This window comes from Cellulosilyticum sp. WCF-2 (assembly GCF_003990395.1).
Taxonomy (GTDB): domain Bacteria; phylum Bacillota; class Clostridia; order Lachnospirales; family Cellulosilyticaceae; genus Cellulosilyticum; species Cellulosilyticum lentocellum.
The window spans coordinates 732501-963186 of sequence record NZ_CP034675.1 but is presented as its reverse complement, the minus strand read 5'-3'; the positions used below and the strand labels follow the sequence as shown (position 1 = coordinate 963186).

Sequence of the window (230686 nt, the reverse complement as noted above, 5' to 3'; positions counted from 1 at the left end):
TCATATAAGTGATAATCACTGAAGTTAATATGCTGAAAGAAATTATGAGCATCATATGCTGATACATGGGTATAACTTTCTAATATTTCCTGCTTACTAATATACTGCTTTAATTTTTTATAATGCCCACCTATTTCTGAGTCAATAAAGTTATTGAGTGTTCCAAGATTAATTGCAATAATGACTCTTTCATTTCGTCCGTTCTCTATATTCTCATCTCTAAAGCCAGTAAGTACTTGGTCTAATGTCTCAATAGAAGTCATATCGGGAGATAAACTCTCTGTGGCATCATTATGCAAGTAAAAATCATCTAACACCTTTTTCTCATGCTTTAAATATGATAACAAGTGTGATTTACCATCTCCTACACTACCACAAACTAAAACAAGTTGTTTATGCTCAGATTTTCTTGCTTGCTCAATGATGCCTATTAATTCATCTTCTAAATTTCTCTTAATATGCATGTATTTCTTAAAAGGATTAAAGGCATTGATATTTTCAACAGCCTCTTTAGAAGACCCTCTTAATACTTTAAATGATTCTACTAGACAGCTCATTTTTTACTTTTCCCCTCTATTTTTATTCTTCTCGCTTTATTTATACAGCCTTTTACTTAATTTATTTTTATTATATAGTATATTTCATGGTAATTGTAGTTAAGTAGTTTACTAATTTCTACATACCTTCTTGTAATATTTGATTCTGTAAGGATGTATGCACCTAAACCACTATTTCTACAATTGCTTAATCACTCCCACTAATTTTCCCATGATACTCAAATCCCCTTCTTCTATATGAATAGGTTCATATTTAGGATTAGCGCTAATGAGCAACACACTATCTCCCATATGCATGACTTGTTTAAGTGTGGTCGCACCATTATAGTACACGGCAGCTATGTCTTGGTCATTGACGGCGGCTGATGAGTCTATCACCACGTAGTCCCCATTTAGAATATCCTTTTCTATCATGCTATCACCCTTAACTTGCAGGATATAGACACTCTCCTTGCCTCTAAGGAGTTCTCTTGGCAAATCAAAGGTACCTCTTATTTCATCTACGATTTCTATAGGGATACCAGCAGCTATATCTGAGTACACCTTAATGCGCTTTAGTTCTTCTGGCTTTTGGCGAACTTCGGCTACGTAGACTTCTAGGGCGCTTAAGTCTCTTTCAAATACCGTTTCTCTAAGGGTTATACGGTCTACGTATTTATACGTTTCTATTGAGCTTGGTAAAATGCTTGCATTGCAAATAGGAATATCGCTAATTCTTTCAAACTTGTCATTAAGGAATGCTATATTCTTTCCATTAGTCGCAACACCGTAATTCACCTTGCTCACATTCATATAGGATTTTAACTGGTCAATGGCTTCTTCGATGCTAACGGTTTCTTTTTTAGTTTCTATGAAAATATAAGGTGTATTGGTCTTGGCATTCATCACCGCCACATCTACTTTTCCTGTTTGAGAAAAGTTTCTTACAGGAAACTCTAGCTGTATAAGGCTTTTCGGATAACCGTAATTACTCATAAGCTCACAGATCACCCATTGTCTAACGGATTCCTCTTCTTGGTTAGCCTGGGCAATGCTTTCTGTAAACAAATAATCCCCATAGGGCAACCGGTAAAAAGCATTCATGCGGCTACCTGTTTGCATACTTAAATAACGAGCATTAATATCTGCTATAAACTTAGAGGCTGTGCCATAGGAACACATAAAAAGTTTTTCTTGAGCTCTTGTCATACCTACATATAGTAGCTTTCGCTCCAGCATTTCCTCATCTTTTAATTCTTCTGCTTCTAAACCTTTTTGAGGATAAGGAATTACATCACTATTAAGGTCTGCCAAAATGACCACCTTAAACTCTAGCCCTTTGATAGAATGCATGGTCAGTAGTTTGACTTTAACTGCTCCAAAGCTTTCTTCTTGATTGTTTTTAAAGACAAAGCTTTCTACACCCTTTTCCTTTAAATGATCCTGCAAAAGTTCTAGATTTTTATTAAGCTTAGATACAACGGCAATATCCTTCAATGAATAACCTTGCTTAAGTAGTGCCCTAATCAACCTTACTATATAAAGATTTTGCTCCTCACTGGTTGCAAAATGCCTGTAAACAGGATACTCACCATGCCTTTCTAAAAGAGATGGTTTTACGAAATCATAATCAGATACTAAGGTTTCTTCTTTGGCCAATAAACTATAAGCACATTCTGAGATTTCTGTGGTAGTACGATAGTTTTTAGTGAGCTTATAGCCTTTTCCCTTCATATCATAACCAATACTTTTAAAGGATCTCCCCTTGGTAAGCCACGCCTGAGGATAAATGCTTTGGGCCACATCCATTAAAAATAAAATGGAGCTTTCCGGTGAATCTTCTTTTAATTCACTTATAAATTCTAGCTGCACCTTGGTTAGGTCCTGAGCTTCATCTATAATAATGTGCTTATAACACTCGTGCCTACTTTGAGTCTTGATATACTCTAAAGCTAAGCTATTTGCCCTAGAGCCATCTACTTTTCCTTGTTTGAGTAGTAGTCGCTCTACTTCTTCTAGTAGGCTAAATACAGCTTCACGACTCATGCTATTTTTGAAAAGTTTGCTTGGCCCTTCTGCATTGCTTACAGTCCGTCCAATACGTTCTGCTTCTTGATAAGCTCCTAGACTTGTATAATTACTTCCTTGTATCCAGTTCATCTCATCTTGAAGAAACTTCAAATTTTGCATGTTTAATAGCTTCACTTTTGGATAACGGTCTTTGATATTATTAATCGCTTCCTTTACTATTTCATTGGGAATCTTCCATATATTCTCTAGTTCCTTTTGTTTCTCTGCCTTCCACTTGCAAAAATATTTCATGGTGATGGAATCTATATTTTTAACTTCTACATGCTTCTCTTTATTAGCTTCATCAAATAAACTAATGGTTTGTATCTTCTCCATCTTTTCATATAAATACTCAATGTATTTGGTAAGGGATTTATTATAGGTAACAAATAATATTTTATCTTGACCGTTGCAATACTTTTCTAAAAGGTACGGTATTCTAGCAACACCTACTGAGGTTTTCCCTGAACCTGCTACTCCCCTAATAACAGCATACCCCATAGCACCATTCTCGGCTAATTTTAGCTGTTCCTTGTTAAGCTTCATGATATTCCCCCTTGCTTATTTGAATTTATTATACCGTAAACATTTATACTTTTGTTAATTTTCAATTAATTTTAAGTTTATTTGTAGGGTTATCCAAAATCAAGTTTTATTTTGCTACAAGCTTTACAAAGTCCTTATAAAATGCAACAAAGCATATCGCCACTTTAAACGATATGCTTGTTCTATATCTTGGTATTCTATTATCTCTTGAATTAGCCAATTCCCTATTTCTTACTGTTACTATACAGTAATCTAACTATAACACTATAGTTTTTTTAAATTAAATTCATTTAAACTTTTGTAATATTCCATTCAAGAATTTCACTTGTTCTTCAATGCATTTGGTCAAATCACTTTCTTTCCTTAAATACCTATGCTCCTTTAGTCAGATAAATAGCCCTTAAAATCCCTGCTCCTATATTGCTTGGTAACACCATAAAAATAAATACTATAAAGGGCACCCAGCCATATGCTTGAGTCGTGTAATCACTAACTATGTAAGAGGATTTTATACATGTGTAAATAAATAGCACAGTGGTTAAAAATACTATACTATCCACTACAAGCCATATTCCTCTAAAAATTTTATATGCCTTTTGATCTGCATATTCTCCTAACTTGATTTGCTTGATGAATTTAGTAAGTGCCCAAACCTGTGTAACAATCATGATAATAATGATGCCAAGTATCATTACCAAAATGTTCATCTCTTTTATTAAGCTTTAATAAGCTATCTTTTTAGCATCTAAAGCTCATCCTCCATCCTTTAATGTTGTTAAATCTCATTCTATATTTGCACAATATTTTATTCAATAGTTGGATTATCTAGATTTTATACTGTTCATCTACTAAAAAGGTACTTGGCACCATCACTAAATTCTCTAATTGACTTCCGTTACTTACAGCTTGATGGATAGCATTAAAAGTTGCACTACAATGAAGAATGCGCATAAGCTCCTCTTTACTAAACTTTCCTCTTAAAATCATTTGTGCCACTTGCTCTTCAATCCAACCATAATATAGTACTTGGTTTTTATATAACTCTATTTTTTCCTCTTGTTTAATAAGTATCATTTGAGAAGAGGGTGTGATTTCCTGAAAGAAATTTTCGCAGCATATTTCTGGAATAAATGCAAATAAGCTACTTGCCAAAGTTACGTCTTTACATAGTTTATAGCATTTATCATAAATTTGATTATAATCTTCTTCTGAATAACATTGCTTAAACAAGTCTACGGCTTGCTGGGTATAACCCTCTACTTCATCAAACATAAATTTTACCGGTACATAGGTCTCTTCATCTTGCATTAAGACAAATATTTGTTTTTCCGAATAAAGTGCACTCTTAACATGCCAATTTCTTGCCGCTTCTTTTAAAATAGCGCTAAGGTCTTGATGGATTATCCCATTAATTCTGCATTCACAGTGTATTGATTCATCCGTTTTACATATGTATATCTTGATATATTGCATCTTTCTATTGCCTAATCGCTTAAGAATTTCTGAGCCTAATAGCTCCCAATATTTGACCTGATGCCCGTTTTTGCTTTCTCCCTGAACCATAAGCATCGTTTCATAAAGCTTATAACGATGTACATTGCCCATGAATTGTAATTCTACCAGTTTGCCTTCTTCATCCTTTAAAGCCATAGTAATGCCACATAAAGCTGAGAGAGAGAAATTCGCAGCCGCTTGCTCAATAGCCGTATCTATATCCTTCCCTATACCAGTTACTGATTCTATAATGTCCTCATCAAACCTAGCATGCTTCATTACACAAATAGCTTGAATAAAATTTGTTTTGATATGAGGAATATGAACTTCTATACTCAATTTCAAAGGTTTAATAAAAAGGTTTCCATTTTGAATCTCACTATCTTGAATCACTTGGTTTAATACTTGAAGTAACTTTTGTTCTGGCGTAAGTAATGCTTTTTCTTCTTTTTTATTGCTTTGAAATAAACGATTGAAAATCCCCATTTTTTGCTATCCCCTTTCATTTTCAAACCTATCGCTTTTTAGCAATAAATTACTATCTTACCTTGCTTTAAAACGCCATACCCTTCTTACATTTTCCAATTTTGAAGACCCTCTTTATGAAGCCTTTTACTATTTATTGAAATTCTTACCTCTTGTAATTTTACTTATATGTAACCCTTTCTTCTTGTTTTTCATTTATTTTATCATATACCTAATATCATTTTAACATAATTCTATTTATTCAGATATTTTCTCCTCCTCTTTTATCTACTCTTTGTTTTATTTTTGCTTATACTCGCCCAAACGTTTGTGGAAATGAGAGGTGCTGCCTGTCCGTAAGGGTGACTTCGTAGTATTTTTTAGAGGCACTTGGCGAACTTTTTTAATGGGTTTTAGCCTGAGTGTCTGAGCAAGGCGAGTTTTCAGGCGTTCATTAAAAAAGTGAGCCTTAGTGCCTCAAAAAATACGGAGCGGAACCCTGGAGGATAGGCAGCACCTCTCATTTCCCTTCCCAAACGCTTCCCCCCCATAAGCAAAAATTCTTTTCACTTTTTATTAGGGATTCCACTTCTTGCCCACATATATAAAGGTGTAAAGATAAAACAAATAACTTCCCACAGCAGAATCACCACAGCTTCAATCTGAGGAACTGACCGGGTCGACCAAGTCTCAATCTATTGTTATAGGTACCTCTGGCTCTAAGGAAAATGTTCACTGATGCGCTGCAAGGGAGGCGCTCCTTATAAGTTATTTCATAATGCTTTACACTTAGCACTACCAAATAAAGTTTTCTAACCAGAGTCTTAAGGTCATGGTCTCCTAGGTAGGACAGTCCAGGCCGAGACTTTAAGGAGCTCCTCACTCATGGGTTAAACTTTCATAGCTGTCTTCGTAAGCACCGTTCTATCCGTATACAAGTGCTGAGGAGCTATTGTCATGCCTTAGAGCACCGTTTGCTTAGGCAGCCATGGAGGTTAAACTAGAGTCTGGGGCAAAAGAGAAGGCGATTACCATGTATTCATTACTTGGTGACCGCCTTTTGTTGTGCTTATTTTTCTAGATAAGCTAGCTGTATTTTACAATAAGTTGTATAATACGTTGTATAATATGCTTATACTAAATTATCTTTATATTTATGAGGAGTCATTATGAAAATCATTATTATTGGCGCTGGTAAAGTTGGCTACGCATTAGCTACTCACCTGTCTGCCCAGGGAAATGACATTACAATTATCGACAACAATCCCAAAGCACTCGAAAAAGTTGAGAACAACTTAGACGTACTTCCTGTTAAAGGAACAGGCATAAGCACAAGTACCTTACTTGAGAATGGGTGCCAAAGTATCGATCTCATCATTGCTGTAACAGGAAGCGACGAAGTCAATATGCTCTGTTGTTTGACAGCTAAAAAATTAGGTGCACACCGTACTATTGCACGTATCCGCGATCCACAATATGCCAAGGAACTCCTTCTTATCAAAGAAGATCTAGGCCTGGATATGGTTATTAATCCTGAAGAAGCTGCTGCTGATGAAATCGCTAGAGTCCTTACTGTTCCTGGAGCAATCCGCCTTGAAAATTTTGCAAAAGGTCGTGTGCGTATGGTAGAAGTTCTTCTTAAAGAGGGCTCTCCTCTAATTGGAACTAAAATGAAACACTTTGGTGATAAATTTGGAGTTTCCGTTTTAATTGGTGCTATTATCAGGGAGGATAAACTGATTATCCCTACAGGTGATACAGCACTAGAAACAAATGACACCATTTATGCTATTGGAAAATCTGCTGCTATTTATACGTTTTGCAAACGTATTCATGATAAGCCTTCAAAGGTTAAAAACATTATGATTGTGGGTGGGGGGAAAATCGCCTATTACTTAGCACGTCTTCTTAATGAAATGCATATCAAGGTTAAAATTATAGAAAATGATAGTGCCGTTTGTGAAGCACTTTCTGAAGAATTACCTAATACCCTTATTATTCATGGGGACGGCACAGATAGTGAACTTTTAGCGCAGGAACATCTTGAGGCTGTAGATAGCTTCATTACTCTTACAGGACGTGATGAAGAAAATATCATCTCTTCTTTAATTGCTAAACAAAGTGAGGTTCCTCGTGTTGTTACTAAAATAAGCCGTCATTATAGTAATGCTGTTATAGGGGGGTTAGGATTAGATACGATCATTACACCTCATGACATTATCACCAATCGTATCCTTAAATATGTACGTGGGGAAGCTGTAGAGGCACTCCACCGCATTGTAGGTGGCAAAGGTGAGATTATTGAATTTATTGCATCAGCTAATGATCCTCTGATTCATATACCTCTTTATAAACTCCGTCTTATTCCTGATGTACTCATTGCCACTATTGTGAAGAAAAATGAGATTGTTGTACCAAACGGTCAAACAATGATTAATCCAGGAGATAGGGTGCTTGTCATTACGAATAAAAATATCTCTCACTTAAAAGATATTATGGATACTACATCAGGAGGAATCACCGGTGAACTTAAAAATAGTATTAAGAAGCTTGGGAATATTATTAATCTGTGAGGCTATTGCTTTACTACCGCCTACGCTAGTGGCTTTCTTATACCAAGATGGGGACCTACCTGCTTTCCTCATCACAATAAGTATCGTTCTAGCAGTAGGGGCTGTGCTCTCTTTCATTAAACCAACTTCTAAAAATATTTATGCTAGAGATGGGTTTGCTATTGTAGCTATGGGTTGGCTCCTTATGTCTTTTTTTGGAGCTTTCCCTTTTTACATAAGCGGTGCTTTTCCATCTTTTATAGATAGCTTCTTTGAATCAAGCTCTGGTCTTACAACGACAGGCTCTTCTGTTTTAACCGCTGTTGAAGGACTACCACATGGTATTCTCTTTTGGCGAAGCTTTACTCACTGGATAGGAGGAATGGGGATCTTAGTACTTACTATTGCTATTTTACCTTCCCTAGGGGCAGGTTCTATGCAAATTATGAAAGCTGAAAGCCCTGGACCTATCGTTGGCCGCATCGTGCCTAAACTGGGAAAGACAGCTAAAATTCTCTATAGTATTTATCTAGGTATTACCCTAGTAGAGGTTCTTCTTCTGTACCTAGCTGGTATGAATGTGTTTGATGCTTTCATTCATGCCCTAGGAACAGTAGGTACAGGTGGTTTTTCTAATATGAATGCCAGTGTAGGCTATTATAATAGCGCACTGATTGACTGGATTATCACTATCTTCATGATCGTGTGTGGTGTGAACTTCTCCCTTTATTATTTGATTTTTAAGGGGAATATGAAGACTTTCTTTAAGAATAATGAGCTAAGAGTTTATCTTTGCATTTTATTAGGAGCTATCTTACTTATTACCTTTGATTTACTGGCACGTAATACTTATGGTTCCTTTGGTGAAGCTCTTAGATTTTCTTCTTTCCAGGCAGCTTCCGTTATGACAACCACAGGTTATGCTACAACAGACTTTAATGAGTGGTCTATGTTTAGTAAAATGATTCTCCTCATTTTAATGTTTGTGGGTGGATGTGCTGGCTCTACAGCAGGTGGTCTTAAAGTGTCCCGTGCTATTATTTGCTTTAAAAGCATCAAGCATTCCTTAAAACAAATTGTCCATCCTAATGGTTATTACTCTGTACGTATGGATGGCAAAAAGATAGACGACAAAACGGTACTTAGTGTCCTTAACTACTTCTTCATCTACATGATTATCTTTACAATAGGGATCATCATTATTTCTTTAGATGGGTTTGACTTTACTACCACCCTTACTTCGGTCATTACTACTCTTAATAATATCGGACCTGGTCTTGGCCTTGTAGGACCTACGGGTAATTTCTCTGCCTTTAGTGATGTCAGTAAACTCGTTTTCTCTATCTTGATGATTATAGGACGTCTGGAAATTTACCCTATTCTCTTGCTACTTACACCAGACCTTTGGAAAAAGAATTAAAGAGGTATGCTCTATACGAAAAGAAATAAATTGACAACGGATAATAAATAAAGAGCTATAAAACGCAAGATTTCATAAGCGTTTTATAGCTCTTTTGCTACTGTTAATAGATAAGTCTCAATTGATTACAAATGCATATACTGTTTTACGACTTCAAGAGGGAACATAGTGCGCTCCGCCACTTCTTCTACCGACATACCTTGCCCAATGAAACGCTTGATAACTACCCCCATATCCTCTGCAATTTCCACGATATGCTTGTCCGGATCATACACCCGAACATCACGCTGTCCCCAAGGATATTCTCTTATCTCATGTACCCACAGTATACCGGGTGTACGTTTTAACCCGGTGTACACCGTATCCAAATCTTCTACCTCAAAGTAAACTTGAAAATTATTTGATTCTTCTTGGACGCTATCTGATGGAACGCCAATTAACTCGGCATACCCCTGTTGTAGAGAAAACCCCTCAAAAGTAACATGTACACCAATGTCCATCAAAATCTTTTGCTGAAGAACCTTTTCATAGAAATTTTTTGATATCTCCATATCCTTAACTGCTAATAAACATCCTTGATATTTCATAGATTATCCCCTCCTTGATGATAGTATAGTGGATACCTCTGTGGCATCATAGTAAAAATCAGACATGTATTTCAAATAGTTCTGAGGGGTAACGCCGCTAATGGCCTTAAAATCTTTATCAAAATGAGCTTGGTCGAAATATCCAGTTTGTTGCGACAACGCTGCAAAGAAACATGGCGATTTTTGTATATGCCTTAATACATCATTAAAACGAACAAGACGGGTATAGCTTTTGACGTTCATTCCAATCTGCATTAAGAAAAGACGGTTTAAATGCCTTTGGCTATAACCGACCTTTTTAGCCAGTTCCGCAACAAGTATTTGACCCTGATGATCTGAAATGGTTTTTGTCGCAAAGAACAACGCGTCTGAAACAACACAGTACGCCATATAGTTATATAAAATCTTATCACACATACTAAATAATTCTGTTACATTGTTTGCGGTTTCAAAAGCACGGCAGAGGGAATTAAAAAGCTCCTTATCCACATCTTTGAGCGGCATACGCTTATCCGCAAATTCAGCTTGGTGGCAGTGTGTTATTTGATATAGTCCACAAGGTGAAAGTTGTATCAATAGCATAACTTGATATTGGTTGGGTTCAGCTCCAAGCAAAGTAGGGGTTACAGAAGCCCCCCATAACTCGGCTAAAATATCTTTTCCATTATAGGCAAGAGACAATGTGCCACATGCGTCAGGCATAAGCGTATACTGTTCTACGAACATATTTTGCTTTGGGAAAACTATATTATAGAAGAGGACATATTGATCAAGTAGACTATGTGGTGGGCTGATATTAAAGGCTTTATCACTATGAATACGCATGCTGCATTTCCTCCTCTCTATTTAATGAAATCATAAGAGCTTTTAGCAGTTGATATTCGCTTTTTTTGCCTGGGAACATAAATCCCGAACTGACAATTTATAATATTTACCATCCTTGATAAAATGAGTGCCACATTGCCTAAATTCAAAATGAATGCTATGTCGTATACATTGCTCTCTTATATCAAGTACCCAATCATAATGAAATGGCCTGGCATCTTTATCAGACTCGCCGCCGACTACCACCAGTTCTATATCTTTTAAATACTTCTCAATATTCACTTTTTCAATTAGAGGTTGGCAAATAATATTTTTGTGTTTGATAGGTAGGGTAGAAAAAATGGAAAGGCGGTAGTCGGCAGTCTCTTGATTTTCTACTGTACAGCCAACAGTTACGTTATCATATCCATCATTCCAATCTACGGGAATACAGTTCATAAATCGATCAATTCTTTTTGTGAGAAAAATAAAATGCAAGTCTGAACGCTCTTTGATCATCTCCCAACATTCTTGCCTCCATATATCGGCATCTTCAATTAAAAAATCAGTTGAAAAGCCAAGATAAACGGTTTGCCCTGCTTTAATTTTGTATTCCCCTGATTTATTTTTCTCAATAGGAACATTAAATTTGTCTGTGCGGACAATGACATTTGTATCTATGCCCCGCTTATCATCGCCTTTATGAATATAACAGTATTTACAGCCTTCACTATATCTATGACAGCCACGCCATGGGTTCCACATAGCCATAAAAACACCCCTTTTTTATAATTGATATGCCTATAGTTTACCAATAAATTCTATCATTTTATATACTAAAAAAGGCAATAACCTTGCATTACTTATGCTATCTACATCTCTTGGATTCATCTGATGCGCTTTTCGATAATAATTTATTGCTAAGTCATATTCTTGTAACCGCATGCAACACTCTACCATAAGCCTTAGTAGTTCTGGGTCTTTATTATAGCATATATTATTATGAATAATAAAAATTATTTTACTAACATATTATATCCTTGACCAAAAACACCGTTGTAACTTACTACTATCTTTACTACCTACCTTTCTTTAAAGTTTATGACGCACTAAAAAGACGAGCACCTATAGGATTGGTGTTCGTCTTTTTAGTGTTTATATTTATAGATTGTTATCTACTTTAGATTGGGTATGTTCTACTTTTTCTTTAGAAAGCTGAGTAAATTTTGCCTTCTCCTCTAATTACACTGTTTTTATAGATTTCCACTGCGTTTTATTATTCGCCTTTTCAAAAAAGAATAGTCTGTCTCCTAGTACATGTAAATTACAAATATAACCTTCATCGGATAGGTAGACTTCCTTTTTATTTGATGGTGTATCTGGAGAAAATCTTTTTATTTGGTTTGTATAAAGACAATAAGCATAGGTATCATCTAGATTATCGTAGCGGATTATATCTAGTGCTACATCAGAACTTTTAGGTATTATATCACTTACTATATGGTTACTTAAATCGTTCTTCTCTATCTTGTCATAGTGCATATCCTTAAATAAGAATTTCTCTATGTAATAACATCTATAGTAAAGCTTATTATTAATAAAAAGGATATCCTCATTACTACAGCTTGCACCACTGGTCTGGGCAATTTGCTCGGTGCTTTCAGTTGCTATACTATACTTGTAGAATTTCTTATAATCATTAAAGTAATAAATATTATTTTCATCAACATTGACTACCCCTTGGCATGTAAAGCACTTTGTAACTTCGCCGCTTTGTTCATCTACAGTATAAACATCTACACCTTGTAATCCCAATATAGTTACATTTTCCGCTATCACAAATAGATGGCTACCCACTACCATCATAAAAAGCTTTGATTCTTTATTACGGTGTATAGGTAAACTTTTTTCTTTAGCTATTGGAATATCCTTTAAGGAGCATACTTTAGTTCTAGAATCTCCATCTAAATCAACCTTATAAATCACATTAGCAACAATGTAATAGATGGCATTCCCTACTACATTTATGGATTTGGCTTCCTCTTCACAGATGCACTTTTTATCTTCTCCATTTATTTTGGATCTATATAAGAAGTAATCATTTTCTGGTTCCGCAAAGAATAAATATTCTCCTTGCCTTGCCATATATCCCCCATTTGATAGGTTATGTAGTGTATTGCCCAGCTTATTGACTGGACCAGTATAGTGGAATTTGTGACTTGCTCCATTCCCACCCATTGCTGTGTCAGCTGGTGGTACATAGCCATAGTTTTCTGCTATCCCTTGTAAGCCTGTTAATCTATAAATATTATCAATCTTATCTTTGATTTCCTGGACACCTTTTCTATTGACACTAAAATACTCGAAAACATCTTCGTATTCGTCCATATAATCATGGTTTGCATGATCAAGGAATAGATACTCCATAATGGTCTGTAATATTGCTTTTTGGGAATTAATACTTTCAATATTCTCTATACTAGCTAGATCCACTTCGGCTTGTACATTCATTACACCTAAATAGTTTTTTACGGAACGGATAAATTGTTGTTGGTATGATGTAATCTGCTCACCCATATTGGCAATTGTATAAAGAAGCGCTACCAAGAATTCTTTTTCTGTCTCATCAAGCTCTGAAATATTCACGACAGTATTTAGATCATAAAGTCTTTTTTTCTCCATCGCAGATAAATCGTCTAATATAGCATCCGTTACTTCATCAATCGCATCTAATCTCTCATTAAGCTTACGACTTACTCTATCTATGGCTTCGCCTTGTCTTCTAAACTTTTCCTCAAAAGGCTTCGCTCCTGCTACCATGCCTTTTTGAAAATCTTTTCTTCCCATATGTAATTCCTCCTTAGATGTTAAAACTCATAGTCTGTTCCCATAACAATAGTATGGAATTCCTTTTCCAAAAACTCCTCTTTAACTTGGTTTATAAATTTGGTATCTGTAATTAATCGATAAATGGTTACCAGTATCCCACCTACATCCAACTGTTTTAATGCGCTTTCATTTCCAAGAGAAACACTTATAGCTACATAAATCACATTACTTGCACTGGCAATACTATTAGAATAGCTTAAGATTTTTCGTGTTTTAACTTCATATATTTCTCTGCTACTATACTGGGCTGGATTATAGAACAATCCATGTATAGCCGCAATGAGCATATTAATGAAGCTAGAAACAGCAATCCCTCTAGTCACACTATAAACATCAATACCATTCTTTAAAAGCTTAGAGGATAAATCTGGAGATAAGCTATTAATGATAGGAATGGGTAAGCCCATTGTTGTAAATGCATCTGATGCTAGATGTACGGCATGTTTCATCACTGCTAAGATAAGGTCTTTATAGTCTTTCTGCACTCTATCTACACTTTCTAAGAAAATATGCCCAATGTTGGTTGCTTCACAAATCTTGTACTCATTCCCCACAAGCACTGTATTATAGGATTCTAGTAGGAAATTATTCTTCGTAACTGTGTCTGTTAGAATATTAGCAGTACCAAAAATCCAACCTAATAATGGATCATGCCCTAGAGTTGTATATCTATGGTTGGCTCCACTTATGCCAGTGTTGCCTATAAACCCTTCTTTTTTGAAAGCGTCATATGGCACGGGTCCTGCCAGAGATATTGGCACATATTTTTTCACAAACTTACTGGCTTCTTGGTCACCAACCCTTAAACTATCATTAGTTAGCCAGTATTGTCTAATGCACTGCAAAGCTGTTGCGAAGAACAAGAATTTAACATCTACACTATCTAATTTCGTTACGCTAGCAAACTTTTTATCTATATCATTCATTATATTTTGAGCATTCGCGGCAACATTTGCTACTCTATAAGATTCACTTGCAACAGTCTGCATATTGCTAATATCCTGTTTTGCTCCCTCTAGTGCTTGATTTTTCTTTGCTCTTAACTTTTCATACTTATTCATTTTATCTTTCTCTTCTCCACATCTTTTTCAAAATCGTTTCAAGCTCCATGCCTTTTATAAAGTGTTTTTAATTTGCAAAAAAATATTTAGTTCATTATATCAAACTATATTATTTATTGCCATACTTCTCCTAATTAAGACTCTTATGTTTTTTAAATATTTATTACTAATAAATCAAATTATCTCGCTTTTTACTAGTGTTATAGTGTTTTATTATGACTCTATCACTTGTAATTCAAGACCACACTTTGGACATTTGTCAGCTCCTGGTAATATGTAATGACCACATTTAGGGCAGTATGTAAATGGAATAAAAAATCTATTAGCTTTCATCTCTTTTTCTCCTTATCATCATTCTTTAAGTTATTTATGCTATAGGATCATTATAAAGAAAAGGGTGGACATCTTCTGTCCACCCTTTTCTTTATCTACTATTTAGTTGTATAGTTTAAACATCTGCTCTATGGTTTGCTTCATTTCTTCTCTAAAGTTCAGCGGCTCTAGTACTTCTATGTAATTTGCCTGACTTAAAAGCCACATCTTAACGCCTTTACCATATACCTCTGCTTGTATGATATAAGCTTCTCCCTCTTTCTCAACTATTTTAGCTGTTGGAAGTCTGTCTAATAGTGCTTCCAAAGATGGTCCCCAGAATCTTAGCTTAATAGTCATTAACTCTCCTGGATACATAAACTGAATACGCTTTCTTATCTCTCCTTCTTCAAAGCGATTCTGCTCACTTAAACTAAAACCCTCTTCTAGTATCTCATAAGCTAATATCCGATCTATACGATACATGATAGGCTTTGTTTCATCCTTTAAATAGGCAATAAGGTAAAAATAGTACTCTGAAAACATAATGCTAATAGGTTTAACAAACCGTTCTACTATCTCTTCATTTTGTTTAATGTATTCAAGCTTAACTTTCCGTCTACCACTAATAGCCTGTGCTAGATTTACCAGGGGTTCTATGCGTTTACTATTATTTTGAAGTTCTGTATAGTGATACTTCTCACTCAGAATATATTGCTCTATAGACTCCTGACCTTGCCTTTTACTGTACCTAACAAGTTTTTGAATAATATGATCTAGTTCTTCTTTTTCTAAGGCTCTACTTTCTAATAAAATTTTAGCTAGTACAAGTATTTCCCCACTATTAAGATTTTCCTCTTGTCTTCCTATCATTTCGTAATGATAGTCTATGGGATTATTCCTAATATACACCCCACTATGAGGGTCAATATCTTCTAGATATGTATTAAGGATTCCAATATCTCGTTGTACTGTTCTTTCATCTATGTCCATTTCAGTGGCTAATTCGGCCTTGGTATATCTTTTGCCACCTTGTAAATGGTTGTAAAGTTTAAGTAGTCGTTCTACTTTGCTCATTTTCTTGTTTTCTTCAGTCATTAGTATTTCTTACTCCCTTTTCTTATAAAAGCTACAAAAAGTATATCCAAAGAGGTAGACAGCTTTTATCCACTATTTATACCATATGTCAAATTTATTATATCATCTAGTATCTCTAGTTTTAACTATCCCCAATTTAATATGGACTAGTTGAAGATATCCACATTTTTAGTCACATATCCCACCCCAAAAGAATTAGGTTGTTTCTAATATTATACCTTTTAGCAATAGAATAAGTCATCATTTACATGCTATTTGAACAGGTTAGTCTTCCCATGTTATACTATAATTAATAAATGGCAAGACTAAAATATTCTGGTTACTAAACTACCGTCAAGGAGGATGAACAATGGCACTTAATGATGATTATCATAAAGAAGAATGTATCCAAGGTGTAATTTATACTATGTCCCCCTCTGCACCTTTTGAGCATGCCACTGTAAATGGGAATATTTATGGTGAGCTATATGCTCAACTTAAACACTCTCTATGCAGCGTATTTATGGAAAATGCAGATTTGCACTTTGATGAGCAAAGCAAAGATTATGTTGTTCCAGATATTATGATTGTTTGTGATACTAAGGCCTTTAAGAAGGGAACTAAAAAGTACTATGGTATACCTAAATTCATAGTAGAAACATTAAGCCCTTCTACGGTTAAAAAGGATAGAACTGTCAAAAAAGACTTATATGCTAAAAAGGGCGTAAGTGAATATTGGATTGTAGACTATAAATCAAAATCTGTAGAGGTACATTATCTAAAGAATGGTACTTATGAACTGGTTAACGTCCTTATGCTACAAGATGATTCTGAAGAGGATGATTATAATGCAAAAGAAGTTCTTGAACTTAGAGAATTTCCAGGTGTGAAACTTGTTTTAGAAGATATATTCCATCATGTAGATTGGGTATAAATATAAATTAAAGAAAAAGGTGACCACCCTGTATCTGTTATACATAGTGGTCACCTTTTTATTGTACTTAGAAAATCTCATCTATATCTATGGTAAGTTCAGAAAAAATGCTTGTTTTAAATTGTTTTACAAACCCTTGCTTTTCATAAAGTCTCTCTTTTTCTGCTTCATCTAGCTGAGTATAAACACCATTAAGTTTATATTTCCCCTCATATAAAACAAACTGCTCTATAGATTTATTAAGAGGATCTACGATCCAATATTCCCCCACACCATAAGCTTCGTATTTATGAAATTTGGTTTCTCTATCCCTTTTGATACTAGTAGGTGAAATCACCTCTACGATTAAGCTGGGTACGCCATTATACCCTTTATCTGTAAACTTATCTGGGTCACACAAAACAGATACATCAGGTATAACTTTATCTGTGCCTTCTTCATTCAAGAATACGTCAATGGTATCTGTAAACACTTCACAAGTTTTTCCTTTTAAATAACTTTTAAATATAAAATAAATGTTGCCTATAATTCTCCCATGTCTAGGATTGGCTGATGGCGACATATAGTACACCTTGCCATCTATGATTTCTTCTTTAAATTCATTTAGGTTGTCTGTTGGACTCATCATCTTCCTCCTAACATCCTTTTCTTTAGTATACCTTATCTCAGCACTGGCTAACAATCTCTAAAATAATTATCAAAACCTAATCGTTCATAAGCCTCAATATCCTGTATCAGCGTATTTCTTGATTATTCTTTATTGATGGGGCTCCCTCTTCCTAATTTTCTTTTTATATCTATCCCCAATTTAGCGTTTAGTGATTAAAGTTATTCACATTTTTAATCACATATACAGATTAATTCTTACTCGTACTACTTACTTTTTTAGCGCCTAAAATCAGTTTAATGAGCTGAATAACTACTAAAGGCACCAATGATAGCATACCAATACTGATAAATTGTTCCTTACTCAAGCTTGCAATCTCAAATATACTCATGAGTGGTTTAATGGTCATGATCATTGCCCATAACACTACCCCTAATAAAGTAGCCAGCCAGCTTGCTTTATTACTAAATACACCTAATTGAAAGAGAGATGCTTTGCCTCTACAATTTAAGCCGTGGAAAAGCCTTGCTAAACATAGGGTGGAAAATGCCATGGTGCTTGCTGTTAGATGATTCACTTGTTTTCCCATATAAAAGGCTACTAGGGTAACACAGCTAATTAATATTCCTTCAAATAATACCTCTAAAGCAAAACTTCTTGATAAAAGAGGTTCATCCATTTTCCTTGGCTTTTCCTTCATAATATCTTTTCTATAAGGTTCTACACCAATTGCAATAGCTGGCAGGCTATCTGTTACTAGGTTAATAAATAATAAGTGAAGTGGTACAAAAGGATTAGGAAGTGCTAGTAATGAGCAGTATAAAACGGCTAAAATACCGGCTGTATTCCCAGAGAGTAAAAACTTAATGGCATTCTTAATATTTGCATAGATATTTCTACCATTTGATATTGCCTTTACAATGGTTGAGAAGTTATCATCTGTTAAAATCATAGAAGCTGCATCTTTGGCTACTTCTGTACCTGTAATCCCCATAGCTACCCCTATATCTGCTTGTTTAAGAGCAGGCGCATCATTTACACCATCCCCTGTCATCGCTACTACGTTACCATTATCTTGCCACGCTTTTACAATACGGATTTTATGTTCAGGAGAGACACGAGCGTAAACACTAATTTGATCTACCTTGTTTCTAAGTTCTTCATCTGATAAAGCATCTAATTCTTTTCCTTCAATGGCTTCATCCATACTATTAAGGATCCCGATTTGCTTTGCAATAGCTGATGCAGTGATTTTATGGTCACCTGTAATCATAACAGGTTTAATGCCTGCCTTAATACAGTCTGCTACCGCCTGTGCACTTTCTAATCTAGGAGGGTCCATCATAGCAATTAAACCTAAGAAAGTAAGGTGATTTTCGTCTTCAAGGGTTAATTCCTTAGTACTGTCATAAGGCCTATAGGCAAATGCCAATACCCTTAAAGATTGCTCGGAAAAGACTCTATTGATTTGCTTAATCTGCGCCTTATCTTCTTCTGTAATAGGCCTAATACCTGCTGCTGTTTGAATATGGTCACATCTACCTAGTATGACATCAAAAGCACCTTTTGTAATAGCTACTTGCTCTCCTTTAAGCTCATGGGCTGTAGTCATTAACTTTCTATCCGAGTCAAAAGCTAGCTCTGCTAATCTAGGGTATGTTTCTCTTACTACCAATTCATCTAAACCATAGAGCTCTCCTAAATCAACCAAAGCCACTTCTGTAGGGTCTCCTATTTCTTTAGCTTCCCTGGTAATCGCATCATTACATAGTAAGCTCATTAAAGTTAAGGTATGTTCTAATTCATTTTCTTTATTCACAGCACTAGTCTCTATGACCTCTCCATTTACAAAGAGCTTTTGTACAGTCATTTTATTTTGAGTGAGTGTCCCCGTCTTATCTGAACAGATAACAGAGATGCCTCCTAGGCTTTCTACTGCATGTAATTTACGCACAATAGCATTTTCTTTTGCCATCTTTTGTGTACCAAGTGCAAGTACAATGGTAACAATAGAGCTTAAAGCTTCTGGAATAGCTGCTACTGCAAGAGAAATAGCAAACATAAAGGCCTCTGCTGGGCTAGCTCCTTTTACTATATTGAGGGTTAAAATAATCCCACAAATAATGAGTATAATAACTGCTAATTTCTTTCCAAATTGATCTAGGCTTACTTGAAGCGGTGTTTTCTTTTCTTGGGCATTTTCCAATAAGTTGGCAATCTTACCAATCTCTGTAGACATCCCAATATTGGTGACAATAACCTCTGCTCTGCCGTAGGTGACAAAGCTTCCAGAGAACACCATATTCTTTCTATCTCCTAAGCTTATATCAGCTGTAGAAATAGTCTCAGCACTTTTGAGGACACTTTCCGCTTCACCTGTAAGAGAGCTTTCATTAACCTGCAGATTGTAGTTTTCTATAATCCTGCCATCTGCACTTATAAAGTCCCCTGCATCTAGGAGCATCAAATCTCCTACCATTAAATCTTTAGAAGGAATCTCAGTAGCATTCCCATCTCGCTTTACTTTTGCCATAGGGGATGCTAAGGCCTTGAGAGCATCTAGAGATTTTTGCGCCTTTACATGCTGCACTGTACCTAGTATGGCATTGAGCATAATAACAACGATAATAACAATAGCACTTTCTAGTTTACCTAGAACCCCAGATACTATAGCAGCTACAATTAAAATCATTACTAAAAAATCCTTGAACTGCTCCATGAAAACACGAAATATACTTTTTCTAGCACCTTCTACTAATTCATTGTTTCCATACTTCTCCTTTAAAGCACCCAATTCCTCGGACTTTAGTCCTTCTCTTGTTGTTTGTAATAAAGAGAGAACCTCCTCTGATGATTTGTTGTAATACCTATCCATTTGATTGAACCTCCTTGTATATTGTCTTAGCGGGCTTGCAACTAACTACCTATATCAAAAAAGACTCTATAGCTGAATAAATAATCCCAGCTATAGAGTCTCACAAAACAAATTACGTTATCATTGCCGGGAAAGTCTCCGAATTGACGACAATGAATCTAGATATACTAGCAGTTACTCCCTCTATATATATGTATATGATTGTAACTGAGTATAAATTTATTTTTTGCAATTGTCAATTATTTTTTATTATATTTTTATTAGTTCAACCATCTGCTATTCTCATTTCTTTAAGAAATGCCTTCATTACTTTGCTTTTCAATATGATACTAGGATCTATTCCATCATGTAGATTTGGTATAAACATTACATTAAATCAAAAGGTGGCCACCGTGTATCTATTATACATAGTGGTCACCTTTTAAGTTAAAACATCCAAAATATATTATTATCCCTTTGATTGTACTACTTTCATCTTTCTTCTATTACTCCTCATCTTTCTTCTTCTACTTTCTTTTGCTGCTCTAGCCTTTGATTAAATACCTCTTCAGTAATAGGGGTAAGGGTGTAGGTTGTAGAACCATCCACATTTACTTCGCAGCTACCATTCATTGATAAGGTTATCTTGGTTCCTACTGTCATCACTGTGGTTATTTCATACGAATTATAAGGATTAAGATGAGCTATAATCCCCCCTTCTTCTACCATTAAGCTAGCTCTACTGTAGCCCTCATAAGTTTGCATACAAGAAACCTGCTCTATCCCATCACGATATAACCTAAATGTGCCATCTGATTCCATTTTCACTAAGCAGTTATAGTCAGCACAAGCATAGGCTCCTACAACTTCATCATATTTTAATTTTCTGATGTATGTTAACTGATTAAGTAGTACTTTATCGTAAGTATTGGCATCATCTAGTACATCCACGATACCAGTAGCCTTATTATATGCTTTTATAGCGACTTTTTGCTCATTTCCTTCTCCTTCTAGACAAGCATAGGTAAGATATTTTCCATATAAAGAAGTAGTATAATTCCCCTGTGCTTGATCTGTTAGTAAAATAGGCTGTTCTAATGCTTCAAGTTCTTTATTATTAATGTCTTGCTGAACAAAAATTTCATTTTTAGCAGTCCTATAAACCACATAGTCATTAAATATATCTTCTTGCAGTGAGCCACTGGCTAATTTGAATTTTATGTTGTTTCTACATAAATAAAGTGTTCCATCTTGTGTACGTGCCATAATATTGCCATGGTTAGGGCTGGACTTGAAGTAACTGCAATTTTTTAATATTGCAGCTACTTTGCACTCTTCTAAGGCCCTTATAAAGTAAGTTCTATTCCCTAAATACTTTTTATTAACTTTAGGTACTGCTAACTGATAAAGTATCTGCTCAGAATTCAAATAATATAAACTATTATCTTCTTCACAATAACTATAGCTTGTTACGTTTTCTGCCACTTTTATAGCTTCTTGCCCCTTTAATTTGACATATAGATGACTCACATTAGGTTTTGAAGAGCTATGTCCTATAAAGCATAATAGCTTTTGTTTATTTGAGCTTTCTAGCCGCGTTAAATCTATGTCATCTATATTTTCTATACGTTCTTCTTGTATTTTCTGTCCTCTAGCATGATAAATGACATAAGCTGGGTTACCACTATTTAATCTGCACAGCACTTCATTTTTCCCAATCACACTATACTCTTCAACATTGGCTGCAATTTGTTTTTTATCGCCGCTCTTACTTTTCTTGTACAAATGATTGCTTGCATCTAGATAATAAATGTCTTCACTGTCTTCATCGATGTACACATTATTTTGCTCAGCATCAGTATATATTCCTTTAGAATTATTTCTAATATCATAAAAATACCATTGACTAGAGTCTAGACTACTGTTAAAAAATAAGTACTTACCACTTTTGCTAAAGCTAAGCCCATCGCCACTTACATTCTCACTTATTTGAGTAGCTGCTACCCCTTGTTTAGCAATATATAGATTATTCGTATGATCTACGTAGGCTAAAGTTCCACTAATAGCTGAGTATACATATTGTTCACTGCCTATCTGTTTAGCTATTAATTGCTTTTCTTCCCCTATGTTCTTTATGTATAAATTTCCAACCCCTGGCGTGTTCCAGTTTGTATACTCGAATCCAACCATTGCATTTAATTCATAGTTTTCCTCAAACGCTGTACCTACTGTGGCATCCATTCCCTTATAGAAAATAATTCCTACGCTTAAACCTAGGCCTATGAGAACAAGCAAAGTCATAAAAACATAAAACCTATTTCCTCCATCCTTTTCCTTGCTACTAGCTTTACACTGCATTTTATTCCTCCTCACTTCTGACTTAGCTCATCATTCTCAATAGGAATTTAACCTAATAAAACCCCTTTTATGATAAATTTTAAGCGATTACTAAGTAGCTTCTGATACAAAGTAATCGCTGTTTTTGTTTTTTAATTTGTTCTAGTGATAGTTGCTTCTTTTTTATTATTATCCCAATCTACAGTTACCCCTTTAGATTTAAAGGCTTTAGCAATTTGAGAAACAGGAAGCAAAATACGATTGTTTTGTGAAACAGCTGTGCCATCCATTACAATTGTTTCACTACCTATAGTCATATGGTTAGAGTTTAATTTCACCTTAATTACATCACTACCGTCAATAATGATTGCTACCTTATTTTTTGAGTCCCAAGTAATTTGATTCTCGTTGATGCCTAAAGCATAAGCTGTTTGACGAAGAGGTAAATACGTTCTTTGACCAATTACAGCTGGCGGTGTATCCATTGGAGATTGTATAATTCCATCCTTAGTCCAGTTTCTATTATTAAGCTTAAACTTAACCACTTGTTTTACTTTGTTATCTATAGCAATATAAATTGACTTTTCCTCTTTATTTCCAGCTCTATCTTTGACAACTACTAAGTAATTACCTGTTTGTGTAACCGGATAGTTTACAGTACCTCCACCTGCTGCTATACTTACCACCTTGCCATTAACAGTAAGCTCTGCAATCTGGTCATTATCCTTAGCTGTAATTATAATAACCACACCACTAGCTGTTTTGCTTTGTGAAAGTACTAAAGTTGGCTTTTCCTTATCAATTATTTCATTAACATCTACATAAATACTCTCTGTACTTTCCATATTAAGGTCATCCTTTAAGACAACCTTATAGGTTCCTGACTTGCTAACCTCATATGTTACTTCTCCACCTTTAGAAGCAATGGTAACATTGGTGTTATTCACAGTTAATGTGCTAAGTCTATTACTATTGGTAGGCTCTCCATTAATGATGAGATACCACTTCTTATCCTTATATTCTTTAGTCACCTTTAAGGTAGGTTTATTGGCATTGATACTTACTTTATACTTCTTAGTGGTTTCATTCCCAGCATCATCTGTTACAACCACTGTATATTCCCCTGCTTTAGTTACTTCATATTCTCTGGTATCCCCATTTTCATTAAAGCTAATACGTGTACCATTTACGGTTACTTTGGTAATCTTGCCATCATCGGATGCTCTTATCACCAAATAGTATTTGCTATTTTTAGTCGTCTGCCAGACCTCTAATGTAGGACTTGTTTTATCCTTAACTGTTACTTTATAAGATGTACTTCCATAGTTCCCTAACTTATCTTGGAAGCTAATGGTATAAGTCCCACTTGATGTCATCTCACACTTATATGTACCTGATATGGCATCCCCACTAACTAATGTGGCATATTTACTACCTACTTTTACATAGCTCACGCCACTAGGATCATAAAGTGAAATCATGAGATAAGTCTTTCCATCTTTTTCTTCAGTCCATGCACCGTTAAATTGAGGTGCCACTTTATCCACTACCTCTATAGCCCCAGGCGTTGTGCTATTTACTTCGGCACTTGCCAGCGCTAAAACTGTATAGTTTGCAGGACTATATGTCCTAGCATATAAACAAGATAATTGTCCAGTAAACACTATACTCGTTGCTAAAACACTTGCTACTCTTTTATTTAATTTCATATCTATTATCTCTCCTCTTATAGGTTATGTAATTACTATAAACCCATTTTATTACAAGAGCATCATATTTGCACTAATTTTCTAATTATTTATTATTTTATAATCAAATAAAGCACTCCGAAAGAAAACTTTTCCTTCCAGAGTGCCTATTTGAAGTGCATTAAGCAATTTTGAATTCTCCTATAGCACTATCTAATTGCTCTGCTATTGCTGCTAGTTGTTTTGAAGATCTCTCCATTTTTTCTATGCCTTTGAGTTGGTCTTGTCCTGCCGCTGCTACTTCTTGCATACTTGCTGCCGATTCTTCAGCTACCTTTGCCATATTTCGTGTGCGATTAGAAATGCTTTGAGAATTTTCATTTACCTTTTGCATCCCATTAGCGGTTTTTTTAAGGCCTAAGACCATGTCCTCATAACAAGCTTTGATATCACTAAAGGCTCTATCTGTAATCATTACACAATCCTCTTGCTCTTTCACAAGTGCATGAGATAAGCCTATGTTTTCTACTACCTGACTAGCCTTATCCGTTGTCTTTTCTATCACTTCAACAATATTTTTCGAAGCTTCTTCTGACTCTTCTGCCAGGCTTCTAATCTCTGCTGCTACCACTGCAAAGCCTTTTCCTGCTTCTCCTGCTCTAGCTGCTTCGATAGCAGCATTTAGTGCAAGTAAATTGGTTTGATTAGCAATAGCTGTAATAACCTCCATGGTGCTTGCTACTTCTTCTATCATACTTTTTAATGCTTCCATGGACTCATTTAGTTCACCTGATAAAGCTACATGTTCTTTCATCTTATCTTCTTGCTTCTTAACAGCCATTTCTCCTTCTTCTATAATCTTTAAGGATTGACCTGCACCCTCTGCTGAGCTTGAGGTTTCTTTTGTGACCTGATTAATCAAGGCTGCCACCTCTAGAAGGGTTTGATTGATATCTTGAATAATCTGAGCTTGAGTGCTATTTCCTGATGCTACCTCATTAATGGCAGCAGACATTTGTGTAATAGTTGTAGCATTTTCCTGTGCCCTCTCTCCTATATCATGAGCCTGGGTATTGAGGACTCCTGCTGTATGTTGTAGTTTTTGAATAATATTTTTAAAGGCCTCAGTAGTATTTCCTAATGCTTTAGCTAAGATACCATTTTCATCTTGGCGCTTTGCAAGCGCTTCTAAAATCTCTTGTTTAGTTAAATCAAGCTGTGCCATTTGCTTAGATACCTCGGTAATTTGCGTAATAGGTTTAGCAATGGAGCGGCCTAATATGTACGCTACCACAGCTCCTATGATTAGAGATACGATTAGACCTATTAAAATAGGAGTTGGCATCAAAGAAGTTAATTTTTTCATTCCCTGTCCTATATTTTCTCCAGCTTGTCCTGGTGGATTCGATGTCATCATATCCATGGTGTTATTTCTATTATTATTCATATAGATAGAAACACCTACATTAATCACTGCAATCACCACGGTATTAAGTAACGATAGACTCATAATCTTAGTTGCTATTTTCTTCATATATGTCCCCTTCATTTAAGTGTATTATTAATGCAATAGAATTATATTTCGGAAACCTTAAAACAATCTTAAATCAAAGATTAATATTGTTTTTTAAAATAGTTCACCATAAATACTAAATAAGCAAGGGGTTTTTAGCAAAAAGGCGGCACCTAGTATCACATATACTTGGTTGCCGCTTTCTTTCGTACCTATCTAACTAGCTGAATATTATTTATTTTTTTCTAACTGGATAACACACTTCTGTTACTAACTCATCTGGATTTTGTGTTTCATATGGGCTTACATGATAAATACAAAATGATACACCATCAAAGGCATAGTCATTATCCCTCACCCAATTAGCTACGGCTTCATTGACCTCATTTATCTGGTCATAGCTTCCTTTATAGGTGGCTGATGCCATTAAAATAGGCTCTACTGTTTTAAAGATGACATGTTCAGTATTAGGGTAAGTTCCTTTTACTGATTTTTGTATCTCTACATCTACATTACTTTCCTTATGCTCAGCATCATGGAAGATTGCAAGGGTATAACAAGGGTCATCTGCTTGCAAATTAAGAGGTCCACATTCCTCCATCAGGATTCCCCAAAGCATACCTTCTGCCTTATAAGATGGAATCACTTGTCTTACACTTGCTACTGTTCGTTTTGGTAACTCTTTTAAAGTCACATTATATTTCATAACTGCTTCATCCTTTCCTAATCGGTTGATAGTCGTTTCAAGGAGTCTTAGCATTCTACCCACTTCTTCCTGCTTCTCACACACTTCACGCTGTTTAATGATGAGATACTTTTTAAGTGCTTCTTGATCTGTGTAGCTTTCTAATATCTCAGCAATCATAGCTAGACTAAAGCCCATATCTTTCAGCGCTGTAATACGGTTCACTACGGGCAGCTGCGCCTCACTATAATAACGATAGCCTGTGAAATCATCTATCATCTCAGGCATCAAAAGTCCTATCTCATCATAGTGCCTAAGCATACGAATACTAATCCTTGATAACTTTGAAAACTCCCCTATTTTTAACATTTATTTTTACCTCACATATATGTGTTTTTGAGCTCAATTTGAGTATAAAGTATACCACAGTGTAAGAGTCAATTGCCATTTTAATTTTTATTTAAAATTTTTAAATTATTATTGACATTCCGTCGTCAAAGTCATACCATATGACTATAATTATATTTTTAGTCATACAGTGAGGAGGGCTTTTATGTTTTTAGAAGTAACTGATTTAGTGAAAACTTATGAAACCGGAGCTGGTAACTTTAACGCAATGGAGCATGTCTCTTTTCATATTCACCAAGGTGAAATAGCTGTTATCTTAGGGCCTTCTGGTTCTGGCAAGTCTACTTTAATGAATATTGTAGGTGGACTAGAATCCGCCACCTCTGGAAGTCTCAAAGTAGAAGGTAAGGAAATTTCTACACTCTCACCTAAGGCGCTTGGCCTTTACCGCAGGGATACTGTAGGATTTGTCTTTCAGTTTTACAATCTTATTCCCAATCTAACAGTGAGAGAAAACGTAGAAATCTGCTCTCACTTGGGAAAAGAGCCTCTAGACATAGATGAATTACTTACTAAAGTAGGCCTTACTGAACAAACACACAAATTTCCTTCTCAGCTTTCTGGTGGTCAGCAGCAACGTGTGGCTATTGCTAGAGCTTTGGTGAAGAATCCAAAGCTGCTCTTATGTGATGAACCAACTGGTGCCCTTGATTACAAAACCTCCAAAGAGGTTTTAGCACTTTTTGAAGAAATCAATCGTAATTATCATACAACGATCTTGATGATTACCCATAATGATGCCTTTCAGGCTATGTCCCATCGAACCATTCGTATCAAGGATGGGAAGATTTTAAGTAATGAGCTGAATAAAACGAGAAAAACCATAGCGGAAATTGACTGGTAAGGAGGTACTAGCCTTGAATTTTAAAAGAATGCTACGCGATTTTAAAGCAAATAAAATCAAAAATCTAAGCTTTATTTTACTTATTATATTAAGCAGCATGGTCATTATAGGCTTTAATCGTTCATCTACCAGCTATATCCTGGCAGTAGATAAGTTCTATACGGACTACCATGCTGAAGATGGAGAATTCACCTTAGAAAGTCCACTCTCAGCTAAACAAATACGTACCTTAGAAAACCGTTTTCAGCTTACCTTAGAAGAGGTCCTATTGACAGATGTCAAGATAAAAACCCTTCCTAATGAACCTATTCTTCGGGTCTTTTCTATGGACCGTTCTATTAATCAAGTGGCACTATTAGATGGTATCTTTCCTTCTTCTTCAGAGGAAATTCTCCTAGACTCTAAATTTGCTGAAGCCTTAGGGTATCAAATAGGTGACTCTATTACCTTATCAGGTGCCTCCTTTAAAATCAGTGGCTATGGTATATCTCCCGATTATGTCTATACCTTAAAAAATCCCGGGGACTTTATGGGGATGGCAAATAGTTTTGGCATAGCTTACTTAGCGCCTGATGGCTATGAACGCGTCAAACAAAAGAATGCAGAAGCAACCTTATACAGTTATCAAACTACCTCCAAAGATACGACATCATTTAAAAATTACCTTCAAAAAAATCTTTCTTTAGTTTCTTTTCTAGAACGCAAAGATAATAGCCGTATGACTACTGTTTATAATGATGCCAGTGCACCTAGCCTTATCTCACTGATTATAGGCGTTTTACTGCTTTGTATCATTGGTTTTATTATTTCTATTTCCATACGTAATACCATCCAAAGTGAAAGTCAAATCATTGGTATTCTCTATGCTCAAGGCATCAATGCCAGGGAACTTTTAAGCTACTATTTAATGCTTCCTACCCTCTTGGTTGTAATAGGTGCTGTTATTGGTTATTTACTAGGCCTTGTTATATCTAATCCTTTACTTATCCTTCAATCAATTCAGTATACAGTTCCTCATGTGATCCTGGTTACACCCTGGTATTTGGTGGTAATAGGCATTATCTTACCTATTGCTCTTACTTTGGGTATCACCTTTATCTATGTTAGAAAAGCCCTGCAGCAAACACCTCTTTCACTTCTGAGAGGCAGTCATTCCAATATGAAAGTGTCACGGGTCGAAAAGCTTTTCTCCTTTGGGAGTCTCCCCTTCTTTAAACGCTTTCGCCTAAAATCTATGATGAGAGAGTTTGGAAGTATCTTAGCTTTATTCTTAGGCGCTACTCTCTCTATGTTTATCCTATTTACAGGGTTATACATGAAGGATTCTTGCGTGGATTATATGAATGAACTCCCCAACTCTATTCCCTATGACAATCTTTATACTTTTTATAGTCCAAAGGATTTACACAAATACAGTCAGCAAGGTGAGCTTACTGCGCTATACAATGTGAAATTCGATTATAAGGGAGTAAACAAAAACCTTACTTTGCAAGGCATTAACCCTCAAAGTGCTTTCTTCAACATGCCTGAGTTACAGACTTTAGGCCAGCACGAGATACTGATTTCCCCTAGCGTTTACTACAAATTTGGTATTCAAGTAGGCGATACCCTCACCCTTTATGATGACCAAGATAGTGATAAAACCTATCAGGTCTGTGTAAAGGGACTGGCTCCTTATGATTATGGTCTATACTTATATACATCGCTGCCTAATTATCACCATATCTTAGGCCTACATCAAAATAGCTCCAATGCTCTCATGACTTATAGTCCTCTAAACATAAAGGATACTAAAGTACTAAGCGAAACCAATAAGCAGAAAATGGTAGATGGGATGAAAAATTTCACCATGCTTATTACCGTCTTTACTAGCATTATCATCGTAGTTGCCAGTATCATCCTCATTGTGGTGATCTACATGCTAATGAAGATGATGATCGATAAAGGTAAGGTAAATATCTCTATGGTGAAAATATTCGGTTATCATCCCAAGGAAGTATCCGCTCTTTATCTAAGAGGTAATTACTGCTTCTTATTAATAGGCTATCTACTTGCTATCCCTGCTAGCTACAATCTCACCAAACTATTCTTTGATAGTATCTTTGAGTCCATGGACCAATATATCTTGCCTAGCTTAAATCCTTTTTCTTATGTATTAGGTTTTGTCATGATGACACTTAGCTACGCCTTTACCACCCTACTACTTAAAAATAATCTTAATCAAATCAGCCTCACTGAGGCGCTTAAAAATAGAGAATAGGAGGCTTTAACTATGAAACTTAATAAACTTTTTCTTTTAGCACTTAGTAGCTTGCTACTTCTTTCCGGTTGCAATACTGCTGAACCCACCTCTGTAGAAGTAGCTGCTCCCCCTGCTTCACTTGTCCTATATGGAGATGTTACTGCTGATAATCCTCAGCTTATCACCTTAGATTTTCCGGCTAAGGTAACTGCTGTCCATGTGAAAAATGGTGACATCCTTCAAAAGGATGATATCCTATTTACCTTGGATTTCTCTGATTACCTCCTTCAAATGAGTTCTAAGGAAAAAGAACTAGAGGAAGCACAAATTCAATTAAAAAATCTAGAGCAAAGCCTAAACCCTCAGCTGGCCCAGTATGATGCTACTTCCGAAAATCTAGCTTTAAAGAAGAAATATCTCCAGCAAGGTAGTGACCCTGAAATTATTCCTCTGGAAAGTGAATTAGAGCTTTTGGAAAAAGAGGCTACTACCGCTAAAAGCTTATATGAGACTAATCAAGAGCTTTTTACAAATGGGCTTCTTGCTCAGCAGGAATTAGAGGCCAGTGAGCAAGCTTATAAGGCTATCCTGCAAAAAATAGAAGCTACTTCTTCTGCCATAAAACAAATAAAAGATGCACGCACATTAGAAGTAAACACCTTATCTAATGAGCTTAAGAGTCTTAAATCTCAAATAAGTAATACTGACCAAGAAAAATCTACTAGTCTTGAAAAGCTTCGTGTTCAAATAGCACTTCTTGAAGAAACCATCAGTAACATGAAAAGTAAGCTAGATAAACCTTATCTAATGGAAAATACCATCATTGCCCCTGTTAATGATATGGTGGTTTATGACATTGCCGTTATGAATGGCAGCGACCTATCTAGTACTAATGGCATCCTTGGTAAGCTACTTTCTCAAGATTCTCTTTATATTTTAGCTGATATTCCTGAGGAATCTTTAAGCTTAGTCAAAGAAGGTCAACCTGTTTCCATTTCTCTAGCTGGACATACGGATTCACAGCCTGTACTTGCTGGCACTATTTCTCAAATAGCAGGCTGCGCTACACTAAAAGATGGTGATACTGTTGTAGAAGCCCATATTCAAGTAACAGAGGGTTCTAAACACCTCAAAGCAGGCCTTTCTGCTGATATTATTGTCAGTTATTGACACTTGTTTTCATATGGTGTTACTATTTATATTAAGATTCAGAAAAAATTTTCACTATTTTATATTAGGAAAAGAGGAGTTCATATGGCCACAGCTTTTTCAGAAAATGAAATACAGATTATCCATAAGCAACTTAAAGCTTGTGCTAAAGAATGCCTTACTAAATATGGAGTCAAAAAAACCACTGTAGATCAACTGGTTGCAGGTGCTTCTATTTCCAAAGGTGCCTTTTATAAATTCTACGAAAGCAAAGAAATGCTCTTTTTCGAAGCGATTCATGAAATCGAAACGGAAATTTATGATCATGCCATAACTATCCTAAAAACGAGAATGGATCTTAGTCCCTCTGAACGTTTAGAAGAAGCTCTATTTTATGCTTGTCAGGTTCTAGAATCCTCCAACTTACTTCATTTTATGAAGCATGAACTTGATTATCTGATACGAAAACTACCTCCAGATTTTATAAAACAGCATCTTGATGAAGAAGCCTCTTTAATCAACCAAATTATTAAAGACTCCGGTATTCAATTTAACTTAGACCCTAATCTCATTCTTTCCGTTGTACATTCTATTATTTATTTAGCTCCTAGAAGATCTATAATAGATGAAGCATATTATGAGCCAGCTCTAAGATTTATTATTAAAGGTGCTTGCGAGCAGCTTTGCAAAAATGCCCTATGATAAACATAAGGCGTTTTTGTAACTTCTTCTATCTAATCAATAAGATTATTGTCCACTAAAAATTGTCTTGCAACTACCTCTGGTTCTAGTTACAAAAGTCTATGCACCATCTACTTGGTATCTTCTCTTCAATAATAGACGCATTGAGATTGATCCAGCTTTCACACTTATTTAAAATAATAGCATCACTACTCACAACTCCTTTTAACCCGGAAAGCACTGCATCTACTTCATTAATCACTTCTACCTTTACTTCTAGCGGATATGCCTCACTCATTTCTAAAATTAGCTGCTTAAGTCTCCCTGAATTAGATACTGGCGCATCTAAGAAAATATGAGCTTTCTTAATCCCTTTCTCCTCCAATGTCTCCAATAAATACTGAATGGCTATCCTGGTTTTATCAATAAGCTTATAGGTTCCCCTTAAGCCTGCTAAATCTCTAATGGTCCCATCCATCCCCTTTACTAAAAGTGAGCCTGACAAAGCTACTTCTAAGGTAATAATGGTGTTAAAGCCATCTATATTCACTTCTTCTATAGGACTCTGGCATTCCTTCATCTTTCTTATCTCTAAATCTACCTGCGAGGATATAGCTCTCACAAGAGCTAAACGCTGCCTTTCACTCAGCATATAATGATTGCCTATAAAAGTAGAAGCTCCCTTAATCTTATAATTTCTATTTAGCAAGTAATATAAATCTTCCCCTGCATTATTTAATATTTGAAGTGCTGCTTCATTAAACTCTTTGCTATCACTTGGTACATAGCCTCGTCTTACTACTTCACCCATGTTACAGCCTCTTTCCATTTTTGATTGACTCATACTAAAACATTGATGTCACTTTCATTGTCTTAACATCTACATCATACCCTACAACAGTTGCCATATGTCCATCCTCTTTAATACCTTACTCTATTTCAGCTTATTCTCTCTTTTTATATTTTACATAGGTATTGTTATTCTATGTATGTTATAATATTTTTATAATTTTCTGAATAAATCTATTATAACACTCGAAAGGATGTATGCTATGCATCATTTATTAAAATTTCCTTTATTAATAGCTTGTTGTCTCTTTGCTACAGCTTGCAAAAGAGACTATAATGATGATACTTATTACGAAACTGCACCTTATATAGATCCAGAGAAGGAGTCTTGGAAAGCCCTTAACGACTATACCGGGGACTTTGCTGATGGTTCTAAACTAGCTGTGGGCTATAGTGAATTAGAAGGTACTAATGATGAATATCCCGTGGGGACAGGTCTTATACGTGCTGACTTTATGGTAGTAGATACAGAAAACAACTATATTTCTGGCTTTCAGTGTCACTTAGAAAAATTAATTAATAATGAGTGGTGTGTAGTAGAGCCCTTGGGACCTCTTGTACAAGCTAACAATGGCTTTGGTGAATTTTATAAAGAGACTCAGACTGGCAGAGAATCTATTAATCTAGACCTAGCTTGGTATCCCCTTCAAGAAGCAGGTACTTATCGCATTGTTAAACCTTTCTTTAACCGTGCTACTAAAGAAGCTTATGAAACCTACTATGAGTTTAAACTAGTAGACAAAGAACCTAGTAGGCAGCCTATTAAAGGGGAACTTACCTTAGAAAAAAATACATATGAACCTGACCCTATCTTAACTATTAAATACTTCTACGAAGATCCTTTTGGTGTAAGTAATGTTTTTGATATCGAATATAATGACAATGGCAACTGGGTTTCAACCTTTAATGGTGACATAGAAGCCAATTCTACTCGTCATCCTTACACTCTCTATCTAAAGGATACCATGAATCTAAATACCCTTCGCTATAATCTCATCAAAGAGGGAAACTATCGTATTAGATTCTCAGTATGCCTTCTCAATCTTGATAATGACTCCGGTCTTATGACAGATTATTTTGAAACATGGTATGTCCCTTTTACTATAAAAGAAAAGCGGCAACCCCTACCTACTAGGTTACCGCGTCCTTAGCTATTCCTATTAATGCTTCGACTTTAAGCAGCTCAATTACACTGTAAATTTAGAGATTTCTTCTTGTAATACAAGGCTACTTTTCATAGAATCTTGAACACCTGCAACTACTTCACTAGATGTAGTCATAATATTGGTATTCTTCTCAGCTATATTCGTTGTACCCATTGCACCTTCTGTAGCTGCTTTTGCTACTTCATCAATAGCCAGCATGATGTTATCAATAGAAGCTAATAGCTCCTCTGCTGTAGCGCTGAAATCAGTTACTAGATCATCTACATAATTAGCATCTGCACTATAAGTATCTGCTACCTCTAGGAATGTTTCATAGTCCTTAGAAACATCTGTAGCTACATATTCTAGTAATTCTTTTGAGTTATTAGCTAGATTATTAACCGCATTCATTACCTGCCCCGTAATCTCTTGAATCTGAATAACCGTACTTTTAGACTGATTTGCTAGATTAGTAATCTCAGAAGCTACTACAGAGAATCCTTTTCCTGCTTCACCTGCTCTAGCCGCTTCTATAGATGCATTAAGTGCTAAAAGGTTCGTCTGCGCGGTAATATTCATAATAGAATCCGAAAGTGTTTGAATCTGTTCTACAACTTGCGCATTCTTTAACGCCTCATTAAGCTTATCTCGTATTTCATGATGAATCATTGTAGATTTTTCTTTTGCTTTTTGTGTTTCTAGCTTAATAGTTGCTGCACGTTCACTGATTTTTTCTGCTTGTTCAGCACCTTCCTGCGATTTTTCGGAAATACTCTTAACTGCATGCTGAATCTCACGAGAGGTAGCAGCCATTTCTTCTGAGGAAGCTGATGTTTCTTCCATCCCTGCTGCTAATTCCTCAGTAGTAGAAGCAATTTCTTCAATCTCACTATTCAGTACGACTACTTTTTGATTCACCTCTTGAACTACTTCTCCTATACCTATAGCTTCACCTTTAACTCTACCAACGAGTAATTTTATTGCATTTCTCATTTCCTCCATAGCCGTAGCTAATTCACCAAAATCATCTTTTCTTTTAAGTAAATGCTGAGGTAATTCAGCTGTAAAATCACCCTTGCCCCATTTACTTAGTTGCTCTTTAGTAATCTTTAATACATTTAAAATACCTGTAGTGATACTCATAGTAATGCTTCCTACAAGGATGATCATAAGGAGTGCACCCGCAAATAGCATATTTCTTGTTTGCCTCTCCTTATGATGGATTTCATCAGCATACTTTTGAACTAACTGGTCAATGTCATCAGTGTAATCACCTGTTCCTACCACCCAGTTAAAAGGTTCAAATAAAATGCTATAAGAACGTTTTGGACTGGGCTCAGTCTCTCCTTCTCTAGGGAAATGGTAATTTGCATAACCACCATCCTCCTGTAAGCCCGCATTAATGATGGCTTTCATATATTCAAAGCCATTAACATCCTTTAAATCATAACGATTAGTACCCTCAGTCTCAGACCCGAGTAACACGACATTCACACCTTCAACAGTATCAATCCAGAAATACCCACCATTGCCATATCTCATGTCTCTAACTAAATCTGCTCCTAAAGTCTTAGCTTCTTCTAAGGTATATTCTCCTGCCTCATATTGCTTGTAAATATGATCTAATAAAGTCACTACTCCTGTCACTTGCTTTTGAATATTATCATCATACTTTTCTCTAATGGATTTCTCTAATACATCTAAGGAAACCCTATTACTTATATGTAACTCTAAAAGTGAGTAGCCTGCTGTCAAAATAATCGTAATTAATACTAAAACATTCAAGATAATCATTTTAGTTTTTACTTTAATATTCTTTATCATCACCTTTTCCTCCATTTCCACTGCAGTTAGTAATTATTATCCGATAAATTATACTATTATTTGCTAGTTTTTTCAATATAATATTTACAATATTTTAAACCATCAATTAATTCCATAATAAAAGACATAGCCACTATATGAGGCCACTTTCCTCCTATAATAACCATGTCTCTTATTATTTCATCCATTACCTGGAGCATTCACTATGTTTTCGGAAATAACCTAAACTTGCTAGTAGCACCATGGCACATAAAACTAGGGACGGTTCTGCCATAGTAGAAAAAGCACCACTTTCCAAATGCTTCTTGCCAGATAAGTATTCCTCTTGTAACCTCATTAACTCTTCTTCTTGCTCATTTGTTTCTACCACGATAAAAGCTGTTTGCTGAGTTAAAAGTCTAGTAGTGAAACTCCCTTTAACAACTTGCAATAATTCTTCTTGACTTAGACTTTCTTCATGATGGCTCATGGCTTCTAGTAAACACCCATCTTTATAGGTATTTTGAGTAGACTGAAAAGTCTTTAATGGGCTTGTGTAAATGAATTGCTTTCGCCCCGTATTTAATACTGCTTGGCCTTCATAGCTTCTCACATCTGCTAGAAGCGGTGTCCTAGTCATTTCTGTATAAACTCTAGCCCCCTTATAAAGCACATGAGGCCTTAAACTCAAATCCTCATTTAACTCATAGTAGTAGCTGCTTTGAGGATATTTTTGTGCTAGACCTCCTAACTGATAAGGCTCTAATGCCTTTGAAAAATCTGAAGTTACGGCTATTACTACAGGGTAATAACCTGCTTTTTCTTCTCTTAAAATCTGTTGAAGGGCACCATTAAAATTGTAGCCTCCATCACCAAACTGAGCCGCTGCTATATTCTCTATACCTTTGCTTAAAATACCTTCTTCAACCACCCATACCTCTGTTTCCTGCAAGCCTTGTTCTTCTATATAGCTCTCTGCTCTTTGAACTAATGTTTTTCTATCAGAATCCTTTGACCCATCTATTAAAAAGTAATAGAGTGGTACTAAATTATCTGCTTGAGGCAATGTCTTAATATAATCACCTGATAAAATAGTAAGCCCTTCTGTTTTTATAACCGAATAGTCTTCTTTTATAGGTTCAGAGGTGCCTTTAAGTTCAAGCTGGTAATCACCTATAGCAAGAGTAGCCGCTCCTGTATGGATGACTTCAAAGCCTGTTTGCCTCATTTCTTCACTACTAAAAGGAAATACTCTTAATTCAAGAGTCTCATCATTAAAATATTTTAATATCCCTGGATCAAGACTTCGACTTACAATACTTTGATATAAGCTGGTAGCTGCTCTTTCATCTGCTAATATACCTTTCTTTTTCTCTTCTCCCACCACTAAGTAGTAATCACTGACGTAAGCATTGTCTGGCATACTAATGGTAGTCGCATACTCACGTTGGTCATCCATAGAAATATTTTCTAAGGTCAAATCAATCCAAGAGCGATAAATGTCTTGCTTTTCATCATAAGTAGTGGAAACAGCTACATCCTTTAGCTTAATTTCTGAGTCCCCTACAGGAAGGGTATCTTCTTCTTCATTAACCAAGCCTTCTTCTTCCCCTAGGAAAAGTGCCTTCATTTTATTAAGGGTATTCTCATCAATATGATTCTCTTTTGTAAGACCTTGAAGGTAAAGATAGGATAAAATAGGTGTGGTGCTTCCATCTATAATATTTCCCCATCCCTCTACACTAATAGCATTTTCTATTATATCCAAACTTCCTGCTAGCCGCTCTTTATGGACAGTAGCTTCCATTTCTTCTCCACTTATATAGCGAATGGCTGTATTGAAATTTTCGCGATCTAGTCCTATTTTCCCTACAAAAAGTAGTGGCAAAGTAAGTAGACCTGCTATGAGAAGAGCTATGCTACTTCTTTTATGCCCTGTGCCAAATAAGCTTTTTGCTTCTCTTGCTATATAGCATACTTCCCATAAACTCGCCAAGGTTGGAATAAAGGCAAATAATCCTAGTCCATAAACTATAATCCCAATAAACCCAATCGGCATAAGTGGAATGAAGCTCACAAAGAAGTATAAAATGAAAGTACAGCCCACGCACTTGATATAAAATAATATTTTCCTTAATACCAAAGATTGAGAGGGAATCACCATAAAAGCTAAGCCATTAATAAGGGGCATCAACCAGAAAATAGGGTGACTAAAATTGCCAACAATGCTCCCATTATTAAACATCCCTATATTATTAACGGCTAGCCCTAGATAAGGTAGCACAATAAGTACTAAAAAGGTACACACCCAATACTGTATTTTTACTTTTCTTGATTCCATCTCCCTTGGGAAGAAATAAACGCTCCTATCTCTTTTTAAAATAAATAAGACTTGAAGAATGAGTAAAAGTAAACTGTAGAATCCCCCAATCACAAATATAATTGCTAATAGTTCACCACCTATTTGGTTAGCAATACTTACCCCAATATATATAAAAAAGGGCAATCCTACTATAGCTTCAATATATTTACCCAGCTGACGCTCCCTTTTAATAGAATAAGAAAAGGCTATGCAGCTTATTAGATTAATAATGGCTACCACCGCTATATTTATACATGCAGCAGTAAAGACTTGACTATCTCCAACAGTTGACGCACCCCAACCCATCAACACCCCCATCATGCCCATCCCCAATACTAGACTCAGGCCCATTAATATTACAAATTCTATTTTACTTAATTCCTCTTCTTTCCTCCTCATATATCCCCACAGTGCTATACCACCTGAAATAGACATTAATACAATTCCTGTAGTAGTAAAGGTAGTTTCACCCTCCAAGTTCTTCACACCCATAAGCCAATAAAGGCCCAGTAATAAAATCGGTATTGCAATCCCTAAACATACTGATAGTGGTTTAAATAACCGTTTCATTTCATCCCCTCTTTCTTAAATACCATTCGCCTATACCATTGATTACAATAAGTCCCCCTAAATAAAGCACAATGCCTATGGTCCCATGAATTAGTCCAAAAAAATGACTTCCTGCAAAAGGTACAGAAGCTAAAATACGCACACTCCCCACTATATACCCTATCCCTATAGCCAGTACTACTACCATGCCAAGCCATTTGCCTTGATTTATCACGAGAGCTTTAAATCTAAAAAATAAAAGGACAAATACCATAGCCATAAATGTATTTCCTAAACATTCCTTGTTAATAGCAAAAGTAGCTGTATTGCATACGTAACCATATGTACTGTCATAAATAAAATAGACATTATAAAAAAGCTTACATAGCCCTACATAAGGAAGAAGTAAAACTTTTACTATTCCTTTTGGTAAAAAATGATCCCCTCCTAACAAAAGAAAAGTGAATATAATCCCTAACACTTCTAATATCCTCTTTTTTATCTGTGCGTTAATCATAGCTCCCCTTCGTTTTTCCTCTAGCTTTTAAGCTATTTGATGTTTTTGCTTTTTCTATTTTGCTAGACTACTCCTTTATATTTTATTTGATTATTTAGAATTTATTTTACCATTTCTCTTTCTGTTTTTCAATATTTTTTTATCGTTTATCAATATATACATTAACATCCAAATGTTCTATAAATCATGGTATACCATCAATCAAACAAATTTCTATTTATAAGTCTAGAGATAAAACACATTAAAAGAGCTAGCCAAGTATTATTCTTGGCTAGCTCTTTTAATGGTCTTTATATATAGGCCTGTTCTCCTCTTAGTGATACTTCTCCCATACATAAACTTTGTTTTCCAGTTGCTCCTTCTATCTCAAGGTTGCCATTTTCTTTTATGCCTAGGGATTTGCATACTTCCTTTTGTTCTCCGCGAAGTACCCATATCTTTTTGTCGTAATGAAAGAGGTATTTATTGTAGGAGGCAATAAAACTCTTTAAACTACCTTCCTTACAAAATTGCTGATAATCCTTACAAAATCTAATCATAAAATCTACAAGCAACTGTTCTCTTTGAAAAATTTTTTTGGTTTCTAGAAATAAGGAGGTGGCTTTTTGGGCGATTGCGCCTGGCATTTGTTGCATATTTACATTGATGCCAACACCTACTGTAACGTACTTGATATGAAGCCCGTCCGTTTCTATTTCCGTTAGAATGCCTGCTAGCTTTTTCCCATTTATGATGACATCATTAGGCCATTTGATAGCTACTGGCAAGTGATAGTCTTCTTTTAGGGTAGCTACTAAACTGTAGGCTACTAGAGGCGCCAAGGCCGTTGTAATACCTGGTTCTAGATTAGGTCTTAGTAAAAACGAGAACCAAAGACCTGTCCCTGTTGGTGACTCCCAGCTCCTGCCATGACTGCCTCTACCAGCTGTTTGCTGATCTGCTACTAATAAAGTACCTTCTAACTTTCCTAATTGTCCTTGCTTCTTAATCCAATCATTAGTGGAGGTAACTTCAGCTAAATAGAACAGCTGCTTATTAAACCATTTTTCCGTTGTCATTGCTTTCACCTTTTGTATATCCAAGCCTTGTACCACGACCACTCCCCCTTTCTTTCTACTTCTCTTTTATTGTTTGCTTTATATTATTCAGTCTTTTTTTTGCTTAATGAAGAAAGCTTGATACTCATCCAGCCAAATAATACGCCAATAAAGTTGGCACCTACAATCCAGATAATGGCATTGAGCAATGCTGGCATTCCTTGGATTGGTAAGAAAGTACCTGCTGCATATCCTACAAAGAAGCAAGAATAAGCATTAAATGAAACTAATGAATTGTTTAATTGCGGTATTTTTAAAGATAGCATTAATAAAAATACAGTAATGACAACAGCAATGATGGTTGAAGTTAATGAAAAAGTACTATCAATACCTGTTTTTGATAAAATATCGATTAAAACAAAGGCAAGCACTGCTAATAATGCACCTGTAATTAATGGCGGGATGCACTTTTTAATAGTATCTGGTGTACAGCCCAATACGAAATACCAAGTCCAGCCTACAAACAATGCCCAAACTGGTACATTAATAAGCATGAATAAACAGGAAACACCTGCTAGTATTGCAACCGCAAAATCTAAAGCTCCTACTTTCATAACATTCCTCCCTTTCTTAACTCAACTTTCTTAACCTAGCTTTCTAAACAATTAATGACATTAGTAAGAACTATTCCACTAGCTTTCATAGCTCCACTTACTGCTCTAGCAACCTCCACAGCGTTTGGAGAGTCACCATGAATACATACTGTACAGCCTTTTACATCAACGAGTTTGCCATCAATGGTATCTATTTTACCTTCTTTTGCAACTCTTACTGCACGAGCTGCTACCTCTTCAGGCGACCTTGCCTTTTTAACACGTTCTAGCACCCAGTTACCTTGCTCATCATAGCCTAGGTCAACTAATACTTCTGGTGCTACTTTTAAGCCTCTTGCTTCTGCTCTTTTCAAAGCTTCGCAGCCAGTATGAAGCATGATATATAAATCCTTGTTGTACTCCTCAATGGTATCAAGAAAGGTATCTATATATTTTTCTTGTTCTCCTACCATACGGTATAAAATCCCGTGCGGCTTAACATGCTGCATCTTCATGTCATGTAGTTTTAGAAAGGCATCCATTGCACCTAGCTGATATAAAATATCTGATCTTAGTTCTTCTGGTGAGATATCCATTTGTCTACGTCCAAAGCCCTGACGATCTGGAAGACCAATATGTGCACCTACTGCTACATGATACTCTTTTGCCCATTTTATGGTTCTCTCAAGTACAAGAGGATCCCCTGCATGAAAGCCTGTGGCAATATTGGCACTTGTAACATAAGGCATCAGGGCTTCATCATCGCCTAGGGTATAACGCCCAAAGCTTTCTCCCATATCCACATTAATATCGATTTTCATAGTCCCATCTCTTTTCCTTCATTATTCTGCATCTAAGACAATCATCGGTGAGCCAACATCCATTTCATCCCATTCTGCTACAAGGATTTCCTTAACTGTACCAGCTTTTTCTGTTACACAGCTCATTTCTGTTTTCATACAGTTAATAACAGCTAACTCTTGTCCTGCTTCAACCTTTTCTCCAATCTCACAAACTACTCTTGCAACTAATCCTGGCATATGTGCTTTTAATATATATTCCATAGCTTTTTCCTCCCAACATTTTTATACTAATAAGTCACTTGCTTCAAACATTGCTTCTCTTTCTTTTCTGGCTTCAATAGCTTCTTCAATGGTTGCTAATTTAAGCTTAATGTAATCCCTGGCTGGAATACCTTGTCCGATCTTCCATAGGTCTGCATTAATGACATTGGCAACACATACAAAGCCTCCTAAAGTAGGACCATCTGCAATTAAAAGGGATGGTGTATTCCCTGTCACGTTAATAGCACCTCTCATATTATAGCCATGGTCTACGATATTAGATGGATGGCTACCACCTTTACCACCGTCTTTCCTTGCCCAGAAGTATTCTGGTACTTCTGTCAGTCTGTAAGCAGAACGATTGGCATTATGTGAAATCTTCATATTGGTACTAAAGAGATAGTCCATCCCTTCTTCTGTTACATAATCAGGTACTGAGTTAGGCCCTGGGATTGCACGAAGCTCCCACTCATTGGTGTATTCAGGAATGTATTTGTCATTAATTTTCTTTCCTGGTGCACAGGCGTTCTTTTCTCCTACTGGAATCACATCTTCATCTTTTAATTTTCGACCTTCAAAGCCACCATAGTTTCCAAATAAACAAGTAGATTTACTATCTAAGTAAACAGGTACATCGATGCCACCTGAAACACAGATGTAAGCTCTAAAGCCAGCTTTTCCAAAATGAGAGAAAGCTAAGATGTCTCCTGTTTTTACTTCTACAGCCTCCCACATCCCTACTTTTTCTCCGTTTAAGGTAGGCTCCATATCTGCTCCAGTAATAGCAATCACACCATCTTGTGTCATTTCAAACTGGCAGTAGCCTCCTGCGATTTCTAGTCCAGCTTCACCGCGTTCATTGCCTACTAGTACATTTCCTAACTGAAGCGCTAGATTATCTAATGCACCAGCCGCAGCCATTCCAAGTCCCATATAGCCTAGTCTTCCGGGCCAGTCTTCTACTAAAACTTCAATACCACTTTTTAATACTTTTATCATATGCTTTGCCTCCTATTACTCTATATTATAGTTTTGGTGCTGTTTTAGAGCCCATAGCTTGACGTTCTTCGAATTCTTTTGCGCCTTTAACTACTTCAGGTTGTGCAAGGAAATCAATATAGTCTTTTACTACGATTTGACTTTCCTCAATGTTATAAACATAGTCTGTTTTCTCATGAACGTGGTCATAAATATCTAGGATTTCCTTTTCTGAAACCTCTACGAACTTGATACGGTCACCTGATGGGCGATATAAGAAAGGACTATCTTTAAACTGCGGATGCTTCATAGCAAATTGGAAAGTAGGAATCGTACGTCCAAAGAGCTGATAGCCACCACCTGTAGCTGTTGTATAGGTAAATAAGCAGGCACCACCAATACCAACAGCTCCTTCTGGTGTCCAAATACGAGGTGGATTGTATTTAGGAACAATCATTTTGCACCTAGGGTCCATAGGCCAGAAGAAACCTCCACCTGGCCAGAAACCACAGCCGCTATTGTACCAGTACGTATCAAGTAGCATATGCTTAATATCATCTACCCCGCAGCCATTACACTGTGCCATATACTCTAAGTTGTAGCCATCTTGGCAGTTAGGTGCATCAGGACGAACTTGCTTTAGATACATCTCAACTGCTTTTTTAGTCTGACTATCTTCAAAAGCAATAGGAAGTGTAATAATTCGAGAATCTATTACCATGTCTTCTACACCAGTAATGGATTCTTCTGCTTCTTTGATTTTGTCAATTAAAGCTTGTGGTGAAATGACGATTGGATTGAAGTGAATCATATTAGCTCTTAAGCTTGGCAACGTTTCAATCAATCCTTTGATATTCATTTTCTTAAGCTTTGCATCTACTGCTAGAATTCTAAAGGAATCTAACAATTCTACTCGTTGTTCATACCCATATTCAACTTGAATAAAACCGTCCCCAGCTTGACGAAATAAAACCTCAATGCGATCTTCTTTTGCTGGAAGAGTATCTAAAATTACTTCATATTTACTCATTTGGCTTCCTCCTTATTTTTAATTATTTTATTTTTACTGCAGCAGAGTGTGCAGAAAAAACGCTTAAGATGCGAGTCTAAATTTCTTACGAATCATCTCCACAATGATTTCAGCTGTTTCATCAATATCTCCAAACAAGCTACTATCAATTAAAATATCCTTGTTTTTAACATCCTCACTATATTCTTTGGCATAATGCATACTGTAAGATTTTCTAGCTTCATCTACTTCTTCTATCATTTTATCTACTTCCTCTGGGCTAATGTGTAGGGTCTTAATACAGTTCTCGCGCCTTACTTCATAAGGTGCATAGATGAATATACTGAAGTGATTCGTGTGATTTCTTAAAATGTAATCAGAACACCTTCCTACTATGACGCAAGAGCCTTGATCTGCTAGATCACAGATAATCTTTTCCTGTGCTTCAAAGATTTTCTCTTGTTCTTCTTCTGAACTCCTACCCAATGGATATTTCATATGTTTAAGCTCTGCATTTTCTAATTCTTCTCCATCATCGATTTCAGAGACGGGCAAATTCATCTTCTTAGCAAGTTCATCTACAACTGTTCTGTCATAGTAATCAATGCTTAGTAACTTAGCGATTTTCTTAGCAATTGGTCTTCCTAAGCTTCCAAACTGTCTAGAAATGGTAACAACATAGTTTTCAAGACCGATATTTACTTTTTCATTTTCGAGAAAAGCTGTAGTAAAGTTACCGCTTACGAAGCTTTGGTTTCTCATGATGGCAATATCCGTCACGATATTGGTAGATACGCCCTCTATCTTAAAGCCCTTTAACGCTTCAAGCATATTATTAATACAGGTCTTTCTATCTTCTCCCCATACCACAAGTTTACAAAGCATCGGATCATAGAAAGGTGACACCCGATAGCCTTCTTCTATAGCCTGCTCTACCCTGACTTTGCCAGCTTCTCTTTCTGGGAAAGCAAGCTTCGAAATAATACCTGGAGCCGGCTGAAAGGTCTTTGGATTCTCAGCATAAATCCTGCATTCAATAGCATGGCCCTTTAAGCTAATATCCTCTTGTTCATAAGGGAGCTTCTCTCCACTCGCAACACGAATTTGTTGCTCGATGAGGTCAATGCCTGTTACCATTTCTGAAACAGGGTGTTCTACTTGAAGTCTGGCGTTAATCTCCATGAAATAATAGTCACCATTATGATTTCTTAAATATTCCACAGTTCCAGCACCTGAATATTTCATTTCCTTAACCAGTTTCTTAGTATAAGAATAAAGCTTTCTTCTATCGTCTTCTGTCACCACAGCAGAAGGTGATTCCTCAATGATTTTCTGATAACGGCGTTGAATGGAACATTCTCTTTCACCGAAGCATACTACATTGCCATAATTATCAGCCATGAACTGGACTTCAATATGCCTTGGATTAATAACTGCTTTTTCTACATAGATGTCACCAGAGGCAAAAGCCATAGTTCCTATGCGTTTCATACTATCGAAAACAGCTTGTGTTACCTTTTCTGACTCTAAAATGGAGATTTTCTCAATTCCTTTTCCTCCGCCACCTTTATCTAGCTTAAGAAGAATAGGAAGCCCTACACGTTTTGCTGTATCGTAAATTTCCTGAATGCCTTCAATAGGACGAATAGTTCCTGGCGTTACAGGTACGCCTAGCTTATCTGCTATAATACGGCAGTAGCACTTAGACTCGATGCTTTCTAGAATCTCTGGATCAGGTCCAATCCATTTAGCCCCTGCCTCTGCTACACTACTTGCAAAAGCAGCTGCTTCTGAAAGAAAACCATAGCCTGGATGCACAGCATCTGCTCCTGACTTTTTTAAGACTTCAATAATGGCCTCTTTATTTAAATAGCTTTTAACAGGTGCAGAAGCGCCTATATGATAGCTTTCTGTAGCTCTTTTAATATAATTCGCATTTTGATCTGCATCTGAGTAAACTACTACTGTGGCAATCCCCATTTTTTCACAGGTATTAATGATTCTATTTACAATTTCTCCTCTGTTTGCTATCAATATTTTCTTAATCATAAGACCTTCTTCCCTTCCATCTTAAAATTATTAAAGGAGAATCCTCCTAAGCAAAAAGGCGCCATGAAAAATGATTTTTCATAGACGCCTTTGTCTTTTCTTATTATGTATTTGCATTATATAGGCATGCACTTTACAATAGCTGCTTCAAAAATCTTTAGCCCTGCTTCTAACTGCTCATCTGTAATCACTAGTGGAGCTAAGAAACGAATAACATTGTTATAGGTACCTGCACCTTCAATTAATAACCCATTTCTCGCTGCTTCTAGAATAACTTCTGTGGTAAACTGAGTTGCTGGTTCTTTGGTTGCTTTATCTTTTACAAACTCTATACCTACCATTGCCCCAAGTCCTCTTACGTCGCCTATGACTGGATACTTTTTCATCCATTCTTTGTAACGTGTCGTAACCTTTTCACCAATGGTTGCTGAACGCTCTGCTAAGTGCTCTTTCTCCATGATTTCAATGGTTTTAAGAGATGCTGCACAAGCTAGTGGATTACCGCAATATGTACCTCCAATGGTTCCTGGTGCTGGCGCTTCCATAATCTCGTCTCTAGCAATGATTGCCGAAAGTGGAACCCCTGCGGCAATGGATTTGGCTGTTGCAATAATGTCAGGCTCTGCTCCTGCCTCTTTCCAATATTGCGAAGCAAACATCTTGCCTGTTCTGCAAAAGCCAGACTGTACTTCATCTGCTATTAATAGGATTCCCTGTTCATCACAAAGCTTACGAACCGCTGTAATCCATTCAATAGGAGCTGGAATAAAACCTCCTTCACCTTGTAAAGGTTCTACTACTATTGCTGCAATAGTATTAGCTGGTGCACACTGCTCAAATACTGCTTTAATGGAATCCATATAGTAACCTACTGCTTTTTCTTGTGGCATTCCTTCTGGATTCCTATAGTAATAAGGGAATTGTGCACGGTACACACCCTCCGGGAAAGGTCCCATCCCTACTGCATAAGCTTTTTTAGATGTCATGGACATGGTAAGTAATGTTCTTCCATGAAAAGCTCCTGAAAAGACAATGATATTAGGCCTTTTGGTATAAGCTTTTGCAATTTTAACTGCATTTTCATCAGCCTCTGCACCACTGTTAGCAAAAAATACTTTTTTGTGACTGCCTTTCACCGGTGCAATACTTCCTAGCTTCTCTGCTAAAGTAACATAACCTTCATGGGTGACTACATTAAACATGCCATGAAAATAGTGGTCTGCTTGTTGTTTCACGGCTTCTACTACTTCCGGTCTTGTAAACCCAATATTGAGAACGCCAACACCACCAATCCAGTCTAAAAATTTATTGCCATCTACATCCTGAATCATTGCCCCTTCACCTTTCTCAATGACTACAGGATACATGCAACGAATAGCTGTAGGTACTGCTGCTGCTCTTCTTTCAATAATAGCTTTTGCCTTTGGTCCTGGTAATGTCTTTGTAATGATCTCTGGTAAGTCTGTTCTTAACACCGTTTACTCCCCCTCTATTTTCATATTCCTTATCTTTTTACTCCAAATTTTTATAAAACAAAAAGCACAACAAAGGGTTCTTTGCATAACGCCTTTGTCGTGCTTCATAGTCATATTATGTCTAAATAAGGGGGGTAATACAATAGATACGAAGCACAAGATTCATTTTTTTATTTGTGCTGTCTGCACAAACTCTGTGGTCTTTTCCTAAGTCCTTCCTTTTACATCATCAAATAACTGTGCTACACTGACTTTATTATTTAAATCTTACTTTCCTACTCTCATAAAGAAGGTGAACATTATGGCACTCACACTAAATAAAATCTTTCACGCTACACAAACCAAGTATCATCTTGATTTAATCTGTGGTGAAGCTGGACTCAATCGCATTATGAACTGGGTCTATATCTCAGAGGATATTAATACAGCAGACTTTTTAAGAGGTGGCGAGTTAATTATCACTACCGGTGTCAGCTGCAAATCATCAGACTGGCTTTTCCATTTTGTTTTAAATCTTATTGAACATCACACCTGTGGCTTAATCATTAATTTTGGTGATTACCTCTCTAGGAAAGATATCACAGAAGATATCATTGAAATTTGCGAAAAAAATGATTTCCCTCTGCTTTCAATGCCTTGGGAAATCCATATTTATGATATCACGAGAGATTATTACAATCGTATTTTTCTTGAAGCTCAAACAGATACTACTATAGTCCAATCTTTATTAAGCATTATGAAGCATGACAGTCATATGACCGACAGCTTAGATAGATTAGAAGAACATGGCTATGTTATAGAAGCACCTTATTGTACTTGCTGTCTGGACTTTCCTACTCTTGACGTTTCTTCTGGCAATGTAGAATCCAATATTCCTCTCCTTTTCATAATCGAGAGCTTTTTTAAAATGTCACCTATGCCTTGTCATATTACTACCTCTAAGAATTTACTTTTACTAATTATATGTGAGAGTGATTCTTCCAAGATTCTTGGCTTAATCGAAGATTTAGCGACAAAACTACGTTTTTATTGTAAAAATGAAGCATTTTATATAGGCATCGGCGGCATTGTAAATTCTCTTATGCTTCTATCTAAGAGTTATGAACAGGCCATTGCTGCCCTTACTATGAGCAAATATCAGAAGGCCGAAATATATAGTTATGAACAACTAGGCTTCTTCAAGCTATTACTCGCTGTTAATGATAGGGATTTATTAACTCAATATATGAATACTTATCTCGGTAATATAATAACGTATGATGCCATTCATCATAGTAATTATCTAGAAACTCTTGATCGCTATTTAACCTTAGACGGCAGCATCCAAGCTGTAGCTGCTGCTCTCTTTTGTCACCGTAATACCATTAGCTATAGGATTAATATTCTTAGAGATATTTTAGGGCATGATCTAGATTCTCCTGAGGTGCGCTTTAATCTTAAGGTAGCTTTCTTAATTAAAGAGTATCTGCGAATCTTAGGTTAATTCATAACCAAATCATATAATGTTCTCCCTTATATAATAGTTGTTTTAATGTCGTAGCTAGTATAGGCCTTTATAAATCGTTAATACATAGTTACTATCTAGTGGCACATAGTTATTGGCCATTAGTCTGCCTTGTTTGGTCATGACTGTTTCTGTGAATACTTCTAACTCCTCTTCTTTTACGCCGTATTCACGAAGTGACTTTTTAGGAATGATATGATTAAGGAGCTTTTCTATTTCTTCATAAACTTCTTCTGGCTGACAAGCTAGAATTTCTGCTAGGTAGTGATTGAGTCCTACAATGCTACCATTAGGATTGAGTATCTGATAAGTCTTATAAACACCTGTAAATATAGCATAGTTAGCTTCTCCATGAGGTACATGATATGCTGCTCCTAAAGGATAGCTCATGGCATGTACTGCCGCACAGCCAGCATTACCAAAAGCAATTCCTGCAAAGGTACTAGCTATTAATAAGTCACCTAATAAAGTCTTTCTTGCATCTTCTCCCTCTTTAGCTATGATTTTATAGGCTTCTAAAATGATTTTCATAGCCTTCAAAGAAAACATTTTGGTAAATTCATTGGCCTTTGGTGATGTGAAAGACTCAATGGCATGAATGAGTGCATCTATAGAACTAGTCGCAAAGAATTTAAAAGGTAAACCTTCTAATAATTCAGGTATCAAAACAGCCGTGTCCGCATAAAGTTCTTCTACTGCCAATCCCATCTTTGTATGCTTAGTGGTAAGTTCTAAAATAGATATATTGGTTACTTCACTTCCTGTGCCACAAGTAGTTGGCACTAGAATAAGCTGTTTAGTTTTAACAATCTCTAATTTTCCCTCATACAAATCTACTACAGGGGACACATTTTCAAGGGCAAATAGCTTTGCTATATCTAAAATAGTCCCTCCACCTATAGCAATTACTCGATTATAGCTTAGATCTTTAATATCTTTATAAATACCTTCTACCATTAGGTCTGTAGGCTCTCCACTCCCATATTTTCTGTAATTGATGACAGAAGCTCCTTCTACTTCTCCTGCAAAATAGTTTTCATAAGTGGCATTACTTACAAAAATCAAATCCCCTTTTCCTATCTTAAATGCTTCACAAAATCCTTTCACCTTTTCAAATTCACAAATCTTTGTTTTTAAATAGAACTGTTTCATCTTCCTCCATCCCCTTTGCTTATTAAATGTGTTTATAACCTAATACAAGGTAGTAAAAAAGTGACAATAACACATGGCTTTTATTGTCACTTAATCATTATTACTTATTTAATTTATTATAGCTTTATCAGCTAGTAATAGGATTAGTCTCTATAAACAAAATATAATTAATCCCTATGTGCTCAGCGCACAATCAAAGACTGTCAAAGGTGAAAGCTTATTTATTCTTCTCTATTTCCATAAGACACGTAGTATCTTACAAATACTTCTTCACACGGTCTGGATAATTACTAATAATCATATCCGCCCCTACTTCTACCATGTTTTGAATATCCTCTTCCTCATTTACTGTATACACATTTACCTTCATATACCTTTCATGGGCCGCCTCCACCATCTCTTTATTTACTGTACGATAATGTGGATGAAGTGCATCTGCCCCTACATATTTGCAATATTTTTCTGGCTGGACAAGGTTTTCTATATAAAGTAAACCGGTCATAATAGATGCCTCTATCTGCTTGCATTTCACCATGGATTGATGATTAAAGCTTGATAAGATGACACTCTGCTCCATACGATATTTTTTAATAATATCAATGACCTTTTCTTCTAGCTCCTTATATAAAACAATCCCATTTTTAAGCTCTAAATTAAGTACAATATGATTTAGCTTAGCTAAAATCATAAGTTGTTCTAAAGAAGGAATCCCCATATCCCGAAGCTCACTGCAAGTAAAATCCTTTACAAAACCAGAATTAGTTGTGGTTCTATCAACTGTTTCATCATGGATAAGTATAGGAATACCATCCTTTGAAAGCTGTACATCCGTCTCAATCCCATCACAGCCTAACTCAATAGCTCTTTCAAAAGCTCCCATTGTATTTTCTGGTTCATGCCCACTAGCACCCCTATGTGCCATATTAAAAATCATAACCATCTCTCCCTCTCATTTCTTTCCAGTAGGAGATTATATTCTACTGTTATTTCGTCTTATTATACTTCTCTATAGCTTTATTAATGGTACCTGCGCTATTTTCTACTGCTTGCTCAGCACTTATTTCATTATTGAGGAGTTTTTCAAGATTCTCTTCAATACAAGCTCTTGCTTCTGGGAATACAGCTAAAAGTGCTCCTGTAGAACCTGTACTAGCATGTAATTGATCAATAGCTGTTTTGAACTGTGGTTTTTCGTTTAAATGCTCTTCCATGGCTGGTAAATTATATGCTTCTGTAGTAATAGGGAAGTAGCCTGTTGCTTTAGACCATTCTACTTGTGCTTCTGGAGAAACCATATATTTGATAAACTCCCAGCTTGCTTTTGCCTTAGCATCGTCCTTTTTATCTAACATCCAAAGAGAACCACCACCTATGGACACGCCGCCTTTGTCACTAGCATTAATGCTTGGGAAGTAAGCTGTACCTAATTCAAATTTACCATCTATGCTACTTAATATGCCTGAAAGAGATGCTGTAGAACCTAAGAACATGCAAGAGTTACCAGAAGTAAAGGCTTCCTTATTCACGTCTCCATCACGGCCTAAATTAGCAATAACGCCTGAGTCTACTGCTTCCTTCCACTTGTTCATAATAGCAAGTCCACCGCTATTACTATCAAAGCTTACTGCTGTTGCACCATCTGTTCTACCATTACCATTATTAGCATACTCTAGCTGCTCTTTTACTAAGAATTGTTCAAAAAACCAACCATATACTTGAATATTGGCACCATATCTAGTTACCTTATCCCCATCTTTTTTAACAAGTGCCTTGGAAACTTCAATCATTTCATCAAGGTTAGTAGGGGCTTTCTCCGGATCGAGCCCTACTTCCTTGAAAGCATCTTTATTATAGTAAAGAATAGGGGTAGAACTATTAAATGGCATAGAGTAAAGTTCATTATTAATAGAGTAGTATGCTAAGATGTTTTGCTCTAATTTGCTCACATCATAGTTATCCTCATTAATCATATCTTGAATCTTATAAGCATAGCCACTATCAATCATCCATCTCGTTCCAATGTCATAAAGCTGCATAATATCAGGAGAAGCATCACCTATAGTAGCACTTTTAAGCTTATTAATGGCTTCATCATAAGAGCCTTGAAACTGTGCTTCTACCACAATTTCATTCTGAGAGGCATTGAACTGCTCAGTGAGTTTATTAATAGCTTCACCACCAGCACCTCCCATAGAGTGCCAGAATATTAGCTTAGTGGCATTAGCTGAAGCCACTGAAGCTGGCTGCGTAGTGGTTTGAGAAGAAGGACCAGCTTCATTAGCAGGTTTGCTGCCTGCATTATTAGCTCCTGTTTCTTCTGCTTCAATTGGACTGCAACCTACTGTGTTTGTTAATGCCCACATACATGCTATAGAGATCCCTACTATCTTCTTGAAATTCTTCTTTAAAATCTTCATTTCTTTCCTCCCCGTTTTGTTTAATCAAACTATATTTACTACCCTTTTATAGCTCCTGAAATCATGCCATCTACTAATCTCTTCTGGCCGATTACAAAAACAATAATAGAAGGGATAATAATCATTAAGGCTCCTGCCAAAATAACACCGTAGTTATTACCTTCTGAAAACTGCAACATACTAATGCCAATTTGAACTGTACGCCTATTGGGATTATTAATGGTTAAAAGTGGCCACATATATTGATTCCATGTATTAATGAACACATAAATCCCTAAGGATGCCATAACAGGCTTCGAAATAGGCACTAAAATAGTAGTTAAAAACTGAAAATGCCCACAGCCATCAATGACCGCTGCTTCATGTAAGTCTTTAGGAACAGTCAAGAAAAACTGCCTCACCATAAAGATGCCCATGCCAGAAGTCAAAAAAGGAATGATAAGTGCCTTTAAACTGTCGTTCCATCCTAATTGACTGACCGTTAAATAATTGGACACAATAATAACTTCACCCGGTATCATCACAGTTGCAAGCACAGCAATAAATAGAAGCTTTTTTCCCTTAAATTCAAAGAAAGAAAAGGCATAAGCAGCTAAACTACAAGTTAAGAGCTGCCCAAAGGTAACACAGATACCTACAAAAAGGCTGTTGGTCAAAAATCTACCAAAAGGCACCATGCTTAAGGCTAGTTGATAGTTATCCAGCCTTAACTGACTAGGTAACAGCCTTGGGGGAAACATAGAGATTTCTGCTGGTGTCATTAAGCTTAAAGAAAGTGCATACAAAATCGGTGCTATAATCAAAAGGCCTATAATGATACTTAAAAGGTTAAGTTGCCATTTCGTTTTTCTCATCATTTATAATGCACCCCTTTTTTCTCACAGGCGAACTGAGCCATGGTAATGACAAAAACAATAACAAATAAAATCATAGATTGTGCGCTAGCCATTTCGAATCTACCATTAAAGAAGGCATCACGGTAAATAGAATGCACCAGTACATTAGTAGAATCCCCAGGTCCACCTTGCGTCAGCAATTTAATTTGCCCAAAGGCTTGAAATGCACCTACTAGGTTCATAAAGAGTACAAAAAAGAGCTGTGGGGTAAGGAGCGGTAAGATAATATATCTTACTTTCTTTCTATAGCTAGCACCATCTATATTGGCACTTTCTATTAGCTCTTCCGGAATGGACTTAAGCCCTGTAAATAAGAAGATAAAATTAATACCAATACTTAACCAAACGGTTACCATTGCCACTGCGTAAATAGCATACTTAGGATCTGCTAGCCATTTAATATCTGAGTGAAGTACTGCATTCGCAATCCCATTAGTAGGATGAAAGATCATAATCCAGATTATTGCAGCTGGTGCTGAAGCAATGGCCATAGGCATAGAAAACATTAGTTCATAAGCTCTGCTGTATTTCAATTTATTGTGTGCCAAAAGGGCTAACCCAAGGCCAATGAGCATAGATGGAATAATAATAAGAAGTGCAAATTTAAAGGTGATGAGTAAACTATTAAAGAAGCTAGGTGAAGTAAATAATTCTAGAAAGTTCTCCATTCCTACGAACTCTACGGCCTCTCCTCTTCTATTAGTAAGGGTAAAGCTTAAATAAATCGTTTTAGCAAATGGGAAATACACAAAGACAGAAAATAAAATAAAACAAGGTAATAAGTACATATAGGGGACTACTCGATTATTTTTGAGCTTAGTATGCTTGACTTTCTCCTTAATGTCCTCTACGTTAACAACTGGTTCTGCCAAAGAAGGTTTTAATGCTTGTTCCACAATCAATAAGCTCCTTTCAGAAATAGTTTATAAAGTAAGATAGATATATAACTTATCTTTATTTTTCAAATTAAATGATAAACCTTTCATATTAAAGAGATATTGATTTTAGATTAAAATTAGTGTGCAAGTGTAAAATACTTGTTAAATAAAAAAACGAAATTATTAGTCGAATGGTTCCTATATAAAAGAAATACGGCGGCTTTGATTGTTATTTCAAAACCGCCGTTAGGCTATCTATATTCTGTTTGCACATGAAAATCCTGCCGCCAACGCAACGTCTTTTATTTACGTTGGGTAGCACGTATGTGCTTGCTTCATGTTCTATTTGATTGCTTGATTAGCGTCTGTATAGTGGATAGGCAATCGATTTTATTTACCTTCGTACAGGTCTGATATACTTAAAAAACCGTTCAGGATTATGATAAAAGTAAATTATCCTACCAGGGGAAGTATCAAAGCAATAACCAGTGTCTGTAAAATCAAAAGTTGCCATTGCCTTTTCAATCTTTTCTTCCACACTACAATTTTCCTGCTCATAATCGAATGGGCCATGTTCAAAAACAATATACTCAGCTTCGGGAACATCAATCATAAGCATTTGTGGCGGTATTTCGCCTTTATAATCAAGAGGAAGTCGTACACCATAACACTCTGTACGTGGAATACCCCAATCGCAGAGTCTGCCTTCCGGATCATTAATATATGCCATAATCTGACCACTGCTGCTATTAGGCTCACTCCCACCATCATCATCCAACTTACCTTTGATACTATCAAGTAAGCCGCAAATTGTTTCGCAGTCCTGTCCTGGAATAAGACTTTGCTTTTGCCAAAAATCCCAATACCCATTACTCTCATAATTTTTAATGTGCAAAAATTTGTGTGCGGGAATGGTTACAAAATAAATTTTAATACCATCTGCAGATTTCATCATACCAATCTCTCCCAATCCTAAAAAGTAGCGGTCGAAAGGGTTTATTTTTGTACGAAGAACGACAGGTTTAGGCTTTTTTCGGTATTCACTTGGAGTTACACCATATGTTGCCTTAAAGGCTCTGGTAAAAGCTTCATGTGATGAAAAACCATAATCAAAAGCAATATCTAAGAGGCTTTTTTCACTATCCCGAACCTCTTTTAATGCAAAGGCTAATTTTCTATGCCGTAGATAATCCCTAAATTGCATACCCGATATTTCTTTGAATTTTCTCGTTGTATAAAATTCAGAATAACCCAGCCTACGAGAAAGAAAGCGTAGTGTCAAGGCTTCGTCATTATAATTTTTAATACATTTGTCAATTTCATCAACGATTATTTGAATTTGCTTCTGCCACTCGTACATTCGTCTATTCACCTCGTTTCAATCACCCTACATTTATTATAAAGAAATCGAGAGATTACTACTTGACTTTACTTGCTATTATTTCATTTTCTCTTTTAAGTACTGCATCTTTGTAAACTGCATAGTACCACTCGATCATATTATATCTCATAAATATGACAGCATAAAGTCTAAATCTTTGAAAATGCCAGATTATACTCAGACCGTTAAACGACAAAGAAAAAGCAAGACAGCTTAGCTTTCGCTACATTGCCTTGCAATTATCTTTTTACTTTTCTTATCAGCCCCCCAGCTTTAAGTGTCATCGCTTAACCATTTTAGATTTTTTCTTATGATTTCTTCTTATTCTGCTGTTGCTGCTGCTCTTCTTGTTCTATCTCCTCTTCTTGCTCTTGTTGTATCTCCTGCTGTTGTATCTCCTGTTGCTGCTGTTCTTGTTGCTGCTCTTGTTGTTCCTGTTGTTGTATCTCCTGCTCTTGCTGCTGTTCTTGTTGCTGTATTTCCTGTTGTTGTTGCTGCTGCTGTTGTATCTCCTGTTGTTGCTGTTCCTGCTGCTGTATTTCCTGTTGTTGCTGTTCCTGCTGCTGTATTTCCTGTTGCTGCTGCTGCAGTTGTATCTCCTCTTCTTGCCGCTTCTGCTGTTGTATCTTCTTCAGTTGTTTCTGTTGGTGTTTATCCTGGTGTTGTATCTGCTGCTCTTTTATCTTATCTTGTTGTTCCTGTTGGTGTTTCTCCTGCTCTTGTGTCTGCTCTGGTATCTTATCTTGTTGGCCCTGCTGATGTATCTCCTGCTCCTGTATTTGTTCTTGTAGCTGTTCTTGTATTTGTTGATGTATCTGTTGTATCTGCTTTTGTATCTGTTTTTGTAGCTCCTGTTGTTGCACTTCAACTTCTATCGTTGCTGAACAATTAGCTATTTCTCTGCTGCTTGAACAGCCTACTAATGGCACTATCAGTAATGCTGCGATTATCCTACTCTTTTTCATTCACACGTCTTCCTTCCTTTATTGATCTAAGACTAGAATTAACTCTTCTCTCAGTTTAACCATCTCATCGCTACTATATCCTACTAATCAATCATATATCTCTTGATACCCTTGCTTTTTATGTAATTGAACTTCTTTTAACAAGTCATTTTGTACCCAGTATACTGTCCTTAATAAATAAAGCTGCCCCTATAGATTTGGCATAACTAAAAGAGCCTTGAAAATATCATAAGAGTGATATTTTCAAGGCTTTTCTTTGACCTATTAACTATTTCCATGTGATAGTAGCAGGTTTTCTAGGAACAGTTCGTGCATATTTCACTTTTGGATAACCTATAACCATACACGTTACAATTTGATCTGTCCCAGTAATACCCAAGAACTGAGGAATTGCTTTATTAGCTTCAGCTGCACGTGTGAAGAAACCACTGAAGAATGTACCTAGTCCTAAAGCATTTGTCATAAGTTCCATATTAGAAGACGCCAAAGAGGCATTAATCGGCGAGGAAGACACTGTTAAAATAATAGCAGGCGCGTTGAAGAAGAGGCTGTCATTTTGTTTAGGATCTTGTTTATAACTTTCAGACATATTAATCCACATCTGAGCATATCGCTTAATCAGTGGCGAAGCGCTTTCATCTGCAAGAGCATGTTGACCCATAGCCGATAAAGTATCAAAAGTCATAGCTTTTAAAGCATCTAAGTTGTCTTTAACTACAACATAAGAAACATTTTGTGCATTACCACCTGTTTGAGTAAATCTACCAGCTTCAATGATTTTTAGAAGTTTATCTGCTTCTACATCTTGTTTCTTGAACTGGCGAATAGTTCGTCTAAATTTAATAAAGTTAAGAAGGTGATCTGCATTAATGTTAAAGCTTTCCGCATCATAGTCTTTGACTTCATTCATATTGTATTCAGTAGTTGAAACAGCCTTTTGAGGGCAAATGGCAATACAATGACCGCATTTGAAACAAGTCTTGTTACTAGCTACAGCTTTTCCATCTACTAATGAGATATCTCTAGCAAAACAGTCCTTAATGCAAAGGCTACACCCTATACATTTTTCGGTATTTATGGTAATCATAATAAAATACTCCTTCTATTTTATAACTAGTTGTTATACTATTTTAAGTGGGATAAGTAGAGAGTACAAGTACGTTTATATATAATAGATACTATGCTCAAAGATAGTATGCTATCTATATAGGAGGAATCAATGAGTAAGTTAAAGAAAGACTATGTATATCCTTTAGATTTAGGGTTAGATTTAATAGGTGGAAAGTGGAAATTACGTATACTTTATCATCTAACCAGTGGAACAAAGAGATTTAGTGAGTTAAGGAAACTGTTAGAGGGCATTACAGAAGCAACACTTACCGTGCAGTTAAGAGAACTAGAAAGAGCTCACCTCATCGAACGTAAGATTTATCCAGAGGTGCCTCTAAAAGTAGAATATTCCTTATCCGAATATGGAATGGAATTGAAATCAGTATTAGCAGATTTATGTAAATGGTCTAAGAAATATGCCCGTGAGAATGAAATTAATATCCACTAATAAACTCATAAAGCAAAGGAACTATTACATGTGCAGATTAAAATCTGCTAGTGATAGCTCCTTTACCTTTCTAAGTCTACTTTCCTATAAATACTTTATGTATGTCTTATCAAATATCAACTTTATTCATCTTTCTTTGCTAAAATCAAATGCTTAACTCTTTTAGGCACAACAAAAAAGCAGAACTTTAGTTCTGCTTTCTAGATAATCCATTATGAATTATGCTTTTGTAACGTTCTCTGCTTGAGCGCCACGTGGACCTTTTGTAATCTCGAAGTTTACTGTTTGTCCTTCTTCTAGAGATTTAAATCCATCTCCTTGGATTGCTGAGAAATGTACGAATACGTCATCTCCATCTGCTCTTTCAATAAATCCGAATCCTTTTTCTGCGTTAAACCATTTAACTGTACCTGTCATGTGCGGTACCTCCTAATTAATTTGAATTTCTGTAATGGTTGCAAACAAAAAAATTCACATACTATTACAGATTACATTGAGTGGTGCATATAATCTCTAATAACATGTGAATTTCACTATTTTTAAAAGCTATAAACGACTACTTAATACTCTCTTAGTATATACCGAATTTCATAACTTGTCAACATAATATTTGAAAATATGTCTTTAAATACTACTTTTATTTTTATTCTTACAAATTCACTCATCATAGAACCCATTTCCATCCTTCACATAAAATAATCTCAAAGAAAAACGATATCATCCTCATATTCGTACGGTTAATATCGTTTTTCTTAGTTTCTGTAATTCTTCTAATAAGCTACATTAATTAAATTTTCTATTTCTTGCTTTAAAAGCCCTTCTGTTGCAGTGATGGAATAGGTCATTTGTCCTTTTTGCCAAGTAGCCACATATACCTTGTCATTATTTCCTTTTAATGTAACATTACTTCCACTTATAGTATCCACCACTACGCTATCATACACTGTGTAATCGCCACTAATATCCTCTGTACCCTGAGCTGCTCTATAAGAAATTTCAGCATCTCCTTTCTTCCATCTTATATCTACCGTATCATTACTAATATCAAATAGCTTACTTAGTTCATATCCTTCTGGTAACTTTTCTGGAATATTAAACTGAAATCCTACTGCATTTGCAAGCTCTTTTAATGAGTTATGTTCAGTATATGGGTTAGTTATCTGCTGAGTTCCTACTTCCTCTGCTGTCCTTTTGATAAATGTTGCTGTTCCTTCTGCTATTGAAACAGCGTTTTCAGCATTTCCTAAAAGAGCACGAAACATCTCAGCTGGAACATAAGTCTGTCCATTAACCATTGTAGGACCAACACCAAAGCGTTCAGGTGCAGTCGTACCTATTGCTACTGAACTACTTGCGTAATAGAGATCTAGACCTAATGTTAGTGTCGTATTCATCTTACCATCATCTAAAGTAATTGTATGATCTTTGCCATTCCACTCCAGCTCAAAACCTAATTTTTCAGCCACCTCACGCAAAGGTATCATTTCACATCCTTCTATCGTTTTTGTCTTCATAGAAATAGTGTTGTTAGTTTGTCCTAACCCAGTCTTGTCAGAAATAGCTTCGCCTAGAACCGCCCCTGTCATAATAAATCCCATTATACATGCTATAAATGCCTTTTTCATAACTTATTACATCCTTTCTTTTATAAATGTCTTCTCATACTAAATACAATTGATTTCATCCTAATGTTGCATTGTTATTAAAATTAATTTTTATTATATAGCTCTACACTTGTAGCTATTTGAAGCAGTTCATCACTACTTAGCGGCTTAGAGCTTTGAAGCGCAAAGCTATACTCATCCTCTACCCAAGTAATTAAACTATATTCTCCACTTTCTCCTTTTAGGGTATACTCTGTATGTCCTATAGTGCTATTTTTTATATCACTATACACCGTGTACACGCCGCTAATATCTTGCCCATTATTTATTCCTATTCGGTAATTTAATTCCTCTACTCCATCTGAGTAAACTATTTCTGCTACACTTTCAAATAAGTCATTGCATTCTACCACTTTAAACTCTGGAGAGACATTAGGCACTTTAAGCTGAAATTTCATTTTTTCCGAAAGTTCCTCTACTGTTTTAACACTCGTGATTGAGTAATTTTCTTCAAGTGGAGGGGTATCGATTTTAGATAATTTCAAGTGAAGTCCTAATATACAAACAGTAAAACAAGCAACCATAGTTCCTATCTGTAGGTATTTTCTTAGAGATGTTTTTGAATGTGAAAAAGCTTCTTCTTCAATGGACAACTGCTGTAAATTACTTTCTAAACGTTGCTCCAATTCTTCCGAAACCTTGATTTTATCCATAATTTCCTTATATTTAGTCCTCAAAGTCATAGTCCTCCTTTAAAATTTCCTTTAGACGCTTTCTTGCACGATATAACATCGAACGAACTGTGACTTCTTTCTTCTCTAATAACTTGGATATTTCAGCTGTTGTATAATCTTCCTCATAAAACAAATGAATCACCTCTCTATACTGAATAGGCAATTGACTAACCGCTTCCCATACATAACTTAATTCTTCACTTAATGGCGCTGGAAATTCTTCTTTCGTAAGAGGCTGTGTCTTCTTAAACCAAGCAGACTTCAACTTATTTTTACTCAAATTAATAGCCACCTTTAAAAGCCATGCCTTCTCATGTTCCGTACTTACAAAAGCTGGTTTATATCTGAGCAGCTGAATAAGGGTGTCTTGTAAAATGTCTTCTGCATCACTCATACTTCGTAAATAAGAGTAACTTACACGTAGAATACTATCCCCATATGATTTGATTATCCTGGAAAGTTCAGGTGTTTCTTGATTCTGAGACCCCAAAGTAGCCTCTCTATGCTCTGTATAACTCGAATCTGACTCCATCAAAGACTTTTCTTTAATGAACTTCGTTCCCATACTCAATACTTTATAAATCCATAGTTTGATATCTTGCAAATAAATTAATCCTTCTTCGACTATATCCACTCTTCCTATCATATGTTTATCTCCTATTAAGTCGTTTATGTTCTTTCCAACAGCCACATCTATTATACAAGTTAGCCAGTTAAATTGTTGCATACCTATAAAAATAAATCCTTTTTTAGCTGATTTTATTGATATGAAAAGAACCTCCACATAAATGGAGGTTCTTTTCATATCAATCTTTTCTTAAGAGAAACGCTAAGGCGATTCTATGTCTATTTAATAAATTCTCATGATGATCATACTCATCCCATACGAGCTCTACATTTTCTTCTCCAATACGCTCCCTCATGATCTCATAGGACATAACAGAAAACTTTGGTGTATCCTTCTGAATAGTAATCTTTCCATTGCCTTCCTTTTTCCCCGCAATCATCATCAGTTTAAAGTTCTCATTAATTAAATCCTCTTCTCTAATAAACTGAATCCAATTATGATACCATTGAGAAGCACATATGCTTGCTATTTTACCATAATGATTATTTTTGAAAACGGAATAGATAGAAATCAAAGCCCCAAGTGAATGGCCCATGATTTTCCTACCCTCTTTACGACTACTTACTCTAAATTCTCTTTCTATGTAATCTTGTAAATCACCACTTAGAAACTCTAAATAATCATCCCCTTGTCCCTCAAAATCATGAAATCTCTCATGATTAGACTTTGCAGCCCATGGGGTGTACTCATTTAGTCTGTCAAAAGGTGTAATGCCAACTATTATATGTTCTTCTAAATTTCCGCTGGTGAAACCTTCTTCTATTTCATCAATGATTCCTTTTAAAAACCTAATCAATTTATCACCATCATGGGCATAAACTACAGGATATGTTTTATCTGATGTATCATATCCCTCTGGTAAATAAATATAAATTTCTCTATTATCAACTGTTCTTGTTAAAATACTTCCTTTCATCTCTCCTATCCTTTCTTCAATTTACTTGGAGTAACACCAAAGCTTTTTTTAAATAGCCTACTAAAATAAAACTCATCATTATAACCAATTTTTTTAGAAACTTCTTTCACTGAAAAACCTTCATTTAATAATCTGCTTGCCGCAGCCATTCTACACTTAATTAAATAATCTATTGGACGTATATTTAAATATTTATTGAATAAATAGGATATTCTATTAGATTTCTCCGCATATCTTTCTGAAAGTGTACTTAATGTAATTGGCTGCATATAGTTTTCCGCAATAAATTTACTCACCTCTAAAGTAAACTCTTTTTCACTTAATTCCTTTTTGTAATTGTAATCTGTAAAAAGTTCTCTTAAAAATAAAGAGGTTTGTATCTGAAGATTTACTTTTGACATTAATTGATGCCTTGAAGATATCTCCATAAGCTCATCTAAAGATTTTAGTATCTCACCATAATTACCTATCTTAAACTCGAAGGTTGAATTCATATATGAAGCAGGAGCTAGATATTCATCTGCTATATAATAGATATTGATATGTTCAAACTCTTCATCGCCCATGACCTTAAAGGATAATTGTTTATTCTTACAGCCATGAATGACCTTACCTGGCTCTGCCATAAAAACTTCATTATCAAACTCGACTTTAGCCTTTCCTTTAATAGGAAAAATAAACGCAGAAAGATTGGTCATGTAACTATTTTTAGTATATGTAGACCCCTTCGTAAATCTTTCTATTCTAAAAACTTCAAAGGTATTTTTTCTAAACTCCTCTATCAACTCACTTTTCTTAACATTCTTCAAATAAACAAGCTCCTTTCAACTACATTTAATGGTATTTAAATAATTGTCCATGTTTTTGTTTTAGTATATTCTACTGCTATTTTTTCTGTGCTATAATTTCCTTTGAAATTGATAATGATTATCAAAATATCCGTAATATAAGCTTACATTATTTTTAGTAATTGTTCAAGAAAGGATCTAAATATGCAAGACATTTTAAATACTTCTTATGAGAAAAGTCAGAAGCTCCAAAAATCCTTTAATTTATTTATATTGGGTCTGATTATACTACTGATTGTTTCTGTGATTTTATCAGTATCTTTTGGCTCACTCAGACTAAAACCTTCTGTATCCTATAGCATCATATTAAATAAGTTATTTGGCTTATCCTTAGGGGATCCTTCCCAGGTCAATAATCTATCAACTTATAATGTTGTTTGGTTAATTAGAATGCCTAGAGTTCTACTTGCCATTGCTGTTGGAGCTGGACTGGCTATATGTGGAACCATCATGCAGGCAACCGTTCAAAATCCCCTGGCTGAACCCTATATTTTAGGAATTTCTTCCGGTGCATCCCTAGGGGCAACCTTCTCTATCATGTTAGGATTAGGCTCTTTTAGCCTCTTTTCAGTTAGTAGTGTATCCTTTTGGGCATTTCTAGGTGCTTTAGGTGCTTCTGTTCTAGTTCTATTGTTATCCTCAATGGGAAGTAAGATATCCTCTGCTAAATTGGTCCTATCTGGAACTGTAGTTAGTGCTTTATGTACCTCTTTATCCAATTTCATCATGTCTATTGCTAGTAACGCTGAGGGCATGCAAAGCGTAAAATTTTGGACAATGGGTTCTTTAGCAGCAGCTAAATGGCAGAATATAGGCTTTGTCTTTTTAGTTGTAACTTTATTTTGTGTATTCTTCTTAACTCAGGGAAGGACATTAAATTTAATGTTAATGGGTGATGAAGCCTCTATGACTTTAGGCCTTAATTTAAGTCTTTACAGAAGAATCTACATGATTATTACTTCCTTATTAACAGGTATCTTGGTTGCTAACTGCGGTATTATCGGCTTTGTGGGATTAATAATCCCTCATATTTCAAGATCTATAGTTGGATCTGATCATAAAAGACTTGTACCAACTTCGATACTTTTAGGGGCTATATTCTTAATTTGGGCTGATGTTTTTGCCAGAATAGCTATACCTAATGCAGAATTATCTATTGGTATTATCACTGGTTTAGTTGGCGCTCCATTCTTTGTTTATATTCTATTAAGAAAGGGCTTCGGATATGGAGACAAGTAGGTGAGTTTAATGGATTTAAAAGTTAAAAAATTAAAGGTTACTTTATCTCAAAAAGAAATTGTTAAAGGTATTGATTTAGCCATTACTAATAACAAATTTATCGGGCTAATAGGCCCAAATGGAAGTGGTAAATCTACATTATTAAAGGCTATATACGGCGTTATAAAACCAAGCTTTGGAGAGGTCTTTATATCTGATAAAAATATGAAGGATTATAATAAGAAATCTCTTGCCAAAACCCTTGGCGTCGTTAGCCAATTTAATCATATTAACTTTGATTTTAAAGTGATAGATATCGTATTAATGGGGAGAGCTCCTTATAAGGGATTGTTAGAGCAAGATAACAAAAATGATTACGATCTAGCACTTAAAGTCTTAGCTCAAGTTGGCATGCTAGACTTTGCTCAAAAAAGCTTTAGTTTACTATCTGGTGGTGAGAAGCAAAGAGTGATATTGGCTAGAGCCATAACCCAAAATCCTAAAATATTGATTTTAGATGAACCTACTAATCACCTAGATATAAAGTATCAACTAGAGGTTATGTCCATTGTTAAAAACTTAAACATATGCGTTTTAGCAGCTTTACATGACCTAACATTAGCTGCTCAGTTTTGTGATGAGCTCTATGTCTTAAAAGAGGGCAGCATTGTATACCAAGGTGCTCCAAATGAAATTATAACCGAAGAAATGATTAAAAAAGTTTATGATGTTGACTCTCATATTTATATCAATCCGATCACTAATAAACTTTCAATTGAGTACTTACCACCAACTTTGTAATGAAGAAAAATGAATAACCATACTATAAATTCAAAATTAAAAGGAGAACGATTATGAATAAAAAATTTATGCTTTTACTTACAGCCTTAACACTAGCTACAACAGCCCTTGTAGGATGTGGCACTCAAGCTCAAGCTCAAACTGAAACTTCAACTGAAACTCAAGCTCAGGCCGAAACTCCAAGTACATCATCAAAGCAAGAGCCATCACCTACCGTGGCAGAAGTATCGGATAATCAAACAGCTTATCCAGTGACCTTTGAGGCTTTTGATTCTGAAGGCAATGTATACCCACAAACATTTAATGAAGCACCAAAGAAGGTCATTACTAATAACCAAACTTCAACTGAATTACTTTTAACCTTAGGCTTAAAGGATTCTATCATTGGAACTGGTGATTTAGACACGCCTATCCCAGAAGAGCTAAAAGCTGATTATGAAGCTATACCTGCAATTGCTAACAAAGGTGATGTGGCTAAAGAAGTGGTTGTTGGTTCTGGTGCAGATTTAGTAATCGGCAGGGCTGCTTCATTTAAAGATGATAGATATGGCTTAATCCCTAGCTTAAATGAAGTTGGCATTAATACTTATGTTCAATTAGCAAGTAAAATGAATACTGATATCTCCCTAGATACGATTATTCAAGATGTTAGAAATGTAGGCGTTATATTCGATGTTCAAGATAAAGCTAATACATTAGCTGACTCCTTGAAGGCTTCCTTCGAGGATATTAAATCAAAGGTTCCAACTACTGGTGAAAGAAAAAAAGTGATGTTAATAGTTAATTATAACGGTGAATCCTTTACTGCTTATGGTGCTAATGCTTCATTACAATCAGAAATGTTAAATGTATTAAATGCAGATAATGTTATTGAAAAAGGTGGCTCTATCTCTCTAGAAAATATCATTTCTACTAATCCTGATCACATTGTTTATGTAACAGCGAACAAAAATGCCTCTGTAGATGGTGATGCCGTAGATAGAATATTAGCAGAACCTACTCTTCAAGATGTTGAAGCTATTAAAAATAAAAACATTACCTCTGTTGAGTATACTGAACTTATGGGCTATGGCTATAGAACCTTCGATTGTCTAGAAAAATTAGCTGAAGCTTTTTATCCAGAAGTATTTAAGAACTAATAAAAAAGCAAATGAGCTATCACTAGCAGATTTTAATCTGCACATGTGATAGCTCATTTACCTTTCTAAGTCTACTTGCCTATAAATACTTTATGTATGTATTATCAAATATCAACTTTGTTCATCTTTCTTTGCTAGAAGTCGAATGATTTTCTCTTTTAAACATAACAAAAAAAGCAGAACCTTAGTTCTGCTTTCTAGATAATCCATTATGAATTATGCTCTTGTAACGTTCTCTGCTTGAGCGCCACGAGGACCTTTTGTAATATCGAAGTTTACTGCTTGTCCTTCTTCGAGAGATTTAAATCCATCTCCTTGGATTGCTGAGAAATGTACGAATACATCATCTCCACCTTCTCTTGAAATAAATCCAAATCCTTTTTCTGCATTAAACCATTTAACTGTACCTGTCATGTGAGGTACCTCCTAATTAATATAAATTTCTGTAATGGTTGCAAACAAAAATTCACATACTATTACAGATTACATTGAGTGGTGCATATAATCTCTAATAACATGTGAATTTCACTATCTTTTAAAGGTATAAACAACAACTTAATTCTTTTTCAGTATACATCACATTTCACAACTTGTCAATATAATATTAAAAAATGTATTTATAAACATTATTTTTTAAAAAGTATTATCATTCTAACACTCTGACTCATCATGCACTCTCATGGGCACCATAGGATTTCAAAAAATGATGTTTTATAAAACGTTTGCTACTTCGTGGATTTAGTATAGCTGCAAAAGCCTTGAAAATGTCTATAAGATCGATATTTTCAAGGCTCTCTCTTTATTTATTAGTCATTATAACTGAGCTAAACTTTGCTCAATGTCTTCAATACTATCAAGTGCGTTCTCAAACCCTACTGAGAATTTAGTTTTTATAACTATTATAAATGTATAGGTAACCTAATACTCACCCGTGTTCCCTCATTTACTCTACTTTCCACTCTAATTTCTCCTCCATGAATAGCAACTGTAGACTGAGTTAAGGATAATCCTAGCCCTAATCCACTGTTTGTATCTACATTAAACTTATCCATTCTATAAAAAGGCTCAAAGATACGATTCATCTCTTCTTCTCTCATCCCCTTACCTGTGTCTTGAATCTGAATTTCTATGATATCCTTAGTCTCAATACTTTGAATATCAACTTGTCCACATGGAAAATTATATTTTATCCCATTTTCTACAACATTATAAATAGCTCTGTAAAGCAGTATCTCATTCCCCTTAATCAAAGAGTGCCTGCCTGAGGTATGGTAATCTAATGTAATATCTTTTTCCTTAGCAATGACCATCAGATCCTCTAATACATCTTCTATAATTTGATTAATATCCACTTCATCATCTAAAGGTGCATTTTCTTGTCTTACCAAATCTAACATAGTTTCAATCATACTATTTAGCTTATATACTGACTCCCGTACAATCTCTATAGTTTCCTGATACATTTCTACAGTTTTTTCTTCATACTCATTTAATACATCTATGTTGGTCTTCATAACAGTAAGTGGCGTTTTAAGTTCATGCGCTATACTGGCATTAAATCGTTTTTGAGAAGTAAACGCATGATTTAGTTTTGCTAGCATTTGATTGAAAGAAATCGTCAACTCCTTGATTTCATCTTGTGGTCCCTCTACTTCAAGATGGGATAGTAAGTTATTTTCATTAATACTTTTTACATTATCACTTAGGTCTTTGATAGGACTTAATGCTCTATCAGCAACAAAGTATGCACTTATCCCTCCTAAGAAAATGATGATGATTAATGTTATAATTGAGGTAGTATAAATGTTAGAAACAGCTGTTGTCATAGCTATTTCAAACTGCCCTGGAGATATAACTTTAGCTTCATTACTATGAATAGAACTAGACTGATTTTGTATCTCAGTCAGTGCTTCATCAAAAATACTTATAGCGAAGTCACCACTCTCTCCTGCAATTGTAGAAGGTGCCATGGGAATATTTCTTCCAATATCTATATTTATAGCAAGGGTAATAGCTACACTCGATAGAACAATGAGAAAAATGGTTAAAAGAGTAAATCGCCACTTTAGTGTAATTTTTATCTTATTCATCTCCACCACCTACAAATAAATATCCCACACCTTTTAGGGTGGTAATGATATTATCTTTACCTGTCGCATTGACTAATTTTTTTCTAAGTGAATAAATATGTACTCTAATCACTTTTGAAAAGGGATCTGAATGCTCATCCCAAACATGTTCAAAAAGCTCCTCGCTACTCACAGCTCTTCCTTTATTTTCAATTAGGTATTTTAAGATCCCATATTCTTTTAAAGTGAGGGGAATATCTCTTTCTTTATAAGTCACTTTAAGCGTAGATAAATTAATTTCAATCCCCGACTCTTGAAGAATATTGGGTTGACTAACAAATTTCCTACGTAATAAGCTGCGTATTCTAGCCTTGAGTTCTTGAAAATCAAAAGGTTTAACCAAATAATCGTTGGCTCCTAAATCCAATCCCTTAATACGGTCTTCAATCTCTCTATTAGCTGATATAATAATCACTCTTGTATCTATATCCTCTTTTCTCAAATTCCTTAATATAGAAAGTCCATCTATCCCAGGTAAATTAATATCTAGTACCACCAAATCATAACTGTTAAGCTCTAGATATTCCATAGCTTCATTACCATCTGATACAATATCCACAGCATAACCTTCTTTTTTAAGTCCTTTTTGGAGGGCTTCTAATATACTTATTTCATCTTCTATAATTAATAGCCTCATAGCAACCTCCTTATTCTTTACTTTATAAAAAATGCTAGTTATATTAATTATTATACTTTCTCACAATTAATATAACTAGCATTTGAATGTCATACCTATCTTCTATCCTATTATTCAACTTCTTGAGCTGGTACACTCTCAGTAGCGACTATTATCTCAATCTCTCCATTTGCTATTGCTTTTAAAAGCTCCTCATCTTCACTCTCAATTTCCACTTCGCCGACTTTTTGAACTGGTACACTCTTAGTAGTGTCTACACTGATCTCAACTTCTCCATTCTCTATTGCTTTTAAAAGTTCCTTATCTTGACTCTCGATTTCCACTCCGTCAACTATAACACTTTTATAATCTGCCGCTTTCTCTGATGCAAATACAGAACCTCCACCAATTGCTAAAACTGCTGCTATTGCTAATGTACCTATTTGAATTTTCTTCATTTTATTTTCTCCTTTATATTATGTATTTGATGTACTTCCTAAGCACATGCTTATAATAGCATGGTCAATGTAAAATAAATGTTAAGTTAAAGCACAGCATTTTTGTATTTATTATATTACTTATGATGCTTTGGATTACAACAAAAGAGGCAGAACCTAAGTTCTGCCGTGTAGATTGGGAACAAAAGAGAAAGCCATAAAAATACCCCTGAGGTGATATTTTTATGGCTTTCTTTCCTATCCTTATAACTGAGCTAAGCTTTGCTCAATATCTTCAATAATGTCTTCCACGTTCTCAAGTCCTACTGAGAAACGAATCATTCCTGGATTGATGCCAGCTGCTACTAATTGCTCATCTGTTAATTGGCGGTGTGTTTCACTAGCTGGATGAAGTACACAAGTACGGATATCTGCTACATGTACTTCATTAGAAGCTAATTTTAAGCTGTCCATAAACTGAATAGCTTTTTCTTTACCACCTTTAATGACCATAGAAATAACACCACTTGAACCTTTTAAGTATTTCTTAGCAAGTTCATGGTACTCATCCCCTTCAAGTCCTGGATACATCACTTTCTCAATCTTATCAGAAGCTGCAAAATACTCAGCTACCTTAAGGGCATTTTGGCAATATCTTTCCATTCTAATAGCTAATGTCTCAAGACCTAAATTTAATAAGAAAGCTGAGTTAGCTGCTGGATACATACCATAGTCTCTCATGAGCTGCATTCTTGCTTTAATAATATAAGCTGCTTTACCATAAGTTTCAGTATAAGTAATACCATGGTAAGTTTCATCTGGCTCTGTGAACTCTGGGAAATTACCATTAGTCCAGTCGAAGTTACCACTATCAACGATTACCCCACCTACTTGCACAGCATGTCCATCCATATATTTAGAAGTAGAATGAACGACGATATCTGCACCATATTCAAATGGTTTACAGAGAATAGGTGTTGCAAAGGTATTATCAATAATAAGTGGCACATCATGGGCATGCGCAATTTTAGCGAATTTCTCAATGTCTAATACACAAAGTGCTGGATTAGCTAGTGTTTCCCCAAACACTGCTTTAGTATTAGGTTTAAAAGCTGCATGGATGGTTTCCTCATCAGCATTTTGATCAACAAAGATACATTCGATGCCTTGCTTTTTCAAAGTTGCTGCAAAGAGATTAATTGTACCACCATAAATCGTAGAGGTACTTATAAAGCTATCTCCTGCTTTACAAATGTTTAAGATAGATAAAAGAGAAGCACCTTGTCCTGATGTGGTACACATTGCCCCAATACCACCTTCAAGAGCAGCAATTTTTTCTTCCACTGCCATTACTGTTGGGTTAGCAAAACGTGAATAAATAAGCGCCTTAGTAGGTTCATCAAATACGTCCCCTATTTCTTTTGTAGAATCAAATACATAAGTCGTGCTTTGATAAATAGGTACTACTCTTGGCTCACTATTCTTAGGTGTATAGCCCGCGTGCAAACATTTGGTTTCGTCTCTCATATCTAAATCCTCCTGAAATAAAAAGCTTTGTTCATCCCATAGCCTAAACACTCTTTTTGAGCGTTATCGGTAATTGAGACTCTATTTAATGATTTTCCTGTTTATAACCATATGTTACCATAAAACTTTTGTTATTCTGTAATCTCAAAAAACTATAGTCTGATATAGTTATAAGCTATATCTATTGTTACACATTGATATATAGCAAGACTAATTACTTACCTCTAAGTAACGTTAATCCTAACTTCCTCCCCCTATAAATCTTAAGCAAAACCCTTTCATTGACTTTGTCGAAAAAATGAACTATTATACAAAATATAAAAATTTCAATTAATTATCTGCCCACATTATCAATAAAACGCTCTACTTTATTATCTATATAATAATATCTATAAATTAAATTCTTGCCTGGCTCTCTATATAGCATTTAATTTTTATCCACTAATAGTAATTTTAAAGATACAAAAAATATTTTATAATTTTAGGAGTTAATAAATGACAATTCAACTTAATATGATTCAATCTATAGGATTAGCAGTCATCTTTCTGTTATTGGGAAAGGCAATCAAAAATGCTATCCCCGTATTTTCAAGATACGCCATTCCTTCGCCAGTAATTGGGGGACTTATATTTTCAATTATACATATGATTTTTAGACAAAATAATATTGCTTCATTTGAATTCGATACAACCCTACAGACTTTCTTCCAGATTATGTTCTTCTGTACTGTCGGATTTAATGCCAGCTTTAAAATGCTTAAGATCGGTGGTAAGCAAGTACTCTTATTCCTTCTTATATCAACAGTTTTTGCTGTGCTTCAAAATGCATTGGCCGTTGGCCTTGCAGGTATTGTAGGAATTGATCCACTGCTAGCACTCCTTACAGCTTCACCTGCTTTAACTGGTGGACATGGTACTTCAGCCGCTGTAGCACCTAGCATTGAAGCTCTTGGTTATCCTCAGGCTCTAACAGTAGCTTTAACAGCTGCAACCTTTGGACTTGTTGCAGGTTCACTCCTAGGTAGCCCTATGGCAAATCGCCTCATTATAAAGGATAATCTCTTACATAAGAAAAAACTTCCATCTTCTAATGAAACTGAGTTCGACTTATCTATTACCCAAAAGAATACATCCCTATTAGATACTAATAAAATAAGTATGGCTTTCTTTCAAATACTAATAGCTATGTTCCTAGGAACTTATTTAACTGATGCTTTAAATGCATTCGTTAGTCAGTGGTCTACCGACATTAATTTTCCTGCCTACATAGGTGCTATGATTACTGCTGCTGTTATAAGAAATATTTCTGATGCTACAAGTTTTATTAAAACACCTTTAGAAGAAATTAAGGTAGTTGAAGAAGTATCCTTAAATCTATTCCTTGGTATGGCACTTATCACATTAAAACTTTGGCAGCTCATAGACCTAGCACTTCCAATGTTACTTTTACTTTTAGCCCAGTGCGTAATGATGTACCTTTATGGCATCTTTGTATCTTATCCATTAATGGGCAAAAATTATGACTCAGCTGTAATGGTGGCAGGACTAACTGGATTTGCAATGGGGTCTACATCAAATGCCATGGCAAATATGAATTCTATTACTGAAAAGTATGTATACTCTAGAACTGCATTCTTCATCGTTCCAATAGTAGGCTCATTATTTATAGACTTTATAAACATTGGCATTATCCAAGGATTTATCAGTTTTCTTTCTTAGAAATACTGTTATCTCCAATTGATAGATTCATTTAACGTAAGTTCTATTAACTTACTCATTGGTACTGATACACTTTTATTTTTATGATATGTAAGTTGAGTTCTAAACTGGCCTAGCGGCTCCGTTACTCCTATCATCTTAAGTCTTCCTTCTCTTATTTCATCCCTAACAGTGTAATAAGGTACTAAAGAAATTCCTAACCCATTCATTACACATTTTTTAATAGCTTCTATACTTGAGAATTCTAAGGGGTTGACATACCTTATTTTCTTCTGCCTTAAGTAATTCTCAAATGCTGCTCTAGCAATACATCCTCTTTCACTAAATATAATACTTTCTCTTGCTACTTCACCTTCACAATTGGCTACTAAAAATTCCAAATCTGCATCTGGTGCACTAACAATGACCATATCTTCATCTTTTAAATTTTTAACGACTAGATCTATATCCCTAATTTCTGGCTCAATGGTAAACGCTATGTCTATCTCCCCACTATGTAATTTACTTCTTAAATCACTACACTTGGCGGCCTTTAAAATGATATTTACATTTGGATAATTCTTTTTATATTCCTTTAAAATTTTTCCTAAACGGTAGATGGTTAATGATTCTGATGCTCCGATAATTAAATCACCCGATACGTTATTAGAATGAGAAGTTATATTCTTAATTTCCTTATATACATCTAACATTTGTTTAGCATAAGGCACTAATTTCTTACCAACATGAGTCAAAATAACCTTTTTGCCTAAACGATCAAATAAAACTTCTCCCATCTCATCTTCTAAGATTCGAATATGAGATGTTATTGTAGACTGAGCATACCCCAAATGCTCTGCTGCTTTTGTAAATCCTTGAAGCTCAACTATGGTTATAAATGTTTGCAAATGCCTAATTTCCATTAATCCCATTCCTTTATACTTTGAATATATAGTATCACAGTATCATAGATTTCGATTATTTACTTCATTTATTTCAATTTTATTTATCAAATACTTTGTTCTATAATTAAAAATCATTTGGTATTCAATATAACTAATCAAAGGAGTTGCTGTATATGAAAAAAGTTTTATTGCTTCTTGCCAATGGTTTTGAAGCTGTAGAAGCAAGCGTTTTTACTGATGTTATAGGTTGGAATAAGTTAGAAGGGGATGGCAGCACAGATTTAGTCACTGTTGGCATAAGAGAAAAATTAAAATGTACCTTTAACTTCACTGTGATTCCAGAAATATCTATCAGTGAAGTGAACATTGATGAATTCCATGCACTTGCAATACCTGGGGGGTTTGAAGAAGCGGGATTTTATGAAGATGCTTTTAGTGAGGATTTTTTAAATTTAATCAGAGAATTTGACAAAGCAGGAAAAATAATAGCTTCCATTTGCGTTGGTGCACTTCCTATTGGAAAAAGCGGCGTACTAGCGGGTAGAAATGCCACAACCTATCATTTAGGAAATGGCCAAAGACAAAAACAACTCGCTGACTTTGGTGCAAATGTTCTTGGTGATGAGCCTATTGTTATAGATAAAAATATAATTACTTCTTATAATCCCTCAACTGCTTTTGATGTAGCTTTTACCCTTTTAGAGCTACTTACATCTAAAGAAAATTGTAACCATGTTAAGAAGTTGATGGGATTTTAGAAAAATAACGGCATAAAGTAGAGGCGCTAAGGAGTTCGAAAATATTATGCCTCTTCTACACTCCTCATTTAGGGTCTTGAACGTTTATAAGGTCAATAATGCTTATAAGAAATGAGAGGAGAGAGCCCTCTCCTCTCGTTTCCGCCTAGCGGCTATCAAGCTCATGTAAATTTAGGTAGTATCTACCTAGATTTCACCCCACTTTATTTTTTAAGTTCTCAGCAATTCTCTTTAATGCTTCTAGGTAAATCTCACCCAAATGAGTGAGGGTTGTATCCTTATGTATAATCGTTCCTACGCAGATTTTCTCATCTGCTTCCAAGGGAATAGATACAATATCTTCCCCATGAAGATATTCAGGGAATACCCCTGTTGAAAAGGTATAAGCATTAACACCTATCATCATATTAACTACTGCTGCTCGGTCGCTTACTTTAATGCTTTTTTTTACACTTCGAGTGCTTAATACCTCTTCTGAAAAGTAAAAAGAGTTTTGATCACCTTGTTCAAAGGATACACAAGGATAATCTTCTAATTCCTCTAGAGTAATCGTTTTATTTTGAGCTAGCGGATGATGCTTATATAAAAACACATGAGGTCTTGCTGTAAAAAGTTCGGTAAAAACTAAGTTACTTTCCTTTAAAAGCTTTCCAATGACTGGCGCATTGAAATCTGACAAATAAATAAGTCCAATCTCACTTCTAAGATTTTTTACATCATCAATAACTTCATACGTCTTGGTTTCTCTAAAGGTGAATTCATACTCCTCACCTCCAAATTCCTTGATTAAGTCTACAAAGGCATTGGCTGCAAAAAGGTAATGATGAGTAGATACTGAAAAGCGCTGCTTCGCTGGCATTCCACTTAAATACTTTTGTTCTAATAGTTCCGATTGCTGAAGAACTTGTCTAGCATAGCCTAAGAATTCTGCTCCTTCAGAAGAAATTTGAATACCTCTATTGGTTCTAGTAAAAATTGTGATTTTAATTTCCTTCTCTAAATCTTTAATGGCATTAGATAAGCTGGGCTGTGAAATAAATAAATATTTAGCCGCTTCATTAATAGAGCCTTTATCGGCTATGGCCACTGCATATTTTAACTGTTGTAATGTCAAGAATCGTCCCTCCTCCTATTTTCTCTTTGTCATTATTCTTATTTCATTATAAAAAATACCTCACTATTTAGCCACTATTAAAAGGCGTTTAATACATTTATTCTTATTATACTTATCATTACTACAAAAGGGATTCTTTTATATTTAAATATAAAAGCCATACTACTCCACTGAGACAAACCTAGAATGATGAATCGTAAAAAGAAAAGAGGAGCTGCCCATTTCTCATACACCGCAAACTCCTCTTTTACGTCACTATTTTCTATTTATACTAGCTTACAATTGCTGTATGGTTATCATCATGTTGCTCTACATAACCTTGCTCTTTATTAGCTATTACTTTTTCATATAGTGCTTCAATCTTTTTACCAAAGATCTCACTACTATAAGCTTTCACACTTTCAGCCGTATGTGCTTTTATTTCATTATATTTATCTGGATGATCCAATAAATCATTGATAATATGGATGAATTCCTCACTAGTCTCATAAGTATACCCATTATAGCCTTCTTTTAGGAGTGCCTTTAAGCAATCATCTTTTCTACAAACAATAGGCACTTCATTGATTAAAGCTTCAATATAAGTAAGACCTTGTGTTTCACTAGTAGAACCACTTACAAAAATATCACCTAGTTTGTAGTATTTATAGATTTCCATTTGATCAATCATACCTGCAAATACAACTGAGTCTTGAATCCCTAGTTGCTCTGCCATCTTTTCTAACTCTAGCCTGTATGGACCATTCCCTACAATCACCAAAGATATATTTTTTCTTTGTTCTATTAATGCTTTCATATTTAGCATGACTTCATCTAGATTTTTTTCTTTACCTACTCTACCCACAGTTACTATGACCTTATGACCCAGTGGTATGTTTAAAGTTTCTTTGAGAGCATGTTTTTCTTCCTGAGTAAGTGTTTTCATAAATCTAGTAAAATCAATACCATTTGGAATAACCTCTATGGGTGGTTCAATATGATAGGCTTCTAATATTCCTTTGGTTTTATTGGTAGGCACAACAACTGTGTCTACTGTCTTTAATATACGTCTTGAAAAAATAATAACTGCTTTTTTACCTAAGTTTTCATGTTTAGTAAAATAACTTGTATAATCTTGATATAACGTATGATAAGTATGGATAATTGGAATATCTAATTTCTTTGCTATCTTTCTAGCAAATAAAAAGGAACAAAATTCTGTTTGAGAGTGAATAATATCTGGTCCCCACTTGATAATTTCACTCACCATTCTACTCTTATAATTTACAGTTGCCCTTGCATCAGGATAGATATTGACACTAAAAGAACGAATCATATAAACATCGCCCTCTTGCCTAGAACAGCCCTCATGTGCTAATGCTAAGATTCTCACATCATGTCCCCTTAACTTTAACTGAGTATATAATGTCATTACTGATGTTACTACCCCATTCACAATAGGTGCAAAAGCATCTGTCGTCAGTAGTATCTTCATAAGAAACTCCTCCTTAATATAACCCTTAACTCTTTATACTATTGTATAATAAACCATTTATATCCCTTAGTGCGTCATTTTTATTTCTTTTTAATCTCTCTTATGTTTTTTTAATCTTTCTTACATTTTTTTAATCCTTACTGAATCCCTATATGTATTGCTTTAAAGCCGTCTTCATCCTATTTAAATACTTCTTCTAACCTTAATAAAATATTAAGCTGCGATTTCCAGATAGCATCACTAAACATTTTACTAATCTCATTAACAGCTTCAGGGTTAATGGTAAGTACAATAACGAGTGCTACTATGATAATCAGGCTTATCCACACAAAATAATTCCATCTCGCTTCTGGAATTTTACCTAAGGTATCTACTAGCTTTGGTAATAATTGATTAAGTGCCCATCCCAGTAAAAAAAGCAAGAAGGTTACAGTAAATACCTTGGTTGCTACTTCCCAGAAATTTGTAGCGCCTATGTCAGCTACTAAGTGATTGAAATTTACACTTCTGTTAGTCGTATCACAATCTAAACTAAAGGAGAATGCTCCAAGCCTTGAAAATAGCCCTGCACTTAAACTTAAAATGGTGGCCACTACAAGTGTTTCTGCAAAACCTTGATTAAAACGAACACCTCGCCCTCTCCAATGCCTAAAGCTACTTAGAAGAATAACGCCTAAAACTAAAAGCATCAGCACAAGAAAATAACTCCCTATTGGATTATCTAAATAAGAGACATTTTTCTTAAACCATGCCTCCATTGTAAAAAGCTCCATCTTTAGCTCCAGCAAGCTATTGGCATCTACCAAATAATCTATAAACGATACATGACCCGTTAATAAAGCACATAACAGCATTCCCATCAAAAAACAAAAAGTCTCTAAGAAAAGATGTAGCTGCGTAAAACTCATGGGCATATAAGCACCACTAAATACAATCTTTCCTGAAATCACTAAGGCTAAAATCACTACCGCTATAAAGATCATTCTTGCTATATAAATTAAAGTAGGCACTATTTGGTCGTATTTTTTAAATACCAGCTGCTTCCTTGCGAAAAAGGTTAGTGTAAAGAGCGTCAAAGTAAAACTCATTCCCCATAACCTTAAAAGGTCTACAGTAGAAATTATTTTTAAAGAAGGTCTAATTGCAGATGCCACATACTGTTCATATAATAAATTCAATCTAGAATCCTGCATAAGACCAGTAATTCCTTCTCCTCTTATGGTTAACTGCTTACTAAGCAAAAAAGCAACACCTGTCACTACTAGCCCATTGATCATCGCTATGGCAATATTACTATACATATCTCTGGTTCTTTTAGTAATGGCATAACGAAGCTTCTCCGAAAGCCATAGCAGAAAAATAGTTATTCCTATAAAGAAAAGAGGTAACATGACTGTAAAACGGTATTCATCCATCTTATTAAAAACAAAATAAACCTGATTTTCTCCACCATACAACATGCTATACGCCATTAGCATAGGATTTGCTATAGTTTCTCTCATCTTATCATCAGCGCCAGATTTTTCAAACCAACTTAGGATGCGCTGAATAATCCCTAAATTTTTTAAATACATGGCTAATATACCACTTGCACCCATGCTTAACACAAGTGCTATACTTGAAAAAAGGCAAGCCTCCTTGCACCAAGACCTTCTTCCTTGTTTAATTCTAGCAACAACGCTCTCCTTTGTTTGATGGAGTTCTTCTGCTATTTCTACTAGTTCTGGCTTTTTTTCCTCCACCCTTAACTGTTCCTCTTGCATAACCATGTCACTTTTCTTTTGAAACATCCAATCCCCCCATAATACTCTCTTTTATGTTGCACCCTTATCTCTCTATTCATAATAAATTCTATCAGTCTCTTTTTCTTCTTAGCAATCTACTATGCTTTACTTTAAAACTGAATATTTGAAATTCAACTCAGAATAACATCATTATATAACATACTGTCTTGTATTTATAGCATAAGCGTTAATTTTTATCACCTATATAATAAAAGTGGGGCATGAGACTAACTTAATTAGCTCCATGCCCCACTTTCTTATTGATTACTGCAAAACTTCACATATTGGTTAAGTGCCTTATGTAAAACATTCCCGCTTTCATTGTTCATATTAATATACACATGACTCTTTTTAATCGCTGAAATAGCACCTTCTAACTCACCGCTTTGATTCATACTATAAAGCCTCTTATCAATAACACCATTCTCATACATAGCATCTGACAGGTGACTTACCCCTTTAATATAGCTCTCAATCGTCTTTGCCGGAATAGATTTTCCTGTTTTTGCTACCGTCTCATTTTGTAGCCATCTTCTAAAAGCCTCTTTTCTATTCATAAGAACCTCCCATCAAAGTAATATACTACTTACTTTAATGTATTCGGTCCAAGCTATTTCTAGCACTTTTTTCTAAATAGACTTTGATTTTTTCCCAAGACCTCTATAGGCTTTAACCGCTAGCTTAAGCTCCTCACGACTAGGAGGTTGATGGCCAAAGGTACTTTTTTCAAACAAACTTACTACTAACTCTATAGAAAAACCTTCATCTGCCATACGTTTTTGGTACTGGCTAATAGTTTCCTTTTCCTCCTTTGGATAGCCCTTCTTTTCTAGGAGAAATAAGGTCCTTCTCATTAAGCTTTCTATTCCCCACTTAGTAGGTTTTAAATGCAGTAGCAGGAGCCAATAGATAGTCTTTACTCCGTGAACAAACTTAAAGCTTAAGAAAATACAAAGAACAAAAATTAAACTTCCTAGACCTAGCTGCATATAATCCGCTGCTATCATTTGTTTGGTTTTCTCAGGCTCTAGGTTCTCCTGTACGATTGGGGGAGTAGGGTCAAATAACATCCAACCATAGGCCGGAATATAAACTTCTGCAAAAGCATGGGCATCCTTTTCTCTGACCACATAGGTATTGGTTGTTCCGGGCTTCTTTTCTGTAACTAAATACCCAGTTACATACCTTGTCGGCAAGCCTACAGATCGGCACATGAGTACCATACTACTTGCAAACTCTTGACAAACGCCTTGCTTTTGATTAAAAAGAAAGTCATAAACATCGTCGCCTTGTTGGGCTGGTTTACTTTGAAGATTATAAATATAATTCTCTTTTAAATAGTTACAAATGGCTTCAGCTTGTCCCCAGTCAGATACTTCTCCTTTAATAACTTCTTTGGTTAACTCGTAAATTGGATATTCTATCTCTTCTGGTATCTGTAAATAGCTTTGTTGTACTTTTTGATACTGTACTAGGGGCGTATAGGTTCTAAGAAGCTTTGGAATAAGTTCTATGTTATAGAGGCCATCTTCTCTGTAAGCTTGTAATTCTTTGTATAGGTTAATAAAACGATTATGACTTAAGCCCTTTAAAAAAGCATATTCTCTACTTCCTTGCTTTGGCGTACGATCGTAATAGCTGACTTGATACCAAGTAGGCTCAACGAGGCGGTCACTATGAAAATAAATATTTTCTAGATTACCATAATAATAGATTCTAGAAGCTAAGCTATCCTGAATGCCAGTAAAACCATTAATGGTAAAATAATTGACTTTATTAATAGGGTTTTGATTAATGGTATATCGCTTTTTCATAGTAATGGAGCTTTCTCTATTTAGAATTTGCTTATACTCTGAAAAAAGCTCCGGCTTTTGAGTCCTAAGCCATGCCATTTCATTTAAAATAGTAGCAGTCTGACTGTATTCTGCCTCTATATATGCCGGCCTAAACTCAATGTAGCTTTCATAGGAACTATCTCCTACTTCAAGCTCCCAAGCATTATTAATATATTTTTTATAAGCTACTTCTCTAAGGTAAATAGGTTCACTGGCATCCACTTCAAATAAAATAACATCCGATAAAACTAAATCCTTAGTAAGCTCAGAGCTAGCTGGCAAATTATTATCTAAATTTGCTTGTGTTCCAAAGTTACTTCTTAAGTTCTTTAGCCATCTAGTCCCCGGCAACTCTTGTACTTTGGGCATATTTGTTCCTAATCCCCAGAGCACTAAAACCATTATGGTAAAGGTAATGAAATAATGTCCTGGCTCAAATATATAGCGCGTGTGGTGCATTTTCCCTTCTGCTTTTCTCATAAATAGCACTAGAATAAGAACTCCTGAACCTATCATCAGACTACTAATTCTTGTAAAATGGTTAAACCCTTCTCTTGTATACACAATTAATATAATAGAAAAGATTAGAATCCAACTTGGTGGTAACCAACGATCTATTTTATCACCAAGCATCTTACTAAGAGGTTTTCCGTATAACACAACAGTCACAAAAAAATAGTTAACAAAGATATAGGTAGCTACTTCAAACTCTATAATAGATAGATTCTTATCAAAAAGATGAGAAAGCCAATATAAATAACTAATCTTCTCCGTATAAGCAGCCTGACTCATTAAATAGATAGCTATAGTAAATAAGCAAACGGTGACGATCTGAAAAAGAGGAAAAATGTAGCTTTTCTGCTCGCTATCTAGCTGAGCTATAGCTAATAGCTTTTTACAAAGACTAATAAGTAAGCCTTGTATTAACACTAAGAGAGTCAATCCAATAAGCAAATGAAAACCCCCGTATAAACTCATACTTAAAACTAGTAATATACTTACTAAGCTTGTACCTATAAACTTAGTTGTTGTAGGTTTACCCATCTTTATCCTCCTTTCTATAGCTTCTTCAGCTCATAATCCTTTGTTACTTGCCAGGCTTCTATGTCTACGGTGCTGGTTTTATTAATGGCTTTTCCAACACAAAGCAATTTAATATCCTCCGGCTTCTTACGCCATGCATCCAAATAATAAAGCACTGCTTGGTCTATATCTTGGGCAACTACTATTTTCAGACCTTGCTCCTTCTCTATTCCCTTTAGAAAGGCTCTTAAAGCCCCTCTATAAGTCCTATCCTTTGAAGATTCCAGTTGCTCATAGCTGGCTAACTTTTCTCTTAGGTATTGAATTTCCCTGGCATACTTTAAAGAAGCCTTAATCCAATTTCCTTTTTGATAATACATAAAAGCTACTTGATGCCCCTTGGCTACTAATTGATAACTTAAAGATAAACTAGCTGTTAAGCTTCTATCTTGTAATTCATAGCGTAGCTTTTCTTCCTCAATATGACTCCCTATTGGGCTTAAAATGAGGAGTACACTTTCTCCATCTTGCTTTCCTGTTTCTCTTTGTCTCACTAAAAGCTGATTCTTCTGTGCAAAGATTTTCCAGTGCAGGAGCTTTGGTGAATCGCCTTCTTTATAAGCTGTAAGATCCTCTGCTACTTCTCCTTCTCCGCCTAGCTTAGCACGATTCTGGCTTCCTCTACTATATCCTATTTCTGTGCCTGCACCTAAAAATTCATCTACTTCTAACCCTTCCCTAACTTCTGGTAATACCTTTATTTTCGGGTTATCAGGTAAAGTTATAGTTCTTCGATACAGACCTAAGTAATCTTTTAAAAATACATCTTCAAAACCCACTGTTTGTTTACCACTTAGCTGTGCTTCATAAACTAAAGCCAGCTCTTTAACAGATCCACTTCCAAGAAAAAGGCAGTAATTTTGTTTTTCCTTAAGACTTAGTCTATATCCATCTCGAGGAAAAATATGTAAATAAGGCGTAGGCCAAAAGCTATTATTTTTTACCTTAATAATAACTTCTAGCTGCTGCGCCTTTTGAACTTTGCTAGGAACAGGTTCTATAACCATCTCTATCTTTTTACTAACCAAGAAGAAATGAAATGTATCGAGTACGATGCTAATAAGAAGTAAACAAAAAAGGTCTATGGTGATATGATCAGGCTTTGTATAAGCTAGTACCCCAGACACTAATACGATTAAGATAAAGGGGACGTTAGTCGTATCATCTTGGGGTAATTTGAACTTCTTAAACATGGAAAACAGGTGGTGTTATCTGCTCAAGTACCTCTTTTAAAATATCGCTAATTTGTGTACTTTTCCACTGAGCTTGAGTTTTTAACACTAATCGATGCCCAACAACAGCCTTTAATACTTGTTGCACATCATCCGGTGTAGCATAGGAGCGTCCCCCTACCATAGCTGCACCTCTTGTCGCTTTTAATAAAGCAATAGTTCCTCTGGGACTTATGCCCACTTCTACCATTTCATGATGACTAATAGCTTCTGCTAAATCTAATAGATAAGCTTTAACTTCCTTACTTACTACAACTTCCCTTAGTTTTTTCTTGGTAGCCTCTAACTCTCCCAGGCTAACCACTTGCTTTAAAGCTTTAAGTGGTTCCACCCCTTCTGATTGCTCTAATATTTCCTCCCACTCTCCTCTAGAAGGATATTCTAGATGAAGCTTCATAAAGAAACGGTCCATTTGAGCTTCTGGAAGTGGATATGTACCTTGACTTTCAATAGTATTTTGAGTGGCAATAACCATAAAGGGACTAGGTAGTTCCCTTGTAACACCTTCTACGGTCACTTGTCTTTCCTCCATGGCTTCAAGTAAGCTTGACTGCACTCTTGGCGAAGCTCTATTAATCTCATCAGCTAATAAGAAATTACATAAAGCCGCCCCTTCTTTATATTCTAGCTCTCCAGTTTCTTTGTTATAAAGGCAAAAACCTGTTACATCTGACGGAAGCACATCTGGTGTAAATTGCACCCTCTTAAAGCTACCTTCTACACTACGGGATAAAGCTATAGCCAGCTTAGTTTTCCCAAGGCCTGGTGCGCCCTCTAATAAAATATGTCCTTCGCTTAAAAGACAAATCATCATTTGTTCAATGATATCATCTTTCCCTATAATTACTTTCTTGACATTGCTTATCATTCGTTCGATGATACCTTCCATCCGTACCTCCTGCGTCACTTTCATTAATTTATTTACAGATCATTTACAAAATTGCTCTTACACAAAAATCTCTCATATCAATAACCAAGGCTTCAAAAACACCCTGCTCACTTCTCAATAATTGGGGTATGTTCAATAATTAAGTTTATTATAGCATATAGTTTACACATATTTATTATTTTATAAATTACTATCACAAATTCTACTCTGGCTGTTTCAATACCGTATCAACCTAATACTGAGCATTCTTGGGCATAACGTAAAAATGAGAGAGAACAACTACCTTACGGTGTTTCCCTCCCATTTCTATTACCCCTCATAATTGGTTCCTCTATTCTTTTAATAAGCTTAAAACTATATGGGGTATATACATTAATAAAAAAGAAATCCTTTGCCAGAATCCGTTATAGATTAATAATTTCTTAAATCCACTGGCTGTTTGTGCCACATCATCTCCAGTTACAAATAATCCAAATGTTAAAATAGCCATTAACCAACAAATAAGTAACCACCTAGCAGCTAAAGGATGATTTTTCCATAATAACATAGTGGCGAATAAACCTCCTAGAACAAACAATGTACACCCTATAGCTGATCCATAACCATGTAGTTTTTCAGCAAGGGTTAGCATCTCTTTTGAATCTCCTACCGAAAATATACTTGATACCAAGCAATCCAATATGGCATAGCTAATTGTAACCATTAGTAATAACATACTAGGGATGTACCATGTGCTTTTGTAGCTTGCAAACAATTTAAAGCCAATAATGATAAATCCTATCCCCAAACAAGCCATCCAAAAGTTATAAACCAGTCTTACAGGAGACTTCTTTGCACCCAGTACACTAAGTACCATCTTCATATGACTATACTTAGGATAAAATGCACCTAATATAAAAGGTATTACTAGGCAGTCTAATAAAACAAGTGTTATTACAAACTGTGTCATTTTATTGATAGTCATCCTAGTCACCTTCCTTTATACTTAAAAGCATTCTATTAGCGCTGACTATTTCAGCTTCTACTATATCTTTCATACGTTCAATATTATCTATTATTAGTGGTGAAAGATTGGATTGCCTCAATTGACTAATATTTTCTTGTATCCCCCTTTTATATTCATCTAACATTTGTAATCTTTTATTTAGCAACTCTATTATCTCATTTTTAGGTAAAATACTTAAATAGCTTGCCGCTATTGAGAATGTCGTCGTATCATAATCCATATTAAGAAAAGCCCCATGGATGGAAGTCTCTAGAATCTCTTTTCCTTTTGATGATATAGTGTACACTGTTCTTTCTGGCATATTCCCATTTTTCTCTGTGCTACCAGTAATATATCTCTTCCTTTCTAAGACCTTAATGGTGCTATATACTGTAGAATCAGATATATTAAACCACCATTTTACTTGCATCATTTCTAACATTTTTGTTATTTCATAAGCTCCTTTAGATGATTCATTAATCATGCCTAAAAGCAGCATCCCTGGTTTTGATAACACAATCTTTCTCCTTTTTATCTATAGTACTTTATATATAAAGTACTATAGATAAAAATAATTATCAATATTTTTAATATATTTTAACTATTTTTTACTAAATCATCACTCAGTTATTCTTTAACTTCTAACGACCCGAAAATATCCAGTTTGGCCCTAATCTAAAAGAACTATCCAAAAACAATTAGTCTTTGGATAGCTCTTTTGAGTTAATTTTATTTATTTGATATTCTAATATGACCTTACTTTTTCTATATCTCCAGAACAGTATCTTCCTCTACTAAATACATAACATCTTTAACTTTAATTTGAATACTTTGAGTAGTAAACACCTCTAAAATTGTCTTATCTTTTTGCACCTTCACCTTAATCTTAGCTCCTTTGTGAAGGAAGGTGAAGCTTAAGCCATCCCACTTAGCTGGCAGTTTAGGTTCTAAACTAATATGGTCTTTTTTAATTCTAAGGCCTGCAAAACCATAGACGATAGCCATCCAAGTCCCCCCCATGTTAGCAATATGCACACCATCTTTAGTATTATTGTGGGTATTATCAAGGTCTAATCTAGCTGTTTCAATGAAGTATTTATAAGCTTTATCTTCATAACCTATTTTAGAAGCAACAATACTATAAATCGCACAAGATAAAGAAGAGTCATGGGTTGTAATTTTTTCATAGTAGTCATAAGACTTTTTAATAGCCTCTAAATCTACATCGTCTTCTAATAAGAAGTGTGACAACACCACATCTGCTTGCTTAAGTACTTGATAGCGGTAAATAGTAAGTGGGTGATAGTGAAGTAATAACGGATAGTTTTCTTTTGGTGTGTTTTCAAAATCCCACACAGCTTTTGATAAGAAACTATCATCTTGGGCACAAATACCTCTTTCTTCATCATAAGGCAAGTACATATTTTCACTGGCTCTTTCAAAGCCATCTAGTTCTTCTTGTGTTAAGCTGATTTTTTCACAGATTGCCTTTAATGCCTCTGGGTCTGTTTCTTCTAATTCTTTAACCCATTTACCAACTGTACTTAAATTATACTTAGCTAATTGATTGGTATAGTAGTTATTATTTACAATAGCTGTGTATTCATCTGGACCTGTTACGGCATCTATTCTGAATAGACCATTTTGGAAATGTCCAATTTCTAACCAGATTCTTGCTGTTTCACAAATAACTTCTAGGCCAAAGTCTTTAATAAACGCCTGATCTCCTGTTGCTAAATAATACTGAATATAAGTATAAGCAATATCACCATTAATATGGTACTGTGCGGTGCCTGCTGGGAAGTAAGCTGAGCATTCTTTCCCTGTAATCGTTCTCCAAGCATAAGCTGCTCCTTTACGGTGACCAAGTTCTTTAGCTCTAGCTCTGGCTTCATCTAGAATATGATAACGATATCTTAACAGTTGTTTTGCAATCTCTGGATTACATAGTGTAAAGAAAGGCATGACATAGATTTCTGTATCCCAGAAATAATGTCCCTCATATCCTTCTCCACTTAAACCTTTTGCTCCAATATTACTCACTTGGTCTTTTCCTACACCTTGTAATAACTGATAAATATTAAATCGTAAGCCTTGTTGAAGCGCCTCATCTCCTAAAATTTCAATATCTGCTACTTCCCAGAAAGTCTCTAAATAAGCTTTTTGAGCTTCTTTAATAGTCTCAAAGCCTTGCTCACTTACTTGTTTAATTAAACATATACCTTCTGCTACAGGATCTGTATGCCTTCTTGTATCGGTATATACATTATACTTAGTAAATTCAATGACAGCATTGCCTTTATCAAAAGTATATCTTGCCGCAATGGATTTCTCAGCCACATTGACTTCGATGCCTGCTTCACAGTTTGTTCTATGAGCTGTAGTAAGGGCTACTTGTAACTTAGAAACCTTCGTTTCACCTACCACTTGTAAAACCTGATTTTCCTCTGCTACTTTTACAATGTTTAAAAGCTGAGCATGCGAAGCGCCTACCCTTGGGTCATTAGGGTTTGTATAGTTTTCTACGTTTCCATCTATAACAGACTCAATAATGACCTCTTCATCAAAGTTGATTTTTTCTATATGGTAATGAATAGCAAATAACTCAAGGGTTGTAAAAGAAGCTAGACGTGTAATGTCTATTTTAACTTCTTTACCCTTTGGAGAAACCCAGTGGATTTGTCTTGTGTAATAACCTTCTTTTAGATTCACAAAACGTTTTAGGTCTTTAAGCTCACCTTCAAATAGATTAACTCTTTCTTCCCCAACGGTTACAAATACTGTCTGCCCATCCATGACATTAACAATTTTTTGTAAGGTTTCAGGAAAGCCAAAAGCTTTTTCACCGTAAGTAATAGTTGCTTCTTCATAAAACGCATTGATATAGTTGCCTCGTATACTTACCTTATCAGCAGGATACCCTTCTTCAAAGTTCCCTCTAATCCCTATATAACCATTTGCCACATTAAAAAGACTTTCATTTTTAAGTAAGCTCACTTGGTCAATTTGATTCTCTTCTACAATCCATGCTTTAGTCATTTTGTTACACCCCATTACTTCTATTTAAAAGTGTCTATTGTAACTTGATCAAGCCCTGCTACAACTGTCTTTGCATTTGGTAAATTCTCTGCACTACCAATCCCAATGCATCCCATGCCCGCAATATGCGCTGCTTCTATACCAGCTACTGAGTCTTCAAAAACAACACATTTGCTTGGCTCAACCCCTAATCTTTGTGCACCAAGTACAAAGACTTCTGGGTCTGGTTTTGCTTTAGTTACATGATTACCATCTACGATGGTATCAAAGTATTTAACGATTCCTGTACGTTCTAATATTGGAAGTGCATTTTTACTTGCTGAACCAAGTGCTACTTTAATCCCGTTTTCTTTAAGGGCTACAAGTAAGTCTTTCGCTCCGCTTAATAATTCACTTTCATCAAGTTCTCCTATAGATTCTACGTACCATTCATTTTTAAGGTTCGCTAATCTCTCACGTTCTTCCTGGCTCATGTCTTCTTTACCAGCAAGCTTACACATGATATCCATACACGCCATACGGCTTACACCTTTAAAGTCTTCATTTTGTTCTTCAGTAAAATCTATGCCTAATTCTTTACCTAGTCTTTTCCATGCTAAGTAATGATATTTTGCTGTATCTACAATTACACCATCTAAGTCAAATATCGCTAAATCGTATTTATTGCTCATCTTGTCACCCTTATCTAGTTATGTTTAGTCCGTTTTGTAATGTCACTTCTTCACCTTTTACAAACACAGTTACCGTTTCTTCACCTAGGTTTGTAAGGGTGATTTCTTCTTTTTCTATCTTAGCTTTTAAAGTCTGACCTTTATAAATCATGTTAAAGGTAATACCTTGGATTTCTTCTGGCAGTCTTGGGTTAAAATGAAGGTCCGTTCCAATCATTCTAAGCCCGGCAAATCCATTAATGACGCACTGCCAAATACCGCCATAAGATGCAGCATGAACACCAGCATCACAGGCTTTCATATCTTGCCCCAGGTCTATAGTGGTTGCTTTTTTAAATAACTCATAGCTATAGGTTGTGTTACCAATATCATTTGCAAGTATGCAGTGAGTGCTAAAACTTAAAGATGAATCATGTAAACAATAAGGTTCATAATAGTTGAAGTTAGCTGCTTTTATTTCATTACTCCAGTTCTCACCAAAGAGTAAGAAAAGTACCATAATATCTGCTTGTTTAGATACCTTAAATTTACTAATTTGATCTAAGTTGTAGTCTTTTAAGATACCCATTACATTATTTCTATATTTAGTAAGATCAATTTCTTCAAGTGCTCTATAAGTCGTATCTTGATCAATAATTAAATCTTCACCTGGTACTGGAATATACACTTTGCTTGCACGCTCCGCAATAGTTGCCATCATCTCATCTGTTAATCCTATTTTTTTAGCAAGGCGCGCATACACTTCTGGTCTATTAGCTTTAATGTCGTTATAGCATTTTACTGCATAATCCATATTCCATTTAGCAAGATAGTTGGTATACGCATTATCATCTATGTGCTCTGTGTACTCATCTGGCCCTATAACATTAGTGATATGAAGTAAATCATCTTCCTTAGAAGTTTCAAGTCTTGAACTCCAGAAACTTGCTGTTTCAAGGAGGATTTCATAACCATAGTTATCCATAAACTCTTGGTCACCTGTAAAGTTGAAGTAACTATACACACCAAAGGCAACATCACTTGTGATATGAATTTCAATAAAGCCTGTTTTAATACGTTCTCTTTCTCCTGTATAAACGTCCATACCACCATAAATAGGTGTTACTTCTCCATCTTCTGGATTAGCTGCTTCCCAAGGGAACATAGCGCCTTCAAAGCCATTTTCCTTAGCTTTTTTCCTTGCCCCTTCTAAGCCATGATAACGATATTCAATAAGACTCTTAGCCACTTCTGGGTTTTGTACAATGTATCTTGGTAAAAGGAATACTTCTGTATCCCAGAAAGCATGTCCTTTATAGCCTTCACCTGATAAACCTTTTGCACCTATATTCATACGTGGGTCATGAGCTGGTGTCATAGCAAATAGATGATACATCGCATAATTAATGGCTAATTGGTCAAATTCATTTTTAGAACGAATCGTAATAGCATCTCTAGACCAAAGCTTCGTATCTAATGCCGCAATACTTTCTTTAAGAAGTGCTTCATAGCCCTCTCCCATGATGTCTTTTAAGATCAGATAACTTTTTTCATTATCTTCGCAGGCTACATTTTTATTATCAATGGAAGTGTAGTATGTAATATACTTCTCTATTGTTAGGGTACTTCCTACTGAAATATCAAAGCTATATTTTTGGAAAGCTTCTCTTCTGTTCATCAAAGGCTGTGGTAAAGTATGATCTTCTACGTCGTCTAAAAAAATACGGTGCGCTGCATTAATAAAGAAATCAATCTTTGACTGAGTCGTTGTTAGTTTCGTAAAGATAAAACGTTTCTCAAAAAATCTTCTTGTATCATCAATAAAATGTGCTTCACCTGAGTTAGTAGTCTTGCTATCAATACCAGAGATAATGACGATTTGAGCATCTTTATTAAGTGGTGTTATTTTCACTCTTTGCGCTGCTAAATGTAAATTATCTGCTGATACAAAGCGTGTAAACTCAAAACTAATGAGGTTATCTTTTGTTTGATATTTAAACGTTCTTGTTAATTCACCAGTTTTAAGATTAAGTGTTTTATCATAATCTATGACATTATCTTCTGTTAAAAAGAATCTTTTACCGTCAATAATGATTTCCATAGAAAAGGTATCTGCTGTATTAGGAAGTTCTGTTGGTTCATACCCTGGCCCTTTATTAAAAGTACCTGCAATAAAAGTGTTTGCTGTCTTTTTAGGATAATTTTCTTCCGCAGCCCCTCTAATGCACATGTAACCATTCCCTTGGCACATGATTGTTTCTGTCTTACCTAAGTTGTATTCATCAAAACAGTCTTCTGTTATAAGAAAGTTTTGATACTCTCCAGTTCCTTTGTTGTATAGTATCATGGCTTTTCTCCATTTCCTTATTGTATCTCGAATGTATAATCTGCTCTGTCTTTCTCTACGCGCACAGTTACTTTGCCTTCTCTTACTTTATAAGTAATGTTGTAATGACATTCTCCTACAAGCAAGTTATTAAGTGTAATGTCTGTAAGTGACTCTGGTAAGTTAGGTTTAATAGTAATGTTCTTATTTGGTGCATCTACTTCAATTCCTAAGATATATCTTACAAATACATGGTGAATACCATAGCCTGACCAGAACTGCATAAAGCATCCCTGATTATCATTTGGCAAGATTTCACTAATAGCAGTTGGCATTCCTAATGCGGCACAATCCGTTAACTTTTTCAGTAATGCATACCCTCTATTGGCATCTTTATTTCTAGCAAATACTTCAGCCATATAACCCGTATTAATAGACATAGATTTGTTAATACTATATAAATCATCAGAAGGATCATTTGCGTCATCACACATACAACCAAGTTTCATACCTGATGCATTATAGAAGTTTGGTTTTTTCATTTCCTCTAAACCTTCTTCTAACATTTCTTCTGTTAAGAAATGCTCTGTGTAAGGCAATACTGTAATCCAATTTTTAAGTACTACAGGAATTAATTCATCTTGCTCACACTCTTTTTCAAGTAGCTTATCAAAATAAACTTTTAAAGCTTCATGTTGTGTTTTTGTATTCTTAACAGAGTTAATGAGAAGATCCTTGCTTGCCATAATCTCATCTTTTGTGCAAATAATATCTGCAAAGAATCCTTCTTCCTTACTATAGAATTTTTCTACAATCTCTTTTGCCTGGGCTTCTGCTTTTTGTTTATAACTTGTAGCTAAATCTTCTTCGCCAAAGATTGTAGCCATTTTTTCAAGGGTTTCATAAGCCTTATAGGTCCATATAGCAATATCAATAAGGCGTCCATCTACACCATTTATTTCAATAATACCTGCACCCTTTGGACAAATAATGCCATCAGCAGCTTTACTCTCTACCCATTCCATACCTTTCTTACAGAAATCATACATTTCCTCTAAGAAAACTCTATCTCCTGTCCAAATATAAGCTTCATAAACAGCTGTAATGAACTGCGGTGTTTCTTGAAGATTACCTTTGTTATAAACGTAGCCAAAAGGTGATATCTCGTGCATTATGCGTCCGTTACCTTCATTACATTCATAAGAGATCTGCTTAAGAAGTCTTAGACTTTGAAGTGTCATTTTGTGTTGTCCTACCGCTAACGTCCCATTAATGCCATAAGTAGTATCACATCCAAAGAACCAAGGATAATCAGGAAAACCTGCTGTATAGCCTTCTCCAATGCCTTCTATATTTTGAATGAGCATATCGTAGTTGATTTTAAGACCATTAAAAGCAGTATCAAAAGCTTTATCATTTGTTTTAAGCTCTGACTTACCAAACATTTGATTTAACTTTTCTTTTTTATTTTCAAGTAAACCATTAAGCTGACTAAGTAATTCTCGATGTTTTGCGACTAAAGCTTCTTCACTTTCATTATTAGAAATCAAAAGAAACTGAATTTCTTCATTAGTGATGTTTTCAAAAGTTAAGGTAGCTAATAAATGATCCCCCTCAGTCCGGAAAGCCTGCTCAAAACATAAGTTTGAGAAAAGACCTACATAATTAGGATGAGTCTCACTTTTTGCAATCACTTGTTTCTCATTAGCACTAGCTAAGATTGTGGCATCATTGATATGCCCACAATCTTCAGCTGTCCAACACCCCATAATATGAAAGTCCATAGTCACTATTAGTGTCTTTGCTTCTTTAAAATTAGGAGAGAGTTTAATAACGACTGCTTTTTCATTCGGCACAGCCATTTCACGACGTTCTAATGTACCAAAAGCTTCTTCATAACTAAATACGCTATCCCCATTATCAAAAGTGTATTTTTTTCCTATTAGCTGTTTTCCATCTACTTCTAAACTATAGCCATCTGCCATTTTTATAGGCTGGGCGATAATACCTCCCATCTCTCCTGGCACATGAAAACCTAATTTTCTAAAGGTACCATCTTGTGAACCAATGATATAGATTTTATTTGAAGAAACAACATAATCATCATGTAAATCTTGTGTTTTAATTATTTTATCAATCATGGACATTCTCCTATTTAATTCCTGAAGTCGTAATTCCTTGGATGAAGTGTCTTTGGAATACTAAGAAAAAGATAATCATTGGTATAGATAACAACATCGCCCCTGCCATTATCTGGTTAGGATATGAGAAATATTGGCTATTTAATGAAGCCATACCTACTGGAAGCGTATACATATCTCTTGAAGTAATTAATAAGTTAGGCATTAAGAAGTTGTTCCAGCTTCCCATAAAACTCATAATAGTGATTGTTGTTACCGCTGGTTTTGCTAACGGTAATGCTACTTTAAAGAAAATCTTAATTCTTCCCATTCCATCAATCTCAGCCGCTTCTTCTAAACTAGCTGGGAAAGATAAGAAGAATTGTCTCATCATAAAGATATTAAAAGCATTAAAGATGAATGGTAAAATAAGACCCACATAGTTATTTACTAGGTTTAACTCATTTAAAAGCATATATTGAGGAATCATTGTGATTTGAGCTGGTATCATCATTACACCAACGACAGCAATGAATAATATCTTTTTACCAAAGAATTCAAGACGCGCAAGGGCATATCCCGCCATTGTGCTTGTTGCTACTCCTAAAAAGGTAACGCAAGTAGCTACCAATATACTGTTTAAATACCATTTACCAATGTCATTTTTTTGGAAAAGTGATTTGAATGCATTAAGACTTAAATCAGCAAAATCAAAAGTCAATTTATAGGCCTGACTTGTAGGTCTAAGGGCTGTATAAGCCCCCCATATATAAGGGAATATTGCAATGAGTGCATAGCTTATTGCGATCACATAAAATAATATTTTAGCCATTTTAGGTGTGCTCTTACGCATTATCTTCCACCTCTATTCTCTTGTCTTTTTTCACGGTCTTCAAAAAAGTATTTTTGTATTAAAGTAAGGGTTAGGATGATGACGAAAAGAAGCATTGCTACTGCTGAACCATACCCTAATCTATTTTCACCAAATGCTTTATTGTAAAGGTATAATACAACTGTTGTTGTTGAACCAAGTGGTCCACCTACTCCACCAGAGATAATAAATGCTTGGTCAAACATTTGGAGCGTTCCTATCATACCTACTACAAGTACGAACATCGTTTTAGAACTCAGCATAGGTACTGTAATTTGTATAAATCTTGTCCATGGGCCTGCGCCGTCCATGTCTGCTGCTTCATAAACTTCCTCTGGAATATCTTGGAGCCCTGCTAAGAAGATAAGCATCTGAGAACCTACTGTTGACCAAATCGCCATAATCATAGCAAGTGGCAAGGCAAACTTCGGATCATTAAACCAACTTACTGCTTCAAAACCAAATAGTCCTAGGAACTGGTTAGCAATCCCTTTTGTATTGAAAAGAAACATAAAAATGGAAGCTGCTGCTACAGCTGAAGTAACAGCTGGCACGTAATACGCTACTCTAAAGAAAGTTTTTCCTTTAATCTTTTGATTAGCAACCATTGCTAATAATAAAGATAAAATCGTTTGAACTGGCACAACGACAATAGAGTATTTAAATGTATTGTAAAGCGCCTGATGAAATGCTGGGTCTTTAATAACCTCTTTATAGTTTTCAAACCATGTCCATGTTGCTTGGTCTGGTTTAAGCATATTGTAATTTTGGAAGCTTAAAAACATAGAGTATATAGCTGGTCCAATTACGAATACAAGCATAAGCAGTACAATAGGAGCAACAAGTACTAAGCCTGCAATATTTTCTTGTGTCTTTCTGTGAGTAAGGTTTTTCACGCTTTCCACCCTTTCTAGTTTTATAACGATGGCCTACAGGTATGTAAACAATTCGTTTTTTGGTAAATATCTTATTTTTGTCGTATTTTTCTACCGAAACGTTTTGGTAGCTTTATAGTTTTATTATACAATATATCTGCACTTTGTCAATTTAGTTTTGTATATTTTTATGCATTTTAAACTGTAAAACATCACCATTTCACTTTTTCTCCTTGTACTACTCGCGTCCAAACTCTCGGCTAAGTTTTTCGTTATTTCCAAATCTACACAAAAAAGCAGACTCTCTTATCAAAAATTTAATAAGAAAGTCTGCTTTTTATTTAAATATCAATGTTTTATTGATTAGATAGTGCTTTATCAATGTTTGCTTGTGCTTCATCAAAAGCTTCTTTAACAGTAATTGATGAATCTAAAAGCAGTTTTTCCATGGCTTTAGCTGCTTCTGCTACAACTGTTGAAGAAATAACACCGTAGTTAAATTCACTAGCTACTGGTGCAGCTTCTGCGAACACTTTACGGTCTGGCCAAGCTTGTACAAACGCTTCTAATGATGATTTTCTAGAAGGCATAGCTCTACCAGCATCTGTGATTAATTTTTGTTGTTCTTCTGATGTTAAGAATTTGATTACATCTTTTGCTACATCTGGGTTTTTAGTTGATTTAGACATAGAGTAAGCTACTGTAAACTGCATAGAAGCTGGTTGTTCTTTTTGTGGAACTGGTACAACACCATATTCTAAATCAGGTGCAATCTCTTGTAAGTTAGCTATCATCCAAGTTCCTTCTACAGTCATAGCTACATGTTCACCCGCAAAAGCATCTCCATCCCAACCTACACCAAGTTGTTGAGGTGTTTGAGCATAGCCATTTTTAAGTAATGATAACCAGAATTCATAAGCTTCAATGTTTTTAGGATTATTAAGTGTTGGTTTACCATCTTCTAACATAGAACCACCATTACTATAGAAGAATGGTTGTACACGATCGATTCCGTTTTGTAGTGAAAGGCCTACTACACCGTCTTTTGTAAGTGCTTTAGCTGCACTTTCAAGCTCTTCCCATGTTGTAGGTGGTGTAATACCAGCTTCCTCAAACATTTTTTTGTTATAGTATAGTGCTAATGTGGAGAAATCTTTTGGGATACCATAAAGCACACCATCTTGTCCTTTAAAACCATTTACTAAAGCAGGTTCGAAGTCAGCTAATTCTTCTGCTGTGAAAAGATCATCTAAAGATGCTAATTTACCTGCATCAATAAACTGCGCCGCTTGGAAAATGTCCATATAGAAAATATCTGGCTCCGCATTAGATACCATTCTAGTTTTAAGCACTTCCCAAATATCACCTGCGATCGGCTCTACTACCAATTTAACATTTGGATTTTTTTCCATATAAGCTTCGGCTTGTTGCGTTACTAAATCAACCTCAACAGGATCCGCACTTATTCCGATGGTTAACTCTACTTTTTCACCATTATTTACACCTGTGCCTTCAGTTGATGGTGTTGAAGTATCTCCTTTTGAGCTAGAGCACCCAGTTACAACTGAGCCTAGCATAGTTGCTGCTAACATTAAACTCATTGCTTTTTTTGTCATTTTCATAGTTGTGTCCTCTTGTTGTTAGATTTACCGAATCGATTTGGTTTTATACTCTTATTATACATTAGACAAAACTTTTGTCAATTACTTTATTTTTTGTTACATATTTTACAAAAAATATACACAAAAAAATATTGTTTATGCTTCAATTATGTCCACACAAACAATATCTTATTAGAAATTTGGTTTATTTCTTTACACTGAATCTCTTATTTTCAATTCACATTCCAAAGTAATAATCCTTGGTGTATTTTCTTTTCTTATGATTTCATGAATAAGTGTAGCTGCTGCATATCCCTTTTCGTAACTATTTTGAGCAACCGTGCTTAAACTAGGCATCAAATACTCAGACACCGGAATATCGTCAAATCCTACAACTCCTATATCCTCAGGAATACTTTTTCCCATTTCTCTTATACCTTCCATGCACCCAATTGCCATATAATCACTGGCACAAAAAAATCCATCTATGTCTGGATATTTCTTTAATATCTCCTTAGTACATTCTCTAGCAGTTTCTCGCTCAAAATTTCCCTTTAAAATAAATTCAGTATTCCAATCTATTTGGTGTTTAGCGAGTGCAATTTTATAACCAGTTTCTCTTTCCATACTTACTATGGCATTTTCTTTACCGGTGATCATTGCAATTTTCTTTTTACCTGCCTTTATAAGTAGCTCCACCGCTTCACTTGCATAGTAAGAATTATTAACGATAATACACCCATTATTTCCTGCCGTAGTAGGAATATCAATACATACACAAGGTATAGGTGACTCTAACAATTCGGATAAGTAGGGGTCATTGTATTCAAATCCAATTAAAATAGCACTCGTAATTCCCTTTGCATTAAAATAAGCTACATAAGATTGCATTTTTTCACGTATTGTATAAATAGTTAAATCATAATTAATCTTGGATGTATAAGCTTCAATACCTCTTATTACAGAATAAACTGCGCTGTATGTATTATATTTATTGTCATTCTCCATACCTTTAATAACAAGCGCAATTTGATTAGAACACTGAGTTGCCAATTTTTGAGCTGCCACATTTTTTATATATCCCATTTCATCAGCTAACGCTTTAATACGTTCTTTTGTACTTGCGCTAACATCATTATAACCATTAAGCGCTCTAGATACTTGTGTGACAGACATACCTGCTCTTTCTGCTACATCCTTAAGTGTTACCGTCTGTTTTCCCATATTTTCTCCTCTTCATTCCCCTTATATCGAAATACGTTCCAATTCTGGCTATTATTATTTTTCTTTATTATACCTTATTTATATCCTCTGTATAACACCAAATAGATAATTTCATCGTTTTTGTAAATAACTTACAGTTTTTTCGGTAAAAAATTAGCTTAGTGCTCTCTATTTTATTATTCCCAACACTTCTTAATCCATCAAGTAACGAAACGAATGTTGACTATAATAATAAAAATTATTATAATTATATATAATATTACAAATATCAACAAATTATATGTAACTATTTACTAATCATAATATCTTCAATATCGCCCATTTAGAATATGCTTGCATCTTCTTCGCTATTATTTTAATGAAGGATGTATTGCATAGATTATGTGGAGATTAATCCTCTTATTTTATTGTAAATATCATCACACACCCTAAATGTGCGAATAAAAATATGAATTTGGGAGGATGAATTATGGTACAAACTAATCCAAAGAGAAAAATGATGAACACTGTTGAAGCCATATTTGACTTATTATATCTTTTTACAGTGTTCATAGCCGCAGTGTTACTATATATGACTGCAGAACCTGGAAGCTTACGATGGCAATATGCACTTATGGCTTTTACTTTAGGAATTGGAGATGCCTCTCATCTTATTCCTCGTATCTACGCCATAACTGATAAAAATAATCATAATCATACAGCTGTATTAGGAATGGGGAAACTTATTGCGTCCATAACAATGACCCTATTTTATATTTTCTTATGGGAAATTGGTAACGGTTACTACCCTTTTCATGCTAATAAATACCTTTCCATAATTGTTTATGGTTCTGCCCTATTACGTATTTTCCTATGTGTTCTACCTCAAAATCGTTGGCTAGATGAAAATCCACCATTGATATGGGGTATTATCCGAAACATTCCATTTTTTATTTTAGGAATGACCGTCATGCTATTCTATATGATAGCAGCCTTCAAATATGGAGGCAGTTTATCTCTTCTATGGCTTGCAATACTGATTAGTTTTGTCTGCTATCTGCCAGTAGTATTATTTTCAAAAACAAATCCAAAAGTTGGGATGCTTATGCTCCCAAAAAGCTGCGCATATGCTGCTATTGTACTGATGGGGGTTTCACTTACTTGAGTATGAATGCAGCCCGATTATATTGATTGGAGTCCGCATTTCATATAAATACATAACTTTAAAGGAGGTATTATGATGGATGAAAACAAAAAACTAACAAATGAAGTAGGGGCACCAGTAGCTGATAACGAGAATTCTATAACAGCCGGCCCTAGAGGACCTGTGGTTATGCAAGATGTATGGTTAATGGAAAAAATGGCACATTTCAATCGCGAAGTTATACCAGAACGTCGTATGCACGCAAAAGGTTGGGGAGCATATGGTAATCTAACCGTTACTGGCGATATTTCAAAGTATACTAAAGCAAAAGTTCTTCAACCTGGTGCTAAAACAGATCTTTTCATTCGTTTTTCTACTGTAGCTGGTGAACGTGGTGCAGCAGATGCAGAACGTGATATACGCGGCGTTGCTGTTAAGTTTTATACCGAAGAAGGTAACTGGGACCTTGTAGGAAACAATACACCTACTTTTTTCATTCGTGATGTACATAACTTCTCAGACCTTAACCGAGCTGTAAAACGTGATCCAAGAACTGGTATGCGCTCAGCTCAAAATAACTGGGACTTCTGGACACTACTTCCTGAAAGCTTCCATCAAAGGACCATTGTCATGTCAGACCGTGGCATACCAGCCTCCTTCCGAAATATGCATTTTTATGGAGAGCACACCTTCTCATTCTATAATGATAAAAATGAACGCGTTTGGTGTAAATTCCACTTCCATACACAACAGGGAATTAAGAATCTCACTAACGAGGAAGCAACTGCTATCTGTGGACAAGACAGGGAAAGCCATGGTCGAGATCTTTTTGAGGCTATTGAACGTGGCGATTATCCAAAGTGGACTATGTATGTTCAGATTATGACAGAAGAGCAGGCAAAAAATCATTATGAAAATCCTTTTGATATCACCAAAATTTGGCGCCACAAGGAATTTCCACTGATAGAGGTAGGCGTTCTTGAGCTTAACCGTAATCCTGAGAACTATTTTGCCGAGGTTGAACAATCAGCCTTTACACCAGCACACGTCGTTCCTGGAATCGGATTTTCACCAGATAGATTTTTACAAGGAAGACTTTTTGCTTATGGTGATGCTCAGAGATATAGACTTGGTGTCAACCATAATCATATACCGGTTAATCGTGCCAAATGTGAAGTCAATGAATACCACCGTGATGGTGCAATGCGCGTAGATGGCAACTATGGAAGGTTGCCTGCCTATTCTCCAAATAGTGACGGCTATTGGTCACCACAACCAGATGTAGCAGAACCACCTCTTGAACTTGAAGGTGCTATGTATAGATTTGATCCAAAGGATGATCCTACAGATGATAATTTCCGAGCAGGAGGAGATCTTTATCGATTAATGACAGAGGATAAGCGTAAGCTTTTAATTGAAAATACTGCGGCTGATATTGCTCCTGTAACAGATAATGTAAAATACCGTCATGCCGTACACTGCTATCTAGCTGATCCTGAATATGGAGAACGTATTACAGCAGCTATGGGTCTTGATTTTGATAAAGTAAAAGAATTATCAAAACTAGACAATGATGGACTCATTCAGGCAACATTAAAACCATGAGCTTAAAAAATAGATTGCTCATTATTTTAGGTTTCGTTTTTCTTGTAATAGGAGCAATTGGAGTGTTTTTCCCGATATGGCCCACGACTCCCTTTGTCCTCCTTGCTGCCGGATGTTTCACTAGTAGTAAAAGGCTGTCAAACTGGTTAAAAAAGAGTAAGTTTTTTGGAGAATATATCACAAATTATAGGGAGCGCAATGGATTAAGTACTAGAACAGTTATGAAGAGCTTGGGTTTTCTATGGACTATGTTAATATTCTCTGCTATATGTGTTCATACTTTATGGTTAACAATTCTTTTGTTCTGTATAGGGATTGCTGTAACTACTCATATACTATGGATCGCAAAACCAAAGGTAAAAAGAACACTACAAAGAAATCTTAAGATGGATGAGAATTCGTAGTAGTGGTAACGGTTAAAATGTATTAGTAATAAAGATATTAATAATTTTTCAATCATTATAAAAAGTAAACCGCAGTTAATTTCTCTGCGGTTTACTTTTTATATTTTCGATATAAAATTATTTACAAATACAAGTTACAACCTGGCTATCAGATAGCTTGATTTCGTAACATTTGGACCTAACATCAGATTCATTTAAGAAAGCAATGCTAAGGCGTTACCACTACCTCGATTAGCTTCTCATAGCCAATCTCAGTATTCCTTTTGATGATTTCATAGTGAAGATCATCTATATTCCCAGATTCTTTACTACTTTTGTCATCTAGCACCTTATAAATGTCATTAATCAGCTGGGTTATATCTTTTTCTTCACCTGCTAATTCATTGACTATTCTTCGAAGAGGGTCTAATTTGTCTGGATTTAAGTCCCCATCTTTATAACCATCTATATATTGGTTAATGACCATTCTAGTTTTTTCTAGTAGCCCTTCATTGGTTCTAAATAATTGATAATACGCCGTTGCATTTGTAAGAGAACCCATATCGTTTCTTACTACAAAGCTAGGATAACTTAACTCAATGAGTTGCTTTTCTTCTCCTGCTGTAGCTGTACTTACTATTAAGTCTTCACCACAGATTGCTTTAAGCCAGTTATTATCTTCCTTGTTTTTCATTTGAATATTGGATTGCACCACCCACATACTTAACTGCCCCTCTGCCTTAAGGAAAACAATGCCTGTACCGTCTATTGTCTTCTCCTTAATACAATAATCTTCCACCTTTTTCATTTCCTCTAAAAAGCTATCAAAAGGTTCTCCTAAATTTGTACTTAAGGTTTCTATCAAATGTTTACTCATATTTGGATACTCACTTTTTTCAGTGGTTCCATCTTGGTTAATAATCACTTCTTCTATAAATTGACCATCATTTACAACCAAGTTCTCTATCCCACCGTCTAAGCGCTTTGCACCTAGCTCAGTAATTCTGTCATCATACCAGTTTCTATTCCTATTCCGATAGACATTATTATCTCCTTCACATGCTAACTGTAAACTTGCCCAAGTTACTAGATCTTGGGTAAAATACTGATCCGTATAGCTGGTTAGCTTATATTCTTTATAAGCTGCATTTTCTAACTCCTCTATGCTTTGACAGCCTGTTAGCATAAGAGTTATCCCTAGTATAAGTAACCACTTTTTCATACCCTCACCCCTTTTCTTTTACCAAGGCCAATACAAGCGATTTTCTTTGCAATCATAAAGCTTGCCGCAAAACCTAACACCAAAGAAAGCCATTTGCAAACAATGCTACTTGTTTCTAGAAGTGGTTCAATGAAGTATAGGTACACATCACCAACTAAAAATCCACCACAAAGAGTTACTCCCATGATAAAGAACCACCTAAAACCTGCTATGGGAATAAGTTTATCAAATTCTTCCAAGGGTTGTAGTTTATTTAGCTTTCTAATAGCCAATACTAATCCTATACTCACAAGAGTATAAAAAACAATTTGATAGTATAGCATATATTGGATATAAAAATAAAATCCACCTTTTTGCTCGTAACTAGCTATCCTTACCTCTATAGGTATTTGCCCCCCTACTGTCAAAGCAAAAAACCACTCTCCGAATTTAACTAAGCCTGTTTCCCTCCCAAGCCCAAAGAACTTACTAATGCTTCGTAGCAAGAAAAACGGTGCACCTATAACACAAATGGCTATAACAAGACTTCCTATTTGATGACTGACTATATATTGTAACAGAACACAAAAGAGGTAAAATACTAATCCTAGTAGATAAACTATAAACATCAATACTAATAATTGAGGTATGTCAAATAACTGATTTGAAATTTGCGAGATAGGTGTTACTTCATAAACCTCTATTAACTTTCCAGTATAATGACTTAGCATTACTGATAATCCTAAGACATAAATTAAGAAACTTAGGGTATAACCCAAACTCCCCAGTATCACTTTAACGAAGCTTCTTTCTCCACTAGTGAACGGTAAGCTTTTTAAAAATCTGCCAGTCTCTAGATTCTTATCTTGTTTAAAGCTAATCAAACTTAAAATAATTAATCCTATAAGATAAAGTCCTATAGTATAGTATACTTGACTCCAAAACAAATCCTTTAACCAATCTACTCTGTTCATTCTTTCATAGAGTCTTGCAATCCCACCTGAAAGATAACTTCTCCATAACTCATTCACATCTTGTTTAATGTTCATAAAACAAAGAATATTAACCAGCATCAAATAAATGCCTACACCTATTACAGGCTTTAACTCTAACTTAATAAGTGGTTTTAATCGCTTGATTGATTTCATATGCCTCCCCTTTCTATGCTTCTTCCCCGATATTTTCTCTAGAAATAGCTGTGTAAATAAATACTTCTTCTAGGTTAAGGCCTATAGTCTCTACTAACATAGCACCTGCTAATTTTAGTCGTTTTTCTAAGGCCGCACTGTAATCATTGGTTACCACATAGTACACGCTACCTACATGCTCTACATTTAATACGCCATGCCATTTATCTAAATCTTCTGGCGCTTCTTTTTCAAAGACTACTTGAAGCTTTTTCACCTTACTCTTTAAATCTTCTACTGAACTTTGGTATACTACTTCCCCTTTAGAAAGCATGGTAATCTCATCACAGATACGCTCTAATTCTGATAAATGATGAGAGGAAATAATAACAGTCATACCTGTTTCATCCACTTGTTCAATAATAAAGTCTAATACTTGTTTCTTTGCTAAAGCATCTAGCCCTGAAGTAGGCTCATCTAATACTAATACCTTTGGCATACTTGCCATATTAAGCATTAATGAAAGACGCATTTGCATCCCTTTTGAGAGATTTCTCACCTTAGTCTTTGGATTTAATTTAAAGGTTTCATTATAAGCACTAAACTTTTCCCTTGAAAATTTAGGATAAGTTTCTTCAAAGAATGTAACCATTTGTTCTACCCGGTAACTATTAAAAAACTGATTACGATCTGCTACATAACCTATTTGCTCTTTCACTAGATTATTTTCATAAACTGGTTGACCGTCTATTAAAATAGTTCCTTCATCTACTTTATATACTCCTGTTAAACATTGAATGAGCGTACTTTTACCTACCCCATTCTCCCCAATAATGCCGTAAATGCTCCCAGGCTTTACTTCTATGGAAACATCTTTTAGAACCACTTGCCCATTAAAGCTTTTACAGACATGCTCTATTTTTACCATTTACTCTTCCTCCTTTGAAAGTTCATCGTAAATTTTTTCAATCTCTGCCATAACCTCTTGCTTACTCATCCCCATATAGTGCATAGCTACAAAACTACTTTTTAACGCCTTACGTACTTCTATAATCTGCTTTTCACTAATAACTTTACTTGGCATCATAGCAATAAACGCTCCCTTCCCCCTTATGGTTTCAATCACTTCCTGTCTTTCAAGCTCTGTATAAGCCTTCATCACCGTATTAGCATTCACTGTTAACATACTTGCTAGTTGTCTAACAGATGGTAGCTGATCTCCTGGCTTTAAAATCCCCTTCATTACCTGTTCTTTAATTTGATCAATAATCTGCTCATAAATTGGTCTACTATCCCTTGCGTCTATAGGAAACACAGCTTCACTCCTTTCTTAAACTGTACTATTCACCTTAGTACAGATAATACACTCGGTTTTCTAATTTGTCAATATTCACACAATAATCTTTCTGAAATTATACAAGCTAGTAGTTATCTAAAATATCCACAAAACTTCTACTGAAAATACTTCCGTTTAAAAGCTAAAAGGATTATATAAAAAACAAAAAAGGACTATTGCAACATGAACTGCTCCCCCTTAAAGCAAACAGTATCATTCTTCAAACTGTCTACTTTAAGGGAAATCTACCATGTGCAATGGTCCCTTTTATCTTATTTTCATCATTTATATTGAGGCATACTCTATCTCATATTTTTTTCTTACATCTATTTAATCGGGCAACCCATTTGATTAGCTTCATTAAACATCTCTGCTCGCCTTTTTTTATTAAGATGATTAAGCACTCTCATTTTGAATCTGCCTTCTTCACCTACTTTATAGAAATCCAGAAGATCAATGGCTAAGAACAGTGCATCTACTAATAAATATTTTAAATCCTTAAAGTTTGTTTCATCCGCTTCTCTAAGTTCAATTTCATTACTAGCCGCTATCAGCTCTTCAAATCCTTTTTTTGCCTGAGTTAATAGTTGAAGTATTTCCTCTGGCTGGTTATTTTTAAAATCTGTGCTTACGGTTTCTTCTATAAAGGTCATATAATCTCTATTGATTTCACTATAGCTTTGATAAAGCTCTACTAATCCCATATTCTTCTCCTTTTATACTTGCTGCTACTTTTCATCCGTCAATTAATTTTGTTTACGAACTATAGTATATTCATCACCTATTTTATAGTATGGACATCGTTTACTAGGATAGTAACTCATTCTTGCCATATCATCTTCATCCATAATAGGTGCAACACTGCACACATACTCTTTCGTGGCTTCATCATATTCTAAATGCATACAATCCTCACACATTTCACTTTACTCCTCTATTTCATCGGCACTTACCTATTTAATATAGCTTTATTATATCACTTATGACTATTTCACTCACTATTTCTTTCATTTATATACGTGTATTTTATATTTAGTGGCAAAAAAGTTAAATCCTTTCACTAATCCCTTAAATCTATCATATTTTATTATGTGACTAATTGCGAGGTGAACTATGAGAAAGTATACCCGACAAACATCAGATTCCTATAAATATACTTTGGCTAATGTTAATCTAAGAGAAAGCAACACTACAACCTCTAATGTACTTACTGTAATCCCTGCAGGTTCAAAGGTTCAAGTTATTGATTCTGCAGAAGATTGGTATGAGGTCATCTATAACAACCAAAAAGGTTATGTCTATGCTTCTTATCTATCAATCACAAAATATACCTGGAGAGATACTCTTTTAAGGTCCTATCCAGCTGCTGAATCTAATCCAATAACTGTCGTCCCAGCCAAATCTGAAGTAGAGGTTTTATCTGTGGTTGGGGACTGGAGTCAGGTTGTCTATAATGATAGAAAAGGCTATATATTTACCACCTTTTTATCTGATGATGGTAATCCTCCGACGGCATATGATTTCACCTATTTTTACACGGATATGACTCGGTTTGTAAATGATAACCAGATTAAAAGCCCAACCACAAATCTAATTACAACAGACTTAGAAAATAAGTTTACCTATATATATGAAAGAGGTAGCGATGGTCTATGGAAGCTACTTTATAAATGGGAATGTACTGTTGGAAAGCCTAGTACCCCTACAATCAAAGGTACTTTTTATGTCACTGGTAGAAAGCCTTACTTTGGAACTGACACTTATAGAGTCAAATATGCCACTAGAATCAAAGGTGCTTATTACTATCATTCCATCCTATATAACGCAGAGGGAACCGAAGTCATTGACGACCGATTAGGTATGGCTTTAAGTCACGGCTGCGTTAGATTAGCAACCAAAAATGCTCAGTGGATCTATGATAATATTCTAGATTCAACAGCTATTGTTATTAACTAAATAGCAGAAAATAAAAGTCTAATGATACGCTCTATAAACAGCTTTCTATGATTAATCAAATTCATAGAAGGCTGTTTTATACTGTATATTACTGCCTTAGACCAACTCTTTCCCATACGTTTATCTTTTAACAACAAAATAGTATTTTCTTGCTCTCTCATGCTAAATAATAACTTTTATTATACAATTATTTGTGTTGTTTTAAATTTTCATATAAGCGCTTCCCCTTAATTTCAATAGTCTTGTAAGTTTTAGTACTCATTTTTTACCACAATTAACCACATGACTAATACTTATCAATCGTTGCACATCAGCTCTATATCTTCTAAAATAAATTTAGTTATGACTTATTTTTTATTATAAAATATAAAAGTTCAGCTTCGTTTATTTTAGTATACGAATACTTTTTATGTTGATTCTAAACGGTTACACCCGACTTTATTCTTGACTATCTTTAGACTATATAATAATGGCTTGAAATGACTATATAAAGATTTTTTTGACTTGAAAGGAGCCCATAAAATGGAAAAATTATTATCAGAAGCAAATCGCTGCTTAAAATGTAAAAAACCACTTTGCCAGCAGCATTGTCCTATTAATACAGCTGTACCAGAAGCTATCACACTCTTTGAAGAAGGTAAACTGCAAGAAGCTGGTGAACTTTTATTTAACAACAATCCTCTTAGTGCCATTTGCGCTATTGTTTGTCCTCATGAGGATCAATGTAAAGGAAATTGTATCCGTGGCATTAAAGGAGAACCTGTTCCTTTCTGCGAAATAGAAGCTTATATCTCTGCCGCTTATTTGGAAGGACTTACTACTCGAAAACCTGCTCCTAATGGAAAACGTGTAGCTGTTATTGGTTCAGGACCTGCTGGTATTACTGCTGCTATTTTATTAGCACAAAAAGGCTATGCTGTTACTATGTTTGAAATGCGTAACCGTATTGGTGGTGTATTATCTTATGGTATTCCAGAATTCCGTTTACCTAGAGTACTTGTTCAAAATCTAGAAAAGAACCTCGTTCAACTAGGAGTAAGCATTAAATACAATACGCTTGTAGGTCCAGTAATCACTCTGGATAAGCTCTTTAATGATGGCTATGATGCTGCATTTATCGGCACAGGTGTTTGGAATCCAAAAACATTAAATATTAAAGGAGAAACTTTAGGCCATTCTCACTATGCTATCGACTACCTTAAAAATCCAACTAAATATCAGCTAGGTAAAAAAGTTTGTGTGATTGGTGCCGGTAACGTAGCTATGGATGCTGCCCGTAGTGCTAAATATTATGGTAGTGAAGAAGTACATATCTGTTACCGTCGTGGCGAGGAAGATATGACAGCTACTAAAGCAGAAATCCATGAAGCTAAAGAAGAAGGCATTCAATTTACTCTTTATAAATCCCCAGTTGAAATCACCGATGAAGGTGTCATCTTTGCCGATACTAGAAAAGTAACCTTAGAAGATGGTTCTACTAAACTTGAAACTATTCCTGGTTCAGAAAAGCTATTCCCTTGTAATTCAGTGGTAATTGCCGTTAGCCAAGCTCCTAAAAATAATATTGTAGCGGGTACAACTGGCCTTGAAACCAACCGTGGACTTTTAGTAACAGATGAAGATGGTCATACTACAAGAGAAGGTGTCTTTGCTTGCGGTGACGTTGTAAGTGGTGCTAGAACAGTTATTGAAGCAGTTGTTAATGCTAAGCGTGTAGTAGGTAGCATCCATGAATATCTTCAAAACGCTTAGTGATTGTAACACATCAAGCATAGTAGCATAAGATAGCAAACTGCATAACCGTCCTAATAAAGTAAATATTAATTTTACTAAATAGTAAAAGGTCTATAAAACTAATGTGAAATCTTTAGTTTTATAGACCTTTTATTCATTGGGCCTTAAAAATAGATATTGGAATCATCCAATGTTCTAAATAAACATGATCAGTAGTAGATGTATAGTACATTTCTCCTGCAAAATCAGTTGTAGTTAAATTATGTTTTTTCATCCATCTTTCCATGAATGTCTGTGCTTTGTAAACTGCAGAATTTATTAGTTCGTCAAAATTCTCTGCCTCGAATCCACAAACAAGATACTCATTAGCTGGAAGCTCAAAAGTCGAATATCCCTCTGCACTTGCACCATATTCTGCCTCTGCTCCTGCCATATAGATGCAATGCCCCTCTTTAGCTTCTCCTATATAAAGTGCACCAAATTCATTTCCTCCCTTAACCAAATAAGGAATTTGCGATTTTACAGAATGAAAATCATCCCATAACTTTCCTGTAACAGAAACACTTGTAGTCGTTCCGCCCATTAATTCTGCAATAGGTATTTCTCTTGCAATACCTATATAAGAACGTGGAACCTCTAATTTTTTTCGCTTCACCTCAATTACAATACCATCGGTAATTAACGGAACATTTTCATCAACCATTACATAATTTAAAACCAGTTCTGGTTTCACAAATTGGTTAAGATGAATTTTACCTGTACGGTATTCCTCTGGTGTGATGCCATAGGTTTCCTTGAATGCTCTTGTAAAATTAGCATGACTAGAGAAACCATAGTTTATTGCAACATCAAGTATTCTCACTTCTTTACCTTTTAGTTCGTTTACGGCTTGTGCCAGTCTGCGTAACTTAATGTACTCATAAACAGGCTTCTTAACTAAACGTGTAAACAGTCGTTGAAAATAGAACGGCGATAATCCAGCTATACTTGCGAGTTCTTCAATTTGTATTTCTTGTGTCAGGTTTTCTTCAATGTACTCAATACTTTTTTGTATTGCTTCCCATGCGTGCATTTTAAACACCTCCTACACAAAATATAGCATAAGAATTTTGTATTGCGCTTTTCACACAATGCCCTTTTAATATAAAATATTTTATTTATCTTAGTTTATTGCTTATATTCCCTGGCTATATATCACTCTAACACCATTTTCTTCTCCTATATAGACAGGCTCGAAGTTTTTTTCTCCTCCTGATTCACTCTCAATAAAAAAGGTAACTGCATAAGCCTTTAAAATCTTAGGACTGTGCTTTTCATCTTTTATTTCCTCAATAGAAATTATCTTAATGCCTTGATAGCCTGTACGCATTCCCTGTCTATTTTCCTTTTGGCTAAATAATTCCTTCTCTTCCTTATATAAGAATAGAGTCTGTAACCAAAGTTTACTAGCCCTAATTTCATAAAAGCGATTATAGTTTTCATGAACATTGCACTCTATATAAGCTGTAATGAGCTCCTCATCTGATAAAGAGGGCCTTTGGTAAGTATCCATAATCTTTTTATTGATATATTCTTCCTTTGTAATTCCTGTCAATTGCTCAAAGTTTTTTCCTGTTAGAGCATAATAATTTGCTGAGAAATCATTACTATCCAGATGAGCTCCTACAATATCTCCTTGATACCTTATGACTATTCCTCTTGGATTCATCTCCTGTTTATACTCGCCTTCTAAAAATGACTCTTTTAAATAATAGCTTTCTATAGTTACCAACTTGCCTAATAACGCTGTATAATCTAGTCCTATTACCTTAGACATTTCCAATCCTACTCCAAAGTAAATGGTCTCTATTTCACCCACACTAGTTACTTTTAAATCCTTGGGTAAAGTATACTCGCATTTTTGAACTAGCATTACAGGTGTAAAATTATATTTTGAAAATAATGCTATAGCATCTTCCGATATTAATTCTTCATTAGGTTTATACCGCTTTAAGTCTTTAATAGTTCTAAAAAAATCACCGTCAACCTCATACTGGTTCCCTTTATATTCAGCCCAAAATGTTTTTTCTAAAATATTCTCTTTTAACGTTAAATCTCCCATGATGTTTCCTCTATCGTAAAATCTTAATATATACCCATCTATCCACTCACCTTCAGTCATTAACTTCGATTCTCTTTCTTGTAGCTGCTGAACTATTAGCTGAATCTGTTGGGGATTAGTGAGGGTAGTAAGTGAATCTACTAGCTCTGGATTTTCTTCGCTCTCTCCACATTCTATAATATCTAGAGCCTTTGCTCCCGTTGCTTTTTCTAGCAACTCATTAATATCTATAGCTTCAGCTGATTGCTTTTCTTTTTTCTCTTCATCATTAACTACAGCATCCTCTGTTTCTTTAACCTCTTTCTCCAATCCTTGTTTTCTTACAATAGATTCCTTGCTTCCCATGGATTGTTCTTGCTTATTACATCCTATTAATAAGACTAATGCTATCACCATGAATAAGCTATAGTAGTTTACTTTTACTGTCCCCTTCATTACGTTCCCCCTCGTATATCCTGAACTACTCACCAGCAATACATTTATTATCTTCTTAATGCTATATAAATATCGTATCATTCTCTAAAATGTTTATCAATATTATCAAAATATTTAGTCTTTAAGACTCTACATGTTTTTTCTCTACATCTATCAACATCACAAAAAAGCTACATTAAGCAATCTGTGCTCGATGTAGCTTCTCTTTTATTCACTCTTTATTAGCTTAGTTTATTATCTTAATTTCTTATCACTACTACTTCTCCTACTAAACAGTTCCCCCCTGTATTTCATTCTTCAGGAGCTGCATTAACTCTTGTATGCTGTAGCTTTCTTGAGCATTTTCATCTCGCCTACGAATTGTAACAAGCTTATTATCTACTTCTTTTTGACCTACAACGATCATATAAGGCACTTTACCAAGCTGTGCTTCTCTAATCTTATAGCCTATCTTTTCATCTCTATTATCTATTTCACAGCGGATACCTTGTTTTTGTAATTCTGCCATGACAGAAGCTCCATACTCTGCGAATTTATCTGAAATAGGGAGCACTTTTACTTGAACTGGCGCTAACCAAAGTGGGAATTTACCCGCATAATGCTCAATTAGAATGCCTATGAATCGTTCAATAGAGCCAAAGACAACGCGGTGAATCATAATAGGTCTATGCTTCTTACCATCTGCACCAATGTATTCTGCTTCAAACCTTACAGGTAGCTGAAAGTCTAGTTGAATAGTACCACACTGCCATGTTCTACCTATAGAATCCTCTAGGTGGAAGTCTATCTTTGGTCCATAGAAAGCGCCGTCTCCCTCATTAATCACATATTCTAGCTGCATCTCATCTAAAGCCTTTTTGAGTCCCTCAGTTGCCACATTCCAATCTTCATCACTACCAATACTATTTTCTGGACGTGTAGATAACTCCACATGATACTTAAAACCAAACTTGCTATACACTTCATCAATAAGTCTTACAACACCTTTAATCTCATCTGTAATTTGTTCCTGTGTCATGAAAATATGAGCATCGTCTTGTGTAAAGCAACGTACACGCATAAGACCATGTAAAGCTCCTGATTTTTCATGTCTATGAACCAATCCCAATTCACCCATACGAATAGGGAGTTCACGATAAGAGTGAGGCTGTAATTTATAAACTAACATACCACCAGGACAATTCATTGGTTTGATGGCAAAATCTGTATCGTCGATAACTGTGGTATACATGTTTTCACGGTAATGATCCCAGTGACCAGATGTTTCCCAAAGCTCTTTATTGAGCATCATCGGTGTGCTAATTTCCACATAACCCTCTCTCGTATGAAGCTTTCTCCAATAATCAATTAAGAGATTTTTAAGTATCATACCTTTTGGCAGGAAGAATGGAAAACCTGGTCCTTCATCTAGAATTGTAAATAAACCTAGTTCTTTTCCTAACTTTCTATGATCCCTCTTTTTAGCTTCTTCAATGCTTTGTAAATAGGCTTCTAAATCACTACTCTTTGGAAAAGCTGTTCCATAAATCCTTGTGAGCATCTTATTTTTTTCGTTTCCTCTCCAATACGCCCCAGCCGTTGCTGTTAACTTAAAGGCCTTGATTAGGCTTGTATTAGTTACATGTGGTCCTGCACATAATTCCACATAATCTCCTTGCTGATAAAAGCTAAGCTGTGCCTCTTCAGGTAAGTCATTAATAAGCTCTATTTTATAAGGTTCATTTTTCTCTTTCATCAGTGCAAGTGCTTCTTCTCTATTTAAAGTATATCTTTGCAAGGAGAGACTTTCTTTAACGATTTTTCTCATCTCTTGCTCAATCTCTACTAAATTCGCCACTGTGAATTCAAAGTCAAACTCAAAATCATAGTAAAACCCATCTTCAATCACAGGTCCAATAGCACACTTAGTAGTTGGGTATAACCTTTTAACAGCTTGTGCTAAAACATGAGATGCTGTATGTCTAAAAGCATTCTTCCCCTCTTTTTCCTCGAACTTAAAATCTTTTACTAAACCATCCTTCATTATTACTTTCATTTCTTATGTCCTCCTTTTCAAACTTGAAATATATAACATAAGAAAAGCACCCTAAAACAAATGACCTTATAGTCATTTATTTAAGGGTGCAATTATAGTCTGTGCACGGTTCCACCTTAACTTTTCACTTCAGATTCTAACAAATCCTAGCCTTTAACGCAGACATACGGATGTACTTACTTATTGGTTCAGCACAACAGCTCAGGAATGGTTTTCAACTAAACGCTTTCATAAAGAACTTCCACCAAGTATTCTTCTCTCTGGATGATTTATAAAGTCTACTCTTTTCCATCTTTGCTTTTCCTATGTTATTAAGGTTATTATAACTAATCATCATAAAATGTCAATATATTATCTTTATTTCATAATATTTTCAACATTACTTCCCAATCATAGCTAATTGACATTTTTTGAATGGTCTCGATTTTCTTTACCAATGATCTATTTAAAGATATATATGTTATAATCGTTTAAAAATATGAACCATTATCATACTAGAATATATGGTCTTCTAGAAAGGAGTCACTAATGGAGAAAAAGGTAAAAGTGCATGTGTTTCATACAGGAGAAGTAAATGTTGACCCCGCTGTTCCCTTTAGATATATATCAAGAAATCCCATAGCTTATACAGGCCTATTACGAAATCCAAAAAAACGTATTTGGCTACCTGTATCAGCTTATCTTATTGAACATCCAAAGGGATTAGTACTAATTGATACAGGATGGCATAAAGATGTAAGGGTTAATCAAAGAAAACATATGTCCTGGAAGCTTAATATAGCAAGTAAAGCTAGACTTCCATTAGGTGAAGCAATAGATGAGCAGTTGCAATCCTTGGGCATTACTCCTAAAGACCTTGACTATGTTTTTTTAAGCCACATGGATGTTGATCACATAAGCGGTGTAGATTTAGTAAAAGATGCCAAGCAAATTCTTACCTCTAAAGAAGAGTTACAAGCAGCAACTACGGGTGAACTTAGATATGAGAAAAGACTATGGAAAAATGTAAATATACGCACATTTGAGATGAAAAATTCATCATATGGGCCATTTGGAAGAAGTTATGACGTCTTTAATGATGAGAGTATATTAATGATAGATGTAGCAGGTCATACTAAAGGAAGCAGTGCAACGTTAGTACAAAACAACGGAAAATTTATTCTTTTAACGGGAGACTGTGGTTACTCAAAAGATTCTTGGAAAAAATTACGTTTACCGGGCCCTATATCTGATAAAAGAAAGATGAGAAAAACTCTAGAATGGGTAGGGGAAATGTCTCACAAAGAAGGATGTATAGAGATATTAGCTACACATGACCCCGAGGTAAAACCCCACATTATTGAATTATAGGAGAAGCTAAATGGAACAATGCAAAGAAAGGTTAGCAAATATTGCAACAGAATTTAGACAATGCAGCAAGGTCTTTACTGCTATTGGTGATGAAACTAGGCAGAAAATTATTCTAACACTTTTAGAGAGTAATTGTGACGGCATAAGAGTTGGTGAAATTACAGAAAAGACAAATCTTTCTCGTCCCGCAGTATCACATCACCTACAGCTACTAAAAGAAGCGGGCATTATCAACATGCGTAGAGTGGGAACTAAAAACTATTATTATATGGATTCAAACAAGGAACAATGGATGAAAATAATAAAGCTTATGAATCATATTTATGAAGTTGTTCAGGACTTTGCACCAATTGATACCCGAAGTGATGAGAGCTATTATTCAAAATAAGACAGTAAATAAATAATAATTAAAGGAGGTCATGATTAATGAATCTAGTTGAAGCAATGCAAAAAAGACATTCAGTACGTAGTTATAAAACACAAAAAATAGAAGGAACGGTAGTTAATGAACTTAGGGCCTATATAGATGAATGTAATAAACAAAGTGGTATGCATATTCAGTTATGTATAGATGAACCCAATGCCTTTAATAGTTTCATGGCACATTATGGTTCATTCAAAAATGTAACTAACTATATTGCTATAGTTGGAAAGAAAGGAAAAGATTTCGAGGAAATGTGTGGTTATTGGGGAGAAAAAACTGTTCTAAAAGCTACACAACTGGGACTTTCTACTTGTTGGGTAGCTCTAACCTATAGTAAAGGTAAAAGTACCTGTAAAATAGATAAAGGAGAAAAACTTTGCTGTGTCATTGCTTTAGGTTATGGTGAAACACAGGGTACAGCACATAAAAGTAAGCCAATAGAAACACTTTGTAAAGTAGACGGTCAAATGCCAGAGTGGTTTAGAAAAGGTATGGAAGCTGCCATGCTTGCTCCTACATCAATGAATCAGCAGAAATTTCACTTTACATTAGAAGGAAACACTATAACAGCAAAAGCTGGAATAGGTTTCTATACAAAAGTAGATTTAGGTATTGCAAAATATCATTTTGAAATCGGTGCAACTGATGCTGACTGGAAGTGGCAAAGCTAAAGCAGCTCAAACTAACTTCAATAACTTTATAAAATAAACAATTATCCTGGTAGTACAAGAACCCTAGCTTATTTAGAGGTCTTGTACTATTTTTCTTTTTTCTAAGGTCATTTTACAAATAGTCTAAACTCATTCAAAAAATTACTTTACTTGTCGTAGTAGTTGTGCTACACTTACTTCATCAGACGTACTACTTCTGTCGTAGTACATCTATCGTAGTAATAGAACGGGGGCACAAAACATGATTAGTAGCGACGTAATTAGAGGCTATAATGACACCATCATTTTGTATCTCTTAATAGAAGGAGATTCTTACGGCTATGAAATTTCTAAAAACATCCGTACTTTAACAGAAGAACAATATGTCATGAAAGAAACTACTCTCTACTCTGCCTTTAATAGACTGGAGAAGAATGGCTATATTACCTCTTACTTTGGAGAAGAAACACAAGGAAAAAGACGTACTTACTTTAGAATTACCGAAGAAGGTCTCTCCTACTATAAGGAGAAGTGCAAAGAATGGGAACTCACCCAAAATGTTATCAATAGATTTATAAAGGAGTTGGATTAGTATGGAAATTATTAAAAATTATTTAGACAATGTTTTTCAATCTTTACCACAAACACAAGAGATTTTAAATCTAAAAGATGAGCTTTTGGCCAATATGGGGGATAAATATGAGGAGCTAAAAGCTAGTGGAAAAACAGAAAATGAAGCCATTGGCATCGTCATCTCTGAATTTGGAAATATCGATGAGTTATTAAAAGAAATGAATATTAACGTGTCTTCTGAGTCTCAGCTCAGCTTAAATAAGCCAGTAGGTCCTACACTTAGCTTGGAAGATGCTCGAAATTTTATTAGCCTTAAGCGAAAAAGTGCACGTTTTGTTGGTTTAGGTGTTGCTTTAATTTTATTAGGTGTTGCCACTTTAATTGGCTGTATTGCTCTTATTGATGCCGATATAATTCTCAAGCAAGCCAACTCTAACTCTAAAGGCATGTTCCCTGTCATTATGCTATTCTTATTTATTGTTCCTGCTGTAGGACTCTTCATTTTTCCAGGTACTCAGCTAGAACTATTTAAATTCATTGAAGAAGGTAAGTTTGAACTAAGCAATTCTGCTAAAGCTATTTTATCTAAGGAATATCCTAGTGTAAATGCACAAAAACCACTAGCCATTATTACTGGGGTTAGTCTTTGTATCCTTTCACCAGTACCTATTTTTATCGGTTCTATGTTTAGCGATAATCTTACTCTCGCTGGCGTATGTGTTTTATTAGTCATGATTGCTCTGGCTGTTAATATCTTTATTTACACAGGCATGGTTCCTGAGGCCTATAAAAGACTTTTAAAATTAGAAGAGTTTAGTCCTGAGAAAAAGCAAGAAGACAAACTCATTGGCGCTGTTGCTGGTATTGTATGGCCTTTAGCTACTGCTGTTTTTCTTTTCTTAGGCTTCGTCTTTAATCTATGGGGCATTTGTTGGTTAGTCTTTCCTATCACCGGCATGCTATTTGGTGGCTTTTGTGCTTTCTACAGTGCTCTTCATAGCAAATAGCCGTGAACAATTTTAATTTATAGCCGTTATGAATAGCAACAAAAATAGCTTCTCAAGTATTCTTTATACTCGGGAAGCTATTTTTACTTTATTTATTTCGCTTTACACTTATGTATATGTAATCAAAAAGCCGACTTCCTAATAAAACGTGAAAAGCAATTTTCCAGTTTACTATGTATTTTTTCTTTATTTTGTCGATATATATAATACAAAAAACAAAGAAAGGGTGATGCCAGTGTTCACAAAAACATAGTTATATAGGAGGTGTTTATTATGCTTAATCTTATTACTAGCATCGTTAATACTTGTAATGTTTCACCACCCACTTCTACTAGTTCTTCTCATGCCGATGAATTCAAAACTTCCTTGCATACAGAGATGACACGCGTTAGAAAAGTAAACTCTAGTTCAGCACTTAAAGGCTACAGTGAAGAAATGCATACGTTGCCTACAGAAGCTCTTAAAACTAAGGTGACAACTAATGAAGCTGGTGAAAAATTTCTCATTATGCTGGCCAATACTTCTATTGTAAGACAAGTTGCATTAACAGAAGCTAAGCCACCTAAACCCAGTATTAACTATACTGCAGCTAAAAAAGCATATGATCTAGATTAAAACTTAAGAATATAAGAGAAAGAGGTACTAAATTAGTGAATATCGAAGAACAACCTATATAAACTCTCTGGGCTACAGGAATCTGTGACTTGGGGAGTTTATTTGCGTCTGTCAAAATAACCAGTTAATTCCTCCTCTTTTCTTTAGATATACATATATTAAACTCAGAAATCATCAGCTATACTTAAGGTAGTTGTATGGATATACTATATGATAAAAGTCGAACAAATAAAGATTTGTCTGGGCGTTTATGAGAAATACGTATGGGTGAAAATGAGGAAAAGATTAGAGCAATAACATATTAAGTTTTTCCTATTTTTATTTTCTTTCTTCTTGAAAACACTTCAGGAGAGTAACTTTACGCGTTATTGTTGGTAGAACGGAGAGAGGGTGGCTGTCCTAACGGGGTGACTTCGGAGTATTTTCAGTAAGCACTTAGCGAACGTTTTGGATGGTACTTAGCCCACGTGTTTGAGCGTAGCGAGTTTGTGGGAGTTCATCCAAATAAGTGAGCTTAGTGCCTACTGAAAATGTGGAGCGGAATCACGTAGGATAGTCACCCTCTCTCCGTTCCGCCCAAATAGCCCAGTGAAACCATCGACAAATTTTTGTTTGTAATATCATTCAGTAGTTACGTCGCAATTCCAAAATATTTAGGAGGAATCTCAATGAACTTATCAGTTGTAGAACAAATAGCTTCATCGCTTAAAGGTAATATGACAAAGGTTATTAAAGGTAAGGATACAGAAATTAGTAAACTCATTATGGCACTTTTATGCAACGGTCACATTCTATTGGAAGACATCCCTGGCACTGGCAAAACCACATCTGCTAAAGCTCTGGCTAAATCATTAGGTTGCCAATTTAAGCGTGTTCAGTTCACCCCTGACTTACTTCCTTCTGATCTTATGGGTATTAACTTTTACAATCAAAAAGAACAAGATTTTATCTTTAAGCCTGGTCCAATTTTCACACATATCTTATTAGCTGATGAAATTAATCGTGCTACTCCTAGAACTCAATCTAGTTTACTGGAATGTATGGAGGAAGCTCAAGTAACAGTAGATGGCATTACTTATCCTCTAGAAGCACCTTTCCTTGTTATCGCCACTCAAAATCCTATTGAAACTCAAGGTACCTTTCCTTTACCAGAAGCCCAATTGGACCGTTTTTTTATGCGCCTTAGTATGGGTTATCCTAGTGAGGCTGATGAAATAAATGTACTTTCTAGTCAGGCTAATGCCTCTCCTTTAAATGACCTTCAATGTGTTGTAACTAAAGAACAAATCTTAGAAGCCCAAGCAGCCGTTAAAGAGGTCAAAGTAAGCGATAGTATTAAAGCTTACATAGTAGCTATTAGTAATGCCACTCGTCAGGATTCAAGGCTTAAACTTGGCCTGAGCCTCAGAGGTTCTTTAGCTATGTTTAAGGCTTCTAAGGCTTTTGCAGCTATGGCTGGTAGGGACTATGTTATTCCTGATGATGTAAAAGCTATTGTCAAAGATGTAGCTCTTCACCGGGTCATTTATAATGGCTATCAAATAGCTAGTAATGTACATACCCTTGAAGGGATTTTTGAGGACTTATTAAGCCAAGTACCTGTACCTATTGAATAGGAGGACTAATTATGGAAATCTTCGGCATTTGTTTTCTTATTATTTTAGGTATTCTTATTGAACATCAAATCTATTTAACTAAAGTTTTTCCTTACATAGGTTATGAATGTAAATTCAGTGTAGATGAAGTTTTTGAAGGTGCTGATATTGAAATCATAGAAACTGTAACTAATCCCACAGCCCTGCCCATCTCCAGCTTAAAATCAGAAATTTCTACTAGTAAATATCTCGATTTTGCTGGTAATACTTCCGCCGTTAATGATAAAACACGTTCTTTAGCCAGCTTATTTAGCATCGCTGGAAAAAAGCGTGTTACTAGAGCCTGGAAGGCTAAATGTCTTAAGAGAGGTATCTATCATATTGAAGATACTACCATTGTGGCCAATGACATCTTTGGCTTTTGCAAATATAGTAGTTTATTTTTTGTTAAAGGCAGCTTAGTTGTACTGCCTACCCCTGTACTTTTGGACATTGCTCCCATTGGTTATAAGGAGCTTCAAGGTGATCAGGTAGTAAGACGCTTTATACTAGAAGATCCCTTTACCGTTTCAGGTGTTAGAGAGTATACCCAAAGGGATACTATGAATCAAATCCACTGGGGCATGAGTGCTAGACATAATCGGCTTATGGTCCGTCATCATGAAGCTACTACTCAGCAAAATATGACTGTTATTATCAATATGCAGCTAAACAAAGCTCAGCTTCGAGAAGAAATGACAGATGATAAGCTAGAACTAGCCATTCAAATTGCTGCTGGTGAACTTGAATATACACTACCTAGAAGCATTCCTATTAAGCTCATGGCTAATGCTGCCACTTTGGATGCTCAGACAAGTTTAGTCTCTAAAGAAATGTGGGGCTATACCCATATTCATGACCTCTTTGTTTCCTTAGCTGGCCTACAAACAACTTTTACTTTACATTTTTCTCAGTTTTTAAAGGAGTATGACTCAGAAATCACCTCTCCTTATGTCACTCTTATTACAGCTTTTATGGATGAAGAAATTGCAACATTTATTAGAGAAAAAGAACGTTTCGGGATTCACTTTAAAGTCTACTTTTTATCATTCTCTAAAGATGCCGTGCACTTTCCTGATTTAGAAATTTATTATGTATTAGACCACACTACTAGAAAGAAGGTGAGCTAAGATGAATACTTCTAGTTCTAAACTATTACCTCATTTAGCTTTATGGACTTTCTTTTTAACAGTCATCCCCATTTTATTTCTAGTAGCTTATATTGGTGAGATTAATTGTACCCTTACATCTTTTAGTATAAACGCTGTAACCTTATTGATAGGTGCTTACTTAGGTTACTTTCAGGCTAAGTTTAAGTACTATATTCTCCGTAAAAATGGTCTTTCTATTATTGGAAAGTATCTCCTACTTATAGTTACTTACCTCCTAAGCTTTGGACTCCCTTTTACTTACGCTCTCCTTATATATAAGGACTACATTGGCCTCATTGTTTGTTGGTATATTCTTTTTCTTATATTTTATGGCAAGTTTTATAAAAGCTATGGACTTCACTATACAGAGATTATTTCTTGGGAGATTTGCATTGTTGCTGCATTTATTGATTTGGGTGCTATGATTGCACAGAACTATAGCTTTATATCCCTTCTATTTGTTGCCGTCATCGCACTTTATATTTTCTTACATAACCAAGCTAACTTAGATGAGATGCTGGAAAGATCACGGAAAAATACACCTATGATAACAAATATTAGACGGAATAATACTAAGTGGCTATGTTTAGTCATGAGCTTTATTTTTATTGTCTATCCTTTAAGGAAGCTTATAGGTAACATTTTACTTACCATCATCAAAGTGTTTATATTGCTGATTGGCTATATACTAAACTTCATCAGCAGTCTCATGCCTAGAGGCGATGATTTGGCAACACAGACAAGAGAAAATACGGACGTTATTACGCAACTAGTAGGTGAATCTACTACTAGTCATCTCTGGGAAGTTATATTTTGGTGTATTATCATTAGCCTGATTATCCTTCTTAGAAAATATATCATAGCATGCTTACTAGATATTATTAAACTCATCAAGAGACTTTTCATAAAACTATATGGAATTTTATTTGGATTAAAAGAAGTCACAAAACCGCCTAATTTATTCTATGATGAAACGATCGAGGAGGTCTCCTTTACCACGACTCTTCAAAATAAGGCTCCATCTCTTAATAAAAACAGATGGAAAAAGCAGCTTAAGGAATTCCTTAAGTTGCCTAACAATGAAGCTAAATATCGTTTTGGCTTTAAACTACTTCTAGAAGGCTTCAAACTACAAGGACTAACCTTTAAAGCATCTCATACGCCAAAGGAATTAGCAAACTTAGCAAAGGATCAATCTCATTTACCATCTATAGATTCAGTTACATATGAACGTATTCGCTATGGAGAAAAATCTCTAGAAAAGGGGAACCTAGAAGAGCTAGAAAATACTCTTGTCACTTTAATAAAAAAATAGATACTACTTCACTTTAAGTTAAGCATTACAGAAACTACTAGTGATACATGAATTCATAAAATAATAAAAGGAGCAATGAAATGAAAAAATCCATTAACCTCCTCCTCCTTACGCTACTACTAGTTACCTCAGGCTGTTCTAACAAAGAAATTATTGAACATCATTATACTTATTCAGGCGAAAATGAATCCTGGCACGTAGAATATATAGTAGATAATATCATAACCTTTACCGAGGGCAACGGAAAATTAGATACTACTAGCGAAAAAGATAAGCTATTAACAGCAACATATAAAAAGAATCTCTCTGATTTATCAGAAGTAAAAAATCTAAGTATTTCCTATGAATATAGCCACGGTGGTGGCTCACTTAGTGAAAATTATGATGAGGCGCCCCCAACTGATACTATCTTCACAATACGATCAGGTAGTACAGGCGGTGTGGTAGAAATCAAACAAGAATCTATTCAGGTTACTATTACTATGGATGGAAAAGAGCAAATTCTAGATTTAAAAAGTAATGACTAGTTATTTATAAAAACACAGGTGGCATTTTACTGAAATGCCACCTGTGTTTTTATAAGATATATATAGGTTAAAAACTAGCTAATACGTCCTTTAGCAAGTTCGTAGAAAGCTCCTTGCTTTGCCATGAGTTCTTCATAGCTTCCGTTTTCAATATTTTTACCACCGCTTACGACAACGATGCGGTCTGAATCAATAATAGTAGAAAGTCTATGGGCTACTACAAAGGTTGTTCTACCTTTAATCAAATTTTTCATAGCTTGTTGAATATGCATTTCTGACTGATTATCAAGAGCTGAAGTTGCTTCATCTAAGATAATCACACTTGGATCCCTTACCAAAGCTCTTGCAATCGCAATACGTTGCTTTTGTCCACCTGATAGCATATCACCATGCTCTCCTACTAAGGTTTCTAACCCGTATGGAAGTTTTTCTATCACTTCTTTTAAAGCTGCTGCTTCTATAACTTCATTGAGCTTCTCCTCACTTACAGTGGGAATCCCATAGGTAATATTATCTCTAATGGTTCCTGAAAATAAAATAGTATTTTGAGGAACCATCGCTATCTTACGCCTATAATCATGTAGGTCTAAGGTCGTCATATCCTGTCCATCTAAGAGTAGTGTTCCTTTAGTAGGTTTCATAAAGCCGATAAGAAGATTTAATAAAGTCGTTTTTCCTCCCCCTGATTCTCCTACAAAAGCAATACATTCTCCTGGTTTTACATCTAAATTGAACTCATCTAAAACTAAGTCTAGACCATCTTCATATTTAAAGCTAACATTATTAAATTCAAAATGCCCTTCTACTTGTTTGAGCTTCTTTTTACCCGTATGTCTTTCTACATCCTCTGCTAAGAAAATCTCTCCTACTGAGTTAATAGATTCAAAGCCTTTTACAATATCAGGGTAGATATTAATCACAGCAGACACTTGGTTAAGGACTGTAGCAAAATAGGTTTGATAAAGGACAATATCCCCTACCTGTATTTCTTTTTTATAAGCTAAATAACCTGTAAAAAGTAAACATGCCACCTGCAAAACTTGAATAGACACCCAGCTACAAGAACCTAAAAAGGAATTGAGTACATCTACTTTATAGCCTGTATCTTTTACCTTATGTACTGTACTATCAACTTTATCAATTTCTACCTGTTCTAAAGCATGAGCTCTTGTAATCGGTACCATCTCTACCATCTGAGATACAGTAGCAGACATTTCTTCTATATTCTTACGGAAATCTCTACTCGTTCTTCGGATACGTTTTCTAAAAAGCTTCACTATAAAGAAACAAGCAGGCATAGATAATGCAAAAAATAGGGCCACAGAACCATTTTTACTAATCGTAATCGTAAAAGCTACTGTTAGATTTAAAATAATAGGAACAATACTATTACAAAATTGTGTAGATAAAGTGGTAATGGCTTCTACATCTCTTAACACTTTGGCTTGCAGTCTTCCAGCTTGCAAATGTTTATGATAAGGAATAGATAATACTTGGAGTTTTTTTACGAGGTTAATACGAATATCTGATTCCACTTGTCTAGTAGCTAAACTGATGTAGCGTATATATAAATAATTAGATGGTATATTAATGAGTACTAAGACTAGTAAAATACTTACGTTAATAACAATCTTATGAAGCTGATCACCTTCTCCTGAGCTAATAATGTTAATAATATTAGTTGCCACAATCGGTGTAAACCATACTGGTGAGTGTTTAACAAAGAAACACACAAAAGCACGCAGTAGCTTTAAGTAATTTCCTTTGTATAAAGTTAAAAGCGTTTTTATCGGGCGATTATTATAAAACTTATTCTCTTTTTCTAATGCTGCCATAGTTTCTAAATTCTTCTCTATCGGCTCCATATCTATCCTCCTTATGTCTTTCACTTTTTAAGTTACCCCTATTCTACTTTACTTCTCCTACTTTGTTAATGTATAAAACGCTTATTGTTTTAATGTAATTTTCTATATTGTATTGACATTATCCAACGTTGGGTATAATATAGCATTATATTAACCAACATTGGATAAGGAGCTTTATATGGTACGCACACTTATTTTATATTATCTCAATATCAAAGCAACTCATGGCTATGAAATTCAAAAGTTCATTCAAGAAACAGGCCTAGAGCAATGGACCCAAATCAAATCAGGCTCTATTTACTACGCCCTATCTAAACTGGAAAAACAAGAAGAAATTACTTTAGTGAAAGAAGAAACGCATGGTTCTAGAGTAAGACGCATTTATCAAATTACTGACCTAGGAAAGAAAACCCTTCATACCTTGTTAGAAGAAAAATTAAATGAAGAACTCATGCCTTCTGCTTCTGAGAAGTTTGTACTTCCTTCTATGCTTAATCGCTTAGACAAAGAAACTGCCATTGAAATTATCAATCAGCATATTCAAAACCTTAAAGCAAGAGAAGACTACTGGCGCTATTGGCAAAATATGAAAGTAACGAAAGATAGCCTCAAGCTAGATAAGCTTACCTTCGAACTGCCTCTTGTTAACCTTGAATATGCTATTAAATGGCATGAAGCCTTAATAGAAGAGTATGATAGCATTATTGAGCTAGGTAAAAAACAGGAACAATTTATTGCTGGCTTTAACTTTGATGCACTTGAGGAAAGCCATTCTCTTTCAAACCAAAATAATCGCATCTCTGAACTAAAGAAAAAAATTCTTGATCAATCTCAAGATTCTAAAATGGCCCTTGATGAGCTTATTACACTACTTTCTAATCCTCAATAGGCCACTAACTATAATACTTATGTGAAGCTTGATACATTATTGCTCTGGGCGCCTGCCCCCGATTCTGAATGTTTTTTAACTGTCGTTACACCTTCTTTCCACGCTGCGTCACTGTCTTGGATGTTTATGAGGTCAATAATGTTTGTGAAAATAAGTGGATAGGGGTGTCTGGAGTAGTGACTTGGGAGCATTTTTTAGAAGCACTTAGTGAACGTTTTAGATGGGTTTTAGGCAGCTGTCTGAGCGAAGCGAGTTCTGCCTTTCATCTAAATAAGTGAGCTTAGTGCTCTAAAAATGTGAACCGGAACAACGGAAGACATTCCTATCCACTTATTTTCTCTCAGATGTAATTCTCATAAACACCGAGACAAATTTCAATTTATTGTTTTTTAAGCTTTATGTCCAACGTTGTATATAAAACATTGAGTAAAGGAGTTGTATTATGAAAAATTTATTAGAAGTTCATCAACTTTCTAAATGCTTTGGTGACAAAGCCGTCGTTAAAGACATTTCTTTCTCTATAAAACCAGGAGAAATCTTAGGCTTTTTAGGTCCTAATGGTGCTGGTAAAAGTACTACCCTTCATATGGTCACTACACTTTTAGACCCTACTGCAGGTCGTATTATCTTTGAAGAACAACCGGTAGCAGATTATAACTATGATTACAAAAGAGCCTTAGGTCTTGTTCCTCAAGATATTGCTGTTTTTTCAGATTTAACAGCTTATGAAAATGTGAAATTCTTTTGCTCGCTTTATGGCATTAAAGGGACTGCTTTAAAAGAAGCTACTAAGACTGCTCTTGATTATGTAGGCCTCCTAGAACATAAAGACGAATATCCCAATACCTTTTCTGGCGGTATGAAAAGACGTCTTAATATTGCTTGTTCTATTGTACACAAACCTAAGCTTCTCATTATGGATGAACCTACAGTAGGTATTGACCCTCAATCTAGAAATAAAATTTTAGAAGTAGCTAAGAAGCTCTGTGAAGAAGGCACAACTATTATTTATACTTCTCATTACATGGAAGAAGTAGAAGCTATCTGCTCTAGAGTTATTATTCTAGATCATGGTGAAATTTTAGAAGAAGGACCTTTGGAGGATATTAAAGCCAAATATCTACCTTATGGCGCAGATAACCTAGAAGCCATCTTTTTACACTTAACCGGCACGGCTTTAAGGGATTAGGAGGAGATAATGATGAACGAATTAAAAGTACTTTTTTCTTTTGGCCTTAGAAGAAGGATAAAGGACTCATTTTTAATAAGCTATGGTATTATAATGCCCCTTATTATGATTTTGCTTCTAGGCTACTTAGCCAGTGGTTACTATACAGGAATAGAAGGGATTTCTTCCTATAGCTATTACACTGTAGTCTCCTTACCACTTTATACTTTTTTCTCCTCTATTACACTGATTTATGTTGCTAGAGAAGAACAACTTTTTAATGCTGGCTCACGTTTTATTGTGTCACCTATTCATAGATCCACCCTTGTACTTTATAAGATTTTACCTTCTACCTTGGTTATCCTTGCTTTCAACCTAATAGTCATGCTAGCTTGCAAATTACTGTTTAAAGTTAACTTTCAGGGGCAGTTCTTACAGGTTTTAGCACTCCTTGGTGTCTTTGGCTATATGTCTTGTAGCCTTGGTACTTTTATTGGATTATGTACTAAAAATTTTATGACCGTTAAAAATCTAGTAAGTACCCCTCTGCTCATTATGGGCTTTTTAGGAGGTAGTTTTTTCCCTATTGGTAGCTTAGGTAAAGGTTTTTTAATTGCTAGTTATTTTTCTCCTCTTACCTATGTTAACCAAGGACTATTTAAGCTACTTTATGATCACAATAACTTATTTTATATATTTGCTCTATGCATTACTCTATTCCTAGGTATTATCTTCACTGTAGGTTCTACTATAAAAATGCAAAAGGAGGCCTTTATCTAATGTGTACTTGGCTTATTTTCAAAAAAGAATGGACAAAAAATAAAAAGCATCCTGTTCAGCTTTTACTCACACTTTTATTACCTATTATCACTACTTGCTTAGTCATTTTGTTTTCGAGTCAAATGAAACCTTCCATACACCTAGGCCTTATTAGTGAATCCTATCATTCAGATATTATAAAAAACCTAAAAGAACAGTCATTGTCTATCCCAAGGCTTACACTAACATCTGTTGATGCTGATTCTCTTTATTCAGATCTAATGACTTCTAAGTATGCTGCTATTATTAAACTAAAAGCTGATAACACCTTTGAAGCATTTAGCCTAGATGCAGGTCTTAGAGATCGATTAAATGCATTACTCAATCATCCTACTAACCTAGGTGAACTTCCTATTCTTAGTAACCTCTTAGAAAATCAGTCTGATGCTTCTCTTTCTACTGCTAGTAGAAGTATGAGTTTTATCTTTTTAGTCATGATTATTACCGCCACATTACTAGCTGTTTCTATTCACAGAGAAAAAGCTGATGGCCTTTTAACACGCTATGGTTTATCTCCTCATCATGCATTATCTCATGTCAGTGGTTTCTTCTTGTATAACTTAGGTATGACCTTGCTACAAACTTCTGTAATAGCTAGTCTCATCTTTGTTTTTAAATTACCTTTAGATATTTCATTACCTTCATTTATCCTGATAGGAGGCTTAATCAGTTTCAGTAGCTCTACCCTTGCATTTTTAATAGTAGGCTTAACCTCCAATGAGCTTTCTGCTAGTACCTTAGCTTCTTCTATTGGATTATTGCTTTCTTTACTTGGTGGTGCTTTTTTACCCTTAACTAAAATGCCTTCTGGTTTTCAATTTATTAGCAAATTTACCTTTACCAGATGGCTTATCGAAGCCACAGACGCATTAACATCCCCTCCTCTTACTACTTCTAATTACCTACCTATAGGGGCCATGTTACTTCTCACACTGATTATGCTGTTTCTTGCATTTGCACTTAATGTTAAAAAACTCTCCACTCATCATATCAATCCTCAAAAATCAGAGTCCTGCATCAAAGCCTAGCCCCATAGGCTCGACTTTATACTCATAATAAAAGCAAGCTACCTCACTATAAAGCCCATGTAGCTTGCTATAATCTTATTTCTTTATTTCTTTATTTCTAGAGCTTCCGCTAACTTAACGAGTTCTTCCTTACTAATTTCACCATTCTTTACATAAAGATCACAAAGGGTTCCTTCTTTAGCAAACTCTATAATCTTCAGCGGTGCTTGTTCTACAAAAATTGCCTCTACCTCACCTATTTTTATCTTTTCACAATTAAGTTCGAAGCTTTCTTGAAGTTTGCTACTTGGCATATTCTGTACAATAAACTCTTCCCCTTCTGGAGTTAGATATGTAATTTCCACTCTTGCATAAATTTGATTGCTAGTTTCTATATAGCGTGCTTCCTTCATTTTTGCAACCTTCTCATCAGGTATATAAAAAATCGGAACTTTAAGCCAATCAACAGCTTCTTTCAGAGATACTTCTTGATTAACTATATCTAGATTTTCATCTAAATGAACTACCTTTGCATCTTTAGGAATATCCATGATAAACTTTTCCTTATCTATTCTAGGATTTAAGGTGAAATCCTTATATTCCTGCTCTACTATTAAATTTCCTATGGTACTCTTACTCTTAATAACCATCCAGCTATCTTGATCAATCCAAAGTTCCACAGTGGCCTCACCTAGTTTACCCTGCTTAGGTACCGCTAATACATATTGTGTTGTATAGCCACCTATTTTTACATTATCTTTAATTGTAACATCATGACTACTACTCACTTCATTAATAAATTCCAGGGCATATTCCTTTAAACTTCCAGAACGAAGTACTTGATTAATACCTTGGCACACCGTAGGATTGACCTCATCTGCTAATGACACAGGTTTAATATAATAAATATCCTTAGCAGGCACATATGCAATGAGTTGATCCCCATTAGTTACATCGATTTCTTCATCAGCTTCAATTTCCCCCTTTATTAATCCGTTATCAACTGCTTCCTTATATGCATCTGTTATTGTAAATTTATACTCTATACGATACTTATTTTTATCGCCTTTCCACTCTTTGTAATTTGTCTTGGACAAAAGTTCCCCATCTTGATATTGATTAATCTCCGCTTCACCATAAAAGGTATTAATAGTTTCATCACCTTGCACCATAGCTTCTGCGACTCCCTCTGATGCAAAAAAACTACAACCACTGGTTATTCCTAACAGATTACTTACTAAAAAAAAATATAAGATATAATTCCAAGCTCTTTTACTCATTTTCTTCCCCTTTCCTATTCGAAGTAATACTTGGCAAATAACAAACCATCATATTACCCACCTCTGGAATTGGTACTACTTCTATTGCACCACCGTGCTTACTCATAATCATCTTAGAAATACTAAGGCCTAATCCCACACCTTTATGTTCTTTCTTACTACGTGCTTCATCCCCTTGATAAAATGGTTTAAACAAACTCTCCCTTTCTCTCTCCGCAATAGGTATTCCTTGGTTTATAATCAGAAGCCACATACCAGGCGTTTTATACTTTTCTAAAGCTTCTTTTCCTACTTCATGAACCCACTCCGGTAATTTAACATTGGTAGAAAAAGCTCCCATCCAAATCTTTCCGTAATCTGGTGTATGCCGTATAGCATTACTTACAATGTTATCTACCACTCTAGTCATATATTTAACATTTACTAAATAGTCATCATGAACTTCTATGGCTTGCTCTAAACTTAAATGTTTCGCTTCGCACATACCCTCAATACCTGAGAAGAGCATATCACAGAATTCCTCACCTTCTACTTCTACAAGGCCTAAGTCATACTCCATAGTTAATAAATTATAAGTCAGTAAATCATCTAGCATATCTTTCATATAGTCACATTTATTTAAAATGGTTGATAAGTATTCCTCATACCTTACTTCATCTTTAACATCTCCTAGCTTAAACATCTCCGTATAAGCTCTTATAGCTGTTAAAGGCGTTTTTAAATCGTGCGAGATAGTAGCAATCATATATTCTTTAGCTTTTTGTTCCTGTTCCATTAAATGCTTATTCTTCTCTAAGTTATCCTTCATTTCATTAAAATGAGCACATAATTCTCCGATTTCATCACTCGCCCTATAAGTAATATGAACCTCACTATTACCCTTGGCATAGTCATTCATACTTCTAATAACTCTCTTAATAGGCTCATTAAATCTTTTATTAATCATTCTAATAGCTAGGCCAAATATCAAAATATTAACTAGTATAAAACAGCCACAACTTAATATAATATTATATCTTATAGTATTTTTTAGATTCTCCCTAGCAATAGTAATTTTATAGAAACCAACAATATGACCTTCATCAAAAACAAGTTTTTTCAACGTGTCGGTATTATAAGTATGCTGAATTTCATTCAGATTTTTATAAAGGCCTTCTCTAGACAACATGTACTCATATCCTGGCACAGTAGAATAAATAGACTTCCCGTTCGCATCATATAAGACTACTTCTACATTTTCATTAGCTTCTAGTTCTTCTAACTTCATATCTTGATCTGGATTTAAGTAAAGCTCAGGTTTGTCTAATAACTCCTCGTACTTAAAAAGCTCTATACTAGAAGCTAAGTAGTCTTTTACTTCTGTTCGTTTATTATAAGCGCTATTAGCTTGGTATAAAATGCATACCGTTAATATAGGAGTTAAAAGAACCAATAAGTGAGATATGATTAAATAGGTTTTTAGCTTCACTGAATCCTGCCTCCTATAAACCTATAGCCAATGCCCCACGCTGTTTCGATAAATTTAGGATTTTTACTATCTTCTTTTAGCTTGTTTCGTAGCTGTTTTATATGTACGGTAATCGTATTACTACTTTCAATATCTTCTTCGTGCCATATATGTTCATAAAGTTCTTTTTTAGTAAAAGGTCGCTGAGGATTTTTTGCTAAGATGGTTAATAGCGCCCACTCTGTTGCTGTTAAATTTAATTCTTCTTCATTTAAATAAGCTTGCTTACGATTAAAATTGATACTTAATCCACCTTCATAATGATGAATTTCTTCCTGTTCCTCACTGCTATTCATACGTTTATAGCGTCTTAGCAGTGATTCAATGCGAGCTTCTACTTCAGGCAAACTAAAGGGTTTTGTCACATAATCATCTGCTCCAATTTTTAGCCCTTTAATCTTATCTAGTTCTTTATTTCTAGCACTAATAATTAAGATGGGGACATCACTAACCCACCTTATACTTTGACAAAGGCTATAGCCATCCATTCCAGGCAGCATAATATCTACAATAAGAAGATCATACGTTTTCATTTTAAAATCTTCTAAACCTTCATTCCCTGTAGAAGCCCAGTTCACCTCATAGCCTTTATTCATTAGATATTCTCTTAAAATATCTGCAATTTGCTCATCGTCTTCTACTATTAATAAACGTCCAAGCATCTATATCTCACCCTCTCTATGCCCATTCTCCATTTTCTACTTTTATCATATACCGTAATTACCTTAGTTTAAAATTGTTTATAAATATTTTATTTATATACACCTACTATGTTCTATTATAATGCTTAAAATCTATTTATCAAAAGATATAGTCTATATGTTCACTATAATTATTTATTAAATACTTTTTACTATTAAGATTTCATGAAACCCCTTGATAGTTTTACACTACATAAATTTGCACGCAAAAAGGACTGTTTATTGTAACAGTCCTTTTTTACAACAAGCTTTATTTAAATATTTTTTAGGGGGATCTTTTTTCTAATCTTATAGCTCACTTTACCATTTTCATTTACTTCTTTTATGCTATTAAGATAAAAAATGTATTCTTTATCAACCATTACAGGTTCATAACCACCTTCAACAATCATACAAGCTCTACCTCTATAGCTACTTTCCATATAAGGTTCTTGTACTTTGATAATTTCCTGTTTATTTACTTCTCCAGCTATAATACCTGTGATTTGTAATTTTGCTTCTGTAAATCCAGATACTTCGCTAAGTTTGATAGTTGTTTTTTCTGGTAATACTGTTGCTATTACAACTATTTCTGCATTAATATCATTATATATTTTTTCTCTTTGGTTAATAGAAGGTCCGTTATAAACGCCATCTATTATGTTTCCTAGTATGCTATTTATATTCATATAGTATGACCTCCTTAACTTGAGTGGATAGATTTTTTATTTGAAGCTTCACATTATCAAGTATATACACTCATATCAAGGCTGACTATTAAATATTCATTCTGTAACATTACTATCAACTAAACGAAATATTTTGAAATCTAAATTTAACAATAAAAAAATACCCCCCAACTAAGCTTTCTTAGTTAAAGAGTACCTTTTCTTAAATGCCCAGAGCCGGAATCGAACCAGCGACACGAGGATTTTCAGTCCTCTGCTCTACCGACTGAGCTATCTGGGCATGTATTAGCGCCAAGTTCGCGCTAATCTTATGGTAGCGGGAACAGGATTTGAACCTATGACCTTCGGGTTATGAGCCCGACGAGCTACCTAGCTGCTCCATCCCGCGATATAGGTTATGGAGGGAGAAGGATTCGAACCTTCGAAGCTATCGCAACAGATTTACAGTCTGCCCCCTTTGGCCGCTCGGGAATCCCTCCATAGATACAAAATATTCATTTTGTAAAGCCGACGATCGGACTCGAACCGATAACCTGCTGATTACAAGTCAGCTGCTCTGCCAATTGAGCCACGTCGGCATATTCATAATATAATTGAAATCATTGACGACACTAGTCCTTGGCTAGGTTAGTCTTCTATACGTGTGCACCAATTAGCAATCCTCTTGATACCTTTGGTATCTGCGCTAGAATTGAGCCACATCGGCCTTCATCTACCAGCTTTTGAACAATCCAATTATATAATCACACTTTAATTATTTAAATATGCCCGAGACCGGAATCGAACCGGTACGAGGGTTAGCTCGCAGGATTTTAAGTCCTGTGCGTCTGCCAGTTCCGCCACTCGGGCACATTAATGGTCGCTATAGGGCTCGAACCTATGACCCCCTGCTTGTAAGGCAGGTGCTCTCCCAGCTGAGCTAAGCGACCTTATAATGGTAATATTACCACTTGTTAAAAAATTAAGCAATTAAAAATCACTTAAACGACCCAGAAGGGACTCGAACCCTCGACCTCCGCCGTGACAGGGCGGCGTGCTAACCAACTGTACCACTGGGCCATATAAAAAAGTGAGCCACCCGGGAATCGAACCCGGGACAACTTGATTAAAAGTCAAGTGCTCTACCGACTGAGCTAGTGACCCACATTAGATCTAAAAGCCTACTTCTAAGGAAGTCGTTTTAGATAATCGGGGTGACAGGACTCGAACCTGCGGCCTCCTGAACCCAAATCAGGCGCTCTAGCCAAACTGAGCCACACCCCGGCTTTTGTTAGATAAACTAACAATGACCCATACGAGAATCGAACTCGTGTTACCGCCGTGAAAGGGCGGTGTCTTGACCGCTTGACCAATGGGCCTCATTATTATTTGCTGCGTTTGTTTCTTTGTTTCCTCGCCGCTGACTTTTACTATGTTACACCATATTGTTACATACGTCAACTCTTTTTTTATATTTTTTTCTTTCCTTCTACACATTTATTCTTAACCCCTTAAAATCCATCATATTAAAGGATTAAGAATAAATTTAGTTTATGCTTTTCATTAAATTTTATGCTTATCTATTTGTATTTTTCTTTTTAATAGTTATTTATCTTGGTACGCTCCCACTTATAAGCTTTCCTTCATAAAATAATGCAGGGCCCTTATTGTATGAGTAATCGTTGACCTGATTATAATTACTCCAATTTTGGTTGTACAATCTGGAATCTACACTTAAGATACTTTGTCTATTTAAGTATATTTCCATAGTGTTAAAACTAATTTCTATATAATGGTCTGCGTCTTCAGAAGATGTTATAGCAATAGATTTTGCTTTAGTCAAACTGGTTGTATCTACATACCAAGGTGCAACATTATAACTTATTGCTGAATGGTCATTAGAAACGGTTTGCACCTCTGCTGACTCTGCTGTGTAGTAATACCTGATAGTTAACTTGGAAAGATCATATTGTTTTTCATCACTTGCAGTTACTTGATATTTTTGAGCAATTGTACTAGTTATAGCCCCACTGGTATTTTTTACAGATAAAGAAAGCCCTGTTTTATCACCTTCTTCTACATCTGTCCTATCTTTTGCAGCAACTTTCACCGCATATGGATATTTTGTTCCTGTAGCATTTTCATTAAACACTTCTAAGTCATTCATCTTATCTGGTGTAGCACAAACAACTAGGTATATCTCTGATTCATCACCTTGTAAGTTCAAGTTATTGATGCCATTACTCCACATTGTTGAATATCTTGTTTCTCCTGACTTTGTTTTGGCCACTATACTTACTCTCCAGTCAGCTCCTTCAATACCTTCTTTGCCTTTAAAATCAACTTCTACCACTTTTTTAGATAGATCTACACTTAGTGGTACAATATTATATCCACCTTGCTGAGGTGCTCTTTCATCTGATACATGTAACCAGCCATCTGATTCTTGCTGTAATGTAGTATAAATTTTACTTCTATTACTACTTTCTTCTAATAATTGATTCAAGAAAGACAAATAACTATCCTGCCTTTTATAATCCATTGTCACCATTCTTCTTGCATAATACCCCAATATGTCTTTAATGGGTTGACCTGATAATTTTTCTAGAACTTCGAACATATTTCCGGATTGGTTATTATGAACTAATTTCTGCATTAGCTCCAGTCCTAATCCATCTACTTGATCTGGATTTTCTGTTATATAAAGTAGGATTGCCCAATCATCATACCAATTTTTTAGATGTGGAAAATATAAATTTGAATTTAACACAACTGGTGCAAAGAAATCAGAAGCAGGTCCATATACATTATTACCATACTTATAATACTCACTTCCTAAGTACTGATCTCTATACCAATTAGCTATTGATTCATACCATTCACCAGGTATGTTTCCTCCCTGGTGATAGGTTACAACATGAGCATATTCATGAGGCACTACCCAACTTGGTGGATCAACTCTCATAGCTCCTGGTGCCATAACTACATACCCAAATCCGTCTTTATCTACAGACATATATGCCCAATCTGTTTCTATCTTCTCTAGTCCAGTTGCTGCAATATAAACATTTGTTTTATATTTAGTATTTCCAAAATAAGTACTAGTTGATGTAGCCGGATCACCCATTCCTAGTTTATCCAAATAAAATGTCCTTATGTTTTCTAAATTCTCTAGGTTTCCTAAAACAAATTGTCTGTTTACTGTTCCTGTTGTATCGCCATTTCCCCAAATGATTTGAAAATGTTCTGATTCTGCTCTGTTAACTGATGAATCATTTAAATCATATACTGGGTCTCTAGTTACATAGCTTTGAGTGGCATACTCGCCTTGTATAGTATACTGCTGTTCTTCTAAGCTAGTTATATCTGTGGCATAAATCATTCCTGTTCCCATACTTATGCTAAGCCCCATAATTAATAACCTATTCACTTTTTTCATTTATATCCCCTCCTATGTAATCTGCACTTTTATCTTATAGTTGCTCATTATTTACCTCAACACATTTGACATAAGATGTCATATTCCTTTTATCATCTTGTTATTTCTCCTATGACTTTTACTTTTATTTATCAACATTTTATTCTAAAAATACTAGGACTATCATATTAATTGATGATAGTCCTAGTTAATCTATTACTTAGTTGAATCTAATAGTGTCTTATTAATAGCATTGATGAGTGCAATACCGCTTGCTTTCATTACATCTTTTTCAATTGCTTTTCCTTGATAAAGCTTTCCTTCGTGCTTAATTTGCACAACAACTTTTCCAAGACTTTCTTTACCTCTTCCCAGATTATGGATGCGATATTCCATTAAATCTATGCTTTGATCTACTGCTTTTATAATAGCACTATAAAGTGCATCTACAGCGCCTTCTCCGCTTTCACTTCTTGTAATCATTTTCTCCGACTTTTGAAGCTTAACAGTGGCAACTTGCATCTGACTTGAAGCAGTTACTTGAAACTCCTTAAGCTGCCATAATTTTATCTCTTTATTATTAGTAATTTCAGTATAGCTTTCTAACAAAGTCATCACATCGCTATCGTAGACTTCTTTCTTTTGATCTGCCATAGTAAGGAAACTTTTATAAACTTCAGGCTCTATTATTTCTGGTATATTATAGCCTAACTTTTTAGTCACATAGCTAAAAGCATGCTTACCAGAACGTGCGGTTAATACAATCTCCATAGGAGGTGCACCTACTTCTTCTGGAGTGATAATTTCATAGACTTCTTTTGATTTAAGTAGTCCGTCTTGATGAATACCTGAAGAATGGGCAAAAGCATTTTCCCCTGTAATTGCTTTATTAACTTGAACATCTAATCCCATAATGGCACTTACCATTCTTGAAGTTTTATAAATCTCTTCTATATTAATATTAGTTTCACCTCTATAGTATTTTGGATGAAGTTTAATCCCCATGACGACTTCTTCTAAAGAAGTGTTACCAGCTCTCTCTCCTATTCCATTAATGGTACATTCAACTTTGTTTGCACCATTTCTAATAGCTGCTAAAGTGTTAGCTGTAGCAAGCCCTGTATCATTATGGCAGTGTACACTCAAAATAACATTGGGGTTAAGATTCATCAAACGGTCATTGATTTTACAAATCAGCTTTCCAAACTCTTCTGGAACAGCAAAGCCCACAGTATCAGGAACATTAATAATAGTTGCTCCTGCCTTAACTACAGCCTCTATAGTTTTCCACATATATTCGAAGTCAGACCTACTAGCATCTTCTAAAGAGTACTGTACCTGTGGCATCAAACTTTTAGCATATTTTACCGCTTCTACGCCCATTTCTAGTACTTGAGTGGGTGACTTACTAAATTTCTTTTCCATATGCACATTGGAAGACCCTAGTACAATATGAATCATTGGATTTGCTGCTCCTCTAAGACTTTCATAAATGGCATCAATATCTGATTTTACTGCTCTACCAAGTCCTGTTACCATCACATCTTTACCTGCTATTTGACCAATAGCTTTAACAGCCTCAAAATCTCCCTTTGAGGAGGATGGAAAACCTACCTCCATCATATCTACCTTTAATTTTACTAATTGTCTCGCAATCTCTAACTTCTCATTTAAATTCAACTTTGCTCCCGGTACCTGTTCTCCATCTCTTAAAGTGGTGTCTAATACATAGATTTTTCTTGACATATATGTCACTCCTTTATAATAGAAATAAGCCCCCTTTCATCTCAAGCTAATTGCTTGTAAGAGACGAAAGGAGGCTTTCCGCGGTACCACTCTTTTTCACATTAAAATGTGCACTTTTTTAATACAGGTAGAAAAATAAAAAACTCCTATCTCAAAAGAGACAGAAGTGTAATCTGCTATACCACTCTTAGGTGTTTCATTGATACAGGTTTCTACCGATATCTATCCCTTTTAACGGTGGGCCTCCGTCTAGACCTACTTTGTTCAGTCAGCAACTCCAAGGCGAGTTCACTATTTTCTAAATCCTGTTTCACACCAGCCAACAGGTCTCTGACATTTATCCAGTAGCTACTATTCCTTTTCTTAGTTTTTAATATATTAAATTAACATTAGTATATATACTTATCTTATATTTGTAAATACATTTTAGAATATTTGATCTTGATTACTTTTAATATCTTGCATTTATGTAATAATTTGTTACTTATTTTAATTTTTATAAATTTATAGTTGAATATATTAATTAAATATAATATAATTTTCTAATAATTATGCAGCATTTTTTGATAGCTTTTGCTATTTCTCTTTACTTTCTTATCAATCTTCATTTTACTAGTTTTAACTGCTTATCTCAAAACCTTTTACATCTCAATTTCCTCTTACTACTTCACTTTTCTTAAACTATTATTTTGATAATTTTTGGTAACGTTCCCGGCATTGTTACTTTTTGAATACATGATTTTCTATTTATATTTAACTAGAAGATCTGTAGATTATACATTACCTAGGTATATGCTTTTCATTTTTTAACAAAGGAGGTGTATTATTTCATATAGCTTTCTAGGGCAAAAGATTAGATTAAAAAGATAACTATCTAAAAAACAGGGGGAATAAAAGTGAAGAAAAAGTTTTTTACTAAAAAATTGGCTGCCTTTTTAGGTGCCTTAGGTATAGCATTTTCTGTTATACCTACCATAGCTTTCAATGAAGCTGTTATTTATGCTACTACGCAAACACCTAATTTAAACAACATCAAAACTAAAGATGGTATCATTATTCAAATGCATATGTGGTCCTTCAACAATATTAAAAGTAAATTGCCTGAATTAGCTGCAGCTGGTTATAAAGCTGTTCAGGTTTCTCCTATCCAAGGCTGTATTCGAGGAACAGAATGGTGGGCATTATACCAACCAACTAATCAAGCAATAGGTAATCCATTAGGCTCAAGAGATGATTTTAAAGCGCTTTGTTCAGAAGCTGAAAAATATGGTATTGATATTATCGTAGATGCAGTTATGAACCATATGGCTAACAATGGTAAGGGACGTGAAGATGAATGGTCTTCTCAAGTAGTAGATGAATTTAAAAATTGGGACTACTACCATCATGTTGGTCAAAACAGTACACCGGATTACAAGGATAGGTACCGTACTACTCAGGGTGGCATAGGTATGCCTGATTTAAATACCCAGCATCCTGCAATACAACAAAAAGCTATTAACTTTTTAAATGACTGTATTGCTTCTGGTGCTGATGGTTTTAGATTTGATGCTGTTAAACATATTGAAACCAATGTTGGCGAAGATGCTGGTAAGAGCTGGGCTGGTAACTATTGGACTAATGTCTTAGGTAATTTAAATAATAAAAACAATTTATTTATCTATGGCGAAGCTCTAGATGAAGCTAATAGCAATGCTGATAATATTGGAGGTTATGCTAGCTTTATGAGTGTAACTGACCATTATTATGGTAAAACTTTAAGAGATGCCGTTAGGAATTATAACCTACCTGCTGCACAAAGCTGGGATATTAATACTCTTCCTACTGGCACACGTGTTTCTTATGTAGAAAACCATGATAACTATGAGCATAACGAATCTAATATCACTGATGAACAGCGCACTTTTGCTTGGGGTATTTTAGCTGCTAGAGCTAATGTAACTCCTATGTATCTTTCAAGAAGAACAGGTTCAATTGGTTCTATGGGAACTAACGATTGGAATAATGATCAAGTAAAAGCTGTTAACTGGTTCCATAACGCTATGATTGGGCAGAACGAATACCTTCGCTATCCAAATGGTAACACTTGTATGCAAATCGATCGTGGTACTAAAGGTATCGCATTCGTTAATGAAGGCTCTGGTTTTAATTTAAATAATGCACCAACTAATTTAGCTAGTGGTACTTATACTGATAAAGGTGGTTCTGGCCAAAGCTATACTGTTTCAGGTGGTAAAATCTCAGGCTTTGTTCCTAGTAATCGTATTATTGTTTTATATGATAACGGTGGTATTATTATCCCTCCTACTACCAAAGCTGTTACTTGTAACCCAGAAACACCTGTAGTATCTAGTCAAGCTACCATTACTTACGATGCCTCTAACACTGTTTTAAATGGCGCTAGTAAAGTAAATATTCATTGGGGATATGATGGTTGGAAAGGTGCTAAAACCGAAAGTATGACCAGTCTTGGCTCTAATAAATGGAGCTTTACTTTAACTGTTCCTTCTGGCGCTACCACAAATCTTGATTTAGTATTTAATAACGGCGGAAGTACTTGGGATAATAATAATTCTACAGACTATAGTATTACCATTACAGCTAAAGTAACACCTCCTATTCCAGCTAACAGAGTAGCTTATTTTGATAACTCGACTTTTAACTGGAACAACGTCTATGTGTATGTGTATGACGAAAGTGGAAGTACTGTAAAAGAAGTTGCTAAATGGCCTGGCGTACCTATGAATAGTAAAGGTAATAATTTATATGAATATACTTTAACTACTGATTGGACAGATGCTAGAGTTATCTTTAATAACGGTAATACTTCTGCTCAAATACCTGGTTCTGGTCAAAAAGGATTTGCTTTGACAAGTATCCAGATTTATCAAAATAATGCTTGGACTACTTATGACCCTATCGAAATTCCTTCTACGAAGACTATTGCTTACTTTGATAACTCTAGTTATAACTGGAGTAATGTATATATCTATGTTTATGATGAAAAGAGTACTAGCTCTATCCAAGAAGTCGCTAAATGGCCTGGTGTCCCTATGAAGAATGAAGGTAATAGTATCTATAGCTATGAAATCACACAAGACTGGGCGAATAAGAGAGTTATCTTTAATAATGGCTCTAATACCCAAGTTCCTGGTTCAGGTCAAGAAGGTTATCCTATCTCTATCAGTAATATGATCCTTCAAAATGGTATTTGGGCAACTAAATAAGGCTTTCTAAAAATAAGGAAAAGAAGCTACTTTATTATAAGTGGCTTCTTTTTTAATATTTAGGTGATTTATTTTTTATATCATACGATATATATATTGAAAGGAGGTGACACATATGAATATATCTAGCTTTAATTCTATGAACTATTTAAATAGCTATTCTAGTAATCTTTTTAACAGTACCTCTAGTAGCTCTAATGCGTTGACTTCTCTTTTTACTAAGGCAAACTATTATAACACTATTAATAAATATACTATTGCGAATAAATATAGTAATAATAGTACGGCTTCAAGTACGGATACTATCAAAGGAACTAGTTTTCTTTCAAATTTCGATAGTTCCTATAGTAGCTTAGAGAAGGCTTCCTCTAGCTTAAAATCTTCTCTTAAAGAAAATACGTCCGACATAAACTCTATTGTTTCAGCCACTCAAAAATACGTAGATGCCTACAATAATACTACTCAATTTTTAGAAGATAATTCTAGTACTAATACCTATCGTCTTAATCAGCTAAAAAGTTCTTTATCTGCTGTAAGTCTTGCAGGCGGCTCCGCTTTAAGTAGTATAGGAGTCACTCAAAATACAGATGGTACCTTAAGCCTTAATGCAGACCGTCTTAAAACTTCCTTAACTACTAATGCTACTACTACCAATCGCGCTCTTAGTAGCCTTACAAGCAGAAGTGATGTTAGCACTCAAATGGCTCAAAATTCTTCTAAATCTGCCTTACTCAAAGAGCAAAATAAAAAGCTAACCTCAAGTACAGGTATTTCTTCTGAGGATGACATTAGCTATACTAACTTCTTAGCTATGTCCAAGAATCAACTATCTCTGAGAAATTATTACTATGGTTTAGTTTCATCAGGTATATTCATGGATGTAAGTCTCTAAACACGAAAAAGCCCTTAGATTAATTAATCTAAGGGCTTTCGAATTATAAGAGCGCGAGACGGGACTCGAACCCGCGACCCTCTCCTTGGCAAGGAGATGCTCTACCAACTGAGCCACTCGCGCATAAATCTGGCAACCACTTACTCTCCCAGTCAGTCTCCCGACAAGTACCATCAGCCGCTTAGGTCTTAACCTACGTGTTCGGAATGGAAACGGGTGTTTCCCCTAAGCGCATCATCACCAGAAATATTGTCGCCACCTGACGACTTGTTTAGTATATAAGATTTTATTACATATGTCAACACCTATTTTATTTTTTTATTTTTCTTTTAATTCTCACAAAACCTTAACGTCTCCTCTCCCTTTCTTGTGCTAAACTAAAGTTGGAATGTATCTTTTAGTGATTTTATTTAAGAGGAGGCATGGCTTATGCTTAGTCCAAGAAGCAGAAATGCTGGGCAAAAAGTGACAGCTGGAGTTAATACTTTTTATTTGCTATTTGAAATTCTTACAAGCTCTATCGGTCTAGGTTTTACACTTTATATTTTTATAAGTGATCGTGATTTAACAACTCGTATCATAATGGCTTTTCTTATCCTATGTCTTTTGGTTGTGTTTCTTCGTAGTATCATTTTACTGATACTTTACTTTTTAGAACTTAAAATAGCCAAAATTGACCCCTTGGAATTATCAGCTACTTTGACTAATCGTAAAACTCAACTAATAAAAGCACAATCTATTCTTACTAAAATGGCTAGCATTACTTATCTTATTTATGATTATGGTATTTTTATTGTTTGGTTTATTCTTCTTGCATTCTTTGATTACATTTGCTTAAAGCAATTTAATACTAGCAGTTTTATAATTTTTATTATTTCTCTCTTCTTCTGGGCCGTTGGTATTGCACTACTATGGAAGAAGCTTAAGAAAAAATAAGAGGAGCTGTGCCTAGCTCCTCTTATCTCTATTTAATAAATCTTTAATCTATCTTCTGGTTTAACGTACATATCATCACCTTCTTTTACATCATAAGCTTCGTAGAACTCTTCAAATTGCTGTACAACTGCATTAGCTCTTACTTTACCTGGTGAATGAGCATCTAATTGCAATAATTGTTCAGTATATGCTTCTGATGATTTAATACGCCACACCTTTGCCCAAGACTCAAAGAAAGCCTTGTAATCTGGGTTTTTTTCTTTATTTAAAATGTCTAACATACACGAAATAGCTGTGATATCTGCAATATTTTCAGATACTGTCAAATCTCCATTTACCTTTTGCCCTGGCAGAACTTCTATTTGGCTATAAAAACTTCTTACCTTTTTAGTGTTTTCTTCAAATTTAGTATAGTCTTGTTCAGTCCACCAGTTAGCCACATTTCCTTTTTCATCAAAATGAGACCCATTTGTATCAAAAGCATGGCTTATTTCATGAGCAATAACTGCTCCAATACCACCTAGGTTAGCTTCTCTACTTTGATGAATATCATAATAAGGTACTTCCAGAATAGCTGCTGGGAATGTAATATCATTAGCACTTGGGTTATAGCAAGCATTAACGGTTTGTGGTGATATTAAGAACGTTGTCTTATCTACTGGCTGATTTAAGCTCTGTACCTGCTTTGCAAAAGACCAGTCTGCAATATTAAATACATTTTCTACTAAAGAACTTCCTTCTTCAATGGATTTAATATCAAGGTCAGTATAATCCATCCATTTATCTGGATAACCAATTTTAATAGTCATGGTATCTAGCTTTTTAATAGCATTTGCTTTTGTTTCAGGGCTCATCCATTCTACTTTTTGAAGCTTTTCTTTATAATTTGCAATGATTTCTTTTACTAAAGCTTCAACATCTTCCTTTTCTTCTTTAGAAAAAGTTTTCTCTACATAGAGTTTACCGATTTCATCTGAGAATATTCCACTAATAACATTTAGTGCTTGCTCTTCTCTAGAAGTCTCTCCTTCAACACCATATAAAGTAGCTGCAAGTTCCTTATTAGCATTTTCAAACTTCTCTCCTAAGAGTGTAGCTGTTGAGTATAAAAATCTTATTTCTAAAGCATCTTTAATGATATTTACATTTTCTTTTGTATAAATCTTATCGAGGGCCTTCAGCCATTCTGGTTCTTGAAGAATTATCTTAGTAGCCTTATCAAGTCCCATGTTTTTTAACATAGTAGATGGCTTAAGGTTTGGTGCTAATTGGTCTAGCTGTTCTAAAGTATAGACATTATAAATCCTGTCATAGATATTAGGATCAACTGTAACCTCATCTTGACCAATAATCGAAGGTGCTAACATGCTATCTAGTTTAAAAGCATTATCAACTTTCTTTTTTGCTTCCGTTTCTGAATAACCATATAAGACTGCTATCTTATTCAAATACGTATTTATTGCTGTTTTCATTGTCTTAGCCATTTCTGTATCTTTGGTATAGTAATCAGAGTTACTTAAGATTAAACCTGTAGAATTAATATAAACACAGTTTGTGGTACTATCCTTTAAATCTGCTCCTACACCTACATTAAGTAACCCTGTATTTTGTTGAATTCTTAAGTTGTTAAGTAACTTTGTAATCCCAAAAAGATCTTTAGCTGATTTAATTTCATCCATATAAGATTTAATAGGTGTGATACCTGTTTTATTTCTTGCTTCTACATTTAAGTAATTGTTATATAAGTTAATCATTTTCCTTTCGGTACTATTAGCTTTATACTGACTCTGATTTTCAAATAGTTGTTTGAAAATGGCATCTATTTGAACTCTACATTTATCTTCAAGTTCTCCAAAAGTTGAAACAGACGGATAACCAGGTTTAATCACAGCTTCTTGTAACCACTTTTCATTCACGGCTGTATAAAAATCATCCTGAATTCTTACCTGCTTGTTAGCTACTACTGTTGTCTGCTCAGCCGCTATAAGTTGTACTGAAGAAAAAGTCATAACAACAGCTAATAGCACTAAATTCATTTTTTGTCTTGCTTTTTTAATTAATTTCAATTTCTAATCCCCCTATATATCTTTATTATTATTTTTATATTGTAGCTCGTTTTTCCCAGAATAATTCCAAATATAATTATTTCTTTATTAACATTAAAAAAATATAAAGATGCTGTAATCATCTAACCACTATTGCAGAAGCAACTTTGTACCTACTCATTTCTTCCATTCACATTTCCTTCTCTATACCATATCTATCTTTCTTCATTTTTATTTCTTTATTACTTACGGATACTCAACTCTATACCATAATAAAGCTTTATGTATTGCTTCAGTACCGTTCTACAAACAAAATAAAAGACCATCGTCCTAATGATTAGGGCAATAGCCTCTTGCGGAGCATGTTATTTTTATGTTATCTGATAAAGCTTGTTGTTACTTTTTCTTCTCTTTCTGGGATGTTAATACCTACCTTTTTGCCAGCCTCGATAGCTTTTAAGATCCATGCCATGTTATTACCTAGATTTCTCATAATTTGCATACCTTCTAGATCTTGTTTTACTTCGTCTGGATTTGTTCCATGTACCATATTCCAGTAGCTAGAAGATATCACCGGCATATTAGCGATTGTAAAATACTTATTAAGTTGATCAAAAGTGGCTGTTGCACCACTACGTCTACAGCTTGCAATAGCAGCTCCTGGTTTGTATTCAAAAATAGGTTTCCCTGCATAAAAAGCACGGTCTAAAAATGAGGTTAATACGCCTGATGCTGCTGCATAATGTACAGGAGAACCAAATATAAATCCATCTGTTGTCTTAGCTTTTTCTAAAAAGACATTAACACTATCCTGATAAATGCATTTGCCATCTAATTTTCTACAGGCACCACACCCCATACAGCCACGAATAGCTTCTGTCCCTACATGAAAAATTTCAGTTTTAATCCCATTTTTCTCTAACGCTCCCGCTACTTCACAAAGTGCAGTATAAGTACAACCCTTTGCTTTTGGGCTACCATTCACTAATAATACTTTCATGATTAAATCCCCCTTTTAAGTTAATTTAGTTACTACTATTATAGAATATTCTATCTAGCTTGAATACATCACTTTGAATACATCACTTTAAATCCATATTTCTATCTCTATTCTTAGACCCTTCCAATAATTATATAGGGTCATTCCTCCTCATCTTACTTGTTTTAAAACCAAAAGCTTTTTAGTTTTAAAACACTTACAGACATTTAAAAATATCTATTCTATTTCTTTCATAATATGCCTTCTTAATATCACTTTACTTTTATTAGAGAATCTATTTTCTATGTAGATATATAATATACCGCATCTCTATCTTGCTATATCTATCCATCACTCTAAAGATATCTTCATATTCTTGATCTGTTTGTATAAATATAGGCACGTCCGTATCAACCCACTTAATTTAAAATGGAAAAGACTTATTTATAAACACCAAAAGAGGTCACTATTTTAGTTTTCAATAACTAAAATAGTGACCTCTTCTGATTGTAAGCTAAAATACGTATCCACAGGGATTCGAACCCCGGACCCACGCCTTAGAAGGGCGTTGCTCTATCCAGCTGAGCTATGGATACATATAAAGCGGGTGATGGGAATCGAACCCACGTAGTCAGCTTGGAAGGCTGAAGTTCTACCATTGAACTACACCCGCACGTCAAAATGAGCCACCCGGGAATCGAACCCGGGACAACTTGATTAAAAGTCAAGTGCTCTACCGACTGAGCTAGTGACCCGTAAAATTGACTGCTTAAGAATAATACCTTATTTCTAGCTTTAAGTCAAGTGTTTATTACTAATTTCTCAAAAAAACAGGCTTTTCCTCACATATTTGAGCTCATAATCTTATCCTTATCTGCTTTTTAATCTTTATTTGTTATCCTAATGACTGGTTTGATCTTAGCTATATTTCCTTCTAATATTATATATTTTCCTCTTGCTTTATGTCTACTGATTAATCTATTTCTGTAATAATGTTAATTTATTCTCTTTGAACTCTAAATATCTTATAGCTAAAAGGTTCAATAATGGAGTAATCCAAATTATATCGGTTACTAAAACCTTATCTATTGCCTTTATAGATAACCTGTATTATTTTACATATCCTACATACATTATATATAAGTATTTAAACACAAAAAACACCCTCTCGGGTGCTTTGTTCTCTCGTACCTTCAAAAACAAATACTACAACTTGTTTAACCGTTTTATCTAGGTCAAACCCTCGAACCGTTAGTATTGGTCACCTCAATGTATTACTACACTTACAGCTCCAACCTATCTACCTCATAGTCTCTAAGGGGTCTTACTCCTTTCGGATGGGAAATCTTATCTTGTGGTCTGCTTCACGCTTAGATGCCTTCAGCGTTTATCAGATCCAGACTTGGCTACTCTGCTATGCCATTGGTATGACAACAGATGCACCAGTGGTCCGTCCATCCCGGTCCTCTCGTACTAAGGACAGCTCCACTCAAATTTCCTGCGCCCACGACGGATAGGGACCGAACTGTCTCACGACGTTCTGAACCCAGCTCGCGTACCGCTTTAATGGGCGAACAGCCCAACCCTTGGAACCTGCTTCAGCTCCAGGATGCGATGAGCCGACATCGAGGTGCCAAACCTCCCCGTCGATGTGAACTCTTGGGGGAGATAAGCCTGTTATCCCCGGGGTAGCTTTTATCCGTTGAGCGATGGCAATCCCACTTTCATACCACCGGATCACTAAGTCCTACTTTCGTACCTGCTCCACCCGTCGGTGTCGCAGTCAAGCAACCTTATGCCTTTGCACTCTTCGAATGGTTTCCGACCATTCTGAGGTTACCTTTGAGCGCCTCCGTTACTCTTTAGGAGGCGACCGCCCCAGTCAAACTGTCCACCTGACATTGTCCCAGACCCGGGTAACGGGCCATGGTTAGAAGTTAAGTATTACAAGAGAGGTATCCCACCGGCGACTCCACCTAGACTGGCGTCCAGATTTCTCAGTCTCCCTCCTATCCTGTACATGTAATACCCAACCTCAGTATCAAGCTACAGTAAAGCTCCACGGGGTCTTTCCGTCCTGTCGCGGGTAACCAGCATCTTCACTGGTACTACAATTTCACCGGGTGCGCTGTCGAGACAGTGCCCAAATCATTACGCCTTTCGTGCGGGTCAGAACTTACCTGACAAGGAATTTCGCTACCTTAGGACCGTTATAGTTACGGCCGCCGTTTACTGGGGCTTAAGTTCAAAGCTTCGTCCTTAGACTAACCTCTCCCCTTAACCTTCCAGCACCGGGCAGGCGTCAGCCCTTATACATCACCTTTCGGTTTAGCAAAGACCTGTGTTTTTGTTAAACAGTTGCTTGGGCCTATTCTCTGCGGCCTACCTAAGTAGGCACCCCTTCTCCCTAAGTTACGGGGTCATTTTGCCGAGTTCCTTAACAACGCTTCTCCCGTCGGCCTTAGGATTCTCTCCTCATCCACCTGTGTCGGTTTACGGTACGGGTACCTATCACGCAATAGCAGCTTTTCTCGGCAGTGTGGATTCAGCAACTTCTCTACTTTTATTTCGATCCCCATCACACTTCATCCTCGCCTAACGGATTTGCCTGTTAGGTGCGACTTTGTGCTTGGCCCAGGATACCATTCCTGGGTTTGCTTATCCTCCTGCGTCCCTGCAGTTCTGATAATAGGTAGTACTGGAATATGAACCAGTTGTCCATCGACTACGACTTTCGTCCTCGCCTTAGGTCCCGACTTACCCAGAGCAGATCAGCTTTACTCTGGAAACCTTGGATATTCGGCCTACAAGATTCTCACTTGTATCTCGCTACTCATTCCGGCATTCTCACTTGTAATTACTCCACAGCTCCTTACGGTACTGCTTCTGCGTCGTTACAACGCTCCTCTACCAATCCACTATTGTGAATTCCATAGCTTCGGTGGTGTGTTTTAGCCCCGGACATTTTCGGCGCAAGATCTCTCGACTAGTGAGCTATTACGCACTCTTTGAATGAGTGGCTGCTTCTAAGCCAACATCCTAGTTGTCTTCGAAATCTCACATCCTTTTCCACTTAACACACACTTGGGGACCTTAGCTGATGGTCTGGACTGTTTTCCTTTTGACCACGTGTCTTATCACTCGTAGTCTGACTGCTGACGGTATCTTGATGGCATTCTTAGTTTGATATGCTTCGGTAAGCTTGTGGGCCCCCTAGGCAATTCAGTGCTTTACCTCCATTAGACTCCTATCAACGCTAGCCCTAAAGCTATTTCGAGGAGAACCAGCTATCTCCGGGTTCGATTGGAATTTCTCCGCTACCCACACGTCATCTCCACCTTTTTCAACAGATGTGAGTTCGGACCTCCATTACCTTTTACGGTAACTTCATCCTGCACATGGGTAGGTCACCCGGTTTCGGGTCTACTAACAATGACTATTTTGGCGCCCTATTCAGACTTGGTTTCCCTTCGGCTTCGTACCTCCTGGTACTTAACCTTGCCACAGCTAGTAACTCGCCGGACCGTTCTACAAAAAGTACGCGGTTGCGCATCATATGGCGCTTCCACTGCTTGTAAACATAGAGTTTCAGGTTCTCTTTCACTCCCCTCCCGGGGTTCTTTTCACCTTTCCTTCACAGTACTATGCGCTATCGGTCACCGAGGAGTATTTAGGCTTGGGGGGTGGTCCCCCCGGCTTCCCACAAGGTTTCTCGTGTCTCGTGGTACTCTGGATACTGCTAGGCTTCACTTGGATTTCGCTTACGGGATTATCACCCTCTTTGATGAGACTTTCCAGACTCTTCAGCTATCCGCAGTCTTGCCATGACGCAGTCCTCAACCCCAGATTACAAGTAATCTGGTTTGGCCTGTTTCCCTTTCGCTCGCCGCTACTTAGGAAATCGATGTTTCTTTCTCCTCCTGAAGGTACTTAGATGTTTCAGTTCCCTTCGTTCCCTTCCTATAGTTATGGATTGGCTATAGGATGACAGAGGTTTGCTCTGCCAGGTTTCCCCATTCGGATATCTACGGATCAAGGTTTATTTGCAACTCCCCGTAGCTTTTCGCAGCTTATCACGTCCTTCATCGGCTCTCGGTGCCAAGGCATCCACTCTACGCTCTTAGTAGCTTGACCTATAATGATTAACTTTCGTTAATCGGTCGTTTGTGCCTTGTTAATCAACTTTCGTTGAATACAAAGAATATTTATTATCGGTTAAATTGTAGATTTTACACCCTGACAAACATTTTTGCATTATACAATGCGTGTACATTTATCCATTTGGATAACGATTTCTAAATGCCATCTGCATAGTCATACATCTGTCATTAAGAACTCTGTTTATCGTTAGGCGCAAGTTATATTGCTATAACTTACAAATCTATAATTGTTGTAGTATTTGTTTTTCAAAGTACGATGATCACTTATTAAGTAATCTTTATTTTGCCGTTGCTTACTGCTGACGACTTGTATAATATTACACTATCACATTACATAAGTCAACACTTATTTGATTTTTTTTTTGTTTTAATGCCCTTTTCTCATTCCTCTATGCTTAATAGTTATGATAAAATTTATTTCTAAATAATACTTAACATATAATATGGGATTTACAAAAGTCAAATAATTATAATCATTTTTTATCGTACTCTTAAGCAACAAAAAAGCACTAAGCTTAATGCTTAGTGCTTTCCATAAACTTTCAAAACAAAACAGTAACTATTAAACCTTCGATTTCTATCCTTAGAAAGGAGGTGATCCAGCCGCACCTTCCGATACGGCTACCTTGTTACGACTTCACCCCAGTTATTGGTTTTGCCTTAGACGGCTCCCTCCCCGAAGGGTTGGGTCACCGGCGTTGGGCCCCCCCAACTCCCATGGTGTGACGGGCGGTGTGTACAAGACCCGGGAACGTATTCACCGCGACATTCTGATTCGCGATTACTAGCGATTCCAACTTCATGTAGTCGAGTTGCAGACTACAATCCGAACTGGGACTGCTTTTTTGAGGTTTGCTGACTCTCGCGAGATCGCTTCCCTTTGTAGCAGCCATTGTAGCACGTGTGTAGCCCTAAACATAAGGGGCATGATGATTTGACGTCATCCCCACCTTCCTCCAAGTTATCCCTGGCAGTCTCTCTAGAGTGCCCAACTCAATGCTGGCTACTAAAGATAGGGGTTGCGCTCGTTGCGGGACTTAACCCAACATCTCACGACACGAGCTGACGACAACCATGCACCACCTGTCACTTCTGCTCTAGCAAGCTAGAGAAAGAGGCATTACCCTCTAGTCAAAAGGATGTCAAGTTTAGGTAAGGTTCTTCGCGTTGCTTCGAATTAAACCACATGCTCCACCGCTTGTGCGGGTCCCCGTCAATTCCTTTGAGTTTCAATCTTGCGATCGTACTTCCCAGGTGGAATGCTTAATGTGTTAACTTCGGCACCGAGACCCGTAAGCCCCGACACCTAGCATTCATCGTTTACAGCGTGGACTACCAGGGTATCTAATCCTGTTTGCTCCCCACGCTTTCGTGCCTCAGCGTCAGTTATGGTCCAGAAAGCCGCCTTCGCTACTGGTGTTCCTCCGAATCTCTACGCATTTCACCGCTACACTCGGAATTCCACTTTCCTCTCCCACACTCTAGTTCATCAGTTTCAGAAGCAGCTTAGAGGTTGAGCCCCTAAATTTCACTTCTGACTTAACAAACCGCCTACGCACCCTTTACACCCAGTAAATCCGGATAACGCTCGCTCCCTACGTATTACCGCGGCTGCTGGCACGTAGTTAGCCGGAGCTTCTTAGTCAGGTACCGTCATTTTTTCTTCCCTGCTGATAGAAGTTTACAATCCGAAGACCTTCTTCCTTCACGCGGCGTCGCTGCATCAGGCTTGCGCCCATTGTGCAATATTCCCCACTGCTGCCTCCCGTAGGAGTTTGGGCCGTGTCTCAGTCCCAATGTGGCCGTTCACCCTCTCAGGCCGGCTATGGATCGTCGCCTTGGTGGGCTGTTATCTCACCAACTAGCTAATCCAACGCGGGTCCATCCTATGCCGATAAAATCTTTACTATAATAATCATGCGATTACCGATAGTTTATGCGGTATTAGCGTTCGTTTCCAAACGTTATCCCCCTGCATAGGGCAGGTTACCCACGCGTTACTCACCCGTCCGCCACTAAGTTCTAGGAGCAAGCTCCTATCACTTCGTTCGACTTGCATGTGTTAAGCACGCCGCCAGCGTTCATCCTGAGCCAGGATCAAACTCTCATAAAAAAGTTTGTCCGTGTAGTATTTCTACTACTGACTATTTTACTTAGTACAAGTTGTACTGATTCTCATCTCTTATTAGAGACGTAATGAATCGACTGGTTTATAGTTACTATTTTGTTTTCAAAGTTCATTTGTTACCTTTGGTTTTTCAACCGCTGACTCGTTTAATAATACAGTATTTCCTTACTTAAGTCAACCCCTTATTTATAGTTTTTTACTTTTCTTAATTCCTTAATATATAATTAATATATAAGAAGCTATTTGTCTTAATATTTAAACGAGCTTTAACTGATTCTGTATTCATATCTTTTACCAATCTATCAATCACTTCATAATTAAAGTACTATCTTTCTGATTTAATAATGATAGGCTACCTCTGCTATTACTAATATTTTATATTAGAGATACTATTTACATATACAAAAAAATCTCAGTTAGGAAATCCTAACTGAGATTTTAAATAATGACCCATACGAGAATCGAACTCGTGTTACCGCCGTGAAAGGGCGGTGTCTTGACCGCTTGACCAATGGGCCATAAATTTGGCAGCCACCTACTCTCCCAGTCAGTCTCCCGACAAGTACCATCGGCCGCTTAAGTCTTAACCTACGTGTTCGGAATGGAAACGGGTGTTTCCCTTAAGCGCATTACCACCAAAAATTTCGTCGCTACTTTGCCTAGCGACTTCTATAATGATACAGGAATTGTATACATATGTCAACTATTTTTCTTTAACTTTTACATATTTTTTATCTATATACTTTTTAAGCCTTTTTTATTTTAACAAGTAATTCCTGCTTACCTCAATTCTTTACTCCCCTTCATCAATTAACTTTGTAATGCTATAACTCTCCTAATCATTTGGGTCTTCTTTCCTTAATTAAGTATTGGCTCTCCGATAAGTATCGGGGTCTATGAAAAATAATTGAATAATAAGTTCAATAAATAGTTAATTTTCTTATTTTCTAATAGTACATAGTTTATAATTTAGCTTTATATTCTTAAAGCAAATACCACTTTTACTTTAGTTCCTTCGTTAGGCTTTGATTCAAAAGACAATCTTGCATGATGTTTTCTTGCAATCTCTTCACATAACGCAAGTCCTAATCCATTTCCTCCCTCAATTCTATTTCGTGATTTATCTACTCGATAAAATGCCTCTGTAATATGACTAATCTCTTCTTTTGTCATTCCCTTTCCATTATCTATTACTTCAATAATCTTTTCGGCCCCTTTTTTATAAGCCTTTAATGTAATAGATCCCTTAGTCTCATAACATGCTTTAATTGCATTATCTAATAAATTAACTAGCATACTTTCTATTAAATCTTCATTGCCATAAAGTTCTTTAATGGTACTAGAATATGTATATTGAATCCCTTTCTCCTTAAGTTTAATACTTTCAAGTTGTGCTATTCTATCAAGTAACTCGCCCATATTAATTATTCTCATATCAATTTCTACTTCTTCACGTAGAGCTGACATACCTAATAACATTTCTGATATACTCTTTAATCTCCTACTTTCATCCAAAATAAACTGGGTAGAGACATACTTATCTTCTTCTTGTAGACGTGTTTTTTGCATATATTCTGCATAACCATATATGGCTGTTAATGGTGTTCTTAATTCATGAGCTAAATTATCTATTAACATCTGCTTTTCTTTTGCATTTTCTTCAAGTGTCTGCATCTGATCCGTAATCTTATCGGACATAGTATTAAAGCTATGTACCACTTTTGCTATTTCTCCTTCTCCTTTTATATCCAATCTTTCCTCGTACTCTCCCTCAGCTATTTTCATAGAAACATCCGATATTTTCTCTAATGGTTTAAATAAATATTCAAAAAGAATTAACAAACAAATGCTTAAAATGACTGTAAAAATAATTGCCACTATAAATATAGAAACTGTATTTTTAATCCAGTCATCTACTATGTTTGTAATATCTGCATAGTAAACAATGGCATACTGACTATACTGCTCCGGTAAATAACCCGCTACTCTAATGTATTTTCTACTCTCAATGTTTGTGATGCCTACTTCCCTCTTATCTCTTACTTTACTAATCTTGCTCATATCTATTATGATTTCTTGTGGCATATTGGTATAAAGGCATTCTTTCTCTTTATAAACTTGTAAATAAATGCCTTGTCCTTCATATTGTTCTTTATAATCCTTATAGCATCTCTTAATGGACTCATCTACGGTGTAGTTTTTCCTTTCTAGTGCAAGCAAACTCTTTAAAACATTATTAGTTAAAAAGTAATGTTCTCTGAGATAACTTTCTTTGACTCTAGTAAAATCTTTTTTTACATTAAAGACACAAAACACAATAAGAAGCATATAAAAAAATGCTAAAAATAATCCTAAAACCCATCTATACGTTTTATTTTTCATACCATACCTCTAATCGATAACCTAATTTATATACTGTTGCAATTTGACCTTCTAGTTCTAACTTTTTTCTAAGCCTTTGAATATGAACATCTACCGTGCGTGTCTCACCCATATAATCATATCCCCATATCATTTCTAATAGTTTTTCTCTAGATAAAGCTACATTTCTATTTTTTATAAGCACTTCTAAGAGTTCATATTCCTTAGGCGTACAATCAATGAGCTTTCCTCTTAAATAAATCTTTCTACTCCCAAATTCGACTTTGACTTCCTTTACTTCAAAGACATCTTCCCCTTTTCTAGTTCGCCTTAGTACAGCTTCTACTCTTGCTAGAAGTTCTAACATCTCAAAAGGCTTAATAATGTAATCATCTGCCCCCATTACTAAACCTTTCACTCGATCCTCTACATTACTCTTAGCTGTTAGTAATATAGTTGGTGTATCTTTCATTTGCTCTAATACCCCAAATCCATCTAATTTAGGGAGCATGATGTCTAAAATTACTAAGTCAACGTTCTTACTTTTAATTAGCTCTAGTGCTTCCAATCCATTCATTGCAGAATAACATGTATGCCCTACTAAACCTAAGTTTCTTCTTACTAATTCATTAATGGCTATCTCATCTTCTACTACTAAAATTGCTGCCATCATTTCACCTCCATTAATACTGTTCTTATTCACCCATATATGACGCATTTATTTATATAAAAATCTACTTTTACTCTATCTCTATATTCTTCATATCTTCATAGCAAACCTTATTTATTCTATTATCTCATATATCGTTTGAAATTTTTATACTATTTTGATTTTTTACAACTCTGAAACAACTTTGTGATAAAATCTATATATTCCCTTTTTATAATCATTTTATCAATAACAAATTCATTTAGGAGGGTCAAATAAAATGATATTTTCAAAACAAATTTTTACAAACTCAATTAAAAAGGTTAGTGCCACTACATTGGTAGGTGTATGTGCTTTATTCGGCACACAGATGCTCATTTCTACCGAGCTCAACGCTTCTACTATAGTCCCTACTTCTTACAACCTCTCAGAATTACACACTGCTATGAATAGGCAAATTCCAGATGGCTATATTAAGACAAACTACAAAGTGAACTTCATTGAAAAAAGTGAAAAAAGTGAAAAACCTAGTGCATCAGAATTATCTCTAGAGGATGCTACTGAAATTATGGCTCAAGAAATCTTTAGATTTTCTAAAGAAGACCTTTCAAATCAAACCCTTACTATGATTTATGATCCTGCAAGTACCATGCATACCTTTGAAAAAAATAAGGGTTATAAAGATTATGAGTTATTAGCCTCTTGGGATTGTAGCCTAAAACTTTCGACTTATATCATAAATGTTTCTATAGATAGTAGCACTGGTGAATTACTTACCATAGGTATGCACTATCTATCTAAATCAAATGTGCCTTACTATGAAGACGAAGAATTTATGAGTAATGACATAGACCCAGCAATAACAAAAGCCATGGATTCTGCTGACAAAAATTTCAAATCCAATAAAGCTCAAAATCTTGAAAAAGTCAAAAAACTTATTTTTCAAGCAGGCTATCTTTCTGATTCTATTAAGTCAATTGAATATACAGGTGTTTATTATGAGGGCAATAGCAATCTTGTGATTTACTCTTTTAAAATTACTACTACTTCTGATAAGCAGTATCACTTCGACCTTTATGAAGGCCTAACTAGATTCTCAAACATTGCTACCCCTGCACACTTAAAACAATATAATAGGTAAAAGCAAAGAAAGGCTGACAACCAATTAATCTATAAGATTAGTTAGTTGTCAGCCTCAATTGACTTTTTACTATTTTATTATCTCGCTATATACTTTTTACAAGTTCACTCAATTCGCTTAAAATTTCAGTTACATCCTTTACAATTCCATCAATTAATCCTTTCAACTTTGTCATATGCTCACCAGCTTTTGTGAATTCTTTATCTGCCTCAACAATCATTTCATTTTGTTTACTAATATCTTCTGTAGTTATATTCAGAATATTTATTGTATCTTCTGTTACTTGAGATAATTTTTTAATGATTTCATAAATCTAATTACTGCTTTTGGTTACTCAATAGTTTTTCGTATAATCTAATGACGTATGGGTTTTGCACGAAAGCATCTAGCCTTATTGACTCAATATCATTTTCTAATACTTGCTTCTCTATGTATTGACTTGTACGATTTCCGATTTTCTGATTTTGAAACTTAGAGCTTACACATAGCCTATGTATAATCCAATAACTTGCCTCTGGATATTCCCATGTACCATTGCTGTATTGTTTATCACACTCTCCGTTTAATACATAAGCTACTACGATCTCTCCTCTAGAGTCCGTTTGGCAAAGCCTTCCTATATAAAGTTCTTGTTTTTTATATCCTCTTTTAAAATTTCTTTATTGGAATAGCGTTCATCCCACTGCAGAATATTGTATCTGTTGATTTCTTCAATATCTTCAATGCTAATCTAGACCAAAACCTTATGCCTACTATTAATCTGAGAATAATGCTATTACATATAACTAAGCCACTTAAAGTCATAAAAATTTAACTATTTCTCATAAGTACAAACAGGTATAAAGCAAAAAAACACCCTCTCGGGTGCTCTCTTCTCATACTTTCAAAAACAAATACTACAACTATTCAACCTTTATTATCTAGGTCAAACCCTCGAACCGTTAGTATTGGTCACCTCAATGTATTACTACACTTACAGCTCCAACCTATCTACCTCATAGTCTCTAAGGGGTCTTACTCCTTTCGGATGGGAAATCTTATCTTGTGGTCTGCTTCACGCTTAGATGCCTTCAGCGTTTATCAGATCCAGACTTGGCTACTCTGCTATGCCTTTGGTAAGACAACAGATGCACCAGTGGTCCGTCCATCCCGGTCCTCTCGTACTAAGGACAGCTCCACTCAAATTTCCTGCGCCCACGACGGATAGGGACCGAACTGTCTCACGACGTTCTGAACCCAGCTCGCGTACCGCTTTAATGGGCGAACAGCCCAACCCTTGGAACCTGCTTCAGCTCCAGGATGCGATGAGCCGACATCGAGGTGCCAAACCTCCCCGTCGATGTGAACTCTTGGGGGAGATAAGCCTGTTATCCCCGGGGTAGCTTTTATCCGTTGAGCGATGGCAATCCCACTTTCATACCACCGGATCACTAAGTCCTACTTTCGTACCTGCTCCACCCGTCGGTGTCGCAGTCAAGCAACCTTATGCCTTTGCACTCTTCGAATGGTTTCCGACCATTCTGAGGTTACCTTTGAGCGCCTCCGTTACTCTTTAGGAGGCGACCGCCCCAGTCAAACTGTCCACCTGACATTGTCCCAGACCCGGGTAACGGGCCATGGTTAGAAGTTAAGTATTACAAGAGAGGTATCCCACCGGCGACTCCACCTAGACTGGCGTCCAGATTTCTCAGTCTCCCTCCTATCCTGTACATGTAATACCCAACCTCAGTATCAAGCTACAGTAAAGCTCCACGGGGTCTTTCCGTCCTGTCGCGGGTAACCAGCATCTTCACTGGTACTACAATTTCACCGGGTGCGCTGTCGAGACAGTGCCCAAATCATTACGCCTTTCGTGCGGGTCAGAACTTACCTGACAAGGAATTTCGCTACCTTAGGACCGTTATAGTTACGGCCGCCGTTTACTGGGGCTTAAGTTCAAAGCTTCGTCCTTAGACTAACCTCTCCCCTTAACCTTCCAGCACCGGGCAGGCGTCAGCCCTTATACATCACCTTTCGGTTTAGCAAAGACCTGTGTTTTTGTTAAACAGTTGCTTGGGCCTATTCTCTGCGGCCTACCTAAGTAGGCACCCCTTCTCCCTAAGTTACGGGGTCATTTTGCCGAGTTCCTTAACAACGCTTCTCCCGTCGGCCTTAGGATTCTCTCCTCATCCACCTGTGTCGGTTTACGGTACGGGTACCTATCACGCAATAGCAGCTTTTCTCGGCAGTGTGGATTCAGCAACTTCTCTACTTTTATTTCGATCCCCATCACACTTCATCCTCGCCTAACGGATTTGCCTGTTAGGTGCGACTTTGTGCTTGGCCCAGGATACCATTCCTGGGTTTGCTTATCCTCCTGCGTCCCTGCAGTTCTGATAATAGGTAGTACTGGAATATGAACCAGTTGTCCATCGACTACGACTTTCGTCCTCGCCTTAGGTCCCGACTTACCCAGAGCAGATCAGCTTTACTCTGGAAACCTTGGATATTCGGCCTACAAGATTCTCACTTGTATCTCGCTACTCATTCCGGCATTCTCACTTGTAATTACTCCACAGCTCCTTACGGTACTGCTTCTGCGTCGTTACAACGCTCCTCTACCAATCCACTATTGTGAATTCCATAGCTTCGGTGGTGTGTTTTAGCCCCGGACATTTTCGGCGCAAGATCTCTCGACTAGTGAGCTATTACGCACTCTTTGAATGAGTGGCTGCTTCTAAGCCAACATCCTAGTTGTCTTCGAAATCTCACATCCTTTTCCACTTAACACACACTTGGGGACCTTAGCTGATGGTCTGGACTGTTTTCCTTTTGACCACGTGTCTTATCACTCGTAGTCTGACTGCTGATGGTATCTTGATGGCATTCTTAGTTTGATATGCTTCGGTAAGCTTGTGGGCCCCCTAGGCAATTCAGTGCTTTACCTCCATTAGACTCCTATCAACGCTAGCCCTAAAGCTATTTCGAGGAGAACCAGCTATCTCCGGGTTCGATTGGAATTTCTCCGCTACCCACACGTCATCTCCACCTTTTTCAACAGATGTGAGTTCGGACCTCCATTACCTTTTACGGTAACTTCATCCTGCACATGGGTAGGTCACCCGGTTTCGGGTCTACTAACAATGACTATTTTGGCGCCCTATTCAGACTTGGTTTCCCTTCGGCTTCGTACCTCCTGGTACTTAACCTTGCCACAGCTAGTAACTCGCCGGACCGTTCTACAAAAAGTACGCGGTTGCGCATCATATGGCGCTTCCACTGCTTGTAAACATAGAGTTTCAGGTTCTCTTTCACTCCCCTCCCGGGGTTCTTTTCACCTTTCCTTCACAGTACTATGCGCTATCGGTCACCGAGGAGTATTTAGGCTTGGGGGGTGGTCCCCCCGGCTTCCCACAAGGTTTCTCGTGTCTCGTGGTACTCTGGATACTGCTAGGCTTCACTTGGATTTCGCTTACGGGATTATCACCCTCTTTGATGAGACTTTCCAGACTCTTCAGCTATCCGCATTCTTGCCATGACGCAGTCCTCAACCCCAGATTACAAGTAATCTGGTTTGGCCTGTTTCCCTTTCGCTCGCCGCTACTTAGGAAATCGATGTTTCTTTCTCCTCCTGAAGGTACTTAGATGTTTCAGTTCCCTTCGTTCCCTTCCTATAGTTATGGATTGGCTATAGGATGACAGAGGTTTGCTCTGCCAGGTTTCCCCATTCGGATATCTACGGATCAAGGTTTATTTGCAACTCCCCGTAGCTTTTCGCAGCTTATCACGTCCTTCATCGGCTCTCGGTGCCAAGGCATCCACTCTACGCTCTTAGTAGCTTGACCTATAATGATTAACTTTCGTTAATCGGTCGTTTGTGCCTTGTTAATCAACTTTCGTTGAATACAAAGAATATTTATTATCGGTTAAATTGTAGATTTTACACCCTGACAAACATCTTGCATTATACAATGCGTGTACATTTATCGTTAGGCGCAAGTTATATTACTATAACTTACAAATCTATAATTGTTGTAGTATTTGTTTTTCAAAGTACGATTAAGGATTTAGTTAATTTCCTTTTACTTATAGTACACTAGGTGCACTAGTAGGCCCGAGTGGACTCGAACCACCGACCTCACGCTTATCAGGCGTGCGCTCTAACCACCTGAGCTACGAGCCTATAAAATGTGGCAACCACTTACTCTCCCAGTCAGTCTCCCGACAAGTACCATCAGCCGCTTAGATCTTAACCTACGTGTTCGGAATGGAAACGGGTGTTTCCCCTAAGCGCATCATCACCACAAATGAGTGAAATATTCAATTCCGTAGTATTTTATATGCTAACACTTCGACTCCGCTTCATCTCAGTGAAAGTTGATTCACTACGTTCATAAACTTTCAAAACAAAACAGTAACTACTAAACCAGCGATTTCTATCCTTAGAAAGGAGGTGATCCAGCCGCACCTTCCGATACGGCTACCTTGTTACGACTTCACCCCAGTTATTGGTTTTGCCTTAGACGGCTCCCTCCCCGAAGGGTTGGGTCACCGGCGTTGGGCCCCCCCAACTCCCATGGTGTGACGGGCGGTGTGTACAAGACCCGGGAACGTATTCACCGCGACATTCTGATTCGCGATTACTAGCGATTCCAACTTCATGTAGTCGAGTTGCAGACTACAATCCGAACTGGGACTGCTTTTTTGAGGTTTGCTGACTCTCGCGAGATCGCTTCCCTTTGTAGCAGCCATTGTAGCACGTGTGTAGCCCTAAACATAAGGGGCATGATGATTTGACGTCATCCCCACCTTCCTCCAAGTTATCCCTGGCAGTCTCTCTAGAGTGCCCAACTTAATGCTGGCTACTAAAGATAGGGGTTGCGCTCGTTGCGGGACTTAACCCAACATCTCACGACACGAGCTGACGACAACCATGCACCACCTGTCACCAATGTCCTAGCAAGCTAGGAAAGAAGGCATTACCCTTCGGTCATCGGGATGTCAAGTTTAGGTAAGGTTCTTCGCGTTGCTTCGAATTAAACCACATGCTCCACCGCTTGTGCGGGTCCCCGTCAATTCCTTTGAGTTTCAATCTTGCGATCGTACTTCCCAGGTGGAATGCTTAATGTGTTAACTTCGGCACCGAGACCCGTAAGCCCCGACACCTAGCATTCATCGTTTACAGCGTGGACTACCAGGGTATCTAATCCTGTTTGCTCCCCACGCTTTCGTGCCTCAGCGTCAGTTATGGTCCAGAAAGCCGCCTTCGCTACTGGTGTTCCTCCGAATCTCTACGCATTTCACCGCTACACTCGGAATTCCACTTTCCTCTCCCACACTCTAGTTCATCAGTTTCAGAAGCAGCTTAGAGGTTGAGCCCCTAAATTTCACTTCTGACTTAACAAACCGCCTACGCACCCTTTACACCCAGTAAATCCGGATAACGCTCGCTCCCTACGTATTACCGCGGCTGCTGGCACGTAGTTAGCCGGAGCTTCTTAGTCAGGTACCGTCATTTTTTCTTCCCTGCTGATAGAAGTTTACAATCCGAAGACCTTCCTCCTTCACGCGGCGTCGCTGCATCAGGCTTGCGCCCATTGTGCAATATTCCCCACTGCTGCCTCCCGTAGGAGTTTGGGCCGTGTCTCAGTCCCAATGTGGCCGTTCACCCTCTCAGGCCGGCTATGGATCGTCGCCTTGGTGGGCTGTTATCTCACCAACTAGCTAATCCAACGCGGGTCCATCCTATGCCGATAAAATCTTTACTATAACAATCATGCGATTATCCATAGTTTATGCGGTATTAGCGTTCGTTTCCAAACGTTATCCCCCTGCATAGGGCAGGTTACCCACGCGTTACTCACCCGTCCGCCACTAAGTTCTAGGAGCAAGCTCCTATCACTTCGTTCGACTTGCATGTGTTAAGCACGCCGCCAGCGTTCATCCTGAGCCAGGATCAAACTCTCATAAAAAAGTTTGTCCGTGTAGTATCTCTACTACTGACTATTTTACTTAGTACAAGTTGTACTGATTCTCATCTCTTATTAGAGACGTAATGAATCGACTGGTTTATAGTTACTATTTTGTTTTCAAAGTTCATTCTTATCAAGGCTTACTGCCTTTTCTTGTCTACTGCTATTCGCCGCTGACTCGTATAATATTACAACATCTTTCTACAGACGTCAACACCTTTTTTAACTTTTTTTAGTTAAACACAGTTTTTTAAAGTTGTTCACATACCATCCACAACTTATCAACTAATTTATACACACTTATGCCTAAAATATAGTTTTTCACCTATTTACTCATGAGTTTTTCTATTATAGTAATAATCTCATTAATCTTTTCATCTGCATTTTCTTCATTATGGCATGCATCTTTTACACAATGGGATAAATGTTGCTCTAATATTAATAGATTGGCTCGTTTTAACAATGATTGTGCTGCTAGTATTTGATTGGATATATCCATACAATATCTCTCATCTTCTATCATTCTTATAATTCCTTCTATTTGACCCTTTGCTGTTTTTAAAGACTGTAATGCCTTTTTCTTTTCTGAATTCATTCTTACATCCCTCTTCTCTTAGAATTCTGTTTCATATGATATGCCCTGCTTCCTATATTGTCAACTGTTTATATCACCTATTGTACACCTATTTATTATCTTCATATTAACCCTGGATAAGTTAGGATATCTCTAAAAAAGTTTGAAAGCATTCCTCTCCTTAATATACGACCAACAAATCGATTATCTTCTATTCAGTCCATATCAATCAATAAACTGTGTTTTCTAATTAACTACTTCTTATATAAAATATGCAGATTATATATCTAGTTTATAATCTGCACATTTTATACCTATTATTTATTAGAACAACACTTCTTATACTTCTTCCCACTCCCACATGGACATGGTGCATTTCTTCCAATATCAATAACTTTGATTTTTTGCCCTGTCTTTTCATCAAATACATGAGGACTTAATTCTTGAGTCGTAAATCCTTTATTAATCCACTTTCTCGTTCCATTTACAACTGTTGTAATGTGTTTAACAATTTCATTGATTTCTGCTAAATTCTTAAACTCTACTCCTAGATTAGCAAGTTCTTCAAGGATAATTTCCATCGTCTGTCCACTACGATCACAATCAACCCTAGCAATCATTGTGACTGCTATGATTGCTTCTTCTATTAGAGTTTCTTCTATTATATAGGTCTTTTTCAGATAGGCTTTTAGCTTTTCTATAGGAATACTTGGCTCATAGTACCTTTCATCATACATCTTGTCTAATAATTCTTGAGAAGGTATATAGTATTCTTTATCTATAGTAGCCTCTATAAAATCTTTAAAATTAGTTTTGTCTAATGCATAAATTGTTTCCTCGACAATATAATCTTCTATGACTTTGCATTGACATACTAGTCGCATATCCTTCTTTACAAACTGTGCTAGTTCTAGCTCATTAATTACTTGTGCGTGGTTTCTATTATAAAGTTCTACAGCCCAATTTAATTTAACAACGCCATATAAGTTTAGTATGCTTATAATATGTCTTCTCATAGCGCTATTTAGTTTTATTTCTTCCATAATAGGAACCATATCTATCTTTTTATAAGCATCTTTAACTAAATCTGCTACTATTAACTGGCGCTTTTTATCAACCTCTATAAGTTGTACCAACTCTAATTCCATCAAGTTGTAATAGCATTCTAATTCATCTTCATTATCTATTACCTTATTTTCATTAAAAAGTGCTTCGAAATTTTTAATATCTATTTCATCTAACATAGGTAGAATCTCTGGCATCTTTTGAGGAATTGCTTCAAGTAAAGCTTCTATTAATTCCGCTTTTTTTAATTTGTATGCTCCTTTGATTCCATATAATTTAGCTATTTGTTCTAGCTCCTTTTTTCCATATGATAATTCCATTACTATCTCCTCTTTAAATCCTACAATTTCACAAAGTATTTTCATTCTAACATATTATATCTCTATAATCAAAAATCCCTTATAGGATGTTTTTGGAATCTCATCTTATAAGGGACTTTATTAAGTTCACAAATTATTCGCATGCATTACTAATAATATAGTTTACATCAACCACTCTATTGTTAGAACCATTGAGCTCTGCTATGACAGCATCAAATATAAAATCTATAACTTTCTTTGTATCACAGGCATAGAGCATAACATTCTCCCCTGTTACAGTTTCTAATACCAGGCTATAAATTATTATATCTGCACGATGTGTGAATTCTATATATAATTTACATCCTTCATAAAGCACTCTTTCTTTTAAAATTAGCATTGTATCTCCCCCTCATCTTACGTTTAATATAGTTCTATGGTATCACATTTTTTAAGTTATACATATCCTATTCTTTATATTAAACTTACTTTTTTTAATCTTAAATCCTACTATGAATTAATCAATTTGTCATTGGAAACTTAATACTCATACATCTGCTAAGAGAATAGAAATAGAACGTTTATACTTCTCTCTTTTTACACTTACAATAGTATATAATTTTCAGATATACATTGTTTTTCCACAGATTTATGTTAAACAAACGCCACTTATCCACTAGTTATCCACATTTCCTCTTTGTTATGCACAATTGTATACAATCGCATTCTTAAAGTCTTTCTTTAATATAAAGTGGTTCTTTAACCATTTAAAGTATTACTTTTATTAGTTTAATATCTAACTTAAATAACTTTAGTATCAATCAAAGCATCATGTTGATAGCTATGATTTGCCATACTTTATAAGTGCAAACTTAATAGCAGTATACGTAACTTCTTCAGGTAACATTTCTTTAATCGGTTTAAGCAGGGTAGCACCACACTCTTCAATAGCTTCTATAATTTGTTCCTCATATTCTGATGGTATAAACTGTGTAAAATCTATCGGCAATCCTTCTTGGACACATTTTATAAGATGATTTTCCACTGTCATCTGAGTAAGATTTCTTTCATCAGCTATTTCATGAATTCCCTTTCCCTGCATATAAAGCTCATAGGTTAATTTATGACTATCTCTAGGTGATGATTTCTTTGGTATGGTATTTCCATCTAAAGTAGCTTCTCCCTCCAGATTAGATAGTGGTTCGGAATGTTTCTTACTTAATGAAGCTAACGCTTTACTAATATCTATATTATTCTCATCTACATAAGTTTTAATAATGGCTATAAAGTCTTGGCCATATTTGTTTAACTTATGTTCTCCTACTCCTGATACTTGAAGAAGTGCTTCATCTGTTGTAGGATATCTACTGCTCATTTCCTTTAAAGTGGTGTCTGGAAATACCATAAACGGCTGAATATGCTGTTTATGAGCAATATCATATCGTACACTTCTAAGTTTCTCAAATAAAACTAGGTCTACCTTTGCATCTAATCCAGATCTACTTCTTACTGGTGTTGTTTCTTTGACTAAAATACGCTTAATGGTGACTGGCTTTTTTCCCTTTAATACTTCATAACTCGCTTCTGTAAGCTGGATAATAGGATATTGGGTGCCTACTAATTGTAAATAGCCCTCTGCTACTAAAAATGAGATTAATTCTTTAATTGTATCTTTTGGATAGTCCTTCATTACTCCATAAGTAGTAAGTTCATTAAATTTGAAGCTTTTGATTTTTTGAGTATTTGATCCCTTCAGTACATCTGCTACCTGAGTACTACCAAAACGTTCTTTCATTCGTTTAACGCAACTCAGGATTTTTTGTGCTTCTACTGTGATGTCCGATTCTTCCGTATCATTATTACAGCTACCACAATGATGACAATCTTCTTCTAGGGTTTGCTGACCAAAATAATTTAAAATATAGTTTCTAAGGCAACTTTCAGTATTACAGTAATCAACCATGCTATTTAACTTGTCATATTCTATTTGTCTGCCCAATCCATTAGCATTTTCAATTAAATAACGATTAGTCATAATATCTTGTGTACCAAAAAGTAAAATACACTGTGCTTCTTCTCCATCACGACCCGCACGACCTGCTTCTTGATAATAGCCTTCCATATTCTTAGGCATATTATAATGTAATACGAATCTTACATTGGGTTTATCTATCCCCATTCCGAAGGCATTAGTCGCAATCATCACTGATACTCTATCATATAAAAAGTCATCTTGATTGCTACTTCGCTCAGCTTCACTTAAACCCGCATGATATTTTGTACATGGTAAACCTAACCTAAGTAGTCTTTCATAGAGATCATCTACACCTTTTCTGGTTGCACAGTAAATCACACCACTTTCACCAACATGTTCTCTTAGATACATTTCAGTTTCGTGAAGTTTATTTTCTGGCTTTCTTACTTCAAAATAAAGGTTAGGTCTATCAAAACTACTGGTTAACTCAAATGGTTTATTGAGTTCTAAAAGCTTAATAATATCTTCTTTGACGAGGGGCGTCGCTGTTGCTGTAAAAGCGGCTACAATCGGTCTCTTAGGAAGAGCGTAAAGTATTTGACTAACTCTTCTATAACTAGGTCTGAAGTCATGTCCCCACTGACTCACACAATGGGCTTCATCCACTGCAACCATAGAAACAGGAACCTCCCTTATTAAATCCATAAAACTCTCAGTCTCTAGACGTTCTGGTGCTACATATAAAAGCTTGTATGCTCCCATTCTAGCATTGGCTCTAATTTCTCTAAATTCTTTTGTACTTAGAGTAGAATTAATAAGCTCTGCTTCAATGCCGTACTCTTTAAGTGTATCTACTTGATCTTTCATCAAAGAAATAAGAGGAGAAATAACAATAGTCACTCCATCCAATAAAAGTGCTGGTACTTGATAGCATATGGATTTCCCCCCACCAGTTGGCATAATCCCTAATGCATCTTTGCCTGATAAGATAGCCTGAATCAATTCTTCTTGCCCAGGTCTAAAGGCATCATAACCATAATATTTCTTTAGTATATTTAATGGATTCATTTTACTTTCTCCTTCTTTTCTCTATTTATTGTTTCGAAATACTCTACTCTCACCCATTCTTAACAGTATAATCCACGTCTCTGAATGTGCCATAATCTTAAATATAGCCTTGTTCTCTATTTATCCATTATAACCATAATGACGCACCACTTAAACATATAAACTTTTTCCCTCTATTTTATATTGTCCTATTCATTATTTACTAGCACCGGTGAATTGTACGGCCCTCCTAGATTAAATAAAACACTCATTTGACTACTTTATAAATTTTATTATAACGGTCACTTCTATTTTTAATCATTAAAATTCGCTGTATTGCTTGCTTCACAATTTATTTTATTACTTATTTTCACTATATAATAATTCAAAAATATTTTTCACTTAGAATTCTTGATGATTATTTTAAAGCTATTTCTATTTCTTTACTTTAATTCCATAATAATTCAATTGACACTAATCACTTTACATAATATTATATTTACATATGAATATACTTGCTTATCACGAGTGGCGGAGGGACTGGCCCTATGAAGCCCGGCAACCTGTATAATATCAAGGTGCCAAATCCAACAGTAAACAAACTGGAAGATGAGTATAGACCGGTCAAAGCCTGAGTTTATACTCAGGCTTTTTTGCGTTTAAAGGAAATCATCTATTTTAAAAACAGGAGACACAATGAAAAATAACAAAACACTTTCTATACGTACAATTGTAGCCATAGGAATTGGATCAGCAGTCTTTTTAATCTTAGGACGTTTTGCTTCTATTCCTACGGGGATTCCCAATACAGAAATTCAAACAGCTTATGCTTTTTTAGCATTAATGGCTGTGCTTTATGGCCCTCTAGCTGGTGCCTCTATCGGATTCATCGGACATACATTAAAGGATATTACAGCTTATGGGTCACCATGGTTTAGCTGGATTATTGCTTCAGCCGTAGTTGGACTCATTATTGGTTTTTCAGTTAAAGCCTTAAAACTTCAAGATGGCTATTTTGGTAAAAAACAACTCATCCTCTTTAATTTATTCCAAGTTATAGCAAATGGAATGGCTTGGGGGATTGTTGCTCCTACTTTAGATATACTCATTTATGCAGAACCAAGTAATAAGGTTTATATTCAAGGAGCAGTATCTGGAATCTCTAATATTATAACTATCGGCGTATTAGGTTCTATTTTATTAGCTTCTTATGCTAAAACTAGAATCCAAACCGGAAGTTTAAAACTTGAAGACTAATATAACTTGCGTTCTAAATGTCTATTACAACTTCAAAGCTGTTTACATTTAGAGCTCATTATCCAGAGGCTACAGTTTATAATATTGTATCTTGAAGATGATTAAATATTATGAGCGATAGTCAATAGATACAGAAAGGAACAACTATGAAAAAACCTGTTATTGAATTTAATAACTTTAGCTTTCAATATAGAGTACAATATGAACCTACTTTAAAAAACATTAACTTAACTATTTATGAAGGTGAAAAGGTACTCATCTTAGGTCCTTCTGGTTCAGGAAAAAGTACCTTAGGTGCTACTTTAAATGGCCTTATTCCTTTTAGAACAGAAGGTACATCAACTGGTAGTTTAAAAATCAATGGTAAAGAAACTGCCAATCTTAGCCTATTTGAACTTTCTCAAATGGTGGGGACGGTTCTTCAAGATCCTGATAGTCAGTTTATTGGACTTACTGTAGGCGAGGATATGGCCTTTAGCCTAGAAAATAAATGTATCGCACAAAATGAGCTGAAGACAAAAGTAAGTGAAGTAGCTTCTATTGTAGAGGTAGATGATTTTCTAAATGTGGCACCTCACTCTTTATCTGGCGGGCAAAAACAACGTGTTACTTTAGGCGGTACCCTTGTAAGTGATGCCGATATCTTGCTTTTTGATGAACCTTTAGCTAGCCTCGATCCAGCTACTGGTGAAAAGGCTATTGACCTAATTCATCAAGTACATGAGCAGACTGGTAAGACTATTATTATCATCGAACATCGTTTAGAAGATGTTTTACATCGACCTATAGACCGTATCATCGTTATGAACCAAGGTCATATTCTATTAGATACAACCCCAAATCGATTATTTAAAGAAGATACCCTTAAACAAAATGGTATTCGTGAACCACTCTATATTACAGCACTTAAGTATGCGGGATGTGATCTTAAAGCTTTTGATAAAGTTGAACCTTTAGATCAAATTAATCTTAAAGGATGTAAAGAAAAACTTGAAGCTTTTATGAATAATACATTAGAAATTAAAGACAAAGTTAATGATGATGTGCTACTTGAATTTGAAGAAGTTAACTTTAGCTATGATAGAAGTAAAGCTTTACTTAAGGATATTAACTTAAAACTTTATAAGGGTGAGATGCTAAGTATCGTAGGCAAAAATGGCGCTGGTAAGTCTACACTTTCAAAACTGATTTGTGGTTTTTATAAACCTACTAAAGGTAGACTACTCCTTAAAGGACAGGATATGAAACACTTAACCATTAAAGAACGCTGCGAATCTATCGGTGTTGTACTTCAAAATCCAAATCAAATGATTTCTAAACCAATGCTTTATGATGAAGTTGCACTTGCACTTCGTAATCAAGGTTTACCTGAAGCCGAAGTAAAAGCACGAGTTTATGAAACACTTAAAGTATGCGACCTCTATCAAATGCGTAACTGGCCTATTTCAGCACTGAGCTTTGGTCAAAAGAAACGTGTAACGATTGCTTCTATTTTAGTAAGTAAACCCGAAATTCTTATTTTAGATGAACCAACTGCCGGACAAGACTTTAAGCATTATACAGAGATGATGGAATTCTTGAAGTCACTTAATGATGAAGGCATTACAATCATCATGATTACTCATGATATGCATTTAATGTTAGAGTATACAGATCGTGCTATTGTTTTAGCCGATGGTGAAATTTTAGCTGATAATACTGTGACTCATGTGCTTACAACTTCAAACATCATTACACCAGCTCATCTTAAAGAGACTTCTTTATATTCACTTGCAGTTAAAGTAAAACTTGAAGACCCTAAAGCTTTTGTTCAAAGCTTTATTAAAGAAGATAGAAGGAGAAGAAATCTATGCCAAATGTAACGCTCGGATATCTTGAGGCAGATTCCCCTATTCACCGTTTAACTGGAGCTACTAAACTAATCTGTTTAATTTTTTGCTCCTTAACTGCTATGCTTACTTATGATACAAGAGTATTAGCTATGTTACTTATATTGAGCTTAATTTGCTTTAAAGTATCTCAGATTAAGTTTAAGGATGTGGCTTTTGTAGTTTACTTTATATTAGCCTTCCTTTTAATTAATAATATTGCTATTTTTATTTTTTCCCCTATGGAAGGTTGTAAGATTTATGGTAGTACTACAGTATTATTTAAAATAGTAGGGCCCTATACCGTAACTGTAGAGCAATTATTCTATCAGCTCAATGTAACACTTAAGTATTTTGCAGTTATTCCAATTGCTTTATTATTCATTGTAGCTACTCACCCAAGTGAATTTGCTGCTTCTTTAAATCGTATTGGAGTAAGCTATAAACTTTCTTATGCAGTAGCTATTGCCTTAAGATATATTCCAGATGTCCAAAGAGATTATAGAGAAATTGCTTTTGCAGCGCAAGCAAGAGGAATTGATCTATCTAGTAAAGAAAAACTAACAAAACGTATTAAAAATATGAGCACCATTTTGATTCCACTAATTTTTAGCAGCTTAGAACGTATTGAAACCATTAGTTGTGCTATGGAACTTCGTTCTTTTGGAACTCATAAGAAACGTACTTGGTATAGCAGTAGGCCTTTTGCTAAAAGAGATTATATTGCTATTGTAGGAGTCGTTCTACTATTTTTAGCTTCTTTATGGATTACTATGAAAAATGGTAGCCGCTTCTATAATCCTTTTGTATAAAATCATTAAAAGAATTTATTCAGAGGCATAATAGCTTCTCACTGACTATATAAATACAGGTTGCCTCAAGATTTTGAGGCAACCTGTATTGTGTTTTCTTTTATATTATCCACAATTTGTTTTGTTTTAATAAGTACTTATCCCCTTTTTCTTTAGTTTTCCACTGAATAACTTGCACTCACTGCTCCGCTTACAAAAACTATTATATATATCTTTTTGTAAGGTAAATTATAGAACAGCATTTTTTCTAACCTATTAAGTCCAATATATCCATTACAAAATGAATACAAAAGAAATGATACACCTTACTCCTCTAACTTTATATATCCTGTAAAGGTATTAATATTAAATAACCTTACTAGATATTTTCAAACTTGCTAAGCTAGGAGGTCATTTCTCCTTGCCTCTCTTTGTAGATCATTAAGCTTTATTATTATCTTCTCTAGCATTTGCCTATTTAACTCACATAAGCTTTCATCTAGTTCAAACGGGCTTCCATTAGTAATAGCATTCATACCTAAGCATGCAAAACATGCTGTATGTGCAAAGCACTTACTGCACTTCTCATTTTCTATTTTATTAAACTTTAAATATCTACTTATCATATATTCAAATTGTTGCTCATCTAATACATTCTCGTTATAAATAGATCCTCCCCACTCATCTTTCATATCTGTTAATACAGAACAGGGGTAAATATCACCATTGGTACTAACAGATAATGCATTAATTGCTGCATCACAAATATACTTAGATGGTGTCTTTTTAGTGAGTGACTCCAAAATACAATCTAAAAAAGTATACGATAGCCCCTCTCCTTTTTCCGAAAGCGCCTCATCAATAGCATCTAAAAATTCATCTAGATTATCTAACATTAACTCCTTAATAGGTTCCTTTTGATTACATCCCATGGGGACAATATGAATATCTACATCCCCAATCTGTTGCTTAATACTTCTTACAATATCCATAACCTTCATTTGATTTTCCTGATGATACTTATGATAGGTTACCTCTATACTTGCTGGCTGTGAAGTGTATTGTTGAAGCTTTCTAATATTGTCCATAACAACTTGAGCCGTACCTTCTCCATTAGCAAATACTCTTGCCACATCTTGTGCTTCTTTGGTGCCATCAAAACTAATAGTTACTTGGATATCATACTTGTTAATGAGTTCAATCAATTCATCTGTTACTTGTGTACCATTAGTAACCATTCCTAAATATGTTTTTTGCCCTGTCTTTTCATTTTTTTCATATACATACTCACATACATACCTGATAACTTCCATATTTTGAGTAGGTTCCCCTCCAAAAAGAGCCACTTTTTCAATGGTATCAAAATGATTAAAAAATATCTCTAATGCGCGATGTGCCGTCTCTTGCGTCATTATTTGTCTAGATGAATGGTATTTACCTCCATTTGCATAACAATATTTACATCTTAAATTACAATCGTTACTTATATTTAATGATAATTTTTCGAGGAATAGTTTTTTAGTACTATATTCATCAACTAAATAATCATTATCTCCCAAACACACTCGTATCTTTTCATTAAATGCATCATACTGGTCCCCACTTATCTCTAATCTAGAAATAATACTTTCCCTGCTCACCCCTTCTTCTACTGCATTAATAAAATCTTTCATGGTTCCATTCACAACAAAATACCTTAATGTTCTTGGAAAATATGCTATTGTGCATGAGTCTTCTTCTATATAATGGACCCTCATAAGCTACATCCTTTCTTTAAACCATAAATTAATAGGCAGTTTAGTTAAAGTATTTTTACTAAACTGCCTTACCATTAACCTCTATAGATTGTCTTTTTTAAATTCTTTTAATAGTTGGTGAAACTGCATAAAGTGCCATGATGGGTGGTCTTTTACTTATTACTTCTTTGATTACGTCAATAATAAAGAAACCTCCATCTAACTGCATTAACTCTTCATCTGTTAATGATTTAAGTACTTTTTCATCTTCTTTCATTTTATTTCCCTCCTTATATGTTTAAAAAAATTATTAACTGCTTTACTACTTATTATACCCTCTTAACAATGCCACTAAGCGGTGGAAATGTTATTATAGGTGGCTTTGTTGGAATTTTAGAAATTCCTCCAAGTCGAGGTGGTACTATAGTTAAGATATTTCCTCCGGAGATTTCTTGTAATTCTTTAATTACAATTTCATCCATAATTAATTCTTTTTTCTGCTTATTTTCCATTTTAAACTCCCCTTTATCAACTCGATTTAGTATTACTTTTTAAGAACCTTAAATATAAAATCAATAATAGGTTTGGGATTCGGTCTAATAGCATATAATAATGTTACCATTGCACCTTTTGCTACAGCTGATTCTATAAAGCCCCCAGTTAACTCCATAAGTTCTTCATCTGTTAAAGCCATTATAAGTTTTTCATTCTGGTTCATATTTTCTCCTCCTCTCTCTAATGCTTATTTTTAACTTTCCAATATTTCATATTGATTAATATTGAAAATTAAAAATTCATAAGTCATTCTTAAGATACACCTAATTTTTCATTAAACATTTGTTGATAAATACTAAACTCTTCATATTTTAGTGTAGTTTCTTTAATAAGTGCTTTAGCTTCCTCTTCATAATTATTCTCAACTAAAATAACTGCCAAATCATAATAGGGATCCAAGAATCTATGATCTGTGTACTCAATAGCCTTTTTTAAATGCTCTATTCCTGTTTCTACTTGTCCCATCTTAGCTAATGCTAAGCCTAAGCCTTTCAGAGCATATACATCCTTTGGATTCGCCTTCAAAATAATCTCATTGCATCTTTTAGATTCCTCGTAATTCTCCAACATAAACTGAATATATCCGTAATTTTTTCGTGCCTCTATATCATTAGGTTCATATTCTAGATACAAACTTAATGCAGTTTCTGCTAATTGATGCTTTTCATTCTGTAAGAATTTCATTGCTTTTCCCAGAAGTTCCAATGGATTCTCTACATTTCTTAATACAGCTTCTGCTTGATCCATGACCATACCATATGAACAATATTGATTCTCTTCATAAATACTGCCCTTATGAACTAATCTAGAATTAGTACATCCACCTTTACAGATTGCCCCATATCTACATTTTTTGCAGTGACCTTTCAGCTTGTCCTTCGTTAATTGACGATTCCAACTAAAGGCATCTTCCCTTTCCCAAATAGATCTTAATGACTCATTTCTTATATTGCCTTCTATTAATTCTTTATCTCTAATAGACACACATCCTATAATATCTCCATTATGTAGAATGCCTAGATTATATCTTCCAGCTCCACATCCATCCCAACCATATCCTAAACTTCCTGAGTTTTTCTCCCTAACTATCAGTTCCTTAGCGTTGAAATAACCTATGCAATCAGCTAAATCAATGATGATACCACCTTTTTGGGTCTCTTCATAGGCAAAATCAATAATTTCATTGATTATTTGAGGAGGCGTCACTAACTCTTTATGATGAGCCATATTTCCCATTGGTAATCCAATTTGAAGTTGCCATCTTTCAACGCCCTTATCTATTAGAATTTCTTTCATCTGATGTAATTCCTGTATATTTTTATTATGAATTGTAGTAATGGCTGCTGTATGTACAGAAGTATGTTTTAAATGTTCGAACGCTTTCATAGAACGTTCAAAAGAACCTTGTTTTCTAATATAATCATGACTTTGTTGAAGGCCATCTATACTAATTGCTATGGTGTTAATGCCTGCTTCTTCTGCCTTACGAGCGTCTTCTTCTGAAAATGTCCAACCATTGGTTATCATATTGGGCACAACACCATTCTCATTTAATGCTTTTGCAATTTTATACCAGTCGTTTCTACTAGTAGGTTCTCCTCCTGATAATGTAATCCATTCTAAACCCAATTCCCCTATTTCGGTACATAATGCTATGGCTTCTTCTGTACTTAATTCCCCTTGTAATGCTGATGTGCAGCTAGATCCACAATGCTTACATTGCATATTACACCCCATGGTAATTTCCCACACTGCTGTGATTGGTTTTTCCATTGTTTTCCCCCATATCTTATATATAAAAAATAAATCAGTAAATCATCCAACCCTGCTTATCTTTAGTTATTACCCATCTACTTATAAAGTGGTTTAATATCATAGCCTTTTTCTTTCAGTTGATCTAACACTGTTCCCTCTACTGTAAAGTGTCCTGCTCCCACAACTACAAAATATGTATTTTCTCCTTCTTGTTCTAACATCTTTGCTATTTTTTCTGCCATATCTTTATCTCTGACACCAAATAACATTTCTGATAGTTCATCACTATCCCCTTCCATCAGTTTTGCATAACTAGCCTTAAATCCTTCAATATCTCCTGCAATCCAATCTTGTTGCCACTCAGCTATTAACTCTACTTCGCTTATTTCTTCCTCAGTTGCTGGATTTAAAATACTATCAAGTACTGCATTTAAATAATCCTCTTGATATTCGTCTGATAAATTATCAAAAAGCTTTCCTTGGTAAATAAGTCCTTCTAATTCCACAGTCCTTTTTTCTTCACCCATACCCCTTAGTAAAAAGTACATATCTACGCCTTGTGTTGCAGCTTCTTGTGCACCTTCTATGGTTCCAGTTTGGCTCGTACTGATTACATTTAAATCATTCGCAATGCTCCATGGTTTAAATTGCTGCATTTGATCTATAGGGAGTTTAAACGTAGTGAGTACTTTTACTAGCTTATCATAAGTTTCTTTTGAAACATGATCTTTAATAGTTGTTCCATCAGCATACATTGCCATCTGTATAAATTGGTTCATTTGCTCATTTTGAGTAAGTATATTAGCTTCCACCACAAGAGTATCCGCCTTACTAAATGCTTCCTTTAAAGTATTGCTCAGTGGATACATTTCTGATGTACCTACATGAATAGAGCCTAATAGATAAACAGTATTACCGCCCTTTTTTGCTTGCCAAGCAAAACCTTTTGCCCCAGCATCTAATCCTTTGTAAGTATGTTCAACAAATCTTATCGCTAATACCACCGCTTGCTGGGTTGTACATACACTATCTAGTTCTAATCCTTGTTTGGTTCCTGACAAAAGTCCTTGTTGCTTAAAGTAATCCACACCACTACTATCCTCTATACCCTCATACTTTGCTAAAGTAGCAAAAAGTGCTTCTATTACACCTCTTCTTGTTAGAGGATTATCAATTGGTTCTTCTATATAATCTTTTTTTACTTTTAATTCTAAAGATGCAAACTTATGATCAACCCCTTGTAAAAGGATTTGTAGCTTCTCTGTTGTAATTTGTCCTTGAAAGTTGTCATAGTACCACTCCATAGGAAAAATCCCATAATTTTCTCCCTCATTAAGTGTCCATAGGGCCCATTTACTGATTTGTGGTGTTTGTGGATCATTGGCATAAGTAGGTACAATAGTTGTTATGATTATGCATAAACATAGTAGCCATATATTTATTTTTTTCTTTAATTGTAAAGTTTTCATTTTCTTCCCCTTTTCTATTTACTCATTTTTAGATTTAATTTCTTATCCTTTCTCACATTAAAGTTAATATAACTCAATGTGAATAATTCCAGTTGCTCATTGTTAATCCATTAGATTTATTTTCTCCAATAAATAAAACAATATTTTCTTTCGCTCAGTAATGACATGTGCTTCACAAGTCATACCTATTTTTATTTCTGCTGGTTCATTTTTATAGCTATACACAGTTTCATTACTAATGCTTCCTTCAACAATGTAGCCACTTATTCCTTGTGCATCACTTACCTTAGCATCTGAGGATATATTTCCTATAGCTCCTTCAAGTTGCCCATATTCCTTATATGGTAAGGCATCAAACTTGTATTTAATTTGATCTCCAATCTTAAGACCAGCTATCTCACTATTAGGCATAAAAATTTCTATCTTATACATAGTGTCATTTATAGGGATAATGGTTGCAATATCTGTTCCTGAAGCTATAAGATCTCCCGTACTCACTTCTTGAGTTATATGAATCGTTCCATCTATAGGTGATTTAATGGTACAGTTGGCAATAGCTAGCTGGGTACTTTCTAATTCTCTCTTTTGTGATTGGTACAAAGCCTCTTGTTCTTCTATCTGATTATAAATTTCAACCAAGGCATCTGTTTTATACTTCTTTAGTGCTAACTCCCTTTGTTCTACATTAGTCTGTATAAGTCCATCATCTATAATCAGTTTATTCATTTCTTGCTCTGCTAACTTCTTATTACTTTCTATTTGCTTTATTTCATCTTGTACGCTTTTAAGGGTAGCTGTTTTTAGCTGAATCAGCTCATTCTCTGCTAGTTCTAGTGCTTCTTTAGAAGCTTCATACTCTTTCTCTGCTACAAGATCATTTTCCTTTAATTCACTGTTAAGGTTATAAGTAAACTGTTTATCCACAATGTTTCTCTCAAGCTGATTTATTTTAATAAGATAGTTATTAAAGTCTAGAGCATATGTACACTGTTTATCCTTGAATATGTTTTGTCCTTTTTCTATTGATTGCTTATACTGTTTCAATTGCTCATAACTATTTTCATATTCATTTACTTTTTCTTGGTAACCTTCTTTACTAAACTTTGTTTGAGTTGTTGCAATCTCATCTGTTTTATTTTCAATGTTTACATTATTACTAAGACTCATATAATCTTGTTTGTATTTAACATAACGCTGATAATACTCTATTTCTGTATCCTGTGAAAAAAGATTAATATCTTGTTCTATACTACTTTTAAATTTTTTTAATAAACTTAACCTCTTCTCTGTATCTTTAAATACTTCTTCCGCTTGTAAACGTTTAATCTCTAAGTCATCATGGGCAATGGTAAAAAGTATATCTCCTTTTTTTACATTCTTACCTTCCTCTAAATCACAGCTAGCTATTTCTCCTTGGACTTTATTGCGAATCATACTAACATTTTCATTAGGTCGTACTACCCCTCTCCCCTTTGACACAATATCTATCTCTCCAAAATACATCCATATCCCTGCCAATATCATGCTCACTAGTATTATATAGATAAATATAGTAAGAAAAGGATGTGGCTTGCTTTCATACACTTCTTTACTGTCAGTAACTTCTCTTATATCCTTAATAACTGGTGTCATAACTTACCTCCTCTTTAGTTGCAGCAATTTCTTCTACTGAATCTGTTTCTATTTGCTGACTAACTTCTGGAAGTTGTTCTTGCCAAAGTTTATGATATCTACCTTTTTGTGCCATAAGTTCTTGATGACTTCCTTGTTCAATGATTTCACCCTTATCCATAACAAAGATTTTGTCACAACGTTTAATGGTACTTAGACGATGAGCAATAATGATTGTTGTCATTCCCTTACTAAAGGTATTAATTGTATTTTCAATAGCTGCCTCTGTAATTGAATCTAGATTACTTGTCGCTTCATCTAATATCAAAATATCCGGCTTTTTTAGTATTGCTCTTGTAATCGCCAAACGCTGTCTTTGACCACCTGAAAGATTAGCACCATTTTCTTCTAGGTGCGTATTATATCTAAGGGGTAATTCATTAATAAAATCATGGGCTCTTGCCATCTTGGCTGCTTCTACTATTTGTTCCATCTCTATCTGGCTAGAACCCAAAGATAAGTTGTCTATTATCGTTCCACTAAATAAAAATGTTTCTTGTGGTACATAAGCAATTCGTTCCCTTAATGATTCTCGGTTGATATCTAAGACATTATTCCCATCTATAAGAATTTCTCCTTTTTCAATAGGATAAAAATTAAGTAGAAGTTTCACCAAAGTAGTCTTCCCACAGCCACTTTCTCCCACAAGGGCAATACGTTCACCCTTCTGTATATTCATACTAATATTCTTTAATATCAGTTGCCTTGTTCCATATCTGAAATCTATATTTTTCAGCTGAATATTTCCTTCGAATTTATTCGGCTTTATTTTCTTCTCCTCATTTTCATCACATTCAATATCCAAGTCTAATATTTCCCCTAAACGCTCTGCTGCTACTATGGCAGTTTGAAGTTCTGGCTGTAAATTGATTAAATTTTTCATAGGTCCTAAAAAGTACCCTAGTAATGAATTAAATGTGATCAGACTTCCTACTGACATATTTCCTTTTAAAACTTGATAGGCTCCTATCCACAAAATGACCACTCCACCTATAAGTTCAACTAAACCTTTAAGAATAGCTTGTACATTAGTTGTAAGCGTTAATTTAAAGATGCTTCTCAGAAGTTTAATAAATTTTCCTTCTGTTTCTAGATTAACTTTCCTCTCTGCGTTAAATGCCTTCACTGTTTGTATACCATTTAAAGATTCAACCAGATAAGAGGTAAGCTGAGCATTTTCTTCCATTTGCTTTTGATTTCCCTTTTTTAGTGCTTTATTAAATCCAAAAACTATGACTGCATATAAACCAACAATAATAAATGCTACTCCAAAAAGTAATGCATTTTGCATATAAAGAATAATGCCCCCTATAAGCACCATTAACGTATCAATCATAATGGTAAGGGTAGCACCGGATATAGCATCCCTCACATGTCCAGCATCTTGAAAACGAGAAATAATTTCTCCAACCTTCCTTGTCCCAAAAAAATTCATAGGAAGTTTTAGTACATGCTCGTAATATCCTAGTAGTAATGCTATATCTAACTTTTGGCTTAAATATAACAATAGGTGAGCACGGAATCCACTTAATACAACTTGAAGAATATATAAACCAATAATTCCAAGAGATAGAATATGTAATGTCTTCATCAGACCATATGGCAGGATATTATCTAATAGTTCCTTCATATAAAATGCACCTAGTATACCTAATAAAGTATATATAAGCGATGCTAAAAATACTTGTATGAGTAAATTCTTTTGAGGTAATAGGAGATGAAAAAATCGTTCGAATAATCCTTTTGTCTCTTTCCCTTTTTTAAAGGTTTGATTTGGAACAAGCAAAATAAGTACACCCGTCCAGATCTTAAAAAAATCCTCTGGTGTGTACTTCACAATTCCCTTACCTGGGTCAGCTATAACGATTTCTTTTTGTGTAATTTTGTGTACAACTACATAATGTAGTAATGAACCATCCACTACAACATGGGCAATAGCTGGTAATGGAAATTCACTGAAAAAGGCTTCTTGATTTCCTTTAACTCCCTTGGCACTAAAACCTAATTGCTCAGCAGCTTTAATCACACCGTAAGCATTAGTTCCTTGTGTATCTGTGCCTGCTACTTCACGGATTTTAGTGATGGGCGTTTTAAGGCCATATTGCTTGCAAATAGTTGCAAGACACGCTGCTCCACAGTCTGTAATATCATATTGTTTGATACAAGAATATTTTTTCATCTGCTTAACCTCTATACTATTTTTTGTATGTTGCAATTAGTATTGTTTCTAATACCTCTAATGCATATATAATTACTCTAGCAACTAAATTATCATTATAACCTTCAGTTATTATTGCCATAGTGATTTCTCCCACTATTAAAACTAATCCAATTTTAATATCTCCCACAAAAAATAAATAGGATGTATTTCCTCTAAACACCAAATTATTTCTTTCATTATTTATCAAATTAAACTTACTTTGAAGCAACTCTATCTTTAATTTTTCTAAATAAAATCGTACTCATCTTATAGAATATATTAGACAGGATTTCTCTATGAGAAAAAACCTGTCTAATATTCTATTAAATTGAACTTTCAAAGTATAACCTTTTCGCAATATAAGCCTACTAGTTGCTTAATCCTCTATTATTTAATTCAATAGTTCTTTGCTGATATGCAACCTCTTTTGATATGTAATAGGAACTGATGCCAATTATTATGACACTCCATAAAGCAATGCTACAAATTATCATAATTAGTGCCCTCTTACTTATGGTTCTCATAGTATTCTTTATCTGCCTTATTTTTTCCGGATTGAGTTCCTGCGTATATACAAACGCCCACCACAGCTACAGCTGCTACTGCTACTATTACAGTAACACCTGCGGTAGTTGCCGCTGCTGCTGCTACTGCTTTAGCACCTACTGCTATAGTTCCTAATATAGAACCCCCTTCGATTTCTAATAGCTCATTGCTATCTAGTGTTTTAAATTCGTTAGTTATTTGTAAACTGTTCATATTATAACCTCCCTATACTATTTATTTACACTTTCCATTACAATTCCCATCATAGCAGTTCTTTGCATATGCTGCACTTTTCTTTTCATATGCATAGTCTTTTGCCATATTATAAGCACCAACTCCTGCAGCAATAATTCCTCCAACTATTGTAACTGCTCCAATTACTGTTGCTACTGTTATACTCCCACCATTAGCATCTACTAACTCTTCTTGATTTAATACTGTAAATGATACTTGTTCTATCATAATATAGTTTCTCCTCCCTTAAATATTTATATCAACGCATACTCCGTACGCTAGCATGAGTAGATAACTAAAGGTTACATTATACAAGGATTACAACCTACATATACATCAATAATCATTTTTTCTAACTCCTCTTGGTTCATTGCATCCTTTACGGTGACATTATATGTAGCTGTAATAACTTGCTTCTTATACTCAAAAATATAATCATTAAGTCTATTGATTGTCTCGTGTAATCTACCTGGATGTCCTTCATGCCTTATAAATAAGGCATTCATAATCTTAATTATTGGCTTTAAAGTATATTCTTTTGGTAAATTAACTTGCTTATCCAGTGGCACAAGTATTTCTATATCCATCAATTGTTCGTCGCATACTTCTTCTACTGAATATGTAGCTGTTGTAATTGATCCATTTTTTTGTACTCCTAATTTTTGTAATACTTGTCCTATTTTCATCATCTCTTTTTGCATCTGTTGTTGTGTCACCTTACCTCTAAAAGATAGTACATTTTCCATAATGAGTTCTTGATTTTCTTTTATTTCCATGTTTACTCCCCCTTTAATTATCATTAGAAGTATTATTATACTATATATTAAATTCTCTTAATAACTAGCCTTATCTTATATAGAAGAAACCCTATTTACACAATATATTTATTTAATACAGTTTATTGGTATTCTTTAGCCTACATTTCATTTCCCTCTTTAGCCTTTGCATAAGATCTCACTTCACTGTTAATGAACATATATTTTTATACTAAACTAGCTATTATATTTCACGTCATTCTTGTTTTTATATTTATTCATTTTTATATCCTTTTTACAAAATGTATTTTTATAGTTATATAATGTAATCTAATATGTATCACAAGATTAATATTACCTCTTATTTTCATGGCCCCCTATTACTGCCTCTAAACACTAATTAATATTATTAATTTAATTATATCAATATTTTTTTACTTTTCTATTAATAGCCATGAGATGCATCTCTATAGGCATATAATGTAAAATAACTCTATCTTTATATGATATAGTTGTAAATAGGTATACTTAATTAGTCTATCTTTAGATCAGCATACATAAGCGGTACTAAAAAACTTATATGAGTAAGCTCTTTTTTGATAACAGAAAGCAAAAATAGTTAGAACAAAACCTTTATTCTTTTCATGTTTTTAAAGGATTAATCACAATTTTCTTACCAGAGTCAGCTATAACGATTTCTTTTTGCGTAATTTTATGTACAACAACCTAATGTAGTAATGAACCATTCACTACAACATAGGGCAATAGCTGGTAATGAAATTTCACTGAAAAAAGTTTCTTGATTCTCTTTACCCCTCTTGGCACTAAAACCTAATTGTTCAGCAGCTATAATGTTTATTTAAACAAATAAAATTAAACTTAGATAAGCCATAATACTACTTCATAATTTCTTATACTTCTTTTAACATTAGACCTACTTGTCTTACTTTCATCAACGATATCACAGAAATTTATGCATTACATATCTCTAATTCTAATACAATAGATAAACCCCTTAATACTTATTTATTCATAGACTTTTAATTCGCCTAAACACTCCTAATAATAAGTTACTTTCTAAGTGGTTTATCTATGCTTTTGTTCATTTTCAACTTTAAACTAAATTAATTCATCTACTTTTATCCTATCAATGTTAAAATATCCATTACCAAATGAAATATAAAAGAAATTACAAACATAATTATTCCCAATTTCACATATCCACTGAAAGTATCTAGGTTAATATTGAAAATTTTTATTATTGTATCCATATGTGTCTCCTACTTAAAAAGATCTCCCGCAGCTTTCATCAAAAATCCACCAACTGCTGCTTCGACTGCAACTTTAGCTACCGGAAGCACTACATGTTTAGCTATTACAATTGCATAATATACTACAACAGGATTTCCACCTTCAACTTGTTGCATTTCTGATTCACTCAGTTCATAAAAATTATTATTCATATTTTATCCCTCCTTATATTTAGCTTAATCTCGAGCTATTAAAATTTAAAACCATGATTTAACTTCATCATATGCAGCTTCACCTAGCCTATAACATGCTCCACTCACCAAACCAGTTACAACAACTTTGATTCCAGCAATAACTAATGGTGCAATACCACCATCTATTGCCATCTTTTCTTCATTATTTAGTTCAACGAATTGATTATTCATCTAATCTCCTCCTACTTAATAATTTTGTCTGTAATCCAATAGCCAGCGGCAGCTGATGCTGCATATACTACTGTTTTTATTGCATATGTTACTATTGGTTTTGCAAGCCACGCAAGTAGTGGATTTCCACCTTCTATATTCATTTGCTCGCCTATACTCATTTCTTTAAATTCATTAGTTAAGTCTATATTATTCATATTAACTTTTCCTCCTTCAATAATCTATATCAAATCACACTTCGTACGCTAGTATGACAAGATACTCCCTTTAAATCACAAACCCTATGTCTACACCAAATTATCTTTATATATTAATCTACTATTCTTTGTATATTCTCATATTAAAATAAATATATTCATAATTCCTTTTCCTACATTTATTTCCCTTGTCTCTTCAACTTTAAGTTCCTTAAATTGATTAGTATTATTTACTACAAGTTTTTTTACTTTTATTCATATTATCTATCTCTATCTTTTCTATACCACTTATAATATCTATTTTTTTGAATATTTTCAATATTTAATCCCAACATGTACTTCTATGTCTATATTATGTCTATATAATGAATATTTGTTTTTATGGTTTATCTTATTTAGCGTAATTTATTACAATATGGCATCCACTTAATATAAATTGATTTATTTGCTCATTTTGAGCGAGTATATTATCCTCTACCACAAAGGTATCAGCCTTACTAAACACTTCTTTTAAAGCATTATTAAGTGGATACATATCTGATGTACCTACATGGATCGAACCTAACAGATAAACAGTATTCCCACCCTATTTTCGATCTGAGTCAAGAGTTTAGACACATTTTTAGAAAAGCATTCTAGAATTTCCGCACCTTTGACAAGAAAAACGTAAATGTACAAGATTCCTGATTGAAGGCAACAAACTCAAAATAAGTTAAGTAATCTTTGCCTTCGAAATAATGCATTATAACACTTCCTTCTTTTTCTAATCAAAGGTTCCCTTACGGTGTATATCGCCGCTCTAAATCTAAAATAAGTTAAGCTGCTTTGCATAAATCTTCTATATACTGAGGTGTTTTATAGCCTAAAGCTGAATTTATATGTAACAAAACCCTGTTAAAGTTAGAGTAAAATACTCTAGTTTAACAAGGTTTTATTTATAGATCACCTACGGTTCTTTAGCCCATGGCATAAGATTCTCCAAAAATTCAGGATGATTTTTGAAGTCCATTCCATGCATTTTTTGTAGTAAATGTCTCAAATATATAAATACATTTAGATTGTTAGCCTTGGCAGTCTCAATTAGCTGTATACAGTTGCACTGGTTTTGGAGCTTTCCTGACTATTACATAATTTTCAGTTTTTACAACCTGCTGTAAAAGGTCTAATGCTCATCTCAGCAATGTTATTGGAAACTTAATTTCATTGCTTTTTTCAAGACTAACCGCCTCCTTTTTAGCGCAACTTAGAGCAAAAAACTCTAAGAAAAATATCTTGAAGTGATTATCTCATGAATTTGAAGTCGGGAATATCTCCTTGATTATTATACTCTACCCTTACGTCCAGGGATATTTTACACTTACAATAATTCTTTTGCTATTGCCATAAAAAATACCCCCTCCTGATTAGAATTACTGATAACTAATTCTAACCAAGAAAGGGTATTTATTTCTTGAGATACAAAATTACTTACAGAGCGAATGGATTCCTCTATGGTAAAAAAACAAAAAATGATTCAAGTTTCATCTGCTATTACATGTGTTATAATTGACAATAAAACTTTGTATTCACCGCAAAAACACCTTATCATACTAACTAAATATTTCCCTTATACGCTCCTTTATTACATAAAGGAATTCCCCTATATTCCCTCCAGCTTGAATAGCTATTGATTCTTCCTTTGTTAATTCATTAAATTGGCTACTATAGTTCACTTCATTCTTATTTTTATATTTATTCATTTTCTATATCCCCCTTAGAAATGTATTATTAGTTTAACTATACCAGTATTTTCCTTACTTCTCTATCAATAGGCATAAAATGTATTTCTATGGCTATATAATGTAAAACAACTATATCTTTATATGACATAGTTGTTTATATAGTTATTACTATTTCTAATACAAATGTATCTTCTTCATAATATATACTAAAGTAACCATCGTAATTTCTAAGGCTAGTTTTTATGTTTTCCAGACCAAAGCCATGATCCTTTTTATTGTTTTTAGATGTTTTAATAGTATTATTATTAATTTTTATTTTTTCTCCTACACTATTCTCAACGGTAATAAATATATAGTTTTTGTTATATCCGATAATGACCTGAATTCTTCTTTTCGTTGGATCCGGTATACTTAAACACGCTTCAAGCGCATTATCTAGGGCATTGGAAATAATTGTACACTTATCAATAGGTTCTAAAGGAAGCTCCCCGATAAACTTTCCCTCTATCTCTAAAATAACTTCATTCTTTTGCGCTTCTTTACATTTTTGTTGTAAAACAGCATCTATGATGGTATCTCCAGTATTTATCTTCATATCCAATGTTTCTATCTGAGCAGTTATATTAGCTAGATATCTTATTGCTTGATCGTTTTTATAATTATCTAATAAGGTTTGAAGACATAGCATATGATTTTTCATGTCATGCTTAAGCGCCCTAACTCCTGCATTTATTTCTTCAATCTGTTTATAATGATCGAACTGGATTTTTAATTGTTCTTGCATATTCTTTGCCATGTACTCTGCTTCTTTATTAGCCACCTCTCTATATACTAATAGCAATAAGGCTATATTAAAGGCTAATAAACATCCCATTACTGCACTTCCCATAATAATAGCCTCTACCTTAGTCAAGTGTCTTACAACTGTATCAAAGAAGATTGTAAGTATTACCAAACTTGAGCTGGGCATAATAAGAAATATACTTGTTTGAAATTTACTTATCTTATTCATATGTCTTTTAATGTGTGTAGCTCTAGATATATATTTTACATACAGCTTAAATACTAAAAGTAACACAAGTAATTTTACGTATTGTACTACTATTTTTGATAAAAACTTACTCTCACCTATAATAAAATAGTTCTCTTTTAATACGATACTTAATAACATGGTAAAAATCTCTTCTATAATAAAAACAATACTTAGTGTAAGAAAAATAACTGCCACTTTATGTATTATTCTTCCTTTAAAAAAATAGATACAACATCCGAATATATAAAAAAAGTAAATTAAAATTCTATCATCTATATTTTCAATTTCACAAAAAGCTATTATTAAAGCATATAGTATTCCTATAACAACACAACAACCTCTACATCTATCTTTTAATTCAAAGAATAGATTAAAAGTGAAAATGAATATTATAAATTCTATGCCGCAAATAGCCCACTCACTTATAATATCTATAATTAGCGCCATACATTTATACCTCTTCTAAGAGTATTCACAAAAGCTTCTTTTAATTGTTTCATTCTTAATCGACTAACATAAATAATTTCCTCATTTTCCAAAACAACGCTATCATTAACTATTTCTTTTATGTATTCTAGATTTACTAAAAAACTCTTGTGCACTCTAAAAAAACCTTTATCTATTAATATCCTTTCAAATTCACTAACCTTTCCTCTCATGATATAATTCTTATCCAAAGTATGTATCTCTACATTTTTTCCGATACTCTCAATGTATAAAACGTCTTCATATGTCACTCTAACCGTCTTTTGTTTAGTTGTGATTATAATGTACTCTTTTTTTGTTTTAGTAATCTCTTGATTCAATAAATCCAATAGTTCTTCTAACATTGCATAGTTAATTGGCTTTAATAGATATCTAAAAGCCTTTACTTCAAACGCTTCATAAACTCTTTCTGTATGACTAGTTAAAAATATAATAATTCCTGTAAAACCTTGTTCTCTCATCTTTTTGGCAGTTTGAATTCCATCTAATTGAGCCATAGATATATCTAAGAAAATAGCATCTTGTTCTAATTTACTATCTAGCAACGCCTCCCCTGATGTATAGACTGATAAGGTAATGTCGACCCTTTTTAACTGCTTATACCTTTCTATTAGTTTTTGTAGTTCTTGTATCATAATAATCTCATCTTCACAAATAGCTATATTCATTCGTAGCCCCCTTACTTAGTATCTTTTTACATTGATACTCAAGTGAATTCTATGTAATTATACATCCCCTAGACTAATATGTTGAATAATATTTATTTTTTATCTTTTCAGTATATTTTATATCATTTTTCATGTATTTTCAATCTATTACCTTTTTTGTAATTCCATCCTATTTATGCCCTAGAAACCAGTTTTCCGTTTGAATATTCATACCAATTACTAACGATTAAGGAGCGTTGCATAATTGACTTATTTTGCAACGCTCCTTTTACTTTTATACTTCCTATAAAGTTATCCACCTTAACTTCTATTTAGTCCCTATTTTTCTTAAACCTTTTTATTTGTACATGAGATAACTTTTAATTATTCGAATAATTTACTTCCTAACGTAATGATTTTGTGTAAAACCATTAAAGGCTCTCATTTCCTTTAAGACTAACCTTATTTCAGAATTATCTCCTTTAAACAAAGAAATACCTTCTCCTAAAATAACAGGTGCAATAGTAATAATATATTCGTCTATTAAATCTGCTTTTACAAATAGATCTACTATTTCAGTACCACCAATCACCCAAATATCTTTTCCTTCTTCTTGCTTCAGGGCTTTAATTAAATCTGTTGGGTCCTGTGAGGTAAAAATAACATCTTCATTATGATCTTGCTTACTTTTTGTATAAACATATCCCTTAGTTCCTTTATAAGGGTATTCACCCCAACCCATAATTTGTTTATAAGTTGTATTCCCCATAATCACGATATCTATAGTATTATAAAAAGCTTCATATCCCCCATCTGCACTTGGATCACTATCATCTCCCTCTAGCCAATCTACTTCTCCATTATTTCTGGCAATATATCCATCTATGCTTGTGGCAATGTATAAAACAACTTTTCTACTCATGCTTTTCCTCTGACTTTCTTCTTCATTGTAATTAAAACATTATAAGTTCATTTTATATTATACCCATTGAATGCGACATCTAGCTGTCATATTTTCCATTTATTTTAGCTGTATAATCCTTCAACTTTATTGTTCACTAAACAATGCTTTAATCTCTTCTTCTGACATTCTGCTAATAAAGGCTTCTCCTTCTTGCAATACACTTTCTGTAAGACCAATTTTTTTATCTTGGAGTTCTTTTATCTTTTCCTCTATGGAATTCTTCGTAATCATTTGGAATACTTGTACTTTATTTTTCTGCCCAATGCGATAAGCTCTATCTGTGGCTTGATTTTGACTAGAAAGATTCCACCAAGGATCATAATGAATAACCACATCTGCACCTGTTAGATTGAGACCTGTCCCTCCTGCCTTAAGAGATATAAGAAATACCGGGATATCTGAGGTATTAAATTCATTAACCAATCTCATTCTTTCTTCTGCTTTAGTGGAACCAGTAAGCATGAAGTGTTCTATCCCTTCTCTATATAGACGATTACTTAAGATGTCTAGCATTGTGGTGAACTGGGAGAATAAAAGGATCTTATGCCCTGCTTCTATACTATCTTTCACAATCTCCATACATTGTTCTAGCTTACCACTTGTTTCTGTATAATCTTGAAGATACATAGCAGGATGACAGCAAAGTTGACGGAGTCTCGTAAGGAGTGCTAGCATTTTAATGTGGCTGGCTCCTACTCCTTTAGCTTTAAGTTCTTCTTCCATTTCCTTCTTTGCTAAAGCAAGGTGAGCTGTATATAACTTTTGTTGCTCTTCTTCCATAGTATTGTAAATAACCGTTTCTGTTTTATCAGGAAGTTCTTTTAGTACATCTTTCTTCAACCTTCTCATAACAAAAGGTGCAATAAGCTTTTTAAGCCTCGCTGTCACTACTTCATCTTGACTTTTTACAATAGGCATTTCATAGTGACGTCTAAACTCAGCATAACTAAATAGATACTCTGGCATAATGAAATCAAAAATACTCCAAAGCTCTGCTAAGGAATTTTCTATTGGTGTACCTGTTAAAGCAAATCTCACTTCGCTTTTAAGAAGTTTTAAGGCTCTAGCACTAAGGGTATTGGCATTTTTAATATACTGCGCTTCATCAGCAATACAATATCTAAACTGAATCTCTTCATAAGAATCAATATCTCTCTTAAGAAGTTCATAGGAGGTAATGACTACATCATAACCTACTATTTGTTCCAAAATGGTTTTACGCTCAAGAACCGTCCCCATGATAACTAGTACCTTCAAAGAAGGCGCAAAACGTGCTAGTTCTGTCTGCCAATTAAGGACTAATGAAGTTGGACAAATAACTAACGACGGCTTACACAGGCACTCTAGAGCGCCTTGTGATTTATTGCACGCCTCAGCTTCCTTAGCATCGTCTTGCTTTTTATCATCCACTTGACTAGCTAACTGATTCTGACTTAATGCCTCATTCTCTTCTTTTTCTGCTAAAATAAGTGCAATCATTTGTAGGGTTTTTCCAAGACCCATATCATCAGCTAGTATTCCCCCAAAGCCATAAGCTGCCATAGTTCTTAGCCACCTATAGCCTGTCTTTTGATAAGTTCTCAGATTAGCTTTAAGAGATTTAGGTACTTCATAATCTGCGTCCTCTACGTTTTTCACATCTCTAATGATTTGTTTAAAGTACTTATCTCTGCTAACCTCGATTCCTTCACTTTGCCTTAATACTTGGTCTAAATATAGAGCCCTGTATTTAGGAAGGCTCGCTTCACCTTCAGCTAGATCACTTTCTTTCATACCCAGCCCATCTACAATATTAGCTAGATCACCAATAGTAGTCCCTCCTGCAATATCTAAGAAAGAACCGTCCCTCAAACGATAATATTTATTTTTCATTTTATAGGCATTTAGGATAGTTGCCATTTCTTCTAATGGCATATTCACATCCTTTAGCTCTACCTTCAACATATTATTTTCAATACGAAGTCCAATACTTCCCATGGGACTTTTTACAAGATTAATGTGTCTTAACCTTTCAGTTACATGAACTTCGCCTAATTCCATCAGTTCATTAATACCTGTGCGAACAAAGGCATAGATATCTTCTTCCTCACTTAAATGAAGTCCTCCATTTTTCGTACGGAAATTATAATACTTTAAGATATTACTCACACGATATTCATTAGGTGTGTCTCTTGCAATTTGCTCAAGTTGTCTAGTCTCAGATTCATTCAGTTTTTTATAGGGATTAAAAATAAAACCTTTGTATTGAAACTGAATATCTCCTATAATATTTCCTTCACCATCTAGGTCTAGAAAGGTTTTAACATGTACATGCTCTGGCGTGATTGCCGTTTTTATATCTTCGTTCATTACAACCGGCACATGCTTTTCTATTTTTGCTAGACTAGAAAGTATAAAACGTTTAATAAGGGTTTCACTAAAGTCTAATTGCTTGTTTCCATGAACATTTCTGGCTTCGTACATATATTTAAGAAGCGGAAAAACATCATTACCAAAGCTTTTATCTAGACGGAGGAGTCTATCTTTTAGCAGGATATATTTATATCTAGAGAAAGCTATTGGTTCATACTCTGCTAAAGATGTACTTAATTCGTAATAATCGCCTTCTCCTTCAATTTTGAATTCAAATCTAGGATTTCCTTCTGCAAAGAGAACCTCTCTTGTTTCTTTTCCGTTCTCTACCTCAATACTTTGTCCTTTTATTAAGTCAAAAAACTCATCGAAGGCCTTCGGCCCTAATGGCAATGTTTTTCGATCAGCTTTAGTGAACCCTCTATACATCCCCACCTGTCTTAAGATATCTAGATACTCCTGCGTTTTGTCTACTATAAACTGAACAATAGGCTTTGCTGCTTCATCAAACACGCTTATATCATGTATAAAGTCCAAATTCTTTCCATACACAACGCGATTGCCTTGAAGCATATGCTCTGCAAATTCATATAAATCCTTAACAATATAAAATTTATTGGCCCCCACGCTAAGACCAAGGAAAAAGCTTCCTGCTCCTTCATCAATAAGCTTAATATGTGCATTAATCCTCTCATCTTCTCCAAGTTCTAAATCTTGCTCTTTAATGACTTGATCTTCATAATAGTTTAATGCATTTTGCGAATAGCGCTCCCCTTTAATACTACGTCTAATATCTGGCATGACCTCATAATAGTATTTAAGTAACATCGCCTCTACATGCTTACAAGCCCCCTCCTCTTGAAAGCTGGGTAGACAATTACACTCACACCATGCTAACTTTTCATTGTATAACTCTACTCTTGTCTGGTAGTCTCCTGTATCTCCATGAACGCAAGACATCATTTCTATATAATCTTCATCTTGTCTTAAGTGAATCTTTTCTACTTTTCCCTCTTTAAAATAGTTTAGGCCATCATCATAGGCCTTGTAACTACTGGCTACATCTTTAATTTCCCTTAAAGTTATCTTCATTCCTATAAACTCCTTATTTCTGACCTGAACTAAACTAGTTTCTAAAATGATTAACTAACTACTTTTGTGCCTTTATTATACATCCCTCAAGATTAACCATTCATCTTTAGTACTTGTTTGACCTTTTCAATTAAGAGTGGCTGTATCAAAGGATAAGTTAATGTCTCTGGCATCTCATCAAACAATTGTATTTCCTCTATTTCTAAATCTGGTAATACTCCTAACTCTTTTACTTCTGTAAAAAAGAGCATACCGAAAGTCTCTATACTATCATTTATCACCGAATATACTGTTATTTCTTCTAATTCAAAGTCTATAGCGCCTGTCTCTTCATAGAGTTCCCTTTTGGCAGTTTCTATAATTGTCTCCCCTACTTCTCTATGTCCACCTGGTATTTCAAAAGTATTTCTTTCCCTATGCCTACAATAAATCCATTGGTTCTTATATCTAGCAGCAATTACTGCAAATTTTATTTTTTCATCTTCTATTGCTTGGTGGAAACAAACCTTTAACATTCTATATTTCCTCCTATATGTCTATAAAATGATTAATAGTTAACCCTTTTATTATAGCAGATTATAGAGATTTCTATAAAAACTTCTATATAATATTATTAAAAAAATGCAAGGACTAATATCTAGTCGCTTGCATTCTCATACTTCATATTCTCTGTGTTAATAGGAGCTTAAACCTTATATGCTATTATTTCCCTGCATAGTAATGAGAAATAGCTTCATATAAGAACTGCGCAGCACCTACTGCAATTTTGTCGTAATAAGCTGTGAATCTTGGGTCATCTACATAGCCTTTGGCAAGGCCAATATGAGTCTCTTTTATATATAATGGTTCCTGTAATCTAGATAGGTAACTTCATCTTTCTTAGTGAATTCTGTTATAATAAATTCATCTAATAAAGGACGGTATTCATATGAGAAAAAGACGTAGTTTTACACTTGAATTCAAAACCCAAGTGGTATTCGAACTATTACGCGAAGAAAAAGAACTTAATCAGATCGCAACAGAACATGATATTGCACCAAGCATGCTCCGTGCATGGAAAAAGGAGTTTTTAGCTAATGCTTCTAACGCTTTCTCAAACAAGAAGGAAGATTCTTACGAACAAGAGAAAGTTGCTTACGAGGATAAAATTGAACAACTGTATAACACTATCGGTCAGCTTACAGTAGATGTAATCTGGCTAAAAAAATCTGAACAAGCTCTTGGATCTGGCTGGGAAGAAAGAACTGGTTACAAAGGACGATTCTAAGCTTTCTGTGCGTCGTCAATGCAAGCTACTAAACCTTAATCGCAGTAGTATCTATTACAAAGAACGTGAAGAGTCAAATCAAGAAGTAGCCTTCAAGCACATGATGAACCAAATTCATACAGATCCTCCTTCATAGGGAACACGACGTATTACCGGACGTCTTAATGAATTAGGTTACGCTATAGGGCGTAAGCTTGTACGTCGTTTTATGCAGGAAATGAGGATTTATGCCATCTATCCAAAGCCAAACCTATCTATTCCAAACAAACAGCACAAGACTTATCCTTATCTATTACGCCATTTTGCAATCGACAGACCGAACCAAGTATGGTCTATTGATATTACATATATTCCAATGGGTAAGAGCTCTATGTACCTGATCGCAATCATCGATTGGCACTCACGATATATCCTCGGCTATGAACTCTCTAATACACTGCATGTAGACTCAGTTCTTTCATGTGTTCAAAAAGCTATCGTACGTTATGACTCACCTTAAATTCAAGAGGAGTGTTTCTTTTCCATCATTAATATGGAAGAAAATGGTCCATTAAGGAATTGATTTTAATTGTCTTGACAAAGGGACCACTATACTCCTTAAATTTTAAATAAACCCTTGCATTTATTATACAACTAACTTATCTATAAATCTGTACTTTCAATGATTTTTAAGATACTCAGCAGACACTAAATAAGCTATAAAACTGCTTCTTAATGCTATAGTCTATTTGTTACATAAGCATATACGCTATAGCTACCAGATTTTATGTAACTTAATCTCTTATGTCTCTTTCATTTTCCTGTTTTAAAAGTTTTATTTGGTACAAATAAAATAAGCACACCTATTTAGATTTTAAATAAATCTTTTAGTGTGTACTTCTCTGCTTTCCCCTAACTAGATTAACTATAATAATTTCTTTTGTGTCATCTTATGCATACCTATATAATGTAGCAACCAATTGTTCCACTATAACATGCAAAATAGCTAGCAATGGAAAATCTCTAAAAAAGTCTTCTTGATTTCCCTTCTCCCTCTTTGCATTAATCCCTAATTGTTCAGTAGCTTTGATAACGCCATATATATTGGTTCCTTGAGTATCTGTACCAACTACTTCCCCAATTTTAGTAATGGTGGTTTAATGTAATGATACTCCTTCATTTTGTTTATTCTTTTAGTATAAAATGTATATTCTGATTCAAAAAATACTTCTCATTTATTGCACACATCATAAAGACCATCTACCTACATAAATCAGAGCAAATTTAGTTATATTACATTAGAATTAAACAAACACCACAAATGATCATAGTCTATTTTAGAGAATTCATCCAAAACTATCCTCTTATCATTTCTATATATTTCAAATACAACAAATTCTCCACAATCATTTATTTTTCTTTTTATTTCCTTTATGTAACACTCATTATTCAATATTACTTTATCAAATCCAGAAGAAAACCCCTTATCCGAAATAACCACAACATTATCAAAAAATGTTTTTATTATATACAATAATGCTATACTTATAAGAATTACTGTAAGCTTAATATTATTCTTATCAAGAAAAAACAATATTAATAAGGGTATTATTACTACCCATCCACTCCATAAAATTCTTTTAATATTTACACTTGATATATAAGAAATAGTGTTCTCACTTTGTTTTTTCAGGTTATTATGTATAGTATATGTCCTTAATACTATTATAAATAACAGTATTAATATAGAATAAATATTTATTAATACTATATATTTACTCGGAATATGAAATGTATTTGATATTAAGTTACTATCCAATATCAATAGTAATGCGACAACTTGTTTCCAAATCATATCAGCATAACCTCTTTTATATTTTTTTTGTATCTTCCCCGTAAACTTAATCACTTATACCTTCCTCCAAAAATGTATTATGATAAGCTAATTTTATTAATTTAATTTTTCAGATGAAATTTTAATAAAAATTTCATCTGAAAAATTTCTTTACACATTTTATATCCATAAAGCTTATTTACTATATGGCACTGCTCTTATAATATAGGTTGAAATATACACAGTGCCATATAGTAAATTTTATTTCATAAGAAACTAAAATTTATTAATTAATACTATGTATTATATTTCCTACTTTCCATCCTTATAATCATTATACTCTGTTATAAATATCGTAGCAAACGTTATAGGATTAGGTGCTGATACAATTGCAGCCGTATATAAAAATGCCTCAGCCCAAGTTAAACCCCCACCATTAACCATTTCTAATTCTATCTGTCTCATCTCTTGCATTGTTCTTCCTCCTTGTCGACTTGACTAATAACTAATTATATCTCTATCTCCACATGCACTAATAACAGCTGCGGCCCCTACACATGCAACCGTTACAGCTACTGTACCAGTTACTGCAACTGCTACAATCGGTGCTGCTGCTATAGCTACTATTCCTCCAAAGGCAAGTCCTGCTTCTAACCAACCACCACCATCAATCATTTCTAATTCTTGTGTACTTAAATTACTAAACATAGTATTTCCTCCTCAGAATATTAATATTTTATATCAACCGTACTCCGTACGCTAGTACAAGTAGATAATCTAATATATTGTATTTCTTAACAAAAATATGGGCTTCACATCTTATGCTTTAAAACATATTTGAAATTATAAAATACACCGAGAATATCCTATCTAAACATTAATTGTCTTATTTTTGTCATCTCTTATTGCATTTGCAGCTGAGTTAATTTTCCCTCTAGAAGATAGGATATTCTCCATAATAAATTCTTGAGTTTCATTTAGCTACATATTTATTATTTCTTTTTATATCAGAAAAATTTGAATATTCTAAATATTAAAATAATATTTATTTCTAATCTTATCAATATTTATTACACCAAATGTATTTTTATGTCTATGTAATGTAACTATGCTTGAATTCTTATATTTCTTTGATATCTTACATCTTTACAAAGTCTTATTTGGAACAAATAAAATAAGCATACCCATCTAGATTTTTAAAATATCTTCTGACGTGTACTCATCAATTCCTTTAACCGAATTATCTACAATAATTTCTTTTTAGTTATTTTATATACTGCTATACAATGAAATAAATCCCTATATACTACCACCTATGCAATAGCCGTTGATGACATCTTTTCAAATGATAGCTCAAATAGCAATTTAATCTTTTCCATCTAGCTCAGTTAATTTATTTATTCTAAATTACTTATCTAATATTATTCTCTTAAATTCTTTATGAAATTAGCTAATACTGAAATGGTTTCTCCCGCGAATCCTTTTCATTTGTTTATACTTGATTTTTTCAAATAGATCGTTATTATAGCTTATCAAACTCTCTTCCTTTTTATCTTCTTCTCCCCTATCCTCTTATCATTTTTATGGAACCAATTGTTTTATAATATTAATCTTTCTAAATTTTTATATTAAATGTATTCTTATGTCCTTATAACGCCCCTTAATAGTGCTTTCAGTTATAAAATTTGGTATTTAGTTTATCAAGCACAGTTTATGGCGCTAAACCTATTTATCTATAGTAACGTATAATTGAAATTAAAATAACATTGACAAAATTATAACTATTCTGATATATTAATTTTGATTTATAATATATCAAAATAAGGAGTTTTTTTATGAAAGTATCCGCATTAAATTTATTTAATGAACTATCAAAAGGTGAAATGAGTATGATTCAAGGCGGAGGAACTAATATACAGACTGTTCCACAATTTTTACAAACTTATTATGAGATCCGCGCCTATGAAAAGAAATTAGAGTCAATAAATACTGCTGCTGCTGCAGTTAGTGTTAGTGTTGCTGCTACTATAGGAACGAAAAGAAGCTAACTAAAGGCTATGAGTAGCTCAAATTTAATTAATCAAGCCATGAGAAAAGCTTCATAGTAATGACCTGATTTTACATGCTGATTAAGATTCAAATTTTAGTGTATCTGTAGTTCTGTATAATAAACTTATTATTTTTTACATCCTGCTTCAGACCTAACATTTCTGGCATTGTTAGTGATTGGTTACTGGATCGTTACTGGATCTTTGGCTATTACTAGATAGGGCTTTCACCTACAAATATAGTCTAACTTTGCTAGTCGCATTGCCGCACTGCATAAAAGTCGGGCGGCCGCCCGACTAATCTTATTGATTAATTATGCAACCACCCCATTCATCGTAGAAAGAAGTAATATTTATCTTTAACTTCCTACATCCTTTTACTTTATATTCTTTTTCATCTTAGCAAGTTATTCAACCCCTATTAATATTCCTGTCCATAGTAATGAGAAATAGCTTCATATAAGAACTGCGCAGCACCTACTGCAATTTTGTCGTAATAAGCTGTGAATCTTGGGTCATCTACGTAGCCTTTGGCAAGACCAATATGAGCCTCTTTTGTATAAGTCCCTTCTGGCCAATAACAACAAATCCATTGTTTATGAAGCTCACAGGCCTTTTTTGCTAACTCTCCTTTGGGATCTCCTGTTTCAAAGGCAGCTTTAATAGCCATATTCACCTCATGAGACAAAGCTTCTAGATTTTCATACTGGCTTTTATTCATTTGTTTTAGTTTGGCATTAGTCCCTTCCATCACTGCGTCACCATACTTTTCTCTTACTTCTTTTCCATATTTCTTTTCATTGTCATCTATAAACTCTTTTTTAAAGGCTTCGAATTTTTCCTCGTCTGTCATTGTTATTTCTCCTTTCATGGCTCCCATAGTTTGGGTAACATTGCGTATCAGTCTATCTATTTGTTCACGCCTTTTTAGGAGGGCATCTAAGTGCTGCGATAGTGCTTTTTGCCTATCAAAATCTGGAGCCATCACAATTTGCTTAATTGTCTCTAAGTCTAACCCTAACTCCTTAAAAAACAATATTTGTTGCAAGGTATCCACTTCTTTCTCTCCATAAATACGATAACCTGACGAATTGACTCTTGCCGGCATTAAAAGTCCTATCTCATGATAGTAACGTAGAGTTCTCGTGCTTATGTGGGCAATTTGCGATAACTTATTAATGGTATACTCCATGATTTCACCTCCTAAAATAAACATAAACTATGACGCCACGTTAAGGTCAATAAGTTTTTTTAAAATTATTTTTGTGAATGCTGCCTAAGATAAATTACTAGCCAATGTTGCCATTCCTTTTTATCCTCTGCTTGATCATCTTTTATTGTTTGATGTTCCATGAGCGTTTGAATCGTATCTTCCAAACTCCCTACTTGAACTTGACCTAACTCTTCCTCTTTATCCCATAGCTCTGATTTACTATTTACTAATAAATTAATCTCCATTATGGTTAATACTTCAAATACTTTAAGGTATTCCTCTTCAAATAAACACTCTGCTTCAAGTACATCAATCAAGTCATACATACTGTGTATGTGCTCTTTAATCAATTTTACTTTATCTTTCGCTTTACTACACTGACGAATTTCATCTGTTAGCTCCTTAAAGTTTTCATTTGCCATCTTCTCGCCATCTATATAGTAGGTTTGAGCTTGTTTCGGACAATGTGGTAAAAATATATGTTGTACTTGTTGAAGTTCAAGTTTTTGTTTAAGATCAATACTTGTTTTTGAAATCGCCCTATAAATATAACTTAGTAAAGGTGTTTCCTCTATATGAAACGCCTCACAAAGCTGTATTGCTGCCATTTTTAATGTCCGCTCTAACTCCTCTGAATTATAAGATTCAAGCTGATCTTGTAATAACTTTACTTCCTCCTTCTTTAAGAGAAGATTACCCACTTTATTATTTAATAAAATATTTCCCAGGGAATTCATAAGTACACAATCAAAAATATTGAATAGCAAATGTTCATAATCCTTATCATAGCTATATAAAATCGCTTCTATCTCTTCATTATCAAAGTACCTACAAAATACATTTTCTAAATAAAGATAGCTTAAATATTTTTCTAGATACTCAACCCCATCTGCTACAATTTCTTGCCTTTCAGTATAGCTTAGAAAATAATCAATAGAACCAGGTGAATCTTGAGCTGAAAAGTCTTGATCATAGGCTTTAAAGAACAAAGGTAAACCATAGTCAATCGTATCATTATAAGCATAGTTAACTGTTATAAGCTTGGTTTTTTGTACACCTTCCAATAACTTTTTCGCCGTCTCTACTTTTTCATTAATCAACATTTTGCCTTCATTAAATAATGCCTCTATTCCCTTGTCTTTTATTAAATCAGCACTACATCCTAAGTCTTCTAAACTTTTGAAATAGATACTTAAGGTATAATAAATAGAATCCATTAATGCTTCTGCTACTTCAACTTTAATTGAACTGCTACTGTCCTTATTAAAACGCTTTACTTGCTTAGCTAGAAGTTCCAATAACTGATGCTGAACCACTTCAAATTCCGAGTTGTTAAGCACCTCCCTTTTTAGTAAAGCTTCTAGTAATTCTTCAAAGAAATGCCTGGGACTAAATTGAGTTTTAAGCAAATTAAACGTTTTTTCTAATTCCATACTCTTAGCTTTACTCATAATCCTCTTCTTCCTCCCCTGGTTCTAAAGCTTCTACTTTATCAAAATCCCATATACCATACTTAACATTATGTGAAATACGTTCTAACTCCCTGTTTTGTAAAAGCTCAATGGAGCCATAACAACGTTTATCAAATAATTCTCTCATCAATTGAATTAAATCATCATCTGAAATCTCATCTAGTGTTTCATTTTTATAATAATAAAAGGTCTCAATTAAATCATCTATGGTCTCTACATAGTTATGTTGAGAAATATACGGTGAATCATAAAAACCTAAGATGAGCTTGCTAATTACACTACCGCCAAACTCTACACGACTGTTTTTACGCAGGACTTCATTTTTAGTAGCAATGAGCATTTCTGCATCTTTTTCACTTAAAGCAAGATGATACGCTTGTGTTTTATCATTGCAATCCACAATTTCTCCTTTTTGTTCTCCAGCAAGTGCAGGCAACCTAGATATGAATTTATCCATTATTTCCTCTCCTTTTTCAATTTAACTATTGACTTTTTAATAATTATATGTTATTATAAAATTTATGATATATTTATTATATGGCATATTATACTGCTAAGTTGCTATGTCGTCAATTAGTTTCACAAACCAAAAAAAAAAGGAACATTTCATATTCCTATTCGATAAAAATAAGGCCATTCAATACTCTATAAGGTATTGAGTGGCCTTTTCTCTATGTTTTTCTTGCATTAAGCATACTTCCTTCAACTTAAAACCATCCTTAACTATTGTAATGATTAATTATTACTAAAACTTGCAGTCTTTGCTTCATCATCCCAAGTTTTATCTATGTATTTCATTTCAAGCACACTTCCTATATTATTTACAGTCACTCTTTTATTCTGTTAGAAGTATAATGCATACCTGGCCATACTCATCTTTATAATCTGTAATATAATACCATTTCTAATTAATGCACTAATCAGGTAAATAAGCGGCATACTATAAATGATTAGAGCTGACTTACCAAAGAAGTTAATAAATTGAAGTATAGTAATGACTACTACTGTAAACATCATAAGTACATAAAAATAGGCAGCCAGCGTCCCACTTATAAAGCCTAATAAGAGCACTCCTATTTTACCTATTAGCAAAATAGCAAGTGGTGTTAGCATCAACCTCAGACAATCTATGAGTTCTATCCCCTTTTTTATAATGATTCTAAAAATGCCTACTACAAATATGCAAATTAAGCTAATTAAAATCAAATGCGACAATATAGGATATAAAATAATCTGCAATCCTGAATCCTGAACGAATGGCATTTCTATAATGTCCTCCACTAGTGCAGCAGAATCAGATGCACTAATGTAGGCACTTCCCAAAAGTAAAAGAAAATTACCAAATAACCCAATAAGCCCACTTACAATCTTAGCTATAATTGTATTAAAGCTAATGGCTGTTATCGCTGAACCTACTAAAACAAACACTATAACACCCTGTATCGTCCGCCTATTATCAGCGTATAACTCTAATTCATCTATTCCTAATAATGGATTTCTGACCAAAATCTTCACTAGTCCCAAAAGTGAATGAGGTACCTCCTCAATTTCTCTGCTCTTTCTTCTACTAACCGGTGTCCTTCTAGAGAGTGTCTCTTCTTGAACTCTTCTAGTATTATCTTTTTTTGCCTTAGTCACTTCTAATGCTTGCCTTTGCATATCCTCTGGGCGTTGTGCTTCCGCTTGCTTTTCTAGTCTAGCTGTCCTTTCAGCTGCTACTTGCTTTAAAAGTTGGTCCCTTTTCAGCTTTTCCTCAGCTTCTCTTATTAGTTCCTCGCTTATATTAATAACCGTAGTAGAATCTAGTCCTTGCTTAGATTCTATCTCCTGCTCGATTGGTTCTCTTTCTTCATCCTTCTCAATCATGCGTTCTACTCTTGCACCACATTGGTCACAAAAACCACTATCGTCTCTTATTGGTGCACCACACTGTGTACAATTCATCCCCACTCCTCCTCATATAAGGCCATTTCCCCTTAATTAAGCCTGTCTACACTAAGAATTATTGCACAATTCAGTATTTAATTCAATCTTTTAATGAGATTCCCATAATCTTTTTACAATTTATGGAATATACTCTTATAAAACATAACCCTATAGAGGAGGTTTATCTCTATGCAGATACATCATAATCTCACTCACTTAAAGGAAGGAATTTCTCAAACAGAGGAATTATTGACCGAATTACAAGACTATAGCTTACTAACTCTTTTCTTAGATGAGCTTAATTACCTAAAAACTAAGCTTCCCACTTCTTACCGTATTTTTACCAAGGAAGAACTCCTATATGATTATAACGGCCAAAATGGGAAGCCTCTTTATTTAGCTACTTGTAACTATGTTTTTGATGTCACCCATCATCCTTTATGGCATTTAGGAACTTATCCTACCCTCCAGCTAGGACTCTCTCCTTTAGACTATTTTCAGCTTTATTATCAAAATGACCTAAAAGCTGCTGCTGAAGCCGGACCTATCATAGGTAAATTCTTAACCTACTAAGCTACTGGTGATTCTTTATGTGATAATTCTTGTTTTCTCCATTTAAGCAGTGCTACACCTATAACGATTAGCGCTAAGCTCGTTCCTATTAAGATTAGCAAATTACTTACTTGTAATGCACCAAAATCTATCTCTAAATACTTGAAAACCTCTGCTACCATGCCATTTTCAAAATGTTGGCTCGCTATTGCTAACCCATTGTTCAAGAAATGCATTAACATCCCCACAAAAATAGATCCAGATTTATAAACTGCATAGGCGCAGGCAATTCCAAGACAGGTGGTAGGAATAATTCTAATAAAGTCTATATGCATCAAGCCAAATAATACACCACTTATGATAATGGCTCTCTTATAAGACTTTTCTCCTTTAAATGAACTAAAGATAAAACCTCTATATAAAATCTCTTCACCTATAGCAGGCGCTACTGCTACAATAAGTAAATTAAGAATAAAATGCTCCTTCATTACTATTATTTCACTTAACCCTTCTGCCACCTCTTGATTTTGAGGAAATAAAAAAATTAGTAATGCACTTATTAAATTCATTATAATAAAAATACCTGCCCAAAGGCTTATAGCTCCTAATACACTTTTTATACTAGGCATATTTAATGAATAGACCTTTTTAAAATCTGTCTTAATATAAATAGACAAAAGAATGGGTACTATAATAAAAATAATTTGATTCCCTAATAATCCTGGAAGTCCAAACTTTAATTGTATATATGATCCTATATATATGTATAACAATAAGGCTACTGCATAAACCATAATGCCATCACTTACTGTAGGCATTGTTCCTTGCTTAATGTTTGACCTTTTCTCTAAGAAAGAAAAACCTTTACCATTGCCAAACAACACTTCTTCAGAATTAAAAAGCTTAGAAAGTAGCCATACTGATAATATCACAAAGACAATATTCGAAATCATTACCATTGCCATTAAAGAGATATTATATCTAAAGGTCAATACACTTTTAATCAGAAGCACCACATTAACTACCGGAATGTTAGCTGTTACACTATTTAGCTCTAGATTAGGTATCATTGAGCTATAAGATAGAATTGTTCCAGCAAGCATAATAGGTGTCACAGCATTTTGAGCTTCTTTAAAGCTTTTTGCAAGAGAACAGACGCACATACTAACAGCAGCAATAATCATAGAAAAAATAATAAGACAAATTAAAGTGATGATAAACGGTATAATTAATGAATTGAAATTAAAATTAAAATCATTAGCTACTAGCGCCTCTTTATTGCTTAAAAACATAAATACTACACTAAATAAAATAGATAAGATACTTAGTAAAGCTGTGACAATCGTACTTAAAGCCACTGCTAAATATTTACCCATAACAAGCTCTAAATTCGTAATAGGCAAGGTTAATAAAGTCTCTAAAGTCCCTCTTTCTTTTTCTCCCGCCATTATGTCAATAGCTGGATATACAGCCCCAGTAAGAATTCCCAAAATCAGCATGAAGGGCAAGAACATTCCTATAAAATACCCTACAACCTGTTCTTTTTCTGCCACATCCACAACTTCATAGCTTATAGGCTCTAAAATCTCTTTTACATCTAGCCCTGCTGCCACAATACCTTCTTTGACTAATTCTTCTCTATGTTCATTTAAAATTGTTTCTATCCTATCAGCTGCCTCATTATCATCTTCAATCGAAGAATTCACATAAATCTTATAATCTACATCTTTCTCAGACTGTATCACTTCTACATAAGCTGATATCTTCTTATCTTCTATTGCTTTTTTGTAATCCGTCACCTCTACTATTTTAAGCTTACCATCTTCTTTGGTCAGAGCCTCTATTTTCTCCATAACCCTACTATTAGGAACTTCGCTAAAAGCTATAGCTAATTCCTTTTGTGCCATGCTTGTGCTAGAAGCATTCATGATATACATCATTAAGAAAATTAAAACAGGATAAAGAAGGATAGGTAAAATCACCGTCATAAACAGCGTTTTCTTATCTCTTAGTATATCTATCATTTCCTTCTTAAAGATACTTTTGACAATGTGCGCTCTCATGCTAATACCCCTCTTTCCTTAGCAAAGTGAATAAATACGTCTCTTAAATTGCTTGCATCTGTTTGCTGTTTTAGAGTGTCTGGTGTACCTTCTGCTATAATTTTACCCTCATGAAGCATTAAAATACGATCACACAGCGTTTCTGCTTCTTCCATATAATGAGTAGAATATAAGACTGTTTTCCCCTTTGCTCTTTCCCCTTTCATAAACTCAATGATATCCTTGCTACTTAAGACATCTAATCCCAAAGTAGGCTCATCAAAAATATAAACTTCCGGAGAATGTAATAAGCATCTTGCTATAGAAACCCTCTGTGTTTGACCCGTTGATAAGTTCTCTATACGATTATCTAGGAAACTATGTAAGTTCATAATATTTGTCACTTCATTAATAGCATTTTCTATTTCTTCTTTGCTCATTTCATAGAGTTCCCCAAAGGTTCTAAACAACTCTCTTGGCGATAAGCGCCCATAAAGCTTTGTATTACCTGATAAATAGCCTATCTTCTTTTTTGCTAATTCTCTCTGAGTCTCATAATCATATTCCATAACCTTAATGGCTCCTGAAGTAGGTGTTAAAATTCCTCCTAACATCCTAAGCAAAGTGGTTTTCCCGGCACCATTAGGTCCTAATATGCCGTAAACCTCCCCTTGATAAGCAGAAAAATTAATGTCATTTACAGCTAAGAAGTCTTCTGTTTTAGTTTTAAGCTTTCCTAAACTTTTAATACTCTTTTTTCCTTCTTCCCCCGCTTTTACTGTTCTTGTAAAAACTTTAGATAAATGAGTAACTTGAACTACCGGAACTTGTCCCACTTACATAACCTCCTTTTTAGCTTTGCTTAAATAACTTATTAATATTATCTTAATCTATATATGTTTTTTATCTCATCCTATTATACTTACAAATCCTTTTACCTAAGTAATATTTACATATAATTAATATTTACGAATGTCACTTGTTAACCCATAGTTTCCATAAAACGAAAAGGCCTTCTCTTTGCCGTGGGGTGACGCCGAGAAGACCTTTTCTTTATATTATTGAGGGTTAAATAAGAAGTTTTACACTTTGTATACTACGCCCCCATTGTGTTGTTTATGTGTTGAAAATATAATTTTTCTGTGAAGATTATTAACCTATTATACTAATACAATTCTCTTGTTTTATCCAATTAATTTGAATACGGAGTAAGTCTCCTAAGTCTCTTAATTTAAAATAAGTAATTCCATTAATCTTATAAGTTGGTAACATAATCTCCTCGCCATTAATATATACTTTAGATTGAGTTGCAATAGCTTGTTGAGAAGTTTTATGATGCATTATTTCTTCTGATGATTTATATGTTTCTCCTAAATTCATTACAATTGCTTGTTTACTTTCATCCCAAATGACAGAAAAACGAGATGCTGTATCATTTATAGCCCTAGCCACTTCTCTTATACTTAAATAAGTACTCCCTTCAATGTCATAGCCTACTATATCTTTCTTCTCTTTATTAACATTTATTTCATAGGGTGATGGTGTAGCCTCCAGGTTATTATTAAGTACTTGTTTTTCTATAACTTGACTAATCTTTTTAAAACTTGCAAAGTCACCATCATGATTCGTTAAAATACAAAGTAAATATGGTCTAGGTGCCTCAACAATAGCCATATCATGAAAAGATTGATCCGCCCAACCATATTTTCTTACTACTGGATACTTAGATACAATCATGGGATTAGTAGTTGATAACATAAGCTTCCTTAGCTCAGCCCCATACGAATTTGTCTCTATGAAATTATAAATAGCTTCTATATAAACACCTGCTTCAGAAACAAGTAGATCTCCATTGGTTGCATATTTAATATCTTCCGGATGCTTTAATCCTAGTTTTTTAGCATATTCCTTATAACCATGTACCGGAAAGTTTTCTCTAATAATACTCATGGCTACATTATCACTATACTTAATAGCATATTCTAGAAGTTGTCTTAAAGTAAATGTCGTTCCTATTTTCATTTCTTGTATTTTTCCTGTACCATCAGTTTTATGTCTAGCCGCATAAGTATAAACCTTATTTAAATCACACTTTCCTTGAGATGCTAAATCATAAACATACATGCAGTAAGGCGCTTTAATAATACTTGCTATAAAGTATTTTTGATTTTCATTATATGTATATGTATATCCAGATTGTATATCTTTATAAAATACCGATACGCCACTACCACAACTCTTAATAATCTCTTCGACTTCTTTAAGACCTTCCTCACTCCATGAAAAATCATCTATCGGGCTATCTGTTTTCATCGTAATCAACAGATTTTCTTCTGTATCATCTATATTGGCATAAGCTATACCTTGCATGATTATAGTCAAAACCAATAACCACTTCATTACTTTGTTAAAAAAAGATTGCATGGTCTTTTCCTACCTTTATCTTCTTATCCATTTACTCTGTAGATTAGCCTACTACAGTTATCTCCCTAATACTATAACATTTAAACAGATTTATTAGAATGTTCATTCTTGTACATCCATTTTCTATCTAGCTTATTAGTATGACTTTTAACTTATACTCTATAAATGTGTGGTTTATATTTGGACAAAAAAGAAGCATCTATAAACCCATTCGGCTATAAATGCTTCTTTCATCAAACGGAGAGACTGGGATTCGAACCCAGGGAGGTGTTACCCTCGCCGGTTTTCAAGACCGGTGCCTTAAACCAACTCGACCATCTCTCCATATTAAATTGTATGCCCGAGACCGGAATCGAACCGGTACGAGGGTTAGCTCGCAGGATTTTAAGTCCTGTGCGTCTGCCAGTTCCGCCACTCGGGCATATAAGCCATAATGACTTATTGCTTAATCATTATAATACACCTTTTGACTTAGGTCAACACCTTTTTTTACTTTTTTATATTTATTTTTAAACATTTCCCAACTATTTATTTATGATTTTACAAATATCATTGAGTATTTTTCATACAATAAATCTCCTTTTAAGTTTAAAGTAAAACTATCAAAAAATTATTTCTTTTAAGGAGACTTTACAATGAAAAAAAAATTAAGTTTTATCTTACTCTCTCTAACACTTTGTTTAGCAGGATGTTCTAATACCGGTTCAGCTTCAACTCCTGCATCTACTCCTGCTAACTCTGAAGAACCGATTGAGTCAGAACCTGCCCTTGTTCTTCCATTAGTTGAAAATACCTCTGGTAAAGTACAAATCCAAACGGTGTCTGGTAGTTCTACTTATCCTTATAACTCTTATATTATTACTTCAACTAATGGTGAGTCTATTGTCTTAGACCCTACTTCTATGCCACCTAAAGATGTAGTTGACATCAAACCTGCAGCTATTATTAGCACACACAGCCATCCAGATCATACAGATTCTTATTTTACTAAGAGTAATGATTGCCCTCATTTCACAAGTGAAGTAACTAGCTTAGATACTACATCTTTTAAGATTTTTACCATTGCTTCTTCTCACTCCGGAGATACTATTGACGATTTCCCATCAAATGTTCTTACAGTAGCTGATGTAGATGGTCTTCGTATTGTTCACATGGGTGATATTGGTCAAACAACTCTTACTGATGAACAACTGAAAGCTTTAGGGCATGTAGACATCGCTTTCATGCAGTTTGATAACAGTTATTCTGATATGAGTTTAGAAAATGAAAAGGGCTTTAAGCTTATGGAGCAACTTCAACCGACTATTATTATCCCTACTCACTACACTGATGATGCGTTACCTATTTTCGAGCAAAATTATGGTAAAATCCAGGAATTTGATAATGTACTTACTATTTCTAAAGATGATTTGCCAACCAACTCGCTTAATATATACCGTATTTTAAATAATCATATTTATCAATAATTAATACTTTATTTTCATAAATAATTATTTTAAAAAGCCTAATTGACCCAATTTTATTTACATTGCTTAAAGAATTATATAAAATATAGTATACCTAAATAATAAAAGTGGAGAGTGAAACATTATGAACTTATCTACTATTGGCTTTAACTATTACTTAGATTATACTATGCCCATAAGTGTATCTTACGACTTAGCAGATCTCAAATTAGACCTAGCTAATGACTATTATAAACTTATATTCTTAGATGCAGGTATGAATCATATTGTGCTTAATGGCCGTGAATTCATTCTAGTAGGTCCTTACATGCTTTGTCTTAATGAGAAAGATTCTATTAATATTTCTAAAACTGCTCTGGAAACGTTTACTGTAGTATTTTTTAAACCCAGCGTTATTAATGAACGTTTTACCTTAAACAGTTGTAATGAGCCTGAATGCTTATCTATTACAGAAATACAGGATCTATTTTACTTAGATAACTTTAAAACGGCTACCCCTATTACCTCTAAAATTCTCTCTTTAAGTACTGTTGACAAACTAACCTTGCAAGAGAAATTATCAGGGATTAATGAGCAACTCACTATTCAACCTTCTTCATTTTGGCCTTGTAAGACTAGAGCCTATCTTATAGAGACTCTATTCTTTTTGATCAAACCAGAAGAAAATACTGCTTATACAGAAGCTAGTTGTATTAGTACTCACTGTTCTCAGTTAGTCCTAGATACTATTTATTATTTGCAAACTCATTATGACCAAAAGATTACTATTTCTATGCTCACTCAAACACTAAACACCAATCGTACAACTTTATTATCAGAGTTTAAGAAGTACACAAACATATCTCTCAATCGCTACCTTATGCAACTTCGTATGAGAATTGCTACTACCTTACTTCGTGATACGGAACTCCCTATTTTAGAAATCTGCGAACGTACAGGTTTTAGTGATATTAGCTATTTTAGTAAAGCTTTTAAGAAAGAAGTTAATTATACCCCTTCTGAATATAGAAAACTAAATGCCTAAAATACGCAAAAATGCCCTAGAAGTTCTATTAGACTTCTAGGGCATTTCTATTTCTCCAGCTCTTGGTTTATATCCTTTCCATTTGTATCTAACTTATAAAAGGGCATAATATAGTTCCTCAGTATATTACAACCTCTTATACTGCTTTAGCTAGCAACTGTAAAAGCTTAAACCAATGAGTGAGGAGCTCTTAAAGTCTTGGCCGGTGCACCCTACTAGGAGCTAAGCCTTCAAGACTCTGGCTTGAAACTTTATTTTTACATTACTTTATATGTAACTAGAAAGTGGACTCCCTAAACTTTTTTAAAATTTATTTGTTTTATCTTATAATCAATTCTTATCCATTCAACATGGCCTTTCCGGCATAAAAAATAGCCTATCAATTTTATCATTAATAGACCATCTTTAGCTGAGCTGGAAGGATTCGAACCTTCGAATGCCGGAATCAGAATCCGGTGCCTTACCACTTGGCGACAACTCATTAATATATATGTTATTTTACTATTAACTCCCTAATATTTCAACTCTAATATATTTTCTTTTTTAAATTTGTATAATAACTAAATAATAATTTGATTATTTCATTTAATTAAACTTTTTTATTATTATGACTCATATTTATGCTACATACCTATTTACTTCCTATAATATTGTACGATATATATATTATTATAACTAAGGAGGTTCTGTATCATGTCCCATTTTGAATATAAATTACAACAGCTTACAAACTTCCTAGGGGAAAAAAAGCTAAAGCAATTAGGTCTATTAACTTGCGAAACCTGTAATCATATTATGGCTCATGCTGAGGGACTTGTTCCTCCTACAGATTTTTCTAGCCGTACTTATTTAACCCCTAATGAATTAGCTGATATCAATAAGCAGCTTTATGATTCGGCTCTTCCTACTTCAACTACTTCCTATTTAAGCTTTCCTGAAGAAGTAATTGAAAACCCTGAAGCAGATTCAATAAATGAAATAGACAAAGTTGAAATAATAAATAAGACAACTGAAATGGTTAACTCTACCGAAGATACTGGTCCTATAATATCTTCATCCAAAGAATCCTCTCCTTCTAAACCAATAAAAACAAGATCTCCTTATCCAGATCCTCCGAAGACTGCTGAGCAACTTTTAGCTGAAATCCTTTTAGATATTACCACTGCTCATCCTCCTAAAGATATAGATTTAGGTATGGGATATATTTATAACATCTATCCACCTTCTCCACCTCATGCCTTAGCTTGTACAGAATGTAACCGTCTTTATGCTATTGCACATCCTGTGCTGCAACTTATGCCCCTTCCTGTACGACTTACTAGTACAGAATACGAGCTACTTAAAGGTGTTTATGTAGATATTCTACTTTAATCTCTATATTCCCCTAAAAATCAAAATATTTTTAAATATTTTGATTTTTTTGCATCCTCATGATACTATTAAATAGATAAAATATTATTGGGGGGCTTTAAATGGAAACAAAATATTATAAAGTTAAAAACACCTTTTCACCACTGGCTTTTATAGCCGTCTTATTAGTCACCTTAATTATAGGTTCTGCTTTAAGTTGGCCTTATTTATGGCTAGAGGATAAAATACCTTTGATTTATTTGAATCTCTTAATACCTGTAGGGGCAGGTATGATTCTAGGTGGTATTGTAGGTCAGGTTGCCAAAGTCTTAAAAATGCATTCACCCATCTTCGGGACTATTTCTATCTTAATTGGTTTTATCGGTGTTACTATCATCAAATGGGCTATGTATATCTACAACCTATTTGCTTCTAGTGAATCCCTGCCTTTCTTTTCTACTATGAAAAATATTCTTTTAAATCCCTCTGAGTTCTGGTCAACAATATGCTATGTTAACAGCGTGGGAACGTGGGGTCTTTCCAAAGGAAGTAATATAACAGGCATTTTTCTCTGGATTATATGGATCGGTGAAATTATCCTCTTCTATTTTTGCTTTTCTGTTATTTTTCACTCTGAAATTGATATTCCCTTTGTTGAAAAAGATAACACATGGGCAACTAAATATGATACTACTTTTAAATTTGCTTATTTTAATTTAGCTGATGTGTCTAGAAGCATCGAAGAAGACCCTAATGCTCTATTCCTTTACTCTCGTTTAAATTCTACTAATGCAAAAGTGAACTATGTATCCGCTGAACTTTACCGTTCCAAAGATGGAGGGCTAAATTATCTGACTCTTAGTACTCATGTATTAAATGATAAAAATAATTACTCTACTACCAAAGTTATTAAGCATCTTATAGTAGATTGGGATTTTGTTAATAATCTTGTTTCCAATACATATACCACTAATGAAGCTAATATAGCCGAATCTTTTTAATCCCTGTTCATCAACTTTTATTCATAAATATCCTTTTAATACCTCTGGCCAAATAATTACTAATCTTCATAAACCTTATTTAATGTAGAATCTAGCTAGATATTTTCCCAGTACATAAATAAGAGCAAAACAAAAAAGCCATGAGATATCCTCATGGCTTTTTGCTTGTTAGAGCGGGTGATGGGAATCGAACCCACGTAGTCAGCTTGGAAGGCTGAAGTTCTACCATTGAACTACACCCGCATTCATTTATAATTAACTCTGCTTTTGAGAGATTACTTTTACTTAGTTCCGACTAAGTAAATCTATCATCACCATTTTTTTAATTAAAAATTTGGCAGCCACCTACTCTCCCAGTCAGTCTCCCGACAAGTACCATCGGCCGTTTAGAGCTTAACCATCGTGTTCGGAATGGGAACGGGTGTTTCCTCTAATCGCATCGCCGCCAAAAATTGTTGTCGCCTTTTCCCAGCGACAAGTAATATAATAACTCAAACCGCTCCTCCTGTCAACAACTTTATTTATTTTTTTTAATATCGCTTTTATTTTTCATGCAGTATATAGCTACAAAAAAAGCATTGCTATTCATATTACACTAAATACCCTAATTAAACCTATCCTATTTAACAACCAATTCTAAGGCTTCTCTCTAAAAGAGTGTATCTTTACCACTATTTAAAAAACAGCACTTCCTTAAATTTTATTTATATATTTTCAGAATAATTGGAACATGCTCAGTCTACTTACGTCTAATATATCATAAGTTAATTAATAAAAGAGGTGATTATTTCTATGAAACTAAATAATATTCAAAGATCCCCCTATTTACCACTTACTCTACTTCTAGGTCTTTCTCTGACAGGCTGCTCCTCTCATTCAGCTACTAGCCAGCCTCCTAATGCTTCTATATCTTATCTTGCACCTGCTGAGTCTGCAACTGCTGATATCGAAGAAACAGCTCCTATAGTTTTTAACTCTGAAAGCTATAACAGCTTTACAGAAAATCCTTTTATTAAAACAATAGATGAAACATTCTCCACCTTTTCTATCGATGTAGATACAGCTTCCTACAGTAACGTTAGGCGGTTTATTACCAATCAAGAGTTACCTCCTGTAGATGCTATTCGTACAGAGGAACTTATAAATTACTTTAACTATATCTATCCTGAACCTACAGACAATATTCCATTTTCACTTTCCCAAGAAATGATGCCTTGTCCTTGGAATGAATCTAGCCAACTTCTTCTTATTGGACTACAAGGGAAACATCTACAGCCTGATGAAGTTCCACCTAGTAACTTAGTCTTCTTACTAGATGTATCCGGTTCTATGTCTGATACCAATAAACTACCCTTATTAAAGAAATCCTTTAATATCCTAACCTCTAATCTTAAGGAAAGTGATTGCATTTCTATTGTTGTATATGCCGGAGCCTCTGGAGTTGTCCTAGATGGTGTAGCTGGTAATGATGAGTCTCTTATTAATGAAGCTTTAGAGTCCCTTGAAGCCGGTGGTTCTACTGCTGGTGCTGAAGGAATTGCCATGGCCTATGAATTAGCTGAAAAACACTTTATTAAAGATGGTAATAACAGAGTTATTTTAGCAACTGATGGTGATTTTAATGTCGGTCCTAATAGTGAATCTGATCTCATTAGAATTATTGAGAAAAAACGTGAAAAAGGGATTTTTTTATCTGTTTTAGGATTAGGTATGGGGAATTATAAAGATGATAAAATGGAAAGTTTAGCTGATCATGGTAATGGCAATTATGCTTATATTGACTCTTTGCAAGAAGCAAAAAAGGTATTAGGTGAACAACTAACAGGTACATTATTTACTATCGCTAAAGATGTTAAAATTCAAGTTGATTTCAATCCAGATAAAGTTGAATCTTATCGATTAATCGGCTATGAAAATAGGCTTCTTAATAAAGAGGATTTTGATAATGATTCTGTAGATGCTGGTGAAATTGGAGCCGGTCATAATGTCACTGCATTATATGAAATTATGCCTAATGCTAGCACTACCAACAAGTCTAAAGTAGTTGACTATTATGATGATACTACCATTCCCATAGCAGATGAATATGGTCTTATCAAACTTCGTTATAAGGCTCCTGATTCTAATGAAAGTCGTTTACTTTCTGCTAAGTTTTCGCCTTCACTAACACAATCTAACACCAATATTACTTTTGCTGCTGCCGTAGCTGAATATAGCATGCTTCTAAGAAACTCTTCTTATAAAGGTAATTCGTCTCTTGACCAGGTTTTATCTCTTATTAAGCCTTATGCTAACGAAGATGTTCATAAATCAGGATTTTACGATTTAGTTGAAGCAACCAAACCTTTACTTCCTTCTACTTCAAGTAGTACTTCAATTACATCTATAAATCAAGACAGTATCGTGAATGCCTATATGTCCATCATCAATAAACTCTATGAAGAAGATCCTGGACTTAACGACGAAATTTCTATCTTAGCAATAGATACTACTAAAATGTGTAATATTACCTCTTATGAAAAAACTCTTTTGTTGGAAAAGCTTAAAAATGTATATGAATTAGAAATTATAGACTCTACTTTTGAAGACTTAAAAAAAGATGGCTACATCTTAGAAGACCAACTCTACTTTCCTAATGGCATCCTCATTAATATAGAAGATACGCCTATTGAAAATGATTCCACCTTCACATTTAATGCCTCTAAATGGCGTAGTGGGCTAGGCTCTATTGGTTACAATAATTCAACTATTACCTATATGAATTCCACTTGGGAAATTACTGTTCAAAGCTCATGGATTTCATGATTTAGTCTACTATAAAAAGAATCTATTATATACATATCTCACTTAGTAGATTCTACCCTTTCTATGGCATTGTCTATCATGAAAAAGCTGTCTATAGGTTATATCTTATCATACATCATTGACTCCTTCACTCTACCTTGTTACACAAACTAAACTAAAAAAAGATAGGATTACTTGTTGATTCCAACAGTCTAATCCTATCTTTCCTTATTCTATGCTAAGCTTTCTTTAACCCATTCTTTAATACTCTCTAAGAACCCTTTCTTTTCTACAGAAACCTTAGTTTCATTTGCAGCTATATTCGTAGTTTTATCCTCTACTACCATTCTATCCACTCCTTCAATTTTAACAACAAATTCTACCTTACTATCATTGGCTTCATTATTTCCAGTAAAGGTTGTATAGTCTTTAGCTATTTCTACTAAGGCATCTTTAATCTCTAGAAATTCACTTAAACTATTAAGCTTATCTGATACTCCCTCCTTTAATTTTAATATTCCTTCCTTATTGAATTCATTCATGCCAGTAGCTAATGTTTTTGCTCCCTCTTCTAACTGACCAGTTGCATCTACTAAGGAATTCATTCCACTTGTTAGCTTTCCACTTCCTTGTTCAAGTGTTTTAGTTCCTTCCACTGCTGAATTAAGTCCTTCTACCAAACTTTTACTACCATCTTCTAAAGCTTTTGCACCTACTGCTAAATCGTTAGCTTTATTGATATACGAACTAAGACCTGTACCAAGGGTCATTGAACTTTCTTTTAATTGACTCATTCCACCACTAATTTGTGTTAAAGCCGCCTTTTGAGGTAAATCATCTGACAAAGTGGATAAAACTTGAGCTAATGCATCATTTAAACTATTGATAGCGGCTGTCTGTTTATCAACGCCTGCTACTAACTCTTTTCCTTTATTCGCATAAGCTACACTATTTTCATATAAACTATTAGCCCCTGTGTTTAACTTTATGGCTCCTCCCTGCAAACTACTAATACCAGAAGTAAGTTGTCCTGCTCCATTAATAAAATTATTCATACCACTTTGGAATTCTTTTATCTTGGTATTAAATAAACTCATCGAACTAAAAAGTGTAGTTGAGCCCTTTACTAATTGGTTACCTGAGCTGACTAATTTATTAAGGTTTTCGGTCATATTATCAAATTCTTCTAACCCTTTAATATCACTAAGTTCTGGTAAATTAGCTGATGTAGAAATGTAAATAGGTGCTAAATAAAACTCTTCTACATCTCCTTCTATTTCTATAGTATCTGATACTAGGTCTATTCCTTTATTCCCTAAATTCTCTGACATTCCAGGAAGTATAACCCCTACTACAGCTTTTCTAGAGCCATCACTTAATAATTTACCATTTGTAATCTCTATATTCTGCATTACATCTGCATCTAGCATAATCATACCAAGTGAATAAAATGGTGCATACAGTTCACGCTCTTTACCTTCTATTATTTTTTTTGCTTTAACTGTATTAGTTTGTTTAACTGTTATTTTTAAATGTCCACTTTTACCGCTTAATTCTTCAGGTGCCATCTCTTTCCCATCTAATACATAAGTCACCTCGGTCTCTACTGGTAATGCTTTTGTTGTTTCTCCTTGATAGTAAATATCCTTACCATTTGTCCGCCATGTCAGATTGTTACCATCTTTAGTAGGTACTTCATCCCCTTTTAAATTTATAATATTTTCAAGTTCAGAAATATCCTTGACTTCTGTTTCATTATTAACTTCAAGATGGTTGCTTACAATAATTTTTTGTGTTTCTCCTTGGCTGTTTGCCGTTACAAATACCATTTCATTTTTAGTTGCTGCAAAGGTAGATGGTGCAATCATTGCAGCTACCATACTCATTATTAAAACCTTTTCACATCTTTTCGCTAATTTCATAACTTACACCCCTCTTATATTTATTATTAATTTTCACACCACTTAAAGGTGGTTTTACGAATTAGTGGTTCGCATATTAAAAGTACTGAAGGTAAAATACATAAGATCACTGCCATACTAATTAATGCCCCTCTTGCCATCATACCTGTAAGAGATGAGATGATATCAATTCGTGAGATCATTGTCACTCCTACTGTCGCACCAAAGAAAGATAAGGCACTCGTTACTATTGATTTAGCAGTGGATGATAATGCTATCCTCATAGCTTCTTTCTTATCATCTGCTACGGCTAATTCTTCTTTAAATCTACTCGTCAAAAGAATGGCATAATCTACTGTTGATCCTAATTGAACACAACCTATAACAATAGAAGAAATAAAACATATAACCGTACCTGTATAAGCTGGAATACCCATATTACAAGAAATAGCTAATTCTATAACTCCTACTAAAATAATAGGTAGTGAAATAGATTTAAAGGATATTGCAATAATAATAAGTACAATTAAAACAGAAAGAATGTTAACATTCTTAAAGTCAACATTAGAAATATTAATAAGATCATCTGTTAAGGGTGCCTCTCCTGCCATATAAGCATCTTGATCATACTCTTTCATAATGTCTTTAATCTCTTTCATTTGTTCGGCAACTTCATCTGTTGCAACAGCATAAGAAGAATTAATAAATATTCTTTCATATCCACCATTATAGAAAACTTCTTTAGCTTCTTCTGGTAACATTTCTTTTGGGAGCATTGGACCCACAATATCTTCATAACCTATAACCCAGTTCACACCTGGTACTTCCTTAATACGATTAATCATTTCCTTAGCATCTGACTCTGGAACATTTTCATTAATAGCCACTAAATGTGTGGCTTGCATATCATAAACATCTTTCATTTCATTTAAAGCTACTATTGACTTCATATCCTGTGGTAAACCTCTATCTACTTTATAGTAGACTTCAGTATGTATCTGACCATATACTGCCGGAATAACAAGTATCAATCCAATAAGTACCATAATAATAGGTTTCTTTGTTATGACATCACTAAACTTATCAAACTCTGGTAAAATTGTCTTATGTTGAAACTTATGAATAAGTGGGTCAAATATTAAGATTAGTGAAGGTAATATAGTAAGTGTACAAATCACACCTAACAGTACACCTTTTGCCATAACAATTCCTATATCTTGACCTAGGGTGAGTTTCATACTAATTAGTGCTAAGAAACTAGCAATTGTAGTAAGTGCTGCTGCAGACACAGAAGTAGCAGTATATTTAATTGCCCTTGCCATAGCTTCTATATGATCATAACTTTCCCTCTCTTCTTCATATCTATGGAACAAGAAAATAGAGAAATCCATTGTTACACCTAATTGAAGTACTGCCGCTATAGCTTTAGTAATATAAGATATCTCACCCAAGAAATAATTAGTTCCCATATTATATAAAACACCAAAACCTATACCGATTAAGAATATCACTGGAATAAAAACTGACTTGAGAGCTAATGCCAGTACAATGGTAGATAAAATAACGGCAAGTAATATATACAATCCTTTCTCTGAATTGGCCACATTAATCATATCTGAGATAATGGGTGATAATCCGCTGAACTTATATGCTTGCTTACTTTCATCTACAATTTGTTCAATAGAATTTACTGCTGCTAGAGTCCTATCTTCTGCCGTTGAACCCTCTAGATTAATAGCTATTAAAGTATACTCATCTCTATAAACCATTTCAGCCAACTCATCTGGTAACATCTCAACAGGAATAACATTATCTACCAAGTCTCTTAACCATAATACAGATCCTACTCCATCTACGTGTTTAATCTTTTCTACTACCTTATCAATCTCCTTATCTGGTGCATTCTCAAAAACTAGCATACCTATACCCGTTGATCCAAAAGCCTCATCAATTACTTTAAGTCCCTGTACAGACTCTGCATCATCAGGTAAATATGCCAGAATATCATAATTAGTTCTTGTATAAATAAGTCCAAAAACAGATGGAACAGCTAAAATGATAGCTATAATCATAACTAATACACGATGTTTACTAACCCATTTCCCAAACTGATACATAAAATCACCTCTTTAAAAATATTTGGTACAACATTAACCTTTTCTCCTTATAATCTATACCACTTCAATTAATGACCAAAAGTCATTAAAGATACTTTATCACCAAACTGACTATTGGTCAATAATTAAAGTGTAAAAAAATAACCTAATTATCTTATAGATAATCAGGTTATTTTCCTTTTTTAAGCTTTTCCAGATCTAATAATTTGTCTAATACTTTCATATAAATAAGGTTTTAAAGCATCTATCTGTACCGGTTGCTCAAATAATATAGAATTATACGCTGTGCTTCCTACTAGCTCTATTATTAAAAATAAAGTAATTTCTGCATCTTTAAATTTAAAATCTTGTTTATTAGCGCTTTGCATGAAAAGATGGTAGTAACTTAGTTCCTCTTGATTCTCATCATTTAATGATTTTGAGAGAACTTTCTTATAAACCCCCCATGATAAATCTTTCGAAATCATTCTTAATAATACTTTATCCTTCTTTAATTGCTCTATTACATCATCAATAACAAAAAGTACTTGTCCTTCAAAATCTATCACTCCACTATCTCTTAATCTAGAAATAGCTTGCATAAAAAGAAAACTTGTCTTTCTTACAATAAGCTTATCTCTAATATCATATTTGTCCTTAAAATATAAATAGAAGGTTCCTTTGGCTACTCCCGCCTTTTCTACAATATCACTAATAGCCGTATTATTAATACCTTTTGTAGTAAAAAGCTCAAAAGCTGTGTTAAACAAAGCTTCCTGCTTTCTTCGTTTGTTTTCTTCTGCTTTGCTCATTTGTATCGCCTACCTTATATACTTTCTTATTATTAGTTACCTGCCTTAATTTATTTTACTTCCATTCTTATTTATATTAGTAACCGGTCATCTTAACATCTATATAGTACATGTTTCTAATAGTATACTATAAACTTCTCTCTTTGTTAATTATTTTACATAGCAAAAAAACACCCTCTCGGGTGCTCTCTTCTCATACTTTCAAAAACAAATACTACAACTATTCAACCTTTATTATCTAGGTCAAACCCTCGAACCGTTAGTATTGGTCACCTCAATGTATTACTACACTTACAGCTCCAACCTATCTACCTCATAGTCTCTAAGGGGTCTTACTCCTTTCGGATGGGAAATCTTATCTTGTGGTCTGCTTCACGCTTAGATGCCTTCAGCGTTTATCAGATCCAGACTTGGCTACTCTGCTATGCCTTTGGTAAGACAACAGATGCACCAGTGGTCCGTCCATCCCGGTCCTCTCGTACTAAGGACAGCTCCACTCAAATTTCCTGCGCCCACGACGGATAGGGACCGAACTGTCTCACGACGTTCTGAACCCAGCTCGCGTACCGCTTTAATGGGCGAACAGCCCAACCCTTGGAACCTGCTTCAGCTCCAGGATGCGATGAGCCGACATCGAGGTGCCAAACCTCCCCGTCGATGTGAACTCTTGGGGGAGATAAGCCTGTTATCCCCGGGGTAGCTTTTATCCGTTGAGCGATGGCAATCCCACTTTCATACCACCGGATCACTAAGTCCTACTTTCGTACCTGCTCCACCCGTCGGTGTCGCAGTCAAGCAACCTTATGCCTTTGCACTCTTCGAATGGTTTCCGACCATTCTGAGGTTACCTTTGAGCGCCTCCGTTACTCTTTAGGAGGCGACCGCCCCAGTCAAACTGTCCACCTGACATTGTCCCAGACCCGGGTAACGGGCCATGGTTAGAAGTTAAGTATTACAAGAGAGGTATCCCACCGGCGACTCCACCTAGACTGGCGTCCAGATTTCTCAGTCTCCCTCCTATCCTGTACATGTAATACCCAACCTCAGTATCAAGCTACAGTAAAGCTCCACGGGGTCTTTCCGTCCTGTCGCGGGTAACCAGCATCTTCACTGGTACTACAATTTCACCGGGTGCGCTGTCGAGACAGTGCCCAAATCATTACGCCTTTCGTGCGGGTCAGAACTTACCTGACAAGGAATTTCGCTACCTTAGGACCGTTATAGTTACGGCCGCCGTTTACTGGGGCTTAAGTTCAAAGCTTCGTCCTTAGACTAACCTCTCCCCTTAACCTTCCAGCACCGGGCAGGCGTCAGCCCTTATACATCACCTTTCGGTTTAGCAAAGACCTGTGTTTTTGTTAAACAGTTGCTTGGGCCTATTCTCTGCGGCCTACCTAAGTAGGCACCCCTTCTCCCTAAGTTACGGGGTCATTTTGCCGAGTTCCTTAACAACGCTTCTCCCGTCGGCCTTAGGATTCTCTCCTCATCCACCTGTGTCGGTTTACGGTACGGGTACCTATCACGCAATAGCAGCTTTTCTCGGCAGTGTGGATTCAGCAACTTCTCTACTTTTATTTCGATCCCCATCACACTTCATCCTCGCCTAACGGATTTGCCTGTTAGGTGCGACTTTGTGCTTGGCCCAGGATACCATTCCTGGGTTTGCTTATCCTCCTGCGTCCCTGCAGTTCTGATAATAGGTAGTACTGGAATATGAACCAGTTGTCCATCGACTACGACTTTCGTCCTCGCCTTAGGTCCCGACTTACCCAGAGCAGATCAGCTTTACTCTGGAAACCTTGGATATTCGGCCTACAAGATTCTCACTTGTATCTCGCTACTCATTCCGGCATTCTCACTTGTAATTACTCCACAGCTCCTTACGGTACTGCTTCTGCGTCGTTACAACGCTCCTCTACCAATCCACTATTGTGAATTCCATAGCTTCGGTGGTGTGTTTTAGCCCCGGACATTTTCGGCGCAAGATCTCTCGACTAGTGAGCTATTACGCACTCTTTGAATGAGTGGCTGCTTCTAAGCCAACATCCTAGTTGTCTTCGAAATCTCACATCCTTTTCCACTTAACACACACTTGGGGACCTTAGCTGATGGTCTGGACTGTTTTCCTTTTGACCACGTGTCTTATCACTCGTAGTCTGACTGCTGACGGTATCTTGATGGCATTCTTAGTTTGATATGCTTCGGTAAGCTTGTGGGCCCCCTAGGCAATTCAGTGCTTTACCTCCATTAGACTCCTATCAACGCTAGCCCTAAAGCTATTTCGAGGAGAACCAGCTATCTCCGGGTTCGATTGGAATTTCTCCGCTACCCACACGTCATCTCCACCTTTTTCAACAGATGTGAGTTCGGACCTCCATTACCTTTTACGGTAACTTCATCCTGCACATGGGTAGGTCACCCGGTTTCGGGTCTACTAACAATGACTATTTTGGCGCCCTATTCAGACTTGGTTTCCCTTCGGCTTCGTACCTCCTGGTACTTAACCTTGCCACAGCTAGTAACTCGCCGGACCGTTCTACAAAAAGTACGCGGTTGCGCATCATATGGCGCTTCCACTGCTTGTAAACATAGAGTTTCAGGTTCTCTTTCACTCCCCTCCCGGGGTTCTTTTCACCTTTCCTTCACAGTACTATGCGCTATCGGTCACCGAGGAGTATTTAGGCTTGGGGGGTGGTCCCCCCGGCTTCCCACAAGGTTTCTCGTGTCTCGTGGTACTCTGGATACTGCTAGGCTTCACTTGGATTTCGCTTACGGGATTATCACCCTCTTTGATGAGACTTTCCAGACTCTTCAGCTATCCGCAGTCTTGCCATGACGCAGTCCTCAACCCCAGATTACAAGTAATCTGGTTTGGCCTGTTTCCCTTTCGCTCGCCGCTACTTAGGAAATCGATGTTTCTTTCTCCTCCTGAAGGTACTTAGATGTTTCAGTTCCCTTCGTTCCCTTCCTATAGTTATGGATTGGCTATAGGATGACAGAGGTTTGCTCTGCCAGGTTTCCCCATTCGGATATCTACGGATCAAGGTTTATTTGCAACTCCCCGTAGCTTTTCGCAGCTTATCACGTCCTTCATCGGCTCTCGGTGCCAAGGCATCCACTCTACGCTCTTAGTAGCTTGACCTATTGCTCATTATTGAGCGGTCTAATCATGTTTTCACATGATTGGTGCCTTGTTAATTATCATTTCTGATAAAAACAAAGAATGTTTTAAGTCATTTCTGACTATATCGGTTAAATTGTAGATTTTACACCCCGACAAACATTTTTGCATTATACAATGCGTGTACATTTATCGTTAGGCGCAAGTTATATTGCTATAACTTACAAATCTATAATTGTTGTAGTATTTGTTTTTCAAAGTACAAGTAGTACATTTAGTACAATCATGTCCATTATTTGGACAGTGGAGATTAAGGGATTCGAACCCTTGACCCCCTGCGTGCAAGGCAGGTGCTCTCCCAACTGAGCTAAACCCCCATAAATGTGGCAACCACTTACTCTCCCAGTCAGTCTCCCGACAAGTACCATCAGCCGCTTAGGTCTTAACCTACGTGTTCGGAATGGAAACGGGTGTTTCCCCTAAGCGCATCATCACCACAAATTTATTAGAATTCAATTTTACACTAGATCTTAAGCAACACCTCACCGCCGTTTCACTTCGGTTCGGTGCTTTGATAGTTACATCTAGCGATGAACTCTCAAAGCAAAACAGTAACTATTAAACCTTCGATTTCTATCCTTAGAAAGGAGGTGATCCAGCCGCACCTTCCGATACGGCTACCTTGTTACGACTTCACCCCAGTTATTGGTTTTGCCTTAGACGGCTCCCTCCCCGAAGGGTTGGGTCACCGGCGTTGGGCCCCCCCAACTCCCATGGTGTGACGGGCGGTGTGTACAAGACCCGGGAACGTATTCACCGCGACATTCTGATTCGCGATTACTAGCGATTCCAACTTCATGTAGTCGAGTTGCAGACTACAATCCGAACTGGGACTGCTTTTTTGAGGTTTGCTGACTCTCGCGAGATCGCTTCCCTTTGTAGCAGCCATTGTAGCACGTGTGTAGCCCTAAACATAAGGGGCATGATGATTTGACGTCATCCCCACCTTCCTCCAAGTTATCCCTGGCAGTCTCTCTAGAGTGCCCAACTTAATGCTGGCTACTAAAGATAGGGGTTGCGCTCGTTGCGGGACTTAACCCAACATCTCACGACACGAGCTGACGACAACCATGCACCACCTGTCACCAATGTCCTAGCAAGCTAGGAAAGAAGGCATTACCCTTCGGTCATCGGGATGTCAAGTTTAGGTAAGGTTCTTCGCGTTGCTTCGAATTAAACCACATGCTCCACCGCTTGTGCGGGTCCCCGTCAATTCCTTTGAGTTTCAATCTTGCGATCGTACTTCCCAGGTGGAATGCTTAATGTGTTAACTTCGGCACCGAGACCCGTAAGCCCCGACACCTAGCATTCATCGTTTACAGCGTGGACTACCAGGGTATCTAATCCTGTTTGCTCCCCACGCTTTCGTGCCTCAGCGTCAGTTATGGTCCAGAAAGCCGCCTTCGCTACTGGTGTTCCTCCGAATCTCTACGCATTTCACCGCTACACTCGGAATTCCACTTTCCTCTCCCACACTCTAGTTCATCAGTTTCAGAAGCAGCTTAGAGGTTGAGCCCCTAAATTTCACTTCTGACTTAACAAACCGCCTACGCACCCTTTACACCCAGTAAATCCGGATAACGCTCGCTCCCTACGTATTACCGCGGCTGCTGGCACGTAGTTAGCCGGAGCTTCTTAGTCAGGTACCGTCATTTTTTCTTCCCTGCTGATAGAAGTTTACAATCCGAAGACCTTCTTCCTTCACGCGGCGTCGCTGCATCAGGCTTGCGCCCATTGTGCAATATTCCCCACTGCTGCCTCCCGTAGGAGTTTGGGCCGTGTCTCAGTCCCAATGTGGCCGTTCACCCTCTCAGGCCGGCTATGGATCGTCGCCTTGGTGGGCTGTTATCTCACCAACTAGCTAATCCAACGCGGGTCCATCCTATGCCGATAAATCTTTACTATAATAATCATGCGATTACCGATAGTTTATGCGGTATTAGCGTTCGTTTCCAAACGTTATCCCCCTGCATAGGGCAGGTTACCCACGCGTTACTCACCCGTCCGCCACTAAGTTCTAGGAGCAAGCTCCTATCACTTCGTTCGACTTGCATGTGTTAAGCACGCCGCCAGCGTTCATCCTGAGCCAGGATCAAACTCTCATATAAAAGTTTGTCCGTGTAGTATCTCTACTACTGACTATTTTACTTAGTACAAGTTGTACTGATTCTCATCTCTTATTAGAGACGTAATGAATCGACTGGTTTATAGTTACTATTTTGTTTTCAAAGTTCATTTGTTATCTTTGGTTTTTCAACCGCTGACTCGTTTAATAATACAGTATTACCTTTCATAAGTCAACACCTTTTTACAACTTTTTTATCTTTCTTTATGTCTTACATTATATGTTTCAAAAAGTTCTATTGTAATAGTGTTTAGTTAGTAATGGCAAAACTTATTGTATACAGATTTAATGATTTTAATTCATTATTTTACTATTTCCTTTCTCCATTAGATTAATAGTTTTTTCTACCTCCTTTTTCTTCTATATTCTTTTTACCACTCTATCGTATTTAGAGACCACCTTAGATGATGGACATATTATTATAGCCCTTAACCTAAGGGCTAAGGGCTATTTGTTCACACAGGATTTCGAAAGAAAGCATTATTCCTTCTTTAAAGTTTATTTATATCGTACAAAACCTTAATAGAAATTGTTAGAGGTGTTAATAATAATCTAGTTATATTCTATTATAAATATAAACGTTAAGCTATTCATCATACTCATACTAACACTTTTAATCTAGTAATTTATTCTACTGACTTAAGGGACTCTACCATTTCAATTTTTTGAAGCTTAAAATGCATAATAATATTCACTAACATAGCAAAAATAAAGGTTAGAACAATAGCTGTGATATTACTTGAAGCATAAAGCTCTCTACCAAACATTAAATCCTCCATTTCTGCTGTTACAATAATGAATACAAAAAGTGCCTTTCCTAATATCAATCCTAACAATGAACCCATTAATGTCAGCATAATATTTTCTCTATAAATATATTGTGATACTTTATAATCATTAAATCCTAATACTTTAATAGTTGCTATCTCCCTATAACGTTCACTAATATTAATAGTTGTTAGATTATAAAGTACAACAAAAGCTAATAACGCCGCTGATACAATAAGAATAATAACAACTGTATCTAAACTAGATGTCATACTATTAAAGCTGTCTGCGTGTTTAGTAGTAAAAGCAAATGAAACAACATTTTCATTTTGTGTTAACTTATTTGAGATAGCTTCTTCATTTCTGCCACTTGAATCTACTAAATGAATTAAAAGTTGATTAGCGCTCGGTATGTTTGTTCTTATTTGTTTTGCATAGTCCTCTGTCATATATATATAATGTCCTACATAATTTTCTGTTATGCCGATAACCTTTACATCATAGATTACTAAATCACTGCTCTCAAACTGAATAGTATCTCCTTTTCCTACCTTTAAAAGCTTAGCTAGCTTCTCTGAAATAATAACACCGTTATCCTCTAAAGTTAGTGATTCTTGCGATTCTCTCTCTTTTAGATTAATAAACTCTGATATGTGTGATAAGTCAGGAATCGTTAACAAGGTCGTCTCTCGTTGCTCTTCACCATAAATTGCTTTAATATTTTCTTTGCTTACCTCAAAGAAATTTTTAATATAAGTCTCGCCCTCTATATTATCAGCTCTACCTTCTTTAACTGTTACTTCTAAATCATATCTAAAAATATCACCATATTGTCTTCCTACAATACTTATGATGGATTGTTTTAATCCTAATCCAGCAACAAGTAGTGCTGTACATCCAGCAATTCCAATAATAGTCATGAAGAATTTCTTCTTGTATCTAAAAATATTACGTGCTACTACCTTCTGAAAGAAGTTCATTCTCTTCCAAATAAATGGAATACGTTCTAATAAAATACGTTTTCCATTAGCTGGCGCCTTAGGTCTCATTAATTCTGATGGCTGTTCTTTAAGTTCTTTAATAGTAGTAAATACTGCTGCCAAAACCGTTAATGCTATCATTGCCGTAATTGCTGATAAGGCTTCACCTGGATAAATCTTATCAATAAGAGGTGGTGTGGTAAACATCATCCCATAAGCCCCATAAATAGTATTAGGAAAAAGTTTAAATCCAACTATAATCCCTAATATACTACCAATAGCACTTGCAATCCCTGCATATAAAATATACTTACTCATAATTGCAAATGAACTATACCCTAAAGCTTTATAAGTTCCAATAGTAATACGTTGTTCATCCACCATCCGTGTCATAGTCGTTAAGCATACAAGAGCTGCTACTACGAAGAAAAATATAGGGAATACTTGTCCGATACGTTCAATTGTATCTACAGCATTTTTGTAATTAGCGGTACCGTAGTTAGCTTCACGTCCTAGTACATAAACTTTCGGCTCTTTTAGATTTTCTAGTTGTTCTTTCCCTTTTATTAACTCACTTTCAGCTTCTTTAAACTTTTCTTCTGCTTCTGCCTTAGATGACTCATACTTTTCTTTTCCTTCTTGCAGAGTGATTTTCGCTTCTTCTAATTGTTGCTTTCCAAATGTTAACTGATTATAGGTAGTCGCTTTTTTACTTTCTAGTGCAGCTTTTTGCTTAGTAATTTCATTCCTGCCTTTTTCTAAAGCAGCCTTAGTAGCTATTAAGGCTTGTTCCTTGACTGTAAACTCTGAGAGACCTTCATCATAGGCTTGTTTTTTTGTTTCTAATACTTTCTCCAAAGTTGCTATTTGCAATTCTATAGTTTGCTTTTGTTCGACTAAAGTTTCTTTTTCCGCTCCTTCTGAGGCTAGTAACTTTTCTTCCACGCTTTGTAAAGTAGCTTCCAACCCTTGTAACTCCTCATTACCTACATCTAGCGCTAACTTAACCTCATCTAACTGTTTTTGAATCGTTTCTTTTTGAGAATTAAAAAGGGATAGTCCTTCCTCGTATTCTCTTTGTTTCTCCTGGATGGTGGTTTCAGCTTCACTAATAGCTCTTTCTGCTTGTTTAAAACCTTTTTCTGCTGCCGCTTCTCCATCTTGTAACTCTTGTTCTTTATTAGTAATTTCTTGTTCTGCTTTTTCAATTTCTAGAGCTGCATCCGCTAACTCTTGATTAGCCTTTTCTTTTTCTTCTAATAACTTTGCTTCTCCTCCTGTGATATCTGCCTTTCCATCACTTAAGAGTTTCTCATAACGAACTGCTGCTCTTTCTTCCATGATAAGTTCTAATTTAGCTTTAAAATCATCAATTAAAGTAGTATAAGCATCACTATAGCTATCTAACTGTTCGGTATCTTTTAAAGTAATAAACAGTTCTGTATAAATATCACTCTTAAAATTTTCTTCTGGAATGTAAATGTAGCTAGACACACTACCATTTCCTATTTCTGCCGAACCTCTTTCAAAGTGCATATAATATGGAGAATTCATTACCCCTACTACTTTGTATTGATTGTTTTCTAAAACATCACTTATGTCTTCATCAGTGCCGGTACTTAATGTAATAGAATCCCCTATTTCAAGAGGCAATCTAGTAAGTTGTGTCCCATCAATTAAACACTCATTAGGAGCACTAGGCCACCTACCTTCTATTAATCTTGGCTTATTAATAAAATTATCATCTTCTGGTGAAAGTGATTGTAGACTATGAACTTTAACTACCTTTTGGCTACCTTCTATAGTTGCTAGAGTATCTATTGTATAGCTGCCCGTTATACTTTTTATTTCACCTAACTTACCTAGTGCTTCTATATCACTTGCCTCTATTCCCAGTGTAGACATCACTGTTAGATCCATCATGTGATAATTGTCCATGTATTGATCTGTTGTATCCCTCATCATAGGTGCACTTACCTTGATACCTGCCAAAAATGCTACCCCTAAAGCTACAATGACCATAATAGAAAAAAAGCGTCCTAGAGATTTACGAATTTCATGAAGTGTATCCTTAATTAATGCACTCTTTCTCATTACCACTCAATCCTTTCTACTGGTGTCGGTTCAGGATTAAGTATAATACGCTCTACTTTACCATTCTTCATATATATAACTTTATCTCCCATTGGTGTTAGAGCTAAATTATGAGTAATAACTACTACGGTCATATGCAGTTCCATGCACATTTTTTGAAGTAAACTAAGAACGGCTTTACCGGTGTTATAATCTAATGCGCCTGTTGGTTCATCACAAAGTAACAACTTCGGATTTTTAGCAATAGCTCTTGCAATGGCTACCCTTTGTTGTTCCCCTCCTGAGAGTTGAGAAGGAAAGTTGCTTTTACGCTCCTTTAGGCCCACTGCATCTAAAATTTCCTCTATATCTAAGGGATTCTTAATTAGCTGCGTAGCTAACTCTACATTTTCTCTAACTGTTAGATTTTGAACTAGGTTATAAAATTGAAATACGAAACCAATATCATCTTTTCTATAATTTGTAAGTTGTTTCTTATTAAAGCAACTAATATTTACATTATCTACTATTAATTCCCCAGATGTAGGAATATCCATTCCACCTAAAAGATTAAGGACTGTGCTTTTTCCAGCCCCACTACTCCCTGCTATAATAACAAACTCTCCCTTGTCAATATCAAAACTCACTCCATCTACAGCATTAATTTGTACTTCTCCCATTTCATAAGTCTTTTTTATATCCTTGAAACTGATATATGCACTCATCGTGATTCTCCTTTGTCTAATACTCATGTTGTCATATTTAAATCATTCCTGCTTAAATCTTAACATCTATCTTCTCTTCTATATTGATTTAAGCTTTTGATCAGCTTTTTTATATTAAGTGTACTACTTCATTAAAAAAATATAATAAAGAAATTACAATAACCTATTGCAGAAAATGTAACAGATACATAATAAAAAAGATCAAATAAAGTGTCCACTAAATCTTTCTAAGTATAAAAAAAACACCCTCATGGGTGCTTTGTTCTCTCGTACCTTCAAAAACAAATACTACAACTTGTTTAACCGTTTTATCTAGGTCAAACCCTCGAACCGTTAGTATTGGTCACCTGAACATGTTACCATGCTTACAGCTCCAACCTATCTACCTCATAGTCTCTAAGGGGTCTTACTCCTTTCGGATGGGAAATCTTATCTTGTGGTCTGCTTCACGCTTAGATGCCTTCAGCGTTTATCAGATCCAGACTTGGCTACTCTGCTATGCCTTTGGTAAGACAACAGATGCACCAGTGGTCCGTCCATCCCGGTCCTCTCGTACTAAGGACAGCTCCACTCAAATTTCCTGCGCCCACGACGGATAGGGACCGAACTGTCTCACGACGTTCTGAACCCAGCTCGCGTACCGCTTTAATGGGCGAACAGCCCAACCCTTGGAACCTGCTTCAGCTCCAGGATGCGATGAGCCGACATCGAGGTGCCAAACCTCCCCGTCGATGTGAACTCTTGGGGGAGATAAGCCTGTTATCCCCGGGGTAGCTTTTATCCGTTGAGCGATGGCAATCCCACTTTCATACCACCGGATCACTAAGTCCTACTTTCGTACCTGCTCCACCCGTCGGTGTCGCAGTCAAGCAACCTTATGCCTTTGCACTCTTCGAATGGTTTCCGACCATTCTGAGGTTACCTTTGAGCGCCTCCGTTACTCTTTAGGAGGCGACCGCCCCAGTCAAACTGTCCACCTGACATTGTCCCAGACCCGGGTAACGGGCCATGGTTAGAAGTTAAGTATTACAAGAGAGGTATCCCACCGGCGACTCCACCTAGACTGGCGTCCAGATTTCTCAGTCTCCCTCCTATCCTGTACATGTAATACCCAACCTCAGTATCAAGCTACAGTAAAGCTCCACGGGGTCTTTCCGTCCTGTCGCGGGTAACCAGCATCTTCACTGGTACTACAATTTCACCGGGTGCGCTGTCGAGACAGTGCCCAAATCATTACGCCTTTCGTGCGGGTCAGAACTTACCTGACAAGGAATTTCGCTACCTTAGGACCGTTATAGTTACGGCCGCCGTTTACTGGGCTTAAGTTCAAAGCTTCGTCCTTAGACTAACCTCTCCCCTTAACCTTCCAGCACCGGGCAGGCGTCAGCCCTTATACATCACCTTTCGGTTTAGCAAAGACCTGTGTTTTTGTTAAACAGTTGCTTGGGCCTATTCTCTGCGGCCTACCTAAGTAGGCACCCCTTCTCCCTAAGTTACGGGGTCATTTTGCCGAGTTCCTTAACAACGCTTCTCCCGTCGGCCTTAGGATTCTCTCCTCATCCACCTGTGTCGGTTTACGGTACGGGTACCTATCACGCAATAGCAGCTTTTCTCGGCAGTGTGGATTCAGCAACTTCTCTACTTTTATTTCGATCCCCATCACACTTCATCCTCGCCTAACGGATTTGCCTGTTAGGTGCGACTTTGTGCTTGGCCCAGGATACCATTCCTGGGTTTGCTTATCCTCCTGCGTCCCTGCAGTTCTGATAATAGGTAGTACTGGAATATGAACCAGTTGTCCATCGACTACGACTTTCGTCCTCGCCTTAGGTCCCGACTTACCCAGAGCAGATCAGCTTTACTCTGGAAACCTTGGATATTCGGCCTACAAGATTCTCACTTGTATCTCGCTACTCATTCCGGCATTCTCACTTGTAATTACTCCACAGCTCCTTACGGTACTGCTTCTGCGTCGTTACAACGCTCCTCTACCAATCCACTATTGTGAATTCCATAGCTTCGGTGGTGTGTTTTAGCCCCGGACATTTTCGGCGCAAGATCTCTCGACTAGTGAGCTATTACGCACTCTTTGAATGAGTGGCTGCTTCTAAGCCAACATCCTAGTTGTCTTCGAAATCTCACATCCTTTTCCACTTAACACACACTTGGGGACCTTAGCTGATGGTCTGGACTGTTTTCCTTTTGACCACGTGTCTTATCACTCGTAGTCTGACTGCTGACGGTATCTTGATGGCATTCTTAGTTTGATATGCTTCGGTAAGCTTGTGGGCCCCCTAGGCAATTCAGTGCTTTACCTCCATTAGACTCCTATCAACGCTAGCCCTAAAGCTATTTCGAGGAGAACCAGCTATCTCCGGGTTCGATTGGAATTTCTCCGCTACCCACACGTCATCTCCACCTTTTTCAACAGATGTGAGTTCGGACCTCCATTACCTTTTACGGTAACTTCATCCTGCACATGGGTAGGTCACCCGGTTTCGGGTCTACTAACAATGACTATTTTGGCGCCCTATTCAGACTTGGTTTCCCTTCGGCTTCGTACCTCCTGGTACTTAACCTTGCCACAGCTAGTAACTCGCCGGACCGTTCTACAAAAAGTACGCGGTTGCGCATCATATGGCGCTTCCACTGCTTGTAAACATAGAGTTTCAGGTTCTCTTTCACTCCCCTCCCGGGGTTCTTTTCACCTTTCCTTCACAGTACTATGCGCTATCGGTCACCGAGGAGTATTTAGGCTTGGGGGTGGTCCCCCGGCTTCCCACAAGGTTTCTCGTGTCTCGTGGTACTCTGGATACTGCTAGGCTTCACTTGGATTTCGCTTACGGGATTATCACCCTCTTTGATGAGACTTTCCAGACTCTTC

General features: G+C 35.3%; 180 protein-coding genes, 21 tRNA genes, 12 rRNA genes, 1 pseudogene, 1 riboswitch and 2 other annotated features (2 of these 217 only partly in view). Of the genes and pseudogenes, 51 read left to right on the top strand and 163 right to left on the bottom strand.

Annotated elements, in window-relative coordinates; translation table 11 throughout:
• From dptF to EKH84_RS04240, 4 genes are all read right to left on the bottom strand, one after another.
• Positions 1-557: the beginning of a DNA phosphorothioation-dependent restriction protein DptF gene (gene dptF / locus EKH84_RS04255; RefSeq protein WP_127065279.1), read on the bottom strand. The gene continues 1183 nt to the left of window position 1, outside the view; only the first 557 of its 1740 coding nucleotides appear in the window; it begins with the start codon at positions 555-557; the stop codon falls past the left edge of the window.
• Positions 558-734: 177 nt separating this feature from the next.
• Positions 735-3152: a S24 family peptidase gene (locus EKH84_RS04250; protein ID WP_127065278.1), complete on the bottom strand. Its 2418-nt coding sequence runs from the start codon at positions 3150-3152 to the stop codon at positions 735-737.
• A 371-nt stretch (positions 3153-3523) separates the two neighbouring features.
• Positions 3524-3850, bottom strand: coding sequence for a hypothetical protein (locus EKH84_RS04245; RefSeq protein ID WP_127065277.1), 327 nt, complete (start codon positions 3848-3850; stop codon positions 3524-3526).
• A 127-nt stretch (positions 3851-3977) separates the two neighbouring features.
• Entirely contained in the window at positions 3978-5132 is a 1155-nt protein-coding gene (locus EKH84_RS04240) for a DUF6348 family protein (RefSeq protein WP_127065276.1), read from the bottom strand.
• A gap of 1148 nt (positions 5133-6280) precedes the next feature.
• Between EKH84_RS04240 and trkA the strand changes: the two genes are divergently transcribed.
• Both trkA and EKH84_RS04230 read left to right on the top strand, forming a co-directional pair.
• Positions 6281-7684 (top strand): Trk system potassium transporter TrkA, encoded by a 1404-nt coding sequence (gene trkA, locus EKH84_RS04235; RefSeq protein WP_127065275.1) that lies wholly within the window; start codon positions 6281-6283, stop codon positions 7682-7684.
• Positions 7635-9083 carry a TrkH family potassium uptake protein gene (locus tag EKH84_RS04230; RefSeq protein WP_127065274.1) on the top strand — a complete coding sequence of 483 codons (1449 nt, stop codon included), beginning with the start codon at positions 7635-7637 and terminating at the stop codon, positions 9081-9083. Before trkA ends, EKH84_RS04230 begins: the two co-directional genes overlap by 50 nt.
• 125 nt (positions 9084-9208) lie before the next feature.
• Here EKH84_RS04230 and EKH84_RS04225 read toward each other — a convergent pair whose 3' ends face one another.
• The 8 genes from EKH84_RS04225 to EKH84_RS04195 form a co-directional block, all read right to left on the bottom strand.
• Positions 9209-9670, bottom strand: coding sequence for a VOC family protein (locus tag EKH84_RS04225; protein WP_127065273.1), 462 nt, complete (start codon positions 9668-9670; stop codon positions 9209-9211).
• A 3-nt stretch (positions 9671-9673) separates the two neighbouring features.
• Entirely contained in the window at positions 9674-10495 is an 822-nt protein-coding gene (locus tag EKH84_RS04220; protein WP_127065272.1) for a helix-turn-helix domain-containing protein, read from the bottom strand.
• 42 nt (positions 10496-10537) lie between these two features.
• On the bottom strand, positions 10538-11245 hold the full coding sequence (locus tag EKH84_RS04215) for a DUF5131 family protein (RefSeq protein WP_127065271.1): 708 nt from the start codon (positions 11243-11245) through the stop codon (positions 10538-10540).
• A gap of 30 nt (positions 11246-11275) precedes the next feature.
• Entirely contained in the window at positions 11276-11419 is a 144-nt protein-coding gene (locus EKH84_RS21880) for a hypothetical protein (protein WP_190283483.1), read from the bottom strand.
• A gap of 297 nt (positions 11420-11716) precedes the next feature.
• The gene (locus tag EKH84_RS04210) at positions 11717-13321 is read right to left on the bottom strand and encodes a DUF5050 domain-containing protein (RefSeq protein WP_127065270.1); all 1605 of its coding nucleotides are present in this window, start codon (positions 13319-13321) and stop codon (positions 11717-11719) included.
• A 20-nt stretch (positions 13322-13341) separates the two neighbouring features.
• Entirely contained in the window at positions 13342-14424 is a 1083-nt protein-coding gene (locus EKH84_RS04205; RefSeq protein WP_207669755.1) for a hypothetical protein, read from the bottom strand.
• Between the two features lie 213 nt (positions 14425-14637).
• Positions 14638-14757 carry a zinc-ribbon domain-containing protein gene (locus tag EKH84_RS04200; protein WP_127065269.1) on the bottom strand — a complete coding sequence of 40 codons (120 nt, stop codon included), beginning with the start codon at positions 14755-14757 and terminating at the stop codon, positions 14638-14640.
• 102 nt (positions 14758-14859) lie between these two features.
• Positions 14860-15834 (bottom strand): helix-turn-helix transcriptional regulator, encoded by a 975-nt coding sequence (locus EKH84_RS04195; RefSeq protein WP_127065268.1) that lies wholly within the window; start codon positions 15832-15834, stop codon positions 14860-14862.
• A 349-nt stretch (positions 15835-16183) separates the two neighbouring features.
• Here EKH84_RS04195 and EKH84_RS04190 point away from each other — a divergent pair, with 349 nt between their 5' ends.
• Complete coding sequence (locus tag EKH84_RS04190) at positions 16184-16747, top strand: Uma2 family endonuclease (RefSeq protein ID WP_127065267.1); 564 nt, start codon at positions 16184-16186, stop codon at positions 16745-16747.
• 67 nt (positions 16748-16814) lie between these two features.
• Here EKH84_RS04190 and EKH84_RS04185 read toward each other — a convergent pair whose 3' ends face one another.
• From EKH84_RS04185 to EKH84_RS04160, 6 genes are all read right to left on the bottom strand, one after another.
• Positions 16815-17372: a Uma2 family endonuclease gene (locus tag EKH84_RS04185; protein WP_190283482.1), complete on the bottom strand. Its 558-nt coding sequence runs from the start codon at positions 17370-17372 to the stop codon at positions 16815-16817.
• A gap of 232 nt (positions 17373-17604) precedes the next feature.
• Positions 17605-20229: a cation-translocating P-type ATPase gene (locus tag EKH84_RS04180; protein WP_127065265.1), complete on the bottom strand. Its 2625-nt coding sequence runs from the start codon at positions 20227-20229 to the stop codon at positions 17605-17607.
• 492 nt (positions 20230-20721) lie between these two features.
• Positions 20722-22566 carry a hypothetical protein gene (locus EKH84_RS04175; protein ID WP_127065264.1) on the bottom strand — a complete coding sequence of 615 codons (1845 nt, stop codon included), beginning with the start codon at positions 22564-22566 and terminating at the stop codon, positions 20722-20724.
• Positions 22567-22697: 131 nt separating this feature from the next.
• Positions 22698-24254, bottom strand: a complete 1557-nt coding sequence (locus EKH84_RS04170) for a stalk domain-containing protein (protein ID WP_127065263.1) — start codon at positions 24252-24254, stop codon at positions 22698-22700.
• 160 nt (positions 24255-24414) lie between these two features.
• Positions 24415-25767, bottom strand: a complete 1353-nt coding sequence (locus tag EKH84_RS04165) for a methyl-accepting chemotaxis protein (RefSeq protein WP_190283481.1) — start codon at positions 25765-25767, stop codon at positions 24415-24417.
• Between the two features lie 214 nt (positions 25768-25981).
• A complete protein-coding gene (locus EKH84_RS04160) occupies positions 25982-26800 on the bottom strand; it encodes a MerR family transcriptional regulator (RefSeq protein WP_013655251.1) in 819 nt (272 codons plus the stop codon).
• Between the two features lie 184 nt (positions 26801-26984).
• Between EKH84_RS04160 and EKH84_RS04155 the strand changes: the two genes are divergently transcribed.
• The 4 genes from EKH84_RS04155 (at position 26985) to EKH84_RS04140 (ending at position 31776) form a co-directional block, all read left to right on the top strand.
• Positions 26985-27683: an ABC transporter ATP-binding protein gene (locus tag EKH84_RS04155; protein ID WP_127065261.1), complete on the top strand. Its 699-nt coding sequence runs from the start codon at positions 26985-26987 to the stop codon at positions 27681-27683.
• A gap of 13 nt (positions 27684-27696) precedes the next feature.
• On the top strand, positions 27697-29943 hold the full coding sequence (locus EKH84_RS04150; RefSeq protein WP_127065260.1) for an ABC transporter permease: 2247 nt from the start codon (positions 27697-27699) through the stop codon (positions 29941-29943).
• A gap of 12 nt (positions 29944-29955) precedes the next feature.
• On the top strand, positions 29956-31095 hold the full coding sequence (locus EKH84_RS04145) for an HlyD family secretion protein (RefSeq protein ID WP_127065259.1): 1140 nt from the start codon (positions 29956-29958) through the stop codon (positions 31093-31095).
• An 84-nt stretch (positions 31096-31179) separates the two neighbouring features.
• A complete protein-coding gene (locus EKH84_RS04140) occupies positions 31180-31776 on the top strand; it encodes a TetR/AcrR family transcriptional regulator (RefSeq protein WP_127065258.1) in 597 nt (198 codons plus the stop codon).
• An 85-nt stretch (positions 31777-31861) separates the two neighbouring features.
• On the opposite strand, the gene EKH84_RS04135 is transcribed toward EKH84_RS04140, so the two are convergent.
• A complete protein-coding gene (locus EKH84_RS04135; protein ID WP_127065257.1) occupies positions 31862-32566 on the bottom strand; it encodes a DUF434 domain-containing protein in 705 nt (234 codons plus the stop codon).
• A gap of 241 nt (positions 32567-32807) precedes the next feature.
• Between EKH84_RS04135 and EKH84_RS04130 the strand changes: the two genes are divergently transcribed.
• Entirely contained in the window at positions 32808-33755 is a 948-nt protein-coding gene (locus tag EKH84_RS04130; RefSeq protein ID WP_127065256.1) for an immunoglobulin-like domain-containing protein, read from the top strand.
• A 36-nt stretch (positions 33756-33791) separates the two neighbouring features.
• On the opposite strand, the gene EKH84_RS04125 is transcribed toward EKH84_RS04130, so the two are convergent.
• The 11 genes from EKH84_RS04125 to gabT all read right to left on the bottom strand — a co-directional run bounded on the left by EKH84_RS04125 (position 33792) and on the right by gabT (position 47185).
• Positions 33792-35573, bottom strand: a complete 1782-nt coding sequence (locus tag EKH84_RS04125; RefSeq protein WP_127065255.1) for a methyl-accepting chemotaxis protein — start codon at positions 35571-35573, stop codon at positions 33792-33794.
• Between the two features lie 187 nt (positions 35574-35760).
• Complete coding sequence (locus EKH84_RS04120; RefSeq protein ID WP_127065254.1) at positions 35761-38484, bottom strand: MSEP-CTERM sorting domain-containing protein; 2724 nt, start codon at positions 38482-38484, stop codon at positions 35761-35763.
• Position 38485: 1 nt separating this feature from the next.
• Positions 38486-38980: an exosortase K gene (gene xrtK / locus EKH84_RS04115; protein WP_127065253.1), complete on the bottom strand. Its 495-nt coding sequence runs from the start codon at positions 38978-38980 to the stop codon at positions 38486-38488.
• Positions 38981-39270: 290 nt separating this feature from the next.
• The gene (locus EKH84_RS04110; RefSeq protein WP_127065252.1) at positions 39271-40074 is read right to left on the bottom strand and encodes a biotin--[acetyl-CoA-carboxylase] ligase; all 804 of its coding nucleotides are present in this window, start codon (positions 40072-40074) and stop codon (positions 39271-39273) included.
• Between the two features lie 47 nt (positions 40075-40121).
• Positions 40122-40631: a DUF1097 domain-containing protein gene (locus tag EKH84_RS04105; protein WP_127065251.1), complete on the bottom strand. Its 510-nt coding sequence runs from the start codon at positions 40629-40631 to the stop codon at positions 40122-40124.
• A gap of 35 nt (positions 40632-40666) precedes the next feature.
• The gene (locus EKH84_RS04100; protein ID WP_127065250.1) at positions 40667-41431 is read right to left on the bottom strand and encodes a 5-oxoprolinase subunit PxpA; all 765 of its coding nucleotides are present in this window, start codon (positions 41429-41431) and stop codon (positions 40667-40669) included.
• 21 nt (positions 41432-41452) lie between these two features.
• Entirely contained in the window at positions 41453-41674 is a 222-nt protein-coding gene (locus EKH84_RS04095; protein ID WP_127065249.1) for an acetyl-CoA carboxylase biotin carboxyl carrier protein subunit, read from the bottom strand.
• Positions 41675-41695: 21 nt separating this feature from the next.
• Positions 41696-42673 (bottom strand): biotin-dependent carboxyltransferase family protein, encoded by a 978-nt coding sequence (locus EKH84_RS04090; RefSeq protein ID WP_127065248.1) that lies wholly within the window; start codon positions 42671-42673, stop codon positions 41696-41698.
• Between the two features lie 25 nt (positions 42674-42698).
• Entirely contained in the window at positions 42699-43682 is a 984-nt protein-coding gene (locus EKH84_RS04085) for a 5-oxoprolinase subunit B family protein (RefSeq protein WP_127065247.1), read from the bottom strand.
• A gap of 63 nt (positions 43683-43745) precedes the next feature.
• Positions 43746-45710: an ATP-binding protein gene (locus EKH84_RS04080; protein WP_190283480.1), complete on the bottom strand. Its 1965-nt coding sequence runs from the start codon at positions 45708-45710 to the stop codon at positions 43746-43748.
• Between the two features lie 116 nt (positions 45711-45826).
• Positions 45827-47185 carry a 4-aminobutyrate--2-oxoglutarate transaminase gene (gene gabT, locus EKH84_RS04075; RefSeq protein WP_127065246.1) on the bottom strand — a complete coding sequence of 453 codons (1359 nt, stop codon included), beginning with the start codon at positions 47183-47185 and terminating at the stop codon, positions 45827-45829.
• Between the two features lie 301 nt (positions 47186-47486).
• On the opposite strand from gabT, the gene EKH84_RS04070 reads away from it, so the two are divergent.
• Positions 47487-48668 carry a PucR family transcriptional regulator gene (locus EKH84_RS04070; protein ID WP_127065245.1) on the top strand — a complete coding sequence of 394 codons (1182 nt, stop codon included), beginning with the start codon at positions 47487-47489 and terminating at the stop codon, positions 48666-48668.
• 57 nt (positions 48669-48725) lie between these two features.
• Here EKH84_RS04070 and EKH84_RS04065 read toward each other — a convergent pair whose 3' ends face one another.
• The 6 genes from EKH84_RS04065 to EKH84_RS04040 form a co-directional block, all read right to left on the bottom strand.
• Positions 48726-49841, bottom strand: a complete 1116-nt coding sequence (locus EKH84_RS04065) for a 4-hydroxybutyrate dehydrogenase (protein WP_127065244.1) — start codon at positions 49839-49841, stop codon at positions 48726-48728.
• A gap of 256 nt (positions 49842-50097) precedes the next feature.
• Complete coding sequence (locus EKH84_RS04060) at positions 50098-50775, bottom strand: glycerophosphodiester phosphodiesterase (protein WP_127065243.1); 678 nt, start codon at positions 50773-50775, stop codon at positions 50098-50100.
• A gap of 49 nt (positions 50776-50824) precedes the next feature.
• The gene (locus EKH84_RS04055; protein ID WP_127065242.1) at positions 50825-52258 is read right to left on the bottom strand and encodes an ABC transporter substrate-binding protein; all 1434 of its coding nucleotides are present in this window, start codon (positions 52256-52258) and stop codon (positions 50825-50827) included.
• 38 nt (positions 52259-52296) lie between these two features.
• On the bottom strand, positions 52297-53115 hold the full coding sequence (locus EKH84_RS04050; RefSeq protein WP_127065241.1) for a carbohydrate ABC transporter permease: 819 nt from the start codon (positions 53113-53115) through the stop codon (positions 52297-52299).
• Entirely contained in the window at positions 53112-54050 is a 939-nt protein-coding gene (locus tag EKH84_RS04045) for a carbohydrate ABC transporter permease (RefSeq protein WP_127065240.1), read from the bottom strand. The genes EKH84_RS04050 and EKH84_RS04045 overlap by 4 nt, the downstream gene beginning before the upstream one ends.
• A 376-nt stretch (positions 54051-54426) precedes the next feature.
• Positions 54427-55392 carry a helix-turn-helix transcriptional regulator gene (locus EKH84_RS04040; protein WP_127065239.1) on the bottom strand — a complete coding sequence of 322 codons (966 nt, stop codon included), beginning with the start codon at positions 55390-55392 and terminating at the stop codon, positions 54427-54429.
• Positions 55393-55723: 331 nt separating this feature from the next.
• On the opposite strand from EKH84_RS04040, the gene EKH84_RS21875 reads away from it, so the two are divergent.
• Positions 55724-56305, top strand: a complete 582-nt coding sequence (locus EKH84_RS21875) for a hypothetical protein (protein WP_190283478.1) — start codon at positions 55724-55726, stop codon at positions 56303-56305.
• Between the two features lie 341 nt (positions 56306-56646).
• On the opposite strand, the gene EKH84_RS04030 is transcribed toward EKH84_RS21875, so the two are convergent.
• Positions 56647-57465, bottom strand: coding sequence for a nitroreductase family protein (locus EKH84_RS04030; RefSeq protein ID WP_127065238.1), 819 nt, complete (start codon positions 57463-57465; stop codon positions 56647-56649).
• A 132-nt stretch (positions 57466-57597) separates the two neighbouring features.
• On the opposite strand from EKH84_RS04030, the gene EKH84_RS04025 reads away from it, so the two are divergent.
• Positions 57598-57936: a winged helix-turn-helix transcriptional regulator gene (locus EKH84_RS04025; protein ID WP_127065237.1), complete on the top strand. Its 339-nt coding sequence runs from the start codon at positions 57598-57600 to the stop codon at positions 57934-57936.
• Positions 57937-58155: 219 nt separating this feature from the next.
• On the opposite strand, the gene EKH84_RS04020 is transcribed toward EKH84_RS04025, so the two are convergent.
• The 6 genes from EKH84_RS04020 to EKH84_RS03995 all read right to left on the bottom strand — a co-directional run bounded on the left by EKH84_RS04020 (position 58156) and on the right by EKH84_RS03995 (position 62627).
• Positions 58156-58353, bottom strand: a complete 198-nt coding sequence (locus EKH84_RS04020; protein ID WP_127065236.1) for a cold shock domain-containing protein — start codon at positions 58351-58353, stop codon at positions 58156-58158.
• Positions 58354-58706: 353 nt separating this feature from the next.
• Positions 58707-59561, bottom strand: a complete 855-nt coding sequence (locus tag EKH84_RS04015; protein WP_127065235.1) for a copper amine oxidase N-terminal domain-containing protein — start codon at positions 59559-59561, stop codon at positions 58707-58709.
• 83 nt (positions 59562-59644) lie between these two features.
• Positions 59645-60277: a hypothetical protein gene (locus EKH84_RS04010; protein WP_127065234.1), complete on the bottom strand. Its 633-nt coding sequence runs from the start codon at positions 60275-60277 to the stop codon at positions 59645-59647.
• On the bottom strand, positions 60267-60920 hold the full coding sequence (locus EKH84_RS04005; protein ID WP_190283477.1) for an RNA polymerase sigma factor: 654 nt from the start codon (positions 60918-60920) through the stop codon (positions 60267-60269). Before EKH84_RS04005 ends, EKH84_RS04010 begins: the two co-directional genes overlap by 11 nt.
• A gap of 160 nt (positions 60921-61080) precedes the next feature.
• Entirely contained in the window at positions 61081-61818 is a 738-nt protein-coding gene (locus tag EKH84_RS04000; protein WP_127065233.1) for an alpha/beta hydrolase, read from the bottom strand.
• Positions 61819-61823: 5 nt separating this feature from the next.
• Positions 61824-62627 carry a helix-turn-helix domain-containing protein gene (locus EKH84_RS03995; RefSeq protein WP_127065232.1) on the bottom strand — a complete coding sequence of 268 codons (804 nt, stop codon included), beginning with the start codon at positions 62625-62627 and terminating at the stop codon, positions 61824-61826.
• A 183-nt stretch (positions 62628-62810) separates the two neighbouring features.
• On the opposite strand from EKH84_RS03995, the gene EKH84_RS03990 reads away from it, so the two are divergent.
• Genes EKH84_RS03990 through EKH84_RS03980 form a run of 3 tightly spaced genes read left to right on the top strand, consistent with a single transcriptional unit; the run spans position 62811 to position 65824 of the window.
• The gene (locus EKH84_RS03990) at positions 62811-63905 is read left to right on the top strand and encodes a FecCD family ABC transporter permease (protein ID WP_127065231.1); all 1095 of its coding nucleotides are present in this window, start codon (positions 62811-62813) and stop codon (positions 63903-63905) included.
• A 9-nt stretch (positions 63906-63914) separates the two neighbouring features.
• Complete coding sequence (locus tag EKH84_RS03985) at positions 63915-64685, top strand: ABC transporter ATP-binding protein (RefSeq protein WP_127065230.1); 771 nt, start codon at positions 63915-63917, stop codon at positions 64683-64685.
• A 53-nt stretch (positions 64686-64738) separates the two neighbouring features.
• Positions 64739-65824, top strand: a complete 1086-nt coding sequence (locus EKH84_RS03980; protein ID WP_127065229.1) for an ABC transporter substrate-binding protein — start codon at positions 64739-64741, stop codon at positions 65822-65824.
• A 216-nt stretch (positions 65825-66040) separates the two neighbouring features.
• On the opposite strand, the gene EKH84_RS03975 is transcribed toward EKH84_RS03980, so the two are convergent.
• From EKH84_RS03975 to EKH84_RS03955, 5 genes are all read right to left on the bottom strand, one after another.
• A complete protein-coding gene (locus EKH84_RS03975) occupies positions 66041-66238 on the bottom strand; it encodes a cold shock domain-containing protein (protein ID WP_013655218.1) in 198 nt (65 codons plus the stop codon).
• Between the two features lie 485 nt (positions 66239-66723).
• Positions 66724-67914, bottom strand: coding sequence for a HAMP domain-containing sensor histidine kinase (locus EKH84_RS03970; protein WP_127065228.1), 1191 nt, complete (start codon positions 67912-67914; stop codon positions 66724-66726).
• Complete coding sequence (locus EKH84_RS03965; RefSeq protein ID WP_127065227.1) at positions 67907-68590, bottom strand: response regulator transcription factor; 684 nt, start codon at positions 68588-68590, stop codon at positions 67907-67909. Before EKH84_RS03965 ends, EKH84_RS03970 begins: the two co-directional genes overlap by 8 nt.
• 110 nt (positions 68591-68700) lie before the next feature.
• Positions 68701-69027, bottom strand: coding sequence for a hypothetical protein (locus EKH84_RS03960; RefSeq protein ID WP_127065226.1), 327 nt, complete (start codon positions 69025-69027; stop codon positions 68701-68703).
• A 243-nt stretch (positions 69028-69270) separates the two neighbouring features.
• On the bottom strand, positions 69271-70533 hold the full coding sequence (locus EKH84_RS03955) for an O-acetylhomoserine aminocarboxypropyltransferase/cysteine synthase family protein (protein ID WP_127065225.1): 1263 nt from the start codon (positions 70531-70533) through the stop codon (positions 69271-69273).
• A 495-nt stretch (positions 70534-71028) separates the two neighbouring features.
• Here EKH84_RS03955 and gltS point away from each other — a divergent pair, with 495 nt between their 5' ends.
• Positions 71029-72252, top strand: a complete 1224-nt coding sequence (gltS, locus tag EKH84_RS03950; protein ID WP_127065224.1) for a sodium/glutamate symporter — start codon at positions 71029-71031, stop codon at positions 72250-72252.
• An 8-nt stretch (positions 72253-72260) separates the two neighbouring features.
• On the opposite strand, the gene EKH84_RS03945 is transcribed toward gltS, so the two are convergent.
• The gene (locus EKH84_RS03945) at positions 72261-73154 is read right to left on the bottom strand and encodes a LysR family transcriptional regulator (RefSeq protein ID WP_127065223.1); all 894 of its coding nucleotides are present in this window, start codon (positions 73152-73154) and stop codon (positions 72261-72263) included.
• Positions 73155-73309: 155 nt separating this feature from the next.
• Between EKH84_RS03945 and EKH84_RS03940 the strand changes: the two genes are divergently transcribed.
• On the top strand, positions 73310-73894 hold the full coding sequence (locus tag EKH84_RS03940; RefSeq protein ID WP_127065222.1) for a DJ-1/PfpI family protein: 585 nt from the start codon (positions 73310-73312) through the stop codon (positions 73892-73894).
• A gap of 193 nt (positions 73895-74087) precedes the next feature.
• Here EKH84_RS03940 and EKH84_RS03935 read toward each other — a convergent pair whose 3' ends face one another.
• The 17 genes from EKH84_RS03935 to EKH84_RS03855 all read right to left on the bottom strand — a co-directional run bounded on the left by EKH84_RS03935 (position 74088) and on the right by EKH84_RS03855 (position 96996).
• On the bottom strand, positions 74088-75008 hold the full coding sequence (locus EKH84_RS03935; RefSeq protein WP_127065221.1) for a LysR family transcriptional regulator: 921 nt from the start codon (positions 75006-75008) through the stop codon (positions 74088-74090).
• Between the two features lie 271 nt (positions 75009-75279).
• A complete protein-coding gene (locus EKH84_RS03930) occupies positions 75280-76482 on the bottom strand; it encodes a glycosyltransferase (RefSeq protein ID WP_127065220.1) in 1203 nt (400 codons plus the stop codon).
• Between the two features lie 179 nt (positions 76483-76661).
• Positions 76662-78272 carry a hypothetical protein gene (locus EKH84_RS03925; protein ID WP_127065219.1) on the bottom strand — a complete coding sequence of 537 codons (1611 nt, stop codon included), beginning with the start codon at positions 78270-78272 and terminating at the stop codon, positions 76662-76664.
• Between the two features lie 251 nt (positions 78273-78523).
• Positions 78524-78823 (bottom strand): hypothetical protein, encoded by a 300-nt coding sequence (locus tag EKH84_RS03920; protein ID WP_127065218.1) that lies wholly within the window; start codon positions 78821-78823, stop codon positions 78524-78526.
• Between the two features lie 72 nt (positions 78824-78895).
• Positions 78896-81145, bottom strand: coding sequence for a DUF4129 domain-containing transglutaminase family protein (locus tag EKH84_RS03915; protein WP_127065217.1), 2250 nt, complete (start codon positions 81143-81145; stop codon positions 78896-78898).
• A gap of 14 nt (positions 81146-81159) precedes the next feature.
• Positions 81160-82377 carry a DUF58 domain-containing protein gene (locus tag EKH84_RS03910; RefSeq protein WP_127065216.1) on the bottom strand — a complete coding sequence of 406 codons (1218 nt, stop codon included), beginning with the start codon at positions 82375-82377 and terminating at the stop codon, positions 81160-81162.
• Positions 82370-83305, bottom strand: a complete 936-nt coding sequence (locus tag EKH84_RS03905) for an AAA family ATPase (RefSeq protein ID WP_127065215.1) — start codon at positions 83303-83305, stop codon at positions 82370-82372. The genes EKH84_RS03910 and EKH84_RS03905 overlap by 8 nt, the downstream gene beginning before the upstream one ends.
• 331 nt (positions 83306-83636) lie before the next feature.
• The gene (locus EKH84_RS03900) at positions 83637-84269 is read right to left on the bottom strand and encodes a DUF998 domain-containing protein (protein ID WP_127065214.1); all 633 of its coding nucleotides are present in this window, start codon (positions 84267-84269) and stop codon (positions 83637-83639) included.
• Position 84270: 1 nt separating this feature from the next.
• A complete protein-coding gene (locus EKH84_RS03895; protein ID WP_127065213.1) occupies positions 84271-84807 on the bottom strand; it encodes a PadR family transcriptional regulator in 537 nt (178 codons plus the stop codon).
• A 248-nt stretch (positions 84808-85055) separates the two neighbouring features.
• Positions 85056-87329 carry a glycoside hydrolase family 65 protein gene (locus tag EKH84_RS03890; RefSeq protein WP_127065212.1) on the bottom strand — a complete coding sequence of 758 codons (2274 nt, stop codon included), beginning with the start codon at positions 87327-87329 and terminating at the stop codon, positions 85056-85058.
• 20 nt (positions 87330-87349) lie between these two features.
• Positions 87350-88000, bottom strand: a complete 651-nt coding sequence (pgmB, locus tag EKH84_RS03885) for a beta-phosphoglucomutase (protein WP_127065211.1) — start codon at positions 87998-88000, stop codon at positions 87350-87352.
• Positions 88001-88010: 10 nt separating this feature from the next.
• Positions 88011-90326, bottom strand: coding sequence for a glycoside hydrolase family 65 protein (locus tag EKH84_RS03880; RefSeq protein WP_127065210.1), 2316 nt, complete (start codon positions 90324-90326; stop codon positions 88011-88013).
• A gap of 17 nt (positions 90327-90343) precedes the next feature.
• Positions 90344-92446: a hypothetical protein gene (locus tag EKH84_RS03875; protein WP_127065209.1), complete on the bottom strand. Its 2103-nt coding sequence runs from the start codon at positions 92444-92446 to the stop codon at positions 90344-90346.
• 10 nt (positions 92447-92456) lie between these two features.
• Complete coding sequence (locus EKH84_RS03870) at positions 92457-93278, bottom strand: carbohydrate ABC transporter permease (RefSeq protein ID WP_127065208.1); 822 nt, start codon at positions 93276-93278, stop codon at positions 92457-92459.
• A complete protein-coding gene (locus EKH84_RS03865) occupies positions 93278-94192 on the bottom strand; it encodes a carbohydrate ABC transporter permease (protein ID WP_243118637.1) in 915 nt (304 codons plus the stop codon). The genes EKH84_RS03870 and EKH84_RS03865 overlap by 1 nt, the downstream gene beginning before the upstream one ends.
• Before the next feature lie 335 nt (positions 94193-94527).
• On the bottom strand, positions 94528-95793 hold the full coding sequence (locus tag EKH84_RS03860) for an ABC transporter substrate-binding protein (RefSeq protein WP_127065207.1): 1266 nt from the start codon (positions 95791-95793) through the stop codon (positions 94528-94530).
• 192 nt (positions 95794-95985) lie between these two features.
• Complete coding sequence (locus EKH84_RS03855; protein WP_127065206.1) at positions 95986-96996, bottom strand: LacI family DNA-binding transcriptional regulator; 1011 nt, start codon at positions 96994-96996, stop codon at positions 95986-95988.
• Between the two features lie 469 nt (positions 96997-97465).
• Between EKH84_RS03855 and EKH84_RS03850 the strand changes: the two genes are divergently transcribed.
• From EKH84_RS03850 to EKH84_RS22910, 3 genes are all read left to right on the top strand, one after another.
• A complete protein-coding gene (locus EKH84_RS03850; RefSeq protein WP_127065205.1) occupies positions 97466-98140 on the top strand; it encodes a hypothetical protein in 675 nt (224 codons plus the stop codon).
• A 75-nt stretch (positions 98141-98215) separates the two neighbouring features.
• Complete coding sequence (locus EKH84_RS03845) at positions 98216-99724, top strand: catalase (RefSeq protein ID WP_127065204.1); 1509 nt, start codon at positions 98216-98218, stop codon at positions 99722-99724.
• Positions 99721-100128 carry a YbaN family protein gene (locus tag EKH84_RS22910; protein ID WP_127065203.1) on the top strand — a complete coding sequence of 136 codons (408 nt, stop codon included), beginning with the start codon at positions 99721-99723 and terminating at the stop codon, positions 100126-100128. The genes EKH84_RS03845 and EKH84_RS22910 overlap by 4 nt, the downstream gene beginning before the upstream one ends.
• A 208-nt stretch (positions 100129-100336) precedes the next feature.
• On the opposite strand, the gene EKH84_RS03835 is transcribed toward EKH84_RS22910, so the two are convergent.
• The 6 genes from EKH84_RS03835 to EKH84_RS21870 all read right to left on the bottom strand — a co-directional run bounded on the left by EKH84_RS03835 (position 100337) and on the right by EKH84_RS21870 (position 104691).
• The gene (locus EKH84_RS03835; protein WP_127065202.1) at positions 100337-101329 is read right to left on the bottom strand and encodes a membrane lipoprotein lipid attachment site-containing protein; all 993 of its coding nucleotides are present in this window, start codon (positions 101327-101329) and stop codon (positions 100337-100339) included.
• Complete coding sequence (locus EKH84_RS03830; RefSeq protein ID WP_127065201.1) at positions 101326-102456, bottom strand: hypothetical protein; 1131 nt, start codon at positions 102454-102456, stop codon at positions 101326-101328. Before EKH84_RS03830 ends, EKH84_RS03835 begins: the two co-directional genes overlap by 4 nt.
• A gap of 13 nt (positions 102457-102469) precedes the next feature.
• Positions 102470-103363 (bottom strand): ABC transporter ATP-binding protein, encoded by an 894-nt coding sequence (locus EKH84_RS03825; protein WP_127065200.1) that lies wholly within the window; start codon positions 103361-103363, stop codon positions 102470-102472.
• Complete coding sequence (locus EKH84_RS03820) at positions 103364-103750, bottom strand: GntR family transcriptional regulator (protein ID WP_013655198.1); 387 nt, start codon at positions 103748-103750, stop codon at positions 103364-103366.
• A gap of 347 nt (positions 103751-104097) precedes the next feature.
• Positions 104098-104475 (bottom strand): hypothetical protein, encoded by a 378-nt coding sequence (locus EKH84_RS03815; protein ID WP_127065199.1) that lies wholly within the window; start codon positions 104473-104475, stop codon positions 104098-104100.
• 42 nt (positions 104476-104517) lie between these two features.
• The gene (locus EKH84_RS21870; RefSeq protein ID WP_013655196.1) at positions 104518-104691 is read right to left on the bottom strand and encodes a DUF6472 family protein; all 174 of its coding nucleotides are present in this window, start codon (positions 104689-104691) and stop codon (positions 104518-104520) included.
• A 193-nt stretch (positions 104692-104884) separates the two neighbouring features.
• Between EKH84_RS21870 and EKH84_RS03810 the strand changes: the two genes are divergently transcribed.
• Both EKH84_RS03810 and EKH84_RS03805 read left to right on the top strand, forming a co-directional pair.
• A complete protein-coding gene (locus EKH84_RS03810) occupies positions 104885-105727 on the top strand; it encodes a L,D-transpeptidase family protein (RefSeq protein WP_127065198.1) in 843 nt (280 codons plus the stop codon).
• Positions 105728-106231: 504 nt separating this feature from the next.
• Positions 106232-107479: an NAD(P)-dependent oxidoreductase gene (locus EKH84_RS03805; protein ID WP_256372387.1), complete on the top strand. Its 1248-nt coding sequence runs from the start codon at positions 106232-106234 to the stop codon at positions 107477-107479.
• Between the two features lie 136 nt (positions 107480-107615).
• Here EKH84_RS03805 and EKH84_RS03800 read toward each other — a convergent pair whose 3' ends face one another.
• The 3 genes from EKH84_RS03800 to thrS form a co-directional block, all read right to left on the bottom strand.
• The gene (locus EKH84_RS03800) at positions 107616-108533 is read right to left on the bottom strand and encodes an AraC family transcriptional regulator (RefSeq protein ID WP_127065196.1); all 918 of its coding nucleotides are present in this window, start codon (positions 108531-108533) and stop codon (positions 107616-107618) included.
• A gap of 102 nt (positions 108534-108635) precedes the next feature.
• Positions 108636-109997 (bottom strand): DUF4830 domain-containing protein, encoded by a 1362-nt coding sequence (locus EKH84_RS03795; RefSeq protein ID WP_190283476.1) that lies wholly within the window; start codon positions 109995-109997, stop codon positions 108636-108638.
• 268 nt (positions 109998-110265) lie between these two features.
• A complete protein-coding gene (gene thrS / locus EKH84_RS03790) occupies positions 110266-112032 on the bottom strand; it encodes a threonine--tRNA ligase (protein WP_127065194.1) in 1767 nt (588 codons plus the stop codon).
• Between the two features lie 79 nt (positions 112033-112111).
• Positions 112112-112336: a binding site (T-box leader), on the bottom strand.
• A 224-nt stretch (positions 112337-112560) separates the two neighbouring features.
• Here thrS and EKH84_RS03785 point away from each other — a divergent pair.
• The 10 genes from EKH84_RS03785 to EKH84_RS03740 all read left to right on the top strand — a co-directional run bounded on the left by EKH84_RS03785 (position 112561) and on the right by EKH84_RS03740 (position 121278).
• On the top strand, positions 112561-113382 hold the full coding sequence (locus EKH84_RS03785; RefSeq protein ID WP_127065193.1) for an N-acyl homoserine lactonase family protein: 822 nt from the start codon (positions 112561-112563) through the stop codon (positions 113380-113382).
• Positions 113383-113392: 10 nt separating this feature from the next.
• On the top strand, positions 113393-113770 hold the full coding sequence (locus EKH84_RS03780; RefSeq protein WP_127065192.1) for an ArsR/SmtB family transcription factor: 378 nt from the start codon (positions 113393-113395) through the stop codon (positions 113768-113770).
• 38 nt (positions 113771-113808) lie between these two features.
• The gene (locus EKH84_RS03775; RefSeq protein WP_127065191.1) at positions 113809-114477 is read left to right on the top strand and encodes a nitroreductase family protein; all 669 of its coding nucleotides are present in this window, start codon (positions 113809-113811) and stop codon (positions 114475-114477) included.
• Between the two features lie 241 nt (positions 114478-114718).
• Positions 114719-115048: a PadR family transcriptional regulator gene (locus EKH84_RS03770; protein ID WP_013655189.1), complete on the top strand. Its 330-nt coding sequence runs from the start codon at positions 114719-114721 to the stop codon at positions 115046-115048.
• Position 115049: 1 nt separating this feature from the next.
• Positions 115050-116036, top strand: coding sequence for a permease prefix domain 1-containing protein (locus tag EKH84_RS03765; protein ID WP_127065190.1), 987 nt, complete (start codon positions 115050-115052; stop codon positions 116034-116036).
• A 273-nt stretch (positions 116037-116309) separates the two neighbouring features.
• On the top strand, positions 116310-116651 hold the full coding sequence (locus EKH84_RS03760; RefSeq protein ID WP_127065189.1) for a hypothetical protein: 342 nt from the start codon (positions 116310-116312) through the stop codon (positions 116649-116651).
• Between the two features lie 668 nt (positions 116652-117319).
• Positions 117320-118267, top strand: a complete 948-nt coding sequence (locus tag EKH84_RS03755) for an AAA family ATPase (protein ID WP_127065188.1) — start codon at positions 117320-117322, stop codon at positions 118265-118267.
• Between the two features lie 11 nt (positions 118268-118278).
• The gene (locus tag EKH84_RS03750) at positions 118279-119415 is read left to right on the top strand and encodes a DUF58 domain-containing protein (protein ID WP_127065187.1); all 1137 of its coding nucleotides are present in this window, start codon (positions 118279-118281) and stop codon (positions 119413-119415) included.
• 1 nt (position 119416) lies between these two features.
• Entirely contained in the window at positions 119417-120751 is a 1335-nt protein-coding gene (locus EKH84_RS03745; RefSeq protein ID WP_127065186.1) for a hypothetical protein, read from the top strand.
• A gap of 80 nt (positions 120752-120831) precedes the next feature.
• Entirely contained in the window at positions 120832-121278 is a 447-nt protein-coding gene (locus tag EKH84_RS03740; RefSeq protein ID WP_127065185.1) for a hypothetical protein, read from the top strand.
• Positions 121279-121352: 74 nt separating this feature from the next.
• Here the strand turns inward: EKH84_RS03740 and EKH84_RS03735 are convergent, their stop codons facing one another.
• Positions 121353-123143 (bottom strand): ABC transporter ATP-binding protein, encoded by a 1791-nt coding sequence (locus tag EKH84_RS03735; RefSeq protein WP_127065184.1) that lies wholly within the window; start codon positions 123141-123143, stop codon positions 121353-121355.
• 178 nt (positions 123144-123321) lie between these two features.
• On the opposite strand from EKH84_RS03735, the gene EKH84_RS03730 reads away from it, so the two are divergent.
• The 4 genes from EKH84_RS03730 to EKH84_RS03715 all read left to right on the top strand — a co-directional run bounded on the left by EKH84_RS03730 (position 123322) and on the right by EKH84_RS03715 (position 127047).
• Positions 123322-124032 (top strand): PadR family transcriptional regulator, encoded by a 711-nt coding sequence (locus EKH84_RS03730; RefSeq protein ID WP_127065183.1) that lies wholly within the window; start codon positions 123322-123324, stop codon positions 124030-124032.
• A 442-nt stretch (positions 124033-124474) separates the two neighbouring features.
• Entirely contained in the window at positions 124475-125221 is a 747-nt protein-coding gene (locus EKH84_RS03725; RefSeq protein WP_127065182.1) for an ABC transporter ATP-binding protein, read from the top strand.
• Between the two features lie 12 nt (positions 125222-125233).
• Positions 125234-125980 (top strand): ABC transporter permease, encoded by a 747-nt coding sequence (locus EKH84_RS03720; RefSeq protein WP_243118636.1) that lies wholly within the window; start codon positions 125234-125236, stop codon positions 125978-125980.
• Entirely contained in the window at positions 125980-127047 is a 1068-nt protein-coding gene (locus EKH84_RS03715) for an ABC transporter permease (RefSeq protein ID WP_190283475.1), read from the top strand. Before EKH84_RS03720 ends, EKH84_RS03715 begins: the two co-directional genes overlap by 1 nt.
• An 83-nt stretch (positions 127048-127130) precedes the next feature.
• Here the strand turns inward: EKH84_RS03715 and EKH84_RS03710 are convergent, their stop codons facing one another.
• From EKH84_RS03710 to EKH84_RS03635, 16 genes are all read right to left on the bottom strand, one after another.
• Positions 127131-128306, bottom strand: coding sequence for a LolA family protein (locus tag EKH84_RS03710; protein ID WP_127065179.1), 1176 nt, complete (start codon positions 128304-128306; stop codon positions 127131-127133).
• Positions 128299-129774 carry a sensor histidine kinase gene (locus tag EKH84_RS03705; protein WP_127065178.1) on the bottom strand — a complete coding sequence of 492 codons (1476 nt, stop codon included), beginning with the start codon at positions 129772-129774 and terminating at the stop codon, positions 128299-128301. Before EKH84_RS03705 ends, EKH84_RS03710 begins: the two co-directional genes overlap by 8 nt.
• Complete coding sequence (locus EKH84_RS03700) at positions 129771-130475, bottom strand: response regulator transcription factor (RefSeq protein ID WP_127065177.1); 705 nt, start codon at positions 130473-130475, stop codon at positions 129771-129773. Before EKH84_RS03700 ends, EKH84_RS03705 begins: the two co-directional genes overlap by 4 nt.
• Before the next feature lie 293 nt (positions 130476-130768).
• Positions 130769-131182 carry a hypothetical protein gene (locus EKH84_RS03695; RefSeq protein WP_013655174.1) on the bottom strand — a complete coding sequence of 138 codons (414 nt, stop codon included), beginning with the start codon at positions 131180-131182 and terminating at the stop codon, positions 130769-130771.
• 207 nt (positions 131183-131389) lie between these two features.
• Positions 131390-131462: transfer RNA gene (locus EKH84_RS03690), tRNA-Phe, on the bottom strand.
• A gap of 31 nt (positions 131463-131493) precedes the next feature.
• Positions 131494-131570, bottom strand: a tRNA-Met gene (locus tag EKH84_RS03685).
• Positions 131571-131580: 10 nt separating this feature from the next.
• Positions 131581-131661, bottom strand: a tRNA-Tyr gene (locus tag EKH84_RS03680).
• A gap of 26 nt (positions 131662-131687) precedes the next feature.
• Positions 131688-131760, bottom strand: a tRNA-Thr gene (locus tag EKH84_RS03675).
• Between the two features lie 187 nt (positions 131761-131947).
• A tRNA-Leu gene (locus EKH84_RS03670) sits at positions 131948-132031 on the bottom strand.
• Between the two features lie 7 nt (positions 132032-132038).
• Positions 132039-132111: transfer RNA gene (locus EKH84_RS03665), tRNA-Val, on the bottom strand.
• A gap of 56 nt (positions 132112-132167) precedes the next feature.
• Positions 132168-132241 (bottom strand) — tRNA-Asp (locus EKH84_RS03660).
• Between the two features lie 11 nt (positions 132242-132252).
• Positions 132253-132325: transfer RNA gene (locus EKH84_RS03655), tRNA-Lys, on the bottom strand.
• A gap of 45 nt (positions 132326-132370) precedes the next feature.
• Positions 132371-132445: transfer RNA gene (locus EKH84_RS03650), tRNA-Pro, on the bottom strand.
• A gap of 23 nt (positions 132446-132468) precedes the next feature.
• A tRNA-Glu gene (locus EKH84_RS03645) sits at positions 132469-132540 on the bottom strand.
• A gap of 230 nt (positions 132541-132770) precedes the next feature.
• Positions 132771-134600, bottom strand: a complete 1830-nt coding sequence (locus EKH84_RS03640; RefSeq protein ID WP_127065176.1) for a DUF6055 domain-containing protein — start codon at positions 134598-134600, stop codon at positions 132771-132773.
• A 195-nt stretch (positions 134601-134795) separates the two neighbouring features.
• The gene (locus tag EKH84_RS03635) at positions 134796-136325 is read right to left on the bottom strand and encodes a 2-isopropylmalate synthase (RefSeq protein WP_127065175.1); all 1530 of its coding nucleotides are present in this window, start codon (positions 136323-136325) and stop codon (positions 134796-134798) included.
• A 56-nt stretch (positions 136326-136381) separates the two neighbouring features.
• Positions 136382-136699: a binding site (T-box leader), on the bottom strand.
• Between the two features lie 522 nt (positions 136700-137221).
• Here EKH84_RS03635 and EKH84_RS03630 point away from each other — a divergent pair.
• Both EKH84_RS03630 and EKH84_RS03625 read left to right on the top strand, forming a co-directional pair.
• Positions 137222-139552, top strand: a complete 2331-nt coding sequence (locus tag EKH84_RS03630; RefSeq protein ID WP_127065174.1) for a starch-binding protein — start codon at positions 137222-137224, stop codon at positions 139550-139552.
• A gap of 115 nt (positions 139553-139667) precedes the next feature.
• Complete coding sequence (locus tag EKH84_RS03625) at positions 139668-140444, top strand: hypothetical protein (RefSeq protein WP_013655168.1); 777 nt, start codon at positions 139668-139670, stop codon at positions 140442-140444.
• A 50-nt stretch (positions 140445-140494) separates the two neighbouring features.
• On the opposite strand, the gene EKH84_RS03620 is transcribed toward EKH84_RS03625, so the two are convergent.
• Together EKH84_RS03620 and rrf (EKH84_RS03615) are read right to left on the bottom strand one after the other, a co-directional pair.
• A tRNA-Gly gene (locus tag EKH84_RS03620) sits at positions 140495-140567 on the bottom strand.
• Between the two features lie 4 nt (positions 140568-140571).
• A 5S ribosomal RNA gene (gene rrf / locus EKH84_RS03615) occupies positions 140572-140689 on the bottom strand.
• 184 nt (positions 140690-140873) lie between these two features.
• Here rrf (EKH84_RS03615) and EKH84_RS03610 point away from each other — a divergent pair.
• A complete protein-coding gene (locus tag EKH84_RS03610; RefSeq protein WP_127065173.1) occupies positions 140874-141380 on the top strand; it encodes a hypothetical protein in 507 nt (168 codons plus the stop codon).
• Between the two features lie 32 nt (positions 141381-141412).
• Here the strand turns inward: EKH84_RS03610 and EKH84_RS03605 are convergent, their stop codons facing one another.
• The 11 genes from EKH84_RS03605 to EKH84_RS03555 all read right to left on the bottom strand — a co-directional run bounded on the left by EKH84_RS03605 (position 141413) and on the right by EKH84_RS03555 (position 153723).
• Entirely contained in the window at positions 141413-143446 is a 2034-nt protein-coding gene (locus EKH84_RS03605; protein WP_127065172.1) for a M13 family metallopeptidase, read from the bottom strand.
• A gap of 355 nt (positions 143447-143801) precedes the next feature.
• Entirely contained in the window at positions 143802-144425 is a 624-nt protein-coding gene (locus EKH84_RS03600) for a flavodoxin family protein (protein WP_013655165.1), read from the bottom strand.
• Between the two features lie 501 nt (positions 144426-144926).
• Positions 144927-145000: transfer RNA gene (locus EKH84_RS03595), tRNA-Arg, on the bottom strand.
• Between the two features lie 6 nt (positions 145001-145006).
• A tRNA-Gly gene (locus tag EKH84_RS03590) sits at positions 145007-145077 on the bottom strand.
• A 9-nt stretch (positions 145078-145086) separates the two neighbouring features.
• Positions 145087-145159, bottom strand: a tRNA-Lys gene (locus tag EKH84_RS03585).
• 476 nt (positions 145160-145635) lie between these two features.
• Positions 145636-148538 (bottom strand): 23S ribosomal RNA (locus tag EKH84_RS03580).
• Positions 148539-149151: 613 nt separating this feature from the next.
• Positions 149152-150677: ribosomal RNA gene (locus EKH84_RS03575) — 16S ribosomal RNA — on the bottom strand.
• A gap of 461 nt (positions 150678-151138) precedes the next feature.
• Positions 151139-151210, bottom strand: a tRNA-Glu gene (locus EKH84_RS03570).
• A gap of 4 nt (positions 151211-151214) precedes the next feature.
• Positions 151215-151332, bottom strand: a 5S ribosomal RNA gene (rrf, locus tag EKH84_RS03565).
• Together the 16S, 23S and 5S rRNA genes with 4 tRNA genes alongside form the textbook arrangement of a ribosomal RNA operon.
• A gap of 335 nt (positions 151333-151667) precedes the next feature.
• Positions 151668-153074 carry a sensor histidine kinase gene (locus EKH84_RS03560; RefSeq protein WP_127065171.1) on the bottom strand — a complete coding sequence of 469 codons (1407 nt, stop codon included), beginning with the start codon at positions 153072-153074 and terminating at the stop codon, positions 151668-151670.
• Positions 153064-153723 (bottom strand): response regulator transcription factor, encoded by a 660-nt coding sequence (locus tag EKH84_RS03555; RefSeq protein ID WP_127065170.1) that lies wholly within the window; start codon positions 153721-153723, stop codon positions 153064-153066. The genes EKH84_RS03560 and EKH84_RS03555 overlap by 11 nt, the downstream gene beginning before the upstream one ends.
• A gap of 259 nt (positions 153724-153982) precedes the next feature.
• Between EKH84_RS03555 and EKH84_RS03550 the strand changes: the two genes are divergently transcribed.
• Positions 153983-154843, top strand: coding sequence for a hypothetical protein (locus tag EKH84_RS03550; RefSeq protein ID WP_127065169.1), 861 nt, complete (start codon positions 153983-153985; stop codon positions 154841-154843).
• Between the two features lie 317 nt (positions 154844-155160).
• Here the strand turns inward: EKH84_RS03550 and EKH84_RS22905 are convergent, their stop codons facing one another.
• From EKH84_RS22905 to recQ, 9 genes are all read right to left on the bottom strand, one after another.
• Positions 155161-155427 carry a GNAT family N-acetyltransferase gene (locus EKH84_RS22905; RefSeq protein ID WP_408610356.1) on the bottom strand — a complete coding sequence of 89 codons (267 nt, stop codon included), beginning with the start codon at positions 155425-155427 and terminating at the stop codon, positions 155161-155163.
• Positions 155428-155764: 337 nt separating this feature from the next.
• Positions 155765-158667, bottom strand: a 23S ribosomal RNA gene (locus tag EKH84_RS03540).
• A 264-nt stretch (positions 158668-158931) separates the two neighbouring features.
• Positions 158932-159005, bottom strand: a tRNA-Ile gene (locus tag EKH84_RS03535).
• 5 nt (positions 159006-159010) lie between these two features.
• Positions 159011-159128 (bottom strand): 5S ribosomal RNA (gene rrf / locus EKH84_RS03530).
• 140 nt (positions 159129-159268) lie between these two features.
• Positions 159269-160794, bottom strand: a 16S ribosomal RNA gene (locus tag EKH84_RS03525).
• 325 nt (positions 160795-161119) lie between these two features.
• Positions 161120-161389 carry a metal-sensing transcriptional repressor gene (locus tag EKH84_RS03520; protein WP_013655161.1) on the bottom strand — a complete coding sequence of 90 codons (270 nt, stop codon included), beginning with the start codon at positions 161387-161389 and terminating at the stop codon, positions 161120-161122.
• A 296-nt stretch (positions 161390-161685) separates the two neighbouring features.
• On the bottom strand, positions 161686-162753 hold the full coding sequence (locus EKH84_RS03515) for a Rho termination factor N-terminal domain-containing protein (RefSeq protein ID WP_190283474.1): 1068 nt from the start codon (positions 162751-162753) through the stop codon (positions 161686-161688).
• Positions 162754-162886: 133 nt separating this feature from the next.
• Positions 162887-163132, bottom strand: a complete 246-nt coding sequence (locus EKH84_RS03510; RefSeq protein WP_013655159.1) for a hypothetical protein — start codon at positions 163130-163132, stop codon at positions 162887-162889.
• A 441-nt stretch (positions 163133-163573) separates the two neighbouring features.
• Positions 163574-165775 carry a DNA helicase RecQ gene (gene recQ / locus EKH84_RS03505; RefSeq protein WP_127065167.1) on the bottom strand — a complete coding sequence of 734 codons (2202 nt, stop codon included), beginning with the start codon at positions 165773-165775 and terminating at the stop codon, positions 163574-163576.
• Between the two features lie 495 nt (positions 165776-166270).
• A riboswitch (SAM riboswitch) is annotated at positions 166271-166370 on the top strand.
• A gap of 80 nt (positions 166371-166450) precedes the next feature.
• On the opposite strand from recQ, the gene EKH84_RS03500 reads away from it, so the two are divergent.
• From EKH84_RS03500 to EKH84_RS03490, 3 genes are all read left to right on the top strand, one after another.
• Positions 166451-167011, top strand: coding sequence for an ECF-type riboflavin transporter substrate-binding protein (locus EKH84_RS03500; RefSeq protein ID WP_127065166.1), 561 nt, complete (start codon positions 166451-166453; stop codon positions 167009-167011).
• 146 nt (positions 167012-167157) lie between these two features.
• Positions 167158-168873, top strand: coding sequence for an ABC transporter ATP-binding protein (locus EKH84_RS03495; protein WP_127065165.1), 1716 nt, complete (start codon positions 167158-167160; stop codon positions 168871-168873).
• Complete coding sequence (locus tag EKH84_RS03490) at positions 168861-169691, top strand: energy-coupling factor transporter transmembrane component T family protein (RefSeq protein WP_127065164.1); 831 nt, start codon at positions 168861-168863, stop codon at positions 169689-169691. The genes EKH84_RS03495 and EKH84_RS03490 overlap by 13 nt, the downstream gene beginning before the upstream one ends.
• Positions 169692-170068: 377 nt before the next feature.
• On the opposite strand, the gene EKH84_RS03485 is transcribed toward EKH84_RS03490, so the two are convergent.
• The 23 genes and pseudogenes from EKH84_RS03485 to EKH84_RS22820 form a co-directional block, all read right to left on the bottom strand.
• Positions 170069-171427 (bottom strand): radical SAM/SPASM domain-containing protein, encoded by a 1359-nt coding sequence (locus tag EKH84_RS03485; RefSeq protein ID WP_127065163.1) that lies wholly within the window; start codon positions 171425-171427, stop codon positions 170069-170071.
• A gap of 97 nt (positions 171428-171524) precedes the next feature.
• Complete coding sequence (locus EKH84_RS21865) at positions 171525-171683, bottom strand: hypothetical protein (protein ID WP_013655153.1); 159 nt, start codon at positions 171681-171683, stop codon at positions 171525-171527.
• A gap of 52 nt (positions 171684-171735) precedes the next feature.
• Positions 171736-171918, bottom strand: a complete 183-nt coding sequence (locus tag EKH84_RS03480) for a hypothetical protein (RefSeq protein WP_127065162.1) — start codon at positions 171916-171918, stop codon at positions 171736-171738.
• 32 nt (positions 171919-171950) lie between these two features.
• Entirely contained in the window at positions 171951-172124 is a 174-nt protein-coding gene (locus tag EKH84_RS21860) for a hypothetical protein (RefSeq protein WP_190283473.1), read from the bottom strand.
• A gap of 89 nt (positions 172125-172213) precedes the next feature.
• Positions 172214-173734: a radical SAM/SPASM domain-containing protein gene (locus EKH84_RS03475; protein ID WP_127065161.1), complete on the bottom strand. Its 1521-nt coding sequence runs from the start codon at positions 173732-173734 to the stop codon at positions 172214-172216.
• 77 nt (positions 173735-173811) lie between these two features.
• Positions 173812-175185 carry a TraB/GumN family protein gene (locus EKH84_RS03470; protein ID WP_127065160.1) on the bottom strand — a complete coding sequence of 458 codons (1374 nt, stop codon included), beginning with the start codon at positions 175183-175185 and terminating at the stop codon, positions 173812-173814.
• Positions 175186-175287: 102 nt separating this feature from the next.
• The gene (locus tag EKH84_RS03465) at positions 175288-176817 is read right to left on the bottom strand and encodes an HlyD family efflux transporter periplasmic adaptor subunit (protein WP_127065159.1); all 1530 of its coding nucleotides are present in this window, start codon (positions 176815-176817) and stop codon (positions 175288-175290) included.
• Complete coding sequence (locus tag EKH84_RS03460) at positions 176801-179035, bottom strand: peptidase domain-containing ABC transporter (protein ID WP_127065158.1); 2235 nt, start codon at positions 179033-179035, stop codon at positions 176801-176803. The genes EKH84_RS03465 and EKH84_RS03460 overlap by 17 nt, the downstream gene beginning before the upstream one ends.
• A gap of 528 nt (positions 179036-179563) precedes the next feature.
• Positions 179564-179815, bottom strand: coding sequence for a class IIb bacteriocin, lactobin A/cerein 7B family (locus tag EKH84_RS03455; RefSeq protein ID WP_127065157.1), 252 nt, complete (start codon positions 179813-179815; stop codon positions 179564-179566).
• 21 nt (positions 179816-179836) lie between these two features.
• Positions 179837-180064 (bottom strand): class IIb bacteriocin, lactobin A/cerein 7B family, encoded by a 228-nt coding sequence (locus tag EKH84_RS03450; protein ID WP_127065156.1) that lies wholly within the window; start codon positions 180062-180064, stop codon positions 179837-179839.
• Between the two features lie 74 nt (positions 180065-180138).
• On the bottom strand, positions 180139-180612 hold the full coding sequence (locus tag EKH84_RS03445) for an AraC family transcriptional regulator (RefSeq protein WP_127065155.1): 474 nt from the start codon (positions 180610-180612) through the stop codon (positions 180139-180141).
• 1259 nt (positions 180613-181871) lie between these two features.
• Positions 181872-182054 (bottom strand): bacteriocin, encoded by a 183-nt coding sequence (locus EKH84_RS03440; RefSeq protein ID WP_127065154.1) that lies wholly within the window; start codon positions 182052-182054, stop codon positions 181872-181874.
• 45 nt (positions 182055-182099) lie between these two features.
• Positions 182100-182267, bottom strand: coding sequence for a class IIb bacteriocin, lactobin A/cerein 7B family (locus tag EKH84_RS03435; RefSeq protein ID WP_127065153.1), 168 nt, complete (start codon positions 182265-182267; stop codon positions 182100-182102).
• An 11-nt stretch (positions 182268-182278) separates the two neighbouring features.
• Positions 182279-182464 carry a hypothetical protein gene (locus EKH84_RS03430; RefSeq protein WP_127065152.1) on the bottom strand — a complete coding sequence of 62 codons (186 nt, stop codon included), beginning with the start codon at positions 182462-182464 and terminating at the stop codon, positions 182279-182281.
• A 391-nt stretch (positions 182465-182855) separates the two neighbouring features.
• Positions 182856-183038 (bottom strand): annotated as a pseudogene (locus tag EKH84_RS22900) (TraB/GumN family protein); the annotation flags it as partial.
• Positions 183039-183410: 372 nt separating this feature from the next.
• Positions 183411-183545, bottom strand: coding sequence for a transposase domain-containing protein (locus EKH84_RS22895; RefSeq protein ID WP_442861335.1), 135 nt, complete (start codon positions 183543-183545; stop codon positions 183411-183413).
• Between the two features lie 508 nt (positions 183546-184053).
• A complete protein-coding gene (locus EKH84_RS21855) occupies positions 184054-184203 on the bottom strand; it encodes a hypothetical protein (protein WP_190283472.1) in 150 nt (49 codons plus the stop codon).
• A 136-nt stretch (positions 184204-184339) separates the two neighbouring features.
• Complete coding sequence (locus tag EKH84_RS03415) at positions 184340-185665, bottom strand: sensor histidine kinase (protein ID WP_127065151.1); 1326 nt, start codon at positions 185663-185665, stop codon at positions 184340-184342.
• The gene (locus EKH84_RS03410; protein WP_127065150.1) at positions 185656-186372 is read right to left on the bottom strand and encodes a LytR/AlgR family response regulator transcription factor; all 717 of its coding nucleotides are present in this window, start codon (positions 186370-186372) and stop codon (positions 185656-185658) included. The genes EKH84_RS03415 and EKH84_RS03410 overlap by 10 nt, the downstream gene beginning before the upstream one ends.
• A gap of 376 nt (positions 186373-186748) precedes the next feature.
• Positions 186749-187273 (bottom strand): dihydrofolate reductase family protein, encoded by a 525-nt coding sequence (locus EKH84_RS03405; RefSeq protein WP_127065149.1) that lies wholly within the window; start codon positions 187271-187273, stop codon positions 186749-186751.
• A 126-nt stretch (positions 187274-187399) separates the two neighbouring features.
• Positions 187400-190759: a DEAD/DEAH box helicase gene (locus EKH84_RS03400; RefSeq protein ID WP_127065148.1), complete on the bottom strand. Its 3360-nt coding sequence runs from the start codon at positions 190757-190759 to the stop codon at positions 187400-187402.
• Between the two features lie 92 nt (positions 190760-190851).
• Complete coding sequence (locus tag EKH84_RS03395) at positions 190852-191274, bottom strand: NUDIX hydrolase (protein ID WP_127065147.1); 423 nt, start codon at positions 191272-191274, stop codon at positions 190852-190854.
• A 187-nt stretch (positions 191275-191461) separates the two neighbouring features.
• Positions 191462-191596 (bottom strand): TipAS antibiotic-recognition domain-containing protein, encoded by a 135-nt coding sequence (locus EKH84_RS22820; RefSeq protein WP_334295401.1) that lies wholly within the window; start codon positions 191594-191596, stop codon positions 191462-191464.
• A 91-nt stretch (positions 191597-191687) separates the two neighbouring features.
• Here EKH84_RS22820 and EKH84_RS03385 point away from each other — a divergent pair, with 91 nt between their 5' ends.
• Positions 191688-192026, top strand: a complete 339-nt coding sequence (locus tag EKH84_RS03385; protein ID WP_127065146.1) for a transposase — start codon at positions 191688-191690, stop codon at positions 192024-192026.
• Between the two features lie 148 nt (positions 192027-192174).
• A complete protein-coding gene (locus EKH84_RS03380) occupies positions 192175-192525 on the top strand; it encodes a DDE-type integrase/transposase/recombinase (protein WP_330547613.1) in 351 nt (116 codons plus the stop codon).
• A 430-nt stretch (positions 192526-192955) separates the two neighbouring features.
• Here EKH84_RS03380 and EKH84_RS22815 read toward each other — a convergent pair whose 3' ends face one another.
• The 4 genes from EKH84_RS22815 to EKH84_RS21845 all read right to left on the bottom strand — a co-directional run bounded on the left by EKH84_RS22815 (position 192956) and on the right by EKH84_RS21845 (position 194547).
• The gene (locus EKH84_RS22815) at positions 192956-193108 is read right to left on the bottom strand and encodes a hypothetical protein (protein ID WP_334295400.1); all 153 of its coding nucleotides are present in this window, start codon (positions 193106-193108) and stop codon (positions 192956-192958) included.
• Between the two features lie 185 nt (positions 193109-193293).
• A complete protein-coding gene (locus EKH84_RS03370) occupies positions 193294-193914 on the bottom strand; it encodes a hypothetical protein (RefSeq protein ID WP_127065144.1) in 621 nt (206 codons plus the stop codon).
• Positions 193915-194151: 237 nt separating this feature from the next.
• Positions 194152-194313 (bottom strand): hypothetical protein, encoded by a 162-nt coding sequence (locus EKH84_RS21850; RefSeq protein WP_190283471.1) that lies wholly within the window; start codon positions 194311-194313, stop codon positions 194152-194154.
• 24 nt (positions 194314-194337) lie between these two features.
• Positions 194338-194547 carry a hypothetical protein gene (locus EKH84_RS21845; RefSeq protein WP_190283470.1) on the bottom strand — a complete coding sequence of 70 codons (210 nt, stop codon included), beginning with the start codon at positions 194545-194547 and terminating at the stop codon, positions 194338-194340.
• Positions 194548-195674: 1127 nt separating this feature from the next.
• On the opposite strand from EKH84_RS21845, the gene EKH84_RS03360 reads away from it, so the two are divergent.
• The gene (locus EKH84_RS03360) at positions 195675-195887 is read left to right on the top strand and encodes a hypothetical protein (protein WP_127065143.1); all 213 of its coding nucleotides are present in this window, start codon (positions 195675-195677) and stop codon (positions 195885-195887) included.
• Between the two features lie 421 nt (positions 195888-196308).
• Here the strand turns inward: EKH84_RS03360 and EKH84_RS03355 are convergent, their stop codons facing one another.
• The 4 genes from EKH84_RS03355 to EKH84_RS03340 all read right to left on the bottom strand — a co-directional run bounded on the left by EKH84_RS03355 (position 196309) and on the right by EKH84_RS03340 (position 200516).
• Positions 196309-197079 (bottom strand): MerR family transcriptional regulator, encoded by a 771-nt coding sequence (locus EKH84_RS03355; protein ID WP_127065142.1) that lies wholly within the window; start codon positions 197077-197079, stop codon positions 196309-196311.
• Positions 197080-197144: 65 nt separating this feature from the next.
• Positions 197145-198551, bottom strand: coding sequence for a DUF6179 domain-containing protein (locus tag EKH84_RS03350; RefSeq protein ID WP_127065141.1), 1407 nt, complete (start codon positions 198549-198551; stop codon positions 197145-197147).
• A complete protein-coding gene (locus EKH84_RS03345) occupies positions 198544-199029 on the bottom strand; it encodes a DUF6323 family protein (RefSeq protein WP_127065140.1) in 486 nt (161 codons plus the stop codon). The genes EKH84_RS03350 and EKH84_RS03345 overlap by 8 nt, the downstream gene beginning before the upstream one ends.
• Positions 199030-199415: 386 nt before the next feature.
• Entirely contained in the window at positions 199416-200516 is a 1101-nt protein-coding gene (locus EKH84_RS03340; RefSeq protein ID WP_127065139.1) for a zinc ribbon domain-containing protein, read from the bottom strand.
• A gap of 171 nt (positions 200517-200687) precedes the next feature.
• Between EKH84_RS03340 and EKH84_RS03335 the strand changes: the two genes are divergently transcribed.
• Complete coding sequence (locus tag EKH84_RS03335; protein WP_127065138.1) at positions 200688-201071, top strand: hypothetical protein; 384 nt, start codon at positions 200688-200690, stop codon at positions 201069-201071.
• Here EKH84_RS03335 and EKH84_RS03330 read toward each other — a convergent pair.
• The 5 genes from EKH84_RS03330 to EKH84_RS03310 form a co-directional block, all read right to left on the bottom strand.
• Positions 201068-203113, bottom strand: a complete 2046-nt coding sequence (locus EKH84_RS03330) for an ABC transporter permease subunit/CPBP intramembrane protease (RefSeq protein WP_127065137.1) — start codon at positions 203111-203113, stop codon at positions 201068-201070. The two genes, EKH84_RS03335 and EKH84_RS03330, sit on opposite strands and share 4 nt — an antisense overlap.
• A complete protein-coding gene (locus tag EKH84_RS03325) occupies positions 203110-203928 on the bottom strand; it encodes an ABC transporter ATP-binding protein (protein ID WP_127065136.1) in 819 nt (272 codons plus the stop codon). The genes EKH84_RS03330 and EKH84_RS03325 overlap by 4 nt, the downstream gene beginning before the upstream one ends.
• 316 nt (positions 203929-204244) lie before the next feature.
• A complete protein-coding gene (locus EKH84_RS03320) occupies positions 204245-205516 on the bottom strand; it encodes a serine hydrolase (RefSeq protein ID WP_127065135.1) in 1272 nt (423 codons plus the stop codon).
• 238 nt (positions 205517-205754) lie between these two features.
• A tRNA-Ser gene (locus tag EKH84_RS03315) sits at positions 205755-205840 on the bottom strand.
• Positions 205841-205853: 13 nt separating this feature from the next.
• Positions 205854-205937: transfer RNA gene (locus EKH84_RS03310), tRNA-Leu, on the bottom strand.
• A gap of 214 nt (positions 205938-206151) precedes the next feature.
• Between EKH84_RS03310 and EKH84_RS03305 the strand changes: the two genes are divergently transcribed.
• Together EKH84_RS03305 and EKH84_RS03300 are read left to right on the top strand one after the other, a co-directional pair.
• Positions 206152-206982 (top strand): MBL fold metallo-hydrolase, encoded by an 831-nt coding sequence (locus EKH84_RS03305; protein ID WP_127065134.1) that lies wholly within the window; start codon positions 206152-206154, stop codon positions 206980-206982.
• A gap of 124 nt (positions 206983-207106) precedes the next feature.
• Positions 207107-208006, top strand: coding sequence for a helix-turn-helix transcriptional regulator (locus tag EKH84_RS03300; RefSeq protein ID WP_013655127.1), 900 nt, complete (start codon positions 207107-207109; stop codon positions 208004-208006).
• Between the two features lie 409 nt (positions 208007-208415).
• Here the strand turns inward: EKH84_RS03300 and EKH84_RS03295 are convergent.
• A tRNA-Gln gene (locus tag EKH84_RS03295) sits at positions 208416-208487 on the bottom strand.
• A gap of 212 nt (positions 208488-208699) precedes the next feature.
• On the opposite strand from EKH84_RS03295, the gene EKH84_RS03290 reads away from it, so the two are divergent.
• Positions 208700-209377, top strand: a complete 678-nt coding sequence (locus EKH84_RS03290) for a hypothetical protein (RefSeq protein ID WP_013655126.1) — start codon at positions 208700-208702, stop codon at positions 209375-209377.
• 101 nt (positions 209378-209478) lie between these two features.
• The gene (locus EKH84_RS03285; RefSeq protein ID WP_127065133.1) at positions 209479-210357 is read left to right on the top strand and encodes a hypothetical protein; all 879 of its coding nucleotides are present in this window, start codon (positions 209479-209481) and stop codon (positions 210355-210357) included.
• 172 nt (positions 210358-210529) lie between these two features.
• Here the strand turns inward: EKH84_RS03285 and EKH84_RS03280 are convergent.
• Both EKH84_RS03280 and rrf (EKH84_RS03275) read right to left on the bottom strand, forming a co-directional pair.
• Positions 210530-210600: transfer RNA gene (locus tag EKH84_RS03280), tRNA-Gly, on the bottom strand.
• An 89-nt stretch (positions 210601-210689) separates the two neighbouring features.
• A 5S ribosomal RNA gene (rrf, locus tag EKH84_RS03275) occupies positions 210690-210807 on the bottom strand.
• Positions 210808-211149: 342 nt separating this feature from the next.
• Between rrf (EKH84_RS03275) and EKH84_RS03270 the strand changes: the two genes are divergently transcribed.
• Positions 211150-213162 (top strand): vWA domain-containing protein, encoded by a 2013-nt coding sequence (locus EKH84_RS03270; protein ID WP_127065132.1) that lies wholly within the window; start codon positions 211150-211152, stop codon positions 213160-213162.
• Positions 213163-213374: 212 nt separating this feature from the next.
• Here EKH84_RS03270 and EKH84_RS03265 read toward each other — a convergent pair whose 3' ends face one another.
• The 10 genes from EKH84_RS03265 to EKH84_RS03220 all read right to left on the bottom strand — a co-directional run.
• On the bottom strand, positions 213375-215063 hold the full coding sequence (locus tag EKH84_RS03265; RefSeq protein ID WP_127065131.1) for a hypothetical protein: 1689 nt from the start codon (positions 215061-215063) through the stop codon (positions 213375-213377).
• A gap of 26 nt (positions 215064-215089) precedes the next feature.
• The gene (locus EKH84_RS03260) at positions 215090-217159 is read right to left on the bottom strand and encodes an efflux RND transporter permease subunit (protein WP_127065130.1); all 2070 of its coding nucleotides are present in this window, start codon (positions 217157-217159) and stop codon (positions 215090-215092) included.
• A gap of 182 nt (positions 217160-217341) precedes the next feature.
• A complete protein-coding gene (locus EKH84_RS03255) occupies positions 217342-217950 on the bottom strand; it encodes a TetR/AcrR family transcriptional regulator (RefSeq protein ID WP_127065129.1) in 609 nt (202 codons plus the stop codon).
• Positions 217951-218189: 239 nt separating this feature from the next.
• Positions 218190-221092 (bottom strand): 23S ribosomal RNA (locus EKH84_RS03250).
• A 283-nt stretch (positions 221093-221375) separates the two neighbouring features.
• A tRNA-Ala gene (locus EKH84_RS03245) sits at positions 221376-221448 on the bottom strand.
• 4 nt (positions 221449-221452) lie between these two features.
• Positions 221453-221570 (bottom strand): 5S ribosomal RNA (gene rrf / locus EKH84_RS03240).
• A gap of 144 nt (positions 221571-221714) precedes the next feature.
• Positions 221715-223239 (bottom strand): 16S ribosomal RNA (locus EKH84_RS03235).
• 643 nt (positions 223240-223882) lie between these two features.
• Positions 223883-227098 carry an FtsX-like permease family protein gene (locus tag EKH84_RS03230; RefSeq protein WP_127065128.1) on the bottom strand — a complete coding sequence of 1072 codons (3216 nt, stop codon included), beginning with the start codon at positions 227096-227098 and terminating at the stop codon, positions 223883-223885.
• Positions 227098-227802 (bottom strand): ABC transporter ATP-binding protein, encoded by a 705-nt coding sequence (locus tag EKH84_RS03225; protein WP_127065127.1) that lies wholly within the window; start codon positions 227800-227802, stop codon positions 227098-227100. Before EKH84_RS03225 ends, EKH84_RS03230 begins: the two co-directional genes overlap by 1 nt.
• 313 nt (positions 227803-228115) lie before the next feature.
• A 23S ribosomal RNA gene (locus EKH84_RS03220) occupies positions 228116-230686 on the bottom strand (it continues 329 nt past the right edge of the window).

Coding starts and splice junctions, on each gene's coding strand:
- EKH84_RS04250 (WP_127065278.1), bottom strand. CDS start 3,152: ATGAAGCTTAACAAGGAACAGCTAAAATTAGCCGAGAATGGTGCTATG.
- EKH84_RS04240 (WP_127065276.1), bottom strand. CDS start 5,132: ATGGGGATTTTCAATCGTTTATTTCAAAGCAATAAAAAAGAAGAAAAA.
- trkA (WP_127065275.1), top strand. CDS start 6,281: ATGAAAATCATTATTATTGGCGCTGGTAAAGTTGGCTACGCATTAGCT.
- EKH84_RS04225 (WP_127065273.1), bottom strand. CDS start 9,670: ATGAAATATCAAGGATGTTTATTAGCAGTTAAGGATATGGAGATATCA.
- EKH84_RS04220 (WP_127065272.1), bottom strand. CDS start 10,495: ATGCGTATTCATAGTGATAAAGCCTTTAATATCAGCCCACCACATAGT.
- EKH84_RS04215 (WP_127065271.1), bottom strand. CDS start 11,245: ATGGCTATGTGGAACCCATGGCGTGGCTGTCATAGATATAGTGAAGGC.
- EKH84_RS21880 (WP_190283483.1), bottom strand. CDS start 11,419: ATGCGGTTACAAGAATATGACTTAGCAATAAATTATTATCGAAAAGCG.
- EKH84_RS04210 (WP_127065270.1), bottom strand. CDS start 13,321: ATGGGAAGAAAAGATTTTCAAAAAGGCATGGTAGCAGGAGCGAAGCCT.
- EKH84_RS04205 (WP_207669755.1), bottom strand. CDS start 14,424: ATGAATAAGTATGAAAAGTTAAGAGCAAAGAAAAATCAAGCACTAGAG.
- EKH84_RS04200 (WP_127065269.1), bottom strand. CDS start 14,757: ATGAAAGCTAATAGATTTTTTATTCCATTTACATACTGCCCTAAATGT.
- EKH84_RS04195 (WP_127065268.1), bottom strand. CDS start 15,834: ATGACTGAAGAAAACAAGAAAATGAGCAAAGTAGAACGACTACTTAAA.
- EKH84_RS04190 (WP_127065267.1), top strand. CDS start 16,184: ATGGCACTTAATGATGATTATCATAAAGAAGAATGTATCCAAGGTGTA.
- EKH84_RS04185 (WP_190283482.1), bottom strand. CDS start 17,372: ATGAGTCCAACAGACAACCTAAATGAATTTAAAGAAGAAATCATAGAT.
- EKH84_RS04180 (WP_127065265.1), bottom strand. CDS start 20,229: ATGGATAGGTATTACAACAAATCATCAGAGGAGGTTCTCTCTTTATTA.
- EKH84_RS04175 (WP_127065264.1), bottom strand. CDS start 22,566: ATGCAGTGTAAAGCTAGTAGCAAGGAAAAGGATGGAGGAAATAGGTTT.
- EKH84_RS04170 (WP_127065263.1), bottom strand. CDS start 24,254: ATGAAATTAAATAAAAGAGTAGCAAGTGTTTTAGCAACGAGTATAGTG.
- EKH84_RS04165 (WP_190283481.1), bottom strand. CDS start 25,767: ATGAAGAAAATAGCAACTAAGATTATGAGTCTATCGTTACTTAATACC.
- EKH84_RS04160 (WP_013655251.1), bottom strand. CDS start 26,800: ATGTTAAAAATAGGGGAGTTTTCAAAGTTATCAAGGATTAGTATTCGT.
- EKH84_RS04155 (WP_127065261.1), top strand. CDS start 26,985: ATGTTTTTAGAAGTAACTGATTTAGTGAAAACTTATGAAACCGGAGCT.
- EKH84_RS04145 (WP_127065259.1), top strand. CDS start 29,956: ATGAAACTTAATAAACTTTTTCTTTTAGCACTTAGTAGCTTGCTACTT.
- EKH84_RS04140 (WP_127065258.1), top strand. CDS start 31,180: ATGGCCACAGCTTTTTCAGAAAATGAAATACAGATTATCCATAAGCAA.
- EKH84_RS04135 (WP_127065257.1), bottom strand. CDS start 32,566: ATGGGTGAAGTAGTAAGACGAGGCTATGTACCAAGTGATAGCAAAGAG.
- EKH84_RS04130 (WP_127065256.1), top strand. CDS start 32,808: ATGCATCATTTATTAAAATTTCCTTTATTAATAGCTTGTTGTCTCTTT.
- EKH84_RS04125 (WP_127065255.1), bottom strand. CDS start 35,573: ATGATAAAGAATATTAAAGTAAAAACTAAAATGATTATCTTGAATGTT.
- EKH84_RS04120 (WP_127065254.1), bottom strand. CDS start 38,484: ATGAAACGGTTATTTAAACCACTATCAGTATGTTTAGGGATTGCAATA.
- xrtK (WP_127065253.1), bottom strand. CDS start 38,980: ATGATTAACGCACAGATAAAAAAGAGGATATTAGAAGTGTTAGGGATT.
- EKH84_RS04105 (WP_127065251.1), bottom strand. CDS start 40,631: ATGAAAGTAGGAGCTTTAGATTTTGCGGTTGCAATACTAGCAGGTGTT.
- EKH84_RS04100 (WP_127065250.1), bottom strand. CDS start 41,431: ATGAAAATCGATATTAATGTGGATATGGGAGAAAGCTTTGGGCGTTAT.
- EKH84_RS04095 (WP_127065249.1), bottom strand. CDS start 41,674: ATGGAATATATATTAAAAGCACATATGCCAGGATTAGTTGCAAGAGTA.
- EKH84_RS04090 (WP_127065248.1), bottom strand. CDS start 42,673: ATGATAAAAGTATTAAAAAGTGGTATTGAAGTTTTAGTAGAAGACTGG.
- EKH84_RS04085 (WP_127065247.1), bottom strand. CDS start 43,682: ATGAGTAAATATGAAGTAATTTTAGATACTCTTCCAGCAAAAGAAGAT.
- EKH84_RS04080 (WP_190283480.1), bottom strand. CDS start 45,710: ATGATTAAGAAAATATTGATAGCAAACAGAGGAGAAATTGTAAATAGA.
- EKH84_RS04070 (WP_127065245.1), top strand. CDS start 47,487: ATGGCACTCACACTAAATAAAATCTTTCACGCTACACAAACCAAGTAT.
- EKH84_RS04065 (WP_127065244.1), bottom strand. CDS start 49,841: ATGAAACAGTTCTATTTAAAAACAAAGATTTGTGAATTTGAAAAGGTG.
- EKH84_RS04060 (WP_127065243.1), bottom strand. CDS start 50,775: ATGATTTTTAATATGGCACATAGGGGTGCTAGTGGGCATGAACCAGAA.
- EKH84_RS04055 (WP_127065242.1), bottom strand. CDS start 52,258: ATGAAGATTTTAAAGAAGAATTTCAAGAAGATAGTAGGGATCTCTATA.
- EKH84_RS04050 (WP_127065241.1), bottom strand. CDS start 53,115: ATGATGAGAAAAACGAAATGGCAACTTAACCTTTTAAGTATCATTATA.
- EKH84_RS04040 (WP_127065239.1), bottom strand. CDS start 55,392: ATGTACGAGTGGCAGAAGCAAATTCAAATAATCGTTGATGAAATTGAC.
- EKH84_RS21875 (WP_190283478.1), top strand. CDS start 55,724: ATGATTTCTTCTTATTCTGCTGTTGCTGCTGCTCTTCTTGTTCTATCT.
- EKH84_RS04030 (WP_127065238.1), bottom strand. CDS start 57,465: ATGATTACCATAAATACCGAAAAATGTATAGGGTGTAGCCTTTGCATT.
- EKH84_RS04025 (WP_127065237.1), top strand. CDS start 57,598: ATGAGTAAGTTAAAGAAAGACTATGTATATCCTTTAGATTTAGGGTTA.
- EKH84_RS04020 (WP_127065236.1), bottom strand. CDS start 58,353: ATGACAGGTACAGTTAAATGGTTTAACGCAGAAAAAGGATTCGGATTT.
- EKH84_RS04015 (WP_127065235.1), bottom strand. CDS start 59,561: ATGAAAAAGGCATTTATAGCATGTATAATGGGATTTATTATGACAGGG.
- EKH84_RS04005 (WP_190283477.1), bottom strand. CDS start 60,920: ATGATAGGAAGAGTGGATATAGTCGAAGAAGGATTAATTTATTTGCAA.
- EKH84_RS04000 (WP_127065233.1), bottom strand. CDS start 61,818: ATGAAAGGAAGTATTTTAACAAGAACAGTTGATAATAGAGAAATTTAT.
- EKH84_RS03990 (WP_127065231.1), top strand. CDS start 62,811: ATGCAAGACATTTTAAATACTTCTTATGAGAAAAGTCAGAAGCTCCAA.
- EKH84_RS03985 (WP_127065230.1), top strand. CDS start 63,915: ATGGATTTAAAAGTTAAAAAATTAAAGGTTACTTTATCTCAAAAAGAA.
- EKH84_RS03980 (WP_127065229.1), top strand. CDS start 64,739: ATGAATAAAAAATTTATGCTTTTACTTACAGCCTTAACACTAGCTACA.
- EKH84_RS03975 (WP_013655218.1), bottom strand. CDS start 66,238: ATGACAGGTACAGTTAAATGGTTTAATGCAGAAAAAGGATTTGGATTT.
- EKH84_RS03970 (WP_127065228.1), bottom strand. CDS start 67,914: ATGAATAAGATAAAAATTACACTAAAGTGGCGATTTACTCTTTTAACC.
- EKH84_RS03965 (WP_127065227.1), bottom strand. CDS start 68,590: ATGAGGCTATTAATTATAGAAGATGAAATAAGTATATTAGAAGCCCTC.
- EKH84_RS03960 (WP_127065226.1), bottom strand. CDS start 69,027: ATGAAGAAAATTCAAATAGGTACATTAGCAATAGCAGCAGTTTTAGCA.
- EKH84_RS03955 (WP_127065225.1), bottom strand. CDS start 70,533: ATGAGAGACGAAACCAAATGTTTGCACGCGGGCTATACACCTAAGAAT.
- gltS (WP_127065224.1), top strand. CDS start 71,029: ATGACAATTCAACTTAATATGATTCAATCTATAGGATTAGCAGTCATC.
- EKH84_RS03945 (WP_127065223.1), bottom strand. CDS start 73,154: ATGGAAATTAGGCATTTGCAAACATTTATAACCATAGTTGAGCTTCAA.
- EKH84_RS03940 (WP_127065222.1), top strand. CDS start 73,310: ATGAAAAAAGTTTTATTGCTTCTTGCCAATGGTTTTGAAGCTGTAGAA.
- EKH84_RS03930 (WP_127065220.1), bottom strand. CDS start 76,482: ATGAAGATACTACTGACGACAGATGCTTTTGCACCTATTGTGAATGGG.
- EKH84_RS03925 (WP_127065219.1), bottom strand. CDS start 78,272: ATGTTTCAAAAGAAAAGTGACATGGTTATGCAAGAGGAACAGTTAAGG.
- EKH84_RS03920 (WP_127065218.1), bottom strand. CDS start 78,823: ATGAATAGAAAAGAGGCTTTTAGAAGATGGCTACAAAATGAGACGGTA.
- EKH84_RS03915 (WP_127065217.1), bottom strand. CDS start 81,145: ATGGGTAAACCTACAACAACTAAGTTTATAGGTACAAGCTTAGTAAGT.
- EKH84_RS03910 (WP_127065216.1), bottom strand. CDS start 82,377: ATGTTTAAGAAGTTCAAATTACCCCAAGATGATACGACTAACGTCCCC.
- EKH84_RS03905 (WP_127065215.1), bottom strand. CDS start 83,305: ATGGAAGGTATCATCGAACGAATGATAAGCAATGTCAAGAAAGTAATT.
- EKH84_RS03900 (WP_127065214.1), bottom strand. CDS start 84,269: ATGACTATCAATAAAATGACACAGTTTGTAATAACACTTGTTTTATTA.
- EKH84_RS03890 (WP_127065212.1), bottom strand. CDS start 87,329: ATGACTAAAGCATGGATTGTAGAAGAGAATCAAATTGACCAAGTGAGC.
- pgmB (WP_127065211.1), bottom strand. CDS start 88,000: ATGAGCAATAAATACGATTTAGCGATATTTGACTTAGATGGTGTAATT.
- EKH84_RS03880 (WP_127065210.1), bottom strand. CDS start 90,326: ATGATACTATACAACAAAGGAACTGGAGAGTATCAAAACTTTCTTATA.
- EKH84_RS03875 (WP_127065209.1), bottom strand. CDS start 92,446: ATGATTGATAAAATAATTAAAACACAAGATTTACATGATGATTATGTT.
- EKH84_RS03870 (WP_127065208.1), bottom strand. CDS start 93,278: ATGCGTAAGAGCACACCTAAAATGGCTAAAATATTATTTTATGTGATC.
- EKH84_RS03860 (WP_127065207.1), bottom strand. CDS start 95,793: ATGAAAATGACAAAAAAAGCAATGAGTTTAATGTTAGCAGCAACTATG.
- EKH84_RS03855 (WP_127065206.1), bottom strand. CDS start 96,996: ATGGGAAAACAGACGGTAACACTTAAGGATGTAGCAGAAAGAGCAGGT.
- EKH84_RS03850 (WP_127065205.1), top strand. CDS start 97,466: ATGGTACAAACTAATCCAAAGAGAAAAATGATGAACACTGTTGAAGCC.
- EKH84_RS03845 (WP_127065204.1), top strand. CDS start 98,216: ATGGATGAAAACAAAAAACTAACAAATGAAGTAGGGGCACCAGTAGCT.
- EKH84_RS22910 (WP_127065203.1), top strand. CDS start 99,721: ATGAGCTTAAAAAATAGATTGCTCATTATTTTAGGTTTCGTTTTTCTT.
- EKH84_RS03835 (WP_127065202.1), bottom strand. CDS start 101,329: ATGAAAAAGTGGTTACTTATACTAGGGATAACTCTTATGCTAACAGGC.
- EKH84_RS03830 (WP_127065201.1), bottom strand. CDS start 102,456: ATGAAATCAATCAAGCGATTAAAACCACTTATTAAGTTAGAGTTAAAG.
- EKH84_RS03825 (WP_127065200.1), bottom strand. CDS start 103,363: ATGGTAAAAATAGAGCATGTCTGTAAAAGCTTTAATGGGCAAGTGGTT.
- EKH84_RS03815 (WP_127065199.1), bottom strand. CDS start 104,475: ATGGGATTAGTAGAGCTTTATCAAAGCTATAGTGAAATCAATAGAGAT.
- EKH84_RS21870 (WP_013655196.1), bottom strand. CDS start 104,691: ATGTGTGAGGATTGTATGCATTTAGAATATGATGAAGCCACGAAAGAG.
- EKH84_RS03810 (WP_127065198.1), top strand. CDS start 104,885: ATGAGAAAGTATACCCGACAAACATCAGATTCCTATAAATATACTTTG.
- EKH84_RS03800 (WP_127065196.1), bottom strand. CDS start 108,533: ATGCACGCATGGGAAGCAATACAAAAAAGTATTGAGTACATTGAAGAA.
- EKH84_RS03795 (WP_190283476.1), bottom strand. CDS start 109,997: ATGAAGGGGACAGTAAAAGTAAACTACTATAGCTTATTCATGGTGATA.
- thrS (WP_127065194.1), bottom strand. CDS start 112,032: ATGAAAGTAATAATGAAGGATGGTTTAGTAAAAGATTTTAAGTTCGAG.
- EKH84_RS03785 (WP_127065193.1), top strand. CDS start 112,561: ATGGAGAAAAAGGTAAAAGTGCATGTGTTTCATACAGGAGAAGTAAAT.
- EKH84_RS03780 (WP_127065192.1), top strand. CDS start 113,393: ATGGAACAATGCAAAGAAAGGTTAGCAAATATTGCAACAGAATTTAGA.
- EKH84_RS03775 (WP_127065191.1), top strand. CDS start 113,809: ATGAATCTAGTTGAAGCAATGCAAAAAAGACATTCAGTACGTAGTTAT.
- EKH84_RS03770 (WP_013655189.1), top strand. CDS start 114,719: ATGATTAGTAGCGACGTAATTAGAGGCTATAATGACACCATCATTTTG.
- EKH84_RS03765 (WP_127065190.1), top strand. CDS start 115,050: ATGGAAATTATTAAAAATTATTTAGACAATGTTTTTCAATCTTTACCA.
- EKH84_RS03760 (WP_127065189.1), top strand. CDS start 116,310: ATGCTTAATCTTATTACTAGCATCGTTAATACTTGTAATGTTTCACCA.
- EKH84_RS03755 (WP_127065188.1), top strand. CDS start 117,320: ATGAACTTATCAGTTGTAGAACAAATAGCTTCATCGCTTAAAGGTAAT.
- EKH84_RS03750 (WP_127065187.1), top strand. CDS start 118,279: ATGGAAATCTTCGGCATTTGTTTTCTTATTATTTTAGGTATTCTTATT.
- EKH84_RS03745 (WP_127065186.1), top strand. CDS start 119,417: ATGAATACTTCTAGTTCTAAACTATTACCTCATTTAGCTTTATGGACT.
- EKH84_RS03740 (WP_127065185.1), top strand. CDS start 120,832: ATGAAAAAATCCATTAACCTCCTCCTCCTTACGCTACTACTAGTTACC.
- EKH84_RS03735 (WP_127065184.1), bottom strand. CDS start 123,143: ATGGAGCCGATAGAGAAGAATTTAGAAACTATGGCAGCATTAGAAAAA.
- EKH84_RS03730 (WP_127065183.1), top strand. CDS start 123,322: ATGGTACGCACACTTATTTTATATTATCTCAATATCAAAGCAACTCAT.
- EKH84_RS03725 (WP_127065182.1), top strand. CDS start 124,475: ATGAAAAATTTATTAGAAGTTCATCAACTTTCTAAATGCTTTGGTGAC.
- EKH84_RS03720 (WP_243118636.1), top strand. CDS start 125,234: ATGAACGAATTAAAAGTACTTTTTTCTTTTGGCCTTAGAAGAAGGATA.
- EKH84_RS03715 (WP_190283475.1), top strand. CDS start 125,980: ATGTGTACTTGGCTTATTTTCAAAAAAGAATGGACAAAAAATAAAAAG.
- EKH84_RS03710 (WP_127065179.1), bottom strand. CDS start 128,306: ATGAGTAAAAGAGCTTGGAATTATATCTTATATTTTTTTTTAGTAAGT.
- EKH84_RS03700 (WP_127065177.1), bottom strand. CDS start 130,475: ATGCTTGGACGTTTATTAATAGTAGAAGACGATGAGCAAATTGCAGAT.
- EKH84_RS03695 (WP_013655174.1), bottom strand. CDS start 131,182: ATGAATATAAATAGCATACTAGGAAACATAATAGATGGCGTTTATAAC.
- EKH84_RS03640 (WP_127065176.1), bottom strand. CDS start 134,600: ATGAAAAAAGTGAATAGGTTATTAATTATGGGGCTTAGCATAAGTATG.
- EKH84_RS03635 (WP_127065175.1), bottom strand. CDS start 136,325: ATGTCAAGAAAAATCTATGTATTAGACACCACTTTAAGAGATGGAGAA.
- EKH84_RS03625 (WP_013655168.1), top strand. CDS start 139,668: ATGAATATATCTAGCTTTAATTCTATGAACTATTTAAATAGCTATTCT.
- EKH84_RS03610 (WP_127065173.1), top strand. CDS start 140,874: ATGCTTAGTCCAAGAAGCAGAAATGCTGGGCAAAAAGTGACAGCTGGA.
- EKH84_RS03600 (WP_013655165.1), bottom strand. CDS start 144,425: ATGAAAGTATTATTAGTGAATGGTAGCCCAAAAGCAAAGGGTTGTACT.
- EKH84_RS03560 (WP_127065171.1), bottom strand. CDS start 153,074: ATGAAAAATAAAACGTATAGATGGGTTTTAGGATTATTTTTAGCATTT.
- EKH84_RS03555 (WP_127065170.1), bottom strand. CDS start 153,723: ATGGCAGCAATTTTAGTAGTAGAAGATGAGATAGCCATTAATGAATTA.
- EKH84_RS03550 (WP_127065169.1), top strand. CDS start 153,983: ATGATATTTTCAAAACAAATTTTTACAAACTCAATTAAAAAGGTTAGT.
- EKH84_RS03520 (WP_013655161.1), bottom strand. CDS start 161,389: ATGAATTCAGAAAAGAAAAAGGCATTACAGTCTTTAAAAACAGCAAAG.
- EKH84_RS03515 (WP_190283474.1), bottom strand. CDS start 162,753: ATGGAATTATCATATGGAAAAAAGGAGCTAGAACAAATAGCTAAATTA.
- EKH84_RS03510 (WP_013655159.1), bottom strand. CDS start 163,132: ATGCTAATTTTAAAAGAAAGAGTGCTTTATGAAGGATGTAAATTATAT.
- recQ (WP_127065167.1), bottom strand. CDS start 165,775: ATGAATCCATTAAATATACTAAAGAAATATTATGGTTATGATGCCTTT.
- EKH84_RS03500 (WP_127065166.1), top strand. CDS start 166,451: ATGAAAAATAACAAAACACTTTCTATACGTACAATTGTAGCCATAGGA.
- EKH84_RS03495 (WP_127065165.1), top strand. CDS start 167,158: ATGAAAAAACCTGTTATTGAATTTAATAACTTTAGCTTTCAATATAGA.
- EKH84_RS03490 (WP_127065164.1), top strand. CDS start 168,861: ATGCCAAATGTAACGCTCGGATATCTTGAGGCAGATTCCCCTATTCAC.
- EKH84_RS03485 (WP_127065163.1), bottom strand. CDS start 171,427: ATGAGGGTCCATTATATAGAAGAAGACTCATGCACAATAGCATATTTT.
- EKH84_RS21865 (WP_013655153.1), bottom strand. CDS start 171,683: ATGAAAGAAGATGAAAAAGTACTTAAATCATTAACAGATGAAGAGTTA.
- EKH84_RS03480 (WP_127065162.1), bottom strand. CDS start 171,918: ATGGAAAATAAGCAGAAAAAAGAATTAATTATGGATGAAATTGTAATT.
- EKH84_RS21860 (WP_190283473.1), bottom strand. CDS start 172,124: ATGAACCAGAATGAAAAACTTATAATGGCTTTAACAGATGAAGAACTT.
- EKH84_RS03475 (WP_127065161.1), bottom strand. CDS start 173,734: ATGGAAAAACCAATCACAGCAGTGTGGGAAATTACCATGGGGTGTAAT.
- EKH84_RS03470 (WP_127065160.1), bottom strand. CDS start 175,185: ATGAAAACTTTACAATTAAAGAAAAAAATAAATATATGGCTACTATGT.
- EKH84_RS03465 (WP_127065159.1), bottom strand. CDS start 176,817: ATGACACCAGTTATTAAGGATATAAGAGAAGTTACTGACAGTAAAGAA.
- EKH84_RS03460 (WP_127065158.1), bottom strand. CDS start 179,035: ATGAAAAAATATTCTTGTATCAAACAATATGATATTACAGACTGTGGA.
- EKH84_RS03455 (WP_127065157.1), bottom strand. CDS start 179,815: ATGAACAGTTTACAAATAACTAACGAATTTAAAACACTAGATAGCAAT.
- EKH84_RS03450 (WP_127065156.1), bottom strand. CDS start 180,064: ATGATAGAACAAGTATCATTTACAGTATTAAATCAAGAAGAGTTAGTA.
- EKH84_RS03445 (WP_127065155.1), bottom strand. CDS start 180,612: ATGGAAATAAAAGAAAATCAAGAACTCATTATGGAAAATGTACTATCT.
- EKH84_RS03440 (WP_127065154.1), bottom strand. CDS start 182,054: ATGAATAATAATTTTTATGAACTGAGTGAATCAGAAATGCAACAAGTT.
- EKH84_RS03435 (WP_127065153.1), bottom strand. CDS start 182,267: ATGAATAATCAATTCGTTGAACTAAATAATGAAGAAAAGATGGCAATA.
- EKH84_RS03430 (WP_127065152.1), bottom strand. CDS start 182,464: ATGAATAATATAGACTTAACTAATGAATTTAAAGAAATGAGTATAGGC.
- EKH84_RS21855 (WP_190283472.1), bottom strand. CDS start 184,203: ATGAATAAATATAAAAATAAGAATGAAGTGAACTATAGTAGCCAATTT.
- EKH84_RS03415 (WP_127065151.1), bottom strand. CDS start 185,665: ATGGCGCTAATTATAGATATTATAAGTGAGTGGGCTATTTGCGGCATA.
- EKH84_RS03410 (WP_127065150.1), bottom strand. CDS start 186,372: ATGAATATAGCTATTTGTGAAGATGAGATTATTATGATACAAGAACTA.
- EKH84_RS03405 (WP_127065149.1), bottom strand. CDS start 187,273: ATGAGTAGAAAAGTTGTTTTATACATTGCCACAAGCATAGATGGATAT.
- EKH84_RS03400 (WP_127065148.1), bottom strand. CDS start 190,759: ATGAAGATAACTTTAAGGGAAATTAAAGATGTAGCCAGTAGTTACAAG.
- EKH84_RS03395 (WP_127065147.1), bottom strand. CDS start 191,274: ATGTTAAAGGTTTGTTTCCACCAAGCAATAGAAGATGAAAAAATAAAA.
- EKH84_RS03385 (WP_127065146.1), top strand. CDS start 191,688: ATGAGAAAAAGACGTAGTTTTACACTTGAATTCAAAACCCAAGTGGTA.
- EKH84_RS21850 (WP_190283471.1), bottom strand. CDS start 194,313: ATGCAAGAGATGAGACAGATAGAATTAGAAATGGTTAATGGTGGGGGT.
- EKH84_RS21845 (WP_190283470.1), bottom strand. CDS start 194,547: ATGTTTAGTAATTTAAGTACACAAGAATTAGAAATGATTGATGGTGGT.
- EKH84_RS03360 (WP_127065143.1), top strand. CDS start 195,675: ATGAAAGTATCCGCATTAAATTTATTTAATGAACTATCAAAAGGTGAA.
- EKH84_RS03355 (WP_127065142.1), bottom strand. CDS start 197,079: ATGGAGTATACCATTAATAAGTTATCGCAAATTGCCCACATAAGCACG.
- EKH84_RS03350 (WP_127065141.1), bottom strand. CDS start 198,551: ATGAGTAAAGCTAAGAGTATGGAATTAGAAAAAACGTTTAATTTGCTT.
- EKH84_RS03345 (WP_127065140.1), bottom strand. CDS start 199,029: ATGGATAAATTCATATCTAGGTTGCCTGCACTTGCTGGAGAACAAAAA.
- EKH84_RS03340 (WP_127065139.1), bottom strand. CDS start 200,516: ATGAATTGTACACAGTGTGGTGCACCAATAAGAGACGATAGTGGTTTT.
- EKH84_RS03335 (WP_127065138.1), top strand. CDS start 200,688: ATGCAGATACATCATAATCTCACTCACTTAAAGGAAGGAATTTCTCAA.
- EKH84_RS03330 (WP_127065137.1), bottom strand. CDS start 203,113: ATGAGAGCGCACATTGTCAAAAGTATCTTTAAGAAGGAAATGATAGAT.
- EKH84_RS03320 (WP_127065135.1), bottom strand. CDS start 205,516: ATGCAATCTTTTTTTAACAAAGTAATGAAGTGGTTATTGGTTTTGACT.
- EKH84_RS03305 (WP_127065134.1), top strand. CDS start 206,152: ATGAAAAAAAAATTAAGTTTTATCTTACTCTCTCTAACACTTTGTTTA.
- EKH84_RS03300 (WP_013655127.1), top strand. CDS start 207,107: ATGAACTTATCTACTATTGGCTTTAACTATTACTTAGATTATACTATG.
- EKH84_RS03290 (WP_013655126.1), top strand. CDS start 208,700: ATGTCCCATTTTGAATATAAATTACAACAGCTTACAAACTTCCTAGGG.
- EKH84_RS03285 (WP_127065133.1), top strand. CDS start 209,479: ATGGAAACAAAATATTATAAAGTTAAAAACACCTTTTCACCACTGGCT.
- EKH84_RS03270 (WP_127065132.1), top strand. CDS start 211,150: ATGAAACTAAATAATATTCAAAGATCCCCCTATTTACCACTTACTCTA.
- EKH84_RS03265 (WP_127065131.1), bottom strand. CDS start 215,063: ATGAAATTAGCGAAAAGATGTGAAAAGGTTTTAATAATGAGTATGGTA.
- EKH84_RS03260 (WP_127065130.1), bottom strand. CDS start 217,159: ATGTATCAGTTTGGGAAATGGGTTAGTAAACATCGTGTATTAGTTATG.
- EKH84_RS03255 (WP_127065129.1), bottom strand. CDS start 217,950: ATGAGCAAAGCAGAAGAAAACAAACGAAGAAAGCAGGAAGCTTTGTTT.
- EKH84_RS03230 (WP_127065128.1), bottom strand. CDS start 227,098: ATGAGAAAGAGTGCATTAATTAAGGATACACTTCATGAAATTCGTAAA.
- EKH84_RS03225 (WP_127065127.1), bottom strand. CDS start 227,802: ATGAGTGCATATATCAGTTTCAAGGATATAAAAAAGACTTATGAAATG.